This window comes from Enterobacter sp. R-1.6.2, from assembly GCF_035064085.1.
Lineage (GTDB): Bacteria > Pseudomonadota > Gammaproteobacteria > Enterobacterales > Enterobacteriaceae > Enterobacter > Enterobacter asburiae_B.
The window spans coordinates 97,783-328,468 of record NZ_JASEYI010000004.1 but is presented as its reverse complement, the minus strand read 5'-3'; the positions used below and the strand labels follow the sequence as shown (position 1 = coordinate 328,468).

Sequence of the window (230,686 nt, the reverse complement as noted above, 5' to 3'; positions counted from 1 at the left end):
AATGCAGATCGTCGTGTGCCAGCGTCGCATCCTGGATACGCAGCAGGTTAGCCTGCAGCTTGTCTCCTGCGGCTTCCAGCGTATCCTGGAGCTCACGCAGCGTGCCGGAGGTTTCTGACAGCAGAAGTTCACAGCTGGAGATGGCCGCTCGCCAGTCTTTATTCAGCAGCTGGGCGATATCGTCTTTCACCTGCTGCTGCTGTTCGTCCATCAGGCGCTGGGTGAGATCGATACTGTCGAAAATCTCGGCCACCGAATATTTCAGCGGCGCGTAGACGTTACGGTGCCAGTGGAATTCGTCACCGTTTTCATCCGCCGCGTCGGCGGCGCGCTTAAGCTCACCCGCCACGATCGAGAGCTGCATGGAAAGACGCAGCGTAGAAAATTCACGCTGGCGAATATAGTAATCGGTGATGCCGATGCCCAGCGGCGTCAGGCGATAGATGGCGTTTCCTTCCGCCTGCTCGCTGGTAAAGCGGTTCAGCAGACGTTGACGCACCATATCGTTGATTGCGTTGTTGGCACGCACGCTAATGGTTTCGCTGGTTTGCTCAAACGCATCACTGACATGGCGGAACGCATCCACCAGTTCACCCTCGCTCATTTCACCGTCCAGCCGTTCGCCGTTCAGCGTGGCAACCGCCAGCAGGAAAGAGAGTCTGTCTACCGGCAGCGAGATGGAGAAATCGTTTTTCCTGGCCCAGGCAACCAGTTCGGGGACTGTCTGGGAAAATTCACTCATAGGTTATCCTTGCATCTGCGGCTTGTGCGCGGTGACGTGAATATAGCGGCCAAGGCTGATAAAAGGCTCCTGACGGCAATACCGCGTTTCTAATTCTGTTAAGGTGTCAAAACAGTCACGCTGTTTGTGTTTTTCACGCAGATAATCATGAAACACCCTGACGCCCGTCTTCCCGACGATCTGCCAGCCAATCGCTTCCAGCCAGCCATAAACCTGCTGTGGATCGCGCGGATAGTCCGGGGAAAGCGTGCGCTTTTTCTTTTTGGGCATCCCGACCTGCACATAGTCGAAGTTTCCTGCAACCATGTTGTGCATCAGGAAGCCGTTAGCATTGTAGAACATCAGCGACAGCGTGCCGCCCGGGCGCAACATAGACCACAGGGTTTGTAACACGCTTTGCGGATCGGCAACCCACTCCAGCACCGCATGAAACAATATCAGATCAACCTGTGTTTCCAAATGCTGTGCGATGTCCTGAGCGGCGCATTGTATAAAATGCATGTTGTCGCTCACACCTTTCTCTTCTGCAGCACGCGTCGCGCGGGCGACCATTTCAGCAGAAAGATCGCAAAGCGTGACGTGATGACCGCGCTCGGCCATTTTTATCGCCGTCTGCCCTTCACCGCCACCGGCGTCCAGCACGCGCAACGTTTGACCACCAAAGGTAGCCAGAATGGTGTCCAGATCCTGCCAGAGGATCGTCTGACGGAGCTGACCTTTCGTGGTGCCATAAATGTTGCGCGAAAACTTTTCCGCGATGTCATCAAAATTGCGATCCCGCATTGGGAGAGTTCCACTCGCTAACTGCAAAACCGCTATTTTGTCACACCCGCGCGGAGAATGAACCTCTCTGGTGTAATATCACGGGTAATCCCCTGCTATATGGTCAAAAAAGGAACCAAAAAGGATGCTTTTTACCCTTAAGAAATACATTGGAGGGATGATGCTTCCCCTTCCGCTGCTGCTCATCATCATCGCGCTGGGGCTGGCGCTGGTGTGGTTCAGTCGCTTTAAGAAGAGTGGCAAAACGCTTATCACGCTCGGCTGGTTTGTCCTGCTGTTGTTGAGCCTGCAGCCGGTCGCGGATGGCTTGTTACGCCCCATCGAAAACAAATACCCAACATGGCAGGGAAATCAGAAAGTGGCGTACATCGTGGTGCTGGGCGGCGGATATACCTGGGATCCTGACTGGGCCCCCAGTTCAAACCTGATCAACAACAGCCTGCCGCGGCTAAACGAAGGCATTCGCCTCTGGCTGGCAAATCCGGGATCAAAAATGATCTTCACCGGCGCGGCAGCCAAAACGAACCCGGTGAGTACGGCTGAAGCGGGCGCCAGGGTCGCAGAATCACTCGGCGTGCCGCGTTCCTCGATTATCACCCTGGACAGCCCAAAAGATACCGAAGAAGAGGCTGCCGCAGTGAAGCAGGCAATAGGCGATGTCCCGTTCTTACTGGTGACCTCCGCCTCACACCTGCCGCGCGCGATGATTTTCTTTGAGAAACAAGGCCTGCACCCGCTTCCCGCACCGGCAAACCAGATGGCCATTGACGCGCCGCTCAACCCGTGGGAACGGGCGATCCCATCCCCGGCCTGGCTAATGCATAGCGATCGCGTCGGTTATGAGACGCTCGGACGTCTCTGGCAGTTGCTGAAAGGATCGTCAGGCGAGCCAGGGCAAGAGTGATTTTGTTGCCAGATCGAAATTTGCGCGATTAAAACGTCCGGTGTTGACCAGCTGCGCGACTTCGTCCCAGAGCAGGTAAAGCCAGCGCCGCCAGAGAAACGCTTCTGCAACGGGCGCGCGTTGAAGGTAGTGCCACAGTAAACCTTCCGCCGCCCCGCTGTCGCTGAGCCGGAACAGCTCATATTCGCGAGGAGCCCAGAGCATGATCCCCGGCCCGAGCATCGCCAGAAGCTGATCGCTGCGGGAGTCTTTGAGCATGCTGCGCAGGGTGAAATTACCGTGGATCAGCACGCAGTTGTCATTAAAACCGTCGAACAGCGCCGGTAAGCACTCGCGGGTGCGAAACAGAATACGTTTGTCCTGCATGGTTAAACCGGTATTGCTGAACTGGTTAAGCGTTCCCCACAGCACTTCCACCCGCTGGCGATACCACAGCGGCCACAGGTTTTCCTGAGTGCTGTCGACCGGACCGACAAGCCCGCGGCTATCCTGACGGTGCCAGGCCAGCAGCGCCTCGACAATCTGGTCTTTTAACTGCTCCCAGCGTTCCGGCGTGCGCGCGGGCGCTTCAACGGGCACGCCGCGTAAACGCTCAATCAGCAGCACGTCCGGGCCGGGATGTTCCTCGTGGGTCATCACGCCGTACACCGTCGGCATACGGACGGTTCCCTCGCGCGCCAGCATCGACATTTTCCATGCCAGCTGCCTGGCAACGCCCGGCGAGGTGAAACTTCTGGCCATCAGCGGCATTGGGTTGCCCTGACTGTCATACAACGACCAAAGCGCGGTATCGGCCTTTTCACTCACGCATTCGACCCGGCTTAATTTCTCACCCAGCAGATGGCTAAGTTCGGCACGCAGCTGTTCCATATGAGATTACCCCCATTAAGACTACTGCTTTTATAATGAGCGTCCTGAAGGGAGATGTCACCCGGAAGAGAACAATTAGGAAAAAGAAAGAGGAATTATCGAGGGAGAGAACATCCCTCCGACAGGAGGGATGCAGGCGGGATTAGCGCAACTCGGCGCGAACGCGCTCAAGATCTTCCGGCGTATCAACGCCCGTTCCAGGCACTTCGCTGGCAACGGCAACGTGAATTTTTTCGCCGTACCAGAGCACGCGAAGCTGCTCCAGCATTTCGATATGCTCCAGCGGACTCGGCGCCCAGGTAACATATCGACGAATAAAACCGGCGCGATAGCCGTAGATCCCGATATGACGCAGGAAAGTATCACCGATCGTCTCTTTAGAGAGCGCAAAGCGATCGCGATCCCACGGGATCGTGGCGCGTGAGAAATAGAGCGCATAGCCTTCGGCATCCATGACCACCTTCACCGCATTGGGATTGAATGCCTCTTCAGCGTGGTGAATGGGCACCGCGAGCGTCGCCATACCGACCTGACGCTGAGCCAGGTTTTCTGCCACCTGACGGATAATCACCGCCGGGATCATCGGCTCGTCACCCTGCACGTTCACGATGACCGTATCATCACCGAAGCCACATTTTTCAACCACTTCCGCCAGACGCTCGGTGCCGGACTGGTGATCGGAGCGGGTCATGCATACCTCACCGCCTGCCGCCTCAACCGCACGGGCGACGTCAGGATGATCGGTAGCAACAATCACGCGATCGGCACCGGATTCACGCGCACGCTCAAGGACATGCACAATCATCGGCTTGCCGTTGATATCCACCAGCGGTTTACCCGGCAGACGCGTTGAGGCATAACGCGCAGGAATAATGACAACAAAACTCATGGTTTGCTCTCTTCTGCCACCAGGGAACGAGCTTCATTTTCCAGCAGTACCGGAATGCCGTCACGCAGCGGGAAAGCCAGGCTGTCCAGCTTGCAAATCAGCTCCTGTTTGTCCTGGCTGTAGTAGAGTTTGCCGTTGCATACCGGGCAGGCAATAATTTCAAGTAAACGGTGATCCATAGTTCCTCCGTATGGGTAATCGCTAAAGCTTAACACATTCCCTTTTCAGGGAGTGCCTGTTTCCCAGCCACTTCGACAGGATGTAAACAGTCCGTCGGGCACCCGGCCCAGCGTCACGTCGCGGGCACCCTGCCAGCGCGCGAATTCGCTAATGGCGAACGTTAACCCTTTTTCCAGGCTCGCCGTCACCCTGACGCCCTCTTCCAGATAAAGCGCAATGATTTCAAGCGTGCCGGTCTTGCGGTGCATTTTGGCGTCCATACGCCCGACCAGTTGCCCCTTATGCAGCAGCGGGAGAACAAAGTAACCATACTGGCGCTTTGGCGCTGGGGTATAACATTCCAGCCGGTAGCTAAAATCGAACAGCTGCTCGGCGCGTTTTCTGTCCCAGACGACCGGGTCGAAAGGCGACAACACCGCACTGTGGGTTGCCTGAAGTTTCCCCTCCAGGGCCAGAGGAAGTAGCGGGAGGAGATCCGCATGCAGCCACATTTCGCCCAGCGTTTCCACCGTGACGGGGATGACGCGCTGTTCGCGTTGCCAGATGTCCAGCAGCGGTATCAGTGCGGGCTGGCGAAGGCGGTAATAGTCTGCCAGCCATTGCGTGCGGAAAATCCCCAGGCTGCGGGCGCTGTTTTCGAGCATGATGGCCTCGGCCACCTCCTTGGTAAGCAGGTCACGCTCGTCGTCCCAGTGCGGCATCACGCGATGCGTCAGGTCGTACACGCGCTGAAAATTACGCCGCTCAATCACCATGACTTTGCCAGAGGTAAACAGCCCTTCGAGATGACGCTTATGCGGCTTCCACTCCCACCAGCCGCTGGTGCCTTTGCGCGGGTGTTCAAAATCGGCGGAGCGTACGGGACCGTTATCCTGAATATGCGCGATTAGCTGCTCAATTTCGGCCGCATGTTCCAGCATCCACGCCTGACGGTATTTCCAGCCCATCTTTTCCGGAGCAAGCATACGGTGGCGAACCAGGGCAAAATCGCTGCGGGGCAGGAAGCAGGCTTCGTGCGCCCAGTACTCCATTAACTCTCCCTTGCTGAGCGCCTCATCCAGCCACTGCGAAGGATAATTCCCCAGGCGGCTAAACAGCACCAGGTAAGGGCTACGGGCCACGATGTTAATGGTGTCGATTTGAAGCAGCGACATGCGCTGGACGGTAGAGAGAATATCGGCAGGCTGCGCGCGGCGGCGGGGCTTTTTAAGCAGCCCCTGCGCGGCAAGGTGTAAATGACGTGCGGCTGAAAGCGAGAGTTGCGGTAAAGACATGCGTTATCCTGTCAGTCAAAGCGCCACCAGAACCGCGTAAGCGTTTATTTCACCAACGCAATCAGTTCCTTGAGCAAACGTTCCGGCTGCTCGCCGCTGAGTTCAGCGTCAACCGGCAGATACCACCAGTTTTCTTTCGCGAAGGCACGGCATTTCACCGCATCTTTTTCGGTCATGATCAGCGACTGCCCGGGTACGGTCAGGGCGTCGACCTGCCCTTCCACCAGCGCCTGGTGGTCGGCCAGCGGAACGCGTTTTTCCAGCCGGGCACCGCACTGTTCCAGCGTCGCGAAGAAGCGCGGCGGATGTCCAATCCCCGCCATCGCCACCGGTGAAGGCAGCTCAGCAACCGACCGGCGTTCACCCGTCACCAGGTTGATCGCCAGGCCCGGCTGCAGGTACATCGGGATTTCACCCGCTTTTGCCTCACCGCCGTTCACAATCACCGCATCAACGGACTTAAGACGCGAAGCTCGTTCGCGCATGGGCCCGGCCGGCAGCCACCAGCCGTTACCGAAGCGGCGAACCCCGTCGATGACCACAATCTCTTTATCACGCGCCAGGGCGTAATGCTGCAGGCCATCGTCAGTGATAATAATTTGTACCGCGTGTTCGGCAAGCAGTGCCTGAACGGCGTCGCTGCGCACCGGGGAGACCGCAACCGGCGCGCCGGTACGCTGGAAAATCAATACCGGCTCATCACCCGCTTCGGCAGTTGTGGTTTCCGCCGTCAGCAGCAGCGGATAACGCGCCGCTTTACCGCCATATCCGCGCGATACCACCCCCGGGCGGATACCGCGTTTTTGCAATTGCTCCACCAGCCAGATCACCACCGGCGTTTTACCGTTGCCGCCCGCCGTAAGATTACCGACCACCACCACCGGAACCGGCGCGCGCCAGGCACGCTTCAGCCCCAGACGGTAAAGCAGACGGATAATGCCGCTCACCAGGCCGTATAGCCAGGAGAGCGGCAAAAGCAGCAGCCACAGCGGAGATTCACCGGACCAGATGCGTGCAATCATTCGCCAAACTGCATCTTATGAAGCTGGGCGTAAACGCCGCGGTGTTCCAGCAAATCAGCATGGCTTCCGCGTTCAACAATGATACCGTCCTCAACCACGACGATTTCGTCAGCCTGCTCGATAGTCGACAGACGGTGCGCAATCACCAGCGAGGTACGGTTCTTTTGCAGCTCATCCAGCGCAGACTGAATAGCGCGTTCAGATTCCGTATCCAGCGCGGAGGTCGCTTCGTCCAGAATCAGGATCGGGCTGTCGCGCAGCAGCGCACGCGCAATGGCGATACGCTGACGCTGACCGCCGGAGAGCAGTACCCCGTTCTCACCGATTATCGTATCCAGGCCGTTATCCATCTTGTTGATAAAGTCCATTGCGTAGGCCATACGCGCGGCGTTCTCAATCTGCTCACGGCTGTATTCATCCGTGCGCGCATACGCAATGTTGTTAGCCACAGTATCGTTGAACAGGTGCACGTTCTGGGAAACCAGCGCCACCTGGTTACGCAGCGACTGCAGGGTATACTCCCGCAGATCATGACCGTCCAGGAGGATCTCACCTTCGTTAATATCGTAGAAACGGGTGATCAGGCTGGCAATGGTCGATTTACCCGAGCCGGAACGGCCTACCAGCGCCACGGTTTTACCCGCCGGAATGGACAGGTTGATATTACGCAGCGCCGGCGTTTCACGTCCAGGATAGGCGAAAGTGACATTGCGGAATTCAACGTCACCACGGGCGCGCTCAATCTCGCGAGTACCTTCATCTTTTTCCTGTTCGGAATCCAGAATACTGAACAGCGTCTGACAGGCGGCCATCCCGCGCTGGAACTGGGCGTTCACGTTCGTCAGGGATTTCAGCGGACGCATCAGTGCAATCATAGAGGAGAAGACCACGGTGATGGTACCCGCCGTCAGCGTCTCCATGACGCTAGGGAAGCTCGCGGCATACAGGACGAATGCCAGCGCCAGTGACGCAATCAGCTGAATAATCGGGTCAGAGATGGAAGAGGCCGAGACCATTTTCATCCCCTGCAGACGCATTTTATTGCTGACTTTATCGAAGCGTTTGGTTTCGACGTCCTGACCGCCAAAAATCAGAACTTCTTTATGCCCTTTCAGCATCTGTTCCGCGCTGGTCGTTACCTGCCCCATCGTGTTCTGCATATTCTTACTGATATTGCGGAAGCGCTTTGAGACGACGCGGATAGCAATAGAAACTATCGGCGCCAGAACGATAAGGATGATCGACAGCTGCCAGCTGTAATAGAACATCATCGCGAACAGGCCGATGATTGACGCACCCTCACGCACAACGGTGATCAGCGCGCTTGAGGACGAGGAGGCAACCTGCTCTGAGTCGTAGGTAATACGGGACAGCAGCGTCCCGGTAGACTGCTTGTCAAAGAACGAGACCGGCATGCCCATCATGTGGCTGAACAGGCGACGGCGCATGGTCATCACCACTTTCCCTGATACCCAGGAAATACAGTAGCTGGAGATATAGCTGGTGATGCCGCGTAAGATCATCAGTCCGATAACCACCAGAGGCATCCATAGCAACACTGAGCGATCCGTTTTACCAAAACCGTCGTCCAGTAACGGTTTGAGAAGCGATAGCATAAAAGTATCGCTGGCTGCGTTGAGGATTAACGCTACTCCCGCCACGATCAGGCCTGTTTTAAAGGGCGCAATCATCGGCCAGAGTCGGCGGAAGGTTTGCCACGTGGAGAGATCTTTGTCGTTATGCATTCAAAAAACCAGCATTCGTTGAAATAGCCGCATATTCTACCCGTTATCGACGGGCTCGCCAAACCACTGATGATACCAAACGGGTAAAAATTGCTCTCGCAAGCGCCGGATTTGCCAGTGATGTTGCGAGAATGTCACCGATATTTGTCCAGAATGAGGGGTATCGTGCCAGATGTACCCCTCTTTTCGATAACGTCGGACAACTTTTGCCGACGGGAATCGCCATGCGTTATAGCGGGCCGTTGAATCCAGGGCGATCTGACCTTCCACCCGCTGCACCAGCGGCAATGAAGAAGAAGTATTGCTGCCATGATGGGGCACCTGTATAAGCGTAGACGTCAGATAACGCCAGTAATGGCTAAGCATAGCCTGTTCCGCTTGCGCTTCAATGTCCCCCGTTAGCAGAACGCTCTGCTCACCGTCGTCCACCTTTACCACGCAGGAATGGTTGTTTCCCTGCGCCGGGTAATTTTCAGGGGGCCAGTGGACGGTGAAGGAGAGTCCCTGCCATTTCCATCTCTGCCCGCGAAAACAGGGGCGATGTCCCGCCTGGCGCAATGGGCTTCTTACCCACGCGTCAGGCCACGCTTTTTGCAACGATGCGAGTCCTCCCGCATGGTCGAGGTGCTCATGACTGAGAATAATGCCTTCAGGCCGCAGGTGATGCCAGCGAAGCCACGGGATAATCAACCGCTGCGCGCTATCCCCGCCCGGCCAGGCGAGCCCGGTATCATAGAGAATGGCTTTTCCCTGCCGTTCAATGACCATCGCCAGCCCCTGCCCCACATCCAGCATATGCAGCGTCCAGCTCTCGCTTTTTTCCGTTCGCCAGAGAGGAAATGTCAGTAAGACACTTCCTGCAAGACAAACGGCTGGAAGGGTTTTCCAGGCACGAAAGCGCCAGCCAATGATGATAAGCCAGGGCAGTAGCGTCATGTACTGCCAGCGTTGATCGACACTCTGCCAGCCGTCAGGCAGGCGCATGAGGAGCCAGAACAGCCCCGCAAGTGATTTATCGGCTGCGAACCAGACAACGCTTTCAGGTGCCGCCAGCGGCAACAGATGAAGCAGCATACCGAGCAGGATCAGCGGCACGGAGACAAACGTCACCAGGGGAACGGCAAAGAGATTCGCGACCAGAGAAGAAATGCTGAAGCCGTGGAAAATCAGAACCTGTAACGGCATCAGCAGCATCAGCATGCCCACCTGCAGATAGATCAGGTTCAGCAGCGGCCGTATACATCGTGCCCTGCGCCAGCCAGGAAGAGGCAGCCACTGAAACCAGAAAATCAGCGCGGCGACGGCAAATGCAGATAAGAGCAGACTCTGCGAGAGTATGGCTAAGGGATCGCTTATCAGGATCGCCGCGATACAGCAGACCCACACCTGCCAGGGAGACCATTGTCGGGCAGCGATCCGCAACATTGCAAGCACAGCAAGCGCGATGACCGTTCGTAGCGCAGGCGGTTGAAGACCGGTAAGCCAGGCGTAGAAAGCGGCAAAGCATAACCCGGCCAGGAGAGGCATTTGCCAGTGGATACGGTGGCTGGGTAATAAAAACTGGAGCCCACGTGCGAGTAACCAGGCGAGGGATGCCGCCAGCGCGATATGCAGTCCCGAAATCGCCATCAGATGCAGCGTCCCGGTTTCACGCATCAGGTCTTGTATTTCCCGGGGCACATCCAGACGTTCACCCATTCCCAGTCCGAGGATAACCGCCCCCCATCGGTAAGCAGAAAGGCGGTTTTGCAGTGACATGAGATATTGCGCTCGCAGGCTGCAGCGTCCATCAACGAGTTCCGCACGGGTGAAACGCCCGCTCAGCGTTTGGTGGCGGGCAAAAGCGCTGCGCTGAGAATCATAACCGCCGTCGTTCAGCTCGCCGTGTGCAGGCCTGAGCCTGAGCGTCATGGTCCAGCGCTGACCGGCACACGCTTTCTGTGGCAGATAATTGCCATACAGCGTTATGCCGGTAGAGGCCCACCAGCGCTTGCCATCAACGCTAAGAATGTTTCCCTGATGCTGCGTTGCGCCATCTGTGGCGGCGATCGCTACCTCAGCCTGCACGGCCCCCGTGGTTAAATGCTGCATCGGCCAGACGCTCTCCTTCGCAGCCAGAATACCCCACACGCAACATAACAGCGTGATCCCCGCATACTTCAGTCGTACGTTTCGCCGTGCGGCCAGCACGATCCCGCCAACAATCATTATCCACACGGTATGACGTGATGGCAGTTCAGGTAACCAGAGTAACGGGGCTATTGCCAGAATGACGCAGATGCTAAGCGCGGGAATTCCCATTGCTACCTCCCTGTTTCAGAGGGGTAGTATCTAATCAGGCAGAGCGAATTGTCAGATGGGAAAAGTACGTTTTACAGCGCGCGCTGTGCTGTTTTTATCGGTTTGCAGAAAACGAAACGGAAAAATGCGGGGCACCTTCAGAAGGAAAGCGACAGAGACAAAAAAAGCACCCGCAGGTGCTTTCTTTCGAACCCAGTTTAACCGTCTGGCTAAACTCAGTTGCCGTAAATATTGGCGCGATCGCGCAGTTCTTTACCCGGCTTAAAGTGTGGAACGTATTTACCTTCCAGCTCGACTTTATCGCCAGTTTTCGGGTTACGCCCGGTACGTGGAGCACGATAGTGCAGAGAAAAACTACCGAAACCGCGGATTTCAATGCGCTCGCCCTGGGCAAGAGTGGAGGCCATATGCTCCAGCATCTCTTTTACGGCATCTTCCACTGCCTTGGCAGGGATATGCGGTTGCTGACTGGCAAGTCTTTCAATCAATTCTGACTTGGTCATGATTCCTCCGGTTCCTTTCAAACCAATTAGCTGAACAGCTCATTAAACAAGGGCGGCCGTAGCCGCCCTTTGTTATTGATTACAGGACGAATCCTGCAATCTGTCAAGTTTGCTCCTCATCCTTCACGCTGTAAATGCGTTACAGCGCAAAAGATGCTGAGAACCTGATATTACTCGCCTTTAGCTGCTTTGAAAGCTTCAGCCATTGCGTTGTTAGAGAAGTTTGCATCTTCCTGTTTGTTAACAGTTGCGATTGCATCTTTCTCATCAGCTTCGTCTTTAGCACGAACAGACAGGCTGATTGCACGGTTCTTACGGTCAACACCGGTGAACTTAGCTTCAACGTCGTCGCCTACGTTCAGAACCAGAGTGGCATCTTCAACGCGGTCACGTGAAGCTTCAGAAGCGCGCAGGTAACCTTCAACGCCGTCAGCCAGTTCTACGGTTGCGCCTTTAGCGTCAACTGCAGTCACTTTACCGTTTACGATTGCGCCTTTCTTGTTCAGTGCAACCCAGTTGTTGAACGGATCTTCTGCGAGCTGTTTAACGCCCAGGGAGATACGCTCACGCTCTGCGTCAACCTGCAGAACAACTGCAGCGATTTCGTCGCCTTTTTTGTATTCACGAACTGCTTCTTCGCCTGCAACGTTCCAGGAGATGTCAGACAGGTGAACCAGGCCATCGATGCCGCCGTCCAGGCCGATGAAGATACCGAAGTCAGTGATAGACTTGATTTTACCTTCAACACGGTCACCCTTGTTGTGGGTTTCCGCGAACTGCTGCCATGGGTTGTTTTTGCACTGTTTCAGGCCCAGGGAGATACGACGACGTTCTTCGTCGATATCCAGAACCATCACTTCCACTACATCACCAACGTTAACAACTTTGGATGGGTGGATGTTTTTGTTGGTCCAGTCCATTTCGGAAACGTGCACCAGGCCTTCAACGCCTTCTTCGATTTCAACGAAGCAGCCGTAGTCAGTCAGGTTGGTTACGCGACCAGTCAGTTTAGTACCTTCTGGGTAACGCTTAGCGATAGCTACCCATGGATCTTCGCCCAGCTGTTTCAGGCCGAGGGATACACGAGTACGCTCGCGGTCGAACTTCAGCACTTTAACAGTGATTTCGTCGCCCACGTTCACGATTTCGCTTGGGTGCTTAACGCGTTTCCACGCCATATCGGTGATGTGCAGCAGGCCATCAACGCCGCCCAGGTCAACGAATGCGCCGTAGTCAGTGAGGTTCTTAACGATACCTTTGACTTCCATGCCTTCCTGCAGGTTTTCCAGCAGCTGATCGCGTTCTGCGCTGTTTTCAGATTCGATAACGGCACGACGGGATACAACAACGTTGTTACGCTTCTGGTCCAGCTTGATTACTTTGAACTCAAGCTCTTTGCCTTCCAGGTGCAGAGTGTCACGAACTGGACGAACGTCTACCAGAGAACCTGGCAGGAACGCACGAATACCATTCAGCTCAACAGTGAAGCCACCTTTAACTTTGCCGTTGATAACACCGACCACAGTTTCAGCTTCTTCGTAAGCTTTTTCCAGCGTGATCCATGCTTCGTGACGTTTAGCTTTCTCACGAGAAAGCAGGGTTTCACCGAAGCCGTCTTCTACTGCGTCCAGAGCAACGTCAACTTCGTCACCAACCTGGATTTCCAGCTCGCCCTGGGCGTTTTTGAACTGCTCTGCCGGAATGGCGGACTCAGATTTCAGACCGGCGTCAACCAGTACTACGTCTTTGTCGATAGCAACAACAACACCGCGAACGATGGAACCCGGGCGGGTTTCGATTTCTTTTAAGGATTCTTCAAACAGTTGAGCAAAAGATTCAGTCATGTTTAATCTTCAGGTTAATATTAACGTCCACCTGGCTCCGTGCCGGATGGGGTTGTTTCACATACCCGCCGTCAATCCATTGCAGCGGGGGTACTGCTAAATCGGTCGCGATTACGCGAGTGCCAGTTTTTGGCGCGCATATTGTAGCGCTTTTTCAATCACTTGCTCAATAGTTAAACTGGTTGAATCCAGAACTAATGCATCTTCTGCAGGAACAAGTGGGGCGACGGCGCGGTTACGATCGCGGTCATCGCGCTCTTTTATCTCGGATAAAAGGCGATCAAAGTTAACACTAAACCCCTTTTCCTGCAACTGAAGCATGCGGCGTTGAGCACGTTCTTCCGAAGAGGCGTCAAGGAAAATTTTCACTGGCGCATCAGGGAATACCACCGTCCCCATATCGCGTCCGTCAGCGATCAGCCCCGGGGCTTCACGGAACGCGCGCTGACGACGTAACAGCGCCTCGCGAACGCGCGGGAACGCCGCGACCTGAGAGGCCGCATTCGCCACTTCCTGCGTACGGATTTCGCCGCTCACGTCTTCCCCTTCAAGGATGACTTCCAGGTTGCCATCGGTCGATACGAAACGCACATCCAGATGCGCAGCCAGCGGAACCAGCGCTTCTTCAGACGCGACATCCACATGGTGATGCAGCGCGGCCAGCGCCAGCACGCGATAGATTGCTCCCGAATCTAAAAGATGCCATTGCAATGCTTCCGCCATCGCTTTGCACAGAGTACCTTTCCCTGCGCCACTCGGCCCATCAATGGTGATTACCGGGGCAACTGCCGTCATCTTTTTCTCCTTAAATAAGGCATACCGTTTACATGAACGCCGCGCATTATACGCGCCAACGTGCGCAACTGTTACCTTTGCGTGCAAATTACGGAATGATTGAAGCAGAGTGTAGAAGAAATGAGCGGAGGTGTTCGTAATGAAGCGTAAGCAAATGCCGCATCGGGCGATGCGGCAATACGTTATCAGGCCAGCGTGCTAATGCGTGCCAGCTGTTCGAAGTAGTCCGGGAACGTTTTCGCGGTACATTTCGGGTCAAGAATGGTGACAGGCGTGTCTGACAGCGCCACCAGCGAGAAGCACATCGCCATGCGGTGATCGTTATAGGTGCCGATTTCCGCAAACTGCAGTTTTGCCGGAGGGGTCACGCGAATGTAGTCTTCGCCCTCTTCCACCTCGGCACCGACTTTTCGCAGCTCTGTCGCCATTGCGAACAGGCGGTCCGTCTCTTTTACGCGCCAGTTGTAGATATTACGCAGCGTGGTCGTGCCTTTGGCAAACAGCGCCGCCGTGGCAATGGTCATCGCCGCATCCGGGATATGGTTCATGTCCATGTCGATGGCGTTCAGCTCGCCGTGAGTACAGGAGATGAAGTCATCGCCCCAGGTGACAATGGCGCCCATTTTTTCCAGCACGTCCGCAAAACGGATGTCGCCCTGCACGCTGTTACGGCCAATACCGGTCACTTTTACCGTGCCGCCTTTAATCGCACCCGCGGCCAGGAAGTAGGACGCGGATGACGCATCCCCTTCAACGAGATAGTTACCCGGAGACTGGTACTGCTGCGCCCCGCGCACCACGAAGCGCTGATAAGACTGGTTTTCCACCTCAACGCCGAAGGTTTTCATCAGGTGCAGGGTTATATCAATGTACGGTTTGGAGACCAGCTCACCTTTAATGGTGATAACCGTATCCTGCGGTGCCAGCGGTGCGGTCATCAGCAGGGCCGTCAGGAACTGGCTGGAGACGCTGCCGTCCACCTCGACGTGACCGCCGGTAAAACCGCCGCGCAGACGCAGTGGCGGATAGTTTTCCTGCTCAAGATACTCAACCTGCGCGCCGCCCTGACGCAGAGCATCCACAAGGTGACCAATCGGACGCTCTTTCATGCGCGGCTCGCCGGTCAGCACAATGTTGTTGCTACCCAGACACAGGGCCGCCGCCAGCGGGCGCATCGCGGTACCGGCGTTGCCCAGAAACAGCTCAAGCTCTTCGCCCGAGCGCAGCGCGCCGCCGTTGCCGGTCACTTCGCAGCGGGTACGATCGTCGGAGAGAGTGTAATGAACGCCCAACGCTTTCAACGCATTGAGCATATGGCGCACGTCATCGCTGTCCAGCAGGTTTGTGAGGACGGTGGTGCCGTTTGCCAGAGCTGCCAGCAGCAGAGCGCGGTTCGAGACACTTTTTGAACCAGGCAGATTAATGGTGCCATCTACCCGCGCGATAGGTTGTAACGTCAGGGATTCCATGAAAACTAAACTCTCAACTCAACATAATAAAAACCCCGCAGGGACGCTGCGGGGGTGAAAAACAGCAAATTAACCGTGACGACGTTCGAAGTCGATCATGAAATCCGTCAGGGCTTTAACGCCTTCCAGCGGCATCGCGTTATAGATGGAGGCACGCATGCCGCCGACGACACGGTGACCTTTGAGCGCATGCAGACCTGCCGCGAAGGACTCTTCCAGGAACACTTTGTCCAGGCTGCTGTCCGCCAGCTGGAACGGCACGTTCATGCGGGAACGGTTCGCTTTCGCCACATCGTTGCGGTAGAAATCGCTCTTGTCGATCACGCCATACAGCAGTTCAGCTTTCTGCTGATTGACCTTGTCCATCTGCGCCACGCCGCCGTTTTGCTTCAGCCATTTGAAGACCAGGCCGGAGAGATACCAGGCAAACGTTGGTGGGGTGTTGAACATCGAATCGTTATCGTTCAGCACGGTGTAATCGAGAATCGAAGGACAGGATTTATGTGCTTTACCCAGCAGGTCTTCACGCACAACGACGATAGTCAAACCGGCCGGGCCGATATTTTTCTGCGCGCCCGCATAGATAACGCCGTAGCGGCTGACATCAATTGGCGCAGACAGAATGGTGGAGGAGAAGTCGGCGGCAACCACGACATCGCTACCGAAGTTTGGCGTCTCGTCGATGGCAATCCCGTCAATGGTTTCGTTCGGGCAGTAGTGCAGATACGCTGCGTTATCGGAAAGCTGCCACTCGCTCATGGGCTTCACGGCGCGCAGACCGTCAACGGTCACTTTGGCGTCGATAACATTCGGCGTGCAGTATTTATGCGCTTCTTTAACGGCGCTTGCCGCCCAGTAACCTGCGTCAACGTAGTCAGCCGTCGTTTTGTCACCGAGGATATTCAGCGGAACGCCTGCAAACTGGCCGCGTCCACCGCCGTGACAGAACAATACTTTGTAGTTCGAGGGAATATTCAGCAGATCGCGAAAATCCTTTTCTGCCTCTTCCGCCACCTGAATAAACTCTTTACCACGGTGGCTAATTTCCATCACCGACGTACCGAGACCGTTCCAGTCACAGAGTTCCTGTTGAGCCTGTTTAAGCACGTCTGCCGGTAACATCGCCGGACCTGAACTGAAATTAAAGACTTGAGCCATTTCCCCTCACCACGCTAAAAGCCATAAGTTATAACTGTGGATATCGGTTTTATCATTCAGTGACACGCGCCGCAATGTCTAAAACTTATGACCCGTGAAATGTGCCCCGCGTCACACAAAACAATCTGCCGCCTCGCCAGGACAAAACCGACAAAATGGCTGTCAGGTGATACGTTTGGCCCGGCTAACCTTCGTCCATTCCGGATTTGCACAGCGGGGGCATAATTGGCGATCCCCCGGCTGCATCGCGACTACATGGCTACATCTTACGCAAGCATACTCGCCGGATGCCGGTACCGTTCTGAAACGCTCAATGAGCATATCCGGCAGGATACACAGTCCCGGCTTCACCTCGTCGTCAGGATAGTAATAGACGCTGATCTGCCCGTTGGTTTCCATGATTGCCAGACGCACCTGCCCGAGCTGTTCAACGCTGTTCAGGCGAAGCTCCATAAAGAACTCAAACTCGGTCATATTGGCGCTTTGTACATTTTCCCAGGCCAGCTGTCCGTCCTCGACGATAACGACCGGCTTCCCTTCAAGCAGATCTTCCAGCTTTTCGCTTTTCGACATCAGCCACATGACAAGACGGTAAAGTAGCGCCAGTGAGACAAAAACGATAAACACCGGCACCATCGGCACGTCGTCATAAAAGGCGACGTCACCCGCCGCCGAGCCCAGCGTCAGGATGATCAACACCTCAAAGAGCGACATCTGCCGCACGCCTCGGCGGCCGGTGATTTTAAGAAACAGGAAGACGAGGACGAAGGTATACAGGCTGCGCAGCGCCACTTCGCCCAGAAATTCAGGAGGAACTTTATCAAACGCCATCCGCTGGAGATCAAATGCTTTCATTTTTCTATGCCTTAACAGTCAGTTACTGCCACTAAGCATAGCCCAGCCATTTATTTTCGCCGAAGATAGCACCCGTCACGCAAAACCCGTATCATTGCGCGCTTTACGTACGATAAAAGTGAACGCCATGACTCAAACGTTTATCCCCGGCAAAGACGCCGCTCTGGAAGATTCCATCGCTCGCTTCCAGCAGAAACTGACCGACCTGGGTTTTAACATCGAAGAAGCCTCCTGGCTCAATCCGGTACCTCACGTCTGGTCCGTGCATATTCGCGATAAAGACTGTGCCCTGTGCTTTACCAACGGTAAAGGCGCGACAAAAAAAGCGGCACTGGCCTCTGCGCTGGGTGAGTATTTTGAGCGTCTGTCCACCAACTATTTCTTCGCTGACTTCTGGCTGGGCGAAACCATCGCTAACGGCCCGTTCGTTCACTATCCAAATGAAAAATGGTTCCCGCTGACCGAAGATGACGAGCTGCCGGAAGGTATTCTCGACGCGCGCCTGCGTGCCTTCTACGATCCAGACAGCGAACTGACCGCCAGCATGCTGATCGATCTGCAGTCTGGCAATGAAGACCGTGGGATCTGCGCCCTGCCGTTCACCCGTCAGTCTGACGAGCAGACCGTGTATATTCCGATGAACATCGTCGGCAACCTGTATGTGTCCAACGGTATGTCCGCCGGTAACACCCGCAATGAAGCGCGCGTGCAGGGTCTGTCTGAAGTTTTCGAACGCCACATTAAAAACCGCATCATCGCTGAATCCATCAGCCTGCCAGAAATTCCGGCAGACGTGCTGGCGCGCTACCCGGGCGTAGTAGAGTCCATCGCTAAGCTGGAAGCCGAAGGTTTCCCAATCTTTGCCTATGATGGCTCGCTGGGCGGCAAGTATCCGGTTATCTGCGTGGTGCTGTTTAACCCGGCCAACGGTACCTGCTTCGCCTCATTCGGCGCGCACCCTGACTTCGGCGTGGCGCTGGAGCGTACCGTTACCGAGCTGCTGCAGGGCCGTAGCCTGAAAGATCTCGACGTCTTCACCCCGCCAACGTTTGACGATGAAGAAGTGGCCGAGCATACCAACCTTGAAACCCACTTCATCGACTCCAGCGGTTTAATTTCCTGGGATATGTTCAAGCAGGACGCCGACTATCCGTTCGTGGACTGGAGCTTTGCCGGGACCACGGAAGAAGAGTTCGCCACGCTGATGGCGATCTTCAACGCGGAAGATCGGGAAGTTTATATTGCCGACTACGAACACCTTGGCGTCTACGCGTGCCGCATTATTGTTCCAGGCATGTCCGACATCTACCCGGCTGAAGATCTGTGGCTGGCGAATAACAGCATGGGCGCGCACCTGCGCGAAACGCTGCTGGCTCTGCCGGGCAGCGAGTGGGAGAAAGAAGATTATCTGAACCTGATCGCCCAACTGGACGAAGAAGGCCACGATGACTTTACCCGCGTACGCGAACTGCTGGGCCTGGCGACCGGTAAAGACAACGGCTGGTATACCCTGCGCATCGGTGAGCTGAAAGCGATGCTGGCCCTGGCGGGTGGCGATTTGGATCAGGCCCTGGCCTGGACCGAGTGGACCATGGAATTCAACCAGTCGGTCTTCTCTGCCGAGCGCACCAATTATTACCGCTGCCTGCAAACCCTGCTGCTGCTGGCCCAGGAAGAGGATCGCGAGCCGCTGCAATACCTGAATGCTTTCGTGCGGATGTACGGAGCTGAGGCCGTAGAAGCAGCCAGTGCAGCCCTGAGCGGCGAAGAGCCGTTCTATGGCCTGCAGGCTGTTGATAGCGATCTGAAAGCCTTCCCGGCGCATCAGTCGCTGCTGAAGGCCTACGAAAAACTGCAGAAAGCAAAAGCCGCTTACTGGTCAAAATAAGCGCACATAACATTACCAGCAGTAGGCGTATTCAATCGTCTGGGCTATATTACGGGGCAATTTCATTGCCCCGTTTTTTATTTTCTTCGGCAATGACTGTTGATTGTAATAATAAAGTTAAACATGGGTAAATATAATAATATTTACCTGAGCTTTACTGTTACTTTTTATGGTAAATACTCCATATTAATTAACTGCGTCAGGGGTGGCTGAACGAAAAAATTCAACTCTTTTCATAACTTTTAAAATTTATTTTTATACGGATAATCAAATACTTACTCCGCATTTGCTGTAAAACCATACACACTGCGGGCCTATAAGCCAGGCGAGATATGATCTATATCAATTTCTCTTCTATAATGCTTTGTTAGTATCTCGTCGCCGACTTAATAAAGAGAGAGTTAGTGTGAAAGCTGACAACCCTTTTGATCTTTTACTCCCTGCTGCGATGGCCAAAGTTGCCGAAGAAGCGGGTGTCTATAAAGCAACGAAACACCCGATGAAGACGTTCTATCTGGCGATCACGGCTGGTGTGTTCATCTCTATCGCTTTCGTCTTCTACATCACCGCCACCACCGGTACTGCCGGAATGCCTTTCGGCATGGCCAAACTGATTGGCGGCATTTGCTTCTCACTGGGTCTGATTCTCTGCGTCATCTGCGGCGCCGACCTGTTCACCTCAACGGTGCTGATTGTCGTGGCAAAGGCCAGCGGAAGAATTACCTGGGGTCAGCTGGCACGCAACTGGCTTAACGTCTACGTGGGTAACCTGGTTGGCTGTCTGCTCTTTGTTTTGTTGATGTGGCTTTCTGGCGAGTACATGACCGCCAACGGTGGCTGGGGCCTTAACGTCCTGCAAACCGCCGACCACAAAATGCACCACACATTTATCGAAGCCGTTGCTCTCGGCATCCTCGCTAACCTGATGGTCTGCCTGGCTGTATGGATGAGCTACTCGGGTCGTAGCCTGATGGACAAAGCCTTAATTATGGTTCTGCCGGTTGCGATGTTTGTTGCCAGCGGCTTTGAGCACAGTATCGCGAATATGTTCATGATCCCAATGGGCATTGTCATCCGCGACTTTGCAAGCCCGGAGTTCTGGACCGCAGTTGGTTCATCCCCGGAAAGTTTCTCTCACCTGACTATTATGAATTTCATTACTGATAACCTGATCCCTGTCACTATCGGGAACATTATCGGTGGGGGTCTGTTAGTTGGGTTGACATACTGGGTCATTTACCTGCGTGGCGACGATCATCATTGATGGTTTTCTCAGGCAGTAAATAAAAAATCCACTTAAGAAGGTAGGTGTTACATGTCCGAGCTTAATGAAAAGTTAGCCACAGCCTGGGAAGGTTTTGCGAAAGGTGACTGGCAGAATGAAGTAAACGTACGTGACTTCATTCAGAAAAACTATACCCCGTATGAAGGTGACGAATCCTTCCTGGCTGGCGCAACTGACGCGACCACCAAGCTGTGGGACAGCGTAATGGAAGGAGTTAAACTGGAAAACCGCACTCACGCGCCAGTTGATTTTGACACCTCCGTTGCTTCCACCATCACTTCTCACGATGCTGGCTACATCAACAAAGCCCTTGAGAAAATCGTTGGTCTGCAGACTGAAGCACCACTGAAACGCGCAATCATCCCGTTCGGTGGTATCAAAATGGTTGAAGGTTCCTGCAAAGCGTATAACCGCGAGCTGGACCCAATGCTGAAAAAAATCTTCACCGAATACCGCAAAACCCACAACCAGGGCGTATTCGATGTTTACACCAAAGACATCCTGAACTGCCGTAAATCTGGCGTTCTGACTGGTCTGCCAGATGCGTATGGCCGTGGCCGTATCATCGGTGACTACCGTCGCGTTGCGCTGTACGGTATCGACTTCCTGATGAAAGACAAGTACGCGCAGTTTGTTTCCCTGCAGTCTGACCTGGAAAACGGCGTAAACCTGGAAGCGACTATCCGTCTGCGTGAAGAAATCGCTGAACAGCACCGCGCGCTGGGTCAGATCAAAGAGATGGCTGCTAAATATGGCTGCGATATCTCTGGTCCTGCGACCAACGCTCAGGAAGCCATCCAGTGGACCTACTTCGGCTACCTTGCCGCTGTTAAGTCTCAGAACGGTGCAGCAATGTCCTTCGGTCGCGTATCCACCTTCCTGGATGCGTACATCGAACGCGACATCAAAGCAGGCAAAATCACCGAGCAAGACGCTCAGGAAATGATTGACCACCTGGTCATGAAACTGCGTATGGTTCGCTTCCTGCGTACTCCTGAATACGATGAGCTGTTCTCTGGTGACCCAATCTGGGCAACAGAATCAATCGGTGGTATGGGCGTTGACGGCCGTACTCTGGTAACCAAAAACAGCTTCCGCTTCCTGAACACCCTGTACACCATGGGTCCTTCTCCGGAGCCGAACATCACCGTTCTGTGGTCTGAAAAACTGCCTCTGAACTTCAAGAAATTCGCGGCTAAAGTGTCCATCGATACCTCTTCTCTGCAGTACGAGAACGATGACCTGATGCGTCCGGACTTCAACAACGACGATTACGCTATCGCTTGCTGCGTAAGCCCAATGGTTGTTGGTAAACAAATGCAGTTCTTCGGTGCGCGTGCAAACCTGGCGAAAACCATGCTGTACGCAATCAACGGCGGCGTTGATGAAAAACTGAAAATGCAGGTTGGTCCTAAGTCTGAGCCGATCAAAGGCGACGTTCTGAACTTCGACGAAGTCATGGAACGTATGGATCACTTCATGGACTGGCTGGCTAAACAGTACGTCACTGCGCTGAACGTTATCCACTACATGCACGACAAGTACAGCTACGAAGCCTCTCTGATGGCGCTGCACGACCGTGACGTTATCCGCACCATGGCGTGTGGTATCGCTGGTCTGTCCGTTGCTGCTGACTCCCTGTCTGCAATCAAATATGCGAAAGTTAAACCAATTCGTGACGAAGACGGCCTGGCTGTAGACTTCGAAATCGAAGGTGAATATCCGCAGTTTGGTAACAACGACTCTCGCGTTGATGACATGGCGGTTGACCTGGTAGAACGTTTCATGAAGAAAATTCAGAAACTGACTACTTACCGTAACGCTATCCCGACTCAGTCTGTTCTGACCATCACCTCTAACGTTGTGTATGGTAAGAAAACCGGTAACACCCCAGACGGTCGTCGTGCTGGCGCGCCATTCGGCCCAGGTGCTAACCCAATGCACGGTCGTGACCAGAAAGGTGCGGTTGCCTCTCTGACCTCCGTTGCTAAACTGCCGTTTGCTTACGCGAAAGATGGTATCTCTTACACCTTCTCTATCGTGCCAAACGCGCTGGGTAAAGACGACGAAGTGCGTAAAACTAACCTCGCGGGTCTGATGGATGGTTACTTCCACCACGAAGCGTCCATCGAAGGTGGTCAGCACCTGAACGTGAACGTCATGAACCGTGAAATGCTGCTCGACGCGATGGAACACCCTGAGAAATATCCTCAGCTGACCATCCGCGTATCTGGCTACGCAGTACGTTTTAACTCCCTGACTAAAGAACAGCAGCAGGACGTTATCACCCGTACTTTCACTCAGTCCATGTAAGTGGAATTGACTGAAATCACGCGTTAAAAAGCGTACAATAAAGGCTCCACGTCAGTGGGGCCTTTTTAGCACCCTCTCCACCTCAGTCTCTTTTGTCCGCTATCTATACTCTATGGATATCAGCCAAAACAGACTTCAACACAGCCGGCTTTGAGCTGTGCATACTCAGGCCCCGGACGGGCCGATGCTGGAGATATCACCGCAATGTCAATTATTGGTCGCATTCACTCCTTTGAATCCTGTGGCACCGTCGATGGCCCGGGTATCCGTTTCATCACCTTTTTCCAGGGCTGCCTGATGCGCTGCCTGTACTGCCATAACCGTGACACCTGGGATACGCACGGCGGTAAAGAAGTGACCGTTGAAGACTTGATGAAAGAGGTGGTGACCTACCGCCACTTTATGAACGCGTCCGGCGGCGGCGTCACCGCATCCGGCGGTGAAGCCATTCTGCAGGCCGAATTTGTCCGCGACTGGTTCCGCGCCTGCCATAAAGAAGGCATTCATACCTGCCTCGACACCAACGGCTTTGTGCGCCGCTACGATCCGGTTATCGACGAGCTGCTTGAAGTGACCGATCTGGTGATGCTCGATCTTAAACAGATGAACGATGAGATCCACCAGAACCTCGTTGGCGTCTCAAACCACCGCACGCTGGAATTTGCCAAATACATTGCCGATAAAGGCATCAAAACCTGGATCCGCTACGTGGTGGTTCCCGGCTGGTCAGATGACGACGACTCCGCGCACCGCCTCGGGGAATTTACCCGCGACATGGGCAACGTCGAGAAAATCGAGCTTCTGCCCTATCACGAGCTGGGTAAACATAAATGGGTGGCGATGGGCGAAGAGTACAAACTTGATGGCGTGAAGCCGCCAAAAAAAGAGACGATGGAACGCGTCAAAGGTATTCTTGAACAGTACGGCCACAAGGTGATGTATTAAAGAAAAGCCCGGTGAAAACCGGGCCTTTTTATATTCTATTTAAAGACGCCGTTAATAACGGACGTCACAATGGCTGTACTCAGCGCAATTAAGACCAGGTCGTCTCCGACCACGCGCCATTCATAGCCAGGGTAGGAAGGAAGCTGACCCAGCATTGAGGCCGGCACGGTTTTCTTCGCAATGCCCGGAGGCAACGGCTTACCGCGCGCCAGGTTTTTCGCGATACCCGGAGGCAGAGAGTCATAGCCCGTTAGGCCATAATTCAGCGCCAGATGGCGGGCATGATCGAAGCTCACGCGAGCGTCGACATCGTTACCGACATCTTTACTGCTTTTAAAGCTTTTATCCGATTTTCCAGGGTTATCCTGACCGTTATTTTGCTTATTGCCATGGTTACCAGAATTTCCGTTACCATGATTACCGCCATTACCTTGCCCGCCACCGTTTCCGTGACCACCGCCATTCCCGTTTCCAGGATTAGCCATGACCGGAGCCGTTGCAAACGTTAAAGACAACACTACGGCAAGTGCGGTAGTGGAAAAACGACGAATAGACATGATTGCTGCCTTATAGTGGTAGGACTCACATGAATTATCGCCTGGCGCAATAAACAAACAATAAGTAAAACTCTTAGTTGTGACAGGGACAAAAAAGCCTGTCATCGACAGGCTTTTATTTAATCAGGCATGTGCCACAGGCGTTGGGTGTTCGCCCACTTTGCGCAGCAGCATTAAGAGATAAATAAACGATACGCTGGCGATCATGATAAACAATAAATTATCAGAGTAATTCTGCATCAGCATCGCGGTAAACGTCGGGCCTAATAAGCTGCCGATGGTATAGCTCAGTAACAGCGCCTGGTTCATTGCCACCAGCTGGTGATGTTCAACTTTCTCACAGGCCCAGGCCATCGCGACCGGATAGAGCGTAAAGCCGGCCGCCCCGAGAATAAACAGCGCAGGCGCCATCGCGGCGTTGCTGAGCATGGCAAGGCATCCCATAATGACCACAAAGACCTGAACGCGCAGCACCAGCAGACGGCCGAAACGATCCGCCAGTCGGCCAATCGGCCACTGCCCGACGATCCCCGCACTCACCATCACCGCCATCCAGAAGCCAATTCCAGAATCGCTGACGCCCTGATGATTCAGATAGAGCGGCATCAGGCCATAGAGCGAGCCCAGTACAATCCCCGAGATAATGCAGCCGTTAACGCCCAGACGCGCCTGGCGGAGTCTGAGCATCGGCCAGACGTGGGTCGCTTCCTGATGCTCGCTGTTCTGGTTCACAATGCGCGTGAAGAGCAGCGGCAGGATCGCGGCGAGCACCATGCCCGTTACCCACGGCAGAACGCTCATCAGGTCGGTTGGCAGCTTGCTGACCATCAGTTGACCCAGCACGGTGCCGACGTAATAAACCATCATATAGGCTGCCAGCAGGCGTCCACGGTTGCGCGAAGTGCCGCTGCACATCAGCGCGCTTTCAACCACCACCCAAATCATCGCGCAGCCTACGCCTGCGATAAAGCGCCATGCCATCCAGCTCCAGAAGCCGACCATCAGGCCCAGCCCGGCACACCCGGCGGCGAAAATCAGCGAAGCCAGATAATAGCTGCGATTAAAGCCAAAGCGCTTAATCAGGCTCCCGGTCATTAGCGTACCCAGCAGGTTCCCGGTAAAAAAGGACGAGCTGACCATACCCACCTGCCAGGTCGGTAAGTTTTCATGGGCGAGCCATAGCGGGACGAGCGTATTTAACACTGCGATCGCCAGGGTCAACAGAAGCAGGCCACAAAGCAACAGAAGCACTGGCCGGGTATAGGTGGTCATGGATTAAAAACCGTGAGGAAGTTCAGATTTCGTGCGCATCATGCCACTGGCAAAACCAAAGTCAATCCACTGATTTAGCCGCCTCGCACAATATGTTCCCTGTCGATTTAAAAAACTTATCCTGCTAATGCCACGCCTGCTATAGATATTAATTATGTGTCTGTTTTTATTTATTAATGGGCGAAATTAAAACAAAACGACAGTCGAAAAATTTCATGATCGAAAAAAGAAAAGCCGGGCACTCAGGCCCGGCTTGATATAACTCAATGCAACGTTAACTGGCGATAGCCATACCTACGGTCATATGCAACCCGTAGAACACACCGCGGCCAATCAGTTCACCCGCCAGGACCAGCACAAAGGCCAGTGACAGCAGCGGCAGCGCGGGCTGATAACCTTTGAGCTGAGGAGCAATCCAGAATACCAACGCAGCGACCAGCAGAACGATGCGCCAGGCCATCAGAGAACCGTAGTCCGGCACCAGGGCAGAAGCCTGCTGGATAGAGCTGTGAATGGTTGCCAGTTCGGCACCCTGCATCAGAGCGACCATCGCACTCACCACCAGCGCCAGCATCGAAACAGCCGGCAGCAAACGCATTGCCCACCCGTCTACGCCCGCCACGCGCAGCAGCAGGTAGCCCAGCAGCGGCCCGCCGATAAACATCGTCAGGAAGAAGCTCATCGGCGTCCAGACGCTGTACCAGGTTGGAACGGTATCGATGGTGTTATAGACGCGCACCATCATCCACACGAACACCACGCCCAGCACCATGGTCACGATCAGCCACAGGCTGCGCAGACCCGCAGGCAATTTCTTCAAAGCGGCCAGCAGCCAGCCCAGCCCACCGACGGCAAAGAAAATTGCCCCGCTGGCTATCTCGTTACTGAGGGACGATGCCCCTACGCGGTTCAGAGAGTTAAACGCGCGCATCGGCGAACCCAGGTGCAGCGTAGAGGCGATAAAGCCAATTCCCATCAGCACCCACAGGCCAAACATGCTCAACACTAAACGCTGCTGCTGTTCAGCGTTGAGATTCCCCTTCAGCAGCGCCAGCGCGAGCACAATGAAACCGCCCGCCACGCACTGGCCAAAGACCGTGAAGATCATCAGCGGCCATTCATGCCATCCACTTCCCATCTCACACCTCCTTCGGATTTGCCAGGTAGCCGGTGGTGTCACCTGTAGGACGGCTGTTGGCGTTAGGTTTAATCACAATGCTCGGCTTCGTGAAGTGCGCAGACGGCAGCGGTGCCACTGCGGCAAGCTGACCGTGTTTTTGACGCAGCTCTTCTATCGGACCGAAGTCCAGCGCGCGCAGCGGACAGGACTCGACGCAAATCGGCTTTTTGCCATCCGCCACGCGGGTGTGGCAACCGTCGCATTTGGTCATATGACCTTTGGCGGCGTTGTACTGCGGCGCGCCGTACGGGCACGCCATGTGGCAGTATCGGCAGCCGATGCAGACATCTTCGTCCACCACCACAAAGCCGTCTTCACGCTTGTGCATCGCTCCGCTCGGGCAGACCTTTGTGCAGGCCGGATCTTCACAGTGGTTACAGGCAATCGACAGGTAATAGGCAAAGACGTTCTGATGCCAGACGCCGTTATCTTCCTGCCAGTCGCCCCCGGCGTATTCGTAAATACGGCGGAAGCTGACGTCCGGGGTCAGGTCTTTGTAATCTTTACAGGCCAGCTCGCAGGTTTTGCACCCGGTGCAACGGCTGGAATCGATAAAAAATCCATACTGGGTTGTCATCGGCTACTCCTTAAACCTTTTCAACCTGGACAAGGTTTGTGTGGGATGGGTTGCCCTTCGCCAGCGGCGACGGACGCTGCGTGGTCAGCACGTTAATACTGCCCGCCTGGTCTATGCGGTTGGCATCAGGGCTGTACCAGGCCCCTTCCCCCAGCGCCACCACGCCTGGCATCATGCGCGGCGTCACCTTAGCTTCAATGTGCACCTCGCCGCGGCCGTTGAAGATACGCACGCGATCGCCATTGCTGATGCCGCGTGCTTTGGCATCCATCGGGTTGATCCACATCTCCTGACGGCAGGCGGCCTTAAGTACTCCGACATTGCCGTAGGTGGAGTGAACGCGCGCTTTGTAGTGGAAACCGGTCAGCTGCAGCGGGAATTTCGCCGTCAGCGGATCGTTATAGTTTTCAAAACCCGGCGTGTAGATCGGCAGCGGATCGATAACGTCCTCTTCCGGCAGCTCCCAGGTCGACGCGATTTTTGCCAGCTCTTCGGAGTAGATTTCGATTTTGCCCGACGGCGTGGTCAGCGGGTTCGCCTGCGGGTCTTCACGGAACGCTTTGTACGCCACGTGGTGCCCTTCCGGATCGCGCTGTTTGTACATACCCTGCTTGCGGAAGGTATCGAAATCCGGCAGGTCAGGGACCGCCTTACGGGAGAGTTCATGCAGATGGCGCATCCAACCTTCCTGAGTACGCCCCTCGGTAAACTGCTGCTCAACGCCAAGACGTTTCGCCAGCTCAGAGGTCATCTCATAGATGGTTTTGCACTCGAAGCGCGGTTTAATCGCCTGGTCGGTAAAGATCACGTAGGACATGTTGCCGCAGGAGGCGTCCAGCGCGAAATCCATCTGTTCAGAGGCGGTGCAGTCCGGCAGCAGGATATCGGCGTATTTCGCCGAGGAGGTCATGTGGCAGTCGATGACCACAATCATCTCGCACTTCTTATCATCCTGCAGGATTTCATGGGTGCGGTTGATTTCGGAGTGCTGGTTGATGAGACAGTTACCGGCATAGTTCCAGATCATCTTGATCGGCACGTCCAGCTTGTCCTTGCCGCGCACGCCGTCGCGCAGGGCGGTCATTTCAGGACCACGTTCGATCGCATCGGTCCACATAAACATGGAGATGCTGGTCTGAACCGGGTTATCCAGCGTCGGCATGCGTTCGAACGGTACTTCATACGAGCCTTCACGCGCGCCGGTGTTACCGCCGTGAATACCGACGTTGCCGGTCAGAATGGAGAGCATGGAGATGGCGCGAGTCGCGATTTCGCCGTTCGCATGGCGCTGCGGTCCCCAGCCCTGGCTGATGTAGGCCGGTTTGGCCGAGCCAATCTCACGCGCCAGCTGAACGATACGCTCGGCCGGAATACCGGTGATGGTGGACGCCCACTCGGGCGTTTTCGCCACGCCGTCGCTGCCCTGCCCGAGAATATAGGCCTTGTAATGGCCATTTGCAGGCGCGCTGGCTGGCAGGGTTTTCTCGTCATAGCCGACGCAGTATTTATCCAGGAAAGGCTGATCGACGAGGTTTTCTGTGATCATTACCCACGCAAGCGCCGAGACCAGCGCTGCATCGGTACCCGGACGGATTGGGATCCACTCGTCTTCACGTCCGGCGCCGGTGTCGGTATAGCGCGGATCGATAATGATCATGCGGGCATTGGATTTGGCGCGGGCCTGTTCGAGGTAATAGGTTACCCCGCCGCCGCTCATGCGGGTTTCGCCCGGGTTGTTACCGAACAGGACGACCAACTTACTGTTTTCGATATCGGACGGGCTGTTGCCGTCCGCCCAGCCGCCGTAGGTGTAGTTCAGGCCCGCAGCAATCTGCGCCGATGAGTAGTCACCATAGTGATTAAGATAACCACCGCAGCAGTTCATCAGACGTGCCACCAGCGTTTTACCCGGTGGCCAGGAGCGGGTCAGCGTACCGCCGAGCGTACCGGTGCCGTAGTTCAGGTAGATGGATTCGTTGCCGTACTCTTTGATAAGGCGCTGCATATTGGTGGCGATAATGTCGTAGGCTTCATCCCAGCTAATCCGCTCGAACTTCCCTTCGCCACGCTTACCGACGCGCTTCATCGGATATTTCAGGCGGTCCGGATTATACACGCGACGACGCATTGATCGGCCCCGCAAACAGGCGCGAACCTGATGTAACCCTTCATAGTTATCATCCCCGGTATTGTCGGTTTCGACATATTTAATTTCGCCATCCACCACGTGCATACGCAGCGGACAACGGCTACCGCAGTTAACGGTACAAGCACTCCACACCACTTTTTCCGGAGCTGAAGCTGGGGATAGTGCATCCGCCGCTGAGGCCAGTCGGGTAAAAGGAAGCGTGAAGGCGCTGCTGGCTACGGCCAGGCCGCCTATCGCCGTGGTTTTCATCAACCCACGGCGAGTGACCTCGGCAGCCATAAATGCTTCAGGCGCGTTGATTTTCATAGAGACTCACTTTGGTTGCTCACAAAGAAAAGAGTGGCGGCGCAAACCGCTATGTAGTTTTATATACAACGAATTTCTACGTAATCAGCTTTTTATGCTGACTTTCATTCGGAGGAGTATTACTACTTTAGAGGGAGGGGGTATTGCGTCGTGTCAATTCAGAGGCATAAAAAAAGCGCCCAAAGGCGCTTTTTTGTTGTGAGGCAAAGAATTAGCCGATGTACTGCTGGCCTTTCATGTATGGGCGCAGCACTTCAGGGATCTCAATACGACCGTCTGCCTGCTGATAGTTTTCCAGCACGGCAACCAGCGTACGGCCCACAGCCAGACCAGAACCGTTCAGGGTATGCACCAGACGGGTTTTCTTGTCAGATTTGCTGCGGCAGCGTGCCTGCATACGACGCGCCTGGAAATCCCAGACGTTAGAGCAGGAGGAGATTTCACGGTAGGTGTTCTGCGCAGGCACCCACACTTCCAGATCGAAGGTTTTGCAGGCGCCAAAGCCCATATCACCGGTGCACAGGGCCATACGACGGTACGGCAGACCCAGCAGCTCCAGCACTTTCTCAGCGTGACCGGTCATCTCTTCCAGCGCGTCCATGGACTCTTCAGGGCGGACGATCTGCACCATCTCAACTTTGTCGAACTGGTGCATACGGATCAGACCGCGCGTGTCGCGACCGTAAGAACCTGCTTCAGAACGAAAGCACGGAGAGTGTGCCGTCAGCTTAATTGGCAGGTCGTCTTCATCGATGATCTCATCACGCACGAGGTTAGTCAGCGGCACTTCAGCGGTTGGGATCAGCGCGTAGTTGCTGCTGTCTGCTTCCTCGTCCAGCGGACGGGTATGGAACAGATCGCCGGCAAATTTCGGCAGTTGGCCCGTACCGTACAGCGTATCGTGGTTGACCAGATACGGCACGTAGGTTTCGCTGTAGCCATGCTGCTCGGTGTGCAGATCCAGCATGAACTGCGCCAGCGCGCGGTGCAGATGGGCAATCTGGCCTTTCATCACCACAAAACGGGAGCCGGTCAGCTTAACCGCTGCCGCAAAGTCCAGGCCCACGTGCATTTCGCCCAGCGTCACGTGATCGCGCACTTCGAAGTCAAACTCACGAGGCGTACCCCAGCGTTTCACTTCAACGTTGTCGTTTTCATCTTTGCCGACAGGCACGCTGTCGTCAGGAATATTCGGGATAGCCAGGGCAATATCACGAATCTCGGCCTGAAGAACGTCCAGCTCAGCTTTTGCCTGATCCAGTTCTTCACCCAGTTTGTTCACTTCCAGGCGTAATGGCTCAATATCTTCCCCGCGCGCTTTCGCCTGGCCGATGGATTTCGATCGAGAGTTACGCTCTGCCTGCAGATTTTCAGTTTGTACCTGCAGAACTTTACGACGCTCTTCGAGAGCGCGCAGCTTATCTACATCCAGCTTAAAGCCCCGGCGTGCCAGTTTTTCAGCGACTGCGTCTGGCTCATTACGCAGCAGATTGGGATCGAGCATGCTTATCCTGTGCTTATCGAATTAAAATAGGAAAATGTGACCACAGCCTGCGGCCACAAGGATACATTGCCAACATTACCGCAACGATTGAACTAACGGTAGCGTTTTATAGGGCTATTTTGATCCTGTCCGGCGAGCCAGGTGAGCTTTTCACCAATCTTGCCTTCAAGACCTCTGTTTGTGGGGTGATAATAGCGCGTTTGTGCCATCTCCTGCGGGAAATATTCCTCCCCGGCAGCGTAGGCATTGGGTTCATCATGAGCGTAACGATACTCCTGCCCGTAACCCATCTCTTTCATCAGCTTGGTCGGCGCGTTACGCAGGTGAACCGGCACATCGTAGTCCGGACGTTCACGCGCATCGGACATCGCCGCTTTAAAGGCGGTATAAACCGCATTGCTTTTCGGCGCGCAGGCCAGATAAACAATCGCCTGCGCAATGGCACGTTCGCCTTCCGCAGGTCCAACGCGGGTGAAGCAGTCCCAGGCCGACAGCGCAACCTGCATGGCGCGAGGATCGGCATTGCCGACATCTTCTGACGCAATCGCCAGACAGCGACGCGCGACATACAAAGGATCGCCGCCCGCAGTGATAATGCGCGCGTACCAGTAAAGCGCCGCATCCGGCGCGCTGCCGCGCACGGACTTATGCAGCGCCGAGATCAGGTCGTAAAAACGGTCGCCTTTGTTATCGAAACGCGCGCTGCGTTCGCCCGCAATTTCGGTGAGCAGTTCCGGTTTCAGCACCCGCTTCCCGGCATCGTCGATTTCGGCCATATCGGCCATCATTTCCAGCGTATTCAGCGCACGCCGCGCATCACCGTTGACCAGCTCGGCAATCGCACGACGCGTGTCGTCAGGCAGAACGATATCCTGTCCGCCGTAGCCGCGCGCTTTGTCGTCCATCGCCTGGGTGAGAACCTTTTCGATATCCTCGGTGGTGAGCGATTTGAGCAGGTAAACGCGCGCGCGGGAAAGCAGCGCCGAGTTCAGTTCAAACGACGGGTTTTCGGTGGTCGCACCGATGAAGAAGATCGTGCCGTCTTCAATATGCGGCAGGAAGGCATCCTGCTGGCTCTTGTTGAAGCGGTGGACTTCGTCCACGAAGAGGATGGTACGCCGCCCGGCATTGCGGTTCTGCCGCGCACGCTCGATCGCCTCACGGATCTCTTTCACGCCGGAGGTGACCGCCGAGATACGTTCAACGTCCGCGTTGGCATAGCGGGCGATCACTTCTGCAAGCGTGGTCTTGCCGGTACCAGGGGGTCCCCAGAGGATCATGGAGTGAAGATGCCCGGCCTCAATGGCGCGCGGCAATGGCTTACCGGCAGCCAGCAGATGTTGCTGGCCGATGTACTGCGCTAAATTTTCTGGCCGCATACGGGCGGCCAGAGGTTGAAACGCGTTATCTGAAAAATCGAGCGACAGATTGCCCACTCACGCCTCTTACTTATTGCGTTGGTCGTCCACCGTTACGCCCTGCGGCGGGGTAAAGGTGAATTTCGATGCATCAACGGCGCCGTTTTGCTGAGACTTGAGCTGGTAGCTGCTGCGCTGATCGTCCTGCTCAACCGCGCCAAACTGATTAATCGTACCGTTGGTGCTTACGTTAATGGTGAACTGCTTCAGGTTGCCGTTACTGCCTTTCGGCGTCAGGACAAACTCGTCACCCGTCTGTTTAATATTGTACTGCTGCCAGTCGCTGGACTGGTTACGGGCAATCAGCATAAACGGCGTATTGCTGGTGGCATCTTTCAGCCAGGTCGCCGTTGCCTGCTCAACGAACGGGTTGAAGAACCATAAGGTTTTGCCGTCAGAGACCAGGATGCTCTCATCCGGCTGGGTCATGTGCCAGTTGAACAGATTTGGGCGTTTTACCCACAAATCTCCCTGACCTTCCTGCACCGCGTTGCCGCTGCCGTCAGTCACTTTTTGCGTGAAGCTGGCGTGGAAGCTGCTTACTTTATCCAGTCGGCTTTTAAGGTCGCTGGCTGCATCAGCCCAGACGCTGCTGGCGACAAAACTGGTGAGTAATGCACAGGCGATGGCGATTTTTTTCATTGTTATTCCTTAAAATACGTCTTCCCGATATGGGGTTTCCGTCTTCTATTCTGGACCTGCCCGAAGGCAGGCGACAGAAGAAAATGCTTAATTTTGGCTGATTTACCCTTCTTTGCAATCGCTGAAGGTTAATCAAACGGCGGCGGTGCCAGCACCTCGCGGTTACCGTTATGCCCCTGCTCGCTCACAATGCCCTGCGCTTCCATCTGCTCGATGATGCGCGCCGCGCGGTTATAGCCGATGCGGAACTGACGCTGCACGCCAGAGATGGACGCTTTGCGTTTTTCGGTAACGAAGTTAACCGCCTGATCGAATAACGGATCCAGCTCTTCGCCGCCGTCGAAGCCACCGCCGCCGCCTTCGCTTTCCGTGTCGCTGGTAATACCGTCAACGTATTGCGGACGACCGCGCGCTTTCCAGTCCTGCACGACGGCGTGAACTTCCTCATCGCGGACGAACGCACCGTGGACACGCACCGGAGAGGTGGAGTTCGGGCCGGAATAGAGCATGTCACCCATACCCAGCAGCGACTCTGCGCCGCCCTGGTCAAGAATGGTACGGGAGTCAATTTTACTGGATACGGTAAAGGCGATACGCGTCGGGATGTTCGCTTTGATAAGACCAGTGATCACGTCCACGGAAGGACGCTGGGTCGCCAGCACAAGGTGAATACCGGCCGCACGCGCTTTCTGCGCCAGACGGGCAATCAGCTCTTCTACTTTCTTACCGACGGTCATCATCAGGTCAGCGAATTCATCGACCAGCACGACGATATAAGGCAGTTTTTCCAGCACCGGATGCTGGGCATCCATGCTGTCACCCGGCTTCCAGTAAGGATCCGGGATCGGACGCCCCATGCGCACTGCCTGGGCAATTTTCTCGTTATAACCGGCCAGGTTACGCACGCCCAACGCAGACATCAGCTTGTAGCGGCGTTCCATCTCGTTGACGCTCCAGCGCAGGGCGTTGGCGGCGTCCTTCATATCGGTGACCACTTCGGTCAGCAAATGCGGGATGCCTTCGTAGACCGACAGTTCGAGCATTTTCGGGTCGATCATAATGAAACGCACATCTTCCGGCTGCGCTTTATAGAGCATGCTGAGGATCATGGCGTTCACACCAACAGACTTACCGGAACCTGTGGTACCCGCTACCAGCAGGTGAGGCATTTTGGCGAGATCCGCGACTACCGGATCGCCAGCGATATCTTTACCCAGCACCACCGTCAGCGGAGATGGGTTATCCCGGAATTTGGTGTTATCCAACACTTCACGCAGGTAGACGGTCTGACGTTTCTTGTTCGGCAGCTCAAGGCCAACGTACGGTTTGCCCGGTATCACTTCCACCACACGTACCGCAACGGTCGAGAGAGAACGCGCCAGGTCGCGGGACAGGTTGGAAATACGCGCGGCTTTAACGCCGGGCGCCAGGTTCAGTTCAAAACGGGTGATCACAGGACCCGGCGAGTAGTTCACCACGTCCGCTTTGATGCGGAAGTCAGCCAGACGCGCTTCAACCAGACGCGCCATCTGCTCCAGCGCGAAGGTATCGACCGGCTCCACTTCTGACGGCGGAGGCGTTAACAGATCCAGAGACGGCAGCGGCGTGCTTGGACGCTGCAGCGGACGGCTGTCACCGTTACGCATCAGCAGAGGGTGAATCAGACTTTCCTGCGGCTGAGGCGCAGGCTGCTGGAACTGCGGCGGCTGTGGTGGCTGCTGCGGTTGCTGAACAGGTTGATGCGGCTGCGCATACGGCTGCTGAACAGGCTGCTGCGGCTGCGCGTAGGCCTGTGATGCTGGCTGCTGGCGCACAGGCTCAGCTTCCGGCATCACGCTAGGGGTAAATAAAGGCTCGCTCGGGCCATCATCCACCAGATCCTTCATCGGCGAGAATTCAAAATCAGACAGCGAGAACGGATTTGCACCAGCCGGTTGTTCACCTGAATAGCGCTGCTGCTGGGTGGCGGCAAACTGGCGCGCCAGTTCTGCTTCAGCCGCGTCCTCTTCGTCTTCCAGCATAGGTTCATCGTGCTGGTATTCATTACCGTAGCGCTGATTCTGCTGCGCGGCGAACTGACGGGCCAGCTCGTCCTGCTGCATTTCATCGGCGTCATCTTCGTACTCAGGCTCGCGCGCTTTCTCTTCCGCCATACGCTGGGAAGGCAGCTTGATGCCATAAGAGGCAAGCTCACGACGGGTTGGAACGCGAACGCGGTTAGGGCGAGGCAGTTGCGGACCAATCCCCTCTTTCACCTGAGGACGTGGCGCGCCACTGGTTGCCAGGCTAAAAACAGGTGCAGCCACGGCAGCGGCCGCGGTAGCCTGCTTCACGCTTTCCGCTACAGGTGCGACTGCAGGCGTCGGGTCGATCGGTGGAACGGAAACAGAAGGCGCTTTCGTCACCGGCTCCTGCACCGGTTCAGGCACAGGCTGGTACCAGGCCGCCAGCTGCTCGCGTTCACGCGCGCGACGCTCTTCAACTTCTTCAAAATAGTACATCGGCGGACGAGAGGGTTTTACCTCTTCCACGATTTCAGGTTCAGGCTGCGGCTCTACATAAGGCTGCACAGGTTCAACCGGTTCAGGCACATACTCCTGATAAGGTTGGGCCACAGGCTGTTCATAGTGCGGGTACTCTTGTGGTTCATACGAAGGCTGCGGCGGCTGATATGGCTGCTGCCACTGCTCCTGCTGCACAGGGATGTAGCTCTCTGGTTCAGGTGCGATAACCGGCTCCGGCGTGTGAACGCCTGGCGCAGTCTGCCAGTCAACCTGAGGCTGCTGAATAACGGATTCAGGCGGCGAAACCGGCGCGGATGGCATCACGTCGTCGACAGGCGCGGCATACGCCTGCGCAGCGGTCGTCGCGGCTGCGGCGGCCGCAACCGGCTCGGTAACCGAATGGCCATTTAACAGCGGATCGTATTCGTCGAAGTCACCCGGAGTGGCCCGGCTGCCGGAGAAGAGCACATCGTCAGGATCGACGGCGACACCCGCAGCGCGATACGCCACCTGCTCGTCTTCATCCATGCGTTTACCGGAGAAGAGCGCCGCATCGGTTTTACGACCCAGCGGGTTGGCAAATTTCTCTGCAACACGCTGACGACGCGCCAGCGCGCCGCGCAAAATACGCGCACGACGAGACTCGCGACGCTGCACAGGCGCGTCATCTTCCTCTTCATCTTCGTATTCGTCTTCATCAACCCACGTATCGTCACGGCGGGTACGGTTGCTGGCGAAAGTCAGAATGGTGAGGATAAAACTTCCGATCTTCTCGGCAATGCTCACCCAGGACCAGCCGGTAAACAGCGTCAGCCCGGCCGCCCAGATACAGAGCAGCGCCAGCGTGCCGCCGCTGCTGTGCAGCATCGGCTGCAGCGCAGAACTGAGTAAACTGCCGATCACTCCGCCAGAGGCGAAGTACCAGATATCATCCGCATTGATTGCCGCCAGCCCGCACGAGGTGAGGATCAGCGCCAGCGCGCCAATCAGGCGCAGCGACACGGCAAAATAGTCGATGTAATCATCGTTCTGACGATGACGCCACGCAAACCAGCATCCGCCAATGATAATGACGGGAAGGGTGTAGGCCATCACACCGAAAATGAAGAACAGCGTGTCCGCAAGCCAGGCACCGGGGACACCGCCTAAATTATGGATAGGCTCATGCCATGCAGTTTGTGACCAGCTGGGATCTGAGGGGTTGAAACTGAGTAAGGCTGCCATCAGCCAGACGGCAAAAAGGGCAATAACAATCAGCAAAGCCTCGAGGAGACGACGTCCGCTGCTTAGCTTCGATAGTGTGACTTCTTTGTCTTCAGTGTATTCCTGGCTCAAAAAAGGCTCTCCAGGTATCAGGCATATCCTGCCTTTTTGCTAAAACGGACAACAGCGCCGGGACTCCCCGGCACTGTTGCTGTATGGATTAACAGGAGTGTAATCAAACTACGCTGATTTTGCACCTGTTCCGTGTTAGCGCGTCTTAATAACCAGACGATTGCTCTGTTTGACCTCTTCCATCACCACATATGTACGGGTGTCGTTCACGCCTGGCAGACGCAGCAGGGTTTCCCCCAGCAGCTTACGGTAGGCGGACATATCAGGCACACGGGTTTTCAACAGGTAGTCGAAATCACCGGACACCAGATGACACTCTTGAATTTCTTCAAGTTTTTGTACAGCGGCGTTAAATTGCTCAAACACATCCGGCGCACCACGATTCAGAGTAATCTCAACAAATACCAGAAGTGAGGCATCCAGATAATGCGGGTTCAGCAGAGCAGTATAGCCCTGAATGAAACCCTGTCTTTCCAGTCGGCGCACACGCTCAAGGCACGGCGTCGGGGAAAGTCCCACACGTTTTGAAAGCTCGACGTTGGAAATACGCCCATCCTTTTGCAATTCATTAAGAATGTTACGATCGATACGGTCGAGATCTTTGCCAGGGCGCTTCTTGCTATCTACCATTATTATTGTCTCTCTGTATTCCTTCCCTACTCCTGCCTGGACCCTGTGCACGTCACTGTTCAGAGCCTGTACCCGTTAGTCATCACATCGCCTGGTTTTGTATTAGACGCGATGCGGATTCGGGTTCTGTTGGTAAGAAGACCGTTGCCCGAAGGCAGTCACCGACATCACGTATGGCGTCTGTCCACGCCATGCGTAGATTTCACTGACCCGGTAAAAATGGCATTTACGTGCATGCCTATGCGGCATACGGTTAACGCGGTTTTTTTTCTTCCTTGAATGTTTTCGCAAAAGCGCAGGGGATTGTCAAAGCAAAACATCGTTTTTTAGTACAACATGCCGGATATTCATTACGGCAGGGTATTAATCCTCATTTTATTGCCTTACAAACGACCGGTTTTCAGGCGAAAGCGTGATGTTATAGCGCCTCATTCATCGCCCGTGGCTATTACACAGATTGATATCAAAATTGCTGCGCTCTTTTTTTACGACAACAAATTCCCTACAATCCAGCCAAATGTCTGCCAACAACAATGGGGATCTCATGGGCACGGCCAAACACAGTAAGCTGCTAATCCTTGGTTCTGGACCTGCGGGATATACCGCAGCGGTCTATGCTGCACGCGCTAACCTGCACCCGGTACTCATCACCGGCATGGAAAAAGGCGGTCAGCTGACCACCACCACCGAAGTGGAAAACTGGCCAGGGGACCCGAACGACCTGACCGGGCCGCTGCTGATGGAACGTATGCACGAGCATGCCGCTAAATTCGAAACTGAAATTCTGTTCGACCACATCAATAAGGTCGATCTGCAGAACCGTCCGTTCCGCCTGACGGGCGACAGCGGCGAATACACCTGTGACGCGCTGATCATCGCTACCGGCGCCTCTGCCCGTTACCTCGGCCTGCCATCTGAAGAAGCGTTCAAAGGCCGCGGCGTCTCTGCCTGCGCAACCTGTGACGGTTTCTTCTACCGCAATCAGAAAGTCGCGGTCATCGGCGGCGGCAACACCGCAGTGGAAGAAGCGCTCTACCTGGCGAACATTGCCTCTGAAGTGCACCTGATCCACCGTCGCGAAACCTTCCGCGCGGAGAAGATCCTGATCAAACGTCTGATGGATAAAGTGGCCAGCGGCAACATCGTGCTGCACACCAACCGTACCCTGGAAGAGGTGACGGGCGACCAGATGGGCGTTGCCGGTCTGCGTATCCGTGATACCCAGAACACCGATAACGTCGAAACGCTTGAAGTGGCGGGTCTGTTCGTGGCGATCGGTCACAGCCCGAACACCGCGATCTTCGACGGTCAGCTGGAGCTGGAAAACGGCTACATCAAAGTGCAGTCCGGCATTCACGGTAACGCGACCCAGACCAGCATCCCGGGCGTGTTCGCGGCTGGCGACGTAATGGACCATATTTATCGTCAGGCGATTACCTCCGCTGGCACCGGCTGTATGGCCGCGCTGGACGCTGAACGCTACCTCGATGGACTGGCTGAACAAGGTAAATAATCTTTACAAGTCAGTAACAAACGTAAATAAAGGCGGCGATAAGTCGCCTTTATTGTCTCCCCGTTGTAACATTGCGCTGCCCAATTTCTAATAACGTCACCTGCAAAGTACGCAATGGAAAAAACCCGTCAACAAGAGTTAACACGCTGGCTGAAACAGCAAAGCGTTATTTCCCGCCGCTGGCTTACGATTTCCCGTCTCCTGGGATTCGTTAGCGGTCTGTTGATTGTTGCCCAGGCATGGCTGCTGGCCCGCATTCTTAATCACATGATCATGGAGAACATCCCGCGCGAAGCGCTGTTGCTGCCCTTTATTGTCCTGATCCTGATTTTTATCCTGCGCGCCTGGGTGGTGTGGCTGCGTGAGCGCGTCGGTTTTCACGCCGGACAGCATATCCGCTACGAGATCCGCCGCCAGGTGCTCGATCGTCTTCAGGAAGCCGGGCCCGCGTGGATCCAGGGTAAACCTGCCGGTAGCTGGGCGACGCTGATCCTTGAGCAGATTGACGATATGCACGACTACTATGCACGCTATCTGCCGCAGATGGCCCTTGCCGTCTTCGTTCCGCTGCTGATCGTGATCGCCATCTTCCCGGTGAACTGGATGGCTGCGCTGATTCTGATGGGCACCGCCCCGCTGATCCCGCTGTTCATGGCGCTGGTCGGCATGGGGGCAGCGGATGCCAACCGCCGTAACTTCCTGGCTCTGGGTCGCCTGAGCGGTCATTTCCTCGATCGTCTTCGCGGTATGGAGACGTTACGCATTTTTGGCCGCGGTGAAGCGGAAACCGAAAATATTCGCCAGGCATCGCAGGACTTCCGTCAGCGCACTATGGAAGTTTTACGCCTTGCATTCTTGTCTTCAGGCGTTCTGGAATTCTTTACCTCGCTGTCGATTGCCCTCGTAGCGGTCTACTTCGGCTTCTCCTACCTTGGCGCGCTGGATTTCGGCCATTACGGCACGGCGGTAACCCTTTCTGCCGGCTTCCTGGCGCTGATCCTGGCCCCGGAGTTTTTCCAGCCGCTTCGCGATCTGGGAACCTTCTATCACGCCAAAGCGCAGGCAGTTGGCGCAGCCGATAGTCTGAAAACGTTCCTGGAAACGCCGCTGGCACACCCGGAGCGGGGTGACGTGACGCTGAATGCTAAAGACCCCGTGACGATTGAAGCGCAGGACTTTTCTATTCTGTCACCCGAAGGCAAAGTGCTCGCGGGTCCGCTGAACTTTACCTTACCTGCCGGACAACGGGTGGTGCTCGTCGGCACCAGCGGTTCCGGTAAAAGTTCTCTGCTGAATGCGCTATCCGGCTTTATGACCTACACGGGTTCACTGCGGATCAACAAAACCGAACTGCGCAACCTCGATCCAGACGCCTGGCGTAAACAGCTCAGTTGGGTAGGACAAAACCCGCAGCTTCCAGCCTCAACGCTGCGTGAAAACGTTCTGCTGGCGCGCCCGGACGCGCGTGAAGATGAACTGCAGTCGGTGCTCGACCGCGCCTGGGTCAGCGAGTTTCTGCCCCTGCTCCCGCAAGGTGTAGATACCGTGGTCGGCGACCAGTCCGCCGGGCTGTCGGTCGGACAGGCGCAGCGCGTGGCCGTTGCCCGCGCGTTGTTGAATCCTTGTCAGCTGATGCTGCTGGATGAGCCCGCCGCCAGCCTGGACGCGCACAGCGAACAGCGCGTAATGGAGGCCCTGAACGCCGCCTCCCGGCAGCAAACCACCCTGATGGTTACCCATCAGCTGGAGGGGATTGCCGACTGGGACCAGATCTGGGTCATGGAGAACGGCCGTATTGTTGAGCAAGGCGATTACGCCTCTCTCGTTGCCGCCCAGGGACCGTTTGCCGCCCTGCTGGCGAACCGTCAGGAGGACATCTGATGCGTGCTCTGCTGCCTTATCTTGCGCTCTATAAACGCCACAAATGGATGCTGACGCTGGGGATTGTGCTGGCGATTGTCACGCTGCTCGCCAGCATTGGCCTGCTCACGCTTTCCGGCTGGTTCCTGTCGGCCTCGGCCGTCGCGGGCTTTGCCGGTTTATACAGCTTCAACTATATGCTCCCGGCTGCCGGTGTTCGCGGTACCGCCATCACCCGTACAGCCGGGCGCTATTTCGAACGTCTTGTCAGCCACGACGCCACTTTCCGCGTGCTGCAGCACCTGCGCATCTACACCTTCAGCAAACTGCTGCCCCTCTCCCCTGCCGGGCTGGCGCGTTTTCGTCAGGGTGAGTTACTTAACCGTGTCGTTGCGGATGTCGACACGCTGGATCACCTTTACCTGCGCGTGATTTCCCCGATCGTGGGCGCGTTTGTGGTGATTGTGGTGGTCACGCTGGGGCTGTCTGTTCTGGATGTTTCCGTTGCGCTGACGCTGGGCGGGATCATGCTGCTGACGCTCATCATTCTGCCGCCGCTGTTTTACCGCGCCGGGAAATCCACCGGGGAAAACCTGACGCGCCTGCGCGGAGACTACCGTCAGCAGCTCACCTCCTGGCTTCAGGGGCAGGCAGAGCTGACGATTTTTGGCGCCAGCAAGCGCTATCGCGCCCGCATGGAAAGTACGGAGCTTAACTGGCATGAGGCCCAGCGCCGCCAGTCGGAGCTGACGGCCTTCTCTCAGGCGCTGATGATGTTAATCGGCGGCGTGGCGGTGATTGCCATGCTTTGGCTGGCTTCCGGCGATGTCGGGGGGAATTCACAGCCGGGTCCTCTTATTGCCCTTTTCGTCTTCTGCGCGCTGGCGGCGTTTGAGGCGCTGGCCCCGGTGACGGGCGCCTTCCAGCATCTTGGTCAGGTGATCGCCTCTGCCCTGCGCATCACGCAGATTGCCGAACAGGAGCCTGAAGTCACGTTCAGTGCCGGGCAAACCGCGGTACCAGAGCAGATTGCGCTGACGCTTGAAGATGTCACCTTCGCCTACGACAAGCAGGCGCAGAACGCGCTGGACGGTATCAACCTTTCTGTTAACGCAGGACAGCGGATTGCGATCCTCGGCCGTACCGGCTGTGGTAAATCGACGCTGCTGCAGTTGCTGACCCGCGCCTGGGATCCGCAGCGCGGCCAGATTCGTTTTAATAACACGTTGCTGACTGATTTTAGCGAGCAGGCCCTGCGCAAGACGGTGAGCGTCGTTCCGCAGCGCGTGCATCTGTTTAGCGCCACACTGCGCGATAACCTGCTGCTGGCCGCGCCAGAGGCCTCTGATGATGCGCTTCGCGCCGTGCTGGAGCAGGTCGGACTGCAAAAGCTGCTTGAGGACGACGGGCTAAACAGCTGGCTGGGCGAAGGCGGCCGTCAGCTGTCCGGCGGTGAACTGCGCCGTCTGGCCATTGCGCGCGCGCTGCTGCACGATGCGCCGCTGATGCTGCTCGACGAACCCACCGAGGGGCTGGATGCCACCACCGAGAGCCAAATCCTTGATTTACTGGCAAATGTTATGACCGGCAAAACCGTGCTGATGGTCACACACCGCCTGCGCGGACTGGCGAGTTTTGATCGGATAATTGTGATGGACAACGGACACATTATTGAGCAAGGTAGTCACGCAGAGCTGTTGGCGAAACAGGGTCGCTACTACCAGTTTAAACAGCGTCTGTAGACTATATTTGTAGCGTCCTTACTCGCGTACTGGAGTTTTGCTGTCATGCGCCTGGTCCAGCTTTCTCGTCATAACATCGCGTTCCCTTCTCCGGAAGGGGCGCTGCGTGAGCCCAACGGGCTGCTGGCCCTTGGTGGTGACCTCAGTCCCGCACGGCTTTTGATGGCGTACCAGCGCGGTATATTTCCCTGGTTTTCCCCCGGCGATCCGATTTTATGGTGGTCCCCCGATCCGCGTGCCGTGCTGTGGCCAGCGCAGTTTCACGCGAGCCGCAGCATGAAGCGTTTCCATGCGAAATCACCCTACCGCGTCACCCTCAATCACGCCTTTGGTCAGGTCATTGAAGGCTGCGCTGAAGACCGCTATGAAGGGACATGGATAACCCGCGATATCATTACCGCCTACCACCAGCTCCACGAGCTTGGCTATGCCCACTCCATCGAGGTGTGGGAAGGCGGAGCACTCGTCGGCGGCATGTACGGCGTGGCGCAAGGCACGCTATTTTGCGGCGAGTCGATGTTCTCTCGTGCGGTTAACGCCTCGAAAACCGCACTGCTGGTCTTCTGCGAGGCGTTTGCCCAGCGCGGCGGACGCCTGATCGATTGTCAGGTGCTCAACGAGCACACGGCCTCGCTGGGTGCTGTTGAAATCCCGCGACGCCAGTATATCGAGCATCTGGACGTCAGCCGTCAGGAGAAGCTTCCGCGCGACTTCTGGATACCGAGAACGCTCTTTATGCCCAATGCCTAAATGTTTTCCGCATATTTTTTGTGAGGGTGTTATAATTATGCCGCAGAGTAGCTTCTGCCTGTTGCCCCGCCGCCGTTTGGGACCCTCGCTTCAGATAACGTCCTGACGTTTATCCTGTTGTCTCCCCTTTACGAATGCGCTTCCTGTTCGGTTGTACCGTGACGCTTGGGCAATGCGCCGAAACTGTTTTGCTGCGTTTTAATCGCGCAATTCTTTACTTAATTGATGAATTTCGGCATTATCTTGCCGGTTCAAAACTTGGTAGTGATACCCCAGAGGATTAGATGGCCAAAGAAGACAATATTGAAATGCAGGGTACCGTACTTGATACGTTGCCTAATACCATGTTTCGCGTAGAGCTGGAAAACGGTCACGTGGTAACTGCGCACATCTCCGGTAAAATGCGCAAAAACTACATCCGCATTTTGACGGGCGACAAAGTGACTGTTGAACTGACCCCGTACGACCTGAGCAAAGGCCGCATTGTCTTCCGTAGTCGCTAATTGTTTTCGCCTGTAATGGCAGATGAATATTAATTAAGGCCGGGATTTTCCCGGCCTTACTTTTTTGTGCTGCAGGCTATTATTTGAACAATTATTTGTCCGTTCGATTCAGCGTCAGGGCTGTCTGTTCGACAGCAATGCCCTTTTAATGGCTGTGTCTGGCTATGCTATCAGCCGTTTGCCACCTGATAACCTATATTTATCAAAGCATCAAGCTCGTCTTTTGCAAACAACCTTGCCCGGTAGCATTCACCAGAGAACTCTGGATAGCCATCCATCGAGCAAATCAGATCGTAGATTGTGGCAATAATATGGCCAGTTGCATCGCTGATAAAGAAAGAGCGTGCGTGGTTGGTGTAGATGCCATAGTAGTCACCATAATCTATTGCTGCCCCCATAAAATCAGTGACCTGAGGAACACGATCGGAGGGTAACTGGATAATGCTACATGCCTGGGTTGCTGTATTGGCGACGAGATCAACAGCATAGAACATGACTCTCGCAGGATCGGTTTTGTAAGAATCAGTCGTTGAATCACGTGTAATATCTCGAGTAACCGCATTGCCTTCATTATCAACGCAGGAGCGATTATCAAAGAGCGAAAGAACAAATTTTCCTTCAGTCTCATTGCTTAACCCAGCAAAAGCGCTATTTTTAGTGACGAATACGGTATGAGCGCCATTTTCAAAACTCTCAATACTGGAAGTATCTATCTGCGTAACGCCCTGTCCTGCTGCAAAATTACTGTTAAATCCCCCGGTATTAATACTCCATAATATCTTGCCGTCGGCAGGAGAAATACCAAACGTCAGGCCTGCAGAGCGAGTATGGACAACAATCGCTTCAGCATTTGCCTCGCCTGCGGGGATCCAGGAAAGCGAGTTAAGGTGAGCATCGTTTGTGGGGCTGTTATTCAGGATCTGAGTATTATCAAATGCACGGGTATAATTTTTTGCCCACAGCATCACGCCTGTCTTTTCATCAAATTTTAAAATTGATGCGTCCTGTCTCATCGTGTTAGTCGAACGGTCCGGGTTATCATTACCAATCATGAAAAGATTATCGGCGGAATCCCAAATCAGATCGTGGGTGTTAGCGTAGCGGTTACCATCGTGGTCACGTAAATCAAACTCCAGAATCTCGTTGCCCAAAATATCGATTTTGAAAAAGCGTCGCCCATACTAGTGTTCATCTTCATCACTGCCGATATAGAAATAACCATTATGCGTTTTTAGCATCTGATTACGGTAGGGCTGAGCATAATAGCAGCGAAGATCGCCGTTCCGGTCGTAGCCATCACAATTGGTAGTCATTAACCAACTGTTTCCCCATACGGTCGTGAAGTTAGCGGGATCCGTTTGCTCAATATCGATATGGAAAATTGTCCCATCGCGGTAGAGTTGTTCCTGTGTGCTTACCTGGATGGTTTGATTAAAAACTTCCACTCCGCTAAGGTTTTTAAAGACAACCTGCACCTGGTTAAGGTAGTTTGCATACAGTCCAATAACCGGGATTTTTATCTCAGGTAAAGAGACAATGTCATTTGAAGAATACGTAAAGTCTAAACTTGTCGTGCTAGTCGATCTTCCCAGTACCGTATAGGAATATGTTATCGCCTCATCAATTATAAACTTCAGATAGACCGCAAGCTGGTTGTTAGCAGGGGCGAGTTCCATTCCAAGATAAGTAATTGCCATATTATTCACCTGTTGTTAATTATTACTGTGTAACTTCTTTTACTCGCATCTCATTCACCTGTTGGGGAATGATCTTATTTCCTTTCACCAGATAATCAATAACCGCATTGGAAAGGTTATATCCACCTTTTACCTGTTTGTTCTGACCATCAATGAATGCAGTAAAACCATCGCCACCAGGGGCAAGGAAACTATTTGTCGCTACGCGATAGGTATCAGAGTCTACAATTGGCTTGCCATTAAGCGTAAGTAGCACAACGCGTTGCCCGACAGGTTTATGTTGGTCGTAGCGCATCTCCAGTCCTTTCGACATCTGCAAAACACCGTTAGTGAGTGAAGCACTATGCTCCATAAGATTTCGTAAGGATTTCCCATTCAAATCCATTACGGTAAGCTCATTTGGAAACGGGAACGCGCTAATAACATCGCCGAGGGTTATCGGACCGGCATTCAAATCAGCCCGCAGACCACCTGAATTAGTGAGCGCCAGTTGCGCATCAGGCGCAGCGGCAAGCATTGCATCGGTAAATAAATTGCCCAGCGAAGATGATTCCCCGTAGGCGCGCGTAAGCGTAACAGGCGTCTCTCCAACTTTTTGGCGAACCGTTTCGGAGAGCTGTTTATTCCAGCTATCAATAACACTCTGAGTTGCCGGATCGGGTTTCCATTCATCAGCATAAAGGGTTTTAAGTTCGAAGCTTTTTATTTTGTTGTGATGTTTTTTTAGATCCACATCCAGGACCAGCTTACCAATATCAATCCCACCGCTGTCAGTCGAAAGCACCAGCGTGTTACCTACTTTAAGCGGCTCCGGCGTCCCAACATGCGCATGTCCGGTAATCAGAATATCCAGTCCTTTCACCTGCTTCGCCGTCTGGATATCCTTATCAAGGGCGCGTTTGACATCAGTATTGCCGATACTGGACTGGCGTGCAGGGAAACCTTCATGCATGAGTGCAACGGTTATATCTACTTTTCCACATAGTTCATCCAGATAACGCTGGAGATATTTCACCTCGTCACGCGCTTCAATACCCTGACGCATTGACGATGAAACGGTATCATCGAAAGCGAATACGCCATGCAACCCAATGACCCCAATTTTAACGCCATCCTTTTCAAGGATTGTATACGGCTTATTCCAGAAAAGGACATTACTATTTTTATAAAACACGTTACCTAACAGTATCGGGAATTTAGCCTGGCTGAGCTGTATCAGCGTATTATCCCAACCATGGTCGAACTCATGATTGCCGACAGACGCAGCATCAAATGACATTGTATTCATAATATCTATGATTGCCCGCCCTTTTGTCAGGCTGCTAATGTATGGACCGGTAAAGTAATCTCCAGCATCGAAATAAAAAGTAGCCTTATTCTTTTGCTTTTCTTGCTTGACGTAAGTCGCAATATTTGCGAAGCCACCAACAGCTCTTTTACCCTCTGCAACATAAGGGAGTTTATAGGGCTCAACATGTGCATGCAGGTCATTGGTATAAATGACGGTAACTTCCTGCGCTGGACTTAGCGAAGCATATCCCGATAGTAATAAAACCGCGATTACTGTTTTTTTCATTTTTTAACTCTCGAATTAAAGAAAGAATTTCATTATCGATTAGCAAAAAACAGATTTTGTGAGCCTTCTCACGACATATGGAAAAGGGAGACGCGAAAATTTACGACTAACAGAATCAGTTGGTGAAGCACATGGAATCCGCTCCAAAAATAGATCTCAATGTTTGTAAAAGCTGGTCATGTCCAAATCTCGGAATACCAGATGCGAGTGATTATGTTTTTCCTGTTTATCGTCTGGGCTACACTGCACTTGAATGTCAAAAATGTGGCAGTCTTCCTCCACTGTTTAATACAAAAGAATGTGACGAGTGGTTCAGTCAATTCATGCAACGAAAATTAGGAAATACAGGACAAGGTTGTCCCCGCTGTTTTACAGCACACATCATTCGCTATGGATACACAAAAGCCAGAACACCCCGCTTTCAATGTTGTACCTGCCGTTATGTATTTACTCCACACTATGACAATGCTGTAGGCCGGAATAAAAATATCACCCTTCTTTCCCAGCTCGAACAAGGGATGCACTCTGGTGAAACGACAAACCAAAGGGTCCTTGCGCAAGCGGTTAACGGATTCGAGCGCGATCTGCATGTTTCACTCCCTGCGCTAACAAGGGTGTCAACGACCACAATGGTTATACCGTTTCAGGGTCATTCTACCAGGCAGAAACTGTATGTTGTGATCAGTGCCGATGCTGACTCCGGCAAAATTATTCAAATAACAACCAACTATTGCGACTGGAAGGCAGGTGATTCATTGCTCTATCAGGGTTCTAAGTCTTTCCCTTCTTCGATACTACCGTCGAGCGATACCGATCTTATTCGGGAGCAAGAAATGCAATTTCTTAAACGGAGTCAATTTGATGAAATTCAGTACGGTAGTGCCGAGCTTAAGCGAAACGACCGGGGAAGCATAGTCCGTCCTGTCATTACCATACACAGTCATTTCCAGCGATTAAAACGACGCTTCCCGGGTGTAACCGATCATTATCTCGCCCATGAGTGCGTTTTGCGCGGCGGGGCTATAACTGCCTGGTCAACAGAAGTCCGACTTGGAAAAACCGATCTTTGGTTTGTATCTGAAAAGAATGAAAAAGCCAACCTCTCTGACAAAGCATTTTGCCTTACAGGTAGCTGGAAAATGGGATGGTGGAAAAATGTGTGGCAGCGTTGGGATAATGGCGAGGTATGCAAGATGATTGGCCTACTGACCGGACAGCAGAGTACAGCGGAGCCCGCGTTGATTTCACTTGCATCCTGCACTGCATTTGCTGTCTGGCTGAAATCCCATCCATGGTCATTACAGTGTCATAACTTTGGGGCGCGGGTAGTGAGCCAGCATTTAGTGGGTCTTGGCTGTATTTACAACCAACAGATGAAGGGAAATTCAGGCAGTTAAGGGCTACATAACGCGAGCTGTACGGCAGCGAACTGCACTATTTTATTGTCATCAATAGTTATTAACGTCTTCCCGTAACACCCATTTTTACGAAGATTAATCCTTTTGGCGTCAGAGGAACTCCCCCGACGCCTCGGATCGACGTCAGGAAATAATGTGAATTACCGTTTTTGCACTTTGAGGTGCAACGACATCTGCGGCCATCGAATGCGTTATGTCATGCAGCAGTCCCGTCAGGTGCGGCAACATATCGCGGTCGAAATGCGATACCAGCAGTATGTGGTTTAACGCCCGGCAGTAATCACACTTTGTTTCGGTATCTTCCAGCAGCCACTCTTTTTGTCGCGGTTGTTCCGCTTCGTCCTCAATTTCCACCACCTGAAAATCACGCATTGATTCTGTGAGGCCAGCTTTCATTTCTTCCAGATACGCACCCAGGCAGCGGCTGACGGGCTGCGTTTGTGGGAGTGATGTGCAGTCGAGGAGGATTTCAGTGAGCAGTTTGCAGCGCTCTGCAAGGGTTGGGAGATCGGGGTTGAGGGAGAGTTCGCTATAAAGCTGGGAGATAGACTGGTTTTCCATAATCATAATTTCCATATTAGATGCTGAAAACTACCACCAGAAACGCCAACTTCGGGTGGCAGACTGAACCGGTTTGGCGTACCGACCATATGGAAAATCGGCGCTTCAAAAGAAGCCCCGGTTCAGCCCACCATATTTGAAGGTACGGATTATACCGCAGCTAACAAAAGAGTGAACGAAACCAGTGACATTGCTGTGAGCAACATCTTTCCATATGTGTGTAATCAGGACGCCAATCCTGACACTTGATTTTGCAGGTGCGCCGCCATTTTATTACTGTGGATTTATCCAGCAACTGACTTCGAAAGAAACTGGAAAGCGCCTCGCAAAATTCCTCTGCGGCCTGATGCCCTCACCCCAGCCCTCTCCCACAGGGAGAGGGAGAAAACACTAAAAACGACAACACTGTTGTCGTTTTGCTTTTACCTTGGCAGGCATAAAAAAACCGGGCAAATGCCCGGTTTTTTAGATTAACGTTTAACTCAGTGAGCCGCTTCCGGCTTGTGCTTCGCCGCACTCTGGAAATCGTACGTCAGTTCGTTCTTCGCCTGGTCCAGCGCCACGGTCACCTGACCGCCGTCCACCAGCGAGCCAAACAGCAGCTCGTTCGCCAGCGGTTTCTTCAGGTTGTCCTGAATCACGCGCGCCATCGGACGGGCACCCATCGCACGGTCGTAGCCTTTCTCGGCCAGCCAGTTGCGGGCCTCCTGGCTCACTTCCAGCGACACGCCTTTCTGATCCAGCTGAACCTGCAGCTCGACGATGAACTTGTCCACCACCTGATGGATCACGTCGGTAGAGAGGTGATCGAACCAGATAATGTTGTCCAGACGGTTACGGAACTCCGGCGTGAAGATCTTCTTGATCTCCTCCATCGCATCGGTGCTGTTATCCTGGTGGATCAGGCCGATGGATTTACGCTCGGTTTCACGCACCCCGGCGTTGGTGGTCATCACCAGCACCACGTTGCGGAAGTCCGCCTTGCGCCCGTTGTTGTCGGTCAGCGTCCCGTTGTCCATCACCTGCAGCAGAATGTTGAACACGTCCGGATGCGCCTTCTCGATTTCATCGAGCAGCAGTACCGCGTGCGGATGCTTGATCACCGCGTCGGTGAGCAGGCCGCCCTGGTCAAAGCCCACGTAGCCCGGAGGCGCACCAATCAAACGGCTGACGGTGTGACGCTCCATATACTCGGACATATCAAAGCGCAGCAGCTCAATACCCAGCGCTTTGGAGAGCTGAACCGTCACCTCGGTTTTCCCCACGCCGGTCGGGCCAGCGAACAGGAAGGAACCGACGGGCTTGTGGTCATGCCCCAGCCCGGCGCGGGCCATCTTGATCGCTTCTGTTAAGGCCTCAATGGCTTTATCCTGACCAAAGACCAGCATTTTCAGGCGATTGCCGAGGGTGCGCAGCGTGTCGCGGTCGCTCTGAGAAACGCTCTTCTCAGGGATACGCGCGATGCGGGCCACCACGGACTCGATATCCGCCACGTTAACGGTTTTCTTACGCTTGCTGGCTGGCATCAGGCGCGCACGCGCCCCTGCCTCATCAATCACGTCAATAGCCTTATCCGGCAGGTGACGATCGTTGATGTATTTCACCGCCAGCTCCACCGCCGCACGGACCGCTTTCGCGGTGTAACGCACGTCGTGGTGTGCTTCGTACTTCGGCTTCAGGCCGTTGATGATCTGCACCGTTTCCTCGACGGACGGCTCGGTCACGTCGATTTTCTGGAAGCGGCGCGCCAGCGCACGGTCTTTCTCAAAGATGTTGCTGAACTCCTGGTAGGTCGTGGAGCCAATCACGCGGATCTTGCCGCTGGAGAGCAGCGGTTTGATCAGGTTCGCGGCATCCACCTGGCCACCGGAGGCCGCACCTGCGCCGATGATGGTATGGATCTCATCGATAAACAGGATGCTGTTGGTGTCCTGCTCCAGCTGTTTCAACAGCGCCTTGAAGCGTTTTTCAAAATCACCGCGGTATTTGGTGCCCGCCAGCAGCGAGCCGATATCCAGCGAGTAGATGGTGCAGTCGGCAATCACTTCCGGCACGTCGCCCTGCACAATGCGCCAGGCAAGCCCTTCGGCAATCGCGGTTTTACCCACGCCTGACTCGCCCACCAGCAGCGGGTTGTTCTTGCGGCGACGGCACAGCACCTGGATCGCGCGCTCCAGCTCTTTATCGCGACCAATCAGCGGGTCGATACCGCCAACGCGAGCAAGCTGGTTAAGGTTGGTGGTGAAGTTTTCCATACGATCCTCCCCGCCTGCTTGCTCTTCATTGTTATTGACCTGATTGCTGGAATCCGATGCCTGGTTAGGCTCGTCTTTGCGCGTTCCGTGAGAAATAAAGTTAACCACGTCGAGGCGGCTGACTTCGTGTTTGCGCAGCAGGTAGGCAGCCTGTGACTCCTGCTCGCTGAAGATGGCGACTAAGACGTTTGCGCCAGTCACTTCGCTACGCCCGGAAGACTGGACGTGGAATACCGCGCGCTGCAGCACGCGCTGGAAGCTGAGCGTGGGCTGCGTGTCGCGCTCTTCTTCACTGGCTGGCAGCACCGGTGTGGTTTGTTCGATGAAGGCTTCGAGTTCCTGACGTAGCGCCACCAGATCCACGGAGCAGGCTTCCAGCGCTTCGCGGGCAGATGGGTTGCTAAGCAGTGCGAGCAGTAAATGCTCGACGGTCATAAACTCATGTCGGTGCTCACGCGCTCTGGCGAAAGCCATGTTTAAACTGAGTTCCAGTTCTTGATTGAGCATAGGCACCTCCCCCAATTTTATGCCTTATCAGGCCTTTTCCAGCGTACACAGCAACGGATGCTCGTTCTCCCTCGCATAGTCGTTCACCATCGCCACTTTGGTTTCCGCCACTTCGGCTGTGAAGATGCCGCAGATAGCTTTGCCACGATAATGAACGGTAAGCATCAGTTGCGTTGCACGTTCTACATCATAAGAAAAGAACTTTTGTAGCACGTCAATAACAAATTCCATCGGCGTGTAATCATCGTTCATTAACATAACTTTATACATAGATGGCGGTTTTAGCGCGTCGCGCACTTTGTCTTCCGCCAGCTGGTCGAAATCCAGCCAATCGTTGGTCTTACCCATTATGCATAACCACTTTGAATCTACCTCAGATGTTAGATAACAATCATCTATTACTGTCATCCGCGATGTCTGTCACAAACTGTTGCAATAGCGTTAACTGCTTCAAACTTTGGTTGATTATTGTCCCATCTCCAGCGCCAAACGCTTGACGACTTCTTTCGTTTCTCTAAATTGTACAAGCGTGAGATGGCGAGGTTTTGAACAGCCCCCACTCCACCACCGGTTCATTCCATCTTAACTTATAAGATTTACGAAGGATGTCGAAGCATGGAAATGGGTACTGTTAAGTGGTTCAACAACGCCAAAGGGTTTGGCTTCATCTGCCCCGAAGGCGGCGGCGAGGATATCTTCGCTCACTATTCCACCATTCAGATGGATGGTTACAGAACGCTCAAAGCCGGGCAGTCCGTCCGGTTCGATGTACATCAGGGACCAAAAGGCAATCATGCAAGCCTAATCGTACCCGTTGAAGCAGAGACGGTTGCATAGCTCTCTGTTTTATTGTGTACATCCCGCAGTCAAAATGCCAGCCCGATCGGCTGGCATTTTTATTTTCGGGTTATTCCCGAGCCAGCGCGTCCACCGGATCCAGCCGCGCCGCGTTGCGGGCGGGCAACCAGCCAAACAAAATGCCGGTAAAGGTCGAACACAAAAACGCGGTGATAATGGCAACCGGCGAGAAGCCAATCTCCCAGCCGGGTAAAAAGAGCTGGAGCGCAAACGCGATCATCATCGAGAGCGCAATGCCCATCGCCCCGCCGACCAGACACACCAGCACCGCTTCAATCAAAAACTGCTGCAGCACGTCGCTGGCCCGGGCGCCGACCGCCATGCGAATGCCGATCTCCCGGGTACGTTCGGTTACCGACACCAGCATGATATTCATCACCCCGATGCCGCCGACGACCAGCGAAATCACCGCCACCAGCGTGAGGAACAGCTGAAGAGTACGTGTGGTCTTTTCCGCCGTTTTCAAGAGGCCGTCCATATTCCAGGTGAAGAAATCTTTCTTCCCGTGGCGCAGGGTTAACAGCCGTTCAAGCTGCTGTTCGGCGAGCGCGCTGTCGTAGCCCTCCTTCACGCGTACGGTGATGGAGTTGAGCCATGACTGCCCCATAATCCGCCCTGAGATGGTGGTGTAGGGCAGCCAGACGCGCAGGATCTTACTGCTGCCAAACATCGACTGCTTCTCTTCCGCCACGCCGATGACAGTGGCAGGCATGTTGCCGACCAGGATCACTTCGCCTACCACGTTGGCTTTATTGGGGAAGAGCTGCCTGCGCGAGTTCGCGTCCAGCACCACCACCTGCGCCCTTCCCGCCAGCTGCTCGGCGTTGAAGGTAGCGCCTTCGCTGAAGGTCATGCCGTAGACGTTGAAGTAGTCTCCGCTGACGCCGTTAGCGCTGGCGGCCACGTCAACATTGCCCACGCGCAGACGCAGGTTCTGCGAAACCGCAGGCGTGGCGGAGTTCACCCACGGCTGCTTCTGAATCGCCGCCAGATCGTCGTATTTCAGCGCCTGTTGATACTGCGGCTCGTCGTCGCCAAAGTCTTTGCCGGGATAGACGTCAATGGTATTGGTGCCAATGGCGCGAATATCGGCCAGCACCAGCTGCTTCGCCGCGTCGCCCACCACCACGATCGACACCACCGAGGCGATACCGATAATGATGCCGAGCATCGTCAGCAGGGTGCGCATTTTATTGGCTGCCATCGCCAGCCAGGCCATGGTCAGCGCTTCGCGAAAGCCGCTGGAGAACTGTCCCCAGCCGGTTGATGCCGGCAGCGCTTCTTTCGGCGCCGCAGCCCTGGACTCACGCGGCGGCGGGTTGCTGACCAGCTCGCCGTCGTGGATCTCAATAATGCGTTCCGCCTGCGCCGCCACCTGCGGATCGTGGGTAACAATGATGACAGTGTGGCCCTGATCGCGAAGCTGGTGAAGGATCGCCATCACCTCTTCGCCGGAATGGCTGTCAAGCGCCCCAGTCGGTTCATCCGCGAGGATCACCTGCCCGCCGTTCATCAGCGCACGGGCAATACTCACGCGCTGCTGCTGGCCGCCGGACAGCTGCGAGGGCTGGTACTCCACCCGCTCCGCCAGCCCCAGACGCGTCAGCAGCATCTGCGCGCGCTCAAGGCGCTTTTTCCGCTCGACGCCCGCATACACCGCAGGCACTTCCACGTTCTGCGCCGCATTCAGGTGAGAAAGCAAATGGTAACGCTGGAAGATAAAGCCGAAGTGTTCCCGGCGCAGCTTCGCCAGCGCGTCGCCGTCCAGCGTGGAGACATCCGTCCCGGCCACGCGATAGGTACCGCTGGTCGGTTTATCCAGACAGCCGAGAATGTTCATCAGCGTCGATTTACCGGAACCCGATGCCCCGACAATCGCCACCATCTCGCCCGCTTCCACGCGCAGGGAGATGCCCTTCAGCACTTCCACCGGACCGTCGCCTGACGGATAGCTGCGACGAATGTTATTCAGCTCAAGCAGCGCCGTCATTTAGCGGCTCCGGGCAGGCTTTCGCTGACAACAACCTCCTCGCCCTCTTCCAGACCTTTCACCACCACCACGTCGGTGTCGTTGCGCGCGCCGATCACGACCTCGCGCTCGCGCGTTTCGCCGTTGCGCAGCACTTTCACTTTATAACGGCTCTCCCCGGCGGACTCGCCGAGCGCAGAGAGCGGAATGGTCAACACGTTCTTCACGCCGGTCAGCTGGATATGCACCTGTGCGGTCATGTCCAGACGCAGCACGCCCTGCGGATTTGGCACCTCAAAGCGGGCATAGTAGAAGATAGCGTCGTTAACTTTTTCCGGCGTCGGCAGAATGTCTTTCAGCACGCCTTCGTAGCGCGTCTGCGGGTCGCCAAGCACCGTAAACCAGGCGTTCTGCCCCGGCTTAAGATGGATCACATCCGCCTCTGAGACCTGGGCTTTGACCAGCATGGTGCTCATGTCCGCCAGCGTCAGAATGTTCGGCGCCTGCTGCGCGGCAATCACCGTCTGGCCCTGCAGCGTGGTGATCTGGGTCACTTCGCCCGCCATCGGCGCGACGATTTTGGTGTAGTCGAGGTTGGTTTTTGCCGTATCCAGCGAAGCCTGATTGCGTTTGATCTGCGCGTCAATCGTGCCAATTTGCGCCTGTTTCACCGCCAGTTCAGTGGTGGCAGTATCTAAATCCTGTTTCGAAATAGCCTGGGTTTTGGCCAGCGCCTGCTGACGGGTCAACGTTACCTGAGCCAGGTTACGTTCTGCCAGAGCCTGGGCACGCTGCGCGCGCAGCTCCATCAGCGTGGCTTCCACCTCGCGGATCTGGTTCTCAGCCTGCTCAGGATCGATAACGCCGAGCAGCTGGCCTTTTTTCACCTTGTCGCCAATCTCAACCGACAGCGTTTTCAACTGGCCGCTGACCTGAGCGCCGACGTCAACCTTGCGCAGCGCGTCAAGCTTGCCCGTCGCGAGGACGTTTTGCTGCAGTTCGCCCGGGCGAACAATCAGCGTCTGATACTGCGGCACCGGCGCATTCAGCACCTGCCATAGCCAGTACCCACCGGCTAAAACCACGACCGCCAGCAGCAGAAACAGCGTTCTGCGTTTTCCCTTGAGGTTCATAAATATTCCAAATAAATGTTCTGGCAATGATAAGCGTTGATTCTAACTAAACGACTCTTCAACGAAAGCCCTGTTCTCCGAAATCGTCCTAATTTGTTTACGAGACGTTGACATTTCTCCTGCTGAAATAGCGATATTCCAAAAGGATCAGGATCTACCATGTCTTCTATCGTCGATACATCACTTTCAAACCTGCCGCAGCCAAAATCCGGCTGGCAGCTCTTCAAAAACCTGGCTTTCGGTGAGATCGCACCCGGGCTGGCATGGGAAAAAACCGCCTATCGACGCAAGTTCATGCTGCGTTCACTGGCGACACCGCTCAGCACCGCTCGCCTGCTGTCTGATCTTGCGAAACATCCGCACCTGATGCAAATGCTCCAGGTTCAGCCAGGGCTGCCCTGCCGCCTTCATCGTCCGTGGTTAACGGTCAATATGGATCGACAACGTGTGCTGGAATCGCTGTCCTGGCACTATCAGATGATGTGCCGCCAGCTGCCGGCGACGCTGACAAAGGGTTACCTTTCAAAGCAGGGCGTGTCCCTGCTGACCTTAACCGGAAAAGATGAACAGCAATTTACCGTCCGCCTGTGTGCCGACGCGTTTATGGATAAAGAGGGAGAAGCTACCCTCGTTTTCTGTGACAGTCAAAATACGGCGCTGGCGGAGATGACCTTTACGCTATGCCAGTTTGAGGGAAAATCGACGCTGTTCATTGGCGGTTTACAGGGCGCAAAAGCGCATGTTCCCCACGAGCTGATCCAGGGTGCGACGAAAGCCTGCCACGGTCTGTTCCCGAAACGTCTGCTGGTCGAGGCCGCAATGACGCTCGGCGCCGCGTTCCCGGTAGAGCAGATTGTCGCCGTCAGTAACGATACCCATATTTATCGCAGCTGGCGCTACCGCAAGAAAAAAGAGGGCAAACTGTTGGCCGATTACGACAGTTTCTGGCTCTCCATCGGCGGTGAAAAGCAGGAGAACGGTAATTTTATGCTGCCGCTCGTCATGCCGCGTAAACCGATGGAAGAGATCGCCAGCAAAAAACGCTCCGAATATCGCCGCCGCTACGCGCTGCTGGATAGCCTGATTCAGCAGATGAAACAGGCGACCCAACGCTAATCCGCTTTCCCGCGTGCCAGCCACAGCACGCGGGAGAACATCTTCCGCAGCAGGGTCGGTACCGCCTCCACGCCCCGCCTGCCCGCTTCCGTCGCCACTTCAATGGCTAAATCCGGTTTTGACGAACGGTGAATGGCTTTGGCGATCACCCGCCGCATGTTCATCGGGACATCGACCGGTACCATGGCAATGCGGTGGAAGACGTCGTCGAACCCCTGACGATACATAAAGTGTTCCATGTCCATCGCGGGGAGCATGGTTAAATGGTCGCGCTCTTCCTCGCGCTCGTTATTCAGCAGGCTCCGCACGGTCGAGGCATATTTTTTACCCGCCTCATCACCGTCTACCAGCACGTGCCACTCGATCCCCATCCGGCGTGCAAATTTTATCAGCGGCTTTAATCCCGACTGGGCGAATTCGATCACCTTAATGCCTTCCGCATCAAAATGGTGGCCACACTGGCGCGCCAGTTCGTTGATGACCCAGGTTTCCGTCTCCCCCTCCACCAGCAGCCAGCAGCGGGCAAAGAGCGACGACGCCCGGTTAAAGCGAATATGAAACGCGATGCGCCGCCCGTCTTCCGCATTCAAACCGCCCGGCCCAAGCCGGAAAGCGGAGACGCGGGAGGATTCACGCACCAGGCGACAGACGTGTTCTACCGGCGTCAGCGATAATAATTCCCCGGAATTAGTGGTCGTGATGCGCTGGAGCGGCAGCAGGTTCAGCAGATGCCATGCTACGGAGAGCATGATGGGATGCAGGCGCGTTTCCGGGTCTTCCACCAGCAGCAGCGGCCGGGCGTCCCGGTCCAGACGAACGGTGCCTTTGGCCTGCAGAAGCGTTGAAAACAGCCCCAGCAGAATCACCCGATGGGTGCGACCGCCGGGCCGGTCGATCATCCGGTTAATGATGTCGAGGTAACGCCAGCTTCGCTGCTCATCATGAGAGCGGCGGCGCATCAGACGGTGGCGCGATTCCGACGTGCCCTGCTCGGAAAAATAGTGCTCAAGGAGTTGCACCATTGCGGACAACCCCTGACGAATTTGGCCATCGGTCAGATTCTGCGGACGCGACACCAGCTCTCTGGCCAGAAAATCCAGCTCGCGGGCGGTGACTTCCACTTCCGGCATATTGGGTACGGTACCGTTACGAATACGCCGCATAAAGCGCGCATCGCGCAGGCGTAATACCGGCGTCAGGCGGATCAGGTGGCGGGCCAGATCGTCGATATTGTCCAGCGGGATCGGGTTGGCTTTCTCATCGAGAAAATCACGCAGGGTGAGTACCCCTTCGTTCTCCGCCATCTCGCCTTCCAGCCGATAGAAAATCCGGTGGAAACCGTCATCGCACGGCACCCAGCAGGGTGACAGCGGGCGGAAGCGACGCACGCGGTGACGTCCGGGTTCGGATTCGCGGAACGTCAGGATGATATGCAGGTGCTTCTCGCGCCCCGTCACGTCGCCGGGCGGGAACCAGAAATCGTCGCGGACGAAGTGATACAGATCGTCCTCGGGCGAAAGCAGTAGCGTCAACGCATCCAGCAGGCTGGACTTACCCCACGCGTTCTCGCCGATCAGGACGTTGTTTTGCTCCAGCTGCAGCGACAGGCGGTTAATACCGCGAAACCCAACAATTTCCACACGTTCGAGAAGCATAAATCCCCCGCGATATGATCACTTTTTCCTTCAAGTTATCAGCAGTATAGCGGGATGCAGACGGGCTTGACACTGCAATCCGCCTCCATAACCTGGCGGAAGCACGAAAAATTCAGAATTTATCCATCAGGTTTCATTTGAAATAACCCACATCTCGCAAGATACTACCGCCCGCAAATTGGACTATGCTTTATTTACCTCCAGTTTGAACAAGGATTGACATCACATTGCCTTAAATCAAATTAATCGAATTTATTTAAGTGGCGAAGGGGTGTTGTTGGTTTTTAAAATACGGGCTCTTTGAGTCGTCATCCCTTTATGGCGATATATCCCGCGCGCGGGAATGCGTGCGGATAATTATTTTAGGTGGTTATGTTTAGAAAATTGGCAGCAGAATGCTTTGGTACATTCTGGCTGGTATTTGGTGGCTGCGGTAGCGCCGTTCTGGCAGCAGCATTCCCGGAATTAGGTATCGGTTTTGTCGGCGTTGCGCTGGCTTTTGGTTTAACCGTATTAACCATGGCGTTTGCCGTGGGACATATTTCCGGCGGTCATTTTAACCCGGCAGTGACGTTAGGTTTATGGGCGGGCGGCCGTTTCCCGGCGAAAGACGTGATTGGCTATATTGTGGCGCAGGTGGTTGGCGGTATTATCGCGGCGGGCGTTCTGTACGTGATTGCCAGCGGTAAAGCCGGCTTCGACGCGGCGGCCAGCGGCTTTGCCTCTAACGGCTTTGGCGAACACTCTCCGGGCGGCTACTCCATGCTGTCTGCCATCGTGATTGAAATCGTGCTTACCGCCGGCTTCTTGCTGGTGATCCACGGCGCAACGGACAAACACGCCCCGGCCGGTTTTGCCCCGATTGCCATTGGTCTGGCGCTGACGCTTATCCACCTGATTTCTATTCCGGTCACCAACACCTCCGTTAACCCGGCACGCAGTACCGCCGTCGCCATCTTCCAGGGCGGCTGGGCGCTTGAGCAGCTGTGGCTGTTCTGGGTGATGCCAGTTATCGGCGGTATTCTGGGTGGCGTGCTGTATCGCACCCTGCTGGAAAAACGCGATTAATCTTTCCTCCCTCTCCCCGTGGGAGAGGTCCGGGGTGAGGACTACAGGCCGTACACCCCACGTAGACACAAGCCGGGTAAGGCGTAGCCGCCCGGCTTTCTTTTGCCGCTTTACTGAACAGCCTTTATTGGGTAGTGTCATTGGCGCTTAACCGATACTCAAAAAGGACCGGCTGTTCATGTTTTCAGGACTCCTCATCATTTTGCTGCCCTTGATCGTGGGCTATCTTATTCCGCTGCATCGTGAATCCGCATTAAGGCTCATTAATCGATTCCTGAGCTGGATTGTCTACGTTATTCTTTTCTTTATGGGGATTAGCCTGGCATTTCTGGACAACTTATCGGCGAATTTACTCTCCATCCTCCATTATTCTGTCGTCACCGTAGTGGTTATTTTGCTGTGCAATATTGCCGCGCTGCTGTGGCTGGAACGCACTATTCCATGGAAAAATCACCATCATCAGGAAAAACTCCCTTCACGAATTGCAATGGCGCTTGAATCATTAAAATTATGCGGCGTCGTGGTGCTCGGTTTTCTTCTTGGGCTGACCGGTTGGGCATTTTTACAGCACGCGACTGAGGCCAGTGAATATACGCTGATCTTCCTGCTGTTCCTGATCGGTATTCAGCTGCGAAATAATGGCATGACGCTGAAACAAATTGTCCTCAACCGTCGGGGAATGATGGTTGCGGTTATGGTTGTTGCCAGTTCAATGGTGGCGGGCGTCATCAACGCCTTTATTCTCGATCTGCCGCTGAAAACCGGCCTGGCGATGGCGTCCGGTTTTGGCTGGTATTCGCTCTCCGGTATTCTGCTGACCGAATCATTCGGACCGGTGATCGGCAGCGCCGCCTTCTTTAACGATCTGGCGCGCGAGCTGATTGCCATCATGCTGATCCCGAGCCTGGTTCGCCGCAGCCGTTCTACCGCGCTGGGCCTGTGCGGCGCAACGTCGATGGACTTTACCCTACCGGTACTCCAGCGCTCCGGAGGGCTGGAGATGGTGCCCGCGGCTATCGTGCACGGCTTTATTTTAAGCCTGCTGGTTCCGGTCTTGATGGCCTTCTTCTCTGCCTGATACTTCTTTGGCGGTAGGTTTCCTGCCGCCAAAATTGCGCTAAATCAATCTCCCTCTATTTTGTAGCAGAAAGCCCTTTTCTCCGTTCTGGCACAGGCATAACCTTAAACATGTATATCAAATATAACTTTAACAGGTGTGATTATGTTTTGTGTGCAATGTGAACAAACCATCCGTACCCCGGCAGGCAATGGCTGCTCTTACGCACAGGGTATGTGCGGCAAAACCGCAGAAACATCTGACCTGCAGGACCTGCTGATTGCGGCTCTGCAAGGCCTTTCCGCATGGGCGTTCAAAGCCCGCGAATACGGCATTGTCGACCACTACGTCGACAGCTTCGCCCCGCGCGCGTTTTTCTCCACGCTGACCAACGTTAACTTCGACTCTCCGCGCATTGTCGGCTACGCCCGCGAAGCGATTGCCCTGCGTGAGGCGCTGAAAGCCCAGTGCCTGAAGGCGGATGCCTCCGCTCGCGTGGAAAACCCGATGTCAGAACTTCAGCTGGTCAGCGACGATTTGGGCGACCTCCAGCGTCAGGCGGCAGAATTCACCCCGAATAAAGACAAAGCGGCGATTGGCGAGAACATTCTCGGCCTGCGCCTGCTGTGCCTGTACGGCCTGAAAGGCGCTGCGGCCTATATGGAGCACGCGCACGTTCTGGGTCAGTACGACAATGAGATTTATGCCCAGTACCACAAAATCATGGCGTGGCTGGGCACCTGGCCTGCCGATATGAACGCCCTGCTTGAGTGCTCAATGGAAATTGGCCAGATGAACTTCCGCGTGATGAGCATTCTGGATGCCGGTGAAACCAGCACCTACGGCCACCCGACGCCGACGCAGGTCAACGTCAAGGCAACCGAAGGCAAGTGCATTCTGATTTCCGGTCACGACCTGAAAGATCTCTACAACCTGCTGAAGCAAACCGAAGGTACCGGCGTTAACGTTTATACCCACGGCGAAATGCTGCCGGCGCACGGCTACCCGGAGCTGCGTAAATTTAAGCATCTGATCGGTAACTACGGCAGCGGCTGGCAGAACCAGCAGGTGGAGTTCGCCCGCTTCCCTGGCCCTATTGTGATGACCTCTAACTGCATCATCGACCCGACCGTCGGCGCGTACGATGACCGCATCTGGACCCGCAGCATCGTCGGCTGGCCGGGCGTGAGCCATCTTGAAGGTGACGATTTCGGTCCGGTTATCGCCCAGGCGCAGCAGATGGCAGGCTTCCCGTACAGCGAGATCCCGCACCTTATTACCGTCGGCTTCGGTCGTGAAACCCTGCTGGGTGCCGCTGATTCGCTGATCGATCTCGTCAGCCGTGAAAAGCTGCGCCACATCTTCCTGGTCGGCGGCTGCGACGGCGCGCGCGGCGAGCGTAACTACTTCACCGATTTCGCCACCAGCGTGCCGGAAGACTGCCTGATCCTGACCCTGGCGTGCGGCAAATACCGTTTCAACAAGCTGGACTTCGGCGACATCGAAGGTCTGCCGCGCCTGATCGATGCGGGCCAGTGTAACGATGCTTACTCGGCCATCATTCTGGCGGTCACCCTGGCGGAGAAACTGGGCTGCGGCGTGAACGACCTGCCGCTGTCGCTGGTGCTGTCATGGTTCGAGCAGAAAGCGATTGTCATCCTGCTGACCCTGCTCTCGCTCGGCGTCACCAACATCGTGACCGGCCCGACCGCGCCTGGCTTCCTGACGCCGGACCTGCTGGCGGTGCTGAACGAGAAATTCGGCCTGCGTTCCGTGACCAACGTTGAAGATGATATGAAACAGCTGCTGAGCGCGTAAGGAGTAATTCATGACCATGCCAACCTCACAATGTCCGTGGCGGATGCAGGTTCATCACATCCATCAGGAGACGCCGGATGTGTGGACGCTGTCGCTGCTGTGCCATGACTACTATCCGTACCGTGCAGGCCAGTACGCGCTGGTCAGCGTTCGCAATTCAGCGGATACGCTGCGCGCCTACACGATCTCCTCCACGCCGGGCGTGAGCGAGTACATTACGCTCACCGTCCGCCGCATTGACGACGGCGCGGGCTCTCAGTGGCTGACGCGGGACGTCAAGCGCGGGGATTATATCTGGCTGTCCGACGCGCAGGGGGAATTCACCTGTGACGATAAGACGGACGATAAATTCCTGCTGCTGGCGGCGGGCTGTGGCGTAACGCCAATTATGTCGATGCGCCGCTGGCTGGCAAAAAATCGCCCGCAGGCCGATGTGCAGTCGATCTTCAGCGTCCGTTCCCCGGAAGATGTGATTTTTGCCGGGGAATGGCGTGATTATCCGGTGACGCTGGTGGCGGAGCACAACGCGACCCACGGCTTTGTGCCCGGTCGCCTGAGCCGCGAGCTGCTGCAAAGCGTACCGGATATCGCGAACCGCACCGTGATGACCTGCGGCCCGGCGCCGTACATGGATATCGTGGAGAAAGAGGTGAAAGCGCTTGGCGTGACCCGCTTCTTCAAAGAGCAGTTCTTCACGCCGGTGGCGGAAGCGGCAACCAGCGGCATTACCTTCAACAAACTGCAGCCTGCGCAGACCTTCTTTGGCCGCGTGGGGACCACGCTGCTGGAGGCGCTGGAAAGCAACCAGGTGCCGGTAGTGGCTGCCTGTCGTGCGGGCGTGTGCGGCTGCTGTAAGACGAAGGTGGTTTCCGGGGAGTACACCGTCACCAGCACCATGACGCTGTCCGACGCGGAAATTGCCGAGGGTTACGTGCTGGCATGCTCATGCCATCCACAGGGCGATCTCGTCCTCGCATAAACGGTAAACGTTCGATCGTAGGCCCGGTAAGCGTTAGCGCCACCGGGCTTTTTGTCGGGTGACACTGCGTTTACCCGACCTACGACAACCTCACCGCCACGCGGGCGCTTTACCCAGCGCAAACCGCCCCGCCCCTAAAAACGCGACCGCCAGCGAGCCGATAAAGAAGTACACCAGGCTTTCAATCGCCCATGCGCCTACCTTATCGAGGGCGAGCGTTTCCCCCATTCCCACCATCAGCCACGCAACAATCATCGTAAAGGCCAGCACCAGCGCGGCCGGGCGCGTAAAGAGCCCAACAATAATCAGGATCGGTGCCACCACTTCGCCAACCAACACGCCGTAGGCGATAAACCCCGGCAGCCCTTTCTCCACCAGCATGCCGCTGATAAAGCCCACGCCGCCAAAAAGCTTGTGCAAACCGTGAAATAGCATCAGCCCGCCGACGGCAAGTCGTAACAAGAGTTTGCCAAGATCGTCGCACGATAGCTTTTCATTAACAGCGATTAACAATGATTTAACCATTTGAAATACTTCCTGTTTTTACTGAGGTAGCACCAGATTATGCCGAATAATTGCGCATGAAAAGCACCTTTTAATTGGGGGGATGCGACGGGCAATACGGAGACTTTCTTCTAAGCTTGTAAGCGATATCACAAAAAGGAGACGGACAACCATGAAACAAACCGTGGCTGCATATATAGCGAAAACGCTCGAACAGGCTGGCGTGAAACGTATCTGGGGCGTAACCGGCGATTCCCTGAACGGACTTAGCGACAGCCTCAACAAGATGAAGACCATCGAATGGATGCCCACGCGCCATGAAGAGGTTGCCGCCTTCGCCGCAGGCGCTGAAGCACAGATCACGGGGGAACTGGCCGTCTGCGCCGGATCGTGCGGTCCCGGCAACCTGCATCTGATCAACGGCCTCTTTGACTGTCACCGCAATCACGTGCCGGTGCTGGCGATTGCCGCCCATATCCCCTCTTCCGAAATCGGCAGCGGCTATTTTCAGGAGACGCATCCGCAGGAGCTGTTCCGTGAATGCAGCCACTATTGCGAACTGGTTTCATCCCCGGAGCAGATCCCGCAGGTGCTGGCGATCGCCATGCGCAAGGCCGTGCTGAACCGCGGCGTTTCTGTAGTCGTTATCCCGGGCGATGTGGCCCTCAAGGCTGCGCCAGAAGGGGCCAGCACCCACTGGTATCACGCCCCACAGCCGGTGGTGAGGCCTGCGGAAGAGGAGCTGAAAAAGCTGGCTCAGCTGCTGCGTTACTCCAGCAATATCGCCCTGATGTGCGGCAGCGGCTGCGCGGGCGCGCACAAGGAGCTGCTTGAATTTGCGGGTAAGCTTAAGGCCCCTATTGTCCACGCCCTGCGCGGCAAAGAGCACGTCGAGTACGACAACCCCTTTGATGTGGGGATGACCGGTCTGATCGGTTTCTCCAGCGGCTTCCACACCATGATGAACGCCGACACGCTGATCCTGCTCGGCACCCAATTCCCGTATCGCGCGTTCTACCCGACGGATGCGAAAATCATTCAGATTGATATCAACCCGGCCAGCATCGGCGCGCACAGCAAGGTTGATATGGCGCTGGTGGGCGATATCAAATCTACCCTTTCCGCCCTGCTGCCGCTGCTGGAAGAAAAAACGGACCGCAAGTTCCTTGATAAAGCCCTGAGCGACTATCGCGACGCCCGCAAGGGGCTGGACGACCTCGCCAAACCGAGCGACAAAGCCATTCACCCGCAGTATCTGGCGCAGCAGATCAGCCATTTCGCTGACGACGACGCCATATTCACCTGCGACGTGGGCACGCCAACCGTCTGGGCGGCACGCTATCTGAAGATGAACGGCAAGCGTCGACTGCTCGGCTCGTTCAACCACGGCTCGATGGCCAACGCCATGCCGCAGGCGCTGGGCGCAAAAGCGACGGCCCCGGAGCGTCAGGTGGTGGCGATGTGCGGCGACGGCGGGTTCAGCATGCTGATGGGGGATTTCCTGTCGGTGGTGCAGATGAAGCTGCCGTTGAAAATTGTAGTCTTCAACAACAGCGTGCTGGGCTTCGTGGCGATGGAGATGAAGGCCGGAGGCTATCTCACGGACGGCACCGAGCTGCACGACACCAACTTCGCGCGCATCGCCGAGGCCTGCGGCATCACCGGCATTCGCGTGGAGAAAGCCTCAGAGGTGGACGAAGCCCTGCAGCGCGCGTTTTCCATCGACGGTCCGGTGCTGGTGGATGTCGTCGTCGCCAAAGAAGAGCTGGCGATCCCGCCGCAGATCAAGCTTGAACAGGCCAAAGGCTTTAGCCTGTATATGCTGCGCGCCATCATCAGCGGGCGCGGCGACGAGGTGATCGAACTGGCAAAAACCAACTGGCTCAGGTAAAACATTTCGCATGACCTCTTAAAATAAAGGGATGTGAAATGATTGATTTACGCAGCGATACCGTAACCCGCCCGAGCCGCGCCATGCTCGAAGAGATGATGACCGCCCCGGTCGGGGATGACGTCTACGGCGATGACCCGACGGTTAACGAACTGCAGCGTTACGCGGCAGAGCTGAGCGGCAAGGAAGCGGCCCTGTTTCTGCCAACCGGCACGCAGGCTAACCTGGTGGCGCTGCTCAGCCACTGCGAGCGCGGGGAAGAGTATATCGTCGGCCAGGGCGCGCATAACTATCTCTACGAAGCCGGCGGCGCGGCGGTGCTCGGCAGCATTCAGCCGCAGCCGATTGACGCCGCGCCGGACGGCTCCCTGCCGCTCGATAAGGTCGCGGCGAAAATCAAAGCTGACGATATTCACTTCGCCCGCACCAGGCTGCTCAGCCTCGAAAACACCCACAACGGCAAAGTGCTGCCGCGCGAATACCTGAAAGCAGCATGGGAATTCACCCGCGAGCGCAGGCTCGGCCTGCACGTTGACGGCGCGCGTATCTTTAACGCCATCGTGGAGTATGGCTGCGAGCTGAAAGAGATTGCGCAATACTGCGACTCGTTCACCATCTGCCTCTCTAAAGGGCTGGGCACGCCGGTGGGTTCTCTGCTGGTGGGCAACGCGGACTACATCAAGCGCGCCAACCGCTGGCGCAAAATGACCGGCGGCGGCATGCGTCAGGCGGGTATTCTGGCGGCTGCCGGGCTGTATGCCCTGAAAAATAACGTGGCGCGCCTGAAGGACGATCACGACAACGCCGCGTGGATGGCGGCGCAGCTGCGCGAGATTGGTGCCGACGTGATGCGCCACGACACCAACATGCTGTTCGTACGCGTGGGCGATGATCGCGCCGCCGCGCTGGGTGAATTTATGAAATCACGTGGCGTGCTGATCAACGCCTCACCCGTCGTGCGCCTGGTCATGCATCTCGACGTGAGCCGCGAACAGCTGGCGGACGTGGTGAAACACTGGCAGGCGTTTTTACAGCGATAAGGAGCATCACGTGCCGCAACGAATTCTGGTGCTCGGCGCCAGCGGGTACATCGGTGAGCATCTTACCGCGGCGTTAAGCCAGCAGGGACACCAGGTGCTGGCAGCGGCACGCAACACCGAACGCCTGCAAAAGCTCAGTTTGCCTGGCGTCACCTGCCACAGCGTTGACCTCAACTGGCCGAAGGAACTTCCCGCCCTGCTGGAAGGGGTCGACACGCTTTACTACCTGATACACAGCATGGGCGAAGGCGGGGATTTCATCGCCCACGAGCGGCAGGTGGCGATGAACGTTCGCGACGCCCTGCTGCAAACCCCGGTGAAGCAGGTCATTTTTTTAAGCTCGCTCCAGGCGCCCGAACACGAGCAGTCCGATCACCTGCGCGCCCGCCAGCTGACGGCTGACACCCTGCGCGGGGCGAATATCCCCGTCACCGAACTGCGCGCCGGGATCATCGTCGGCGCAGGCTCCGCCGCCTTCGAAGTGATGCGCGATATGGTCTACAACCTGCCCGTACTCACGCCGCCGCGCTGGGTACGCTCGCGCACCACGCCGATTGCGCTGGAGAATTTACTGCATTATCTGGTGGCCCTGCTGAATCACCCGGCGGAGCATCACCGCGTGCTCGAGGCGGCAGGCCCTGAAGTGCTGAGCTATCAGGAGCAGTTCGAACATTTCATGCGCGTCAGCGGCCGCCGCCGCTGGCTGATCCCCATTCCCTTCCCGACCCGCTGGATTTCGGTGTGGTTTTTGAATGTGATCACCTCCGTGCCGCCGACGACCGCCAAAGCGCTGATCCAGGGGCTCAAACATGATTTACTGGCGGACGATCGCGAACTGCGGGCACTCATTCCCCAGGACCTGATCCGCTTTGACGATGCCGTGCGCAATACGCTGAAAGAAGAAGAGCAGCTGGTGAACTCCAGCGACTGGGGTTACGACGCTCAGGCGTTTGCCCGCTGGCGGCCGGAGTACGGCTATTACCCGAAACAGGCGGGCTGCACGGTGAAAACCCACGCCAGCCTGGCCGCGCTGTGGGAGGTGGTGAACCAGATTGGCGGCAAAGACGGTTATTTCTTCGGTAATATCCTCTGGCAAACGCGCGGAGCAATGGATCTGCTGGTGGGGCACAGGCTGGCAAAAGGCCGTCCGGCACGCCCGTATCTTGAGGTGGGCGACGCGGTCGACAGCTGGAAGGTCATCATCGTCGAGCCGGAAAAACAGCTGGCGCTGCTGTTCGGTATGAAAGCCCCGGGGCTGGGCCGACTCTGCTTTACCCTGAAAGACAAAGGCGATTGTCGTGAACTGGACGTCCGCGCCTGGTGGCATCCGCACGGAATGCCGGGTCTGTTCTACTGGCTGTTGATGATCCCCGCCCACCTGTTTATCTTCCGCGGGATGGCAAAGCGGATTGCGCAACGGGCAGAACAAAAGACGGAAAAGATCTAAATAAAACTCTCTTTCTTTCACCTTTCCCATTGCATAGCGCCGTAATTCACGAAAGAATGCGCACGAAATTCTTTTCAACACAGTGGATTGATATGAAGGTACTGGTTACCGGGGCGACCAGCGGCTTAGGCCGAAATGCGGTCGAATTTCTGCGCAACAAGGGCATCAGCGTCAGGGCTACCGGTCGCAACGAAGCGATGGGAAAACTGCTGCAAAAAATGGGCGCGGAGTTCGTCCATGCTGACCTGACGGAGCTGGTCTCCTCGCAGGCGAAAGTGATGCTTGCCGGTATCGACACGCTGTGGCACTGCTCCAGTTTCACCTCCCCGTGGGGTACCCAGGAAGCCTTCGATCTCGCCAACGTGCGGGCAACCCGTCGTCTGGGCGAATGGGCCGTTGCCTGGGGCGTGCGTAACTTTATTCATATCTCGTCACCGTCGCTCTATTTCGACTATCACCACCATCGGGACGTGCAGGAAGATTTCCGTCCGGCTCGCTTTGCCTGTGAGTTTGCCCGCAGCAAGGCGGCCAGCGAAGAGGTGATTGACCTGCTGGCACAGTCGAACCCGCACACCCGCTTTACGGTCTTACGTCCGCAGAGCCTGTTCGGGCCGCACGACAAAGTGTTTATTCCGCGCCTGGCGCAGATGATGCACCACTACGGCAGCGTGCTGCTGCCGCGCGGCGGCGATGCGCTGGTGGATATGACCTATTACGAAAACGCCGTTCACGCCATGTGGCTGGCAAGCCAGCCGGACTGCGATAAGCTGATCTCCGGTCGCGCCTACAACATCACGAACGGCGAACCCTGCGCGCTGCGCAGCATTGTGCAGCGCTTAATTGACGAGCTGCAGATCGACTGCCGCATCCGTTCAGTCCCTTACCCAATGCTGGATATGATTGCCCGCAGCATGGAGCGTTTTGGCAGTAAATCGGCCAAAGAGCCTGCGCTGACGCATTACGGCGTATCGAAGCTTAACTTTGATTTCACGCTGGATATTTCGCGGGCGGAGAACGAGCTTGGGTACAAACCGATCGTGACGCTGGATGAAGGGATTACGCGTACGGCGGCGTGGCTGCGGGATCACGGGAAGCTTCATCGGTAGATCGGGTCCTGCATTTTTACGATGAGAAAAAAAACGGCAACCCGAAGGTTGCCGTTTGTCATTTTGCTGTTTTGCTGATTACAGCGCAGTCCACGCGTCCTGCCATGCAATCCCTTTACCTGGCTCGTAGTAGGACGGCGCGTTATTGCACCAGCCGCTGTACGGATAAGGTTTGCACTGGAACAGCTGGCCGCGGTTGTTAACGATATCGCCTGCTTTCCATTTGGTTTTGGAGGTCCAGGTCGGGTAAGTCCCGGTCTGGCCGCCGTTGGTCTGCTTAGCCTGTACGTTCAGCGTATAGGTGGTAGTGCTGCTCAGCTCGCCGTCGCTGACGGTAAGGTTGATCGGGTACTGCGTCGCCGCCGCCACTTCCGGTGCATTGAACGTAATAATCGCTTTATCATCGCCGCTTACGGTCTGGCCGTTCGGAGCCGTCCAGGTATAAGTCAGGTGGTTACCGTCTTCGTCAGTCGAGCCAGACGCGTTCAGAGAAACAGATTTCCCCGCTTCAACCGCCCCCACCGGACCGGCGATTTTTGCTACCGGCGCATGGTTTACCGGCGCTGGCGTATTATCTTCCGGAGCCGGGGTGTTATCGTCCGGCACCGGCGTGGTGTTGCCTTCGTCCGTTGGGTCGACAGGGGTCGGCGTCGGAGCTGGCGTGACGCTACCGCCGTCGGAAGTGCCGTCTTCACCCACCACGTTGACGTTGAAGTAATGCTTCACGCATTTGGTGTAGTCACCCTCTTTAAAAGCGCTGAATGGCGTCTGGTAACCCACCAGCTGGCAAGAGTAGGTCTGGCCTGACGGGGTATCCGCGCTCCATCCCCAGTCCTGTTCCCAGTAGATCTTCAGCGCGCCGGCACCGCCTTCGTCGAACTGCTTCATGTTGGCGCAGCCCAGCACTTCGTTAGACGGAACAGGCACCTTCAGGTAGTTGGCGAACTCTTTGTAGTATTTGATACGGTTTTGAGACTGGGCGATCTCAGTCGGGCCACCGCACTCCACGCCGCCGTTGATGATCTGCGTGGTCACGCCGAAGCCCGGAACCAGACCATTCGCCTTATCGTGATCGTTCGGCTGCCAGGTGCCGTCGATAACCTGCAGCATGCTCGGTTTTGGCGGCTGCGGGTAGGCGAAGAAGAAGATCGCGGAAGCAAGGTTCAGCCAGGTGTCCGCCACCAGCTCAGGTTTGTCCAGCAGTACGCGGACGTCGCCGTACATCGCTTCAGAGAACGGGCCGTAGTTGTAGTTATAGGAGAGCTGTTTCGCACCGCGACCAAAGTAGCTAACGAAATCGCCATCTTTGTCTTTACCGCACGGCCAGGTCTGACCCTGCCAGACATCCGGGTTACATTCGCCGTTATAGCCGCCCTTCTGACCTTCGCTCCAGCCCATCTCACGCACGTAAACCAGCGCCTGACGCCACTCGGCTTCCGGACGCCAGGACTCGTGGCCGCCGGTTTCCTGCGCGAAGTGCGCGAACATGGTTGCCAGAGACTTACGGCAGATGGCATCGCTGTTACGACCATCGGTATAGGTCTGGCACAGTGCCGGGAATTTACCGACCGCTTTCAGGAAGTTGCTGTAGGTATATTCCGGCGCACGCAATGGGAAGAGATATTCCCAGTCGCTGGCCTTGATAATCCCTTCCACGCGCTTGACGTTTTCCGGGTTTGTCGATTTACCCGGCTCAATTTGTTCCACCAGGCTGTTGTCCAGCGTGCGGATGGTTGACTTCACTGAAGCCATCAGCGGGAAGTTGGTCAACTCCTGCTCTTTCTTCTGCAGATCGCTGGCCTTAACGGTGTAAGGTTCGCTGCTGGCCTGCAGCTGGGTTGCCTGAGCCATAAACGGTGCAACACATGCGCCCGCGATAAGAACACTGAGTAATGTTCTCTTGTTCATGTCAATGGTCCTCTTAATTATATTAAGGGTAAATAAAAGTTAATTTGTTTCGCGGTTTATTTATTAATCATTTAATAAATAAACCCGGGAGCAGTTTTCGTTTTATGAAGAACACCAGTCGGTACTCTTCAAAAAACAAAAATCAATAATAATAACGGTTACGGGTGCTACGTTTTAATTTCTGATATTTATTCCAGACCTTACGGGCATAGACCATGCGCTGCGGGTAATTCTCTTTTTTCAGACCCGCGTTATAGGCGCCGACCGCCTCCCAGTTATAGCCATAAACTTTAATCATTCCGGATAATATCGATGCGCCAACCATAATTGAGGTGCAGGGCTCGGTAATTAACCGGTACTCATTAATGCCTTTTCGCTCCAGCTCGGAAAAATGTGAACTATTAATCTGCATCAGGCCGACATCACGCGTTCCATCATTATTCTGTCCAATCGCATTGGGATTCATTCCCGATTCAACATTAGCAATGGCATACAACAGATAAGGATCCACATGGTAATAACTGGCGGCTTTATCCCAGCAGTTGGCAAAGACGCTATGGCTTATTATCAGCAACAATAAAAATAACGTTTTCATTTTCAGTCCGGCTCTTTTTCATTGTCTCCTTACGCGCTTATCGCGCTGTTTCCTGATTTACGGTCCACGTCCGTCGCGGGACGTGGACCGTGATGGCGGGCAAGTTACTTACCCGCATCGTTATGGCTGTGACTTACTGGCAGTCAGCCGCAGGGCCTTTTTTCACCCATACATCGCTGCTACCGGGTTTATCACCCTTCGTCCACCATTTCGCGGTGTAGGAGTAACCGTTGTAGGTAGTGGTGTCGCCGCCGTTATAGACCACGTCGGAGCGCCAGTTGAATTTCACCTGACTGACCAGCTCCCATGCATCCACACCGAAGCCCGGCTGGTTGCCCTGAGTCCAGTATTTTGCTTTCCAGACCAGGTTGTCGAAGCTGACGGTATTGCCCGCGTTGTAAACCTTGCTTGCACTCCAGGCAGCGTATTTGCTGGCGTTGGCGTCAACAGGCTTATCGCAGCTACTGGTGGCAGAACCTTCGTCAGACGGCGTATTGCCTTCATCGGATGGGGTGTTACCTTCGTCAGACGGCGTGTTGCCTTCATCGGAAGGGGTATTGCCTTCGTCAGACGGCGTGTTGCCTTCATCGGAAGGGGTATTGCCTTCGTCAGACGGCGTTTCCGCCGCTTTAGGCGTTACCGTCACCTGCACGTTAGTCTGTACGCTGGACTTGCCATCGCTTACCACCACGGTCAGCGTGTACGTTGATTCCGCGTCCACGTCCGGTGCGGTGATGTTCAGGTTCGCGGTGTCTGCGCCTGTCGCCTGCATATTCGCAGGAACGCTCCAGGAGTAGGTCAGCGCGTCGCCATCAGGATCGTTAGCCTGAGCGTGCAGAGAGTAGCTCTGGCCCGCTTCCAGCGTCACGGCTTCCATCTGGTTCACGACCGGCGCCTGGTTTGCTTTCGGCGCTTTGTTCACGACCTGGACGTCAGCGGTGCTGCTCAACCCTTTCGCATCAGTGACCGTCAGGCGGAACGCCAGAGTCTGGTTACTGGTGACAGCGGCAACGTTGAAGGTCGCTTTCGCTTTGGTGCTGTTGGTGAGGGTCACCGACGGGCCAGAGATCTGCGTCCACTTGTAGGTGATGGCATCGCCATCCGGATCGGTGGAAGCCGAGCCATCCAGGGTCACCGTCGCCGGACCGGTTACGCTCTGGTCCGCGGAAGTCGCTACCGGCGCATGGTTGGTCACCACCGGATCAACCGGCGCAGCGCCGCCGCCTGTCAGGCTTTCATTCATCGCGTTCAGAATGTCTCCGGTATCGGAGTCGATAGACCAGGCAAACAGACCGCCCAGGTTTTTCGCCAGCACATACTGACCTTTCGCCGTTGCGGAACGCGCATCCTCATAGGTGATCAGATCGCCGGTGGTTTTGTTAAACAGATACGGCGCTTCAGCGGTAGCATCATAGTTGTATTCCCAGCCCGGTTTACCTTTGTACTCGTTAACGATCTGACGATAGTCAACCACGCCAGGTTCCCAGGTCCCTTTCACCATGCCCGTTGCCGTGCCGGTGAACGGGTTGTTATTGCTGTAACCGTGAACGCCGGTCCAGCCGCGACCATACATGGCCGTCCCCACGACAATTTTGCCGGGCTGTACACCCTGCGCCAGCAGCGCATTGACGCCGTTTTCGGTGGTGTAATTGGTATCCGGTTTGTTCGCCGGCGCACGCAGTGCCGCCTGGTGACCCAGATCGGTATTGCTCCAGCCGCCGTAGAAGTCGTAGCTCATCAGGAAGATGTGATCCATGTACTGCTGGGCAGTGGTGTAATCAACGTCTTCAATTTTGTCGCTGCCTGAACCGATTGCTGAGGTCAGTTCAAAGGTACGGCCGGTTTCGGCTGACAGTTCATTCATCATGGCGCGCAGTTCGCGCATCAGTGCGGTATAAGTCTCTTTATCCTGCTGCGGGTTGCCCAGCGTTTCGTTCTGACCGCCGCCGCCCGGGAATTCCCAGTCGATGTCCACGCCGTCGAAGAATTTCCAGGTTTTCAGGAAATCTTTCACGGAAGCCACGAAGCGATCGCGGATCGCTTTGTCATGCATTTTGAAGAACGGATCGGAGAGGGTCCAGCCACCGATAGACGGCAGCACTTTCAGCCCTGGATTGGCTTTCTTCATTGCCATCAGCTGGCCGAAGTTGCCTTTGTAGGGCTCGTCCCAGCTGTCGAGGCCAGTCCGGGATTCCTGCAGTGCGGCCCACGGGTCGTGAATCGCCACCTGGAAGTCCTGACGGCCCGCACAGGCGCGCTTCAGCGCTTCGAAGCTGTTACCCCCTTCGATGGTTTTCAGGCTGTCGTTGATGCCATCGCCGCCGCAGATTGGAATGAAGCCATACAGAATGTGGTTAAGGTTAGCCGCCGGGATTTTATCCACCGGGAATTTACGGTCATAAACGCCCCACTCAGGGAAATAGGCACCGACCACTTTATCGGTATGCTTAGAGAGGGTTTTATTATTTTCCTGCATAGTGGTGTTGAGCGGCAGCAGATGGCTACCGTCGGTATCCGCGACGATAATCAGTTTGCTGGCGCTGGTGCTGCACCCGCTGGCGTTGCAAAGTTCAACCGTTTCCTGATAGCGACCGCCTTTGGTCACTTTAAATGTTGCCGTACCGGACATGCTGCCTGCACCGGTCCAGACGGTTTTGCCGTCGAGCAACACTTTCGCTGAAGTCGGCGCCGCGCCGCTCCAGACATCCCACTGCACTTTAACATCGGCGCCATCATGGACTTTGACGAGGTTGTTGTATGCAGTAGCAGACTGATCAACTTCGACAATGGCAAATTTATCATTACCACTGGCGATAGTTGCTTTACCTGGCACGGCTGCGAACACCGGGCTTGCAGCCGCTGCAACGAAGAGTGCCAGATATTTAGGCTTCAGAAATTTCATTATTTGATCCTGATAATACGATTTGTGAAATTAAATACCCATGCTTTTCCATTAAACATGGACAAACGTTATTTACTGATAAATTAATCGTGAACGTTTCTGGTTCGCGAAAGACCTGCTTATTATTGCGCTGTACCTTCCTCCACTCATAAACTTCGACAAATGTTTTATTGCGTAGAGAAGAATACAGTGGGGAATTTATTTTCGCCTTTCATTCCCCCGATGAAAAAATTTCAAAAAAAACTTGACTGCATTATTTAAAAGATGAGATGTGGGATTTGCGCGATAAATACAACCAGCCCGGAAAATGCAATATATGGACCAAAGGAAATAAGATTATTTTTATTCTCAAAGGGCTTTAACAGGCAATGCATGATAATGCCCCCCAGCGCCGCGATCAGCACGATAGAGGGTAACGCTTGCCAGCCGCACCAGGCACCCAGCGCCGCCAGCAGCTTAAAATCACCATAGCCTAATCCTTCCCGGCCGGTCAGCAGGCGGAATGCCCAGAAAACCAGCCAGAGCGAGAGATATCCCGCCACTGCGCCATAGATAGCATCGGTCAGCGGTAGCGTACGGAACAGGGCATGGAACATCAGCCCCGTCCACAGCAGCGGCTGGGTCAGGCAGTCCGGCAGCAGCATATGGCGCGCGTCGATCACCACCAGCGGCAGCAGCAGACTCCACATCACCCACAGCGCAATCAGCGCCAAAAACGACGGCGCCAGCGCGGCGCTGGCGGCAAAGAAGAGAGCGCTACATACTTCCACCAGCAGCAGTCGCAGCGGAATCGCGCTATGGCAGTGGCGGCAGCGGCCGCGCAGCGCACACCAGCTAATGATGGGAATATTTTCCCACGCGCTCAGGGCGTGGTTGCATTCCGGGCAGTGAGAGGCGGGAAACAGCAGATTGCCTGCCCCCTCTTCTTCCATTACCAGCGGCGGAATACGCTCCGCCACTACGCCGAGGAAACTGCCGAGGATCGCGCCCAGCGCTCCGCTCATGACGCACAGACCCGGCAGATTCGCCTGCTGCAACAGCATTAGTGGGTTCATGCGCTTTTCGCCCAGCTCAGCGTAATGTGCGCTTTCACGTCACTCTGACGATCCACCGGCGTTAACGCGAGTTTCTCCAGATGGATACCGGAAGAGACGTTCATCTCACGCAGCCAGTTTTGCAGGGCAGAAACGCTGACGCGCTCGACATCAAAGGTCAGCGACTGCTCTTCCTGACGCACGTTTGTCAACGCGAGGTGCACGACTTTGGCACTTTCTTCCACCACGCTGCGCGGGTTCGGGGTATTGACGATTCTGGACTGGAGATGGTTTTTATCAATTTCCTGGCGCATCCAGTTCAGCGTCTGCTTCTGCTTAAATAACACGGCCTCGTTATTTTTGATGAGAGTATCGAGCGGCATCATCGCGCCGTAATAAACCATCGCGCAGCAGAGTGCCCCGCCGCAGAGTTTAAATAAATTACGCTCGCGTGGACTGTAATGTTGCCAGCGGTTTTTTAACTGGGCTATTTGCGTTTTCATTTATAGCTCCCGGTAATAATGGCGGTATAAGGCGCCTCGCCGGAAATCGGCTGCATCGTAAATTCAAAGGTTTCGGCGCTGCGGGCGACAAAATCCTGCAGGGTCTGTTTATCCATGGATTTCACATTCAGCGTCAGCTGATTTTGAGTTTCGTCATATTCCACGTTATTGATCTCCAGCGACGGCAATGACTGCCTGATTTGATTCAGCGCTTCGAGCTGCAGGAAGATCCCTTTCTTCGCCTTGCTGATATTTTGCCCGACGTAGTATTTCAGGTTGCTGGTCTGGCGCAGGGTCGGGAAATAGTGCTGCGCTACGGTGGTCATCTCCCGGTGGATCTCGTTTTGCTGATGAGTGAGCATCCACGCCATACCAACGCGGGGGCCGATCAGCAGGCCGACGCAAAGCAGCGCCGCCGCCGCGAGGGCCGTTTTCGCATGGCGAAAACGCGGACCGCTGGCGCTGCGCCCGGAAAACTCCCCGTGCAGCATGTTGATACGACAGCCCTGCCACTGGGGCTGGATCAGCACCAGCGGATGCTGCCACGCCAGCCGTTCATCCACCTGTACCTCCTGCGGCGCATCGCCGTAGCAGCACACCTCACCCGCCCGGCATTTACTCAACAGCAGCGGCAGCAGGACCGTATCGGCTTCGCCAGCGCTGCCGGGGGAAAAACGCAGCCAGTAGCTCTCCTCCAGGCTCACCAGCGTCGTGCCCCCTTCGCTCACCGGCAGCAGCCAGGCATCCGGCAGCGCCTGGGCCACCGTGAGCCCCGCCTGAGCGAACAGCTCCAGCCAGTGGCGCAGACGTTCAGCGTCAATGGCCACGGCATCCACCTCCGCCCCCTTTTTGTTCAGCACCGTCCAGTGCAGCGTATCCACCTCGCTGAGCAGCGTCTCTTCCGCCATCCACGAGAACTGCGCCGTCTGGGCGGAAAGCCCTTTTTTCGGCAGGGTAAAATGACGAAAGATCGTCTCGCTCGCCGGCAGCAGCAGGCACACCTGCTGAGAAAGCGGGTGGCAGGAAAGTTCGCTCAGTGCGCTCCAGCCCGTCAGATATTCCACCCGATCGTTACCGGATTCACACCACCAGATTTTGCCGTCCTCACGGGTGTCGGGACGAATAAAAAGCACCTTTTTCATTATCTTCATCTTATTCAACCATTCGGTAGCGGCGTTGCCAGGTCACGACCTTGCCAGCCTCACTGTCAACGTGAAGCTGGCTGACGACGCGCAGCGTTAAATCATCGGTATTGCCGGTGGTTTCCACCCGAAAATAGCGACTGTTGACCGCAATCCTGTCCTGAATCTGCGCCAGGATATCTTTGGTCTGCGGATAGTTGCTCTCCAGCACTTTGCTGAATGCCTCCAGCGACGCCCACCCCTCATCCGGGCGTGAATCGAGCAGGCGGGCAGCGTCGTCCGTGTTTAACACGCCGGTAAAAACCGCCGCCAGCAGCGGCGCCTGTTCACGTGTTAAGGTATTCACATTTATGGTGCCATCCGTATCCGGCAAGGCGCACAGCAGCTTGCTGACCTTCGGCCACGCAGCCTGCGGAAAGGCGGGCAGCAGTCTGATTTCGTTGATGGTGCGCATCATTTGATTCGCCGGACCGCGGGCGGGCGTCACGCTCGCCCAGGCATCGGCCTCCTGGCCCTGTTTCGCCGTCACGTCGTCGGCGTCAAGATAATCCACCAGCTGCTGGTAAATCTCTTCTGCCGCCAGCGTACCGACGCCACTTTCAGCCAGCAGCTGTTCGATAATCTGCTCTTTGACCGGTTTTTCCGGCAGCGCAGTTGGGTCGGCCGGGGCCGCAGGCGCCGCGTCACCGGCCAGCAAACTATTGACGTTAAAGCAGGTCCGGGCATCCTCCACCTGACTCACCACGGTGTAATTCTCCCCGAGGGTTTTCAGCGGCTGTGCCCAGTCACCTTGCGGCGATAGCCCCGCCCCTTCTGAACTGGCCGCTTTCTGCAACACGTTTTCCAGTACCTTCTGTTGACGGGCAATGGCCCAGCGCAGCGTCTGCTGGCTGACCTGATAATGCGTTTTTTGCAGGTGGCGGCAGAACTGCTGACTGATTTTCGCCGCCAGGGCGGACATCATCACCAGCAGGATCAGCACCACCAGCAGCGCCACGCCACGCTCTTTTCGCGCTGTTTTGCCGCTCATGAACTTACTCCTGGATCGACTGCCGTATCGGGCTGCGGGGTTGTTACGGGCTGGGCCGCATTCTCCGCTGCCGGCTGCGCCGGGTCCGCATTCGTCTCTTTTGGCGCGGTCTGGATCTCAGGCATATTGCCGGGAGTGAGAAAAACCCAGCGCCAGGTTTCGCCGTTTTCCATGGTCAGATTCAGCTCAACGCCATCAGGCTGATGGGCGATGTCGGTCCATTTTTCCTGCCAGCCCTCGTGCCAGAAGCGCCATTTCATCTCTTTCACATCGCTCAGAATCGGCACTTCTTCCGGCTGCGCGCTGGCAGGACCGTCGATAGCAGCCCAGACGTTGCGCCACAGGCGCTTGTCCTTTAACGTCCAGCTAACCCGCTCCAGCTGCACCTGGCTGCTGATGCCGTTCAGGGTTGTCATTTCCACACCATTCTGCTGCTGGACGAACACCTCGCCGCTGTTGCGCGGCGCGCGCGCCTGTTGCTGATAAAAGTCACGCGAGAGGAGGTTGTACGTGCGCTGAAGCGCCGTCACTTTTGCCGCCGCCTCGTCGCTGGCCGTCGAGGTACGCATCGCGCCATCGAGCGTTTGCCAGGCGAGAATGCTGATCACCGCGAAGATGGCCAGCGCAATCATAATTTCCAGCAGGGTAAAGCCCTGCTGACGCTGCACCTTACTCACGATCCACCTCCGGTTCGGCGAGCTGAAGCGCCACCACCGGTTGCGCATCGCTTGCTTCGCTGTAAACCCGTACCTCATCGGCAAAGGTATTTTCGGCGGTTTTCACCCGCTGGATATGCCAGGTCCAGGTTTGTCCGCCCATGGTTTCGGTGCCCACCTGCTCGGCGTCCGGGAAGTCGGTCTGAGCCAGCTGCGCTTGCGCCAGCTGATTTTCCGCCACCCATCCGGCCTGCAGCGTTTCCGACAGGCTGTGGGTAAAGCGCACGTTAAGGGTGACGGAGTTCATCAGCGCCAGCGCCGCGGTGGAGAAAATCACCAGCGCCACCATCACTTCCAGCAGGGTCATCCCCTGCTCTTTGGTTTTGCGTTTAGTCATCGTTTTCCACCACCACGGGAACAGAGCCCTGTGACGTCACGTGAAAGCGCTGCTTTTTATCCAGGCTTTCGAGGCTGAGCGTGAAGCGGCTAAGCTCGCCGTCCGGCAAAAAAATGATTTGCGGTTCATCGTCCAGCGTGGCCGCCAGCGTTCGCGATGAGAGAGAGACATGCATCTCCTCAGGAAACTCGCCGCGGGTGGCGATCCGCCCCGACTTTAACGGTGCCCAGTGGCGCTCGCCGTTATTTACAACCTGCGTCACCAGTTCAAATTCTGACGAGGTCATCACCAGCCCGACAATATTTCCGTCCATTACCGCACGGTCAGAACCATATTCAACGAGGGATTTTAGCTGCTGACCAAATGTATCTGCGCCGCTGCGTGATGGAATGGTGGTGACCACCATCATGGCGCTCAGGGCGAATATCACCAGCGCCACGATAATTTCCAGCAGGGTAAATCCACGTTGCTTATTCATTACTTAGCTTTTTTATCAAAAGACCAGTTGCTGATATCGTCGGCAGTATTAGCTTCTGCATCCGGACCGGCTGAGAAAATATCGACAGCGCCATGCTCGCCCGGGCTGACCAGAATATAGTCATTGCCCCATGGGTCCTGCGGCAGGCGACGAATATAGCCGTCGTCACGGTAGCCTTTCGGAACAGGCGCAATTTCAGGTTTGGTCACCAGCGCCTGCAACCCCTGCTCGGTGGTCGGATAGCGATGGTTGTCGAGTTTGTACATATCCAGCGAACCTTCCAGCGCCACAATATCGCTGGTCGCTTTCTGAATATCGGCTTTTTCTTTATTGCCCATTAAATTAGGCACAACCATACTGGCCAGCACACCGAGAATAACGATAACTACCATTAATTCGAGCAGCGTGAACCCCGCCTGACGCTTCAGGCTATTTTTTTTCAAAGACATGATTAACCCACCATATTATTAAGTTGAAGAAGCGGTTGTAATATTGAAAGAACGATAAATAAAACAACGGTCGCCATAGTTACTACCAGTGCCGGTTCAAATACCGACAGCGTTAACGTAATTCGATGCTGTAATGCAGATTCCTGGTTTTCCGCCGCACGATCCATCAGCGAGCCCAGCTCGCCGCTCTCCTCCCCGGAGGCCACCATGTAGAGCATGGTGGGTGGAAAAATTCTCGCCTGTTCCAGCGCGTTGTAGAGGGATGCCCCCTGGCGCACGGTGTCCGCCGCCTGCTCAAGCACCTGCCGGGCATAGAGGTTATCAATCCCGTCCATCGCGATGTACATCCCTTCCAGCAGCGGAACGCTGCTGGCCTGCAAAATACTCAGCGTACGGATGTAGCGCGCGCTGTTGATGGCGCAGACCAGTTTTTTCAGCGGTGACTTTAGCAACAGCCACCGATGGTAAACAAACCGGTTCTTTTCTACTTTTATCCAAAATTTAAAGCTCGCCGACGCCCCGAACAGGCCGCTGGCGATAACGATGCCCCAGGCCTGTAAAAAATCGCTCACCGCAATCAGCGTGCGGGTGGTTACCGGCAGCTCTTGTTTCATGTGGGTGAACTGGTCGATGACCTGCGGCACCACGGCGACCAGCAGAATGGAGATCACCGCGATCGCCACCACCGTCAGGGTAATGGGGTAGACCATCGCCTGGGTGAGCTTGCTTTTCATCTTCTGGCGCTGCTCGTTGTACTCGGCGAGCTTTTCCAGCACGCCACCGAGATGACCGGTCTTTTCACCGGCCATTACCAGGGTGCAGTAGAGCTTGTCGAAGCTGCGCGGAAACTGGCTGAAGGCGTCGAACAGCGTGTGACCTTCTACAATCTTGTCGCGGATCTCGGTCACCATCGCCGCCAGGGTTTTATCTTCCGTCTGCTTCGCAATCGCCTTCAGCGCACTCTCCAGCGGCAGCGCGGCATTGACCAGCGTCGCGAGCTGTCGGGTAAACATCGACAGCACCGGAATCGACAGTTTTGCCCCTTTACGGGCGTTTTTTCCCGCCGCCGGATCGCTGGTCGGCGCAATGTTCACTGGCATCAGCTTCTGTTCGCGCAGCATCTGGCGCACCTGCTTGGGCCCTTCGGCCTGCAGGGTGCCGCGCTGGGTTTTCCCCGCGGCGTCCGTCGCGGACCACGCATACCAGGCCATTACGCATCCCCCCCGCGCTCGGCGGTGACACGCATAACCTCTTCCAGCGAGGTCACGCCGGAGATCACCTTCAGCAGACCGTTTTCACGCAGGCTGTAGGCCTCTTTGAAAAGCTGCGTTTCGATGGACATCTCATCTTTGTCTTCATGGATCGCACGCCGCATGGCGCTATCGACCACCAGAAATTCATGGATGCCTGCGCGTCCCTGGTAGCCGCTCTGGCCACACTGTTCACAGCCCACGGCGCGATAAATCGCTTTCGGCGGCGTTTCCATAAAGGTGAACAGCGCTTTCTCATTGTCATCCAGCGGACTGGTCGTGCGACAGTGCGGACACAGCCGACGCACCAGACGCTGGGCAATGACGCCAAGCAGCGACGAACCGATTAAAAATGACTCCAGCCCCATATCACGCAGACGGGTAATGGCGCCCGCGGCGCTGTTGGTGTGCAGAGTGGACATCACCAGGTGACCGGTGAGCGAGGCCTGTACTGCGATTTGCGCGGTTTCCCCGTCGCGAATTTCCCCGATCATCACCACGTCCGGGTCCTGGCGCAGAATGGCGCGCAGTCCGCGCGCAAAGGTCATGTCCACGCGCGGGTTGACCTGGGTCTGCCCGACCCCTTCCAGTTCATACTCGATCGGGTCTTCCACGGTCAGAATGTTGCGTTCATGGCCGTTAAGCGCCGACAGCAGCGCGTACAGGGTGGTACTTTTCCCCGAACCGGTCGGGCCGGTCACCAGGATGATGCCGTGCGGACGTTCAATCAGTCCCTTTAACTTCACCAGCTCTTCGTCAATCAGACCGAGCTTGTTGATGTCCGGCTTAAGGTTGCTTTTGTCCAGCAGACGCATCACCACGCGTTCTCCGTACTGAGACGGGATAGTGGAGACGCGCACGTCAATCGCCTTACGACCAATGCGCAGCGAGATACGACCGTCCTGGGGAAGACGTTTTTCGGCGATGTCCAGTTTGGACATCACTTTGATACGCGACACCAGCAGCGGCGCGAGCTTGCGCGCCGGCTGCAGCACCGGACGCAGCACGCCGTCAACGCGAAAACGAATGCTCAGGGTGCGCTCGAAGGTCTCGATATGAATATCGGAGGCCCCTTCTTTCACCGCTTCGCCCATAATGGCGTTGATCAGGCGGATCACCGGTGAGTTCTCGTCGTTATCGAGCAGATCTTCGTTGTCAGGGATCTCCTCGGTTAACGCCATCAGGTCAATATCGGCGTCCATGTCGTCCACCAGCTGCTGCGAGACGCCGCTGTTCTGCTGCCAGATGTTGGTCAGCAGTTCGTCAAACGCTTCCGCCGTCAGGATCGTCGGGGCATAGGAGCGCCCCAGCACGCGGCGCATCTCCAGCAGGGCATATGCCTGCGCATCCTCGCGGATATAAACCTCACCGTTATAGAACAGGACCCCGTTCTCTTTCGCCCAGGTGCTGGTACAGAGCGCATTACTCATCTCGGTCATGTCGCTTGCACCTTACTCTTTAAACGGGTTGCGGGACGACACCGGCGCACTGGCGCTCACCGGCACGGCATGGCTCTGGGACGGATAGGCTGGCAGCATCGGTGAATCCGCATTCTCTACGATGCCCAGCTTGTGCTCTTCCATACGCTGCTGCTGACGCGCCTGGATCTGCTCATATTTCTCTTTCGACGCCGCGCCGTAGTTGTCGTCGTCGCGCAGTACGGTGGTGTGGATAAACACCATCAGGTTACGTTTGGCGCTGTCCTGGGAGGTATAGCGGAACAGCTGACCCACAACCGGAATATCGCCCAACAACGGCACTTTCGAGACCGACTGTTTGGTGACGTTTTCCATCAACCCACCCAGCACCACCGTCTGCCCGCTGTGGACCATCACTTCGTTGTTGATGGTGCGGGTGTTGAACGTTGGGCCCAGGCTGGCATCGGCCGTCGAGGTGTTATCCACGCTGGAAACTTCCTGCTCGATCTTCAGATGGATCATGTCGCCATCGTTGATCTGCGGTACGATTTTCAGCTTCGTACCGACGGTTTTACGTTCCACCGAGTTAAAGACGTTATCGCCGCTGGTGGTCTGCGAACCGGAGAGGACCGGAACGTCCTGACCGACGTTGAACGACGCCTCTTTGTTATCCAGCGTCACCACGCTCGGCGTCGACAGAATGTCGTTTTTGCCGTTAGTGGACAGCGCCGTCATCAGCGCGCCAAAGTCGCCGTTAAAGAAACCGGTCGCCAGGCCCGTATAGCTGCCAATGACTTTTGACTTCTTGATCTGGCTGATCGGCAGGCCGGTCGAACCAAACTGAACCCCACCGTGTTTACTGGTCCACTGCACGCCCAGATCCAGACCGTTACCGTCCTGAACTTCGGCGATGATCGCCTCCACCAGCACCTGCGGACGGCGGATATCCAGCTTGTCGATCACTTTTTCCAGTGAATTCATGACGTTTGGCTGGGCGGTGATCACCAGCGAATTGGTAGACTCGTCGGCGGAAATATTCAGATCGCCTGCCATCGGCGCGGCTTTGCTCTTGCCACCGCCCGCTTTATCCTTCAATTGCTCGCCGATCCCCGTCAGCACCGGCACAACTTTGCTGGCGTTGGCGTATTTCAGGTAGAAGACGCGGGTGTTGCCCTCGTTGTTCTGCTCGCGATCGAGCTGGGAGATCAGCGTCCGGGTGCGCTGACGCGCCTCCGGGCTGCCGCTGATCACCAGGCTGTTAGTTTCATCGTCGGCGACCACTTTGGTCGCCAGCTGCGGGGCGTTTTGCCCTTTCTGCTCTTCATTGTTGAGGTTGTTCAACATGTCAGAAAGCTCTTTGGCCGAGGCAAAACGCAGTGGCACGATTTCACGGCGCTGGACGCCGCTTTGGTCCACACGCTGCACCAGATCCACCAGGCGGTTAACCACCGAGGCTTTGCCGGTTAACAGCAGCACGTTTGACGGTTCAAAATGGACCACGTTGCCGATGCCGGAGGCGTCGTTCAGCTGACGCAACAGGGGGGCCAGCTCACGTACCGGAACGTTCTCCATCCGCACCACGCGGGTGATGACTTCGTCGCCTTTGCCTGGGTTTTTGCTGTCGGCAATGGGTGCGCCCGACATGCGCGCTACCGAGGAGCGCACGACTTTCACCATCCCGTTATCCATCGGAATCACCGACAGACCATAGAGATCCAGCACGCTCAGGAAGAACTGGTAATATTCATCTTCCGTCAGTACGTTGTAGGTGCGAACCGACACCGTTCCCTGAACGGAAGGATCGACCAGAATGGTTTTATTGAGGTTACGCCCGACGGTATCGATAAATTCGCGGACATCGGTATTTTTAAAACTGGCGCTAAAGTTCGCCGCGAACAGCGAACCTGAATATAACGACAATGCGGTCAGCGCTACGCACGCCCATGGAAATTTCTTCATGTCTGTACACTTATTAATTGTTAAGAACATTGACCCGAATATTTTCAAGGTGAGCGTGACGCCGGATAACGACATCCGCTTCTTTCATTTTTGACCAGCGGGCAACAATCTCTTTTGCCTGCGCCTCTTTAGTCATATCCACATCGTCAACTTTTACCACCACATCACCTTTTTCCAGGCCAGCATGGCTGTAGAAAGACGACGCATTGCGTGGATTAATGTTGTAGCCTTCCAGCTGGCCTTTTTCGATTAATGGTTTTAACACCAGATAATCATCCAGATGCAGATTATCTAACCCTGCATCTTTCTTCGATTTGGTTACCGGGGCGCTGTCAACGCCGCCTTTGAAATAGTCCGGTTTTTTAAGTGAAATAACCTGCGGCGCGCCTTCATAATTCACCACCACATTATCAGGATGAATTTCGGCAATATAGGCATTGTCAAAACCGGCGAGCATTTCGCCCTCGCGATAGCTCTTTTGTCCGGCGGGGGTTTTTATCACCGCAAAGGACAGCCAGGCTTCATCGCTGCTGAGAATACCTTCTATTTCCGCACTGAGCGGCTTTTTCACCGCCGCTGGCTGTTTCGCTGGCATCACCGCCGGCGAAAAAAGTACAAACTGGTTTTCATCGTGACTTTTTTTTTGCATATTCTTTTTTGAATCAGATAACCTGTTCGTCACTTTTTTATAATCTTTATAAACCATATACCCTTGCTGGCCGCAGAAAATAAGCAGCACAAACATGACGCAGGGCATAATCAATTGAGTAACAAATGACATACGCATTTTTTAACGAGCCTTTCTGCCAGTCAGTAATTCACAGCACTGGGCTGTATGAGTGAGTGGCGTAAATACTAATGTGTTTCCTCGCCCCCGCCCATTCACACTTCCGCTAACAATAATTTAGAAAAAGATTGATCGTTAAATAAACCTATGATAGAGGCGCAGACAGAATATTTTTATCCTGCATTCAAATTGCCCCTTCCGCCTATATCCTTTACTTTTCCGGCTCCTTGCTATGAATCAAAGAGACGGTAATACGCTATGTATATGCGCCATTTTAATTTCACTACCCAGCCTTTCCGGGCTATCACCCGGATGTCAGGTGATTTTTTTGTTCCGTATCATCAGGATGTGTTCGGTTTGCTGAAAGAGAAGTGCCAGACAACAGGCGTCACTGCGCTCTTTAGCGACGACAGCTATCTCGCCTCGCAGTTTTGCGATGCGCTGAAAAAGCATGACGGCACGCTGCTTGCCATTAACGCCTTCCCAAAACTCAGCGCCAGCGGCCTGCTCTATAAACTCAACGCCACCACTAAAGAGAGCAAAACCCGGATCCAGGCTATTGATGCCGTGCTGCGTCAGTGGCAGGACGAGATGTTGTCCCGCAAAACCACGCGTAAAGTGCTGGTCATTTCGCATATTCAGTCGATGAAAGCGAATTGCCATGAGGCACTGTCCATGTTGTTAACCCGCGCGCAGGAGCTGGATGTGCCTCTGTCGGTTGTGCTGATGGGATCGGCCGACCAGGAAGCCGCCCTCCAGCAGTCCGGGTTGCGTGAATCTCTTCATACGCATCACACGCTCCGGCCCCTCACCTGCCGCGAGTCCCTGAGCTATGTTCAGGCCCAGTGTGAAGCGCATGGCAGCGACGCGACGCCGTTCACCCGGGCCCGCATGCGCAAGATGCATGTTCTGACCAAAGGACAGACAGGCAAACTCAACGAGCTGGCGCACCTTGCGATGCTAGCCGCCTGGACCGAGCGTTCAGCGCAGGTATCGCCGCGCCATCTGCGCCTTGCCGCAGGAGAAGTTCTGCCGGCGAAACCGAAGGGCAAACGCCTTGCCGTTATGGGCCTTTTTGCCTCCGTACTGTTTGCCGCCTGCGGCTGGACATTGATGCCCACCATTACCGCCAGACTGCCGGTACAGCTGCCCGTGATGGCCAGCTGGAAACCGCAGGCGCCAAAAACCGACGCGCCAGCAGTGCCGGTTATTGATAATGAAGTGGTAAATAAGCCCGATGCGATGCATCAGCTCTATACCATGTGGGGTTATGACGCCACGATGGAAGAGGCGCTCTGCCAGAACGCCGGGCAGGTCAACCTGATGTGTAAGGAGGGCAGCGCTCCGGTCGAGGAGCTGGCAAAAGAGGGTTACCCGTGGATCGGCGAGATCAAAACAGGCGATCACCTGAACTATGTCGTGGTGGCCAGAGTAGACGATAACTCGCTGGATCTGCTGATGAATAATCGCACCTGGCAGGTGAGCCGCAACTGGTTTAACCAGCATGCGACCGGCAATTACACCCAATTGCACCGCCTTACGCCGCAGGGGAAAGATGCCGTGAGCGCCGAAAGCAGCGCCAAAGATCTGGGCTGGATGGATCAGCAGCTTAGCCTGGCGCTGAATCTACCCGAAACCCATACAAAGGCGTGGACGGCCGAACTGATGCAACGTACCCGCGAGTTTCAGCAGAAAATGCATCTGCACGTGGACGGGATTGCGGGTGAAGATACATTGATGCAGTTAATGCGTGAAACCCGGACTACGCCAAGCGTACTTATTCAGTCCGCAAATATATCTGCGACCCCCACCGCGCAGGAGAAACATTCATAATGTCGACAATTACTCTGGCTGCTCAGCGCAGCTATACCCTGAGCGCACCGGTCTGGTTTTCTTACCGGCGCCCCTCGCTGAAAAAAGCGGTCTGCACCATCCTGCTCTGGGTGGTGGGAATAGTGATGACGATCGCTGCGGGACTCTACGCTCATCTCTACTGGGATCTGCGCCATCCGACACCTGAGCCAATAAAAGCGAGCGCCGTTAAGCCAGAAACGACGCTATCGGATATGCATTATGTCTATGTCAGTAAACCGTTCCCGCAGCCTGAACCAAAGCCAGAACCGGTAACAAAAGAGATGCCGCCGCTGCAGGAGATGCCCATTGATAGCGGCGATGCCGACTGGCAGCAGGCGCCCGACAGTGAAATGCCGAATAATCTTTCCCGGGATACATTGCCAGGGACAGAAGTGAGCCATTCTGCTATCCCCGAACGGGATAATACCGGTCAGACAGTTGATGACGGGGCGATCAAGGCATTATTGATGAAGGCGTTAAAAGAGCAGGAAAAAGATTATTCGCAAGGGAAAATGCCCGCGCCTCCTGTAGATGAATCCACGGCAGGAACGCAGGCAAATAATGTAATGAAACATAGCCCTCCTTTCAGTTAAAAAGGAGGTAAATAGCGATTAATATTTCTCTGGCAATACTGATAAATACATAAGGCGGCCTTTCTCAACCTGAATATAATTACCTTTTTTCAGGTCGGCTAGGATTTTAATAATGGTACTGCGGGCCAGGCTGGTATATTCCTGAATATAGTCATAAATATTGATATCGCGCTGATGGTGCACAATCAGTTCGTTAATTTCCAGCAAGAACTCGCGAACAATCGAGTACGCGCTGCGGGCCACCAGCACTTCGTCACGCTTGCTGAGCAGGCAAACGTACCAGGAGAGGACTTTACTCAAGGCTTCCCACAGGTTTTTTTCGCTTATCAGACGGACAAAATCATCTTTTTTAATGGTGCGCACCACGGTATTGGCACGAACCAGGCCGTACATATGCGTTGAGTTGTAATAAATAGAGGAGAGACCAAAAATACATTTATTCTGTAAGGTGAACATACACAGTTCATCCGACTCGCGGCGGAATTCAACTTCACCGCTCACGATAAAATGAATATCTTCGTTGTTATCGGTACTGATACGCTGCCATTTGCGTAAGGTTCTTTCTTCAAAACCTTCAGTTGCCGCGATAAGGGCGTCAAGTTCTGCTTGTGGACGGCTATTTTTACTGTAGATACTTAACATTGTTATACCTATTAATATTAAATTGAAAAAGGTGAACGTGTGCAATCACAGCGCATAAGTGCGTAGTCCATTTAACAAATGTAAAGTAAAGCTAAGACCTTAGAACATCCGTATTTCTTATTTGTCGTGCTGATATATTGTCAACCACGTTTGCGAGTAATTTCGACTGAGGAAACTATAAAACATTTACGCCGTGAATGTGATTTAAAAATCAGTCCAAAAGAAGACCCTATAAAGGTGAAGTCGGGTAACCCGAAGGATTACCCCTGCCCGTAGCGCTCCAGCAGCGCCTCCGCGATAGCCAGCGTTTCGCGATCGGCCACGCCGTCCCAGCGCGCCGGGCGAAAATGCATCTGAAACGCGACGATAACGCGCTTCTGCTGCGCATTCGTCATGTTATCGGTCACCTCATAGCCGTAGCGCGCCAGCAGATCGAGCAGCACCTTCGGCTCCACGAGCTCATCGCGCGACTTGCCGTTCAGGTAAAACGCCACCCGCGCCGGGTCGGGCCATGCACCAATCCCCTGCTGCGCCAGCTCACGCCACGGGAACAGCGGGCCGGGATCGTCTTTGCGCTGCGGGGCGATGTCCGAATGGGCCACCACATTTTCAGGTCTGATGTTGTAGCGGGCAATAATGTCTTTGGCGAGCGGAACCAGCGCCGCAATTTGCGCAGGCTCAAACGGCGTAAAATGCTTAACGCCCGACGTTTTTTGCCAGCCGCGGTTCTCCAGCTCAATGCCGACAGACGTATCGTTAATCCGGTTGGTGCCGCGCCAGAAGCTGATGCCCGCATGCCAGGCCAGTTCGCTTTCAGGCACCAGCTGCCAGATGCGGGGCTTACCGTCCGGTGCCGGGGGTTTAGCCGGGATCAAATAGTGAGAGCTGACGTTCTTATCCGTCAGCGTGGCCAGCGAGCTGTCAAAGTCATCTGCGGTGTAGTGGATCACCAGCACCTTTATACGCGGGTAAGCCGCCTGCGCCTGATGACGCGTGTCCAGCTCGTAGGCGCCTTTGTCGATAATCCCTTTTTCCGTGGCACACCCTGCCAGCAGCAGCGCCAGCAGGAGCGTGGCAAGCGAACGCGTCATCGGAGGGTTTTCACCGCCGTACCGCTTACGCTCACCATCAGCATGCTGGCATCTTTCCCGACCGTTTCGTAGTCGATATCAATCCCCACAACCGCATCAGCGCCGAGGGCTTCCGCCTGCTCGCCAAGCTCTTTAAAGGCGATTTCACGCGCTTTGCGCAGCTCTTTTTCGTATGCGCCCGAGCGGCCGCCAACGATATCGCGGATACCGGCAAAAAAGTCGCGGAAGATATTGGCGCCGAGAATCGCTTCGCCGGTAACCACACCGCAATACTCGGTTATTGTCTGCCCTTCCAGGGTTGGCGTTGTTGAAAACTGCATGGTTTCTCTCCTTCTTTAGCGTTCAATGCCTTAGGCACAGCATTATCGGTTCGTTACGCTATGATTGAAAGGATAGTTAATAAATAAGGAAATCAACATGCGCTATTCTGCTTTAACACTTTTGGTGCCCTGCGCGCTGGTGCTCAGCGCCTGTACCACCACGGTCACGCCAGCCTTTAAGGATATCGGTACCCGCAGCGGCCCCTGCATTGAGGGCGGCCCGGACGCCGTGGCGCAGCAGTTCTATGATTATCGCATTCAGCACCGCAGCAACGATCTCACCGGCCTGCGCCCGTACCTAAGCGACGGTCTGGCAAAACTGCTTAACGACGCTACCCGCGATCCGCAGCATAACGCCCTGCTGAAATCCGATCCGTTCTCCAGCCGCACCACGCTGCCGGACAGCGCCGAAGTAGCCAGCGCGTCAACCATCCCGAACACGGATGCGCGTAATATTCCGCTGCGCGTTAAGCTGACGCAGGGAACCCAAACCTGGCAGGATGAAGTACTGATGATCCGTGAAGGACAGTGCTGGGCGGTAGACGACGTGCGCTACGTTGGCGGCAGCGTTCATGCCCCGGCAGGCACGCTTCGCCAGTCGATTGAAAATCGCTAAACCCGCCGATACAACCCGGTAACCCCCGTAAAATGTGCGGCATTTCATGCGGAATGCCGACATTTATTCTCGCCGACCTTACCGTTCGCTATTTTGTGCTATGTTTAAGAGGAAACACGGGTTATATTTAACTTTTAACGCATAAATATTGCATAACTATTCTGTCAACGGTACTATCTGCGGCCTCAATTGCTATAGATTGCCTGGATGAGTAAAGACTGCCCCGATGAGTATTAAACTAAACGGCATTAACTGCTTCTACGGCGCACACCAGGCGCTGTTTGACATCACGCTGAACTGCCCGGAAGGCGAAACGCTGGTTTTGCTTGGCCCAAGCGGTGCAGGCAAAAGCTCCCTTCTGCGCGTCCTTAATCTGCTTGAAATGCCCCGTTCAGGTACGCTGGCAATTGCCGGTAACCATTTTGACTTCGCGAAAACGCCGTCTGATAAAGCGATTCGCGAACTGCGTCAAAACGTCGGCATGGTCTTCCAGCAATACAATCTCTGGCCGCATCTGACCGTCCTGCAAAACCTGATTGAAGCGCCGTGCCGCGTGCTGGGGTTAAGCAAGGATCAGGCGATCGCGCGCGCTGAAAAGCTGCTGGATCGCCTGCGCCTTAAGCCCTACAGCGACCGCTATCCGCTGCACCTTTCCGGTGGTCAGCAGCAGCGCGTAGCCATTGCCCGCGCGCTGATGATGGAGCCTGCGGTATTGCTGTTTGATGAGCCAACCGCGGCGCTGGACCCGGAAATTACCGCCCAGATCGTCAGCATCATTCGCGAGCTGGCGGAAACCAATATTACGCAGGTTATCGTCACCCACGAAGTGGAAGTGGCGCGTAAAACCGCCAGCCGTGTGGTCTACATGGAAAACGGGTATATCGTTGAGCAAGGTGATGCGAGCTGCTTCGCGAACCCGCAAACCGATGCCTTCAAAAACTATTTATCTCATTGATTGTGTCAGGGGAAATATAATGAAAAAAGTATTACTTGCCGTGCTGCTTGCTGGCGTTACCCTTTCCGCTACCGCAGCTCAGACCATTCGTTTCGCCACGGAAGCCTCTTACCCTCCGTTTGAGTCCATTGATGCGAACAACAAAATTGTTGGCTTCGACGTGGACCTGGCTAACGCCCTGTGTAAAGAGATCGACGCGACCTGTACCTTCAGCAACCAGGCGTTCGACAGCCTGATTCCAAGCCTGAAGTTCCGCCGTATCGACGCCGTGATGGCCGGTATGGACATCACCCCGGAGCGTGAAAAGCAGGTTCTGTTCTCTACGCCTTACTACGACAACTCCGCCCTGTTCATTGGTCAGAAAGGGAAATTCACCTCTGTCGATCAGCTGAAAGGCAAAAAAGTTGGCGTGCAGAACGGCACCACGCACCAGAAATTCATCATGGATAAACATCCGGAAATCACTACCGTTCCGTATGACAGCTACCAGAACGCGAAGCTGGATCTGCAAAATGGCCGTATCGACGGCGTATTTGGTGATACCGCGGTCGTAACCGAGTGGCTGAAAGCCAACGATAAACTGGCGCCAGTGGGCGACAAAGTGACCGATAAGGATTACTTCGGTACCGGTCTGGGGATTGCCGTTCGTCAGGGCAACACTGAGCTGCAGCAGAAATTCAACGCTGCGCTGGAAAAAGTGAAGAAAGACGGCACCTACGAAACCATCTACAAAAAATGGTTCCAGAAGTAATTCCTGATGAATGAAATTTTTCCTTTAGCAAGCGCCGCCGGGATGACCGTCGGCCTTGCCGTTTGCGCACTGATTATCGGCCTCGTGCTGGCGATGTTCTTTGCGGTGTGGGAATCCGCGAAATGGTTCCCCGTCGCCTGGACAGGCTCCGCGCTGGTCACCGTGCTGCGTGGGCTTCCGGAAATTCTGGTGGTCCTGTTTATCTATTTCGGCTCCTCACAGCTGCTGCTGACGCTGTCGGACGGTTTTACGATCAATCTTGGCTTTGCGCAGATCCCGGTGCAGATGCAGATTGAAAACTTCGACGTCAGCCCGTTCCTGTGCGGCGTGATTGCCCTCTCCCTGCTCTATTCCGCGTACGCGTCGCAAACCCTGCGCGGTGCGCTGAAAGCCGTGCCGCAGGGTCAATGGGAGTCGGGTCAGGCGTTAGGTCTGTCGAAGTCAGCCATCTTCTTCCGTCTGGTCATGCCGCAGATGTGGCGCCATGCCCTGCCGGGCCTCGGCAACCAGTGGCTGGTGCTGCTGAAAGATACCGCGCTGGTGAGCCTGATCAGCGTTAACGATTTGATGCTGCAAACTAAAAGCATCGCCACCCGTACCCAGGAGCCTTTTACCTGGTACATTGTGGCGGCGGCTATCTACCTGGTGATCACGTTGCTCAGTCAGTACATCCTCAAGCGTATTGACCTGCGTGCGACGCGCTTTGAACGGAGACCAGGCTGATGCTTGAATATTTCCCCGAGCTGATGAAAGGGCTGCACACCAGCCTGACGCTGACCGTGGCGTCCATTATCGTGGCGCTGATCCTGGCCCTTATCTTCACCATCATCCTGACGCTGAAAACGCCGGTGCTGGTGTGGATTGTGCGCGGCTACATCACCCTGTTTACCGGTACGCCGCTGCTGGTGCAGATCTTCCTGATTTACTACGGCCCGGGCCAGTTCCCGTCGCTGCAGGAGTATCCGGTTATCTGGCATCTGCTTTCTGAACCGTGGCTGTGTGCCCTGATTGCCCTTTCGCTGAACAGTGCGGCCTATACCACCCAGCTGTTCTACGGGGCGATCCGCGCCATTCCGGAAGGACAATGGCAGTCCTGCGGAGCGCTGGGCATGAGCAAGAAGGACACGCTGGCGATCCTGCTGCCGTACGCCTTTAAGCGCGCGCTCTCCTCTTACTCCAACGAAGTGGTGCTGGTGTTCAAGAGTACTTCTCTGGCCTACACCATCACCCTGATGGAGGTGATGGGTCACGGACAGCTGCTGTACGGGCGCACCTATGACGTGATGGTGTTCGGTGCGGCAGGCGTGGTCTATCTGGTGGTTAACGGCCTGTTGACGCTGATGATGCGCCTGATCGAGCGTAAAGCGCTGGCGTTTGAGCGCAGATCGTAGGCCGGGTAAGCGCAGCGCCACACGGCAAGAAGTGCATAAATGTGATTAATCAATGCGGGTAACTTTCTGGTTATCCGCTTTTTTTTGCCATAAAAATAATATTTAATCATTTTTATTGCATATAAATTCATTAAATGGCATTGTACATCCATGCCGCAGACACGGCGCATAAATAAGACAGACGGGAGTATTACAATGAAAAAGTTAGTTCTGGCCGCATTGCTCGCCACCTTCGCCGCTGGCGCATCCGCAGCTGATAAAATCAATTTTGGCGTGTCCGCCACCTATCCGCCGTTTGAATCGCTGGATGCCAGCAACCAGATCGTGGGTTTCGACATTGACCTGGCGAAAGCGCTGTGCAAACAAATGCAGGCCGACTGCACCTTTACCAACCATGCCTTCGACAGCCTGATCCCGTCGCTGAAATTCAAAAAATACGACGCGGTGATCTCCGGGATGGACATCACGCCTGAGCGCAGCAAACAGGTTGCGTTTACCGACCCGTACTATGCCAACTCGGCGGTCGTGATTGCGAAGAAAGGTGCCTATACCTCTTTCGATCAGTTGAAAGGCAAACGCATCGGGATGGAAAACGGCACCACGCACCAGAAATACCTCCAGGACAAACATCCTGAAGTGAAAACCGTGGCCTATGACAGCTACCAGAACGCGATTATCGACCTGAAAAATGGCCGTATCGACGGCGTGTTCGGCGATACCGCCGTGGTGAACGAATGGCTGAAAACCAATCCGCAGCTGGGCACCGCAACCGAGAAAGTGACCGATCCGCAGTACTTCGGCACGGGTCTGGGCATCGCGGTACGTCCGGATAACAAGGCTCTGCTGGAAAAACTGAACGGCGCGCTGAAAGCGATTAAAGCGGACGGTACGTACCAGAAAATCAGCGAGCAGTGGTTCCCGCAGTAAGATTTTTTTGCCGGGTGGCCCGGCCTACGGGGGTGGTAGTCTGTAGGCCGGGTAAGGCGAAGCCGCCACCCGGCACTCTCTCACAGTGGCACAAAGAACCTGAACCGCGCCCCGCTCACCGACTCCATCAGCCTGATCCCACCGCCGTGCAGCTCCAGCATACGTTTCACGATTAACAGCCCCAGCCCGCCGCGATTCTCCCGCGATGCCTGGGTGTTCAACGCCGATGGCCGCTGGAACAGATCGTCGCGCAGCGAGGCATCTACGCCCGTTCCGCTGTCAGCCACTTCGACCTGAAGCCGTTCATTCTCCTGCCAGACCGCCAGACGAATTTCCCCGCCAGATGGCGTATGGCGCATCGCATTATCGAGCAGGTTGGTCACCACGCGTTCGATCATCGACACGTCGGCGTTAATCAGCGGCAGCGGTCCCGGCACGTCAATATGCAGATTCACTTCGCGCGTGCGGGCGGTGAGCTCAAACTTCTGCGCCACGTCGGAAATCAACTCCCCCATCGCGAAACGCTCGCGCTGCGGCTTAATGCCGCCGTGCTCAAGGCGCGCCAGCTCGAACAGCTGCTGCGAAAGATGACGGACTTTTTGCCCCTGACGCAGCGCGGTGGCGAGATACTGCTGGTGCTCCTGCGGCGTCAGCGTGGCGGATTTTAGCGACAGGGTTTCCAGATAGCCCAGCAGCGAGGTCAGCGGCGTACGGAGATCGTGCGAAATGTTGGCGATAAACTCCCGGCGCTGGCGATCGCTGTCGGCCAGCTGGTCCCACTGGCGGGTGATTTTGCGTGCCAGCTCGATAAAGCTGTTGCGCAGGATCGCCACTTCATCTCTGGCCGCCGCGTCCAACGGCTGCGCCGCCAGCTGTCTGATAGCGCTGATGCTGTCCTGCTCCAGCCCGGCGACCTCCACCGTCAGCTGTTTTACCGGGCGCGTGACCCAGTACCAGACCAGTAAACCTGCCAGCAGGCCAAACAGCGCGACCCACAGCAATGACCACAGTACCGTGCTCCACAGCGCCTTATGCCAGGCCATTTCAGCTAGGGCGTTTGACTCTTCGCCCTGCAAAATAATGTACAGATAGCCTTTTAGCTCACCGTCCTGCCGCAGCGGCGTGGCGCTAAAGACCTTTTTATTTTGACTGCGAGGATCGTCGCCCAGGACCGGTATGGCGGTACCGCTCAGGAAGGTCTGAACCGGGGCCAGATCGATTTTTTGTCGCTGAATGTGGCCCGGCGGTGCGGCATCCGCCAGGATATCGCCGTCCGGGGAGACAACGTACAGCTCAACGCTCGGATTAAAGGTCATCAGCCGATCGAACAGCGGCTTGAGTGCCGTTCGGTCGACCCTGCCCTGCGCGTTAAGAATCGGTTCACGCTGAACGATCTGCTGCGCCAGCCCGCCCGACAGCCGCTGCACCATCGCGTTGCCGTACTGCGTACTGGTGTAGAGCTGTACCGCACAGGCGACGGTGGCGCAGAGCATCATCAGCAGGATGAACAGCAGCGTCAGGCGCTGGCTCAGGCTAAAGCGGCGCATCATGATTTGGCTCCGAAAATTTATAGCCCTTGCCCCAGACGGTGCGAATAATCTCCGGCTCGGCGGCGTCCTTCTCAATCTTGATGCGCAGGCGGTTGATATGGGTGTTAACGGTGTGCTCATAGCCTTCGTGCTGATAGCCCCAGACCTGCTCCAGCAGCGCCAGACGGGAAAAGACCTCGCCGGGATGACGGGCAAAGAAGTACAGCAGCTCGAATTCACGCGGGGTGAGATCCACCACCTGACCGTGAAGCAGCACGCTGCGCGCCAGCGGATCGATGGTCAGACCGTGGGCCTGAATTTGACCGTCGGTTTGCGCCTGCCCCATCGCCTGCTGGCGGCGGAACAGCGCTTTGATGCGCGCAATGAGTTCCTGCACCGAGAACGGCTTAGCCAGATAATCATCGGCGCCGGTTTCCAGCCCGGTAATGCGGTCGGTCTCGCTGCTGCGGGCGCTGATGATGATCACCGGCAGGTAGCGCGTCATCTGACGGATGCGGCGGCAAATCTCCAGACCGTCAACGCTGGGCAGCATCAGGTCGAGGATCACCGCATCCCACGGCTGTTTTTCAAGACGCAGTAAGGCCTTGCCCCCGTCGGGCTCGTGGGTAATGGCGTAGCCTTCGTCTTCTAAATTGAGTCGCAGAAGCGCCGCGATATCGTGGTCGTCTTCCACCAGCAGGATCTGCTTCATGGGTAAGCCTTTATTCATCTCTTATGACGTAAGCTTACCTGATTTCGAGCGGGGGAAGAGTTCACATTTTGTTTAAGATTTCACGAGCAACGTCAGCACTTCGTAATGCGCGGTATGCGGGAACATATCGAAAAGATGAACGCGTTCAATGCGGTAGCCCGGCAGGCTGGCGATGTCTTTCGCCATAGTCTGGGCGTTACAGCTGGAATAGACGATGTACTCGGGTGCCATCTGGCTCAGGTAGTCGCACAGCGCCTTGCCGATGCCGCGGCGCGGCGGGTTGACCAGCACCAGCTCCGGCACGTTGCCCTGGCCGGTCGCAAACTGCGTGGAGTCGAGCGCCTGGAAGTGCAGATTCGTTAACCCCAGCCCGGCGGCGGACTGCTTCGCGCAGGCAATCGCTTCGGCAGAGATCTCAATGCCGGTGAGCTGCATTTCTGGCGTGGCGCAGTGCAGACCAAAGCCGCCCACGCCGCAGAAGAGATCCCACATATGATGGACGTTTAACGCACGTACCCAGTCGCGGGCGGTGGCGTACAGGCTGCTTGCCACGGTCGGGTTGGTCTGGAAGAAGCTTTGCGGGCGGATCCACAGCGGCACGCCGTTGAAGCTTTCGGCCAGCGCGTGCTGGTCGGTGAAGAAAATCTCTTTCTCCCCTTCCATGATCGCCATATGCACCGGCTGAATATTTGCGGTAATGACCTTCAGCTGCGGAAGCTGTTCCTGCAGCCACGGCAGCGCCGCGCGCAGCTGCTCCAGCTTGGCTTCCGAGCGCAGCACGAAGCGCAGCATCATGCCGCCGTCGAGTTGGCTTTCCGTCAGCAGAAGGTATTTCAGCTCGCCGCGCCTGCGGGCGACGCTGTAAGGCGTTAATCCCGCACGCGCGATAAACGGTTTCAGCGCGGCAAAAACGGGTTCAAACGAGGCGGGATACAGCGGGCAGCCGGTCAGATCTTCCGGCGTGCCGTCGCGGTGCAGCATTCCCAGCAGCGGTTTTTCAACGCTGCCGCTGACCACCATTTTGGCTTTATTACGAAAGCCCAGCTCCGGGCCGCTGACGGGTGCGCACCACTCGCCCACCGCGTGAGCTGCCAGCAGCTGTTGCAGGTCGGCCATTTTGGCGGTGAGTTGTTGAGAGACCGGCTGTTCTATCCACTGACAGGAGCGGCAGCGTCCGGCGTCATAGAGTGCGCACTGCATATGAAAACCTTAAGAATCACGAGGGCTGCGATTATACACATTATTGCAGGCGGAAGAACCGCCGGCTTGAGGCCGGAACGAAGAGTAGACAGAGCACCAGCATATCCGGCAATTTTTGCATAAACAGCGCGCGCAGGATCTCGCGTTTGGATTCCCCGGCAATGCTGAACAGCTCCGGGTAACCGTATCCCAGCGAGGCGGCCCACAGATAGCTGGCGGCGGTAATTTGCGTCAGCAGATAGACCCAGCGCGCCCAGTTGCGCCCTTTGACCAGCGAAAACGCGCAGTAGATCTCGATAAACACCAGCACCAGGCTGCTCAAAAAGACCAGCGTCAGATTCCACGTCTGCACGCTGCGGTGAATGAATTCACCGATGCCGCGCACGCCCAGGGTGTTCAGAATCATCAGCACGTCCAGGCAGCGGATCATAATAATGGCGAGCGCCGCCACCTGAACCAGTGCAGGTACGTTAGGACGCGCGTGCGTAGTACGTGATTTTTTTAATAATCCCAATGTTTTACTTCCCTGAAAAACAGTGCCGCGTCATGCGCGGCACTTCACTGGAAATTTTAAATCCTTCAGCCGCGTCTTGCACGCTGGATATCGCGCACGCGCTGTTTTTCCGCGCGCGCCATCAAATACCAGGCGATAAATCCGACAATTCCGACCACGCCGAGGATGATAGAGGCCAGGGCGTTGATCTCCGGGTTGACCCCCATGCGCACGCTGGAGAAGACCAGCATCGGCAGCGTCGTCGCGCCCGGTCCGGAGACAAAGCTGGCGATAACCAGATCGTCCAGCGACAGCGTAAACGCCAGCAGCCAGCCGGAGATCACCGCCGGCATAATCATCGGCAGGGTAATGATGAAAAAGACCTTCAGCGGCGTCGCGCCAAGATCCATCGCCGCCTCTTCAATGGAGCGATCCAGCTCGCGCATGCGCGAGGAGATCACAACCGCCACGTAGGCCGTACAGAAGGTGACGTGCGCCAGCCAGATGGTGAGCATGCCGCGATCCGCCGGCCAGCCGATGGCGTGCGCCAGGGCCACGAACAGCAGCAGCAGCGCGAGACCGGTGATCACGTCCGGCATGACCAGCGGCGCGGTGATCATAAAGGCGAACCCGTTTGAGCCGCGAAAACGCCCGAAGCGCACCATCACCAGCGCGGCGATCGTGCCCAGCACCGACGCCATTGTCGCCGCAAGGGCAGCAATGGTCAGGCTCAGCCCCACCGCGCTCATCATCGCATCGTCGTGGAACAGCTCGCTGTACCAGCGCGTCGACCAGCCCGCCCAGACCGTCACCAGCTTGGAGCTGTTGAAGGAGTAGATCACCAGCATCAGCATCGGCGCATACAGGAAGGTAAAGCCGATAACGAGAATCGCAATTCGCCACGGAGAGCGCACTACCGGTAAATTGTTCATCCGTGATCTCCCATCTGTTTCTGCTGATGCTTGTGGAACCACATGATCGGCACGATCAGCAGCAGGAGCATGACAATCGCTACCGCCGAGGCCACCGGCCAGTCGCGGTTATTGAAGAACTCCTGCCACAGCACGCGGCCAATCATGATGCTGTCCGGGCCTCCGAGCAGTTCCGGGATCACAAACTCCCCCACTGCCGGGATAAAGACCAGCATTGACCCGGCGATAATGCCGCCTTTGGTCAGCGGGACAATCACGCTGAAGAAGGTTTTTAACGGACGGGCGCCAAGATCGAGCGACGCTTCCACCAGCGAGTAATCAATGCGCGTCAGGGCCGTGTAGATCGGCAGAACCATAAACGGCAGATAGGCGTACACAATGCCGATATAGACCGCGAGGTTGGTGTGCAGGATCGTCAGCGGCTGATCGATAACCCCGAGCCACATGAGAAAGTTATTCAGCACGCCGTTGTTTTTCAGGATCCCCATCCAGGCGTAAACGCGGATCAGGAACGAGGTCCACGACGGCAGGATCACCAGCAGCAGCAGGATGTTACGCGTCGACGGCTTGCTGTGCGCCACCGCCCACGCCAGCGGGTAGCCCATCACCAGACAGCAGAGCGTCGAAATCGCCGCCACCTGCAGCGACTGCAGATACGCTTCGAAATAGAGCGGATCGTCGGTGAGCTGCAGGAAGTTGCCGAGATTAAGCGTCAGCGTCAGCTGCCCGTCGGCCCAGTCCAGCAGGTTGGTATAGGGCGGGATCGCCCGCGCCATTTCCGCCAGGCTTATCTTGAAAACAATCAGAAACGGCAGCAGGAACAGCAGGATCAGCCACACGTACGGCATGGCGATCACCAGCTTGCGGCCGTGGTTCATCTGCAAGCGCGTCAGCCACTGGGCAAAACCGCCCGGCTTTTCTGCGCGAGCTGGAGGTTCAAGTGCACTCATTTGCCGCTCCTTATACCGTCAGTACGACGCAACTGTCAGCATCCCAGCACAGGCGCACTTCGTCACCCCATGTTGGCTGCCCCTTGCGGTAGCGATGTTCGTTCTGTAGCTGCGCGCTGAGCATCTGCCCGCTTTTCAGCCGCACGTGGTAGATAGACAGGTCGCCCAGATAGGCAATGTGCACCACTTCGCCCACGGCAAAGTTATAGCCATCGGCAGGCGGATCCTCACAGAGCATGATCTTCTCCGGACGCAGCGCGACGTAGACCGGCACGTTATCCACCACGGAGTTATCCGGATCGACCTTAAGCGGATGCTGCAGCCCCGGCGATTCGATGACCAGGCCATCCTCCTGACGATCTTTCAGCAGCCCTTCGAAGACGTTGACCGAGCCGATAAACTCCGCGCTGTAGCGGGTGGTCGGGTGCTCATAAATCTCTTCCGGCTCGCCAATCTGCACGAACTTCCCGCGGTTCATGATCGCGATGCGTCCGGCCATGGTCATCGCTTCTTCCTGGTCGTGGGTCACCATCACGCAGGTCACCCCCACGCGCTCGAGGATATCCACCACTTCGAGCTGCATACGGTCGCGCAGTTTTTTATCCAGCGCGCCCATCGGCTCATCGAGCAACAATAATTTCGGGCGTTTTGCCAGACTGCGGGCCAGGGCCACGCGCTGGCGCTGGCCGCCGGAGAGCTGGTGCGGCTTACGCTTCGCGAACTCCTGCATGTGCACCAGGCTCAGCATCTCGGCCACGCGCGCGGTAATTTCGGCCTTCGGCAGCTTGTCCTGCTTCAGGCCAAAGGCGATGTTCTGCTCCACCGTCATGTGCGGGAACAGCGCGTAGGACTGGAACATCATGTTAATCGGGCGCTGATACGGCGGCACGCTGGAGAGATCCACGCCATCAAGCATGATTTGCCCGGCGGTGGGCTGTTCAAAACCGGCCAGCATACGCAGCAGGGTCGATTTTCCGCAGCCAGAAGCTCCCAGGAGGGCAAAAATTTCGCCTTTATAGATAGTCAGGCTGACGTCGTCCACGGCATGCTGGCCATCGAAAGATTTGGTGAGGTTACGAATTTCAAGAAGCGGGGTCAGCGCTTTACGGACTTTCGCCTGCGGGCGGGGGATCGCGTCATTCACGGGGTGTTCTCCGGCATAGATCAGTACTGGTGCAAACGCACCGTCAGGGTGCGCATCGCCGGGCGGCGCTAACGCTTGCCCGGCCTACGGGTTGTACAGGCCCGGTAGGCGACAGCGCCACCGGGCAACAATACCCAACGCCGTTATTTACCGCTTTTCACCTTGGTCCACGCGCGGGTACGCACGCGGTCAATTTTTGGATCCTGCACTTTCAGGGTGAAGAGCTTGGCGAACACATCCGCTGGCGGATAGATAGCCGGGTTGTTACGGATTTCTTCGCTTACCAGCGGCACGGAGGCCTTGTTACCGTTCGCGTAGTATACGTGGTCGCTGATGTGGGCGATCACCTCAGGACGCATCAGGTAGTTGAGGAACTGATAGGCTTCGTCTTTGTTTTTCGCATCAGCCGGCATCGCGAAGACGTCAAAGAAGGCCAGCGCCCCCTCTTTCGGAATGAAGTAAGAGACGTTCACGCCGTTTTTCGCCTCTTTCGCGCGGTTAGCCGCCTGCCACACGTCCCCTGCCCAGCCGATCGCGACGCAGATGTCGCCGTTCGCCAGGTCGTTAATGTACTGAGACGAGTGGAAGTAACGAATGTTTGGACGCAGCTTCAGCAGCAGATCGGTCGCCGGGCCGGTGTAATCATCGGCTTTACTGCTGTTCGGGTCTTTGCCCAGGTAGTTCAGCACGGTGGCGAAAATCTCTTCCGGCGCATCGAGGAAGGAGACGCCGCAGCTTTTCAGCTTCTCAAGGTTTTCCGGCTTCAGCACCACGTCCCAGCTGTCCAGCTTGACGTCCGGGCCCAGCACCGCTTTGACTTTATCCACGTTGTAGCCAATACCGGTGGTCGCCCACAGGTAAGGCATGGCGTATTTGTTGTCCGGGTCATGCTTCGCCACCAGCTTCAGCACTTCCGGATCGAGGTTTTTCCAGTTCGGTAACTTGCTCTTGTCCAGCGGCTGGAAGACGCCTGCCGTCAGCTGGCGCTCGAGGAAGCTTGCGGAAGGCACCACGAGATCAAACCCGGTGCTGCCCGCCATCAGCTTTCCTTCCAGCACTTCGTTGGAATCGAATACGTCGTAGACCACTTTAATGCCGGTCTCTTTTTCAAAATTCGCCACCGTGTCCGGCGCGATATAGTCAGACCAGTTGTAAACGTGCAGCGTTTTTTGTTCCGCAGCGAGCGTGCCGGCAGAGACGGCCATCAGAGCACCCGCAACCAGACCCGATAACCATTTTTTATTCAAGGCGATCATATCTTTATTCCTTCTGAAAGCTCGTTAACAAACGAACTAAAACTGTGCAATCTGAAGATATGCAATAATCATGCATAGTTTGTCGCTCTGCCCAAAATAAAAAGAAACCTCTTTACCCGGCAGCTTCCGCTCGCTTTTTTAAGCATCGCAAGAATAACTGTAGCCCGTGTCTCCGGCTATAGCCCAGACGAAAAAACGCCTTTTATCAATTTTTTATGCAGGTTATGTCTACGTGATAAGCCGAAACGGCCTTCAGGGAGGTGAAAAACTCTTTAAAGAAAGGTTAAAAGCAGCAGAAAAAATGGCCTTCTGCAGCCGCTATGGCAGCGACTGCGCAAAAGTCAGACAGGCTTAGTGAAGAAAATTGGGAGATGCATCATTATTCTCTGCATCATCTTCCGCGCTATACAGCAGATGGTGTGCATTGGCTTCCATCATGACCATGGAAATTTGCTCTTCGCTCAAGCGCATAAACCAGGAGAACTGCTTGAACGACAGCCCGGCACCGGAGAATAAAGACTGGCAAACGACCAGTTTTGGCAGATTATCATCCTGTATGTCGAGAAATGCTTTCACCGTCAAAGAACTGGCGTTGATCGCTGACAGGTCGGAGGCCAGCGCCAGCAGCGCGGAGGGCTTCACTTCGGCCAGCGCGGAGAAAAGGATCACGTCGTTAATGAGATCGATTTTGGCATCGAAAATGCCGTCGAAATTCTGCATATGAGGCAGATGCAGCGCCTGGCAGGAATCGCATTCGAAGAATGTAATTCCGGCATCATCAAGCCATTGACGTAACGTATCCAGTGTAGGTACGACCTGTAAATCCATCGCTGTGCAGCCTCTTAATTAAAAACTTCGCATATACCCGTCATACTTCAAGTTGCATGTGCGTTGGCTGCGCTCGTTCACCCCAGTCACTTACTAATGTAAGCTCCAGGGGATTCACTCCCTTGCCGCCTTCCTGCAACTCGAATTATTTAGGGTATAGATTACGCAAAAAGTGCGTTCAATACCATTTAACCGCCCGTTTTCAGACAGTAGCCTGGCGTGGCATGACGCTCGATCCATGCGATCATTTTACCTGCAATATCGACACCTGTGGTTTTTTCTACGCCTTCCAGCCCCGGCGAAGCGTTCACCTCCATGACCAGCGGCCCGCGCGTCGCCCGCAGAAGGTCTACGCCCGCCACGTCCAGCCCCAGGGTTTGCGCCGCTTTGACGGCAATTTCCCGTTCGCGATCGGTAATATCAGCTACCCTCGCCACGCCGCCGCGGTGAAGGTTAGAGCGGAAATCGCCCTCTTTCGCCTGGCGCTCGATGGCCGCCACCACTTCATTGCCGACCACGAAGCAGCGAATATCGCGCCCTTTCGCCTCTTCGATGTACTCCTGCACCAGGATGTGGGCATTGAGGCCCCGAAAGGCATCAATCACGCTCTCCGCCGCCTGACGCGTTTCCGCCAGCACCACGCCAATGCCCTGCGTGCCTTCCACCAGCTTGATGACCAAAGGCGCACCGCCCACCATATCGATAAGATCGCTGGTGTCGTCCGGTGAATGGGCAATCCCCGTAACCGGAAGATCGATCCCCTGACGGGCGAGGAGCTGCAGCGAGCGCAGCTTGTCGCGGGCGCGCGAAATGGCGACGGATTCGTTGAGCGGATAGCTGCCCAGCATCTCAAACTGGCGCAGCGCGGCGGTGCCGTAATAGGTGATCTGGGAGCCGATGCGCGGGATCACGGCATCAAAGTGCGGCAGCTTGCGGCCTTTGTAGTGAATCGACGAGGCGGCCGGGTCAATGTTCATATAGCAGGACATCGGGTCGAGGATCTCAACCTGATGCCCGCGTTTCGCCGCCGCGTCTCGCAGGCGCTTACATGAATAGAGCGTTCCATCCCGGGACAATATGGCAATTTTCACCCTGCACCTCTCTGAAGACATGGAAAAAGCCTGCATATCATATACGCAGGCAGGCGCAGGCGGAATGGACTATCGCGTCGCCCAGCCCTGTTTGTGCAGGTAATCAAGAATAAACGGGCGGTTTTCTTTAATGATGGTGCGACGAATATGGTCAGTCCAGGTATCCCGACGGTTATTGCTGCCGCGCGTCAGGTAGTAGTTCGCCAGCTCTTCATCATATTGATTCAGGACGTCCTGATCGACCGGCTGGTAGTGGTTTTCGTGCACCAGCATGGCGGCAGGAATACGCGGCTTCAGATCCGGGTTATCCGCAGGCCAGCCGAGGCACAGGCCGAACAGCGGCAGGACGTGTTTTGGCAGCTTCAGCAGCTCGGTCACGCTTTCAATGTTGTTACGCAGGCCACCGATGTAGACACCGCCTAATCCCAGCGACTCTGCCGCCGTAAAGGCGTTTTGCGCCATCAGTGCGGTATCCACCACGCCCAGCAGCAGCTGTTCGGCCAGCCCCAGCTCGGCCTCAGGGCAGATCTGCAGGTGGCGGTTAAAGTCGGCGCAGAACACCCAGAACTCCGCGGCCTGGGCCACATGCTTCTGTCCGCCGGTCAGCGCGACCAGCTGTTCACGCATGGCCGGGTCGGTAATGCGGATAATCGAGCTGCACTGCAGAAAGCTGGAGCTGGAGGTCGCCCTGGCGCTGTTAATAATCGCTTCGCGCTGCGCCTCGGTAATCGGCTCGTCGGTGAAGTGGCGAATGGAACGGTGGGATGTGAGCAGGTCTATGGTTGGCGTCATCTTGTCTCTCTTTGTCTTGCTTAAACCGTATGGCAGCCAGTATAGGCAATGATTTGCGCGGTGTAATTGGCGAAACATAGCCTTACTGTATCAAAGCGACAGGCGAAACCTTCTTTAATGGCGGCAGGTTATCGGGCACTATATGTCCTATTCGCCGTCAGGCTTGTTTTTTGAGGAGAGAGAAATGTTTGCAGTAATTTTTGGTCGTCCAGGGTGCCCTTACTGTGTGCGCGCGAAAGAGCTGGCTGAGAAACTGACCGAAGAGCGCGATGACTTCAACTTCCGCTACGTGGACATCCACGCGGAAGGCATCACCAAAGCGGATCTCGAAAAAACCGTCGGCAAGCCGGTTGAAACCGTACCGCAGATCTTCCTCGATCAGAAACACATCGGCGGTTGCACTGACTTTGAAGCTTACGCCAAAGAACATCTGGGCCTGTTTGCCGCCCAGTAATGCGAAGACGCCCTCACCCGGAGGGCGTTTTTATTTGTGGTGCCGTCGATGCTTAATCAGGCTGCACACAAACAAATAGCACAGGGCGCCGAGGGCGCACCAGAAGACGCCGCTCAGCAACCACGCCATCTCCTGCCAGAAACTTCGCGTTGACACATACAGCATGCGCATCAGCAGCAGACACAGCGGTGCCGCCAGCATTGCGCCAATAAGCGGCTTGACCACCTCCCCTTTACGGGAAAGAAAACTGGCTGCCGCTCCCGGCAGGGTAAAAAAGAGCAGCCCCAGCTCCGGGTGTCCGGCAGCCCTGAATGCCCCCTTCACATTAAAAGCGAGCGACATGCACACGACGGTAAACAGCAAAAAGCAGCTGATCACCCCCGCCCAGTTTCGTTTAATGTTCAAACTATCCTCCTGACTTATCTCTATCAAATACACCTTCGTCGGGTAGACGCCCAGTCAGATAAAGCAATGCGGCAATCCTTGCCAAAGTACGCACAGGGTGATGCGATAATAGGTAGCTGTCAGTAGCTAATACGATTAAACTATCGGCCAGCTAATGTTTTAGGGAATAAATTAGGTAACAGGGAGGGTTGAACACGTTCCCTGGCTCAGAAAACAGTAGCCCAAATAGTCCTTTCATTCAACAACTTACTGGTAAACAAGAAGTTAGCCTCCGTGAATATAAACGTCGCAGACTTGTTAAATGGGAATTACATCCTGTTATTATTTGTGGTACTGGCGCTGGGCCTCTGCCTGGGTAAATTGCGCCTGGGTTCAGTTCAACTTGGTAATTCCATTGGCGTTTTAGTCGTCTCCTTATTATTAGGCCAGCAGCACTTCAGCATTAACACGGACGCGCTCAACTTAGGCTTTATGCTGTTTATTTTTTGTGTTGGCGTGGAAGCGGGACCGAACTTTTTTTCAATTTTCTTCCGCGACGGCAAAAATTATCTGATGCTGGCGCTGGTGATGGTCGGCAGCGCGCTGCTGATCGCGTTAGGGCTGGGTAAACTGTTTGGCTGGGATATCGGGTTAACGGCCGGTATGCTGGCAGGCTCCATGACCTCCACCCCCGTGCTCGTGGGTGCCGGTGATACCCTGCGCCATTCCGGCATGGCCGGCGCGCAGCTTTCTACCGCCCTCGACCACCTGAGCCTGGGCTATGCCCTGACCTATCTGATTGGTCTGGTGAGCCTGATCGTCGGCGCGCGCTACCTGCCAAAACTTCAGCACCAGGATCTGCAGACCAGCGCCCAGCAAATCGCGCGCGAGCGCGGTCTCGATACCGATTCCAAACGTAAAGTCTATCTCCCGGTGATCCGCGCCTATCGCGTCGGGCCAGAGCTGGTGGCATGGGCTGACGGCAAAAACCTGCGCGAGCTGGGGATTTACCGCCAGACGGGCTGCTATATCGAACGTATCCGCCGCAACGGCATTCTGGCGAACCCGGACGGCGACGCGGTGCTGCAGATGGGCGACGACATCGCGCTGGTGGGTTACCCGGACGCCCACGCCCGTCTCGACCCGAGCTTCCGTAACGGCAAAGAGGTGTTCGATCGCGATCTGCTCGACATGCGTATCGTCACCGAAGAGATCGTGGTGAAAAACCATAACGCCGTGGGCCGACGTCTGGCGCAGCTGAAGCTGACCGACCACGGCTGCTTCCTCAACCGCGTGATCCGCAGCCAGATTGAGATGCCAATCGACGATAACGTCGTGCTCAACAAAGGCGATGTTTTGCAGGTCAGCGGCGACGCGCGACGCGTGAAAACCGTTGCCGACCGCATCGGCTTTATCTCCATTCACAGCCAGGTCACCGACCTGCTGGCCTTCTGCGCCTTCTTTATCGTTGGCCTGATGATCGGGATGATCACCTTCCAGTTCAGCAACTTCAGTTTTGGCATCGGTAACGCCGCCGGGCTGCTGTTCGCCGGGATCATGCTGGGCTTCCTGCGAGCCAACCACCCAACCTTCGGCTACATTCCGCAGGGCGCGCTGAACATGGTGAAAGAGTTCGGTCTGATGGTGTTTATGGCGGGCGTCGGCTTAAGCGCGGGAAGCGGCATCGGCCACAGCCTGGGCGCCGTTGGCTGGCAGATGCTGGTTTCCGGACTTATCGTCAGCCTGGTGCCGGTGGTGATCTGCTTCCTGTTCGGCGCCTACGTGCTGCGCATGAACCGCGCCCTGCTGTTCGGGGCGATGATGGGCGCACGTACCTGTGCGCCGGCCATGGAAATCATCAGCGACACCGCGCGCAGCAACATCCCGGCGCTGGGGTATGCGGGCACGTACGCTATCGCTAACGTGCTGCTGACCCTGGCGGGTACGCTGATCGTTATCATCTGGCCCGGACTCGGATAACTCCTAAGTTTGCGCGCGGGGAAAATTATTTTCGTCACGCGCAGAACTTTTTTATCAGGGGGCAGTCATAACTAGTGCCACTGCTTTTCTTTGATGTCCCCAATTTGTGGAGCCCATCAACCCCGCCGTTTTGGTTCAAGGTTGATGGGTTTTTTGTTGCCTGAAATTCCCGTACCTCTCATCTCCGCTTCTATCCTGCAATCAAAACATATATGATTAAACATATATAAATCATTCCACCTGCAGGAACGCCCATGCTCCACCCACTCCAGCTCTTTAAAACCCTCTCCGACGAAACGCGGCTCGCCATCGTCATGCTGCTCCGCGAAGCGGGCGAGCTATGCGTATGCGATCTCTGCTCCGCAACCACCGAGTCTCAGCCTAAGGTCTCCCGCCACATGGCGTTGCTGCGCGAGTCCGGGCTGGTTATCGACCGTCGCGAGGGGAAGTGGGTCTATTACCGTTTGTCTCCCAACATGCCTGCATGGGCGGCAACCGTTATCGACAACAGCTGGAACTGCCTGCGGGACGAGACGCGCATGAAGCTTAAAAACCGACTCTCAGGCTCGTGCTAGGCAAAACACATTCACAAAAACAGATATAACGGAGTAGAAGATGTTTCTGGCAGGGGCTATTTTTCTGTTTACGCTGGTACTGGTCATCTGGCAGCCCAAAGGGCTCAGTATCGGCTGGAGCGCGACTATCGGCGCCGTACTGGCGCTGGCCAGCGGCGTGATTCACATTAACGATATTCCGGTCGTGTGGAATTTCGTCTGGAACGCCACGGCAACGTTCATTGCCGTCATCATCATCAGCCTGCTGCTGGATGAGTCCGGCTTTTTCGAGTGGGCGGCGCTGCACGTTGCCCGCTGGGGGAACGGCCGCGGGCGATTGCTGTTTACGTATATCGTGCTGCTGGGCGCAGCCGTGGCGGCGCTGTTTGCCAATGACGGTGCGGCGCTGATCCTGACCCCTATCGTGATCGCCATGCTGCTGGCGCTGGGGTTCAGCAAGCAGGCCACGCTGGCGTTTGTGATGGCGGCGGGCTTTATCGCCGATACCGCCAGCCTGCCGCTGATTGTGTCTAACCTGGTCAACATCGTGTCGGCAGACTTTTTTAAGCTGGGGTTCAGCGAGTACGCCTCGGTGATGATCCCTGTAGATATCGCCGCGATTGCCGCAACGCTGGTGATGCTGCATCTGTTCTTTCGCAAGGAAATCCCCCCGGAATATGACCTGGCAAAACTCCGCGAGCCCGCGCGGGCCATTCACGATCTCCCGACGTTCAGAACGGGCTGGATCGTCCTGCTGCTGCTTCTCGTCGGTTTCTTTGTGCTTGAACCTCTCGGCATTCCGGTCAGCGCCATCGCGACCGTCGGCGCGCTGATTTTATTCGCTGTCGCAAAACGCGGACATGCGATAAACACCGGAAAAGTGCTGCGCGGCGCGCCGTGGCAGATCGTTATCTTTTCGCTGGGGATGTATCTGGTGGTGTATGGCCTGCGCAATGCCGGGCTGACGGACTCTCTCACAGGCGTACTGGATAGCCTGGCCGGACACGGGCTGTGGGCCACCACGCTGGGAACCGGGTTCATCACCGCGTTTCTGTCATCCATAATGAACAATATGCCCACCGTGCTGATTGGCGCGCTCTCCATCGAGGGCAGTACGGCGACAGGACTAATCAAGGAAGCGATGATTTACGCCAACGTGATTGGCTGCGATCTGGGGCCGAAAATCACGCCTATCGGCAGCCTCGCTACCCTGCTCTGGCTCCACGTGCTGGCGCAGAAAAACATGACGATCACCTGGGGCTACTATTTCCGGACGGGCATCGTTATGACGCTGCCGGTCCTGTTTGTGACGCTCGCCGCGCTGGCGCTACGTCTCTCCTTCACACTGTAATGAGCCACTGATATGAGCCACATCACCATTTATCACAACCCGGCCTGCGGAACCTCGCGCAACACGCTGGAGATGATCCGCAACAGCGGCACGGAGCCAGAGATTATCCTTTATCTGGAAACCCCGCCGTCGCGCGATAAGCTGACCACCCTGATTGCCGAGATGGGCATTTCAGTGCGGGATCTGCTGCGTAAAAACGTGGAGCCCTATGAACAGCTCGGCCTTGCCGACGATAAGTTCACCGACGACCAGCTTATTGATTTTATGCTGCAGCACCCGATCCTGATTAACCGTCCGATCGTGGTGACGCCGCTGGGTACCCGCCTGTGCCGCCCGTCTGAAGTCGTCCTCGACATCCTGCCGGATGCGCAGAAAGGGGCGTTTACGAAAGAGGATGGCGAAGCCGTCGTGGACGCCAGCGGCAAAAAAATCTCGCCAAAGTAACCCGTTGATAATGGCGCAGTAAGGCCTTCCAGCCGCATACCCCACCCATCTGCCAGGTTGCATCAGCCGAAACCCGGCACATACTTCTGAGGGTTAATCCTGGTGAGGGTATGCAGGTATGGGCTTTAAAAACAAAACCGCCGTTATCTTCGGCGGCAGCGGCGTCATCGGCAGCTCAGTGGCGCACGCTCTGGCGCGTGAAGGGGCGGATGTGTACCTCGCCGCGCGCGACCACGCCAGGCTGAAGCAGGTCGCCAGCCGTATTCGCGCCGCCGGAGGGTCTGCCAGCACGTTTATGTTCGATGCACTCGATGATTCCTCGCAGCTCCCGGACCTTGCCCGCATTGATATCGTCGTCAACGCCACGGGCTTTATGCACGATCAGGGCAAACGCCTTGAGACGTTAACGCTCGATGAGTTCAGGCAGGGTTTTGATCCCTTCCTGGCCGCCTACTTTAACATTGCGAAAGCCGTGTCGCCCCGCATGGGCGGCGAGCATGGTGGAGTCATTATTACCGTCGTCGCGCCTGCCGCGAACATGACGATCGCGGGCCACCTCGGGCATATCGTCGGCTGCGCGGGAACGGAAGCCTTGACCCGGGCGCTGGCGGCGGAGCTGGGGACAAAAAATATTCGCGTGCTGTGCGTGCGTTCGCACGCGATAGCAGACGCGGTGCAGGCGGGTTCGTATGTGGGAGCCATTTTCGCCGCCAGGGCGCAGACGATGGGGATTACGGTTGAGCAGTTTCTCAGCGGTGCCGCGCAAAGCACCCTGACGCGTCGCCTGCCGACGCTGGCACAGGTGGCAGACACGATTACGTTTCTGGCCTCAGATGCGGCAGGCGCTATGACGGGAACCACCGTCAATATGACCGCGGGCGCAACCTAGCGGCCGCCCTCGCCCGCAATTCTCCCCACCATCGCCCGGATCTCCTCCCGGGTTAACGGCGCCCGGTCGGTGACATAGTGCAGCGTCATCCCTTCGATAAACGCGTCCAGGGCGCGGGTGGTAACCGGGTCGAACCACTGCTCCAGCGTGGTCTGGCTCATCTTCATCCAGTCCTGCATCACCGTTTTCAGCGCCGCGCTGCGGTGCATAAAGGCGTAGAGCTGATACATCAGCGCCATGTTGTGCGGCGTGGTCACCTGCGAGCTGTGGATCAGGGTGGTGATAGATTCGCACGCCATTTCCGGCCCGGTGACGCCGGCGAAGAAATCCCGGTACTGCTGCGACATCTGTCGGGTAAACCACGTGAAGGCCTCCTCCAGCAGCGGCTCCATGCCGTCGAAATAGTAGGTCATCGACCCCAGCGGCACGCCCGCGCAGGTGGCGATTTTACGGTGCGTGACGGCGTGAATACCGTGCTCAGCGATAGTATCGAGCGTTGCCTGCAGGATCTTCTCCCGGCGATGCGGATCGTTCGGTGGTCTGCTCATAAATTCCTCACGTGGTTTGTGTACAAATGTACACAAACTTGCTAGTGTTGTCGCTATTGTTGTACTTCTGGTGCTACCCCAATGACGCAGACCTCTCCCCGTAAAGCCCTACAGCGACGCCTGTGGGCGCTGTTTATGTTCTTCTTTATTCCCGGCCTGCTGATGGCCTCCTGGGCCACGCGCACCCCCGCCATTCGCGATATTTTGTCCGTTTCTACCGCCGAGATGGGCATCGTGCTGTTCGGCCTGTCGATAGGCTCCATGAGCGGCATCCTCTGCTCCGCGTGGCTGGTAAAGCGCTTTGGTACGCGAGCGGTGATCCGCACCACCATGTGCTTTGCCGTGTTCGGGATGGGCATATTGAGCGTGGCGCTGTGGTTTGCCTCGCCGGTGCTGTTCGCCCTGGGCCTGACGGTATTTGGCGGCAGCTTCGGTTCGGCGGAAGTTGCCATCAACGTGGAAGGGGCGGCGGTCGAACGTGAGATGAATAAAACCGTGCTGCCGATGATGCACGGTTTTTACAGCCTTGGCACGCTGGCCGGTGCGGGCGTGGGGATGGCGCTGACGGCCACCGGCGTGAGCGCGAATCTGCATATCCTGCTGGCGGCGCTGGTGTGCATCATTCCGATCCTGACCGGCATCCGGGCCATCCCGGACGGCACCGGTAAGAACTCCGCTGACGAACAGCACTCGGCCGAAAAAGGGCTGCCCTTCTACCGCGACTTCCAGCTGATGCTGATCGGCGTGGTGGTGCTGGCGATGGCGTTCGCGGAAGGTTCCGCCAACGACTGGCTGCCGCTGCTGATGGTGGACGGTCACGGCTTTAGCCCGACCTCCGGCTCGCTGATTTACGCCGGGTTTACGCTGGGAATGACCGTCGGGCGCTTCACCGGCGGCTGGTTTATCGACCGCTACAGCCGCGTGGCGGTGGTGCGCGCCAGCGCCCTGCTCGGCGGCCTGGGTATCGCGATGATCATCTTTGTGGACGTGGACTGGATTGCGGGCGTTTCCGTGATCCTCTGGGGACTGGGGGCATCACTTGGCTTCCCGCTGACCATTTCCGCCGCCAGCGACACCGGCCCGGATGCCCCGACGCGCGTCAGCGTGGTGGCAACTACCGGTTATCTCGCCTTCCTGGTCGGGCCGCCGCTGCTCGGCTTCCTCGGCGAGCACTACGGGCTGCGCAGCGCCATGCTGGTGGTGTTAGGGTTGGTCATCATCGCGGCGCTGGTGGCGCGCGCGGTGGCAAAGCCGGAAACGAATCAAACGACACTGGAGAAGGGATATGAGCGTTAAACTGATCGCCGTCGACATGGATGGTACTTTTCTGAGCGATGCCAAGACCTATAATCGGCCGCGCTTTCTGGCGCAGTACGCCCGCATGAAGGCGCAAGGAATCCGCTTCGTGGTCGCCAGCGGCAACCAGTATTACCAGCTGATCTCCTTTTTCCCGGAGATTGCGCATGAGATTGCGTTCGTCGCCGAAAACGGCGGCTGGGTCGTGAGCGAAGGTGAGGATGTCTTTAACGGTGAACTGTCGAAAGCCCATTTCGAGACCGTCGCGAACGTGTTAAACGAGGTTCCGGGCATTGAGATTATCGCCTGCGGGAAAAGCAGCGCATACACGCTGAAATGCTATGACGAGGGCTTTAAGGATATCGCGGCGAAGTATTACCACCGCCTCGAAATGGTCAGCGATTTCGATAACCTGAACGATATTTTCTTCAAGTTCGGGCTTAACGTCTCTGATGATGAAATTCCGCGAATTCAGGCGCTGCTGCATGAAAAGCTGAGCGACATCATGGTGCCCGTCACCACCGGCCACGGCAGTATCGACCTGATTATCCCCGGCGTGCACAAAGCTAACGGTCTGCGGATCCTGCAAAAGCGCTGGGGCATTGACGACAGCGAAGTGGTGGCCTTCGGCGACAGCGGCAACGACGTGGAGATGCTGCGCCAGTCCGGGTTCAGCTTTGCGATGGCGAATGCCAGACCGCACATCAAAGAGGCAGCGCGTTTTGAAGCGCCGCACAATAACGATGAGGGCGTTTTAGACGTGATTGAGAAGGTGCTAGATGGGGAGGCGCCGTTTAATTGACCGCGTGCGGTCTGGCGCCCTCGCCCCTCACCCTGGCCCTCTCCCCAAAGGGGAGAGGGAAAAAAGATTATGGTTGCAGGGCGTTCCCGACGCGTTTATCTTTCAGGAACACCACCATCAGGCCAACCCACAGCGCGCCGTTGGCGAGGTTAAACAGGCTGAACAGCCCGTTGCCGCCCATCGCGTAGGCATGCTTGCTCACCTCGATACCGACGGTAAAAATCAGCATCTGCAGCATCCCCATCGCCGCGGAAACCGTGCCTTTACTCATCTCGCTGGCAAACAGCGTCAGGCGCACCAGCCCGGCGTTGGCCACGCCAATCCCGAAGGCATAGAGGCTGAGCCCCGCCGTCATCCACAGGTAGGCGTGGGATGACGCGACGGTCGCGACCGCAGCCAGAATCAGCCCTGCCGCAATCGGCCAGCCGCCCATGATAATCAGGGAACGCACGGTGCGTCGTGACGTCAAACGTGCCAGCACCAGGTTCCCGATAATCAGCGCGCCAAAGATCGGCACCTGCAGCAGGCCATACTCGTAGCTGCTGAGCTTTTCACCGCTGATGATAATGACCGGCGACTGCGCGATCCACGCCAGCAGCGGCAGGCTAACGAACCCGGTCGCCAGCGCGCCCGCCACAAAGCGGCCGTTCTTCAGCACTTCTTTGTAATCCCGACCCAGCTCTTTCAGCGAGAGTTTCTCGCCGATGCGGGTAGCGGTTTCCGGCATCGCCCGGTGCAGGCCAAAGAACGCGAAGGCGGCAAGAAGCGCAAAGAGCACAAACATCCCTTCCCACGGCGCAACGTGCACCCACGCGGCACCCACCAGCGGCCCGAGTAAGGGAGCGATCAGCGCGACGTTCGCCATCAGCGCGGTAATTTTGATACACACCGCCTCTTCAAACGACTCCTGAATGGCGGCATACCCCACGGCGCCGATAAAGCACAGGCTCACCCCCTGCAGGAAACGCAGCAGGGTAAATTGTTCAATGTTTTGCGCCAGCAGCGTGGCGAGACAGGTGACGATGAACCACACCACGCCCGTCAGCATTACCGGACGACGGCCAATACGATCCGACAGCGGGCCTAACAGCCACTGTAAAAACATGCCGCCGGCCAGATAGGCGGTCATGGAGGTCGGCACCCACTCAATACCCGCGTTGTACTGCGCCACAACGGCCAGCATACCGGGCTGGATCATATCGTTGCCGATATAGGTAGAGAATTCGTAGAGCACCAGACACAGAGGGAAAAGCAACGCCTGACGACCCAGACGTGAACCAGAAGAAGAACGGTTTAACATGCAATCTCTTTATAATGACAAAATCGCGACGAGTTTAATGAAATGCCGCAGCCCGAGATAGTGATTTATTGAGGATAAACAGAAATAAAGCACATATCGTCTTCGTTTAAGGTTTCCTTAAGTTGACACTTTTATGATAGCGCGATTACTCGTCAACGATCCCAAATTATGGCACTCACCTCCAGCCGTTCAGAATTGTCTAACTTACAGACAAATAAGACAAAACGACTTTACCGCTTGCCGACCCGCTTTTATGGTTATCAGCTTTTCGTACTGATCGCCCTTGCCGTGGTGTTTACATGGCTATCGCGCAATGAAGCGCTCGACAGATGGATCACCGGCTTTTGGTATGACGCGGCAACGCAGACCTTTCCGCTGCAGAAAGATCATCTGCTGGATCTGCTGAACCACCGCCTGGCGAAGTACATCGCCATCGGCTTAGGTGCCGTGGCGCTGTTTTACGGCGCCTACAAGCGCAACGCAAGGCTGGTGACGGCGGCGCTGCTGATGGGCGTTGGCGCGCTGGTGGTGGGCGTGCTGAAAAGCGTGAGCCATCACAGCTGCCCGTGGGATCTGGTGGAATATGGCGGAAAGGCTATGTCTTATCCCCTGTTCAGCGCCGTCCCTGCTGACAGCGGTCCGGGGCGCTGTTTTCCCGGCGGTCATGCCTCCAGCGGCTTTATGGTGATGGGGCTGTTTTTTGCCTTCTGGCGCGAGCGTCCGCGTCTCGCCTGGTGCTTCGTCGCGCTGGGCGTGGTGTTAGGTCTGGCGATGGGCTACGGCCAGGTCATGCGCGGGGCGCATTTTTTCTCTCACAACCTGTGGGCCGGGTGGTGGGTCTGGTTTTCCCAGGTGATGGTCTACGGACTTATTTCCACCCGGTTTGCTAAAGAGTGATAACGCTATGTTAGAGAATCTGAATTATCAGCTGTTTTATCTGATCAACGCCACGCCAGCCTCGCCTGAGTGGACGATCGATTTTGCCACCTTTCTTGCAAAAGATCTGATCAGTATCGTGCCTGCACTGGCTGCGATTCTCTGGCTGTGGGGTCCCCGCAGCCAGGTGAAGGCGCAGCGCCAGCTGGTGATTAAAGTCGCGATGGCGCTCGGGGTAAGCGTACTGCTGAGCTACATTCTGGGTCACGCCTTCCCGCACGATCGTCCTTTTGTCGATCGCGTCGGCTATACCTTCCTGCACCACGCGCCGGATGACTCGTTCCCGAGCGATCACGGAACGGTGATCTTTACCTTCGCGCTGGCTTTCCTGTTCTGGCATCGCCTGTGGTCCGGTGCGGTCCTGATGGTGGCAGCCCTGGCTATCGCCTGGTCTCGCGTTTACCTGGGCGTTCACTGGCCGCTGGATATGGTGGGCGGTTTCCTGGTGGGGCTGATTGGCTGCGTGAGCGCGGCTATCCTGTGGAGCCTCTTTGGCGAAGCGCTTTACCGCACGCTGTCTTCGCTCTACCGCGCCATTTTCGCTATCCCGATCCGCAAAGGCTGGATACGTGACTAACCCCAACCTGACAGGTTACACTTGAACCCCCGCCCTGCGGGGGTTCACTTTTTTATCCCGAGGAACTATGGAAACACGTCGCGATGACCGCATTGCTCAGCTGCTACAGGCGCTGAAGCGCAGCGATAAGCTGCATCTTAAGGAAGCCGCCAACCTCCTCGGCGTCTCAGAGATGACCATTCGTCGGGATCTGAACAGCGAAAGCGCGCCCGTCGTGCTGCTCGGCGGGTATATTGTGCTTGAGCCGCGTAGCGCCAGCCATTATCTGATCAGCGACCAGAAGACGCGCCTGGTTGAAGAGAAACGCAAAGCCGCCCGGCTTGCGGCCTCACTGGTACAGCCGCACCAGACGCTGTTTTTTGACTGCGGAACCACCACGCCGTGGATTATCGAAGCCATCGACAACAGCATCCCTTTTACCGCCGTGTGCTACTCCCTGAACACCTTTCTGGCGCTTCAGGAGAAACCGGAGTGCCGGGTGATCCTCTGCGGCGGCGAGTTTCACGCCAGCAACGCCATCTTTAAGCCGCTCAACCTGCAGGATACGCTCAGCAATCTCTGCCCGGATATCGCGTTTTATTCCGCCGCAGGCGTCAACGTGCGTCAGGGTGCGACCTGCTTTAACCTGGAAGAGCTGCCGGTGAAGCACTGGGCGTTAAGCGCCGCGCAGTACCATGTGCTGGTGGTCGATCACAGCAAGTTTGGCAAGGTACGTTCGGCAAGAATGGGCGAGCTGGCGCAGTTTGACGCCATCGTCAGCGACTGCCGCCCGGACGACGAGATTGTGGCCCACGCGAAGGCGCAGCAGGTGAAGTTGATGTATTAAGAGGGGTGCGGTCTGAGGCCCTCACCCCGGCCCTCTCCCACAGGGAGAGGGAGAAAAAAAGTAGGCCGGGTCAGCGCAGCGTCACCCGGCCAAAAACTTAGCTAAACCAGCTGCCAAACCACCCGTGGAATTTCATCATCACGAAATCCCACATCCGGCTGAAGAAGCCGCCCTCTTCCACCGCTTCCATTACAATCAGCGGACGCTGTTCAATCGACTTACCGTTTAGCTGGAAATCAATCGTCCCGACCACCTGGCCTTTTTTCAGCGGAGCCGTGAGCTGCGGGTCGGTCAGGGTAAAGCTGGCCTTCAGATTTTTCAGCTGACCGCGCGGAATGGTCACCGAGCCGCCTTCACCCGCCCCGAGATTGACTTCACTCTTGTCGCCAAACCAGACGCGCTGGCTGACGAACGTGGCATCCGGTTTAATCGGCGTCACGGTTTCATAGAAGCGGAAGCCCCAGGTCAGCAGTTTTTCTGACTCATTAAAGCGAATACGGTCGGTTTTGGTGCCCAGCACCACCGAAATCAGGCGCATGTCGCCCTGGGTCGCGGAGGCCACCAGGTTATAGCCCGCGCCCGCCGTGGTGCCGGTTTTCATTCCGTCCACGTTAACGTTGCTGCTCCACAGCAGGCGGTTGCGGTTCGGCTGACGGATTTTATTGAAGGTAAACTCTTTCTCTTTATGGATGGCGTATTCATCCGGCACGTCGTGGATCAGCGCTTTCCCCAGCAGCGCCATGTCGCGCGCGGTACTGAACTGTCCCGGCGAATCCAGACCGTGAACCGTTTTGAACGTGGTGTTGGTTAAGCCCAGTTTCTGCGCGTAGCCATTCATCAAGCCAATGAAAGAATCCTGGCTTCCGGCAACGTAATCGGCCAGCGCGATGCACGCATCATTTCCTGACTGAATAATTACCCCTTTGTTCAGATCGGAAACGGAAACCTGATCCCCCGGCTTCAGGAACATCACCGAAGAGCCCCGCAGCGCCGGGTTGCCGGTCGCCCAGGCATCCTTCCCGATGCTGACCATATCGTCCAGCTTGATCTTGCCCGCTTTCAACGCCTGGCCGACCACATAGCTGGTCATGATTTTGGTCAGGCTTGCCGGATCGAGTTTCTCATCCGCGTTGCCTTCCGCCAGCACTTTACCGCTGGAGTAGTCCATCAGGATCCAGGCGCGCGCATCCACAGGCGGCGCTTCGGGCGCAGCCTGTTCAGCTGCGTAGAGCGTTGGTGCAAACAGGAAAAGGAGCGCAGAGCCTGTCGCAAGGCTGCGCAGAGAAGTCATTTTACGCGTCATAAATGCCACCCGAGTGTCCATTCAAAAATTACGTCACATCACCGTGTCGCAAGAAGCGATGAGTAATAGCGCACTAAAACGGTTAAAGAAACCCAACGAGGGTAAAGTTATTAAAGTTTATGCAATAACATTCAGATACGCTTTGATTCAGACGATTTTTTTGTCTTCTGTTGCGTAATTGTTAGGTTTATCTCACCATGCGAAAGCTGACCCGGATTCACATCTCATCAGGAGTAAATATGATTACGCTTTGGGGCAGGAACAACTCGACCAACGTTAAGAAAGTGCTCTGGACGCTCGAGGAGCTGGATTTACCGTTCAATCAAATCATGGCCGGCATGTCGTTCGGCGTGAACAAAGAGGCCGACTATCTGGCCATGAACCCGAACGGCCTGGTGCCGCTGCTGCGCGATGATGAAACCGACGCGACGCTTTGGGAATCCAACACCATTGTCCGTTACCTTGCCGCCCAGTACGGTCAGGGCCGCCTGTGGGTGGAAAGCCCGGCCCGTCGCGCCCAGGGTGAAAAGTGGATGGACTGGGCGAATCAGACGCTATCGCCAACCCACCGCGTGATCCTGATGGGGTTAGTCAGAACCCCTGAACCCGAGCGCGACTACCCTGCCATTCATGCCGCTCAGGATGCGTGTGAAAACCTGTTTGCGATGATGGATGACGAACTGGCGAAGCACGCCTGGTTCTCCGGTGAGGCGTTCGGCGTGGGCGATATTGCCGTGGCGCCGTTCGTCTGGAATCTGACCAACCTCGGCCTGAAGTGGACGCCGCGCCCTCATCTTGAGCGCTGGCTAAAACAGCTGAGCGATCGCCCGGCGTACCGCAACGTGGTAATGATCCCGGTCACCTGATTACGCACCGGACGGGCTGACTTTTAACAGCTGCCCGTCCGTCTCGTCGGTCAGAACGTATAAATAGCCGTCCGGCCCCACCCGCACATCGCGAATACGTTTATCCCGGTCGCCGAGAATTCGCCCATCCTCCGTGACCTTATTGCCGTCCACGCTCAGCACGATAACGTCCTTTTCCTTCAGCGCGCCGATAAACAGCTTGTTTTTCCACTGCGGGAAAATGTCGCTGTTATAAAACGCCATACCGCTCACGGCAGGTGACACTTTCCAGACGAACAGCGGTTTTTCGGTTCCCTCAACGTGCTCGCCTTTGGCTTCCGGAATTTTCAGACCGCTGTAGTTAATGCCGTGCGTCGCCAGCGGCCAGCCGTAGTTCTTTCCTTTCTCCGGGATGTTGATCTCATCCCCGCCGCGCGGACCGTGCTCGTTCAGCCACAGCGCGTCGCTCCAGGGATTCATCGCCATCCCCTGTGGGTTGCGAATGCCGTAAGACCAGATTTCGGGTCGCGCACCGGGGGTATTCACAAACGGGTTATCCGGCGGCACTTTTCCGTCTTCGGTGAGGCGCACCACTTTACCCTGCAATTTATCCAGATCCTGCGCCGTCGGACGCTGGTTATTCTCGCCGAGTCCGATAAAGAGCGAGCCTTTGCCGTCGAACACCAGTCGCCCACCAAAATGGTTCCCGGTGGAGAGTTTCGGCATCTGGCGGAACACCACCTGGAAGGCTTCAATGCGCGTCAGATCGTCGCTCAGTCGGCCATAGCCCACCGCCGTTCCGGCCTTGCCGTCACTCCCGGCTTCGGCGAAGCTCAGCCAGATGCGGCGTGATTTTTCAAAATCCGGGGCGAGGACCACGTCCAGCAATCCTCCCTGACCGTTTGCCCAGACCTTCGGCACGCCGACAATCGGATCGGACAGCCCTTTTCCGGCCTGCCAGCGTTTGAGCTGACCGCCCTTCAGGGTCACCAGCAGGCCTTTATTGTCCGGCAGAAACGTCAGAGACCAGGGATGATCGAGTTTGTTTTGCAGCACGTCGACCTTGACCGCCTCTGGGGCAGCAAGAAGCGAAAACGGAATGAACAGCGCAGGCAGGGAAATTAGCGAGGATCGAGGCATAACGCACTCCTTTATCGGCATATGGCATAAAGGTTAGCCACTGCATCCGGGCGCGTTACCACTTTTACAAAAGCTTAATCAGAAGGGGGAGTTGCCTCCCCCTGGGTCAGTGCTGTTCAAGCTTCTCGTGCTCGTTCAGGCACATGATGCATAGAGAGAGCGTGGTCAGGCAGTTTTCAAGCTTCTCCGCGTTAACAGCGATAAAATTCGGGCAGTCGTGGCGTCCGTTCATCAAACATACCCCAGCGATGGAAAGTACCTCAGCGGCGCGGCGCAGGGCGATCAGCTCACTTTCGCCGTATTTCGCCTTCAGGGTCGGTGCTTTTTCACGCATGAAATTGCAAAGTTCAAACAGGTTATCACGCAGATGTTCGCTTTCGCTGACTGACATATACCCTTTTGCCTTCCTCAACTGCAGGTACGCGGCCAGGTCGATTCGGGCGTTGATCAGCTTGTTAAGCAGATCGCGTTTTAGTCTGTCAACGGTCATGCTCTTTCCTCCTCTGTCAGCCATTGTGCATAATCAGGATAAGTACATTTTTTGTACAGTTTAATGCCTGGGATCAATTTTTATTAACTGATTAACATTATTTACAATGTTACAACGTCTGCCCGGCGCATCCGCCTTGCAAAGAGTGTATAAATCCCCCGCGATACGCTGTAAAATCCCGCCCTGATAACTCCATAATTGATGAATTTTTAACCTATGAGCAATGTTACGCACCAGCCGAAAATCGGCTTCGTCTCCCTGGGCTGCCCGAAAAACCTCGTGGATTCCGAACGCATCCTGACCGAACTGCGCACCGAGGGCTATGACGTGGTGCCAAGCTACGACAACGCCGATATGGTGATCGTGAACACCTGCGGGTTTATCGACAGCGCGGTTCAGGAATCACTGGAAGCCATCGGTGAAGCCCTGACGGAAAACGGCAAAGTGATTGTTACCGGCTGTCTGGGCGCGAAAGAAGACCAGATCCGCGAAGTGCACCCGAAGGTGCTGGAGATCACCGGCCCGCACAGCTACGAGCAGGTGCTGGAACATGTTCATCACTACGTGCCAAAACCAAAGCACAACCCGTTCCTGAGCCTGGTGCCAGAGCAGGGCGTGAAGCTGACGCCGCGCCACTACGCTTACTTAAAAATTTCCGAAGGCTGCAACCATCGCTGCACCTTCTGCATCATCCCGTCCATGCGTGGCGATCTGGTGAGCCGTCCGATTGGTGAAGTGCTGGCGGAAGCTAAACGTCTGGCCGACGCGGGCGTGAAGGAGCTGCTGGTCATCTCCCAGGACACCTCGGCTTACGGCGTGGACGTTAAACACCGCTCCGGTTTCCACAACGGCGAGCCGGTGAAAACCAGCATGGTCGGCCTGTGCGAACAGTTGTCGAAGCTCGGTATCTGGACGCGTCTGCACTACGTCTATCCGTACCCGCACGTTGACGATGTGATCCCGCTGATGGCGGAAGGCAAAATTCTGCCGTACCTGGATATCCCGCTGCAGCACGCCAGCCCGCGTATCCTGAAGCTGATGAAGCGTCCTGGCTCCGTTGATCGCCAGCTGGCGCGCATCAAGCAGTGGCGTGAAATCTGCCCGGATCTGACCCTGCGCTCCACCTTCATCGTCGGCTTCCCGGGTGAAACCGAAGAAGACTTCCAGATGCTGCTCGACTTCCTGAAAGAAGCCCGTCTGGACCGCGTAGGCTGCTTCAAGTACAGCCCGGTTGAAGGCGCTACCGCCAACGAGCTGGCGGACCAGGTGCCGGAAGAGGTGAAAGAAGAGCGCTGGAACCGCTTCATGCAGCTGCAGCAGCAGATCTCTGCCGAGCGTCTGCAGGAAAAAGTGGGCCGCGAGATCATGGTCATCGTTGACGAAGTGGACGAAGAAGGCGCGATTGGCCGCAGCATGGCGGACGCCCCGGAAATCGACGGCGCGGTGTACCTGAACGGCGAAACCAGCGTTAAGCCGGGTGATATTATTCGCGTGAAGGTTGAAAACGCGGACGAGTATGACCTGTGGGGTAGCCGGGTTTAATCTCCTTCCCCCTCACCCTAACCCTCTCCCCACTGGGGAGAGGGGACTGCTCGGTGCGGTTTTTCACCCTCGCCCCTTTGGGGAGAGGGCCGGGGTGAGGGGCAAGCAAAAGCCTACCCCTTAATCCTCGGATCCAGCGCGTCGCGCAGCCCGTCCCCCAGCAGATTAAACGCCAGCACGGTGAGGAAAATCGCCAGACTCGGGAAGATCGCCACGTGCGGCGCAATCACCATATCCGCCCTCGCCTCGTTCAGCATCGCGCCCCACTCCGGCGTCGGTGGCTGCGCGCCTAACCCCAGAAACGACAGGCTGGCCGCCGAGATAATCGACACGCCAATACGCATGGTGAAATAGACCACGATGGACGATACCGTACCCGGCAAAATATGGCTGAACAGGATGGTGGCATCGCTGGCCCCCATGCTGCGCGCGGATTCGATAAACGTCTGCTGTTTCAGCACCAGCGTATTGCCGCGCACCAGCCGCGCGAACGCCGGAATCGAAAAGACCGCGACCGCAATGATGACGTTCGCCATGCCGCTGCCCATGATCGCCACCACGGCAATCGCCAGCAGAATGCCGGGAAAAGCAAACAGCACGTCGCAGATGCGCATGATGATGCGGTCCCACCAGCCTTCGTAATACCCGGCAACGAGGCCCAGCACGGTACCGATGGCCGCGCCGATCAGCACCGCGAACACCCCGGCGGCGAGCGAGATTTGCGCCCCGACCAGCACGCGGCTAAAGATATCGCGCCCGAGTGAGTCCACGCCGAACCAGTGAAGCATCGACGGTCCGTCGTTCAGACGGTCGTAGTCAAAATAGTTTTCCGCATCAAACGGCGCCACCCACGGCGCAATCACCGCCACCGCAATCAGCAGCAGCACAAACAGCCCCGCGGTCATCGCGACCGGCTGACGGCGAAAACGCCGCCAGAATTCAGACCACGGGGTGCGGACGTGGTCCGGTTTTAGCCCCGGCATCGCGTTTAAAACGGCCTGACGTCGCCAGTTCAACAATCGCATCTTACTTGTACCTGATGGCCGGGTTAATGGCGGCGTAGAGCACGTCCACCACTAAGTTGATAAGAATAAACTCCAGCGAGAAAAGCAGGACTTCCGCCTGAATCACCGGGTAGTCGCGCATCTCGACGGAGTCGACCAGCAGGCGTCCCAGCCCCGGCCAGTTGAAGACCTTTTCCACGACGATCGAGCCGCCGAGCAGAAAGCCAAACTGCAGCCCCATCATCGTCACTACCGGGATCATCGCATTGCGGAATCCGTGCTTGAGAATGACCCACTTCTCGCTGACCCCTTTCGCCCGCGCGGTGCGAATATAATCTTCGCTCAGCACGTCAACGAACGAGGCGCGGGTAAAGCGGGCCATTACCGCCGAAACGGCAGCCCCCAGCGTCATGGAAGGCAGGATGTAGTGCTTCCAGGTATCAGCCCCGACGGTCGGCAGCCAGCCCAGTTCGACGGAGAAGATCTGCATCAGCAGCATCCCCAGCGCGAACGCCGGGAAGGAGATGCCGGTCACCGCCAGCGCCATGCCGAGCTTGTCCGGCCAGCGGTTGCGCCAGACGGCCGCGATAATCCCGGCGCCAAGCCCAAACACGACCGCCCAGCTCATGCTGGCTATCGTTAACCAGAACGTCGGCATAAAGCGGCTGGCAATCTCCTCCGACACCGGACGGCGCGACACCATCGAGATACCAAAATCGCCCTGCAGAACGTTGCAAATGTAATGGATGAACTGCATATACAGCGGCTGGTCGAGGCCAAGCTGCTTACGCACCAGGTCAATAACGGTGGCATCCGCCTCAGGCCCGGCGACCAGACGCGCCGGATCGCCCGGCAGCATATGGACAAACAAAAACACCAGGACCGCCACAATCAGCAGCGTCGGAATAAGCCCCAGCAGGCGTTTACAAACATAATTCAGCATGAGGTTTATTTTAAATCCGCATCGTCAAAGCTAAAGCCCGTGTCCGGCATGATGTAGAACCCGGTCAACGCTTTGTTATGGGCTGACACCAGTTTCTCCACCACCAGCGGCACCCACGGTGACTCTTTCCAGATAATATCCTGCGCGTCTTTATAGAGACGCGCCTTCTCTTCCGGTTTGGTGGTTTTCAGGGCATCGGCCAGGTCTTTGTCCACCTGCGGGTTGCTGTAAAACGCGGTGTTGAACAGGGTTGGCGGCCAGTTCTGCGAGGCAAACAGCGGCGACAGCGCCCAGTCGGCCTCACCGGTCGACGCCGTCCAGCCGGTGTAGAACATCCGCACGCCGCTCTCTTTCTGCCCTTTCCCCTCCACTTCTGCCGCACGCTGTCCGGCATCCATTGCGGTGACCTGTACCTTGATACCCACCTGCGCCAGCTGCTGCTGGGTAAACTGCAGCACCTTCTGGGCGGTACTGTGATTATGCGAGGACCACAGCGTGGTGCTGAAACCGTTCGGGAAGCCCGCCTCTTTCAGCAGCTCGCGCGCTTTAGCCGGATCGTATGGCCACGGCTGATAGCTTTGCGCATAGGCGATCGCCGGCGGCAGCACGCCGGTGGCCGGAGTGGCATAGCCGGCAAAGGCGACCTTCACCAGCGCCTGACGGTTAATGGCGTAGTTGATGGCTTCACGCACCTTCGGGTTATCGAACGGCTTTTGCGTGACGTTCATGCTGATGTAGCGCTGCATGATTGACGGGCTGGCGACCAGCTCCAGCTTGCTGTTTTTCTGCAAAATGGCGGCCTGCTCATAGGGGATCGGGAAGGCAAACTGCGCCTCGCCGGTTTGCAGCATCGCCGCGCGGGTGTTGTTGTCCACCACCGGGCGCCAGGTGATGGTGTCGAGCTTAGGCAGCCCCTGCTGCCAGTATCCCGCGAATTTCTTCACCTTCACAAAATCGGTCTGGTTCCAGGTGAGCAGTTCGTAAGGGCCGGTGCCAACAGGATGGAAACCAATCTCCTTGCCGTATTTTTTCAGCGCGGCAGGGGAAATCATCGCCGTTGCCGGATGCGCCAGGATATTGATAAACGCGGAGAACGGCTCTTTCAGGGTGATTTTGACCGTCGCCGGGTCGACCACCTCGGCGCTGGCGATATTTTTATACAGGTTATAGCGCTTGAGGCTATTTTCCGGATTGCTGGCGCGGTCCAGGTTAACCTTCACCGCCTCCGCATTGAAGTCTGTCCCGTCCTGGAACTTCACGCCGGTCCTGAGCTTGATGGTATACACCAGCCCGTCGTCGGACACGGTATACCCCTCCGCCAGCACGTTTTTGAGCTTCATCTCTTTATCGAGGCCAAACAGGCCCTGATAGAACGATTTCGCCACCGCCTGAGAGAGCGTGTCGTTGGCGTCATACGGATCGAGCGTGGTGAAATTGGAGCCGACGGCGACCACCACGTCTTTGGCAGCGAACGCGGGGGCAGCGGCCAGGGCTGCCGTCACGCTCGCGGCTAACAACCATCTACGCGCTACAAATGTAACCATTGTGTTCTCCTGCCTGTTGTAAGTTATAACCGCGAAAAAGCGTTGTCCTGACGCGGGGGAGCGACGAAATGACCCGGCCCGACCTCGCGCAGCGTCACGCGCTCCACGGCCTCGCCGCGTTTATGAATATTGCTCGGCATTTCATCCTGCAGCAGCACGCGCTGGCCGTGACGATGCGCCGGATCGGCAACCGGGACCGCCGCAATAAGCTTGCGGGTGTACGGGTGCTGCGGGTTTTCAAACACCGCCCTTCGCGGCCCAATCTCCACGATCTGCCCCATAAACATCACCGCCACGCGATGGCTGATGCGCTCGACCACCGCCATATCGTGCGAGATAAACAGGAAGGCAATGCCCATATCCCGCTGTAAATCCAGCAGCAGGTTGATGATTTGCGCCCGGATAGAGACATCCAGCGCCGAGACGGACTCATCGGCAATCACCACTTTCGGGTTCAGCGCCAGCGCGCGGGCGATGCAGATACGCTGCCGCTGTCCGCCGGAAAACTCGTGCGGGTAACGCCAGGCGTGTTCCGGCTTCAGGCCGACGCGCTCCAGCAGCCAGGCCACGCGACGCTGGGCCGCTTCGCCGTCGAGCAGGTTATGTACCCGCAGCGGCTCCATGATCGAATACCCCACCGTATGGCGCGGATCGAGGGAGGCATACGGATCCTGGAAAATAAACTGAATATCCCGCCGCACCGCCTGCAGCCTGCTGTCCGGAAGGGTATCAATGCGCTCGCCGTTAAAGGTAATGCTGCCTTCCTGTGATTCCACCAGACGGAGCAACGCGCGCCCGGTGGTGGATTTACCGCAGCCGGACTCCCCCACCAGCGCCAGCGTTTCGCCCGGCCAAAGATCGAAACTGACGTTTTCCACCGCGTGCACTTCGCGCTTAACGCGGTTCAGTACGCCGCTGCGCAGCGGAAAACGGGTGACCAGATCGCGCACTTCCAGAATGGGCTTACCCGGCACCACGGTGTCCTGCTCGCGCTCCTCCTCCTGTAGCTCAGACGCCTCAAGAGAAATCAGCGGGAAGCGGCGCGGCAAATCGCTGCCGTTCATCGCCCCCAGGCGCGGAACCGCCGCCAGCAGCGCTTTGGTGTAAGGATGCACGGGCGCGTGAAAAATCTGCTCAACCGGGCCGGTTTCCACCGCGCTGCCCTTGTGCATCACCAGCACCCGATCGGCGATATCGGCGACTACGCCCATATCGTGGGTGATGAATATCACCCCCATCTCCATCTCCTGCTGCAGCACTTTGATGAGCTGCAGGATCTGCGCCTGAATCGTCACGTCCAGCGCCGTCGTCGGTTCATCGGCAATCAGCACCGCCGGACGGCAGGAGAGCGCCATGGCAATCATCACCCGCTGGCGCATGCCGCCGGAAAGCTGATGGGGGTAGCGACCCAGAATGGCCTGCGCCTCCGGGATGCGCACCAGCTCCAGCATCCGTCGGGCCTCTTTGAGCGCTTCATCGCCGTTCAGCCCCTGATGCAGGCGGATGGACTCGGCGATTTGTTCCCCGACCGGGAAAACCGGGTTCAGGGAGGTCATCGGCTCCTGGAAGATCATCGCAATATCCGCCCCGCGCACGCCCTGCATCTGCGAACCGCTTAGCTCATTTAAATCAATGACCTGACGGTTACGGCGGCGCAGGAGCATTTTCTCGCTGCTGATTTGCCCGCCCGTCTGTTCCAGCAGGCGCATCAGCGCCAGCGCGGTGACCGATTTACCGGAACCAGATTCGCCAACTATCGCCAGCGTCTCGCCGCGCCTGAGCGTGAACGATAAATTCTCTACTGCGGGGATGAACTGCCGCTCTTCCTGAAACGCAATATTGAGCTGATGGACAGCCAGCACTTCGCGGTTGTCCAGTTCTTCACTGTGCGGCACGCGCTGCCCCCTTATTCACGATAGATGCCCGTGCTCGGCTCATCACCGGCATAACCCCAGGCGCGGTACATACCTTCGCTGTTGAATGGCAGAGCCACGTTGCCCTCACGATCCACCGCAATGAGCCCGCCAACGCCGCCCAGGGCAGGCAGTTTCTCCATCACCACGCGCTCGCAGGCTTCGCTGAGGCTTAAACCGCCGTAATCCATCAGCGCGGTGATGTCGTAGGCCGCGAGGGCGCGGATAAACACTTCCCCGGTGCCGGTACACGACACCGCCGCCGTCGCGTTATTGGCGTAGCAGCCGGCGCCCGGCAGCGGGCTATCGCCGACGCGCCCGGGCAGCTTGTTGGTCATCCCGCCCGTTGAGGTTGCCGCCGCGAGGTTTCCGGCCTTATCCAGCGCCACCGCGCCGACCGTGCCCATTTTGGTGGTTTCATCAAGCGGCGCTGTATGGTCAAGCTGCGTCATGCCCGCCGAACGGGCTTCCAGCAGCTGCTGATAGCGCTCCTCGGTGGAAAACAGATCCGGCGATACCGGTTCCATCCCGTGCCCGAAGGCAAACGCCTCCGCTCCGGCCCCTGTGAGCAGCACGTGCGGACTCGCCTCCATCACCAGACGCGCCGCCAGCACCGGATTGCGCAGATGACTCACGCCCGCCACGGCGCCCGCTTTCAGGGTGACGCCGTCCATCACGCAGGCATCCAGCTCGTGCGTTTCATCCCGGGTAAAGACCGAACCGATCCCCGCATTAAATAACGGGCACTCTTCCAGCAGGCGCACCGCCTCGGTGACCACGTCCAGCGCGCTTTCGCCCGCTTCCAGCATTTTCTGGCCCGTTTCCACAATGGCGTACAGCGCGTCGATATAGCGCTTTTCCTGCTCGGGACTGAGCTGTGCTCGGGTGATTGCCCCGGCGCCACCATGAATTGCGATTACCGCATTAACCATTCGCATCACCCGTTAGCCTGATTTGCGGCTTTTTCTATAAATATCATTATCGTCGATGAAACTTCAGATGATTTTTGAATATAGAAAGACGTAACTGTGATGTAAAGCGTACACCCATCGGGTCATACAGTTAGCCGCACTTTTCTGCCATAATGGCCGCTTTCGTTGTTACTCCGCAGGAGCCCACCATGGATTTTACCGCCGGACTGATGCCGCTTGAGACGGCACTCACGCAGATGCTTGACCGAGTTTCCCCGCTGAATGACGTTGAGACGCTGCCCCTCGTGCGCTGTTTTGGCCGTATTGCCGCGCGCGATATCGTCTCTCCGCTTAACGTGCCGGGGTTTGATAATTCCGCGATGGACGGTTACGCGGTACGCCTGGCGGATCTCCAGACGGGTAATGCCCTGCCTGTGGCGGGTAAAGCCTTTGCGGGCCAGCCGTTTAGCGGTGAATGGCCTGCGGGCACCTGCGTGCGCATCATGACCGGCGCGCCGGTTCCGGCTGGCTGCGACGCCGTGGTAATGCAGGAAGAGACCGAACAGACCGACGACGGCGTGCGTTTTACCGCGAACGTTAAAGCGGGCCAGAACATCCGCCGCACGGGCGAAGATATCACCCTTGGCGCAACGGTCTTTGCCGCCGGACAGAAGCTGACGGTAGGTGAACTGCCGGTGCTGGCATCGCTCGGCATCGCCGAAGTTGACGTTGTCCGCAAGGTGCGCGTGGCGGTCTTCTCCACCGGCGACGAGCTGCAGCTTCCTGGCCAGCCGCTGCAGGAGGGCCAGATTTACGATACCAACCGCCTGGCGGTCCACCTGATGCTGGAGCAGCTGGGCTGCGAGGTGATTAACCTCGGCATCATTCCTGACGATCCGGAAAAACTGCGCGCCGCGTTTATCGAGGCGGATAACGCTGCCGACGTGGTCATCAGCTCCGGCGGCGTCTCCGTGGGCGAAGCGGATTACACCAAAACCATCCTTGAAGAGCTGGGCGAAATCGCCTTCTGGAAGCTGGCAATCAAGCCGGGCAAACCGTTCGCGTTTGGCAAGCTGCAACACAGCTGGTTCTGTGGCCTGCCGGGTAATCCGGTCTCGGCGGCACTCACCTTCTACCAGCTGGCGATCCCGCTGCTGGCGAAGCTTTCCGGCAACAGCGCCAGACCGCTGCCGGAACGCCAGCGCGTGCGCGCCGCCACGCGCCTGAAAAAATCACCGGGCCGTCTCGATTTTCAGCGCGGCATTCTGGCGCGCAACGCGGACGGTGAGCTCGAAGTGAGCACCACCGGCCATCAGGGCTCGCACATTTTCAGCTCCTTCAGCCAGGGCAACTGCTTTATCGTGCTGGAGCGCGAGCGCGGCAATGTGGAAGCCGGCGAGTGGGTTGAGGTAGAACGTTTTAACCACCTGTTTGGAGGCTGACATGACGGTGGAGCTGAGCGACCCGGAGATGATGCGCTACAACCGCCAGATTGTGCTGCGCGGGTTTGACTTCGAGGGCCAGGAAGCGCTTAAGGCAGCAAGCGTGCTGGTTGTCGGGCTCGGCGGTCTGGGCTGCGCCGCCGCGCAGTACCTTGCGGCGGCGGGCGTGGGCAGGATGACGCTGCTGGATTTCGATACCGTATCGGTGTCCAACCTGCAGCGCCAGACGCTGCACAGCGACGCGACGGTTGGCCAGCCGAAAGTGGACTCTGCCCGCACGGCGCTGGCGCGCATCAACACCAACGTTCAGTTCACCCTGATTGACGCAATGCTGGATGACGACGCGCTGTCCGCGCAGATTGCACAGCACAACCTGGTGCTGGACTGCACCGATAACGTCACCGTCCGTAACCAGCTGAACGCAGGTTGTTTTGCCCACAAAATCCCGCTGGTCTCCGGCGCGGCGATCCGCATGGAGGGGCAAATCACTATCTTTACCTACGCTGAGGGTGAACCCTGCTACCGCTGCCTGAGCCGCCTGTTCGGCGAGAACGCGCTGACCTGCGTTGAGGCGGGCGTGATGGCGCCGTTGGTCGGCGTGATTGGCTCACTGCAGGCGATGGAAGCGATCAAAGTCCTGGCGCACTACGGCACGCCTGCCGCGGGAAAAATCGTGATGTATGACGCGATGACCTGCCAGTTCCGCGAGATGAAGCTGATGCGTAACCCGGGGTGTGAGGTTTGCGGAGATTAAAGCAAACGGCAACCTTCAGGTTGCCGTTTTAGTGTTTGCTCCCTCTCCCTGTGGGAGAGGGTTGGGGTGAGGGCATCAGGCCGCACCCGTCAGATCGACGCCCGTCCAAACGCGCCCTGCCAGTCCTGCTCAAACTTCACAATCGCCGCATCCACAGCCGGAGAGGTAATAAACTGCTGCGCCACGTCCAGCGGCAGCGTGATGGACTCGCACCCTGCCAGCAGGCAGTCCAGCGCCTGACGCGGCGTTTTAAAGCTCGCGGCCAGCACCTTTGACTGCGGGGCGTGCAGCGTCAGCAGCTGCTGCAGTTCAACCACGGTCTGGATCCCGTCCCCGCCCTGCGCGTCTACGCGGTTAACATAAGGGGCCACATACTCCGCCCCCGCCAGCGCGGACAGCATCCCCTGCGCGGCGCCGTACACCGCCGTGCCCAGCGTCGGGATCCCTTCGGCTTTCAGCATCTTGATTGCCGCCAGCCCTTCTGCGGTCACCGGCACTTTCACCACCAGGTCGTTAATAATGGCGCGCAGCTTACGCGCGTCCTCCACCATCCCTTCGGCGGTGGTCGCCATCACCTGCGCGAAAAGACGGCCTTTGCCGCCCAGCGCGTCGTGCAGCGCTGGCAGCAAAACGTCCAGCGGCGTTTTACCTGCCGCCACAATGCTTGGGTTGGTGGTTACGCCCGCCAGCGGGAAAATGCGCGCCAGCTTTTTGACTGCCGCAACGTCAGATGTGTCGAGATAAAGTTCCATGATGTCACCCTCAAATTTAGCCTGCACTTACCCTATCACGACAAAACCTGCTCAGTAGTTGACCTGCATCAAGATAACTTTCATTCGAAAGTCATTTAATCTTCATATGCAAGATGAGAGGCGAAATCATGATCTTCAATATTCAGCGTTACTCTACCCACGATGGCCCCGGTATTAGAACCGTGGTGTTCCTGAAAGGCTGCTCGCTGGGCTGTCGCTGGTGCCAGAACCCGGAAAGCCGCTCCCGCAGCCGGGACGTGCTGTTTGACGCGCGCCTGTGCCTTGACGGCTGCGACCTGTGCCAGCAGGCGGCACCGGGCTGCATCGAACGCGCGCTGAATGGCCTGGTTATCCACCGCGAGAAGCTTGATGAAGCGACGCTCAACGCCCTTAGTGACTGCTGCCCGACGCAGGCGCTGACCGTCTGCGGTGAAGAGCAGCAGGTCGAGGAGATCATGGCGACCGTACTGCGCGATAAACCCTTTTACGACCGCAGCGGCGGCGGGATCACCCTCTCCGGCGGCGAGCCGTTTATGAACCCTGAGCTGGCGCACGCCCTGTTTAAAGCCAGCCACGAACAGGGGATCCACACAGCCGTGGAAACCTGCCTTCACGTGCCGTGGCACTATATCGAGCCGTCATTACCGTACGTCGATCTGTTCCTCGCCGACCTGAAGCATGTCGACGGTGAGGTGTTCAAACAGTGGACGGACGGTTCGGCCAAGCGGATCCTGGATAACCTGAAGCGCCTTGCCGCCGCCGGGAAAAAAATCACCATTCGCGTGCCGCTGATCCAGGGCTTTAACGCTGACGAAGCGTCCATCACCGCCATTACCAACTTCGCCGCCGACGAGCTCGGCGTCGACGATATTCATTTTCTGCCGTATCACACGCTGGGCATGAACAAATACACCCTGCTCGGCCAACCCTACTCTGCCCCTGACAAACCGCTGGTTAACCCTGCCCTGCTGGACTTCGCGCAGCAGTACGCCTGCCAGAAAGGGTTAACCGCGACCTTACGAGGATAAACCTATGACAACCCTGAATCTCAACACCCTCAGCGAGCGCATTAAAGCGCACAAAACGGCGCTGGTGCATATTGTTAAGCCGCCGGTCTGTACCGAGCGCGCCCAGCATTACACCGAAATGTACAAGCAGCACATGGACAAGCCGATCCCGGTGCGTCGCGCGCTGGCGCTGGCGCATCACCTGGCCGAGCGTACCATCTGGATCAAACACGACGAGCTGATTATCGGTAACCAGGCAAGCGAAGTGCGCGCCGCGCCGATTTTCCCGGAATACACCGTCTCATGGATTGAGAAAGAGATCGACGATCTGGCGGACCGCCCGGGCGCGGGCTTTGCGGTGAGCGAAGAGAACAAGCGCGTGCTGCACGACATCTGCCCGTGGTGGCGCGGCCAGACGGTGCAGGACCGCTGCTACGGCATGTTCACCGACGAGCAGAAAGGCCTGCTGGAAACCGGCATTATCAAAGCCGAAGGCAACATGACCTCCGGCGACGCGCACCTGGCCGTTAACTTCCCGCTGGTGCTGGAGAAAGGCCTCGACGGCCTGCGCGCTAAGGTGGCCGAGCGCCGCACGCGCATCAACCTGACGGTGCTGGAAGATCTGCACGGCGACCAGTTCCTGAAGGCGATCGATATCGTGCTGGAAGCCGTAAGCCTGCATATCAAACGCTTTGCCAATCTGGCGCGTGAAATGGCGTCCACAGAAACCCGCGAAAGCCGCCGCGACGAGCTGCTGGCGATGGCGGAAAACTGCGACATCATTGCCCACGAGCCGCCAAAAACCTTCTGGCAGGCGCTGCAGCTGTGCTACTTCATTCAGCTGATCCTGCAGATTGAGTCAAACGGCCATTCCGTCTCCTTCGCGCGTATGGACCAGTATCTCTATCCGTACTACCGCCGCGACGTCGAGCTGAACCAGAGCCTCGACCGCGAACACGCTATCGAGCTGCTGCACAGCTGCTGGCTGAAGCTGCTGGAAGTGAACAAAATCCGCTCCGGTTCGCACTCCAAGGCTTCCGCCGGTAGCCCGCTGTACCAGAACGTCACCATCGGCGGCCAGAAGCTGGTCAACGGTGAGCCGATGGACGCGGTGAACCCGCTCTCCTACGCGATTCTGGAGTCCTGCGGTCGCCTGCGCTCCACCCAGCCAAACCTGAGCGTGCGCTACCACGCGGGCATGAGCAATGACTTCCTCGACGCCTGCGTGCAGGTGATCCGCTGCGGCTTCGGGATGCCCGCGTTCAACAACGATGAAATCGTCATTCCGGAATTCATCAAGCTCGGCGTTGAACGAGACGACGCCTACGACTACGCGGCCATCGGCTGTATCGAAACCGCGGTGGGCGGCAAGTGGGGCTACCGCTGCACCGGCATGAGCTTTATCAACTTCGCCCGCGTGATGCTGGCCGCGCTGGAAGGCGGGCGCGACGCCACCAGCGGCAAGGTGTTCCTGCCGCAGGAGAAAGCGCTCTCCGCCGGTAACTTCGAAAACTTCGACGAAGTGATGGCGGCGTGGGACAGCCAGATCCGCTACTACACCCGCAAATCCATCGAGATTGAGTACGTGGTGGACACCATGCTGGAAGAGAACGTCCACGATATTCTCTGCTCGGCGCTGGTGGATGACTGCATCGAACGTGCGAAAAGCATCAAGCAGGGCGGCGCGAAGTATGACTGGGTCTCCGGCCTGCAGGTGGGCATCGCCAACCTCGGCAACAGCCTGGCTGCGGTGAAGAAGCTGGTGTTCGAACAGGGCACTATTGGTCAGCAGCAGCTGGCGGCGGCGCTGGCGGATGACTTCGACGGGCTGACCCACGAGCAGCTGCGCCAGCGTCTGATCAACGGCGCGCCGAAGTACGGCAACGACGACGACAGCGTGGACATGCTGCTGACGCGCGCCTACCAGACCTACATTGAAGAGCTGAAGCAGTACCACAACCCTCGCCACGGCCGCGGCCCGATTGGAGGTAACTACTACGCGGGCACCTCTTCCATCTCCGCAAACGTGCCGTTTGGCGCGGCAACGATGGCCACCCCGGACGGACGTAAGGCGCACACCCCGCTGGCGGAAGGAGCAAGCCCGGCCTCCGGTACGGACCACCTCGGCCCGACGGCGGTAATTGGCTCGGTGGGTAAACTGCCGACGGAAGCGATTCTCGGCGGCGTGCTGCTGAACCAGAAGCTGAACCCGTCGACGCTGGAAAACGACAGCGATCGCCAGAAGCTGATGGTGCTGCTGCGCACCTTCTTCGAGGTGCATAAAGGCTGGCATATCCAGTACAACATCGTCTCGCGCGAAACGCTGCTGGAAGCGAAGAAACATCCTGACCAGTATCGTGACCTGGTGGTGCGCGTCGCGGGCTACTCGGCGTTCTTCACCGCCCTGTCGCCGGATGCGCAGGACGATATTATCGCCCGTACTGAGCACACGCTGTAAAAAACCGCCCGGTGGCGCTTCGCTTACCGGGCCTACATTGTCTCCCCGTAGGCCGGGTAAGGCGAAGCCGCCACCCGGCTTTCTGACTTTCATTCGAAATTAAATTTGTGCTCCCCGTCACCTTGTTATTAGAATGTTTCAAAACGCAGTGATCCAGGAGCACAGTATGACCGTTAAAGTTATCGTCACCGATATGGACGGAACTTTCCTTGATGATGCCAAGCAGTACGATCGTGACCGCTTCCAGGCACAGTTTGAACAGCTTAAAGCCCGCGACATTGAATTCGTTGTCGCCAGCGGCAACCAGTATTACCAGCTCATCTCCTTCTTTCCGGAGCTGAAAGACCGGATCTCCTTCGTGGCGGAAAACGGCGCGCTGGTGTTCGATCGCGGCGAACAGATTTTCCACGGCGAGCTGACGCGTCATGAATCGCAGATCGTGATTGGCGAACTGCTGAAGGATAAAGGACTGAACTTCGTGGCCTGCGGGCTGGAGAGCGCCTGGGTCAGCGACCAGGCTCCTGAAGAATTCGTGGCGCTGATGTCAAAGCACTATCACCGCTTAAAGCGCATCAGCGATTACCGCGAAATTGACGACGTGCTGTTTAAGTTCTCTCTGAACCTGCCGGACAGCGATATCCCTAATCTGGTGGATAAACTGCACGTCTCCCTGGACGGCATCATGAAGCCGGTCACCAGCGGCTTTGGTTTTGTCGATTTGATTATCCCCGGCCTGCACAAGGCCAACGGCATTAGCCGTCTGCTGAAACGCTGGAAAATCTCCCCGCAGGAGTGCGTGGCCATTGGCGACAGCGGCAACGATGCCGAGATGCTGAAGCTGGTGAAATATTCCTTTGCGATGGGCAACGCGGCAGAGAGCATCAAAGAAATCAGCCGCTACGGCACCGATGACAACAACCATCAGGGCGCGCTGAACGTCATCCAGGCCGTGCTCGACAACCATTCCCCGTTCGACGTCTGATCCTCTCCTCGCCGGAGCGTCGCTCCGGCCTCTCACTCTTTTTCCGACCTGTGGCTTGCGTCAAGTTTTTAAACTTGCATTAACTTATTTTTAACTTAAAGTATCACTTGTAGACATTTTTACTTTCGAATGAAAGATGCGAGGCAGTTATGACCTTTACCAGTGAAACTTTGCCAGCGGATCACAAAGCGGCAATCCGTCAGTTAAAACGTGAGCTGCGCGCGCAGATCGGCGACGTGCAGGCGGTATTTAATAAGCTCAGCGACAAAATTGCCACCCGCGTGGCGGAAATCAACGCGCTTAAGAACAAAGGCGAATCCGTCTGGCCGGTGATCCCGTTTGCGGATGTGAAAAACGGCACCATTACCGACGCACAGCGCGAGGCCGTTAAACGCCGCGGCTGCGCGGTGATTAAAGGTCACTTCCCGCGCGAGCAGGCGCTGGCGTGGGATCGGTCGATGCTCGACTACCTCGATCTGAACAAGTTTGACGAGGTCTACAAAGGCCCGGGCGATAACTTCTTCGGCACCCTGACGGCCTCTCGTCCGGAGATTTACCCGATTTACTGGTCTCAGGCGCAGATGCAGGCGCGCCAGAGCGAAGAGATGGCGCAGGTGCAGTCGTTCCTGAACCGTTTGTGGACATTCGAGAGCAACGGCAAGCAGTGGTTCGACCCGGACGTGAGCGTGATTTACCCGGACCGTATCCGCCGCCGCCCGCCGGGAACGACCTCGAAAGGGCTGGGCGCGCATACCGACTCCGGCGCGCTGGAGCGCTGGCTGCTTCCGGCTTATCAACAGGTGTTCGCCCGCGTGTTTGACGGCAACGTCGAGAAATACGATCCGTGGAACGCCGCGCACCGTACCGAAGTGGAAGAGTACACCGTCGATAACACCACCAAATGCTCGGTGTTCCGCACCTTCCAGGGCTGGACGGCGCTGTCGGATATGATCCCAGGTCAGGGGCTGCTGCACGTGGTGCCAATCCCGGAAGCGATGGCCTACATTCTGCTGCGGCCGCTGCTGGACGACGTGCCGGAAGACGAGCTGTGCGGCGTGGCGCCGGGGCGCGTCCTGCCGGTTTCCGAGAAGTGGCACCCGCTGCTGATCGAGGCGCTGACCAGCATTCCGGCACTCGAGGCGGGCGATTCCGTGTGGTGGCACTGCGATGTGATCCATTCCGTCGCGCCGGTGGAAAATCAGCAGGGCTGGGGCAACGTGATGTACATCCCTGCCGCGCCGATGTGCGAGAAAAACCTCGCCTACGCGAAAAAGGTCAAGGAAGCGCTTGAAACCGGCGCGTCGCCGGGAGACTTCCCGCGCGAGGATTATGAAAAAAGCTGGCAGGGCCGCTTTACCGTGAACGATCTCAACATCCACGGCAAGCGCGCGCTGGGCATGGTTTAACTGTCGTACAGCCCTTCCCGCTCTACGGCGGTGCGTCGTTTCCCCTGACGTATCCGCCGTACCGATTCCCGCACGGCCAGCGTGCCGTTAAGCAGTAACGTCCCGACCGGCGCGTCCGGGCGCATCAGCCGCTGCTGGAGCATATATACCGCTTCGGTTCCCAGCTCATCGCGCGGAACGTGCACCGCCGTTAATGGAACATCCTGAATCGCCGCCAGGTTAAAGCCGTCAATGCTCATCACCGACACGTCCTGCGGCACGCGCAGGCCGTGGTTTTGTAATGCGCTAATGGTGCCCGCCGCCATAAAGTCGCCGCCGACCAGGAACGCGGTCGGTAAATCCTTCCCCTGCACTTCACTGAGCCAGCTGCTGACCATCTGTTCCGTTTCACGCGCGCTGAAGCTGGGCACCACCAGCAGATCGCGTTTATCGATGAATTTCAGGTTGTGAGACTGCCACGCGTCGCGGATCCCCGCCAGGCGCAGCTCCATGGTGTAGCGGCGCAGGCACAGCACGTTCATCACCTCACGGTGTCCCATCTCGAACAGATATTCCGCCGCCCGCTCGCCGATAGCGCGATGATCCGGCGCGACGGCAGGCAGACGCATGTGCCGGTCGCGGCAGTTAATCAGCATGCAGGGTTTACCCACGTCCACCGCCAGATCGTGGATATGGGGATCGTCGATGCCAAGAAGGATTGCCGCCTGAGTGTCCGCTTCGTTCATGCGTGCCAGAAACAGCTGGGCGTCGCTGTCGTTCTCCTCCAGCGCGCAGTAGCGAAGACGCACATCGTGGGACGCCAGGCCTTTACTCACGCTCTGGATCACGCGGTAGTAAAAGATGTCGGACCGCTCGTCAAACGCCCGCTGCGGGGCAAAAACCACCAGGCTGTTAAGCAGCAGACGCCCTGCCGCCATGCCGTCCATCACCCCCAGCTCCCGCGCGCACGCCAGCACCTTTGCGCGCGCTTTTTCACTGGTATTCGCTTTTCCCGCCAGCACTCGCGACACGGTGCTGATCGAGAGCTGCGTCCGGGCCGCGATTTCGGTGATTTTTAGCCTTTTGTCCATTTTGTGATCTGGCTCCATTTGCGAAATGAAAAAATTTTCATAGCGTATTGGTCAGACAATAGCTGACATAAAGGCCATCATGCCAGAGGGTATACGTCAGTTATGAGAAATTTTGCACAAAATCCACTTTTGCCCACTCATTTTCTTCCTTAAGGTGAACTTGTCACACAACTTCCATACTAGTTGTATACCAACTTAAGCATTTTAAACGGATATAAATCAAAGGAATAAAAATCCGTGTGACACCTGAACCTCCGTCCCCTTACCGTCCGTCTTGTGGAGAGTAAAATGAGTCAGGACATCAATAACACCGTAGCGACAAGCAAAACCCGTCGCGTCATCAAGAACCTGCGCTGGTACGTGCTGGTGCTGTTCTTACTTGGCGTCACCGTTAACTACATCACCCGAAACTCACTCGGGATCCTCGCCCCGGAACTGAAAGAGAGCCTTGGGATCACCACCGAGCAATACTCCTGGATCGTCGGCGCGTTCCAGATCGCCTATACCATTTTCCAGCCCCTGTGCGGCTGGCTGATTGACGTCATCGGCCTGAAGATCGGCTTTATGGTCTGCGCCGGGATCTGGGCGCTGATGTGTATCTTCCATGCGGGCGCCGGTAGCTGGCTGCACCTCGCTATTCTGCGCTTCTTTATGGGTGCCTCTGAGGCCGCCGCTACCCCGGCGAACGCCAAAACCATCGGCGAATGGTTCCCGAAATCAGAGCGACCCGTTGCCGCTGGCTGGGCTGGCGTGGGATTCTCCATCGGCGCGATGCTGGCCCCGCCTATCATCTACTTTGCTCACGCGTCGTTCGGCTGGCAGGGTGCGTTTATGTTTACCGGCGTGCTGGCGCTGCTGTGGGTGATCCTCTGGTGGGCGTTCTACCACAACCCGGAGCAGCACCCGAACCTGAGCAAGGACGAACTGGCATTGATCAAGCAGGATAACGAACCGCCTGCGGTGAAACTGCCTTTCCTGACCGCGCTGAAAACCGTCTCGAAAAACAAACGCTTTTACGGTATCGCCATCCCGGCCTTTATGGCGGAACCGGCCTGGGCAGTGCTGAGCTTCTGGGTGCCGCTGTACCTCGCCAAAGAGCACGGCATGGATCTGAAGCAGATTGCGATGTTTGCCTGGCTTCCGTTCCTCGCCGCCGACCTCGGCAGCGTGGCGAGCGGCTACCTGACGCGTCTGTACACCCGTCTGTTCGGCTGCTCGCGCGTTAACTCGGTCGTTGCCAGCTCCGTGACGGGCGCGTTTCTGATGATCTCGCTGGGCATCGTGGCCATTACCCGCGACCCGTACATCACCATCGTGCTGATCTCCATCGGCGGTTTCGGGCACCAGATTATCTCCTGCATGCTGAGCGCCCTGGTCGTTGAGTCGTTCGACAAAGGCCAGATGGCGACCGTCAACGGCATGCGCGGCTCGGCGGCGTGGATCGCCAGCTTCCTGTTCTCGCTGTTAATCGGCGTGACCGCCGACAAAATCGGCTTTAACCCGCTCTTTATTGCCATGGGCTTCTTTGACCTAATTGGCGCTGTCTTCCTGGTAGCATTTATTGCTGAACGTCGCGCCAAGCGCGCCTGATAGTGGATGTATTGCATATGAAAACCCTGAAAAACTGGACCCTTGATACGCAGTCGGCAAACCATCTGGAACTGCTGGTCGATAACCAGCACCGCCTGTGCCTGTATGTGCTGGAAGAGAACCTGTTCCGCGTGCTGATCAAACGCAAAGGCGAGCTGGCGCTGGACCGCACCTGGAGCATCGCGCCGGAAAAAGACGTGCCGTGGGAAGGCCGCCGTCGTGAGGATATAAGCGGTTTCTCCTGCCCGGCCTGGACCCTGACGCAGCAGGAAGAGACGCTCACCGTGGCAACCGAACAGCTGCGCGTGACGGTCCACCAGCCGCTGTGGCTGGAGTGGCACTACCGCAATGAGGCGGGCGAGTGGCAGCCGCTGGTCAACGACCGTCCAACCAGCGCCTACCTGCTGAACGCCCACGGCGACGGCGTGGCGCACTACCTCAGCCGCCGCAAGGACGAGCGTTTCTACGGCCTGGGCGAAAAAGCGGGCGATCTGCAGCGCAACGGCAAGCGCTATGAGATGCGCAACCTCGACGCAATGGGGTACAACGCGGCCAGCACCGACCCGCTCTACAAGCATATTCCGTTCACTATCGCCCGCCGCGACGACGTCAGCTACGGCCTGTTCTACGACAACCTGAGCAGCTGCTGGCTGGATCTGGGTAACGAAATCGACAACTACCACACCGCCTATCGTCGCTGGCAGGCGGAAGCGGGCGACATCGATTACTACATCTTTACCGGCACGCGCGTGCTGGACGTCACCAAAGCCTTCGTGCGCCTGACCGGGAAAACGCTGTTCGGACCGAAATGGAGCCTGGGCTACAGCGGCTCTACCATGCACTACACCGACGCGCCGGACGCGCAAAACCAGCTGATGAACTTCATCCGCCTGTGCGAAGAGCACGCCATTCCGTGCGACTCGTTCCAGCTCTCCTCCGGCTATACCTCAATCAACGGCAAGCGCTACGTATTTAACTGGAACTATGACAAGGTGCCGCAGCCGAAGGTGATGAGCCAGGCCTTCCACGACGCTGGGCTGAAGCTGGCGGCAAACATCAAGCCGTGCCTGCTGCAGGACCATCCGCGCTATAACGAAGTGGCGGAGAGCGGCCTGTTCATTCGCGATTCAGAAACCGATGCACCGGAACGTTCCAGCTTCTGGGATGACGAAGGCTCGCACCTCGACTTTACCAACCCGCAGACGGTGCAGTGGTGGCAGAACGGCGTGACCACGCAGCTGCTGGAGATGGGCATCGACTCCACCTGGAACGACAACAACGAGTACGAAGTGTGGGACGGGGAAGCGCGCTGCTTTGGCTTCGGCAAGGAGATCGCCATCAAGCACATTCGCCCGGTGATGCCGCTGCTGATGATGCGCGCCTCGCTGGAAGCGCAGCAGCGTTTCGCGCCGGAAAAACGTCCGTACCTGATCTCCCGCTCCGGCTGCGCCGGGATGCAGCGCTACGTTCAGACCTGGAGCGGCGACAACCGCACCAGCTGGGACACCCTGCGCTATAACATCCGCATGGGTCTGGGCATGAGCCTGTCCGGTCTGTTCAACGTCGGTCACGACGTCGGCGGTTTCTCCGGCGACAAGCCGGACGCCGAGCTGTTCGTGCGCTGGGTGCAGAACGGCGTGATGCACCCGCGCTTTACCATTCACTCGTGGAACGATGACCACACCGTGAACGAGCCGTGGATGTACCCGGGCGTCACGCCAGCCATTCGCGGCGCGGTTGAGCTGCGCTACCGCCTGCTGCCGTACCTCTATACCCTGCTCTGGCAGGCGCACGCCGACGACGAGCCGATGCTGCGCCCGACCTTCCTCGACCACGAACACGATGCGCAGACGTTTGAGGAGTGCGATGACTTCCTGCTGGGCCGCGACCTGCTGGTGGCCAGCGTCGTCGAAGCCGGGCAGCGCGAGCGCCGCGTCTGGCTGCCGGATAACGCCACCGGCTGGTATGATTTTTACACCCACGCGTGGTATGCGGGCGGCCAGTCGATCGTCCTCGACGCGCCGCTGGAAAAACTGCCGCTGCTGGTGCGCGCCGGTGCCGCTCTGCCGCTGAGCGAACGCATTACGCATGTGAATGCCGAAAAAGATACGACCCGCGAGCTGAAGCTGTTCCCGGTGAAGGGCGTCGGCACGACCACCGGAATGCTGTTTGAAGACGACGGCGAAAGCTGGGGCTACCAGAACGGCAACGCGCTGTGGGTGGAGTGGGAAATGGTGTGCGACGGCGCAACCATCAACCTGAAGGTCAACGCGCGCGGGGATTATCGTCCGGCGTGGAAATCGCTTAAGGTGTCGCTGCCTGCAGGGGAAAAACGTACGCTGCTGGTGAACGGAGTTGAAGGGGGCGAGTGGGTGGTCTAGTGCGGCCTGATGCCCTCACCCTAACCCTCTCCCACAGGGAGAGGGAACAGAACGTAGGCCGGGTAAGGCGAAGCCGCCACCCGGCTTTTTTTTAGTTCTCGATACCTTTACTGCGCAGGTAATCTTCGTAATTACCGGTGAAGTCCACCACGCGCTCTGGCGTAATTTCGATCACGCGGGTCGCCAGCGAGCTGACGAACTCACGGTCGTGAGAGACGAAGATCAGGGTACCCTGATACATCTCCAGCGCCATGTTCAGGGATTCGATAGATTCCATGTCCAGGTGGTTAGTCGGTTCGTCCATCACCAGGATGTTTGGTTTTTCCATCATCAGCTTGCCGAACAGCATGCGGCCCTTCTCACCACCGGAGAGCACCTTAGCCGGCTTTTTGATGTCGTCCTGGCTGAACAGCAGACGACCCAGAATGCTGCGCACCGCCTGCTCGTCGTCGCCTTCCTGCTTCCACTGGCTCATCCAGTCAAAGACGGTCAGGTCGTTTTCGAACTCGTACTCATGGTCCTGCGCGTAGTAGCCAATCTGCGCGTTTTCAGACCACTTCACGGTGCCGTTGTCCGGCTGCAGTTCGCCGACCAGGGTTTTCAGCATGGTGGATTTACCCACGCCGTTGGCGCCGAGGATGGCAATCTTCTCGCCCACTTCCAGCAGCAGGTTGAATTTTTTAAACAGCGGACCGTTCTCAAAGCCTTTTTCAAGGGCTTCCACTTCCAGCGCGTTACGGAACAGTTTCTTGTCCTGCTCGAAGCGGATGAACGGGTTCTGACGGCTGGAGGCTTTGACTTCGTCCAGCTTGATTTTGTCGATCTGACGGGCACGCGAGGTCGCCTGACGCGACTTAGAGGCGTTGGCGCTAAAGCGGCTGACGAAGGACTGCAGGTCAGCAATCTGCGCTTTCTTCTTGGCGTTATCCGCCAGCAGACGTTCACGCGCCTGGGTAGCCGCCGTCATGTATTCGTCGTAGTTGCCCGGATAAACGCGCAGCTCGCCGTAGTCCAGATCCGCCATGTGCGTACAGACCATGTTCAGGAAGTGACGGTCGTGCGAGATGATGATCATGGTGCTGTCGCGATCGTTCAGCGTCTGCTCCAGCCAGCGGATGGTGTCGATGTCCAGGTTGTTCGTCGGTTCGTCGAGCAGCAGAATGTCCGGGTTAGAGAACAGCGCCTGTGCCAGCAGCACGCGCAGCTTCCAGCCTGGCGCAACTTCGCTCATCGGGCCGTAATGCTGTTCAACCGGAATACCCACGCCCAGCAGCAGCTCGCCCGCACGCGCTTCCGCAGAGTAACCGTCCATCTCGCCGTACTGCGTTTCCAGATCGGCCACTTTATAGCCGTCTTCTTCGCTCATTTCGGCCAGCGCGTAAATGCGATCGCGCTCCTGCTTCACTTCCCACAGTTCCCCATGCCCCATGATCACGGTGTCGAGCACGGTGAACTCTTCGAAGGCAAACTGATCCTGACGCAGCTTACCGATACGCTCGTTAGGGTCGAGCGATACGTTGCCGAGCGTCGGCTCCAGATCGCCGCCGAGGATCTTCATAAAGGTGGATTTTCCGCTACCGTTGGCACCAATCAGGCCGTAACGGTTGCCGCCGCCAAATTTGACGGAAATGTTTTCGAACAGCGGCTTACTGCCAAACTGCATAGTGACGTTGCTGGTAACTAACACGGGGAGATTCCTGCGAAAAGTGTGATAAACACGGCATTATGCCACAATTCCGAATTGAGATCCCGTGTTGCGGCAATCCACTAAACTTTAACAAAATCGAAAAAAATGTGATTTCGTACACATCTGAATTCCCTGTTAGCGGGAATGCACATATAATGCGCTCCCATCACAGATTCAGACTTATCAACTCATCGCCAGAATGGCTTAGATACCTCGCACAACATGAACATGAAATTAACAACGCTTTTTGCGGCGGCGTTAGCCGTAGTAGGTTTTTGTAAGACCGCGTCTGCGGTGACGTATCCCCTGCCAACCGACGGTAGCCGTCTGGTAGGCCAGAACCAGGTTGTGACGGTACCAGAAGGTAACTCTCAGCCACTGGAGTATTTCGCTGCGCAGTACCAGCTGGGCCTGTCTAACATGCTGGAAGCGAACCCGGGCGTTGACCCGTATTTGCCGAAAGCGGGCACCGTGCTGAATATTCCTCAGCAGCTGATCCTGCCGGATACCGTTCATGAAGGTATCGTGATTAACAGCGCCGAAATGCGTCTGTATTACTACCCGAAAGGCACCAACACCGTTATCGTGCTGCCAATCGGTATCGGCCAGCTGGGTAAAGACACCCCAATGAACTGGACCACCAAGGTTGAGCGTAAGAAAGCGGGCCCAACCTGGACGCCGACTGCCAAAATGCACGCGGAATACATCGCTGCGGGTGAACCGCTGCCAGCCGTTGTACCGGCAGGCCCGGATAACCCAATGGGTCTGTACGCGCTGTACATTGGCCGCCTGTACGCTATCCACGGTACCAACGCCAACTTCGGTATCGGCCTGCGCGTAAGCCACGGTTGCGTGCGCCTGCGTAACGATGACATCAAATTCCTGTTCGAAAACGTGCCGGTCGGTACGCGCGTGCAGTTCATCAACGAACCGGTGAAGGCGACCTCTGAGCCAGACGGCAGCCGTTACATCGAAGTGCACAACCCGCTGTCCACCAGCGAAGACCAGATCAACAACAACGAAATCGTCCCTGTTACGCTGAACAGCGCGGTGCAGGCGGTGACTTCTCAGCCAGACGTAGAAACGGCGATTGTTGACCAGGCCGTGCAGAACCGCTCCGGTATGCCGGTGCGTTTGAACTGATAGCGAAGCATTAAAAAAGCGGGCCTCGTTGCCCGCTTTTTTTTATCCGTTATTCACGATCACGATCCCGCCGTGGTCGTACCGATAGTGGCAGTGGGCATACTCCAGCGGCGTGCCGTCCTCCAGATAAATCACCTGCTCCACTTCCAGGACGGGATCGGTCTGCTCGCAGACCAGATGCTCCCTGTCCAGAGCGTTGGGCTTAAGCGCCCGCACCACCCGATACGACCCCATAATTTTCAGCCCCAGCGTCTCCTGCACGTACTGGAACACTGAACCTTCAAGATGGTTTTTCGTCAGGCCCGGCACCAGATTCATCGGCATCACTGTGGAATCCAGCGACATCGGTTCGCCGTTCAGCAAACGGAGTCGAATGAAGTCATAGATCGGCGCATCGGCGTTAATCATCAGCGACGCCTGCTCTTTTTCGTTCGGGAAGCGCAGCTCGAAATGCACTACCCGGCTGGTCACCGTGCCCAGATGCGCCCAGGTTTTGGTCGCACCAAAATAGTCGCTGCCGGAGAGGTCCCACTGCGAGAGCTGAAGGAAGTTTTTGCGGATGAACGTGCCCTGGCCCTGGCGGGTATAGACCAGACCTTCGACGATCAGCTGGCGCATCGCCTGCTGAATGGTCATCCGGCTGGAGTTGAACTCCGCCGCCAGCGCAAACTGGTCCGGCAGGGGTTCGTTGGCGGCGTACTGCTGGCTGATAATGCGTTTCTTAATTTCCCGCGCTATGGTGATGTACTTCGCCGCCATCGTCCTTCCTTTCAGTTAGTTTTCTATCCCGCTGTTTTTCAACGCCACTCTCTCGGCAATCTTGAGGAAAGGCAGGTAGAAGAATACACCAAATACGATGATTGCCAACTGCACCACCACCGCCCGCCAGTCCCCCGCCGTGGCCAGCCAGGCGCTGAGAATGGGCGGCGTGGTCCACGGGATCATCACCACGCAGCGCGACATTAACCCCAGCGTGGTACAGAGCCAGGCGAAGTAAATGCCGATGGCGGGCAGCAGCACAAACGGGATCATCAGCGGCAGGTTAAACACGATCGGCAGGCCGAAAATCACCGGCTCGTTGATGTTGAACAGACCGGGCGCCAGCGACAGACGCGCCACCTGCTTCGCCGATTTTTGTCGGGAGAAGATAAAGATGGCGATCAGCAGCGATATCGTGCTGCCCGTGCCGCCCACCATGCCAAACGTCGGCACGAAGATGTTGTTGATGATATGCGGGATGGGCTGGCCGTTGGCGAAAGCCAGCATGTTCTCGTTGGTGTTGATCAGCAGGAACGGCTCCAGCACCACGCTGTTAACGACTGACTGATGAATACCGAGCGTGAACAGGAAGTTACCGAAGCTGTAGATAAAAATCGTCCCCGGCAGGCTGGTGTTGATCAGCCGCAGCGGCTGCTGGATAAAGGTGGTAATAAGATGGATCAGGTCCGTGTGCAGCACGTTTGCCAGTATCGCCGCCAGCACCGCGAACAGGGAGAGCGTGAGGATGGTCGGGATCAGCGCGGTAAAGGATTTGCTCACCGCCGGAGGCACGTTTTCCCCGAGGGAAATGTGCAGCGCCTTCAGGCGCGAAATGGCGATAAACACTTCCGTTGAGAGCAGCCCGATCAGCACCCCGGCGAAAATCCCGGTTGAGCCAATATTGGTGAACGTCAGCACCTGGGTGACGTTCACCGCGGCATCGCTGCCGACGGGCGTAATCTGCAGGCGCATCGGCATCATGATGATGAAGCTGCTGACGGCGATAACCACTGCCGAGACCGGATTGTCGAAATCTTTGTTGCGCGCCAGCGACCAGGCAATCATCGGGGCCAGCAGCAGCGCGGCGATGTTCAGCGTGCCGTTGATAATCGCCTCGCCCCACACCTTAAACTGCGCGAGCGTGTCGCCGTGAAAAATCCACGGAAACACCACGTTGTTCACCAGCACCGCCAGACCGGCAAGGATGAAAATGGGCATCACCGTGGCGAAAGCGTCGCGCAGGGAGCGAAGGTGCACCTGGTTTGCCAGGCGCGCCGAGAACTCAACAAACTTATCGACAAAAGACTGCATGTGCGGTGTTATTTTTGTTTCAGACATAGCGGATAGTTCCCATCAATCAGTCACAAAAACGGCCCGGCAGCGTACGGCTTACATCTCGCGTCCGTTGGTATGGATAACCTGTTTTAACCACGCGTAGCTCTTCTTCGGCACGCGCTTCAGGTCTTTCAGGTCGTGGTTTTCACGGTTGACATAGACCACGCCGTAGCGCTTACGCATGTCCCCCTGGGAGCTGAGAATGTCGATTAACCCCCAGCCGAGGTAGCCGATCACCTCCGCCCCGTCCTCGAACATCGCCTCCTTCATGGCATTGATATGCGCCCGGTGGTAGTCGATGCGGTAGGTGTCCTCAATCGGGTTCACGCCGTCCCAGGACTCAATCACTCCGATGCCGTTTTCGATCGGGAAGACCGGCATCCGCCAGTCGTTGGCGTAGCGGGTGATGATGGTGCGAAAGCCCAGCGGATCGATCTGCCAGTTCCACTCGGTGGCCTTCAGGTACGGATTGTTTTTCTCGCCGTGCAGCAGGTAATAGTTCACCGGCGTGCCTTCCGGGATCGCATCGCTGTCCAGCGTTTTGCTGGCGTAGTAGCTGAAGGCCATATAGTCGTTTTTAGTTCGCGCCAGCAGCGCTAAATCCTCGGCGCGGTAGATATCGCCAAAGCCCTCCTGCTCCACCACCGCCATCACCGCCGGGCTGTAGCCCTGCCCTGCGAAGACGCGCAGCAGGTTCTGGTTGAGGAATTCGTCGTACTGCTGGGCGCAGAAGATATCGCGCGGTTTGCAGGTGGCTGGATAGATCAGCTGGTGCGCCAGCATGCCGCCCATCAGCTGGCCGGGTCTGGTCTGATGCAGATATTCGGTCAGCGCCATGTGCGCCACCATCGTATGGTGCTGCAGCTCGTACAGCTCGCGCAGGGTTTTGTCGCCGTGCATATAGCCGGAAATGCGGAACGCTTCCGGCATATGGAAGATGTTCTGCTCGTTGAAGGTCAGCCAGTACTTCACGCGGTCGCCATAGCAGTCGATCATCTTTTTGCCGTAGCGGATAAAGGCCTCCATCACGCGGCGGTCGTTGAAGCCGTTGTACTCCTGCGCCAGCGCCAGCGGCATATCGAAATGGTAAAGACAAACCATCGGCTCGATGCCGCGGGCGATCAGATCGTCGATAAAACGGTCGTAAAACGCGATGCCTTCGTCGTTGAACGCGCCGTCGCCCTGCGGGCAGACGCGGCTCCATGAGATCTGAAAGCGGTAGCAGTTCATGCCCAGATCCTGCATCAGGTCGAAATCTTCCCGGTAGCGGTGGTAGGAGTCGGTCGCGACTTTCCAGTCGGAGACGTTCTCCCCGGCTTCGCGAATGTCGTACACCGACATCCCTTTCCCGCCCTCGTTCCAGGCCCCTTCCGTCTGCATGCTGGACACCGAGTTGCCCCATAAAAAATTGGCCGGCAGCGAATTGTTCATGCTCTCTCCCTATATGACTAGTCATTTAAAATTTCATGACTAGTCATATAGGCGAAGATGAAATGGGGATCAAAGAGGAGGATCGTTTTTTGTGAGCAATGCGGGAAAAAAAGCCCCGGTTAGCGATGCACTACCGGGGCAAGGAAGGTTATTGTTGCGCGAGCTGATTGCGGCGATATTCCCCCTGCCGCTCCAGCATCCAGCCCGGGTATTCGCGCGGCAGCGCGCTCACCGCATCAAGCTGCTTAAGCTCGTCTTCGCTCAGTCGGATCCCGGTCGCGGCGATATTGTCGTCCAGCTGTTCGACGCGTTTCGCGCCAATGATGACGCTGGTCACCGCTTTCTGATGCAGCAGCCAGGCCAGCGCGATTTGCGCGACGGAGACGCCCTTGCTTTCGGCGATAGTGCGCATCACGTCTACGCAGTCGAAGGCGCGATCTTTGTTCACCGGCGGGAAGTCGAATTCCAGACGGCGACCACCGGCTTCGCTCTGCCCGTCGCGGCCATATTTTCCGCTCAGCAGGCCGCCCGCCAGCGGGCTCCAGACCATCAGCCCGACGCCTTCGCTCTGCATCATTGGTACAAGCTCGCGCTCCAGATCGCGCCCGGCAATGGTGTAATACGCCTGCAACGACGCGAAACGCGCCAGCCCAAGGCGCTCGGAAATACCGAGCGCTTTGGCAATCTGCCACGCCGCCCAGTTCGAGACGCCGATGTAGCGCACGTGGCCGTGCTGCACCAGGTTATTCAGCGCGTAGAGCATTTCTTCAATCGGCGTTGCGGGGTCGAAGCCGTGAAGCTGGTAGAGATCGATATGATCGAGCTGCAGGCGGCGCAGGCTCTCCTTCACGCTGCTGATGATGTGATAGCGCGAGCTGCCGCGCGAGTTCACGCCTGCCGTTCCCGTTTCGCCGAACACTTTCGTGGCGACCACCACGTTCTCGCGAGGGATCTTCAGGTTTTTCAGCGCCTGACCGGTGATCTCCTCCGAGCGTCCTTCCGAGTAAACGTCCGCGGTGTCGATAAAGTTGATCCCGGCATCCAGCGCGCGGCCCACCAGCTGCTCGGCTTCACTTTGCTGGAGCTGGCCAATCTTGCCCCACATGCCGCCCTCACCGCCGAAGGTCATGGTGCCGAGGCACAGTTCAGAAACAAACAGACCGGTGTTGCCCAGTTTTTGATAACGCATAACTTATTCCTCGCATGTCGATTGGGTACCCGATAGTTATACCCGCCCCTCAGCCATCGCGAATGTGGTGTTCCTGTCCGTTTCTTGCCCAATCCTCTGAATTTATCCGCGCGGGGCGTCGCCAAAGACGCTGTAGTCCGGTAACTGCACCTGCTGATACGGCTCCCAGCCGCCGCCGAGGGCCTTGTAGAGCGCCACCAGATCGAGCGCGCTCTGCACCTGCGCCTGTGCGCGCTGCTGCTGGGCCTGCGCCAGCTGACGCTGGGCGTCCAGCACGTCGATAAAGCTGGCGATCCCCTGCCGGTAGCTGTCGCTCGCTAAATCAAAGGCGTTTTGCAGGGCGTCGATCGTTTTTGCGAGACCCGCTTCACGCTGCTGGTCGGTGCGATAGCTCACCAGCGCGTTTTCGACATCGCCGAGCGCGGTCAGCACCGTCTGGCGATAGTCCAGCACCGCCGCCCCCTGCTGCGCGCGCGCCACCTTGACGCTGGAGACCAGTCGACCGCCCTGGAAGATGGGAATGGAGACCTGCGGGCCGAAACTGTAGAAGTGGCTGCTCCAGTCGGTCAGCCAGTTGGTTTCGCTGTTGCGCAGGCCAAACTGCCCGGAGAGCGTAAAGCTCGGGAACAGCTCCGCCACCGAGACGCCGATTTGCGCCGTGGCGGCGTGGAGGTTCGCCTCCGCTTCGCGCACGTCCGGACGGCGTCGCGCCAGCGTGGACGGAATGCCGGTCTGCACAATATCCGGCAGGGCCGGCATCGGCTGCACGCTTTGCAATTCCGCATCCAGCGCCCCCGGCGGCTTGCCGAGCAGGATCGCCAGGCCGTTCATCGCCTGCTGCTCCTGCGCCTGATATTGCGGAAGCTGGGCCTCAAGATTGCCTAACTGCGCCCGGGCGTTTTCCACGTCCATCTGCGGCGACAGCCCGCCCCGCTGGCGGCTTTCGGTCAGATCCAGCGTCTGCTGCGCGCTTTTAATCTGGGTGTTCAGCGTGGCGATAATGCTCTGCGCCCCGCGCAGCTGGAGCCACGCGCGCGCCACTTCGGCCTCCAGCGATACCAGCGCGTCGTTACGCTGCTCAATAGCCGCTTTCTGCTGCGCTTCGGCGGCTTCCACCTGACGACGCACCTTGCCCCACAGGTCGATTTCCCACTGGGCGTCGAAGCTGCCCTGGTAGAGATTAATCGGCTGCGTCAGCGGCCCCAGCGCGCCCTTCAGGTTGGGATCGATACTATCCACCTGGTCATACACACCGTGGGATTTCAGCTCTCCTTCCAGGCCAAGCTGCTGGCGCGTCGCCTGCAGATTGCCGTTGACCGACGGATAAAACGCCCCGCCCGCCTGATTAATCTGCTCTCGCGCCCCGGCGATGCGCAGCACCGTCTGCTGCAGCGTCAGGTTTCCGGCAATGGCGCGCTCAACCAGGCTGTCGAGCTGCGTCGAGCCGAAGGTCTTCCACCAGCGCGGATTGGTCGCGGCGGAAGTGGTTTGCGATTTCACCGCGCTGTCGCCCTTATCGTTCCAGTGCGTAACGGCGGGCGGCGCAGGCTGCTGGTAGTCAGGCCCGACGGCGCAGCCCGCCAGCAGCATCATTATCATCAGGGGGCGTAAACGTCTGTGTATCATCAATGTGCTCCTGCACTCCCCTCGCTCTTAACCGGCGAGAGCAACAAACAAAACGGAATCAGTAACAAGGCCACCGCGCTCAGAATGGTGAAGACGTCGATGTAGGCCAGGATGCGTGACTGCTCAATCATGGTCTGGTACATGCGTCCGGTGGCGATGCCGGTGGGGTCGCCCACCTGGGTGGTGAAGTTCTGGATCGCCTGGGCGCTTTCGCGTATCGCCTGCTGGAACTGCTCGTTAAGCGGCGAGGCGTGGTACGCAAGGTGCGCGCTGTGCGCCTGCGCGCGTTCGGTGATGGCCGCCGTCGAAAGGGATATGCCAATCGAGCCCGCTACGTTGCGGAACATGGTAAACAGCGCCGCCGCATCGGCATTCAGCCGCCTCGGTATCGAGATAAACGCAATCGTCGTGAGCGGCACAAACAGGAACCCCAGCCCTATCGACTGGGCGCTGCGAAACAGCACCAGGGTTTCGAAGTCGATATCCGGCGTCAGCGTGCGCGACCAGAAGAACGACACCGCCAGACAGGTAAAGCCAAAGGCGATGATCCAGCGCGTCTGCACCACCGGCATCAGCTTCAGCACCAGTGGGATAGTTAATACGATCAGCACCGCCCCGGGCGACAGCACCAGCCCCGACCAGGTAGCGGTGTAGCCCAGGTCCTGCTGCGCCAGCTGCGGGATCACCACCGAGCTGCCGTACAGGATCATCGCCATCCCCGCCATCAGCAGGCTGGAGATGGCAAAGTTGCGGTCCTTCATGCAGTGCAGATCCACCACCGGCTTTCTGGCATACACCAGCCAGTAGATGGCGCCGATAATGCCGACAAGCGTCAACACGCCGAAGGTGCGGATAAAGTTCGAGTAGAACCAGTCCTCATCTTCTCCCCGGTCGAGCATCACCTGCAGACAGCCCAGCCCCAGCGCGATCAGGCCGATCCCCGTCCAGTCGATAGTCAGCTTCTCTTTTGATTTGCTCTCCCACGGCGGATCTTCCAGCAGCTGGTAGATCGCCAGCACCGTCACAATCCCCACCGGAATGTTGATAAAGAACACCCAGCGCCAGGAATAGTTGTCGGTGATCCAGCCGCCCAGCGTCGGGCCGAGCACCGGCGCAACGATAATCGCAATGGAGGACAGACCAAAGGCCTTGCCCCTGTCCTCCGGCTTGAAGTAGTCGAGCAGCACCGACTGCTGCGTGGGCTGCAGCCCGCCGCCAAAAAAGCCCTGCATCACGCGGAACAGGATGATCTGCCACAGCTCGGTGGCAATCCCGCACAGGAACGAGCAGACGGTGAACATGACGATGCAAATCAGGAAGAACTGCTTGCGGCCAAACACCCGGCTCAGAAACGCTGAGATGGGCAGCACGATGCCGTTCGCGACCAGATAGCTGGTTAACACCCAGGTGGATTCGTCATAGCTGGACGAGAGCGAGCCTGCCACGTGGGGCAGCGCCACGTTGACGATGGTGGTGTCCAGAATTTCCATGAATACCGCCAGGGTGACGACAATCGCCACCGCCCACGGATTGCTGGCGGGTTTCCAGCTGTCGTGGCTGTGATCCGTCATTCCACCGTCACCTTCGGTGCAACCGACAGCCCCAGCGGCAGCGGTTGGTTTGGATCCAGGCCCTTATCAATCACGATTTTGACCGGCACGCGCTGCACAATTTTGACGAAGTTGCCGGTGGCATTTTCTGCCGGGAAGGCGGAGAAGCGCGAGCCGCTGCCCTGCTGGATACTGTCTACGTGCCCTTCAAGCTCCATATCCGGCCACGCGTCGACGGACACGGTGACCTTATCGCCCGGCTTCATGCGCTCGAGCTGCGACTCTTTAAAGTTAGCAACCACCCACACGTTCGGGGAAACCAGCGAGAACAGCGCCGTTCCCGCCTGCACGAGCGTGCCGGGCTGCACGTTGCGTTTGGTGACAACGCCGTCGAAAGGGGCGCGGACTTCGGTATAGGAGAGGTTAAGGTTGGCCGTTTCCAGCTGCGCTTTAGCCTGATCGACCTGACGCTCGCGCGCTTCAACGTTGGTTTCCTGCTGGCGGATTTGCAGCTGGACCTGCTCTGCCACTTCCAGCTGCGCCTGAGCGCTGGCCAGCCCCGCCTGTGCGCTACGCAGCTGTGCGTTCGCGGAGTCGATACTTTGCTGAGTGGTCGCACGCGGGTCGACGCCGCGCTGGCGACGGTACTCTGCCTGCGCGTTCGCCAGATCGGCCTGCGCTTTCAGCACCTGCGCTTTGGCTTCGTCACGCTGGGCGGGATATTGCACCTTCGAGAGCGCCAGCTGTGCCTGCGCCTGATGCAGCTGCGCGATAGCCAGCCCAAGCTGGGCCTGAGCCTGATCGCGCTGCGCGGTGGTGTCCCGCGGATCGATAACCACCAGCAGATCGCCCTTTTTCACGCGCTGGTTATCGCGCACGCGCAGCTCGGTAACGTAGCCCGCCGTTTTGGGGGCAATCGTCACCACGTCGCCGTCGGTAAAGGCGTCGTCGGTCGTCTCTTCGTTACGGGTTAAAAACCACCAGACCAGCGCCACGACGACCATCACCACCACGACAATGCCGAGGATAATTAACGGTTTCTTGCCCGGGCGCTTACGCTCATTATTGTTTTTGTCCTGCTCGTCAGCAGGCGGGTTTTGATCTTCAGCCATAGTTCAGCAACGGTCCTGTCAGTGAGCGGCATCACACTATGCCGTTCACTAAAGCTAGGACGTTGCTATACGTTTGCCAGGAAAAACTGACAAATTGCGCACTATATGAGAAGGAATATTCCGAAACCGATCGCCGCGGCCCAAACCAGCATCGGAATCGACCAGACGTGGAAACGCCACCAGATACGACGGTCATTGGCCATGCGCAGCGCAATCAGGTTTGCCAGCGAGCCGGGCAGCAGCCCAAACCCGCCGATGTTCACCGCCCAGGCCAGAAGCGTATCGGGCGGAACATAGTTGAGCAGCAGAATGGTGGACGGTACGTTGCTGATAAACTGCGACAGGCCAATCGCCGTCAGCCACAGTCCCGGCTGAGACAGCGTGCTGACGCTGTGCAGAACGTTCTGCAACACCGGAAGCTGGATAAGGAGATGCACATCTATAAACATCGCCATAAAGACCAGCAGCAGCGTCCAGTCCACGCTCACCAGCACGCGACGCGCCAGGACGACAAACCCCGCGGCAACGAGCAGGACGCCCGCCAGCTCATACTTCAGCTCCAGCGCGAACAGAAAGACGATGTATAACCCGAGACAGCTCCACACCAGGCGCGGCTGCCACTGCGGGCCGGTTGTGCCGCTGTGGTACTGCAGCTTTTTATCCGGAAACGCAAACCAGCACACCGCCATCAGCGACAGCATCATCACCAGCGCCAGAGGGGCCATCTGCCAGGTAAAGGCGGCGAACGACAGCCCGGACCGTCCCCACAGAAGGATATTTTGCGGGTTGCCGATTGGCGTCAGAAGCGAGCCCGCATTGACGGCCAGCGCTTCAAAGATGATCAGCCGGCTGACGGGGATCTCGCACAGCTTACGCAGCGTGAGCGTGAGGGGTACGATGATAAACAGCGCCACATCGTTGGTCAGAAACGTCGACAGCACCGCGGCGGAGAACACCATAAACAGGGACAGCCTGCGCTCGGTGGCGAAGCGGCGCACCATTTTACGGCCCAGAACGTCAAAATAGCCGCTCAGCTCGACCCCTTTGGTGAGCATCATCAAGCCGCTCAGGGTAATGATGGTGCGCCAGTCAATTGCGGCGGGCCAGGCGTGTGGCGCAAACGGCACAAAGAGGCTTAACCCTGCGCCAATGATTAATAAGAGATGGAAGAAACGATCGCGTGCCAGGGCCTGCAGTCCGGGGATTTTCATTCAGCGGAGGGACCATATTTAAGGGTAAATTCGCGAAACTTCACCAGCGTCTCTTCGCTGACGTGGTGTTCCATACCTTCCGCATCCCGGCGGGCGATCTCCGGGCTGACGCCCAGCACCAGTAAAAAATTCTCGACAAGCTGATGGCGCTCGCGGCTCTCCTGCGCGAGTTTCTCCCCTTCCGGCGTCAGAAAAACACCGCGCCAGGGGATCATTTCAATTAAGCCCACGGAAGCCAGGCGTTTTAACATTTTAGCGACAGTTGGCTGTGAAACCCCCAGCCGGGCGGCCATATCGACCTGGCGCGCTTCACCGACCTCACGAATCAGATCGGAAATGAGTTCAACATAATCATCAATCAGTTCACGCCGGTGCGCTTCACGGACCTGGCGAAAACCTTCGACATGTTCTTCAACATTCACCAGTTGCGTCGTTTTCCTCATTGTCGGATGACCTGCGCGACGGTTCATTGTACTTCCTCAGTGGGGTGACGCTTCCAGCGCCCGGATTCGAGAGCGCACATTGTAAACCATAGCTCCGCAAGCACAAAAAATTAACGAAATAGCCATAGCTATACAATATAGCCTGTGCTATATCTGTATGTAATGCAGTCACCCTTCACGGATCGAAGGGATTAAAACTCAGGAGGTCTTATGAACGAATTCAAGAGGTGCATGACCGTGTTTACCCACTCTCCCTTTAAAGTGCGCTTAATGCTGTTGAACATGCTGTGCGATATGTTTAACACCAAACCGCATCAGGACGACAAACCTTCCCACTAAGCGGCGTTGCGGTACGCCGCTTCATTTTCCCGTCACAATCTCGCTGTAAACTGGCTTCCAGCCGCCTTATTCCCGAGCTTTTTTACGGATTTGCAATCCCCTTCGCAAAACATCTGCTTAGCAACTGTTGATATTATTTAGCGCTCGCACTATCTTCTTGCAGCCCTGCACAATTTGCGGCTCGCTGAAGCGGACCCTCATTCCCTCTCCACGCACTGTCAGGCAGGTTATGACCCTTGACGCCAGGGTGAGCACATGGCGTTTTCATCCATGATAGTGACCTATGAATGTAACCCTGATAGATACCGTTGTGACCCGCAGCCGGGCCTTAAGCCCGTGGACGGGTTTTTACTTTTTGCAGTCATTACTGATTAACTTTGCGCTGGGTTATCCCTTTAGTTTGCTCTACGCGGTGGCGTTCACCTGCGTTTTGCATGTGCTGTGGCGATCCGCACCGCGCGTGCAAAAAGCGTTAATCGGGATCTGCTCGCTGGTCGCTGCACTCTATTTCCCGTTTGGCCAGGCTTACGGCGCGCCAAACTTTAATACCCTGCTGGCGCTGCACTCGACCAATATGGAAGAGTCAACGGAGATCCTGACGATCTTCCCGTGGTACAGCTACGTGGTCGGGATCTTTATCTTCGCGCTGGGCGTTATCGCCATCCGCCGTCAGCCGGGCGAGAAAAAACCCTGGGGTAAGATCGAAATACTCTGTCTGGTGTTCAGCGTTGCCGTGGCGTTTGTCGCCCCCATCCAGAATATTCCCTGGGACGGTAAGCTAAGGCTCACCAATATCGGCTATCCGGTTTTCCGCTTCGTGAAGGACGTCGTTGTCAATAATAAAGAGGTTCTCGACGAGCAGGCGCGCATGGCTGAGCTTTCCAATATGAAAGACACCTGGAACGTGCTGGCCGTTAAGCCAAAATATCACACCTATGTGGTGGTGATTGGCGAAAGTGCCCGTCGCGATGCCATGGGAGCCTTCGGCGGACACTGGGATAACACACCGTTTGCCAGTTCGGTTAAAGGCACGCTGTTTACCGATTATGTCGCGGCCAGCGGCTCGACGCAGAAATCGCTCGGCCTGACCCTAAACCGTGTCGTCGACGGCAAACCCCAGTATCAGGATAATTTTGTCACCCTGGCAAACCGCGCGGGTTATCAGACCTGGTGGTTCTCCAATCAGGGGCAAATTGGCGAATACGATACGGCCATCGCCAGTATCGCCAAACGTGCCGACGAAGTGCAGTTCCTGAAGAACGGCGACTTTGAAGCCGACAAAAACACCAAAGACGAAGCGCTGTTGAAAATGACGGCACAGGTCTTCGCCACCCCGCGCACCCAGCCTCAGCTGATCGTCCTGCACCTGATGGGGTCGCACCCGCAGGCCTGCGATCGGACCGGCGGGAAGTACGCGGAGTTCGTGCAGTCCAAAGAGACCTCTTGCTATCTCTACACCATGACGCAAACCGATGAGCTGCTGAGCAAGCTGTACGATCAGCTGCGCAATACGGGCGACAGCTTCTCCATGGTCTATTTCTCGGATCACGGGCTGGCGTTTAAAGAGCGTGGTAAAGAGGTGCAGTACCTGGCGCACGATGACAAGTTCCAGCAGAACTTCCAGGTGCCGTTTATGGTGCTGTCGAGCGACGATAAAACGCATCGCGTGATTAAAGCGCGCCGTTCGGCAAATGATTTCCTGCAGTTCTTCTCGCAGTGGACGGGGATTACAGCCGAGCAGATAAAAACGGCTTACCCGTTTGTCTCTAACAAGAAAGCTCCCCCAGTGTACGTTACCAACTTCAAGTTACAGAAAGTTGACTACAACCATCTGGGTACGGATATTTTCGATATTAAGAGTAAGTAGCGGTCTGATTACCCTCACCCTGTGGGCTGAGGGATCCCCACAAAATAATATCAGCACAGTCGGCTCCCTCTCCCTTGAGGGAGAGGGCTGGGGTGAGGGGGAACATATGGCTCTTGTGGTCATTCCGTTCACTTTATGTTCCTTGCTACTCTTTAACGACATGGCTTGTGAACGTGCCAGGGTGGCTCAATCGCCACCACCCTGGCGACCCGGGCTCCCGGCGGTAAATCGCCGCTTCGCGGTGCCCTCAGCTTATTCCTTCAGGCTATCGGGTCGGGCATGAGCCTGCATCCCTGCAGGCCACGCCCTCTCGGCGCATCCGTGCGCCTCGCCCCGGCCTTACGGAAACGCTTCGGCGATTTACAGCCGGACCAGAGCATCGCTGTAAACCATTCATTTTCCTGACGCAACATTCATCGCTTCAGGTTAAAAAAATTACCGGGAATACCTCAGCCCACGGGGTGAGGGAAAAAGACAAAAAAAATCCGCCACATTGGGCGGATTTTTTATTAGCTCACCGGAGTGATTAGAAGCGGTAACCTACGCCCGCGATCCAGGTGCCAACGTCAACGTTGCGGATACGGCTCTGCTCATAGGAGAAGTCCAGAGCAACGTCCTGGATTGGGTTGAACTGCAGGCCTGCGCCATAGGAGAAGCCATAGTCGCTGTTGCTTGCAGTGCGGCTTTCGCTCTGGTTTTCAGTCTGCTGGAATTTACCGTAGCCAACACCTACAACACCGTAGATGCTCGCCCAGTCATTCAGACGGTAAGCTGGACCAGCGGTGATACCGTAGTACTGGCCTTTGTTGTATGCGCCGTTTTCAGAACGATCTTTCTCGGTATAGGTGAAAGAACCGATCACGCCCAGTGGGTTGTTATCCTGCTCGTAGCGATACTTCAGGTTGAAACCGTTAGCTTTGTTCATCACGCCCTGATAGTCGCTCTGAGCGTAACCACCAGTAACAGTAGAAGTAGCAGCTACAGCGGTACCTGCGGAAACAGCCAGTACAGCGGCCAGTGCTGAAAGACATGCAATTTTTTTCATAACCACCTCAAATGTGCTTCAAGTAAGTCCGTAAGTTTTAAATATATCAAAAAAATTTGCGAAACTCTTTGTGATTCGTGATGTCTAATGAAAACTTTCCTGTAACAGAACGTTTCCAGCATCAGCTATCTCTTTCAAATCACATGCAATTTTCACTACTAAATGCGCATATTGCGCGTACGCGCCGTTACATTCATCCAGATTATTCCTAATCTATCAGGCGATAAATCCACCAGCGCTTAACCATTTTACGGATTTGACACGGTTTTTTTTCAACAGCGCCTCAACCGTTGCCGCTTATTTCCTTTACACTGCAACCTTTACCTCATTTGACATAAGCTGACAGGAGAAAGGATGCCTGGGTTATCCCGCACGTCGTCGGTCTGGTTGCCGGTGGCAGTCATACTTATTGCCATGTTGTCCATTCAAAGCGGTGCTTCGCTGGCAAAATCACTTTTCCCGCTGGTAGGTGCGCCAGGCGTGACTGCCCTGCGTATCGTGCTGGGCACGGCGATACTGGTGGTCATTTTCAAACCCTGGCGTCTGCGCTTCAAAAAGGAGCAGCGTTTACCCCTGCTGTTTTATGGACTTTCCCTCGGGGCAATGAACTATCTGTTCTACCTCTCTATTCAGACGATACCGCTGGGGATCGCCGTCGCGCTGGAGTTTACCGGCCCGCTGGCGGTGGCGCTTTTCTCCTCGCGACGTCCGGTCGATTTTATCTGGGTCGTGTTAGCCGTTCTGGGCTTATGGTTCCTGCTGCCGCTGGGCCAGAGCGTCGCTGAGATTGATCTGACGGGCGCAGCCCTGGCGCTGGGTGCTGGCGCCTGCTGGGCCGTCTATATACTTACGGGCCAGCGTGCAGGAGAAGAGCACGGTCCGGCGACCGTCGCGTTAGGTTCCCTGATCGCAGCCATCGTCTTCGTGCCTATCGGCATGGCGCAGGCGACCGAATCTATCTGGCAATGGTCCGTCATGCCCATCGGGCTGGCGGTCGCGATTCTCTCTACCGCACTCCCCTACTCTCTGGAGATGATTGCCCTTACGCGTCTGCCGACGCGTATATTTGGCACCCTGATGAGCATGGAGCCTGCGCTAGCCGCCATTTCCGGAATGGTGTTTCTCGGCGAAACCCTGACATTGACCCAGACGCTGGCGCTCTGCTCGATTATCGCGGCATCAATGGGCTCGACGCTCACCATGCGCCCGGAACCTAAAGTTGAGAAAGTGGATATCAGCTAAGGCCATATATTCTGCATGGCTTCCACGCCATGCAGAATAAAGGCCAGAAAGACATACGTTATAATTTCTTACACACTTTGTTCTATTTTCGAAATATCCCTCTGCGTTTACATCCCCATCCAGCAATTAAGATTGATCTGTATCAATTTTAAAAATACCAATTTATTTCAATGAATTAAATTCACAAGCCACTTCTCGCTATTAAACCGATAGGCACAGCCAAACCGCAGAGAAAAAATCCGGTGCTATACTTAGTTCCGTAATTACCTGGGACATAAACATCAAGAGGATATGAGATTATGAGTACCGCTAAACTGGTGAAAACGAAAGCGTCTAATCTGCTTTATACCCGTAACGATGTATCGGATAGCGACAAAAAGGCGACCATTGAGTTGCTGAATCGCCAGGTGATCCAGTTCATCGATCTTTCGCTGATCACCAAACAGGCCCACTGGAATATGCGCGGTGCAAATTTTATTGCCGTTCATGAAATGCTGGATGGCTTCCGCACAGCACTGGTGACCCACCTCGATACGATGGCTGAACGTGCCGTTCAGTTAGGCGGCGTGGCGCTGGGTACCACGCAGGTGATCAACAGCAAAACGCCACTGAAGAGTTATCCGCTGGATATCCATACCGTTCAGGATCACCTGAAAGAGCTGGCGGACCGCTACGCGATTGTGGCCAATGACGTGCGCAAAGCGATCGGCGAAGCCAAAGACGAAGATACCGCAGACATTTTCACTGCCGCCTCCCGCGACCTGGACCAGTTCCTGTGGTTTATCGAATCTAACATCGAATAATTCATACGAATTTTCTATCAAACCCTCGCCCTCCGGTGAGGGTTTTGCACATCTATGGTGCACAGTTTTTGTCTGCACACCTGCAAAAGTGAACGAAATGTAATAATCACCTCACACAACCGTTAACGGAAGATTGTTTTTTCGTCAGAATTTACGCTAAATATCTCCCCGTCAGTTGAGCCAAACGAAGCGCACCAAAACGGTGCTCCACTTTGGTGCAATAAAGCCTCATTGCCCCATTTATTGTGCAATGCATGACATCATCCCCTTTGCAAAACAATAGCTTGTAAAGTTGGCACGATTTTTTCATTGTGCCACCTGTTCTCGCAGGGGATCGCCCCGTGGATATAAAAGGAAATGCTATGAAGTCTGTATTAAAAGTTTCACTGGCTGCACTTACCCTGGCTTTTGCAGTGTCCTCTCAGGCTGCCGACAAACTGGTTGTGGCGACCGACACGGCGTTCGTTCCGTTTGAATTCAAACAGGGTGATAAATACGTTGGTTTTGATGTGGATCTGTGGGCCGCTGTCGCAAAAGAACTCAAGCTGGATTACACCCTGAAGCCTATGGACTTCAGCGGCATCATCCCGGCACTGCAAACCAAAAACGTTGATCTGGCGCTGGCAGGCATCACCATTACCGATGAACGTAAAAAAGCGATCGACTTCTCTGACGGCTACTACAAAAGCGGCCTGCTGGTCATGGTCAAAGCCGATAATAACGACGTAAAAAGCGTGAAAGATCTCGACGGCAAAGTGGTGGCAGTGAAGAGCGGCACCGGTTCTGTTGATTACGCGAAAGCAAATATCAAAACCAAAGACCTGCGTCAGTTCCCGAACATCGACAACGCGTACATGGAACTCGGCACCAGCCGTGCTGACGCTGTTCTGCACGACACGCCTAACATCCTGTACTTCATTAAGACAGCCGGTAACGGCAAGTTCAAAGCCGTTGGCGAGTCTCTGGAAGCACAGCAGTACGGTATCGCGTTCCCGAAAGGCAGCGACGACCTGCGCACGAAAGTTAACGGCGCGCTGAAAACGCTGAAAGAGAACGGCACCTATAACGAAATCTACAAAAAATGGTTCGGTACCGAGCCTAAATAATAAGACGTAAAAATGACGTTCACTCGGGGGCGACCTTTCGCCCCTGCTATTTTTGAAACACGGTAACAGTAACAGGAAATTATCATGCAGTTTGACTGGAGCGCCATCTGGCCTGCCATTCCACTCTTGCTTGAAGGCGCTAAAATGACCCTGTGGATTTCGGTCCTGGGTCTGGTTGGTGGGTTGATTATCGGTCTTGTCGCCGGTTTCGCCCGCACCTACGGCGGCTGGATCGCAAACCATATCGCACTGGTTTTCATCGAAGTGATCCGCGGCACGCCTATTGTCGTGCAGGTCATGTTCATCTACTTCGCCCTGCCTATGGCGTTCACCGACCTGCGCATCGACCCGTTCAGCGCAGCCGTCGTCACCATTATGATCAACTCAGGCGCCTACATTGCGGAAATCACCCGCGGTGCGGTGCTGTCGATTCATAAAGGTTTCAGTGAAGCCGGTCTGGCGCTAGGTCTTTCTCGTCGCGAAACGATCCGCCACGTTATTCTGCCGCTGGCGCTGCGTCGCATGCTGCCGCCGCTCGGTAACCAGTGGATCATCAGCATTAAAGATACGTCGCTGTTCATTGTTATCGGCGTGGCAGAGCTGACCCGCCAGGGGCAGGAGATCATTGCTGGCAACTTCCGCGCGCTGGAAATCTGGAGTGCGGTAGCCGTTGTCTACCTGATCATTACTCTGGTTCTGAGCTTCGTTCTGCGTCGTCTTGAAAGAAGGATGAAAATCCTGTGATTGAATTTAAAAACGTTTCCAAGCACTTTGGCCCAACCCAGGTGCTGCACAATATCGATCTGAACATCAAACAGGGTGAAGTGGTGGTGATTATTGGGCCATCCGGCTCCGGTAAATCCACCCTGCTGCGCTGCATCAACAAGCTGGAAGAGATCACCAGCGGCGATCTGATCGTCGACGGCCTGAAGGTAAACGACCCGAAAGTGGACGACCGTCTGATTCGTCAGGAAGCGGGCATGGTGTTCCAGCAGTTCTACCTGTTCCCGCACCTCACGGCGCTGGAAAACGTGATGTTTGGCCCGCTGCGCGTGCGCGGTGCCAGCAAAGCGGCGGCGGAAGCGCTGGCAAAAGATCTGCTGGCGAAAGTCGGTCTGGCAGAACGTGCGCACCACTTCCCTTCCGAGCTGTCCGGCGGTCAACAGCAGCGTGTGGCGATTGCCCGCGCCCTGGCGGTCAAACCGAAAATGATGCTGTTTGATGAGCCTACGTCCGCACTCGACCCGGAGCTGCGCCACGAGGTGCTCAAAGTCATGCAGGATCTGGCGGAAGAAGGGATGACGATGGTTATCGTAACCCACGAAATCGGCTTTGCCGAAAAAGTGGCGTCCCGCCTGATCTTTATTGATAAAGGCCGTATCGCGGAAGACGGTAACCCGCAGGACTTGATTGCGAACCCGCCGAGCCAGCGTTTGCAGGAGTTCCTGCAGCACGTCTCCTGATCCATCGCTTTACGCTAAGCCGGGCTTGCCCGGCTTTTTTACGCCAGATTGTTCCCAAAAATCCCCCTCCTCGCCCCGACTTCTATACTTATCATTTTGTTCGACATTTTCACCGGAGGACGCCGTGCCGTGGATCCTGCTGCTGTTGATTAGCCTGTTTAGTGCGCCTTCGTTCGCCGTCGCGATCCCCGGCGTGACCACCGGAACCCCTGCGACCCGGCAAAATACGCCGCCTCCGGAACCCGATGTTGAACAGAAAAAAGCCGCCTACGGTGCGCTTGCCGACGTCCTTGAAAACGATACCTCCCGGCAGGAGCTCATTGGCCAGCTGCGCAAAGCCGCCGCCACGCCGCCGCAGGAGTCGGTGCCAACCCTCACCCCTCCGCAGGTTGAGGAGCAAAAAACGGTGCTGGAAAACGTCACCGACGTGAGCCGCCACTATGGGGAAGCGCTCTCATCACGCTTCGCTCAGCTGTACCGCAACCTGATTGGCTCGCCGCATAAGGCATTTAACCCGCAAACGTTTACCGCCGCCGCCACGCAGTTCCTGATGCTGGCGGGTGCGGTATTTCTTTTTTACTGGCTGGTGCGCCTGTGCGCGTGGCCGCTGTACCGCAAAATGGGGCAATGGGGACGCAGGAAGAATCAGCATAAAAGCAGCTGGCTGCACCTGCCGTTGATGATAGCCTCAGCGTTTATCATCGATTTACTGCTGCTGGCGTTGACGCTGTTTTTAGGCCAGATGCTGGCCGACAGGCTGAATGCAGGCAACAAAACCATCGCCTTCCAGCAGTCGCTTTTCCTGAATGCCTTTGCCCTGATTGAGTTCTTCAAGGCGCTGCTGCGGTTACTCTTTTGTCCGCACGTGCCGGAGCTGCGGCCTTTCTCCATTCGGGATGCGAGCGCGAAGTACTGGGCGCTGCGTCTGAGCGTGCTCAGCGGGCTGATTGGCTACGGCCTGCTGGTTGCCGTGCCGATCATCTCCAATCAGGTGAACGTCCAGTTTGGCGCGCTGGCAAACGTCCTAATCATGATCTGCATTACCGTCTGGTCGCTGTATCTGATCTTCCACAATAAAAAAACCATTACCCAAAGCCTGCTGAATCTGGCCGATCGCTCCCTCTCGTTCTTTAGCCTCTTTATTCGCGCGTTCGCTCTGGTGTGGCACTGGCTGGCAAGCGCTTACTTCATCGTGCTGTGCTTCTTCTCGCTGTTTGACCCGGGCAATAGCCTGAAATTTATGATGGGGGCGACGTTCAAAAGCCTGGCCATTATCGGCATCGCGGCCTTTGTGTCGGGGCTGCTGTCGCGCTGGATTTCAAAAACCATCACCCTGTCGCCGCAGGTGCAGCGTAATTACCCGGAACTGCAAAAGCGGGTAAACGGCTGGATGTCGGTATCGCTCAAAGTGGCGCGCATTCTCACCGTCTGCGTGGCGATTATGCTGCTTCTGAATGCGTGGAGCCTGTTTGATTTCTGGAACTGGCTGCACAACGGTGCGGGTGAAAAAACGGTCGACATCCTGATTCGCATCGCGCTGATTCTCATCTTCTCCGCCGTCGGCTGGACGCTGCTGGCGAGCCTTATTGAGAACCGCCTGGTATCGGATATTCACGGCAGACCCCTGCCCAGCGCGCGGGCAAGAACGCTGTTAACCCTGTTCCGCAACGCGCTGGCGGTGATTATCAGCACCATCACCATCATGATCGTGCTGTCAGAAATCGGCGTGAATATTGCCCCGCTGCTGGCGGGTGCCGGTGCCCTGGGGCTGGCCATCTCCTTCGGCTCACAAACGCTGGTGAAGGATATTATTACCGGCATCTTCATTCAGTTTGAGAACGGGATGAACACGGGCGATCTGGTGACCATCGGACCGTTAACCGGCACCGTGGAGAGGATGTCCATCCGTTCGGTTGGCGTGCGTCAGGACACCGGGGCCTACCACATCATCCCCTGGTCTTCGATCACCACCTTCGCCAACTTTGTGCGCGGGATTGGTTCCGTTGTGGCGAACTATGATGTGGATCGCCACGAGGATGCGGACAAAGCGAAGCAGGCGCTGCGCGATGCGGTAGAAGAACTGATGCAGATGGAGGATATTCGCGGGCTGGTGATCGGAGAGCCGTCATTTGCCGGCATCGTCGGGCTGACGAACACGGCGTTTACCCTGCGCGTGTCGTTCACCACCCAGCCGCTGAAGCAGTGGACGGTGCGCTTTGCCCTCGACAGCATGGTGAAAAAACACTTCGATATGGCGAACGTGCGGATGCCCGTGCAGACGTATCAGGTATTGCCGCCCCCCGCATCGCCGCTCCCGCCGCAGGAGCCGACGCTGTAACCGAGCCGGGTGGCGGCTTCGCCTCACCCGGCCTACGACAGGGTGCTATTTGCGACGTTTGTTATTGTCCATAAACGTCCAGGCGATAAACCGGCTCTGTTTCTGGCCCTGCGCCATCTCTTTTTTCACCACTTTTACGGCGCCCGCTTCGGTCAGCGCGCGGTAGAGCGGCGGCAGGTTATCCCCGCGGGAAACCAGCGTCGTGAACCACTTCACCTGACGGCCAAACTGTTTACTTTCCGCAATCATGCGCAGGATAAACGCCACTTCGCCCCCGTCACACCAGAGCTCCTGCTGCTGTCCGCCGAAGTTCAGCGCGGCATCTTCAGCCTGACCCAGGTTACGGCGCTTGCGCTCGCTGCCCGCACGGGCCGATGCCGCCGAATCATGGAACGGCGGGTTGCACATCGTGGCGTCATAGCTTTCGTTTTTGTGAATAATGCCGTTGAATATCGACGCCGCGTCTTTCTGACGACGCAGGCGAATAGCGCGGCTTAATCCCGGGTTAGCGCTGATAATCGCCTGAGCGCTGGCAAAGGCCTCGTCACCGATTTCGCTTCCGGTAAAGCGCCACTGATATTCATGCGCGCCGATCAACGGGTAAATCAGATTCGCCCCGGTGCCAATATCCAGAATGGTGGCCTGCTGTGGAACGACACCCTCATTGCCTTCGGCAAGAAGGTCGGCAAGGTGATGAACGTAATCCGCTCGGCCCGGCACGGGTGGACAGAGAAAGCCTTCCGGAATATCCCAGTGAGCCACACCGTAAAAATGCGCCAGCAGGGCTTTGTTCAGCATTTTAACCGCCTGCGGGTCGGCAAAGTTAACCGAGGGCTCACCCGCTGGGGTCTGAACAAGATAGTCCTGCAGCGACGGGCAGCTCAGGCATAACGCGTTCATGTCGTAGCGGCTGCGGTGGCGATTTCGCGGGTGCAATCCCGGCTTTTGGGCAGTCATGGCATTCTCCTTTAAACAGCGGCGTAAGATACCCTTTGCTGGCCCAACGGTAAATCTTTCTCTGCGGCGTTCAAAAAATAGCCATAAATCAAACACCTTTATGTCTATGATCCGTCAGCGAATTGTCAATTTATATCGTTCAAAAAATAAGCAGATCATCATCAAATATTTGCGCTAAGTCACACTCGTCAGGCTTCTAAACTTAAAGGGAATCACCTGTTGTTTCCTCATGAGGATGTGATTATGAAAAAGTACCTGACCCTTGCTGTTATCGCAGCCGCCCTCGCGACCGCGTCCTTCTCTGCCATGGCCGTCCAGTCGCTGACCCAGAGTACTGACACCAGCCAGCTACGCCCTGCGGGCACCGTTTCGGTAAGCCGTGCCAGCAACCTTGACGATCTGCAGGCTAAGCTCGCCGAAAAAGCCCGTCAGGAAGGTGCAAAAGGATTCGTGGTGAACTCCGCTGGCGGAGATAACCATATGTACGGCACTGCGACCATTTATAAATAAGCTGTCTCTTCCACAAGACTGCATCTGCCCAACGGGTGCAGTTCTCTTCTCCCTTCGCCTTGATTGTTCATTTTTTAACCCCATAGTAAACGTATGGCCTAAACCGATTTCAGGAGGACGCTATGGCTTCCGGCTGGGCAAATGACGACGCTGTTAACGAACAGATCAACAGTACAATTGAAGATGCGGTTGCGCGTGCCCGCGGTGAAATTCCGCGCGGCGAAAGCTTAACGGAATGCGAAGAATGCGGAGAACCTATTCCGGAGGCGCGCCGAAAAGCCATTCCCGGCGTGCGGCTTTGCATTGCCTGCCAGCAGCATAAAGATTCAAAAAATGCATCACACTCGGGATATAATCGCAGAGGTTCGAAAGACAGCCAGTTACGTTGACTTTGCTTTACCCAGGCTAACCGAGCCTGCACGTTCCTTTACGCTCACGGTTTTTAGCCAGACGCGTAGCAAAACGTGCCCTTCGTATCGCTTCTGTAAAGCGCATCCGCAAGAAGTGTAAAGGGGTGCTTTGAATTTATTAATATTCAATAAGTTATTTGTCATTCAATTTTTTTGAGCAACCACGTCAATTCTCTTCGATTTTATCACTCGCAAAAAACCGTGATACTTATCACATCGACGGAACATCGTCCCCTTAACAGAAACACCTGCGAGAGATTAATTATGAAAACCATCAAATATGCTGTAGCTGCTGTTGCCCTGTCCGCTCTGTCTTTCGGCGCTTTCGCCGTAGAGCCTGTCTCTTCTACTCAGGCACAGAACATGAACAAAGTCGGTGTGGTGAGTGCTGATGGCGCAACCACTCTGGACGGCCTGGAAGCCAAACTGGCTGAGAAAGCCGCTGCTGCCGGTGCAAGCGGATACACCATTACCTCCGCTAACGGCAATAACAAGCTGAGCGGTACCGCGGTTATCTACAAATAATCGACTGAACGAATGCTGTACCCTCGCCATACCCTCTGGTGAGCTGCTCCACCCTCATTGACCCTGTTGTTGTTACCCTTGCTTGCCCGTCCGCCACTGGACGGGCTTTTTTTTGTCTAAAACGCCTGCGCCACGCGTTCAAGCCCGGCCTGAACGGATTCCACTTCTCCGGTCGCCAGCAAACAGCAGGCCATCTGCAGCTTGATCGAATGCGGAACAGGAACATTTCCGGCAAGGCACTGCTCAATCCAGTGGGCTGTAGTATGGGGATCTTTTGCCTCAGGCAGTATCACACCGGTATTCTCTTCCCCGCGCTCAAGAATGGCGCGCGTGCCTGCAGAATCAATCAGCATCACCTGCGGGCAGCGCTGCGGGTTCGCATAAACCTCTCCTTCCGTTCCGTGCATCAGCAACGCCCTTGCGCCAATTGCCTCAAAGAACTGCCCCACGCGCGCCACGTATTCCGGGTGCGAGACGCTGGAAAGACGCAGGGCGGCATCTTCACCAAACGGCGTGGCCAGTTTCGCCAGCGTGTGTGCGCTGTTGCGCACGCCCATGCACCAGCGCATATCGAGCTGCTTTTCCAGCGGCGGGCAGAGCGTGCCGACCGGGATATAAACAGGCTGATGACCATCCAGCTTCGCCTGCGCCTGGCCGGCATGACGCGTTGGCTCGATGCCCAGCATCCCGAAAATGGTCTCCGTCAGCACGCGGGTGGGATCTTCGCTAACGCCGTGCACCACCACCGGGAACCCCAGCTTGTGTAACAGGATAGCGAGCAGCGGGGTTAAGTTTGCCTGCTTGCGCGCGCCGTTATAGCTCGGGATCACAATCGGCATCGGTTTAGCCACCGGCGGCGTTAAGCGCAGCGTTTGCGCCTGCATGGCGTCATAGAAGCCGCGCATCTCCGCTTCACCTTCGCCTTTAATACGCAGCGCAATAAGAATACCGCCCAGCTCCAGCTCCGGTACCTCGCCGTTAAGCATGCGGGTATAAAGCGCACGCGCGGTTTCATGGTCCAGATCGCGGGCATGGTTTTTGCCTCTGCCTACCTCTTTGATAATTTTACGATAATCCACGACATTTCTCCTTACAGCAGGTTATCAACAATATAGCCCTGATGATGACTCCGCTGTTAGTTTTTTTGCCCACCCTGCGGGTTTTTATAATCAATTGTTTTAGTAAGAAAAATTATTTTGCAAGAATTAATTGGATTATTAGGAAGCCGCGCGGGACCTTTCCCGGCCTGAATTTTCTGATTAAATAGTCGGCGGTGAGTAGTTGAGACATAACTTCGAATAATGCGGGATGCAGATGTCGAAAGGAGAAACATACAGGTTTAAATATGAAAAAAGTCACTTTAGGTATATTCATTGCTGCCGCTTTGGGATGCTCTGCATCTTCTTTCGCAGCATCCACCGGTGAAGGGCAAATTAACTTCACAGGTGAAATTATCGATTCCGCCTGTCAGGTGGTTAACGGCTTAAGCAGTCCGCTGAATGTTGCGCTGGGCAAAGTCTCCAAAACAGCGTTTACCGGCGCAGGCTCTACCAGCACCTTAACGAAATTTGATATTCAGTTAAAAAACTGCCCGGAAACGGTCACGTCGGCAGCCATCAACTTCGGCGGTACGCCAGATGCGGATAATAACACCACGCTGGCCTTGACCCCGGGTGCGACGACGGCAACTGGCGTGGCGATTCAGCTGGTTGATTCTTCCGAGCAGCCCGTCAGTTTATATACGCCTTCAAAGCAGTATCCTTTAGCTGCTGGCACGACGGTAAATAATCTGGAGTTTGGCGCACGTTATATACAGACTCAGGCATCGATCACTGCCGGCCAGGCTAACTCAGCGTCTACTTTTACAGTTATTTATAACTGACACGTTCAATAAGGAGATATTCGCCTTCACGCGAAGGTTATATCTCCTCTTTCTTTGAGACAGATTTATGCGACACAGTTATTTATTAAGCGCACTTTTACTGACTGCAGTAACAGCCCATGCAGGTGTGATTATTAATGGCACCCGACTGGTTTATCAGGGAGAGAAAAAAGAGTCTTCGATTGGGATTTCCAATCCGGATGATATTAACTATCTGGTACAGTCCTGGGTGGATACCGGTTTGAAAAAAGGCGGTAAAGCGCCATTTCTGATTACCCCACCTCTGTTCCGTCTGAACGCTAAAGAAGATAACGTGCTGCGCGTGGTGCGCACCGGCGGAAATATGCCAGAAGATCGTGAGTCGTTATACTGGTTAAATATTAAAGCCATTCCTTCTTCAAGTCATGAAGAGGGCGTTAATACATTACAAATAGCCATTAATACCCGTATTAAATTGCTGTATCGCCCTGCATCGATTAAAGGCAAACCTGAAGCAGTGGCTGATAAACTGGAATGGCACCGCGAAGGCAATGATCTGGTGGTAAACAACCCCACGCCTTTCTATATGAATTTCCAGAACGTAACGCTGAACGGCCAAAAAGTGGCAAAAGCTACCTGGGCTGTGCCAGATACCTCTACCCGCTTTGCCCTTCCGGCAAATACGAACGGTAACACCGTAAGCTGGTCGGTCATTAACGATTACGGAAGCATCAGTAAAACCTGGTCTGCATCCGTTCGTTAATACTCTATTCAACGCCTGGATAATCATGTACAGCACAACTAAGCCGCTATTACGTCGACTGCGTGAAATGCTGCCCACTTTTTGTGGGATAGCGGTGACATGCTGCGCGCTGCAGGCCCACGCTGATGATTATTTTAACCCTGCCCTGCTGGATATTGATAATCCAGAGCAGGCAAAGACCGATCTCTCTGTTTATGAAAACGGTCCCGGTCAGGCGCCAGGTAAATATCAGGTCACGATGTTCGTCAATAATAATAAAATCGACACTCGTGACGTCCTTTTTATATTACAAAAAGATGCGCAGGGAGATGATTCCCTGCAGCCATGCCTGAGTCTGGATGAATTAACGCATCTGGGCATCAAAACCAAAGATTATCCAAAGCTGGCGGCAAAAGGGGAATGCGCGGATCTCAGCGCCATCCCTTCGGCCTCGGCGACTTTCCGTATCAAAAACCAGCAACTACTGCTGAGTATTCCCCAGTCGGCGCTGGGCCAGGTGCCTCGCGGCTACATCGATCCGAAAGAGTATGACGAAGGGATCACCGCGGGCATCCTGAACTATAGCGTTAACGCCAGCCAAAGCCACGCCCGCCAGCATGGAAAAGCGGACAACAGCAGCCAGTTTATTAACCTGCGCCCCGGTTTTAACACCGGTGCCTGGCGCGTGCGAAATTACAGCACCTGGAACCACAATTCGGATGGCGGTCAGGGCGACGGCAAGCTGACCCCGGTCTATACCTATGCCCAGCGCGATATCGTGGGGCTGAAGAGCGAGCTGACCGTGGGACAGAGCAGCACCCAGGCCGACGTTTTCGACAGTGTCTCTTACACTGGCGCACAGCTGGCTACCGAAAGCGACATGCTGCCCGACAGCGAACGCGGGTATGCACCGGTGGTACGCGGTACGGCGCACAGTAACGCCCAGGTGGTGGTTCGCCAGAATGGCTACGTTATCTACCAAAACACCGTTGCCCCCGGCGCGTTTGAGATTAACGATCTCTACCCCACCGGCAGCAGCGGCGATCTGAACGTCACGGTAAAAGAGACCGACGGCAGCGAGAGTCACTTCGTGGTGCCGTTTGCCTCCGTGCCGGTGCTGCAGCGGGAAAAACACCTCAAGTACAGCATTGCTGCAGGGCGCTACCGTTCATATGATAAAGAGGTTGAGAAGACCCCTTTCGCCCAGGGCAGCGCCATCTATGGCCTGCCACACGGCGTCACCGTTTACGGCGGTACGCAGCAGAGTTCGCATTACCATTCCGCCGCGCTCGGCGCAGGGAAAAACGTTGGTGACCTCGGCGCGTTCTCCGTAGACGTTACCCGCGCCAAAGCGTTACTGAAAAAGCGCAAAACCAGCAAAGGGCAATCCCTTCGTCTGCGCTACAGCAAAAATTTTATCGCGACCGGCACTCACTTTTCGCTGGCGGGTTATCGCTACAACAGCAAGGGCTTTTACACCCTGCAGGACACCATGGAGTCCTGGACCAGTGCAAACGACTGGTCCGCTCCACAGCAGCGCCGCGCACGGGCGGAGGCCACCGTCGACCAGACGCTGGGCGAAAAGTGGGGTTCGGTGACGCTAAGCCTGGTGAAAGAGAGTTACTGGAGCCAGCGTCAGGATATGACCTCCCTGAGCGTTAACTACAACAATAGCTGGCACGGCGTGAGCTATAGCCTGAGCTACAGCATCAATAAAAACAGCGACGACACGGACGAGGACGGTAAATCCATCAGCTATGACCGACAAATCGGCCTTAACGTGTCGGTTCCGCTCGACCGCTGGCTGCCTAACACCTGGGCAAACTACAGCCTGAACAACGGTAAAGACGGCACCACCCACAACCTGGGCCTGAATGGTACCGCGCTGGAGGGAGACAAGCTGAGCTGGAACGTTCAGCAGGGACTGGACAGCGCCAATAACAACATCTCCACCAGTATGAATGCGGATTACAAAGGCACCTACGGTGAAGTGCGCGGCGGCGTAAGCCAGGACAGCCATCAGCACACCGTGAACGCCGGGATCCAGGGCGGCATCGTCGCCCACTCTGACGGCGTCACCTTCGGTCAGACCCTGGGAGAAACCGTGGTGCTGATTAAAGCGCCGGGAACGCACGGCACGCACGTTGCCAACCAGACGGGCGTGGAAACGGACTATCGCGGCTATACGCTGGTGCCCTTTGTCACTCCGTGGCGTCACAACCCAATTTCGCTGGATACCGAGACGCTGCCAGACGATGCCGACGTGACACACGCCTCGCAGACGGTAACACCAACGCGCGGCGCGATAGTTCGCGCCAGCTTCGATACTCGCGTGGGCAACCGCGTCTTAATGACGCTGGCCTGGAAAGACAAACCGCTGCCCTTTGGCGCAACGGTCACCACGGAAGACAAGAGCAGCGAATTTATCGTCGGTAACGACGGCCTGGTGTATCTCACCGGACTGCCGCAGCAAGGACGCCTTTTCGTTTCCTGGGGCAAGGAGGCGAGCGAGCATTGCGTCGCCGATTACGCCCTGACGCAAGAGAAGGATGACACCAACATTATTAACGCTGCCGCGCAGTGTCACTGATTAACACCGGACCGATCATAATGCAGATAGCAAAATCGTTTTTCTTACTTTTAGTTCTGGCGACGGCAGCACTCTTTATGCCGCACGCAAAGGCCAACTGTGTCTCACCCAATTTACCAGCGCTGCTATCGTTAGCGTCTATTTCAGTGCCTACCAGCCTTCCCGTGGGAGAGACCATCCCGGGAACGGAACGTTCGGCTCACATTGCGGGGGGCTGCTATACAGCCGAAGACGCAGGCCGTCAGATCATTGCCTGTTACCACGGCCTGGGTAGAGAGACTCCCAATATCCCTGGTGTTTATGAGTCGGGTGTTGCCGGGATCGGCGTGTCGCTCCGAAACAGTAAAGGGGAGCGTGTGATGGGAGCAGCAGACCAAATCTGCACAACTAAGTCTTCCGTGGGTCAGGTGTCTGATTCGAGCGGTAGCGATGGTTCATTTGCGTTTAGCTTCGACGTCTCGCTGGAACTGGTGAAAACCAGCGAGGTGGTTACCGCCGGTACACTCACATCCAGTAATACACAATTTGGCTTTGGTGTTGAGCAAGTAGAAAGCTTGAGTTATCCAAACACCCTCTCCTACTCAGGTAACGTGGTGGTTAAAGCAGTCACCTGCACCGTATCGCCCAAATCTCTGACCGTCACGCTGGGGGATTTTCCGGTGAGCCGTTTTACCGGTCCGGGAACCCTGGTCTCCCAGTCGGTATTCAATATCGACATGCTCTGCGATCAGGATGTACAGCCGGAAATGATGGTCACCAGCGCCAATGGCTATGAAACGAATTTTCCTGGCGTGATCAAATTAACGCCGGAAAACGGCGTGGCGACCGGCGTGGGGGTGAGAATGCTCTTTAACGGTCAGATGCCTGTTTTCGGGCAATACATGGATACCTTTACCGCCTATGCCAATATCCGCTCGCAATATCCCTTCAGCGTCTCTTACGAACAAACCAGTTCGGAGGTGACGCCCGGAACGGCGAATGCCGTCGCAACCATTACGGTGGCCTACAAATGAAAACCTTATTAGCCCTTTTACTCCTTGGAGTCGCCAGCCAGAGCCTGGCGGAAGAGATTCAGCTCGATATTCGCGGAAACATTTACGCCAACGCCTGCCAGGTAGACAGCGCCAGCCAGAACCTGACGGTCAATCTGGGCAAAGCGAATACCGGCGATTTTAAGGATGTGGGCGATACCGGACAATGGCATTCATTCGACTTAACCCTGTCGAAATGCCCCACCACTTCCGTGCTGGCCACGGCCACCTTTCACGGTCAGCCAGACAGCATTCATCCGACTAAATTCGCCAGCACCGGAACCGCGAAAGGACTGGCGCTGGAGCTTGCCGACCCGCAGGATCAGATCTCGCTTGCCCCGGACGCCAGCTTCAGCGTGTTGATCAACCAGGACAATCACACGGCGGATTTCCCGCTGGCCGCCCGCTATTACACCACCTCATTGCCGGTCACGGCAGGAACGTTCAGCAGCGTGGTGCAGGTGACCTTCATTTACCAGTAGGACCGCGCCCCTTAGCACGGAGGCTTTTCTTGCGCCCTGCGGTCAGTTTGACCGGCGGTTTTTTTACCTCGGGCACTTCCGGCTGTTCGATCGGGAAGATCGGCAGCGCGTTCAGGAGCCGTTGGCCGTAATTTTTGGTGAGCAGACGTTTGTCATAAATCACCACCTCGCCCCAGCAGCCGTGGCTACGAATCAAGCGCCCGACCTGCTGAATCAGGTTAAACGACGCCGCAGGCAAACTCTGCACCTCAAACGGATAGCGGTTGAGGCTTTTCAGCCACTCCCCCTCGGTAATCACCACCGGGCTGTCGATAGGCGGGAAGGCGATTTTATGGATATGCACCTGCGTCAGGTAGTCGCCTTTCAAATCCAGACCTTCAGCAAACGACTGCAACCCCACCAGCACGCTGCGCTCGCCGTTATCAATGCGCTTACGGTGGGTTTCCACCAGCCGGTAGCGCGGCTGATCCCCCTGCACCAGCAGGAGTAAACGCAGATCGGTGACGTGTTCGAGGAAACGCTGCATCGCCCGCCCGCTGGCAAACAGCACCAGCATACCGGGGTACTTTTTACTCTCGACCTGCTCGCGGAAGTAGGCCGCCATTTCCGCGATGTGCTGCTCTTCGTTGTCGATGAGCGGCTCGAATTTCATGCGCGGAATGACCAGCTTGCCCTGCTCGCAGTGGTTAAACGGCGAGTCCAGCGCCACGAAACGGTCGCCCGCTTTCTCTTTTAGCCCGCTCATCTCCTGCAGCCTTGAGAAGCTGTTCAGGGAACGCAGCGTGGCAGAGGTGACAACCACGTGCGGCACGCTGCGCCAGATCAGCTTTTCCAGCTGATCTGCCACGCGGATGCCCACGCAGTGGAAAAAGAGGTGCACCTGCCCGTCCCGCACGTCGCGGGTGGCCCATTTGGTGACCGGCGCGCCGGACGCCTGCGCCATCGAGGCCAGCCGCCAGAGCTTGCTCTGCGCTTCGAACATCCCCAGCGCGCGGTTCATCTGCAGCAGAACGCGGTGCAGACGCACCACGTCATGCGAGCCGGTTTTCTCGCTGAGATCGTTTAAGAACATCTCCGCCAGCCCGCGCAGCTTTTCCAGATGTTTCGCCAGCTGCTGGCAGATCTCCATCACCTCTTCCGGTAGCTCACCCATCGCAAAGCGGTGTTCGGCTTCCTGGGTTGCCGGAAGATAAAGATTCAGGATGTTGTTCAGGGATGAGATGAGGCTATAGACCTCTTCACAGTGGTCGTTAAGCCGCTCCGGCACCGCCAGCGGCGGCGTGGTTTTCGGGCGGAACTGCTCCATGCAGGTCGCTACCAGCTTGCAGAAGAGATCCAGCTGCAGGCGGAACCACGGAGCGGTGATTTCGGCGCTCATCTCCAGCGCATCCCGCGCCACGTCCGGCAGATGGTGGCCTTCGTCGAGCACCAGCAGCAGGTTTTTGGGCTCCGGCAGCACCGCTTCGCTCTCCAGCGCCGCCATCACCAGCGCGTGGTTTGCCACAACCACTTCCGCCTCCTGAATCTCGCGCCGGGCGACAAAGAACGGGCACTCGCGGTAGTAGTGACAGTTGCGGTTCAGGCAGCTCGCTTTGTCGGTGCTGAGCCTGCGCCACAGGTCGTCGCTGATGGCCTGGCTGGTGTGATCCCGCAGGCCGTCCCACTTATAGCCGTCGAGCTCGGCTTTGAGTTTTGCACACTGCTCCTGCTCGGCCTTATTGTTTGGCGTCAGCTCGTCATCCAGAAACGCGAGCAGATCCTGCTGATTCGGCTCGCTGCTGGCCAGCGCCGCCAGGTTACGCGGGCACACGTAACGCCCGCGCCCAAAGGCTGCCGTAAACCGCAGGTCGGGGATGATTTTGCGCAGCAGAGGTAAATCCTTGCTGAAGATCTGGTCCTGCAAGGCCACGTTGGCGGTGCTGACCACCAGCGTTTTGTCCTCTTCCCGCGCAATCGCGATGCCGGGAATAAGATACGACAAGGTTTTCCCGACGCCGGTCGGGGCTTCAATCGCCAGATGTCGCCCGTCGTCCCCGGCGAGCGTTTTTGCCACGTCAGCAATCATCTGCCGCTGCGGCGCTCGGGGGATAAAGTCGGGGATCTGCTGCTGTAGCGCCTTATACCATGCGCCAATTTGCGCCTTGAGCGCAGCGGTTAAAGCCATCGGAAAACCTGAAATACTGTATAAACAGCCACTATTGTGGCACTTTCTCTTCGCTGCCGCAAAAAGAAAAGCCCGGCTTTACGACCGGGCTTCCAGATTACTGCGGGTTAGCAGGCTTGCGCGGGCGGCGTCGACGCTGCCCTTCACCTGCCGGTTTCCCTTCGCCGCTGCGCCACGGGTTTTCACCCGCCGGTTTGCTGTCGTTGTTGCGACGCGGCGGTTTGCCGGATGATTTCGGCGCGCCGCCTTCGGCACGACGCGGCTGCTGACCGCGACCGCCGCCGCCCTGACCGCGTCCACCGCCGCCCTGACGACCGTTCTGAATCGGCTCGGCTTTGATCGACGGGTCCACTTCGTAACCCGGGGTTTCGATGCGCGGGATCTCTTTCTTCAGCAGGCGCTCGATGTCGCGCAGCAGCTTGTGCTCGTCCACGCAGACCAGAGAGAGCGCTTCACCGGTTGCCGCCGCGCGGCCGGTACGGCCGATACGGTGAACGTAATCTTCCGGCACGTTTGGCAGCTCGTAGTTCACCACGTGCGGCAGCTCTTCAATGTCGAGGCCACGGGCAGCGATGTCGGTCGCCACCAGCACGCGGATGTCGCCGGATTTGAAGTCCGCCAGCGCACGGGTACGCGCGCCCTGGCTCTTGTTACCGTGAATGGCGGCGCTGCGGATGCCGTCTTTGTTCAGCTGTTCCGCCAGGTGGTTGGCGCCGTGCTTGGTGCGGGTAAAGACCAGCACCTGCTGCCAGTTGCCCTGGCCGATCATCTGGGAGAGCAGTTCCCGCTTGCGCTTTTTATCCACAAAGTGAACGTGCTGCGTCACCTGCTCGGAGGCGGTGTTGCGGCGCGCCACTTCCACTTCCAGCGGGTTATGCAGCAGCTTTTCCGCCAGCGCCTTGATCTCGTCGGAGAAGGTCGCGGAGAAGAGCAGGTTCTGACGACGCGCGGGCAGCTTGGCCAGCACGCGACGAATATCGTGGATAAAGCCCATGTCGAGCATGCGGTCGGCTTCGTCCAGCACCAGAATTTCAACCTGGTCCAGCTTCACCGCATTCTGGTGCTCCAGATCCAGCAGGCGACCTGGAGTCGCAACCAGAACGTCGACGCCGCTGCGCAGCTTCATCATCTGCGGGTTGATGCTTACCCCGCCGAAAACCACCAGCGAACGAATGTTGAGATAGCGGCTATAGTCACGCACGTTCTCACCAATCTGCGCCGCCAGCTCGCGGGTTGGGGTCAGGATCAGGGCGCGGACAGGACGACGGCCTTTGGCATGCGGCTGGTTTTTTACCAGCAGTTCCAGCAGCGGCAGGGTAAAGCCCGCGGTTTTGCCGGTACCGGTCTGGGCGCTCGCCATCAGGTCACGGCCCTGCAGAACGGCGGGGATCGCCTGCTGCTGGATTGGGGTTGGCTCAACGTAGCCCTGCTCTGCGATCGCGCGCAGAATTTCCGGGTTCAGGCCAAGGGAATCAAAAGACATAAAAACTCCGAACCGCCCCGACCATCACAGGTGTAGTTTTCAGGGAGATATAACGAATAGGGGAGGACAAAAACCACAATGTCGCGAAGGAGCGGAGTGTAGCAGCTTTTGTGACGTGGCGCATAAAATATCCCTCAGCGTTCCCTCGACGTTAGCGTGAATCAGGCATAATCTTAATCAATCGATTGATTAATTCTTAATGCCGCCATGAATACAACACCCACAACAACCAAAGGTGAACAGGCTAAAAATCAGCTTATCGCCGCCGCGCTGGCGCAGTTTGGTGAGTACGGGCTGCATGCCACCACCCGCGATATTGCCGCGCTGGCCGGGCAGAACATTGCGGCGATTACCTACTATTTTGGCTCAAAAGAGGATTTATACCTCGCCTGCGCCGAGTGGATCGCCGATTTTATCGGCACGCAGTTTCACCCGCACGTTGAGGAAGCCACCGCGCTGCTCGGCCAGCCGTCGCCCGATCGCGCCGCCGTTCGCCAGCTTATTCTCAATGCCTGCCACGATATGATCCGCCTGCTCACGCACGACGATACGCTCAACCTGAGCAAGTTTATCTCCCGGGAGCAGCTCTCCCCGACCGTCGCCTACCAGCGGGTACACGATCGGGTGATTGAGCCAATGCACTCGCACCTGACCCGGCTGATCGCCGCCTATACCGGGCGGGACGCCAGTGATACCGAGACAATTTTGCATACCCACGCCCTGCTGGGTGAAATTCTTGCCTTCCGTCTGGGCAGGGAAACCATCCTGTTACGCACCGGCTGGACACAATTTGATGAGGATAAAGCCGCGCAGATTAGTAAGGTCATCGCCTGTCACGTCGATCTGATCCTGCAAGGCTTAACGCAAAGGAGCCTGAAGTCATGAAAAAACCTGTCGCCATCATTCTGGTGGTTGTTGTTTTGCTTGCCGCTGGAGTCGGTGGATGGCTGTGGTATCAGAGCCATCAGGATAAAGACCTGACGCTGTACGGTAACGTGGATATTCGCACGGTGAACATGAGCTTCCGCGTGGGCGGACGTCTCGCCTCGCTGAGCGTGGACGAAGGCGATGCCATTAAAAGCGGGCAGACGCTGGGGATGCTGGATAAAGCGCCCTATGAGAATGCGCTGCTGCAGGCTAAAGCGGGCGTGTCCGTCGCCCAGGCGCAGTATGACCTGATGCTGGCGGGCTATCGCGACGAAGAGATCGCCCAGGCCGCCGCTGCCGTTAAGCAGGCGCAAGCCGCCTATGACTACGCGCAGAACTTCTACGCGCGCCAGCAGGGATTGTGGAAAAGCCGCACCATTTCCGCCAACGATCTGGAAAATGCGCGCTCGTCCCGCGACCAGGCGCAGGCAACGCTAAAGTCCGCGCAGGATAAGTTAAGCCAGTACCACACCGGTAACCGCCCGCAGGATATCGCCCAGGCGAAGGCCAGCCTTGAACAGGCGCAGGCGCAGCTGGCCCAGGCAGAGCTGGATCTGCACGACACCACCTTAATCGCGCCGTCTGACGGCATGCTGATGACCCGCGCCGTGGAGCCGGGCAGCATGCTCAGCGCGGGCAGCACCGTCTTAACGCTATCCCTGACCCGCCCGGTCTGGGTACGCGCCTACGTTGACGAGCCCAATCTCGGCCAGATGCAGCCGGGCCGCGAACTGCTGCTCTATACCGACGGTCGCCCGGACAAGCCGTATCACGGCAAAGTGGGCTTTGTCTCCCCTACCGCCGAATTCACGCCGAAAACCGTTGAAACACCGGACCTGCGTACCGACCTCGTGTATCGCCTGCGCATCATCGTGACCGATGCGGACGACGCGCTGCGTCAGGGCATGCCCGTCACCGTAAAAGTGAACAACGGGGAACGACATGAATGACGCGGTTATTCAGCTCAACAATCTGGTTAAACGCTTCGCGGGAATGGACAAACCGGCCGTCGCACCGCTGAACTGCACCATCCGGAAAGGCTATGTGACCGGGCTGGTCGGTCCGGACGGCGCGGGGAAAACCACGCTGATGCGGATGCTGGCGGGGTTGCTCAAGCCGGATGAAGGAAACGCCAGCGTGCTCGGCCTTGACCCGATCGAGGATGACGGAGCCCTTCACGCCATGCTCGGCTATATGCCGCAAAAGTTTGGCCTGTATGAAGATCTGACGGTGATGGAAAACCTGAACCTGTACGCCGACCTGCGCAGCGTCACCGGCGAAACGCGGCAAAAAACCTTCGCGCGCCTGCTGGAGTTTACCTCCCTCGGCCCGTTCACCGACCGGCTGGCGGGCAAGCTCTCCGGTGGGATGAAGCAGAAGCTGGGGCTGGCCTGCACGCTGGTCGGCGAGCCGAAAGTGCTGCTGCTGGACGAGCCCGGCGTCGGCGTAGACCCGATTTCGCGCCGTGAACTGTGGCAGATGGTGCACGAGCTGGCGGGCGACGGGATGCTGATCCTCTGGAGCACCTCCTACCTCGACGAAGCGGAACAGTGCCGGGACGTGCTGCTGATGAACGAAGGCGAACTGCTTTATCAGGGCGAGCCGACGACGCTGACGCAGAGCATGGCCGGGCGCAGCTTCCTGCTGCACAGCCCGCAGGAGTCTAACCGCAGGCTGCTGCAGCGGGTGCTCAGGCTGCCGCAGGTCAGCGACGGGATGATCCAGGGCCGCTCGGTACGGGTGATCCTCAAAAAAGAGGCCACCGTCGACGATATTCGCCAGGCGCCCGGCATGCCTGAGATCGAGATGGAAGAGACCGCGCCGCGCTTTGAGGACGCGTTTATCGACCTGCTGGGCGGCGCGGGTACCTCAGAGTCGCCGCTTGCCGCCATTTTGCATACGGTGGAAGGCACGCCGGGCGAAACGGTGATTGAAGCCAAATCCCTCACCAAAAAGTTCGGGGATTTCGCCGCTACCGATAACGTCAATTTTTCGGTAAAACGCGGGGAGATTTTTGGCCTGCTCGGGCCGAACGGCGCGGGAAAATCGACCACCTTTAAGATGATGTGCGGCCTGCTGGTGCCGACGTCCGGCAAGGCGCTGGTGCTGGATATGGACCTGAAGGTCAGCTCCGGCAAGGCGCGCCAGCATCTCGGGTATATGGCGCAGAAGTTTTCGCTGTACGGCAACCTGACGGTCGAACAGAATCTGCGCTTTTTCTCCGGCGTGTACGGCCTGCGCGGGCGGGCACAGAACGAGAAAATCCGCCGCATGAGCGACGCCTTCGCCTTAACCAACATTGCCTCCCACGCCACCGACGAGCTGCCGCTCGGCTTTAAGCAGCGGCTGGCGCTGGCCTGCTCGCTGATGCACGAGCCGGATATTCTGTTTCTTGATGAGCCGACATCAGGCGTTGACCCCATTACCCGCCGTGAGTTCTGGCTGCACATCAACAGCATGGTGGAAAAAGGCGTGACCGTGATGGTGACCACCCACTTCATGGACGAGGCGGAGTACTGCGACCGCATCGGGCTGGTGTATCGCGGCAAGCTGATTGCCCACGGTACCCCGGACGACCTGAAAAATCAGGCCGCCGACGATGAGGTTCCGGATCCGACCATGGAGCAGGCGTTTATCACCCTCATCCACGACTGGGATAAGGAGAATGCCCATGCGCAGTAATGCCATTTCCTGGCGCAGGGTGCGCGCGCTGTGCATTAAAGAGACGCGGCAGATCGTGCGTGACCCCAGCAGCTGGCTGATTGCGGTAGTCATCCCCCTGCTGCTGCTGTTTATTTTTGGCTACGGCATTAACCTGGACTCCAGCAAGCTGCGGGTCGGGATTTTGCTGGAGCAGCAGAGTGAGGATGCGCTGGACTTTACTCACGCCATGACCGGATCGCCCTACATTGACGCCACTATCAGCGATAACAGGCAGGAGTTGATCCAGAAAATGCAGGCCGGGAAAATTCGCGGCCTGATCGTCATTCCGGTGGATTTCGCCGCCAATATGGCGCGGGCGAATACCGACGCGCCGATCCAGGTGATTACCGACGGCAGCGAGCCAAACACCGCAAACTTTGTACAGGGCTACGCGGAGGGGATCTGGCAGCTGTGGCAGATGCAGCGCGCGGAGGACCGGGGTGAAGAATTTAAACCGCTGATCGACGTGCAGACGCGCTACTGGTTTAACCCCGCCGCCATCAGCCAGCACTTTATTATTCCGGGCGCGGTGACGATTATCATGACGGTGATTGGCGCGATCCTGACCTCGCTGGTGATCGCCCGCGAGTGGGAGCGCGGGACCATGGAGGCGCTGCTCTCTACCGAAGTGACGCGCGTCGAGCTACTGCTGTGCAAGCTCATCCCCTACTATTTCCTCGGCATGCTGGCGATGCTGCTCTGTATGCTTGTCTCAGTCTTTATCCTCGGCGTGCCGTATCGCGGCTCGCTGGTGGTGCTGTTTTTTATCACCAGCCTGTTTTTACTCAGCACGCTGGGCATGGGGCTGCTCATCTCCACCATCACCCGCAACCAGTTCAACGCCGCGCAGGTGGCCCTCAACGCCGCCTTTTTACCGTCGATTATGCTGTCCGGGTTTATCTTCCAGATAGACAGTATGCCTGCGGTGATCCGCGCCGTGACCTATGTTATTCCGGCGCGTTACTTTGTGAGCACGCTGCAAAGCCTGTTCCTGGCGGGGAATATTCCGGTGGTGCTGATCGTCAACACGCTGTTTTTAATGGCGTCAGCGGCGATGTTCATTGGGTTGACGTGGATGAAAACCAAACGGCGACTGGATTAAGGAGCAAACATGTTTCACCGATTATGGACGTTGATACGCAAAGAGCTGCAATCCCTGCTGCGCGAGCCGCAAACCCGCGCCATTCTGGTCTTGCCGGTTCTGATCCAGGTTTTACTGTTCCCGTTTGCCGCCACCCTTGAGGTGACCAACGCCACCATTGCCATTTACAACGAAGATAACGGCAAACATTCCGTCGAGCTGACGCAGCGCTTTGCGCGTGCGAAAGCCTTTACCCACATCCTGCTGCTGAAAAGCCCGCAGGAGATCCAGCCCACCATCGACACGCAAAAAGCGCTGCTGCTGGTGCGGTTCCCGGCGGATTTTTCCCGCAATCTGGATACCTTCCAGACCGCGCCGATGCAGCTGATCCTCGACGGGCGTAACTCCAACAGCGCCCAGATAGCCGCCAACTACCTGCAGCAGGTGGTGAAGGATTACCAGCAGGAGCTGATGGACGGCAAACCGAAGCCCAACAACAGCGAGCTGGTGGTGCGTAACTGGTACAACCCGAACCTGGACTACAAGTGGTTCGTGGTGCCGTCGCTAATCGCCATGATAACCACTATCGGGGTGATGATCGTGACTTCCCTTTCCGTCGCCCGCGAGCGCGAACAGGGCACGCTGGACCAGCTGCTGGTCTCCCCGCTCGCCACCTGGCAAATTTTCATCGGCAAAGCGGTCCCGGCGCTGATCGTCGCGACGTTTCAGGCCACCATCGTGCTGGGGGTGGGAATTTGGGCCTATCAGATCCCGTTCGCCGGTTCGCTGGCGCTGTTTTACTTCACGATGGTCATTTACGGGCTGTCGCTGGTGGGATTTGGACTGCTGATCTCGGCGCTCTGCTCGACGCAGCAGCAGGCGTTTATCGGGGTGTTCGTCTTTATGATGCCCGCGATTTTGCTCTCGGGGTATGTTTCACCCGTCGAGAACATGCCGGTGTGGCTTCAGGATCTGACGTGGGTAAACCCGATTCGGCACTTTACGGACATCACCAAGCAAATCTATCTGAAGGATGCGAGTCTGGATATTGTCTGGGGAAGTTTGTGGCCGCTACTGGTCATAGCGGCCACGACGGGCTCAGTGGCGTACGCGATGTTTAGACGCAACATTGCGTAGCTTTTTCTCTTTGGTCAGCAGCGAGACCACCGCAGGCCCTGCGAGGATAGCCAGACCGGCCAGGGCCAGCAGCAGGTTGTTTTGCAGCACGCGCGACAGCAGCCAAAGCACGATCATCGCCGCGCCAAAATACCAGGTGGTGGTGAGCTCTTCGAGCACATCACCCACCTCGCGCCAGCGCGCTTCATGGTGGCGCTGTAAGAACAGCATCGACAGCACGGTGACGCCATAAAGGACGCATAGCCCCAGGCCAACACGCACCAGCGTGCCGCTCATCCAGCCCATCACCAGTACGGCCACGACCAGTAAATGCAACATTATCTGCCAGCAACTCAGGCCAGTTGCGACACGAACACGTTGTTGCCACTTCATGGCTTCTCTCCTGAAGGATTTTTCTCTGCTTAATCAGACTACCGCACTTTACGGAAAATTCCGTAACGCCGCATCTTTTTGTGACGACGACTACACTTTATTTTCATTGGGATAGTCACTCAGGAAGGAGCTTATGACTCAAAAAATGCAGCATTTCTCGCTTAAGGTGCTGACGATAAACATTCATAAGGGCTTCACAGCATTTAACCGCCGCTTCATTTTACCGGAGCTGCGCGACGCGGTACGCACCGTCAGCGCGGATATTGTCTGCCTGCAGGAGGTGATGGGCGCACACGAAGTGCATCCGCTCCACTTTGAGAACTGGCCCGACACGCCGCACTATGAATTTCTGGCCGACACCATGTGGAGTGACTACGCCTATGGCCGCAACGCGGTCTATCCGGAAGGGCATCACGGAAACGCGGTGCTGTCCCGCTACCCCATTGAACATTACGAAAACCGCGACGTTTCCGTCGGGGAAAGCGAAAAACGCGGCCTGCTTTACTGCCGCATTACGCCGCCAGACCTCGAGCGACCTGTCCATGTCGGCTGTGTTCACCTGGGCCTTCGCGAAGCCCATCGTCAGGCGCAGCTGAAAATGCTGGCCGAATGGGCCAACGCCCTTCCCGAAGGCGAACCTGTGGTGGTAGCGGGCGATTTCAACGACTGGAGACAGAGGGCAAACCATCCGTTGAAAGTAGATGCCGGGCTGGAAGAGATTTTTACTCGCGCCAACGGCAGGCCTGCGCGCACCTTCCCGGTCCGTTTCCCGCTGCTTCGGCTTGACCGCATCTACGTGAAAAATGCTCACGCCAGCAGCCCGACCGCCCTGGCGCTCCTTAACTGGCGACATCTTTCCGACCATGCCCCGCTCAGCGCGGAGATCCACCTATGAAATGTTCCTGGCAGGAAGGCAACCGAATCACGCTTCTGGTCAATGGGGACGAGTATTATCCGGCCGTGTTTAAAGCGATTGACCATGCACAGCAGAAGGTGATCCTCGAAACCTTTATCTGGTTCGAAGACGACGTCGGCAAGCAGCTGCATGGCGTGCTGCTGCGCGCCGCCCGGCGCGGCGTCAAAATTGAAGTATTGCTTGATGGCTATGGCTCGCCGGATCTCAGCGATACGTTTGTGAATGAGTTGACCTCCGCAGGCGTGGTGTTCCGCTACTACGATCCCGGCCCTCGCCTGTTCGGCATGCGCACCAATCTTTTCCGCCGGATGCATCGCAAAATAGTGGTGGTGGACGAGACGGTGGCGTTTGTCGGCGGCATTAACTACTCCGCTGAGCATATGTCCGACTACGGCCCGGAGGCGAAGCAGGACTACGCTATTCGCATTGAAGGCCCCGTGGTTCAGGACATCTTACTGTTTGAGCTGGAGAACCTGCCGGGTAAAGAGGCCGTTCGCCGCTGGTGGAGACGCCGCCATCGCCCGGAAGAGAACCGGAAGCCCGGCGAAGCGCAGGCCCTTTTCGTCTGGCGGGATAACGGCGAGCACCGGGACGACATTGAACGTCATTATCTCAAGATGCTCGCCAACGCGAAGCGCGAAGTGATTATTGCTAACGCCTACTTTTTCCCGGGCTATCGCCTGCTGCACGCCATGCGCAATGCGGCCCGACGCGGGGTACGCGTGAAGCTGATTGTGCAGGGCGAGCCGGATATGCCGATTGTCAAAGTGGGCGCACGCCTGCTGTATAACTATCTGGTGAAGGGCGGCGTGCAGATCTACGAATATCGCCGCCGACCGCTGCACGGCAAAGTGGCGCTGATGGACGATCACTGGGCCACCGTGGGCTCCAGCAATCTCGATCCGCTGAGCTTATCGCTCAATCTCGAGGCTAACCTGATCATTCACGATCGCCAGTTTAACCAGACCCTGCGGGATAACCTGCAGGCGCTGATCGTTAACGACTGCGTGCGCGTGGACGAATCCATGGTCCCCAAACGCACCTGGTGGAATCTGGGCATCAGCGTGGTGGTGTTCCACTTTCTGCGCCATTTCCCGGCCATGGTCGGCTGGCTGCCGGCGCATACGCCTAAGCTTGCGCAGGTGGACCCGCCGGTACAACCCGAAATGGAAACCCAGGACCGTATTGAAGCGGAAGACGGAGGCAAACCCTGATGTCGAAATCGCATCCGCGCTGGCGGCTGGCAAAAAAGATCCTGACCTGGCTGTTTTTTATTGCGGTCGCGGTTCTGCTGGTGGTCTACGCGCAGAAAGTTGACTGGGAAGAGGTATGGAAAGTCATCCGCAACTATAACCGGATGGTGCTGCTGGGCGCTGTGGGGCTGGTTATTGTCAGCTACCTGATGTACGGCTGCTATGACCTGCTGGGCCGCGCTTACTGCGGCCACAAGCTGGCCAAACGTCAGGTTATGCTGGTGTCGTTTATCTGCTACGCCTTCAACCTGACGCTGAGCACCTGGGTCGGCGGCATTGGCATGCGCTATCGCCTCTACTCGCGGCTCGGCCTGCCGGGCGGGACCATCACGCGCATTTTCTCGTTAAGCATCACCACCAACTGGCTGGGCTATATTTTGCTCGGCGGGGTGATCTTCACCATCGGCGTGGTGCAGCTGCCCGCGCACTGGTATATCGATGAGGCCACGCTGCGCATTCTGGGCATCGTGCTGCTGCTGATTATCGCCGTTTATCTGTGGGCCTGCGCCTTTGCCAGACGCCGTCATATGACCATTAAAGGGCAAAAGCTGGTGCTGCCCTCGTGGAAGTTTGCGGTGCTGCAGATGGCCGTCTCCAGCGCCAACTGGATGGCGATGGGGGCGATTATCTGGCTGCTGATTGGCGAGGACGTGAACTACTTCTTCGTGCTGGGCGTGCTGCTGGTGAGCAGTATTGCGGGCGTGATTGTGCATATTCCGGCGGGAATCGGCGTGCTGGAGGCTGTGTTTATCGCGTTGCTGGCCGGGGAGCATGTCTCTCAGGGAACGATTATCGCCGCCCTGCTGGCGTACCGCATGCTGTATTACTTCCTGCCACTGGCGCTGGCAACGGTGTGTTATCTGGTGCTGGAGAGTCGGGCGAAAAAGCTGAGAGCGAAGAACGAGAAGGCGTTAGCGAAATAAAAGCAAAACGGCAACCTTGTTGCCGTTTTAGTGTTTGTTCCCTCTCCCGTGGGAGAGGGTCAGGGTGAGGGCACCAGACCGCACCGCCACCCGGCAAAACAACCTTAGCGACGGTTGCCGAAAATCCGCAGCAGCATCAGGAACAGGTTGATGAAGTCCAGATACAGCGTCAGCGCGCCCAGAATCGCGTATTTGCGCAGGTTCGAAGTGTCGCGTACGTCGATCTGCTCGCCGATGGTTTTCAGCTTCTGGGTGTCATACGCCGTCAACCCAACGAAGATCACCACCCCGATGTAGGTCACGGCCCACATCAGCGCGTCGCTCTTCAGCCACAGGTTTACCAGCGACGCCAGCACAATCCCAATCAGCCCCATAAACAGCATGCTGCCAAAACCGCTCAGATCGCGCTTCGTGGTGTATCCGTACAGGCTCATCGCACCGAACATCCCGCCGGTGACCACAAAGGTGCTGGCGATGGAGGAGTAGGTGTAGACGATGAAAATACTGGAAAGCGTCAGCCCCGTTAGCGCCGAATAGAGCATAAACAGCGTGGTCGCCATTCCGGCACTCAGCTTTTGCACCAGACCCGAAAGCACAAACACCAGCGCCAGCTGCGCGATAATCAGCCCAAAGAAGGTAATTTTGCTGGAGAAGATAAACATCATCAGTTCAGGCGTGTTCGCCGCATACCACGCGATAAACGCGGTAAGCAGCAGGCCAACCGTCATCCAGCCGTACACCTGAGCCATATACGTCTGCAGGCCGCTACGGGTCTGCTGTACTATTGAATCGGAACGCGGAAATCGGTCCATGATTCACTCCTGATTAAGATTAAGTAGACACACACGTTAAGATTAACACATCCACGTAAACCGACTACCAACGGCTGGCAGCTTGTTTATCGCTATCGCGAGATTCTACCCAGCGGTCACCTTCCGGCGTGGCTTCGCGCTTCCAGAACGGCGCTTTGGTTTTGAGGTAATCCATAATGAACTCCCCTGCCGCAAACGCGCTGCTGCGGTGCGCGCTGGTCACCCCGACGAAGACAATCTCCTCGCCAGGCCACATCTCGCCGATGCGGTGAATAACCGTGACGCGGCCAAGCGGCCAGCGGCCTCGCGCCTCGTCGACAATCTTCGCCAGCGATTTCTCGGTCATCCCCGGATAGTGCTCCAGCGTCAGCGCCTTCACGCTGTCACCGAGGTTGTGGTTGCGCACCTTGCCGGTGAAAGTGACGACCGCGCCGTCTTCATCACGTTCCGCCAGCCAGCTGTATTCGGTCCCCACGTTAAAACGCTCGGGACTCACCAGAATTCGGGTTTCAGCCATCTTAGCCCCCCGTAACCGGCGGGAAGAAGGCCACTTCATCCCCTGCGTTCAGCGGATGGGTGAATTCCACCAGCGTCTGGTTAACGGCGACCAGCAGCTTGCCTTCGGCGAGCGCCAGCGCCCAGCGGTCGCTTTGTGCCGCCAGATGCGCGCGCAGGGCGGCGACGTTTTCGAAGGACGCATCCAGCGTCAGGCTGTCGGTATTCACCAGCTCGCGCACCTGCGCAAAAAAGAGCACCTTAATCATGGCTGTCCACCTTAAAATCACCGGATTTGCCGCCGCTTTTTGCCAGCAGGCGAACCGGGCCAATCACCATATCTTTCTGCACCGCTTTACACATGTCGTAGATAGTCAGCGCGGCGACTGAGGCCGCCGTCAGCGCCTCCATCTCCACGCCGGTTTTGCCGGTTAAGCGGCAGAGTGACTCAATGCGCACGCGATTATGCTCCGGCTGCGCCTGCAGGTTCACTTCCACCTTGCTCAGCATCAGCGGATGGCACAGCGGAATGAGCTCCCAGGTCCGTTTGGCGGCCTGAATACCGGCGATGCGGGCGGTGGCAAAGACGTCGCCCTTGTGATGGCTGCCGTCGATAATCATCGCCAGCGTTTCCGGCAGCATGGTGACGAACGCTTCCGCGCGCGCCTCGCGCACCGTTTCCGCTTTGGCGGAGACGTCCACCATATGCGCTTCGCCGGCGGCGTTAATATGGGTCAGTTGTGACATAGCTTATTTCTTTAAATGGGGATGGAAATTACACGGACGGGTACGGGCATCCAGCTGCGGGGCGATGATGTTTTCCCACGCGGTGCGGCAGGCTTTGGTCGAGCCCGGCATAGCGAAAATCAGGGTTTTGTTAGCCACCCCGGCAACGGCGCGCGACTGGAGCGTGGAGGTACCAATCTCTTCAAAGGAGAGCATGCGGAACACTTCGCCGAAGCCTTCCACCTCGCGGTCGAACAGCGGGATCAGCGCTTCGGGGGCCTGATCGCCTGCGGTAAAACCGGTGCCGCCGGTAATCAGCACCACCTGCACCTCATCACTCGCAATCCACTGCGAAACCTGAGCGCGAATGGCATAGCGGTTCTCCTTCACGATCGCTTTATCGACGATGTGATGCCCCGCGTCATAGGCCGCCTCGCGCAGCCAGTGGCCAGAGGTATCATCCTCTTCGCCACGGCGGTCGGAAACGGTAAGGATAGCAATGCGTGTCGGGATAAATTCTGCGCTTACCTGACTCATCTTCTGGTTCCTTCTTAAGCCTGATTACCCGCCGATGTAGGACAGGTTCTGAGTAATACCGGTATTGCCCTGATGCAGGAAGTGGGTCTGTTTTTTATGCGTCAGCGCGTCAGAAATGCGTGCTTCAAGCGCGGCCTGCTGCGCATCGTCTTCCAGCAGATCGCGGAGATCCACGCCGCCGTCGCCGAACAGGCAAAGATGGAGCTTGCCAACGGAGGAGACGCGCAGGCGGTTGCAGCTGGCGCAGAAGTCTTTCTCATAGGGCATGATAAGCCCAATCTCACCTTCGTAATCCGGGTGGCAGAAGACCTGCGCCGGGCCGTCGCTGCGCTGGCGGATTTGATGGATCCAGCCGCGTTTCAGCAGCTCGTCGCGCAGCACCATGCCGGAGATGTGATGGCGACGAAACAGCTCGCTGCCCTCGCCGGTTTCCATCAGCTCAATAAAACGCAGCTGTATAGGGCGGGATTTGATCCACGCCAGGAAGGTATCGAGCTGGTGATGGTTCACATCACGCATCAGCACTGTGTTGACTTTGACCTTCTCGAACCCGGCCGCAAATGCCGCGTCGATGCCGTCCATGACCTGCTGAAATTTATCCTGGCCGGTAATGGCGTGGAACTGACGGGCATCCAGGCTATCGACGCTGACGTTGATCGCCGTCAGCCCCGCATCGCGCCAGTTCGCCACGTCACGCGCCATGCGGTAACCGTTGGTGGTCACCGCAATCTGGCGGATGCGTTCGTTTTCACGCACGGCGGCAATGATGTCGGGGAAATCGCGGCGCAGAGAGGGTTCTCCGCCGGTCAGACGCACTTTTTCGGTGCCGAGCTCAGAGAAAGCGCGCGTGACGCGGCGCACTTCATCCACGGAGAGAAAGCCGTTATTGGTGACGCTGCCCGGTTTGTAGCCATCGGGCAGGCAGTAGGTGCAACGGAAGTTGCACACATCGGTAATCGACAGACGTAAGTAATAAAACTTACGCGCGAAAGCATCAGTAAGTTGTGAAGCCATGTACACCTTTCCAGATCGGGAGGCACAGTCATTTCTTTCTGTACCCTGGTGGCAAATTCGCCACGGCCAGAGCGCCATATCTTTCGACACAGGCACAAGGGCTAGAGTGTATGTTTTCAATTTTGAAAACGTGGTTAGGGCGATAGTAGCGCGGAAATTCTGACGACGCCATTATCGCTTCACGCTATATAATTATCTATATAGCGAATCGTTCCTGCATTTTCGCTACAGAATACCTAAAAACCGCATTTTCACATTGATATACGTCATTTTGCATCGGGTGAGGCATCGTCTTTTAGGGGTAGTTAGGTTACTGTTACGCGATCGAACGTGATAAGGAATACGTATGCGCAATCGCACTTTTGCGGATCTTGACCGAGTGGTCGCTCTTGGCGGAGGACACGGCTTAGGCCGGGTTATGTCCTCTTTGTCGTCACTCGGCTCAAGGCTGACAGGGATAGTAACTACCACCGACAACGGCGGCTCAACCGGGCGCATTCGACGTGCCGAAGGCGGCATTGCCTGGGGAGATATGCGCAACTGCCTGAACCAGTTAATTACCGAGCCTAGCGTCGCGTCGGCGATGTTTGAGTACCGTTTTGGCGGTAATGGCGAACTTTCGGGCCATAACCTCGGAAATCTGATGTTAAAGGCGCTCGATCACCTGAGCGTACGGCCTCTGGAAGCCATCAATTTAATCCGTAATCTGCTCAAAGTGGACGCATTCCTGATCCCCATGTCTGAACAACCGGTTGACTTGATGGCCATCGACGCCGAAGGGCATGAAGTGTACGGCGAGGTGAATATCGACCAGCTCATCCTGCCGCCAACGGAGTTAATGACCTATCCGAGCGTGCCCGCCACGCGAGAAGCGGTGGAGGCCATCGGAGAAGCGGATCTTATCCTGATCGGTCCGGGCAGTTTTTATACCAGCCTGATGCCCATTCTGCTGGTGAAAGAGCTGGCGCAGGCGCTGCGCCGCACTCCTGCCCCGATGGTTTACATCGGTAACCTGGGACGTGAGCTGAGCCCGGCGGCGGCGAGCCTGTCGCTGGCTGACAAACTGGAATTAATGGAGCATTACGTCGGCAAGAAAATCATTGACGGCGTGGTCGTGGGCCCAAAAGTGGATGTGTCAGGGATTGGCAATCGTCTGGTGGTGCAGGAGCCGCTGGAGGCCAGCGATATCAAGTATCGCCATGACCGTCACCTGCTGCGCGAGGCGCTGGAGAAGGCAATTCAGGCGCTAGGCTAGGTTCGTTTTGTGCGGCCTGTTGCCCTCATAATAATGCCCGCACGGACGCCCCCCTCTCCCTTGAGGGAGAGGGCTGGGGTGAGGGGGAACATACGACTCTGGTGGTCATTCCGTTCACTTTATGTTCCTTGCTACTCTGTAACGACATGACCGGTGAACGTGCCAGGGTGGCTCAGTCGCCACTACCCTGGCGACCCGGGCTCCCGGCGGTAAATCGCCGCTTCGCGGATTGTTCGCCCCATCCCTGGGGCTCACCCCTTCGGGGCCAGCGCAAGCGCTGTCCAAAATTGCTCCCGGCAATTTTGTCATCGGCTTATTCCTTCCGGCTTATCGGGTACGGGCGGAGGTAACGTCCCTTCTCGGCGCATCCCTGCGCCTCGCCCCGGCCTGCAGGAAACGCCTCAGCGATTTACAGCCGGACCAGAGCATCGCTGATAGCCTTCAATCGCTCTGAAACAACGTTATTGCTTCTGTTCAAAAATTACTGGGGATCCCTCTCCCACGGGGAGAGGGAGAAAACAACGCTTTACTCACGATGCCGCGATGAAAAGATCCCGCAGCTGATGAAGCTGGTCGCGGATCTGCGCCGCCTCTTCGAACTCCAGATTCTGCGCGTGCTGCATCATCTGCCCTTCCAGCTCGTGGATTTTCTGCTGCAGCGCTTTCGGCGTCAGCACGACGGTATCTTCTTCCACCACTGAACGCGCCTTGCCGCGGCCTTTCGCTTTGGTTTTGGCGATGTTCTGACCCAGCGCCAGAATATCCACGACCTTCTTGTTCAGCCCATGCGGGGTAATGCCGTGCTCTTCGTTGTAACGCTGCTGTTTCTCGCGGCGGCGCTCCGTTTCGCCAATCGCTTTCGCCATAGACGGGGTGATTTTGTCACCGTACAGAATCGCTTTACCGTTGACGTTACGCGCCGCACGGCCGATGGTCTGGATCAGGGAGCGTTCAGAACGCAGGAAGCCCTCTTTGTCCGCATCCAGAATCGCCACCAGCGAGACTTCCGGCATGTCCAGACCTTCTCGCAGCAGGTTGATCCCCACCAGCACGTCAAACTCGCCCAGACGCAGATCGCGAATAATCTCCATGCGCTCCACGGTGTCGATATCCGAGTGCAGATAGCGCACCTTCTCGCCGTGCTCTTCGAGATATTCAGTGAGGTCTTCCGCCATACGCTTGGTGAGCGTGGTCACCAGCACGCGCTCGTTGATGGCGGAACGGGCGCGGATTTCCGAGAGCAGATCGTCCACCTGCGTAGCCACCGGACGAACTTCAATAATTGGGTCGAGCAACCCGGTCGGACGCACAACCTGATCGACAACGTCTTCACCGGATTTCTCCAGCTCGTAGTTGCCCGGCGTGGCCGAGACGTAAATGGTTTGCGGCGCTAATGCCTCAAACTCTTCAAACTTCATCGGACGATTATCCAGCGCTGACGGCAGGCGGAAGCCGTACTCCACCAGCGTCTCTTTACGCGCCCGGTCACCGCGGTACATCCCGCCGATCTGCGGGATCGTGACGTGGGATTCGTCGATCACCAGCAAACCGTCTGCCGGCAGGTAATCAAACAGCGTTGGCGGCGGCTCGCCCGGCCCGCGTCCGGAGAGGAAGCGCGAGTAGTTTTCAATGCCGGAGCAGTAGCCCAGCTCGTTCATCATCTCAAGGTCGAACTGGGTACGCTGGCTGAGGCGCTGCTCTTCCAGCAGCTTATTGTTCGCCAGCAGCACCTTACGGCGCTCGGCCAGCTCCACTTTGATCTCTTCCATCGCCTGCACGATACGCTCGCGCGGCGTCACGTAGTGCGTTTTCGGGTAGATGGTAAAGCGCTGGATCACCGACTCAACGTGTCCGGTCAGCGGGTCGAAGAGCGACAGGCGTTCAACCTCTTCGTCAAACAGCTCGACGCGCAGCGCCATATCGTCCGATTCCGCCGGGAAGATGTCGATCACCTCTCCGCGTACGCGGAAGGTGCCGCGCTGGAACGCCTGATCGTTACGGGCGTACTGCAGCTCTGCCAGACGGCGGACGATGGCGCGCTGGTCGATAATCATCCCCTGCGTCAGGTGCAGCATCATCTTGAGATAGAGATCCGGATCGCCCAGACCGTAGATCGCGGACACTGACGCGACGACGACCACATCGCGACGCTCCAGAAGCGCCTTCGTGGCCGACAGACGCATCTGCTCGATGTGTTCGTTCACCGAGGCATCCTTCTCGATGAAGGTGTCAGAGCTCGGTACGTAGGCTTCAGGCTGGTAGTAGTCGTAGTAGGAGACGAAATACTCCACCGCATTTTCCGGGAAGAACTCTTTCATCTCGCCGTAAAGCTGTGCGGCCAGGGTTTTGTTGGGTGCCAGCACCATCGTTGGACGCTGGAGATCCGCAATCACGTTGGCGATGGTGAACGTTTTACCCGAGCCGGTTACCCCCAGCAGCGTCTGGTGCGCCAGCCCGTCTTCCAGCCCCTCTTCCAGACGACGGATCGCCTCAGGCTGATCGCCAGATGGACGGAAAGCAGAATTCAATTTGAACGGTTTACTCATGGGCGACGACCTGATGACGTTATAAGCGGCAGGTGAGTAATTTTACTCGTTGTTGCCAGGAATGCCAGTAAAAAACACTGGATGAAAAACCAGTGGCATGTCAGGATATTTAGCATAGCGCCTGAATGATTAGCGCGATAGCGGCCAAAATTTGGACTGTGACAATATAAAACACCAGTCAGGTCAGGTTATCCCCAGAACTTTTTCTTTTTTAACATTTGTCAAGCCAGGTAATGATAGTTTTGTGGCAACGGGTGACACTTTCATGACGGGAATTGCTTTTATCTAAGCAGTTAAATAATAAACGATATTTTCTAAAGCCGCGTTTCGCGCCAATTTGGGCGTAAGCCGCGTCTTCTCTCGCTTATCGCGTGTTTTCTAACTCTAATGCACATGGTTATCCACAGGAATAGTGGATAACTGCTTCCAGCCCATACAGACTGGCGCTCGGCAAATTCCCGGTTTTTCCCACGAGACGGCAGTAAAAAATTTTTATAGCTATTTTTTGATGATTAACAGTTGCGTCATTCATAACCAGTCGATGGGATCTTGCTCACATTTTCATCATTTTGGGTTCTGCACCACAACTCACCACTTCCAGCACCGTCGCTGTGCAATCCGGTTTTTTATAAACCGCTTTCTGGTGATTCATTCCTAAAAAAGCCGTTTTTTTGAACACTTTTCGGTTTCTGGCAGGGGTTTTGCAGATTCAAACATGAGCCTCACCTACACACATTTTTAAGGAGAAAAAGATGTTGAGTCTGCGTGCTGTGAATCAGTTTTACGGAAGCCAACATACGTTATGGAACGTGAATTTGGATTTTCCGCAAGGGATGTGTACAGGCGTCGTTGGCCTGCCGGGGATGGGGAAAACCACCCTCATGAATTGCATCGCCGGGAGAGTGCCCGTTGAAAGCGGCAGCATCATCTGGCACGAGGCGGGCGCGCCGCCGCGCGATTTGCTTAACCTGCCGCCAGAACAGCGTTCAGGACCGGGGATAGGCTATGTCCCGCAGGACAGGCGGATCTTCTCCCAGCTAACGATTGAGGAGAATCTGCATATCGCCATGCGGGCGATGGGGAAACCCAACCCGGAAGCGAAAAGTGACGTTTACGACCTGTTTCCGGCGCTCTACGCATTGCGACAGGCCCGTGCGAACACGCTCTCTCCGGACGACCAGTACCAGCTGGCGCTGGCTAATGCGCTGGTGAACCGTCCGCACCTGCTGATCCTTGATGAGCCCCTGCACGGCGCAGGACATAGCTTCGCCCAGAAGCTGGGGCAGCTGCTGGCGCGCTTAAACCGGGAGTTAGGTATGACGGTGCTATTAGCGGAGCAGCAGCTGTCGTTTATCCGCCGGGTTGCGGACCGTTTCTGCATGCTCTATCGCGGGCGTAACGTGGCGCAGGGCCACGTTAACGAGCTGGATGACGAGCTTATCGCGCACTGGATGTCGCGGGAAGCAAGACGCTGAGATCGAGATAATGCCCGGTGTCGGCATTTTCCGAGCCGTCAGCAAGCCAGGGAATTTCCCCGAGGCACGGGGCGGGAAGTACTCGCCTGAGCGTCGCCAGATACTCCTGGTGTCGTTTCCCCGGCGCAACCACGTCGTTGGCAATCCAGCCCGCCAGCGTCAGCCCGGCCTGCTGTACGGCCTGCGCGGTCAACATGGCGTGATTGATGCAGCCCAGCCTGACGCCGACGACCAGAATGACCGGAAGCTGCTCGGCCTGCACCCAGTCAGCAAACGTCTGCGTGTCCGAAAGCGGCGTAAACCAGCCGCCCGCACCTTCCACCAGCACCCAGTCGGCCTGGCTTTCCAGCGTCCGTAACCCGGCTGACAGCACGGTGAAATCAATCGGACGATCTTCGTCAGCGCTGATGATGTGCGGCGAGGTCGGCTCGGCAAAGGTGTACGGATTGACCGCTGAATAGGCGAGTTCAAGGGTGCTGTTACGCTGGAGCGCCAGCGCGTCGGTGTTGCGTAATCCTTCCGCCGTCACCTCGCTGCCGGAAGCAACGGGCTTATATCCGGCGGTGTTTTTTCCGAGCAGTCGTGCCGCCTGCAGCAGCGCCGAGCTGGCCACCGTTTTGCCCACTTCCGTATCCGTGCCGGTAACAAAATAACGTTCAGTCACGTTCGATAATCCCATGAAAAAGTTGATAAGAGAGCGGGAAATGCCCCCGCTGCTGCGGCCAGGCCAGCTCCAGACGCTGCAGCTGGCCCCGGGTCAGCGGTTTTTTCTCCCGCCCGGCGTGCAGGTGCGTGGCGCCGATACCCTTCAGCGAACGCATGGCGCTGAACGCATTGCTAAAATTGAGGGTGATGGTCTGCACCGTGCTGCGGTAGCGCCAGCCTGCCAGCGCCTGCGTCACCTGGTCATGCGATAAAAAGCGGTTAGCGTGCGGCTGCTCATCCACCGCTTTCCACGCCTGATTCAGCTCCGGCAGCGAACTTTCCAGCAGGGTAGTAAAGGCCACCTTCCCGCCCGGTCGCGCCACGCGATAAAGCTCGCGCAAGGCCTGCGGCAGGCTGCTGCACCACTGGACCGCCAGATGACTCCAGACCAGATCGAACTGCGCATCCGCCAGCGGGATCGCCTCGATATCGGCCAGCAGATAATGGTCCGCGGCCTGCCGCTGTCGCGCCTCGTCGAGCATCTGCTCCGAGAGGTCGATAGCCGTGACCTGGCTTCCCGTCCCGCGCCAGTAGCGGCTGTTGCTGCCGGGACCACAGCCGGCGTCCAGCACCTGCGGAAAGCGGTTGTCGCCAAGCGCGGCCAGAAGCCCCTCCGCGCTCTGACGCTGCAGCTCATCGTGCTGCGAATAGCTCTGCGCGGCCCGGCCAAATGCCGCAGCAACGGCCTGCTTATTCACCGGCGTCATGGAGCGCCTCCAGCAGCGTCTGGATATCCCGAGCGTCATGCGCCGCCGTCAGGGTTAAACGCAGCCGCGCGGTGCCCGGCGGGACCGTTGGCGGGCGGATGGCGGTCACCCACATGCCGCGCTCGCGCAGCGCCTGTGCCAGCGCCAGCGCGCGGCCGTTTTCGCCGACAATCACCGGCTGGATGGCGCTTTGCGAATCGGGACTGTGGAAGGGCAGCGCCGCTAACCCCTTGCGGAAGCGTGAAATATGCTCTGCCAGCCGCTGACGACGTTCATCGCCTTCAGCGCTGCGGATCACCGCCAGCGACGCAGACAGCGCCACGGCCTGCGCCGGGGGCATGCTGGTGCTGTAAATCAGGTGTCGGGCAAACTGCAGCAGATAGTTGGCGACGGACTCACTGCACAGCACGGCGGCGCCGCTGACGCCAAAGCCTTTGCCGAAGGTGACGATCAGCAGCTCGGGCTTCACGTTTTGCTGGTATGCGCTGCCGCGACCTTCGTCACCCATTACGCCAATGCCGTGGGCATCGTCGACCAGCAGCCAGGCGTTTTGCCGCTTTGCTGCCTCGTGCAGCGCGGCAAGCGGCGCGCTGTCGCCGTCCATGCTGAACACCCCTTCCGTAACCGCCAGCTGTTGTCCGTCGCAGGGTTTATCCAGCAGCGCGGCGAGCTGCCCCGCATCGTTATGGGCAAAGCGGCGCAGCTGCGCCGGGCTTAAACTTGCCGCCTCCAGCAGCGAGGCGTGGCTCAGGCGGTCAGCGACAATACGGTCCTCTTTTCCCAGCAGGGCGGTAATGACCGCCTGGTTGGCGGCAAAGCCGGAGATGAACAGCAGCGCGCGCGGGTAGCCGATCCAGTCGGCAAGCGCCTCTTCCAGCGCCTGATGCGCGGTGGTATATCCGCTGACGTGTCCCGAGCCGCCGCTGCCCACGCCAAACCGCTCCGCACCCTGCTGCCAGGCGCGGATGATGGCCGGATGCTGGCTCAGCCCGAGATAGTCGTTGCTGGAGAAATTACAAAACTGCCGCCCCTCGCGGGTAAGAAAACGGCCCGCGCCGTTTTCCACCACCCTGCGAACGCGAAACGCCTCTGCCGCCCGGCGTTCGTCCAGCGCGGTATTTATTCGTGCCTGCCAGGTCATACGGCTGCCGCGTTGTAGAACTGGTCGGTGTCGGCGTTGAAAATCTGCTGCTCCAGCTGCTGCTGTTGCTCGTTATCGCCCGTCAGCACTTCGGTCTGATGCGGGTTAAGCCCCAGCTTGCGGAACAGCTGAACGTCTTTGTCCTCTTCCGGGTTCGGCGTGGTCAGCAGCTTGCAGCCGTAGAAGATGGAGTTGGCTCCGGCCATAAAGCACATCGCCTGGGTCTGCTCGTTCATCTGCTCGCGACCGGCAGAGAGGCGCACGAAAGAGGTCGGCATCATGATGCGCGCCACCGCGATGGTGCGAATAAAATCAAACGCATCCACGTCGTCGTTATCCGCCAGCGGCGTCCCCTTAACCTTCACCAGCATGTTGATCGGCACGCTTTCCGGCGGGGTCGGCAGGTTTGCCAGCTGCAGCAGCAGGCCCGCGCGGTCTTTCACCGTTTCGCCTAAGCCCACGATACCGCCCGAGCAGACCTTGATCCCCGCGTCACGCACTTTATCCAGCGTGTCCAGACGCTCCTGATAGGTCCGCGTGGTGATGATGTTGCCGTAAAACTCCGGCGAGGTGTCGAGGTTGTGGTTGTAGTAGTCCAGCCCCGCCGCAGAGAGGCGCAGCGCCTGCTCCTCGTTCAGCGTGCCGAGCGTCATACAGGCTTCGAGGCCCATCTCCTTCACGCCCTTCACCATCTGCTCCAGATACGGCATGTCGCGGTCGTGCGGGTTCTTCCACGCCGCGCCCATACAGAAGCGGGTTGAACCGGCGTTTTTCGCCTTGCGAGCGGAGTCGAGCACCTGCTCCACCTCCATCAGCCGTTCGGATTCCAGGCCGGTTTTGTAGCGCGCGCTCTGCGGGCAATATTTGCAGTCTTCAGGACAGGCACCGGTTTTGATCGACAGCAGCGTGCTGACCTGAACATGGCGCGGATCGAAGTGCTGACGATGCACCTGTTGGGCTTCGAACATCAGCTCAAGGAAAGGTTTGTTGAATAATTCAGTGACTTGCGACATCGTCCAGCGTGCGTGGTGAGCCATCGGGCTTCTCCAAAGGGTTTTGTTAATTTTCGGTTCGGTTTATACTCGTAAACCTAAAACTTTTCAAAATGGTTTACAAGTCGATTATGACCCAGGACGATCTCGCCTTCGACAAGCAGCATATCTGGCACCCTTACACCTCCACCACCCGCCCCCTTCCCGTTTATCCGGTGGCCTCGGCCCACGGCTGCGAGCTGCACCTCGCCAGCGGCGAGCGGCTCGTTGACGGGATGTCTTCGTGGTGGGCGGCCATTCACGGGTACAACCACCCGCGCCTTAATGCGGCGATGAAGGCCCAGATTGACCAGATGTCGCACGTGATGTTTGGCGGGATCACCCATCAGCCCGCGGTGGATTTATGCCGTCGTCTGACGGCGATGACGCCTGAATCGCTGGAGTGCGTGTTCCTGGCCGATTCCGGCTCCGTGGCGGTGGAAGTGGCGATGAAAATGGCGCTGCAGTACTGGCACGCGAAGGGCGAAACGCGCCAGCGGTTCCTCACCTTCCGCAACGGCTATCACGGGGATACCTTCGGGGCGATGTCGGTGTGCGATCCGGACAACTCCATGCACAGCCTGTGGAAAGGCTATCTGCCGGAAAACCTGTTCGCCCCAGCCCCGCAGAGCCGTTTCGACGGCGAGTGGAACGAGATGGACATGGTCGGTTTCGCGCGGCTGATGGCGGCGCATCGCCAAGAAATCGCCGCCGTGATCCTGGAGCCGATTGTGCAGGGCGCAGGCGGAATGCGGATGTACCACCCGGAATGGCTGAGGCGTATTCGCAAGATGTGCGACCGCGAGGGCATTCTGCTGATTGCCGATGAGATCGCCACCGGCTTTGGCCGCACCGGCAGGCTGTTTGCCTGCGAGCATGCAGGCATTGCGCCGGATATTCTGTGTCTGGGTAAAGCGCTGACCGGCGGCACCATGACGCTCTCCGCCACGCTCACGACCCGCCAGGTGGCCGACACCATCAGCGACGGCGAGGCGGGCTGCTTTATGCACGGCCCGACGTTTATGGGTAATCCTCTCGCCTGCGCCGTCGCAAGCGAAAGCCTGGCCATTCTGGAGAGCGGCGAGTGGCAGACGCAGGTTGCAGCGATTGAGGCGCAGCTGAAACATGAACTGAATGCCGCCTCGGGCGCGAATTTTGTGGCAGACGTGCGCGTGCTGGGCGCCATCGGCGTGATTGAAACCACCCATCCGGTGAATATGGCGGCGCTGCAGCGCTTCTTCGTGAACCAGGGCGTGTGGGTACGGCCCTTCGGCAAGCTTATCTACCTGATGCCTCCGTACAGCATTACGCCGGAGCAGCTGCGTAAATTAACCGACGCGGTTGTAACAGCCGTTAACATTCCGGCGCATTTCACGATGTAACCCTATGCATTACACTTGCTGAACGAGCGATCAACGAGGGTAAACCGTATGAAAATCATCAGTAAAGATCTGCGCGACGGTGAAAAACTGCCGGAACGCCACGTATTCAACGGCATGGGGTATCAGGGAGACAACATCTCCCCGCACCTGGCGTGGGACGAGGTTCCGGCCGGAACCAAAAGCTTTGTCGTGACCTGCTACGACCCGGATGCGCCGACCGGCTCCGGCTGGTGGCACTGGATTGTGGCGAACCTGCCTGCCGACACGCGCGTCCTGCCGCAGGGTTCCGGTTCAGACCTGGTTGCCCTGCCTGAAGGCGCCATTCAGACGCGCACTGACTTTGGTAAAGCGGGCTACGGCGGCGCGGCGCCGCCAAAAGGGGAAACCCACCGCTATATCTTCACGGTGCACGCGCTGGATGTGGAGAAGATTGAGGTCGATGAAGGGGCGAGCGGCGCGATGGTAGGGTTTAACGTGCATTTCCATTCGCTGGGCAGCGCGTCGATTACGGCGATGTATTCATAATAGTGCGGGCTGATGCCCTCACCCCGGCCCTCTCCCACAGGGAGAGGGAGAAAACCGGGCAATTCCCTCTCCCTGTGGGAGAGGGTCAGGGCAAAAAATCACAGCACTGAAGGTAGCAGTCCTACAAGGCTTCCCTCTTCCAGAAGCTGCATCGCCTTATCAATATCCGGCGCAAAGAAGCGGTCGTCATCGTAGTGCGATACGTGCTCGCGCAGCGCATGGCGCGCCTGCTCCAGCAGCGGGCTGGATTTTAGCCCTTCACGCAGATCGACACCCTGACATGCCGCCAGCCATTCCACCGCCAGCACGCCGCGGGTGTTGGAAGCCATTTCCCACAGACGACGCCCGGCAGCCGGCGCCATCGAAACGTGATCTTCCTGGTTCGCTGACGTTGGCAGGCTGTCCACGCTGTGCGGGTGCGACAGGGCTTTGTTCTCGCTCGCCAGCGCCGCTGCGGTCACCTGGGCAATCATAAAGCCCGAGTTGACCCCGCCGTTACGCACCAGGAACGGCGGTAGCTGGGACATATGTTTATCCATCATCAGCGCGATGCGGCGCTCGGACAACGCGCCGACTTCGGCAATCGCCAGGGCGATATTATCCGCCGCCATTGCCACCGGCTCGGCGTGGAAGTTGCCCCCGGAAACCACCTCGTTTTCCTGGGCGAACACCAGCGGGTTATCGGAAACCGCGTTGGCCTCCACCAGCAGCACTTCTACCGCCTGACGCAGCTGCGTCAGGCACGCGCCCATCACCTGCGGCTGGCAGCGCAGGGAATACGGATCCTGAACCTTCTCGCAGTTATGGTGTGAATCGGCAATTTCGCTGGTGTCGGTAAGCACGTGACGGTACATCGCGGCGGCATCAATCTGCCCGCGCTGACCGCGCACCTCGTGGATGCGGGCATCGAACGGGCGGCGCGAGCCCAGCACGGCTTCGGTAGTCAGCGCACCGCACACCACCGCCGAGGCAAACAGATCTTCCGCTTCAAAGAGGCCGCGCAGCGCGAAAGCGGTCGATGCCTGCGTGCCGTTCAGCAGCGCCAGCCCCTCTTTCGCCGCCAGGGTGATCGGGTTTAGCCCGGCTTTTTTCAGCGCCTCTTTCGCAGGAAGCCACTCGCCCTGCCAGCGCGCTTTGCCTTCGCCCAGCAGCAGCAGCGACATGTGCGCCAGCGGCGCAAGATCGCCGGATGCGCCAACGGAACCTTTTGCCGGGATCCACGGATAGACTTCCGCATTGACCAGCGCCATCAGCGCCTGAATCACGCTCAGGCGAATGCCGGAGAAGCCGCGGGCCAGGCTGTTGATTTTGAGCACCATCATCAGACGGACAATCTCATCATCCAGCGGCTGACCCACGCCCGCCGCATGTGACAGCACCAGCGAACGCTGTAAGTTTTCCAGATCGTGTGTCGCGATGCGGGTCTGCGCCAGCAGGCCAAATCCGGTGTTAATCCCGTAGGCGGTGCGCCCTTCGGCAACGATGGCTTCGACGCAGGCGACGCTGTCGTTAATGGCGGCGTGGGCACTTGCATCCAGCGAAAGGGTGACCGGTTTACGCCAGACGTTACGCAGCTGCTTGAGCGTCAGCGAGCCGGGAGTAAGTGTTAATGCGTTCATTAATGCTTTCCTTGTGTGGCAGGGATCATCGGCAGGTTAAGGCCCTGCTCTTTGGCACAGTCAATGGCAATTTCGTAACCCGCATCCGCGTGACGCATCACGCCGGTGGCCGGGTCGTTGTGCAGCACGCGAGCGATACGCGCGGCGGCTTCATCGGTTCCGTCGCAGACGATGACCATCCCGGAATGCTGGGAGAAGCCCATCCCCACGCCGCCGCCGTGGTGCAGCGACACCCAGGTCGCGCCGCTGGCGGTGTTCAGCAGTGCGTTCAGCAGCGGCCAGTCGGAGACCGCATCCGAGCCGTCGCGCATGGCTTCGGTTTCGCGGTTCGGGCTGGCGACGGAGCCGGAGTCCAGGTGGTCGCGGCCGATGACGATCGGCGCGGAAACTTCACCGCTGCGCACCATTTCGTTGAAGGCGAGGCCGAGTTTTTGACGCCACTCCAGCCCTACCCAGCAGATACGCGCCGGCAGGCCCTGGAAGTTAATGCGCTCGCGGGCCATGTCCAGCCAGCGATGCAGGTGTTCGTCATCGGCGACGATCTCCTTCACTTTGGCGTCAGTTTTGTAGATATCCTCCGGGTCACCGGACAGGGCAACCCAGCGGAACGGACCGATGCCGCGGCAGAACAGCGGGCGAATATAGGCAGGAACGAAGCCCGGGAAGTCGAACGCGTTATTCACGCCCATCTCTTTCGCCATCTGGCGGATGTTGTTGCCGTAGTCAAAGGTCGGAATGCCCATCTGGCTGAAGGCCAGCATGGCGGAAACGTGCTCGGCCATGGCGCGTTTCGCGGCAAGCACCGTGCCTTCCGGGTCGGTTTCCGCTTTTTGCTGATATTCTTCCCACGTCCAGCCTTTTGGCAGGTAACCGTGAAGCGGGTCATGGGCGCTGGTCTGGTCGGTGACCAGATCCGGACGCACGCCGCGGGCGACGAGCTGCGGGAGAATGTCCGCCGCGTTGCCGCACAGGGCAATCGACACCGCTTTGCCTTCGGAAGTGTATTTTTTGATGCGCGCCAGCGCATCGTCCAGATCGGTTGCCTGCTCATCGACGTAGCGGGTGCGCAGACGGAAATCAATGCGGCTCTGCTGGCACTCAATGTTGAGCGAGCACGCGCCGGCAAGCGTGGCGGCCAGCGGCTGCGCGCCGCCCATGCCGCCAAGACCTGCGGTCAATACCCAGCGGCCTTTGAGCGAGCCGTTATAGTGCTGGCGACCGGCTTCCACGAAGGTTTCATAGGTGCCCTGCACGATCCCCTGACTGCCGATGTAGATCCAGCTACCCGCGGTCATCTGGCCATACATCGCCAGCCCTTTTGCGTCCAGTTCGTTGAAGTGTTCCCAGGTAGCCCAGTGCGGCACGAGGTTAGAGTTAGCGATCAGCACGCGCGGCGCGTTTTTGTGCGTTTTGAACACGCCAACCGGCTTGCCGGACTGCACCAGCAGGGTTTCGTCGTGTTCGAGTTCGGTCAGGGATTTTACAATTGCGTCATAGCATTCCCAGTTGCGCGCGGCGCGGCCAATGCCGCCGTAGACCACCAGCTCGTGGGGGTTTTCCGCCACCTCAGGGTCGAGGTTGTTCATCAACATGCGCAGCGGGGCTTCGGTGAGCCAGCTTTTGGCGGTAAGCGTGGTGCCGCGCGCGGCGCGGACGTCCTGCTGGCGGTATTTACCTGACGACATTGTGTGCTCCTCATAGGGGACAGATGATGCATTTAGATATACTTGTATAGACAAGCACACACAAGGTCAGATTTAACAAAAAAGATACAATTTTGTTATATTGCGTTAGCGATCACGCTTATAAAACTTATGACATGAAGTGGCCCTGCAGCCGGTAGCGATTCCCCGGGAAAAGCAGCCGGGCATGCGACACAATGTGCGACGAGGACCAGGTTCGACGGCGGATCAGCAGGCACGGATCGTGCTCTTTAATGCGTAGCCTTTCGCACTCCTGCGGCGTGGCGCGCACGGCCTCCACAATGTGCTCCCCTTCCGTCAGCGGTGCGACGAGCGAGAGATAGGCATGCGGCGTGGTCTGGGTGTAATCCTGGTTCAGATAGTCCGGTATCCGCTCAGCGTTAACGCAGCGATCTTCAATCTGTACCGGAATGTCGTTTTCGAAATGCACCATCACGGAGTGGAAAATGCGGCTTCCCTCCTTGACGTTAAGCTCCGTGGCCTGCTCGGCGCTGGCCTGGGTCTCTTCGAGCACCAGCACCTCGCAGCGGTGCTGATGATTACGCGCGGCTATCTCGTCCGCAATGCTGCGGATTTCAAACAGCGCCGATTGTCCTTTCGGTTCCGCCACAAACGTCCCCACGCCCTGCAGGCGCACCAGAAGCCCTTCGTCGGTCAGCTCGCGCAGCGCCCGGTTGACGGTCATCCGGCTAAAACCAAACTGCGCCACCAGCTCGGCCTCCGAAGGAATGCGATCGTGCGGGCGCCAGACGCCGGTGGCGATTTTTTCGCTAATTGCCTGCTTCACCTTTTCGTAGAAAGGCGCGGGAGGGCTCGACTGCGGCAGAGGTGAGCGTGAAAACATCGTGACTCCTTGAATAGTGTTATGCCCACCAGTGAGCAATTTGCCAGGCCAGGCGGGCGGCGAGCTTAGCGCCCTGCCCGTCCCGATCGTACTGCGGGTTAAACTCTACCAGATCGGCGGCCTGTAGCTTACCGCTACGGCAGATTTGTTCGATAACCGGGAGAAGATCCAGCGCCGGTATGCCTAACGCAGCCGGTGCGGACACGGCAGGCATTTCGCTGGCGGGCAGGACGTCCAGGTCGATCGTCAGATAGATACGGTCGGCCTGCGCCAGCACCCTTTCCAGGGCGGATAGCGCATCGCGCCTGAAATGGAGATCTTCCACCAGCGTGACGTTCAGGCGTTCGGCCTCATCCCACAGCGCCAGCGTGTTCGCCGCCCGGCTCACGCCAAGGCAGGCGTAGTGAAATTCCCGCCCGCGCTCATCGCAGTAGCGCGCCAGCTGGCGAAACGGGGTGCCGGATGTGGCCCGGTCGGCCTTGCGCAGATCGAGATGGGCATCAAGGTTGATAATGACAACCCGCTCGTTCGGAAAGGCGTCCAGCACGCCGCGACCGTGCGCCCACGCGGTTTCGTGCCCGCCGCCAAACACCAGCGTCCGCATCCCGGACTGCTGACAGGCCGTGACGGCATCGCTTAACGCCTGCTGTGCCGCTTCCAGCTCGCCGCCTTCAACGTACACCGAGCCCATATCCGCCAGCCGGTCATGCCCCTGATGGCTTGCCATATTTGCCAGCGCTTTTCGCAGCATATCCGGTGCCTGCACGGCGCCGGGCCTGCCCTGATTGCGTTTTACCCCTTCATCACATTCAAAGCCTATCAGCGCGATGCCGGATGAAAGCGGCGTGAACTGGCCCTGCTGCTTTATCGTCTGGAAAATGCGCTTTGCACTGCTGGCCTCGGCGCTGTCATCGCGCCCCTGCCAGACGGTTTCGGCTACGGGCCGCCATAACCTCATACTGCCTCCCCACGGAAAATACGTTGATACAGCGGATTGCGTCCCGGCTCGTAGACCATCTCAACCGGATGATGGGCATCCCAGACGATAAAATCGGCGACAAACCCTGCCCGCAGCTGCCCGTGGGTTGCGCCACGGCCCAGCGCCTGCGCGGCATGCCGCGTGACGCCAGCCCAGGCTTCTTCCGGGGTCAGGCCAAACTGGACGCAGGCCATGTTCATCGCCAGGTGCAGGCTCGCAAACGGGCTGGTGCCGGGGTTATAGTCGGTGGCGACGGCCATCGGCACGCCCTGTTTTCTGAGCTGTTCAACCGGCGGACGCTGTCGCTCCTGCAGAAAATAGAACGCACCCGGCAACAGGACGGCAACCGTGCCGCTTTCCGCCATCGCCTGAACGCCTGCGTCGTCGAGATATTCGATATGATCGGCGGAAAGGCCCTTATACTGGCTCACCAGCGCCGCGCCGCCCTGATTCGACAGCTGCTCGACATGCCCTTTCACCGGGATACCCAGCTCGGCGGCGGCCTTGAAGAGGCGCTCGGTCTGCGACGGGGTAAAGCCGACGTTTTCACAAAACACGTCGACTGCTTCATATAACTCTTTTTGCCACAGCGTAGGCAGTATCTGCTCGCAGACCAGCGTGAGGTAGGCATCCGGATCCTGCCGGTATTCCGGCGGAACCGCATGGGCCGCCAGCAGCGTTGGGCTGATATCAATCGGATTATTGAGGCCCAGCTGGCGGGCAACCTGCAGCATCTTCTCTTCGGCCTCGGCGTTGAGCCCGTATCCCGATTTGATTTCAACGGTCGTCACGCCTTCATTCATGAGACGCAGGAGCCGCTGCTGCGCCAGTTTCAGCAAGGTTTCGGCTGAGCTGCTGCGCGTCGCCGTCACGGTAGCGTTAATCCCGCCCCCCTGGGCGCTGATGGTTTGATAAGAGACGCCGTTCAGACGCTGCTCCCACTCCGCCGCGCGGTCGCCGCCAAATACCAGGTGGGTATGGCAGTCAATCAGGCCAGGCGTGACCAGACGCCCCTGAAGATCGACACAGTGTCGGTGTCCGGAAGGAATGTCAGATTCAGGGATCGCGGCCAGAATAGTGTGGCCGCGCACGACCAGAGCGTGTTGCTCTTTCAGTCCATAAGGCGCAGGTACGTCCGGCGCCATCGTAGCCAGTCGCGCATTTCGCCATATTACATCGTCGGGATGAATCTGCTGCATGGGGCATTCCACTTGTCTTAGGTTGTATAGACATTTATTTGCATCCACCGTCTACTGTCAACCGCCTTGACTGAAAATGTTATTTATTTGTGATCACTTACCTGCCGCTCCGGGGCTAAAAATGCAACTTTTACCCTTTTTATCTTCCCGTTTCGCTCAACTTAGTATAAAAAAGCAGGCTATTTCGTCTATCCCGTTTAAGACTTGCATACCCAGGAGCTCTACCTTGAACATTTCCAGGATTTCCCGTCTGGCGTTAGCACTCGCCTTTGGCGTGACCTTATCCGCATGCAGTTCAACACCACCGGATCAGCGTCCTTCTGAGCAGGTTGCGCCCGGTACCGCCTCCCGCCCGATTTTGTCCGCTGATGAAGCGAAGAACTTCGATCGTGCGCACTACTTCTCGGCGATGGATCCTAACGCTGCGCCGTGGACACCGTCTTCTATCAACCTGCCTAAACAGCCTGACTTCGTGGTTGGCCCGGCGGGTGCGCAGGGCGTAACGCATACGTCTATTCAGGCTGCGGTTGATGCTGCCATCACTAAACACAGCGCGTCTCGCCAGTACATCGCGATCCTGCCGGGTGAATATGAAGGCACCGTGTATGTTCCGGCGGCCCCTGGCAGCATTACGCTTTACGGTCTGGGCGAAAAAGCGATCGACGTAAAAATTGGCCTGGCGATTGATTCCGAAATCGACAGCAACGCCTGGCGTCACCTGGTGAATCCGGCCGGTAAATATATGCCGGGCAAACCGGCGTGGTATATGTTTGATAACTGCCAGAGCAAGCGTTCCGCCACCATTGGCGTGATGTGCTCGGCGGTATTCTGGTCTCAGAATAACGGTCTGCAGCTGCAGAACCTGACCATTCAGAATACCCTGGGCGACAGCGTTGATGCCGGCAGCCACCAGGCCGTTGCGCTGCGTAGCGATGGCGATAAGGTGCAGATTAATAACGTCAACATTCTGGGCCGTCAGAACACCTTCTTCGTGACCAACAGCGGCGTGCAGAACACCCTGCAGAATAACCGCCTGACCCGTACTCTGGTGACCAACAGCTACGTTGAAGGTGACGTGGATCTGGTGTCCGGTCGCGGCGCGGTGGTGTTTGATAATACCGATTTCCGCGTGGTGAACTCCCGCACTCAGCAGGAAGGTTACGTGTTTGCTCCGGCAACCCAGTCTAACCTCTTCTACGGCTTCCTGGCCGTGAACAGCCGCTTTAACGCTGCCGGTGACGGCGTGGCGCAGCTGGGACGCTCCCTGGACGTGGACTCTGCGACCAACGGTCAGGTCGTGATCCGCGACAGCGTGATCAATGAAGGCTTCAACATGGCGAAGCCGTGGGCTGATGCCGCGATCTCCAAACGTCCATTCTCCGGCAATACCGGTGCGGTGGATGATAAAGGGAACGTGCAGCGCAACCTGAACGACGCTAACTTCAACCGCATGTGGGAATACAACAACCGCGGTCTGGGTAGCAAAGTGGTTGCTGAGCCGAAGCAGTAAGCTGTTTTGCCCGGTGGCGCTGCGTTTACCGGGCATAAAAAAACCTCGCATTCGCGAGGTTTTTTGTTTTTAGCCGCTTAGTGAGCGTTTACCACGACCCACATTGGCCCCTGGCCTACGGCATAACGCCCTTTCTCTTCCAGTAGCCCCTGCTCGCCTTTAATTTCATACAGCGCGATGTGGTGGGATTTCTGCCCCGCCGCAATCAGGTATTTACCGCTGTGATCGATATTAAAGCCGCGCGGCTGGGTTTCCGTTGGCTGGAACCCTTCAATCGCCAGCACGCTGCCGTCTTCAGAGACGCTAAAGACGGTAATCAGGCTGGAGGTACGGTCACAGGCGTACAGATGGCGGCCATTTGGCGTAATGTGGATATCCGCCGCCCAGCGGGTATCGGAGAAATCAGACGGCATCATGTCCAGCGTCTGCACGCACTCAATCTGGCCGTTTGGATCTTTCAGCTCCCATACGTCCACAGAGCTGTTCAGCTCATTGACCACGTAGGCGTACTGCTGGTTCGGATGGAAGACCATATGGCGCGGACCGGCGCCTTCAACGGTAGTCACTTCGGCAGGATTCTGCGCCACCAGGTGACCATCGTCGCTCAGGGTGAACAGGCAGATACGATCCTGCTTCAGCGCAGGCACCCACAGCGTGCGGTTATCCGGAGAGATATTCGCCGAGTGGCAGCCTTCAAGCCCTTCCACCACATCCACGGTTTCGACCGGAATACCATCTTCCAGACGCGTTACGCTGACGCAGCCCGCGTTATAAGAGCCGCTGAAGACAAAGTTGCCTTTACGATCGGTCGAGATATGGGTTGGGCTGCCCGGCAACGGGGCTTCGGCAGTGTACGTCAGCGCGCCATCGTCCGGAGAAATACGATAGGCCAGCACGCGAAACTCCGGGCGCACACCCACGTACAAGAAACGTTTATCCGGGCTGATGACCATCGGTTGCACCTGGCCTGGCACATCAACAACCTGAACCAGCGTGAGTGTCCCTTCGGTATTTAAACGCCAGACGTGGATCTGCTGGCTTTCAGGACTGGCGGTATAAACGGTTTGTTTCATGAATATTCACTCCTCACTGCGCATGAAAGTAGTTAACTTTTGACGGTGAATGCTGAATTGTCGACAGGAATTTTGAAGCGTTCGCCTCTCGGTGTACCATCCCATCAAAACGTAAATTCAATATTAACCCGGGAAAACAGATGACCTCGCGTGTGATTGCTCTGGATTTAGACGGTACCTTACTGACGCCGCAAAAAACCCTTCTCCCCTCCTCCCTTGAGGCGCTAAAACGCGCGCAGGAAGTGGGATATCAACTCCTTATCGTAACGGGTCGACATCACGTTGCCATTCACCCTTTTTATCAGGCACTGGCGTTAGATACACCTGCAATTTGTTGTAATGGCACTTATTTGTATGATTATCAGGCAAAAAAGGTTTTAGAATCCGACCCGCTGCCGGTTCCCCAGGCGCTGCAGCTGATCGATCTGCTGGATGAGCATGCCGTTCACGGCCTGATGTACGTGGATAACGCGATGGTGTACGAGCGTCCTACAGGCCACGTGGTGCGCACAAGCAACTGGGCGTTGTCCCTGCCTGAAGCGCAGCGTCCGGTCTTTACCCAGGTTTCCTCCCTGCGTCAGGCAGCCCAGGACGTTGAGGCTATCTGGAAATTCGCCCTGACCGATGAAGACACCACCAAACTGAATACCTTCGCAAAACACGTGGAACACACGCTGGGTCTGGAGTGCGAATGGTCCTGGCATGACCAGGTGGATATTGCCCGCAAAGGCAACAGCAAAGGCAAGCGCCTGACGCAGTATGTGGAATCGCAGGGCGGGTCGATGCGTGACGTGATCGCCTTCGGCGACAACTATAACGACATCAGCATGCTGGAAGCCGCCGGTACCGGCGTGGCGATGGGCAATGCCGACGACGCGGTAAAAGCCCGCGCCAACGTGGTGATTGGCGACAACACCACCGACAGCATCGCGCAGTACATTTATACCCACCTGCTGTAATCAGGCGGTAATCGAGACGCTCTTAATTTGCGCGTAAAGCCACAGGCCGGGTTTGATCCCTAACTCATCCCTCGCCCACGGGCTGATGCGCGCCCAGAGCGTCCTGCTGCCGACTTCAAGCTTCACTTCCACCTGCCCGTTATCATCAAAACACTCCGCGACTTTGGCGCGCAGAATATTTCGAATACTGGTTTGCAGCGGCGGCTGCAGCACCAGCGAGACGTCCGACGCCTGGATGCGAATTCGCAGCGCGGACTGTAGCGGTTTGTCGATCTTATTGACCCACAGATGCTGGTCGCCCAGCGCCAGGGCGGTCATCGCGTAGTGCGGGTGATGTTCCAGAACGCTCACTTTCAGGATGCTGCTCTGCTGTTCCCGGGGTAACCAGGGGTGCATTACGCTGCTGCCCCACACCTCTTCCAGGTTGCCGAAGGCCTTCACGCTGCCCTCTTCCAGCACCAGCACCCTGTCGGCCAGATGGAGGATCTCATCCAGCGAATGGCTGACGTAGAGCATCGGAATATTAATTTCGCGCGTCAGGCGCTGCAGATAAGGCAGAAGCTCGCGTTTACGCGGAATATCGAGCGAGGCCAGCGGTTCGTCGAGCAGCAGCAGCTCGGGGGCGGTCAGCAACGCGCGACCAATGGCCACACGCTGTTTTTCTCCGCCGGAGAGCGAGGATGGCAGCCTGTCGAGCAGAGGCTCAATGCCTAAAAGCGTCACCAGCTTGTCAAACTGCCCGGCCATGCTTTTCGCCATGCCGTAACGCAGGTTGCCGCGCACGCTGTAGTGCGGGAACAGGCGCGCGTCCTGGAAAACATAGCCGATGCGGCGTTTATCCGGCGAGAGGTAAATTTTGTTCTCCACGTCATTCAGGACGCGGTCATTCAGGACAATACGGCCTGACTGCGGGCGGGTCAGGCCGCTGATGGCATTAATCAGCGACGTTTTTCCCGCCCCCGACACGCCAAAGATGGCGGTGATTCCGCTTGCCGGCAGCGTCTCGTTAAGCGTCAGGGTATGGTTTCCCAGCGTCTGGGTGAAATGGAGTTCCAGCATGCTTATTTCCCCATCCGCTCGCGGCTGAGCCGCGCCAGCCATTCAGACACCATCAGCGATACCAGCGCCAGCACAATTGAAATAATACACAGCCGCGCCGCCGCGCCTTCACCGCCCGGCGTTTGAATCAGGGTATACATTGCCGACGGAATAGTTCGCGTCTCGCCGGGAATGTTCGACACAAACGTGATCGTCGCGCCAAACTCGCCCAGCGAGCGGGCGAAGGCCAGCACCGTCCCGACAATAATGCCCGGCAGCGTGAGCGGGAGCGTGATGGTGAAAAAGACGCGCCAGCGCCCTGCGCCCAGCGTGCGGGCCGCCTGTTCGAGCTTCATGTCCACGCCTTCCAGCGCGAGGCGGATCGCCCTCACCATCAGCGGGAATGACATCACCGCCGCCGCCAGCACCGCACCGCGCCAGCTAAATGCAAACGTCAGCCCAAACCAGTCGTAGAGCTTCTCGCCGATAAAACCGCGTCGCCCCATCGAAATCAGCAGCAGGTAACCGACCACCACGGGCGGCAAAACGAGCGGAAGATGCAGCACGCTGTCGAGCAGCGTTTTGCCGGGAAACTGACAGCGAACCAGTAGCCAGGCAAAGAAGATCCCAAAGGGCAAACTCAGCGCAACCGCCAGGGAAGAGACTTTTAGGCTCAGCAGAACAGCCTGCCATTCAGGATCGGTCAATATCATCAGTGAGTCGTAAATCCATAACGTTTAAAGATTGCGGACGCCTCCGGCCCTTTCAGGTAATCGCGGAAGGCCGTCACGGCCGCATTTTTATGTCCATCAACAATCGCAACAGGATATTCCACTTTCTTGTGGGAGTCTTCCGGGAACGTTGCGACCACTTTTACACCTTTACTGGCAACGGCATCAGAGCCATACACAATGCCCAGCGGGGCTTCGTTGCGTTCTACCAGCGCCAGCGCGCCGCGCACGTCTTCCGCCGGGGCCAGCTTCGGTGACAATGTCTCCCATGCACCCAGCTTTTGCAGCGCTTCTTTGGCATAAATCCCGGCCGGAACGTGCTCCGGGTCGCCCACGGCCAGACGGCCACCGTTCAGCAGGCTCGTCCAGTGGGTCTCTTTGTTGATGGTGAAGTCCGCCTGCGCGCTGGCTTTTGGCGCCACGACAACCAGGCTATTCCCCAGCAGCGTTTCGCGGGTTGTGGCATCAATCGATTTCTTCTCCGTCGCGTAGTCCATCCACTTCTGGTCAGCCGAGATGAACAGATCCGCCGGTGCGCCCGCTTCTATCTGGCGCGCCAGCGTCGAGGAAGAGGCAAAAGAGGAAACCACCTCGACGTTTTTCTCTTTTTTATACGCCGCCGCGATGTCCTGCAGCGCGTTGGTCAGCGACGCCGCGGCAAAGACGGTGATTTTACCCTCGTCCGCCAGCGCGTGTCCGGTAAGTGAAAGCGTCAGCGTTGCCCCTGCGAAAAGGCGTACCCATGAACGTGCCATCTGTAACTCCTGTGAGTAGCGTTATATACATCTTAATATAACGATAACGTCAGGGAGATCCCAGCGTTTAATCGTACCGCTGAAGAGGTAAACCGGTGTGATGCGTTAAATAATATCGGCGTAGACGGGAAAATCTTGAGAGCAAAACGCCCGGACTCGCCGGGCGTTTTGTGGGGAATCAATGCTGCTTTTTAGCCTGGTCTTTGTGACCAATGTTCGAAAAGACGTTGAACACTTCACCCAGGCCGTAGATGGCACCGAGGATGATGGCCATCACTACTGGTACCATGATCACGGCGAATACCAGACTTTTCAACAACTCTAACATGGTTTTCTCCAGATATTGTGAACGGCTCATTCTACCCTTTCAAGTGAGAAAAACATCCCCTTTTGTGCGGTACCCTTTGCGCCCTGCACCATTTGGGTCACAATACTCTTTTTGCCAGGACACTGTTATGCAGGCCGAAATTCTTCTCACTCTACGACTTCAGCAAAAGCTTTTCGCCGATCCGCGACGTATCTCCCTGCTTAAACAAATAGAACAAACGGGCTCGATTAGCCAGGGGGCGAAAAACGCGGGCATCAGCTACAAAAGTGCCTGGGACGCCATCAACGAAATGAACACCCTGAGCGAACACCCGCTGGTGGACAGAGCCACGGGCGGCAAAGGCGGCGGCGGTGCGATCGTGACGCGCTATGGCCAGCGCCTTATTCAGCTTTACGATCTGCTGGCCCAGATCCAGCAAAAAGCGTTTGATGTGCTGAGCGACGACGATAACGTTCCGCTGGACAGCTTGCTGGCCGCAATTTCCCGCTTCTCGTTACAAACCAGCGCCCGCAACCAGTGGTTTGGAACGGTGACGGCGCGCGACAATCTCCAGGTACAGCAGCATATTGAGATCCTGCTTGCCGATGGCACCACCCGTCTGAAGGCCGCAATAACGGCGCAGAGCGCAGAGCGCCTTGAGCTCGATGAAGGTAAAGAGGTGCTGGTGCTGCTGAAAGCGCCGTGGGTCAATATCACGCGCGATCCCGACGCCGCAAAGGCGGCCGATAACCAGCTCCAGGGCGCTATTAGCCATATCGAACGCGGCCAGGCGCAGTGCGAAGTGCTGATGACCCTCGCAGACGGGCAACCGCTTTGCGCGACAATACCGCTTAGCGAAGCGGACGGTTTAGAAGAAGGTACTGTCGTTACCGCCTGGTTCAACGCAGACCGGGTGATTATCGCCACATTGTGCTGAGCGCATTGACAATCGCGCCGACAGTGCGTATCCCTGATATCTGTTGCTGCAAAAACAGGGATAAAACATGTCATCATTGCATATTTCGCAAGGCACGTTTCGTCTTAGCGATACCCGAACGCTGACGATTGCTGATTTGACGATACGCGCGGGTGAAAGCTGGGCGTTTGTCGGCACTAACGGCAGCGGTAAATCCGCGCTGGCCCGCGCGCTGGCCGGCGAGCTCCCCCTCCTCAAGGGCGAATGCCAGGGCGACTTTACGCGCCTGACGCGCCTGTCATTTGAACAACTGCAAAAGCTGGTAAGCGACGAGTGGCAGCGCAATAACACTGATTTACTCAGCCCTGGCGAAGAAGATACCGGCCGTACGACGGCGGAAATTATTCAGGATGAGGTGAAAGATCCCGCCCGCTGTCAGCGCCTGGCAGAACGGTTCGGCATCACCGCCCTGCTCAACCGGCGCTTCAAATACCTTTCTACCGGCGAGACGCGAAAAACGCTGCTTTGCCAGGCGCTGATGAACGAGCCCGAACTGCTTATCCTCGACGAACCGTTTGACGGTCTTGACGTGCAGTCCCGTGCGCAGCTGGCGACCCTGCTGGAGTCGCTTAATCAGCAGGGATATACCCTGGTTTTGGTGCTTAACCGCTTCGATGAAATTCCGGACTTTATTCAGCACGCGGGCGTACTGGCCGACTGTAACCTGACCGAGACCGGCGAAAAAACAGCGCTGCTCAAGCAGGCGCTCATTGCCCAGCTCGCACACAGTGAACAACTCGACGGAATTACGCTTCCGGAACCTGACGCCCCTTCGGCCCGCCATGCGCTCGATCCCCACCAGCCGCGCATCGTGCTGCGAGATGGGATTGTCTCTTATGACGATCGCCCGATCCTCAACCGTCTTAGCTGGACGGTCAATTCCGGCGAACATTGGCAGATTGTCGGCCCTAACGGCGCGGGAAAATCCACGCTGCTGAGCCTTATCACCGGCGATCACCCGCAGGGCTATAGCAACGATCTGACGCTGTTTGGTCGGCGTCGCGGCAGCGGCGAAACCATCTGGGATATTAAAAAACATATCGGCTACGTCAGCAGCAGCCTGCATCTGGATTACCGGGTCAGTACCACGGTACGCAACGCGATCCTTTCCGGGTATTTTGATTCCATCGGTATTTATCAGGCGGTGTCTGACAAACAGCACAAGCTCGCCCAGCAGTGGCTGGATATTCTGGGCATGGACAACCGGGTCGCTGACGCGCCGTTTCATAGTCTGTCGTGGGGGCAGCAGCGTCTGGCCCTGATCGTTCGCGCGCTGGTGAAACACCCTACGCTTCTGATCCTCGACGAACCGCTGCAGGGACTCGATCCGCTGAATCGCCAGCTTATCCGCCGCTTTGTGGACGTGCTGATTAGCGAAGGTGAAACGCAGCTGCTGTTCGTTTCACATCATGCCGAAGATGCCCCCGCCTGCATCACGCATCGTCTGGAGTTTGTGCCGGACGGTGAGGGTTATCGCTACCTTCTCAGCAACGTCGATTAACCGTGGAGGGCTCTGCCCTCCTCTTTTTCAGATAACTTGCATCAATACATGGCTATCTCTTTGATCTAGAATGCACTCAGTCATTGAAAAAGCGAGTGTGAAAACGAGTGTAAACGATTCCACTATTTTATCCCATGTCACACTTTTCGCGTCTCTGTTATGCTATGGTTATTACATACCATAAGCCCAATGGAGCGAAATATGCGAGTTCTGGTAACAGGTGGTAGCGGTTACATAGGTAGTCATACCTGCGTGCAACTGCTGCAAAACGGTCACGACGTCATCATCCTCGACAACCTGTGCAACAGTAAGCGCAGCGTGCTGCCGGTGATTGAACGCCTTGGCGGTAAACAACCGACTTTCGTGGAAGGCGACATCCGCAACGAAGCGCTGATGACCGAGATCCTTCACGACCACGCCATCGAAGCGGTGATCCACTTCGCGGGTCTGAAAGCGGTCGGTGAATCCGTTGCGAAGCCGCTCGAGTATTACGACAACAACGTCAACGGTACTCTGCGTCTCATCTCCGCCATGCGCGCGGCGAACGTCAAAAACTTCATCTTTAGCTCCTCCGCCACCGTCTACGGCGATCAGCCCAAAATCCCTTACGTTGAAAGCTTCCCGACCGGTACGCCGCAAAGCCCGTACGGCAAAAGCAAGCTGATGGTGGAACAGATCCTGACCGACCTGCAAAAAGCGCAGCCGGAGTGGAGCATCGCCTTACTGCGCTACTTCAACCCGGTCGGCGCGCATCCGTCAGGCGATATGGGGGAAGATCCGCTGGGCATCCCGAACAACCTGATGCCGTATATCGCCCAGGTTGCCGTGGGTCGCCGCGACTCGCTGGCGATTTTTGGCAATGACTATCCGACCGAAGACGGTACCGGCGTGCGCGACTACATCCACGTGATGGATCTGGCCGACGGTCACGTTGCGGCCATGCAGCAGCTGGCCAACAAACCGGGCGTGCATATTTACAACCTCGGCGCCGGGGTCGGCAGCAGCGTGCTGGACGTGGTTAACGCCTTCAGCAAAGCCTGCGGCAAGCCGGTGAACTATCACTTCGCTCCGCGTCGTGATGGCGACCTGCCTGCTTACTGGGCCGATGCCACCAAAGCCGACAAAGAGCTTAACTGGCGTGTGACGCGCACGCTTGATGAAATGGCACAGGATACCTGGCACTGGCAGTCACGCCACCCGCAAGGCTATCCGGACTAAGGATCCGTCATGACGCAATTTAACCCCGTCGATCATCCGCATCGTCGTTTTAACCCGTTAAGCGGGCAATGGATTTTGGTTTCTCCGCATCGCGCCAAGCGCCCCTGGCAGGGCGCGCAGGAGACGCCTGCAAAACAGACGCTGCCACAGCACGACCCGGACTGCTTCCTCTGTCCGGGCAACACGCGCGTCACCGGGGATAAAAACCCGGACTACAAAGGCACCTTCGTGTTCACCAACGATTTTGCCGCGCTGATGACCGACACGCCGGACGCGCCGCAAAGCCACGATCCGCTGATGCGCTGCGAAAGCGCGCGCGGAACCAGCCGCGTGATCTGCTTCTCACCGGATCACAGCAAAACGCTGCCGGAGCTGAGCGTGGACGCGCTGAAAGAGGTCGTCAGCACCTGGCAGGCGCAAACCGCAGAGCTGGGGCAGAGCTATCCGTGGGTGCAGGTGTTCGAAAACAAAGGCGCGGCCATGGGCTGCTCTAACCCGCACCCGCACGGCCAGATCTGGGCGAACAGCTTCCTGCCTAACGAAGCCGAGCGTGAAGACCGTCTGCAGAAAGCGTATTTTGCTGAAAACGGTTCGCCGATGCTGGTGGACTACACCCAGCGCGAGCTGGCCGACGGCAGCCGCACCGTGGTGGAAACCGAACACTGGCTGGCCGTCGTCCCCTACTGGGCCGCCTGGCCGTTTGAAACGCTGCTGCTGCCGAAAGCGCACGTGCAGCGCATCACCGATCTTAGCGACGCGCAGCGCGACGACCTTGCCCTGGCGCTGAAAAAGCTCACGAGCCGTTACGACAACCTCTTCCAGTGCTCTTTCCCGTACTCCATGGGCTGGCACGGCGCCCCGTTTAACGACGAAGAGAATCAACACTGGCAGCTGCACGCCCATTTCTATCCGCCGCTGCTGCGCTCTGCGACGGTGCGTAAATTCATGGTGGGCTATGAAATGCTGGCGGAAACCCAGCGTGACCTGACGGCGGAACAGGCGGCAGAACGTCTGCGTGCCGTTAGCGACGTCCACTATCGCGAATCAGGAGTCTAAAAAAATGAGTCTGAAAGATAAAACACAATCCCTGTTTGCTGAGAAATTTGGCTACCCTGCCACCCACGTTATCCAGGCGCCAGGCCGCGTTAACCTGATCGGTGAACACACCGACTATAACGACGGTTTCGTGCTGCCGTGCGCTATCGATTACCAGACCGTCATCAGCTGCGCGAAGCGCGACGACCGTAAAGTTCGCGTGATTGCGGCGGATTACGGTAATGAGACGGACGAGTTTTCCCTCGATGCCCCGATTGTGACGCACGACAGCCAGCAGTGGTCTAACTACGTGCGCGGCGTGGTGAAACACCTTCAGAAGCGCAACAAGAACTTTGGCGGTGCGGATTTAGTTATCAGCGGCAACGTGCCGCAGGGTGCGGGCTTAAGCTCCTCTGCGTCCCTGGAAGTCGCCGTGGGCACCGTGTTCCAGCAGCTTTATCATCTGCCGCTGGATGGCGCGCAAATCGCCCTGAACGGTCAGGAAGCAGAAAACCAGTTCGTGGGCTGCAACTGCGGCATTATGGACCAGCTGATCTCCGCGCTGGGCAAAAAAGAGCATGCCCTGTTAATTGATTGCCGCTCGCTGGGTACCAAAGCCGTTCCCCTGCCGAAAGGCGCGGCTGTGGTGATCGTCAACAGCAACTTTAAGCGCACGCTGGTGGGCAGCGAATACAACACCCGCCGCCAGCAGTGCGAAACCGGCGCCCGCTTCTTCCAGCAGCCTGCCCTGCGCGACGTGACGCTCAATGAATTTAACAAAGTGGCGCACGAGCTGGATCCGATTGTCGCCAAACGCGTTCGTCACGTGCTGACGGAAAATGCCCGTACCGTTGAAGCCGCGTCCGCGCTGGCGAAAGGTGACCTGAAACGCATGGGTGAGCTGATGGCGGAATCTCACGCCTCCATGCGCGATGATTTTGAAATCACCGTTCCGCAGATCGACACCCTGGTGGACATCGTTAAAGCCACCATTGGCGACAAAGGCGGCGTGCGCATGACGGGCGGCGGTTTTGGCGGCTGCATCGTTGCGCTGGTGCCAGAAGAGCTGGTCCCTGCCGTACAGGATGCCGTGGCGAAGCAGTACGAAGCAAAAACGGGTATCAAAGAAACCTTCTATGTTTGTAAAGCATCACAAGGAGCCGGACAGTGCTAAACGAAACACCTACCCTTGCACCGGATGGTCTGCCGTATCGCCTGTTAACCCTGCGCAACAGCGCGGGGATGGTCGTTACGGTGATGGACTGGGGGGCAACCCTTCTTTCTGCCCGCGTACCGATGCCGGACGGCAGCGTGCGCGAGACCCTGCTCGGCTGCGCCTCGCCTGAGCAGTACGTCAATCAGTCCGCCTATCTGGGCGCGTCCGTCGGGCGCTATGCTAACCGCATCGCGAAGAGCCGTTTTGAACTCGACGGCGTGCAGTACACCCTGCTTCCAAGCCAGGGTGAGAACCAGCTGCACGGCGGACCGGACGGGTTTGATAAACGCCGCTGGAAGATTGTTCGTCAAAACGATGGCGAAGTGCTGTTCTCGCTGGATTCGCCTGATGGCGATCAGGGCTTCCCGGGGAACCTTGTCGCGTCCGCGCGCTTTACGCTGACCGACGACAACCGTATCGCCATCGAATACCGTGCGACGGTCGATAAGCCGTGTCCGGTCAATCTGACCAATCACGCGTATTTCAACCTGGACGGTAACCAGTGCGACGTGCGTGAGCATAAGCTGCAGATCCTGGCGGATGCGTATCTGCCGGTTGACGAGATGGGCATTCCGTATCAGGGCCTCAAAGACGTGAGCGGCACCAGCTTTGACTTCCGCAGCGCGAAGTCCATCGCCCAGGATTTCATTAGCGATGACGATCAGCGTAAGGTAAAAGGCTACGACCACGCTTTCCTGCTCCAGGCCAAAGGCGATGTGAAACAGCCTGCCGCGCAGGTCTGGTCTGCGGATGAGAAACTGCAGATGACGGTTTATACCACAGCCCCTGCACTGCAGTTTTACTCAGGCAACTACCTCGGCGGCACGACGGCGCGCGAACACGATGAGTACAGCGACTGGCAAGGCCTGGCGCTGGAGAGCGAGTTCCTGCCGGACAGCCCGAACCATCCGGAATGGCCGCAGCCGGACTGCGTGCTGCGTCCGGGTAAAGAGTACGTGAGCGTGACGGAATATCATTTTATTCCACATTAATATCCAGCCCTCCCTCCGGAGGGCTTTTTTCTGCGCGCCTTGCTGAAAATAGCGCCGATCGCAGACAAAATCATAACCCTGGATTCACAAGCATCTTACACTCAGAGACTATTTTCGCTATGGTTAGGGTTAAGCGTTGCTGGTGGCACAGCCACGGCAATATAATGAGAATTGTTATCATTCTAAAAATGCTTGAGGAGTAAGAGATGGCTATAACTAAGCTGGTCCTGGTGCGTCACGGCGAAAGCCAGTGGAACAACGAAAACCGCTTTACCGGTTGGTACGACGTTGATCTGTCTGAGAAAGGCGTAAGCGAAGCAAAAGCAGCGGGTAAACTGCTGAAGGAAGAAGGCTTCAGCTTTGATTTTGCTTACACCTCTGTGCTGAAACGTGCCATCCACACCCTGTGGAACGTGCTGGACGAACTGGATCAGGCCTGGCTGCCGGTTGAGAAGTCCTGGAAACTGAACGAACGTCACTACGGTGCGCTGCAGGGCCTGAACAAAGCGGAAACCGCTGAGAAATATGGCGATGAGCAGGTCAAACAGTGGCGTCGCGGCTTCGCAATCACCCCACCAGAGCTGACCAAAGATGACGAGCGTTACCCGGGCCACGACCCGCGTTACGCGAAGCTGACCGACGCTGAGCTGCCAACCACCGAAAGCCTGGCGCTGACCATCGACCGCGTTGTGCCTTACTGGAACGAAACCATTCTGCCACGCCTGAAAAGCGGCGAGCGCGTGATCGTCGCGGCTCACGGTAACTCCCTGCGTGCGCTGGTGAAATACCTGGACAACATGGGTGAAGACGAAATCCTCGAACTGAACATCCCAACTGGCGTACCGCTGGTGTATGAGTTCGACGAAAACTTCAAGCCAATCAAACACTACTATCTGGGTAACGCAGAAGAGATCGCGGCGAAAGCAGCGGCTGTCGCGAACCAGGGTAAAGCGAAGTAATTTTCGCAAGGCATAAAAAAAGCGCGGAGCCTTCCGCGCTTTTTTATTTGTGCCTGAGAATTCAGCCGCGGCGCGCTTTTACCGCATTCGCCAGCTGACGCAGGATGGTATCGGTATCGTCCCAGCCAATGCAGGCATCGGTGACGCTTTTGCCATACACCAGCGGCTCGCTGCCTTCCAGGTTCTGGTTACCTTCAACCAGATGGCTTTCGATCATTACCCCAATCACCGCCTTCTCACCGCCGGCAATCTGCTGGCAGACGTCTGCACCCACTTCCATCTGCTTTTTAAACTGCTTGCTGGAGTTGGCATGGCTGAAATCGATCATCACCTGCGGTGGCAGCCCGGCTTTTTCCAGCCCGACCTTCACTTCCGCCACGTGTTTCGCGCTGTAGTTCGGCTCTTTGCCGCCGCGCAGAATGATATGGCAGTCACCGTTTCCGCTGGTGTTAACGATGGCGGAATGGCCCCATTTGGTCACGGACAGGAAGCAGTGCGGCGCACCCGCTGCATTGATGGCGTCAATAGCCACCTTAATGGTGCCGTCAGTGCCGTTTTTGAAACCCACCGGGCAAGAGAGACCGGACGCCAGCTCGCGGTGCACCTGAGATTCGGTTGTGCGGGCACCAATTGCGCCCCAGCTCATCAGGTCTGCCAGGTATTGCGGCGTTATCATGTCCAGGAATTCACCGGCCGCAGGCAGGCCGCTGTCGTTGATCTCCAGCAGCAGCTTGCGCGCAATGCGCAGGCCGTCGTTGATCTGGAAGCTGTTATCCATATGCGGATCGTTAATCAGTCCTTTCCAGCCCACGGTGGTGCGCGGTTTCTCAAAATAGACGCGCATCACGATTTCCAGCTCGTCCTTCAGCTCTTCACGGAGGGTGAGCAGACGGGCAGCGTACTCTTTCGCAGCTGCAGGATCGTGAATGGAGCACGGGCCAATCACCACCAGAAGACGATCGTCATTACCTTTCAGGATCTTATGGATCGCTTTACGAGCATGAGAAACCGTGTTTGCGGCATTTTCAGTGGCGGGGAATTTCTCAAGGAGCGCTACAGGAGGTAATAACTCGTTGATCTCTTTAATGCGTAAATCGTCGTTCTGATAATTCATTTTCTTTCCAGCTCTGCCATATCTTTAGTAATGAAAGCAATCCTTTCAATCTATCTTGTCGACCAGGAAGTGTAAACACGGTTTTACACTTCACGCAGATAATTCCTGGAATTCGCCTAAAAATCGCCACAAAATAGCGAAAAACGAGATCTAACCTAAGCTTTTTAACTGTAACAACCAATTTTACACGCTTAAACGCGATTCCCTACTGACGTAAGTCCGTAAGGCGGAATCTTTCGCCTCAGAAAAAGATGCACTGTTGGAGAATGTTATCCAGCGTAACGACAAGAACAGGAGCACCATGATGAAAATGACAAAACTGGCAACCCTCTTCCTGACCGCCGCACTCACTCTGGCCAGCGGCAGCGTCCTGGCCGCGGAAACGGGCACATCAGACAGCAACGGTGATGCGAATGCCGCGGCAGCAGCAGGCCAGCCCGCACCTGATGCGAAACAGAATATCGCCCCGAATAATGTCGACAACAGCCAGATCAATACCGGCAACACTAACACCGGAGGCACCATGCTGCATCCCAACGGCAGCGGTTCCGGCACCATGAACCATGACAATATGAGTTCGGACGAGGTTCATAAGAACTCAATGTGCAAGGACGGCAAATGCCCTGACCCTAATGACAAAGTAGGAAACGACGCGAATACCAAAACCGATGGCACCACCCAGTAACGGGGGTGTTCGGTAAGAAAAAGGAGAGCTCTGGCTCTCCTTTCTTTTTGGAGTAACCTATTAAAAACGCTACACTAAAAACAATAACACATCAGGAAAGCAGACATGGCGCACTCCCATTCCCACTCACCCTCTCCCGGCAACGACAACGCTAAACGACTGATGCTGGCCTTTGGCGTCACGGCAACGTTTATGGTTATCGAGGTCATTGGCGGCCTGATTTCCGGCTCTCTGGCGCTACTGGCTGATGCCGGGCATATGCTGACCGATGCCGCAGCGCTGCTCTTCGCCCTGCTAGCGGTGCAGTTTGCGCGTCGTCCTCCCAATGCGCGCCATACCTTCGGCTGGCTGAGGCTAACAACCCTCGCCGCGTTTGTTAACGCCATTGCGCTGGTGGTCATTACCGTTCTTATCGTCTGGGAGGCCGTACAGCGCTTCAGACACCCGCAGCCGATCGCCGGGGCGACAATGATGGTGATTGCCGTGGCGGGGCTGCTGGCGAATATCCTCGCCTTCTGGATTTTGCACCGCGGCAGCGGGGAAAAGAACCTCAACGTGCGCGCTGCGGCTCTGCATGTTCTGGGTGATTTGCTCGGCTCAGTCGGGGCGATTGTCGCCGCGCTGGTGATCCTCTACACCGGCTGGACGCCTGTCGATCCGATTCTGTCCGTGCTGGTGTCGTGTCTGGTCTTGCGCAGCGCCTGGCGGCTGCTGAAGGAGAGCGTGAATGAACTGCTTGAAGGGGCACCGGCATCGATGGATATTGACGAGCTGAAGCGCAACCTGCGCCGTTCAGTCCCGGAAGTCCGCAATGTTCATCACGTGCACGTCTGGCTGGTAGGGGAAAAACCGGTCATGACGCTGCACGTCCAGGTGATCCCGCCTCACGACCACGATGCGCTGCTTGAACGCATCCAGCATTTTCTTGAACATCACTACGAAATTGGCCACGCCACCATCCAGATGGAGTATCAGCTCTGTAACGGGCCGGACTGCCACCTTAACGAGGCGCAGTCCGGACATTCACATCAGCATCACCACTAGCTGGAAAGCGCGTGAGAACCTCGCTCACGCGCGCTCTTAATCCACATCCGGCTGCCGTTCAGCGCGATGAAGGTCAGCAGCAGATATTCCAGCGACATCGCATAGACGCCCTGCAGGGCAAAGATCGCCACGCTGATCACGTTGATGATGACCCACAGCAGCCAGTTCTCAACGTATTTACGGGTCATCAGGATCATCGCCGCAATCGACAGCACCATCATGCAGGAATCCCAGAACGGGAAGGCATCCGGCTGGAGCTCGGGCATCGTCACGTTCAGGCCGAAACCGGACATGACCGAAACGGCAACGCGGGTCAGGAACGCAAACACCGGGTTGATATAGACGGTCATTAAGCCAATGGCGACCACGCAGGCGACAAACCAGGCGATGGCTTTCGGCAATGGAAGCCAGCGGATCTGCAGTTCTGCCTCCTGCTGGCTGTTCTGACGCGACCACGCGTACCAGCCGTAAATATTGGCGGCGAAGAAGAACAGCTGCAAAAGCAGGCTGGCGTACAGCTGGATCTGGAAGAAGATAATCGCAAACAGCGTAACGTTAATCAGCCCGAACGCGTAGTTGCTGATCTTCTCCAGGCTTGCCAGCCAGATACAGAGTAATCCCGCCAGCGTGCCAATGGCCTCAATCCATGACAGGTCATAGCCACCTGCACCAATCGGTATATGAACCAGAATGTTCTGCGTGCTAAAAAAATCCATCTTTTCCCCGGGGCGTTTTGAATTAAGTACGTAGTGTAGCTGCAAAATCCAGCATGCGGTTAAGCGGAATTAACGCACCTTCACGCAGGGCGGCATCCACATGGATTTCATGTGCTGCACCGCCCGTCTCGAGCCCTTCGGCAATGGCCTTCAGGCCATTCATCGCCATCCACGGACAATGCGCACAGCTGCGACACGTTGCGCCCTCGCCCGCCGTTGGCGCTTCAAGGAGCTCTTTCTCCGGCACGGCCTGCTGCATCTTGTAGAAGATACCGCGATCGGTCGCCACGATGAGCTGCCTGTTAGGCAGCGTTCTGGCCGCGTTGATAAGCTGGCTGGTTGAGCCCACGGCGTCCGCCATGTCGACAATCGACTGCGGTGATTCAGGGTGAACAAGAATCGCGGCGTCAGGATAAAGTGCCTTCATGCGCGCCAGCGCCTGGGTTTTGAATTCGTCGTGCACAATGCAGGCACCCTGCCAGCAGAGAACGTCAGCCCCCGTCTGCTTCTGGACATAATTTCCAAGATGGCGGTCAGGCGCCCAGATAATTTTCTCGCCAAGGCTATCCAGATGTTCAATCAGCTCAACGGCGATGCTGGAGGTGACAACCCAGTCTGCCCGCGCTTTTACCGCCGCAGAGGTGTTGGCGTAAACCACCACGGTCCGGTCAGGGTAGGCGTCACAGAAGGCCGTGAATTCGTCAATCGGGCAGCCGAGATCCAGTGAACACTCCGCATTAAGCGTCGGCATCAGAATGGTTTTTTCAGGGCTCAGGATCTTTGCCGTTTCGCCCATAAAACGCACGCCAGCAACCAGCAGCGTGGAAGCAGGATGTTTTGCACCGAAGCGTGCCATCTCCAGTGAGTCAGAAATACAGCCCCCGGTCTCTTCCGCCAGTTGCTGAATTTCCGGGTCGGTGTAATAATGGGCCACCATCACCGCATCTCGTTCTTTGAGAAGACGTTTGATCTTCTCACGGTAGAATTGCTTTTCGTCCTGGCTCAGCGGGACAGGCTTTGGCGGAAACGGATAGATTGCGGCTTCAGGATCAAACATCACACTCATTATGGCTTCTCGTTTTACGGGCTTAACAATATTGCCTTTCTTTTGCATGACATAGCAAAACGCATGGCAATTGTGTTTTGTATACTAAACAAGATAGCGAATATGAGAGGAAAAGTCACCGGAAATAGGTGCGGATAGCATTTGTCGGTCAGCGGCTTCGCCTTGCCCGACCTGCACAGACGGCAGATAGCAAAAAGGCGCCTTTAGGGCGCCTTTCTACACTGGTGGGTCGTGCAGGATTCGAACCTGCGACCAATTGATTAAAAGTCAACTGCTCTACCAACTGAGCTAACGACCCTTTTGGGTGTTGCCTGAATTATCACTCGGAACCAATAAAATTGGTGGGTCGTGCAGGATTCGAACCTGCGACCAATTGATTAAAAGTCAACTGCTCTACCAACTGAGCTAACGACCCGAGTGGTGGGTGATGACGGGCTCGAACCGCCGACCCCCTCCGTGTAAAGGAGATGCTCTACCAACTGAGCTAATCACCCACTCTGTACTGCTGGTGTGCGTTAAGTGGTGGGTCGTGCAGGATTCGAACCTGCGACCAATTGATTAAAAGTCAACTGCTCTACCAACTGAGCTAACGACCCACTTTTACGCTGTTTTCACGTTGTTTGATATCCCGTGGCAACGGCGGCATATATTACTGATTTAAGAATTCAGCGCAACAAAAATTTCGATGAAGATCACTTAACTGCTTACGAATCATGCTGCACGACCAGAAATAACGCGATTTCTGGTCATGCGATAATCATCCCATCGAATTCAGACGTTTTTGCGCCTGCTTAGCACCTTCGGTACCCGGGAATTTAGAGACCACCTGCTGATAAACCGCTTTGGCTTTCGCAGTGTCGCCTTTGTCCTGCATGATGACGCCCACTTTATACATCGCATCAGGCGCTTTTGGCGATTTCGGGTAATTTTTCACCACTGAGGCAAAATAAAACGCCGCATCGTCCTTTTTACCCTTGTTGTAATTCAGCTGACCGAGCCAGTAATTCGCATTTGGCTGATAAGTGGAATCAGGGTATTTCTTAACAAAGTTCTGAAACGCAGCAAGCGCGTCATCCTGACGAGAT

Annotated in this window: 207 protein-coding genes, 4 tRNA genes, 1 pseudogene and 1 riboswitch (2 of these 213 running past the window's edge); of the genes and pseudogenes, 90 read left to right on the top strand and 122 right to left on the bottom strand. The window is 56.8% G+C overall.

Annotated features, from left to right (window positions below; all coding sequences use genetic code 11):
• Together mukF and cmoM are read right to left on the bottom strand one after the other, a co-directional pair.
• A protein-coding gene (mukF, locus tag QMN93_RS07170) for a chromosome partition protein MukF (protein ID WP_033145101.1) crosses the window boundary here: on the bottom strand, positions 1–742 show its 5' portion. The gene continues 581 nt to the left of window position 1, outside the view; only the first 742 of its 1,323 coding nucleotides appear in the window; the start codon lies at positions 740–742; the stop codon falls past the left edge of the window.
• Positions 743–745: 3 nt separating this feature from the next.
• Positions 746–1,525 carry a tRNA uridine 5-oxyacetic acid(34) methyltransferase CmoM gene (gene cmoM, locus QMN93_RS07165; RefSeq protein WP_023311004.1) on the bottom strand — a complete coding sequence of 260 codons (780 nt, stop codon included), beginning with the start codon at positions 1,523–1,525 and terminating at the stop codon, positions 746–748.
• A gap of 124 nt (positions 1,526–1,649) precedes the next feature.
• On the opposite strand from cmoM, the gene elyC reads away from it, so the two are divergent.
• Positions 1,650–2,429, top strand: a complete 780-nt coding sequence (elyC, locus tag QMN93_RS07160; protein ID WP_193138991.1) for an envelope biogenesis factor ElyC — start codon at positions 1,650–1,652, stop codon at positions 2,427–2,429.
• Here elyC and QMN93_RS07155 read toward each other — a convergent pair.
• The 13 genes from QMN93_RS07155 to QMN93_RS07095 form a co-directional block, all read right to left on the bottom strand.
• On the bottom strand, positions 2,406–3,299 hold the full coding sequence (locus QMN93_RS07155; RefSeq protein WP_047651301.1) for a YcbJ family phosphotransferase: 894 nt from the start codon (positions 3,297–3,299) through the stop codon (positions 2,406–2,408). The genes elyC and QMN93_RS07155 overlap by 24 nt on opposite strands.
• A gap of 142 nt (positions 3,300–3,441) precedes the next feature.
• Entirely contained in the window at positions 3,442–4,188 is a 747-nt protein-coding gene (gene kdsB / locus QMN93_RS07150; RefSeq protein WP_182383251.1) for a 3-deoxy-manno-octulosonate cytidylyltransferase, read from the bottom strand.
• Complete coding sequence (ycaR, locus tag QMN93_RS07145) at positions 4,185–4,367, bottom strand: protein YcaR (RefSeq protein WP_006174474.1); 183 nt, start codon at positions 4,365–4,367, stop codon at positions 4,185–4,187. Before ycaR ends, kdsB begins: the two co-directional genes overlap by 4 nt.
• A 45-nt stretch (positions 4,368–4,412) precedes the next feature.
• On the bottom strand, positions 4,413–5,642 hold the full coding sequence (locus tag QMN93_RS07140) for a winged helix-turn-helix domain-containing protein (RefSeq protein WP_064672219.1): 1,230 nt from the start codon (positions 5,640–5,642) through the stop codon (positions 4,413–4,415).
• 44 nt (positions 5,643–5,686) lie between these two features.
• Positions 5,687–6,664 carry a tetraacyldisaccharide 4'-kinase gene (gene lpxK / locus QMN93_RS07135; protein ID WP_087822273.1) on the bottom strand — a complete coding sequence of 326 codons (978 nt, stop codon included), beginning with the start codon at positions 6,662–6,664 and terminating at the stop codon, positions 5,687–5,689.
• Positions 6,661–8,409 (bottom strand): lipid A ABC transporter ATP-binding protein/permease MsbA, encoded by a 1,749-nt coding sequence (gene msbA, locus QMN93_RS07130; protein WP_033145094.1) that lies wholly within the window; start codon positions 8,407–8,409, stop codon positions 6,661–6,663. Before msbA ends, lpxK begins: the two co-directional genes overlap by 4 nt.
• Positions 8,410–8,445: 36 nt before the next feature.
• Entirely contained in the window at positions 8,446–10,710 is a 2,265-nt protein-coding gene (locus tag QMN93_RS07125; protein ID WP_182383248.1) for a ComEC family protein, read from the bottom strand.
• Between the two features lie 215 nt (positions 10,711–10,925).
• Positions 10,926–11,213: an integration host factor subunit beta gene (ihfB, locus tag QMN93_RS07120; RefSeq protein WP_008499965.1), complete on the bottom strand. Its 288-nt coding sequence runs from the start codon at positions 11,211–11,213 to the stop codon at positions 10,926–10,928.
• Positions 11,214–11,383: 170 nt separating this feature from the next.
• On the bottom strand, positions 11,384–13,057 hold the full coding sequence (gene rpsA / locus QMN93_RS07115; RefSeq protein ID WP_008499966.1) for a 30S ribosomal protein S1: 1,674 nt from the start codon (positions 13,055–13,057) through the stop codon (positions 11,384–11,386).
• A 111-nt stretch (positions 13,058–13,168) separates the two neighbouring features.
• Entirely contained in the window at positions 13,169–13,852 is a 684-nt protein-coding gene (gene cmk, locus QMN93_RS07110) for a (d)CMP kinase (RefSeq protein WP_013097305.1), read from the bottom strand.
• A 185-nt stretch (positions 13,853–14,037) separates the two neighbouring features.
• Positions 14,038–15,321, bottom strand: coding sequence for a 3-phosphoshikimate 1-carboxyvinyltransferase (aroA, locus tag QMN93_RS07105; RefSeq protein ID WP_029739498.1), 1,284 nt, complete (start codon positions 15,319–15,321; stop codon positions 14,038–14,040).
• A 69-nt stretch (positions 15,322–15,390) separates the two neighbouring features.
• Positions 15,391–16,479: a 3-phosphoserine/phosphohydroxythreonine transaminase gene (gene serC / locus QMN93_RS07100; protein ID WP_029739497.1), complete on the bottom strand. Its 1,089-nt coding sequence runs from the start codon at positions 16,477–16,479 to the stop codon at positions 15,391–15,393.
• Between the two features lie 162 nt (positions 16,480–16,641).
• Positions 16,642–17,334, bottom strand: coding sequence for a DUF421 domain-containing protein (locus QMN93_RS07095; protein WP_033145090.1), 693 nt, complete (start codon positions 17,332–17,334; stop codon positions 16,642–16,644).
• 127 nt (positions 17,335–17,461) lie between these two features.
• Between QMN93_RS07095 and ycaO the strand changes: the two genes are divergently transcribed.
• From ycaO to pflA, 4 genes are all read left to right on the top strand, one after another.
• Positions 17,462–19,222, top strand: coding sequence for a 30S ribosomal protein S12 methylthiotransferase accessory factor YcaO (gene ycaO, locus QMN93_RS07090; RefSeq protein ID WP_033145089.1), 1,761 nt, complete (start codon positions 17,462–17,464; stop codon positions 19,220–19,222).
• Positions 19,223–19,628: 406 nt separating this feature from the next.
• Positions 19,629–20,486 (top strand): formate transporter FocA, encoded by an 858-nt coding sequence (focA, locus tag QMN93_RS07085; RefSeq protein ID WP_008499974.1) that lies wholly within the window; start codon positions 19,629–19,631, stop codon positions 20,484–20,486.
• A gap of 51 nt (positions 20,487–20,537) precedes the next feature.
• The gene (pflB, locus tag QMN93_RS07080) at positions 20,538–22,820 is read left to right on the top strand and encodes a formate C-acetyltransferase (RefSeq protein ID WP_033145088.1); all 2,283 of its coding nucleotides are present in this window, start codon (positions 20,538–20,540) and stop codon (positions 22,818–22,820) included.
• Between the two features lie 204 nt (positions 22,821–23,024).
• On the top strand, positions 23,025–23,765 hold the full coding sequence (gene pflA / locus QMN93_RS07075; RefSeq protein WP_023310991.1) for a pyruvate formate lyase 1-activating protein: 741 nt from the start codon (positions 23,025–23,027) through the stop codon (positions 23,763–23,765).
• 35 nt (positions 23,766–23,800) lie between these two features.
• Here the strand turns inward: pflA and QMN93_RS07070 are convergent, their stop codons facing one another.
• From QMN93_RS07070 to lrp, 10 genes are all read right to left on the bottom strand, one after another.
• Positions 23,801–24,322, bottom strand: coding sequence for an anti-virulence regulator CigR family protein (locus tag QMN93_RS07070; RefSeq protein ID WP_023310990.1), 522 nt, complete (start codon positions 24,320–24,322; stop codon positions 23,801–23,803).
• Positions 24,323–24,445: 123 nt separating this feature from the next.
• On the bottom strand, positions 24,446–25,594 hold the full coding sequence (locus QMN93_RS07065) for an MFS transporter (protein WP_033145087.1): 1,149 nt from the start codon (positions 25,592–25,594) through the stop codon (positions 24,446–24,448).
• Positions 25,595–25,868: 274 nt separating this feature from the next.
• Positions 25,869–26,732, bottom strand: a complete 864-nt coding sequence (locus QMN93_RS07060; protein WP_182383247.1) for a dimethyl sulfoxide reductase anchor subunit family protein — start codon at positions 26,730–26,732, stop codon at positions 25,869–25,871.
• A gap of 1 nt (position 26,733) precedes the next feature.
• The gene (locus tag QMN93_RS07055; protein ID WP_021240882.1) at positions 26,734–27,351 is read right to left on the bottom strand and encodes a DMSO/selenate family reductase complex B subunit; all 618 of its coding nucleotides are present in this window, start codon (positions 27,349–27,351) and stop codon (positions 26,734–26,736) included.
• 10 nt (positions 27,352–27,361) lie between these two features.
• Positions 27,362–29,806: a dimethylsulfoxide reductase subunit A gene (gene dmsA / locus QMN93_RS07050; RefSeq protein ID WP_182383246.1), complete on the bottom strand. Its 2,445-nt coding sequence runs from the start codon at positions 29,804–29,806 to the stop codon at positions 27,362–27,364.
• Between the two features lie 211 nt (positions 29,807–30,017).
• Positions 30,018–31,310: a serine--tRNA ligase gene (gene serS / locus QMN93_RS07045; protein ID WP_064672211.1), complete on the bottom strand. Its 1,293-nt coding sequence runs from the start codon at positions 31,308–31,310 to the stop codon at positions 30,018–30,020.
• A gap of 92 nt (positions 31,311–31,402) precedes the next feature.
• Positions 31,403–32,746 (bottom strand): replication-associated recombination protein RarA, encoded by a 1,344-nt coding sequence (gene rarA / locus QMN93_RS07040; protein WP_033145084.1) that lies wholly within the window; start codon positions 32,744–32,746, stop codon positions 31,403–31,405.
• Positions 32,747–32,755: 9 nt separating this feature from the next.
• A complete protein-coding gene (lolA, locus tag QMN93_RS07035; protein ID WP_023310983.1) occupies positions 32,756–33,370 on the bottom strand; it encodes an outer membrane lipoprotein chaperone LolA in 615 nt (204 codons plus the stop codon).
• A gap of 128 nt (positions 33,371–33,498) precedes the next feature.
• On the bottom strand, positions 33,499–37,209 hold the full coding sequence (locus QMN93_RS07030; RefSeq protein ID WP_323619533.1) for a DNA translocase FtsK 4TM domain-containing protein: 3,711 nt from the start codon (positions 37,207–37,209) through the stop codon (positions 33,499–33,501).
• A gap of 135 nt (positions 37,210–37,344) precedes the next feature.
• Complete coding sequence (lrp, locus tag QMN93_RS07025) at positions 37,345–37,839, bottom strand: leucine-responsive transcriptional regulator Lrp (protein WP_000228469.1); 495 nt, start codon at positions 37,837–37,839, stop codon at positions 37,345–37,347.
• Positions 37,840–38,383: 544 nt separating this feature from the next.
• Between lrp and trxB the strand changes: the two genes are divergently transcribed.
• From trxB to infA, 5 genes are all read left to right on the top strand, one after another.
• Positions 38,384–39,352 (top strand): thioredoxin-disulfide reductase, encoded by a 969-nt coding sequence (trxB, locus tag QMN93_RS07020; RefSeq protein ID WP_032638969.1) that lies wholly within the window; start codon positions 38,384–38,386, stop codon positions 39,350–39,352.
• A gap of 114 nt (positions 39,353–39,466) precedes the next feature.
• Positions 39,467–41,233, top strand: a complete 1,767-nt coding sequence (cydD, locus tag QMN93_RS07015; protein ID WP_033145082.1) for a cysteine/glutathione ABC transporter permease/ATP-binding protein CydD — start codon at positions 39,467–39,469, stop codon at positions 41,231–41,233.
• Entirely contained in the window at positions 41,233–42,954 is a 1,722-nt protein-coding gene (gene cydC / locus QMN93_RS07010) for a cysteine/glutathione ABC transporter ATP-binding protein/permease CydC (RefSeq protein WP_193138989.1), read from the top strand. Before cydD ends, cydC begins: the two co-directional genes overlap by 1 nt.
• A gap of 45 nt (positions 42,955–42,999) precedes the next feature.
• The gene (aat, locus tag QMN93_RS07005; RefSeq protein ID WP_069303878.1) at positions 43,000–43,704 is read left to right on the top strand and encodes a leucyl/phenylalanyl-tRNA--protein transferase; all 705 of its coding nucleotides are present in this window, start codon (positions 43,000–43,002) and stop codon (positions 43,702–43,704) included.
• Between the two features lie 284 nt (positions 43,705–43,988).
• Entirely contained in the window at positions 43,989–44,207 is a 219-nt protein-coding gene (gene infA / locus QMN93_RS07000) for a translation initiation factor IF-1 (RefSeq protein ID WP_002211347.1), read from the top strand.
• A gap of 170 nt (positions 44,208–44,377) precedes the next feature.
• Here the strand turns inward: infA and QMN93_RS06995 are convergent.
• The 3 genes and pseudogenes from QMN93_RS06995 to QMN93_RS06985 all read right to left on the bottom strand — a co-directional run.
• Positions 44,378–45,370, bottom strand: a pseudogene (locus QMN93_RS06995) (aryl-sulfate sulfotransferase); the annotation flags it as partial.
• Between the two features lie 18 nt (positions 45,371–45,388).
• Entirely contained in the window at positions 45,389–45,904 is a 516-nt protein-coding gene (locus QMN93_RS06990) for an aryl-sulfate sulfotransferase N-terminal domain-containing protein (protein ID WP_226852617.1), read from the bottom strand.
• A 22-nt stretch (positions 45,905–45,926) separates the two neighbouring features.
• The gene (locus QMN93_RS06985) at positions 45,927–47,480 is read right to left on the bottom strand and encodes a bifunctional UDP-sugar hydrolase/5'-nucleotidase (protein WP_193138988.1); all 1,554 of its coding nucleotides are present in this window, start codon (positions 47,478–47,480) and stop codon (positions 45,927–45,929) included.
• 122 nt (positions 47,481–47,602) lie between these two features.
• Between QMN93_RS06985 and QMN93_RS06980 the strand changes: the two genes are divergently transcribed.
• Positions 47,603–48,877 carry a hypothetical protein gene (locus tag QMN93_RS06980; protein WP_193138987.1) on the top strand — a complete coding sequence of 425 codons (1,275 nt, stop codon included), beginning with the start codon at positions 47,603–47,605 and terminating at the stop codon, positions 48,875–48,877.
• A gap of 144 nt (positions 48,878–49,021) precedes the next feature.
• On the opposite strand, the gene QMN93_RS06975 is transcribed toward QMN93_RS06980, so the two are convergent.
• The 3 genes from QMN93_RS06975 to clpS all read right to left on the bottom strand — a co-directional run bounded on the left by QMN93_RS06975 (position 49,022) and on the right by clpS (position 52,569).
• Positions 49,022–49,465 (bottom strand): hypothetical protein, encoded by a 444-nt coding sequence (locus QMN93_RS06975; RefSeq protein WP_323619525.1) that lies wholly within the window; start codon positions 49,463–49,465, stop codon positions 49,022–49,024.
• Between the two features lie 476 nt (positions 49,466–49,941).
• Entirely contained in the window at positions 49,942–52,221 is a 2,280-nt protein-coding gene (gene clpA, locus QMN93_RS06970; protein WP_023335109.1) for an ATP-dependent Clp protease ATP-binding subunit ClpA, read from the bottom strand.
• Between the two features lie 27 nt (positions 52,222–52,248).
• Positions 52,249–52,569 (bottom strand): ATP-dependent Clp protease adapter ClpS, encoded by a 321-nt coding sequence (gene clpS, locus QMN93_RS06965; protein WP_006174393.1) that lies wholly within the window; start codon positions 52,567–52,569, stop codon positions 52,249–52,251.
• A gap of 267 nt (positions 52,570–52,836) precedes the next feature.
• Between clpS and cspD the strand changes: the two genes are divergently transcribed.
• Positions 52,837–53,058 carry a cold shock-like protein CspD gene (gene cspD / locus QMN93_RS06960; RefSeq protein WP_006809408.1) on the top strand — a complete coding sequence of 74 codons (222 nt, stop codon included), beginning with the start codon at positions 52,837–52,839 and terminating at the stop codon, positions 53,056–53,058.
• Between the two features lie 70 nt (positions 53,059–53,128).
• Here cspD and macB read toward each other — a convergent pair whose 3' ends face one another.
• Complete coding sequence (macB, locus tag QMN93_RS06955) at positions 53,129–55,069, bottom strand: macrolide ABC transporter ATP-binding protein/permease MacB (RefSeq protein ID WP_032658224.1); 1,941 nt, start codon at positions 55,067–55,069, stop codon at positions 53,129–53,131.
• Positions 55,066–56,181: a macrolide transporter subunit MacA gene (macA, locus tag QMN93_RS06950; protein WP_032658226.1), complete on the bottom strand. Its 1,116-nt coding sequence runs from the start codon at positions 56,179–56,181 to the stop codon at positions 55,066–55,068. Before macA ends, macB begins: the two co-directional genes overlap by 4 nt.
• 159 nt (positions 56,182–56,340) lie before the next feature.
• Here macA and QMN93_RS06945 point away from each other — a divergent pair, with 159 nt between their 5' ends.
• Positions 56,341–57,297: a VirK/YbjX family protein gene (locus tag QMN93_RS06945; RefSeq protein WP_064672202.1), complete on the top strand. Its 957-nt coding sequence runs from the start codon at positions 56,341–56,343 to the stop codon at positions 57,295–57,297.
• On the opposite strand, the gene QMN93_RS06940 is transcribed toward QMN93_RS06945, so the two are convergent.
• On the bottom strand, positions 57,294–58,952 hold the full coding sequence (locus QMN93_RS06940; protein WP_029739481.1) for an ATP-dependent endonuclease: 1,659 nt from the start codon (positions 58,950–58,952) through the stop codon (positions 57,294–57,296). The genes QMN93_RS06945 and QMN93_RS06940 overlap by 4 nt on opposite strands.
• Before the next feature lie 372 nt (positions 58,953–59,324).
• Between QMN93_RS06940 and aqpZ the strand changes: the two genes are divergently transcribed.
• From aqpZ to hcr, 4 genes are all read left to right on the top strand, one after another.
• Positions 59,325–60,020: an aquaporin Z gene (gene aqpZ / locus QMN93_RS06935; protein WP_033145073.1), complete on the top strand. Its 696-nt coding sequence runs from the start codon at positions 59,325–59,327 to the stop codon at positions 60,018–60,020.
• A 178-nt stretch (positions 60,021–60,198) separates the two neighbouring features.
• Positions 60,199–61,098 carry a lysine exporter LysO family protein gene (locus QMN93_RS06930; RefSeq protein WP_033145072.1) on the top strand — a complete coding sequence of 300 codons (900 nt, stop codon included), beginning with the start codon at positions 60,199–60,201 and terminating at the stop codon, positions 61,096–61,098.
• Positions 61,099–61,242: 144 nt separating this feature from the next.
• On the top strand, positions 61,243–62,895 hold the full coding sequence (gene hcp / locus QMN93_RS06925; protein ID WP_033145071.1) for a hydroxylamine reductase: 1,653 nt from the start codon (positions 61,243–61,245) through the stop codon (positions 62,893–62,895).
• A 10-nt stretch (positions 62,896–62,905) separates the two neighbouring features.
• A complete protein-coding gene (gene hcr / locus QMN93_RS06920) occupies positions 62,906–63,874 on the top strand; it encodes an NADH oxidoreductase (RefSeq protein WP_193138985.1) in 969 nt (322 codons plus the stop codon).
• A 90-nt stretch (positions 63,875–63,964) separates the two neighbouring features.
• On the opposite strand, the gene QMN93_RS06915 is transcribed toward hcr, so the two are convergent.
• Complete coding sequence (locus QMN93_RS06915; protein WP_033145069.1) at positions 63,965–64,399, bottom strand: DoxX family protein; 435 nt, start codon at positions 64,397–64,399, stop codon at positions 63,965–63,967.
• A gap of 151 nt (positions 64,400–64,550) precedes the next feature.
• Between QMN93_RS06915 and poxB the strand changes: the two genes are divergently transcribed.
• From poxB to QMN93_RS06895, 4 genes are all read left to right on the top strand, one after another.
• Positions 64,551–66,269, top strand: coding sequence for a ubiquinone-dependent pyruvate dehydrogenase (gene poxB / locus QMN93_RS06910; protein ID WP_193138984.1), 1,719 nt, complete (start codon positions 64,551–64,553; stop codon positions 66,267–66,269).
• Positions 66,270–66,307: 38 nt separating this feature from the next.
• Positions 66,308–67,309: a low-specificity L-threonine aldolase gene (gene ltaE, locus QMN93_RS06905; RefSeq protein WP_193138983.1), complete on the top strand. Its 1,002-nt coding sequence runs from the start codon at positions 66,308–66,310 to the stop codon at positions 67,307–67,309.
• A gap of 10 nt (positions 67,310–67,319) precedes the next feature.
• Positions 67,320–68,756, top strand: coding sequence for a DUF2867 domain-containing protein (locus QMN93_RS06900; protein ID WP_323619521.1), 1,437 nt, complete (start codon positions 67,320–67,322; stop codon positions 68,754–68,756).
• 92 nt (positions 68,757–68,848) lie between these two features.
• A complete protein-coding gene (locus tag QMN93_RS06895; RefSeq protein ID WP_193138981.1) occupies positions 68,849–69,862 on the top strand; it encodes an NAD(P)-dependent oxidoreductase in 1,014 nt (337 codons plus the stop codon).
• A 78-nt stretch (positions 69,863–69,940) separates the two neighbouring features.
• On the opposite strand, the gene QMN93_RS06890 is transcribed toward QMN93_RS06895, so the two are convergent.
• From QMN93_RS06890 to gspC, 15 genes are all read right to left on the bottom strand, one after another.
• On the bottom strand, positions 69,941–71,770 hold the full coding sequence (locus QMN93_RS06890) for a chitinase (RefSeq protein WP_029739472.1): 1,830 nt from the start codon (positions 71,768–71,770) through the stop codon (positions 69,941–69,943).
• A 142-nt stretch (positions 71,771–71,912) separates the two neighbouring features.
• Entirely contained in the window at positions 71,913–72,365 is a 453-nt protein-coding gene (gene iagB / locus QMN93_RS06885) for a type III secretion system invasion protein IagB (protein ID WP_029739471.1), read from the bottom strand.
• A gap of 133 nt (positions 72,366–72,498) precedes the next feature.
• The gene (locus QMN93_RS06880; protein ID WP_323619518.1) at positions 72,499–75,267 is read right to left on the bottom strand and encodes a glycosyl hydrolase family 18 protein; all 2,769 of its coding nucleotides are present in this window, start codon (positions 75,265–75,267) and stop codon (positions 72,499–72,501) included.
• Between the two features lie 257 nt (positions 75,268–75,524).
• Positions 75,525–76,322 (bottom strand): A24 family peptidase, encoded by a 798-nt coding sequence (locus QMN93_RS06875; protein WP_193138973.1) that lies wholly within the window; start codon positions 76,320–76,322, stop codon positions 75,525–75,527.
• Positions 76,319–76,804: a type II secretion system protein GspM gene (gene gspM, locus QMN93_RS06870; RefSeq protein WP_045887624.1), complete on the bottom strand. Its 486-nt coding sequence runs from the start codon at positions 76,802–76,804 to the stop codon at positions 76,319–76,321. The genes QMN93_RS06875 and gspM overlap by 4 nt, the downstream gene beginning before the upstream one ends.
• On the bottom strand, positions 76,801–77,946 hold the full coding sequence (gspL, locus tag QMN93_RS06865; protein ID WP_193138972.1) for a type II secretion system protein GspL: 1,146 nt from the start codon (positions 77,944–77,946) through the stop codon (positions 76,801–76,803). The genes gspM and gspL overlap by 4 nt, the downstream gene beginning before the upstream one ends.
• A gap of 10 nt (positions 77,947–77,956) precedes the next feature.
• Entirely contained in the window at positions 77,957–78,976 is a 1,020-nt protein-coding gene (gene gspK / locus QMN93_RS06860) for a type II secretion system minor pseudopilin GspK (protein ID WP_193138971.1), read from the bottom strand.
• Complete coding sequence (gspJ, locus tag QMN93_RS06855; protein ID WP_193138970.1) at positions 78,973–79,653, bottom strand: type II secretion system minor pseudopilin GspJ; 681 nt, start codon at positions 79,651–79,653, stop codon at positions 78,973–78,975. Before gspJ ends, gspK begins: the two co-directional genes overlap by 4 nt.
• A complete protein-coding gene (gene gspI, locus QMN93_RS06850; protein ID WP_023310955.1) occupies positions 79,646–80,029 on the bottom strand; it encodes a type II secretion system minor pseudopilin GspI in 384 nt (127 codons plus the stop codon). The genes gspJ and gspI overlap by 8 nt, the downstream gene beginning before the upstream one ends.
• Positions 80,022–80,507 carry a type II secretion system minor pseudopilin GspH gene (gspH, locus tag QMN93_RS06845; protein WP_023310954.1) on the bottom strand — a complete coding sequence of 162 codons (486 nt, stop codon included), beginning with the start codon at positions 80,505–80,507 and terminating at the stop codon, positions 80,022–80,024. The genes gspI and gspH overlap by 8 nt, the downstream gene beginning before the upstream one ends.
• On the bottom strand, positions 80,507–80,956 hold the full coding sequence (gene gspG, locus QMN93_RS06840; RefSeq protein WP_072210895.1) for a type II secretion system major pseudopilin GspG: 450 nt from the start codon (positions 80,954–80,956) through the stop codon (positions 80,507–80,509). The genes gspH and gspG overlap by 1 nt, the downstream gene beginning before the upstream one ends.
• A 2-nt stretch (positions 80,957–80,958) precedes the next feature.
• A complete protein-coding gene (gene gspF / locus QMN93_RS06835; RefSeq protein WP_193138969.1) occupies positions 80,959–82,167 on the bottom strand; it encodes a type II secretion system inner membrane protein GspF in 1,209 nt (402 codons plus the stop codon).
• The gene (gspE, locus tag QMN93_RS06830) at positions 82,167–83,645 is read right to left on the bottom strand and encodes a type II secretion system ATPase GspE (protein WP_193138968.1); all 1,479 of its coding nucleotides are present in this window, start codon (positions 83,643–83,645) and stop codon (positions 82,167–82,169) included. Before gspE ends, gspF begins: the two co-directional genes overlap by 1 nt.
• A 12-nt stretch (positions 83,646–83,657) precedes the next feature.
• The gene (gene gspD, locus QMN93_RS06825) at positions 83,658–85,583 is read right to left on the bottom strand and encodes a type II secretion system secretin GspD (protein WP_193138967.1); all 1,926 of its coding nucleotides are present in this window, start codon (positions 85,581–85,583) and stop codon (positions 83,658–83,660) included.
• Between the two features lie 13 nt (positions 85,584–85,596).
• Positions 85,597–86,328 (bottom strand): type II secretion system protein GspC, encoded by a 732-nt coding sequence (gspC, locus tag QMN93_RS06820; protein WP_193139964.1) that lies wholly within the window; start codon positions 86,326–86,328, stop codon positions 85,597–85,599.
• 300 nt (positions 86,329–86,628) lie between these two features.
• On the opposite strand from gspC, the gene QMN93_RS06815 reads away from it, so the two are divergent.
• On the top strand, positions 86,629–88,203 hold the full coding sequence (locus QMN93_RS06815) for an ExeA family protein (protein WP_264884834.1): 1,575 nt from the start codon (positions 86,629–86,631) through the stop codon (positions 88,201–88,203).
• The gene (locus QMN93_RS06810; protein WP_193138965.1) at positions 88,203–88,817 is read left to right on the top strand and encodes a hypothetical protein; all 615 of its coding nucleotides are present in this window, start codon (positions 88,203–88,205) and stop codon (positions 88,815–88,817) included. Before QMN93_RS06815 ends, QMN93_RS06810 begins: the two co-directional genes overlap by 1 nt.
• Before the next feature lie 18 nt (positions 88,818–88,835).
• Here the strand turns inward: QMN93_RS06810 and QMN93_RS06805 are convergent, their stop codons facing one another.
• From QMN93_RS06805 to QMN93_RS06795, 3 genes are all read right to left on the bottom strand, one after another.
• Positions 88,836–89,459 carry a helix-turn-helix domain-containing protein gene (locus QMN93_RS06805; protein WP_033145052.1) on the bottom strand — a complete coding sequence of 208 codons (624 nt, stop codon included), beginning with the start codon at positions 89,457–89,459 and terminating at the stop codon, positions 88,836–88,838.
• A 260-nt stretch (positions 89,460–89,719) separates the two neighbouring features.
• Positions 89,720–90,550, bottom strand: coding sequence for an N-acetylmuramoyl-L-alanine amidase (locus tag QMN93_RS06800; RefSeq protein WP_182383227.1), 831 nt, complete (start codon positions 90,548–90,550; stop codon positions 89,720–89,722).
• The gene (locus tag QMN93_RS06795) at positions 90,547–90,870 is read right to left on the bottom strand and encodes a heavy metal-binding domain-containing protein (RefSeq protein WP_023310944.1); all 324 of its coding nucleotides are present in this window, start codon (positions 90,868–90,870) and stop codon (positions 90,547–90,549) included. The genes QMN93_RS06800 and QMN93_RS06795 overlap by 4 nt, the downstream gene beginning before the upstream one ends.
• Positions 90,871–90,967: 97 nt before the next feature.
• Between QMN93_RS06795 and QMN93_RS06790 the strand changes: the two genes are divergently transcribed.
• The 6 genes from QMN93_RS06790 (at position 90,968) to artJ (ending at position 95,510) form a co-directional block, all read left to right on the top strand.
• Positions 90,968–91,486: a lipoprotein gene (locus QMN93_RS06790; protein WP_023310943.1), complete on the top strand. Its 519-nt coding sequence runs from the start codon at positions 90,968–90,970 to the stop codon at positions 91,484–91,486.
• A gap of 226 nt (positions 91,487–91,712) precedes the next feature.
• Positions 91,713–92,441 carry an arginine ABC transporter ATP-binding protein ArtP gene (gene artP / locus QMN93_RS06785; RefSeq protein WP_023310942.1) on the top strand — a complete coding sequence of 243 codons (729 nt, stop codon included), beginning with the start codon at positions 91,713–91,715 and terminating at the stop codon, positions 92,439–92,441.
• A 19-nt stretch (positions 92,442–92,460) separates the two neighbouring features.
• Positions 92,461–93,192 (top strand): arginine ABC transporter substrate-binding protein ArtI, encoded by a 732-nt coding sequence (gene artI / locus QMN93_RS06780; RefSeq protein ID WP_033145049.1) that lies wholly within the window; start codon positions 92,461–92,463, stop codon positions 93,190–93,192.
• Positions 93,193–93,198: 6 nt separating this feature from the next.
• On the top strand, positions 93,199–93,915 hold the full coding sequence (gene artQ, locus QMN93_RS06775; RefSeq protein WP_023310941.1) for an arginine ABC transporter permease ArtQ: 717 nt from the start codon (positions 93,199–93,201) through the stop codon (positions 93,913–93,915).
• Entirely contained in the window at positions 93,915–94,583 is a 669-nt protein-coding gene (artM, locus tag QMN93_RS06770) for an arginine ABC transporter permease ArtM (protein ID WP_033145048.1), read from the top strand. The genes artQ and artM overlap by 1 nt, the downstream gene beginning before the upstream one ends.
• Positions 94,584–94,778: 195 nt before the next feature.
• Entirely contained in the window at positions 94,779–95,510 is a 732-nt protein-coding gene (gene artJ / locus QMN93_RS06765; RefSeq protein WP_021240923.1) for an arginine ABC transporter substrate-binding protein ArtJ, read from the top strand.
• 80 nt (positions 95,511–95,590) lie between these two features.
• Here artJ and QMN93_RS06760 read toward each other — a convergent pair whose 3' ends face one another.
• From QMN93_RS06760 to nfsA, 11 genes are all read right to left on the bottom strand, one after another.
• Positions 95,591–97,060, bottom strand: a complete 1,470-nt coding sequence (locus QMN93_RS06760; RefSeq protein WP_193138964.1) for an ATP-binding protein — start codon at positions 97,058–97,060, stop codon at positions 95,591–95,593.
• Complete coding sequence (locus tag QMN93_RS06755) at positions 97,044–97,751, bottom strand: response regulator transcription factor (protein ID WP_069303867.1); 708 nt, start codon at positions 97,749–97,751, stop codon at positions 97,044–97,046. The genes QMN93_RS06760 and QMN93_RS06755 overlap by 17 nt, the downstream gene beginning before the upstream one ends.
• Before the next feature lie 72 nt (positions 97,752–97,823).
• Positions 97,824–98,951, bottom strand: coding sequence for a 23S rRNA (uracil(747)-C(5))-methyltransferase RlmC (rlmC, locus tag QMN93_RS06750; RefSeq protein WP_182383225.1), 1,128 nt, complete (start codon positions 98,949–98,951; stop codon positions 97,824–97,826).
• 40 nt (positions 98,952–98,991) lie between these two features.
• On the bottom strand, positions 98,992–99,465 hold the full coding sequence (locus tag QMN93_RS06745) for a YbjO family protein (protein WP_023310935.1): 474 nt from the start codon (positions 99,463–99,465) through the stop codon (positions 98,992–98,994).
• A gap of 65 nt (positions 99,466–99,530) precedes the next feature.
• Positions 99,531–100,376, bottom strand: coding sequence for a putrescine ABC transporter permease PotI (potI, locus tag QMN93_RS06740; protein WP_029739447.1), 846 nt, complete (start codon positions 100,374–100,376; stop codon positions 99,531–99,533).
• Positions 100,373–101,326: a putrescine ABC transporter permease PotH gene (gene potH, locus QMN93_RS06735; RefSeq protein ID WP_033145043.1), complete on the bottom strand. Its 954-nt coding sequence runs from the start codon at positions 101,324–101,326 to the stop codon at positions 100,373–100,375. The genes potI and potH overlap by 4 nt, the downstream gene beginning before the upstream one ends.
• Positions 101,327–101,336: 10 nt before the next feature.
• Complete coding sequence (gene potG, locus QMN93_RS06730) at positions 101,337–102,470, bottom strand: putrescine ABC transporter ATP-binding subunit PotG (protein WP_024907855.1); 1,134 nt, start codon at positions 102,468–102,470, stop codon at positions 101,337–101,339.
• Positions 102,471–102,613: 143 nt separating this feature from the next.
• Positions 102,614–103,726 (bottom strand): spermidine/putrescine ABC transporter substrate-binding protein PotF, encoded by a 1,113-nt coding sequence (gene potF, locus QMN93_RS06725; RefSeq protein WP_023335062.1) that lies wholly within the window; start codon positions 103,724–103,726, stop codon positions 102,614–102,616.
• Between the two features lie 351 nt (positions 103,727–104,077).
• Complete coding sequence (locus QMN93_RS06720; protein WP_014169308.1) at positions 104,078–104,554, bottom strand: YbjN domain-containing protein; 477 nt, start codon at positions 104,552–104,554, stop codon at positions 104,078–104,080.
• 188 nt (positions 104,555–104,742) lie between these two features.
• Entirely contained in the window at positions 104,743–105,645 is a 903-nt protein-coding gene (rimK, locus tag QMN93_RS06715; RefSeq protein ID WP_182383224.1) for a 30S ribosomal protein S6--L-glutamate ligase, read from the bottom strand.
• Between the two features lie 69 nt (positions 105,646–105,714).
• Positions 105,715–106,437: a nitroreductase NfsA gene (gene nfsA / locus QMN93_RS06710; protein ID WP_033145041.1), complete on the bottom strand. Its 723-nt coding sequence runs from the start codon at positions 106,435–106,437 to the stop codon at positions 105,715–105,717.
• A gap of 184 nt (positions 106,438–106,621) precedes the next feature.
• Between nfsA and QMN93_RS06705 the strand changes: the two genes are divergently transcribed.
• The gene (locus QMN93_RS06705; RefSeq protein ID WP_006809455.1) at positions 106,622–106,891 is read left to right on the top strand and encodes a GrxA family glutaredoxin; all 270 of its coding nucleotides are present in this window, start codon (positions 106,622–106,624) and stop codon (positions 106,889–106,891) included.
• A gap of 30 nt (positions 106,892–106,921) precedes the next feature.
• On the opposite strand, the gene QMN93_RS06700 is transcribed toward QMN93_RS06705, so the two are convergent.
• On the bottom strand, positions 106,922–107,296 hold the full coding sequence (locus QMN93_RS06700) for an inner membrane protein YbjM (RefSeq protein WP_033145040.1): 375 nt from the start codon (positions 107,294–107,296) through the stop codon (positions 106,922–106,924).
• A 273-nt stretch (positions 107,297–107,569) separates the two neighbouring features.
• Between QMN93_RS06700 and QMN93_RS06695 the strand changes: the two genes are divergently transcribed.
• From QMN93_RS06695 to QMN93_RS06675, 5 genes are all read left to right on the top strand, one after another.
• Positions 107,570–109,255 (top strand): aspartate:alanine antiporter, encoded by a 1,686-nt coding sequence (locus QMN93_RS06695; protein ID WP_029739442.1) that lies wholly within the window; start codon positions 107,570–107,572, stop codon positions 109,253–109,255.
• Positions 109,256–109,509: 254 nt separating this feature from the next.
• Positions 109,510–109,830, top strand: a complete 321-nt coding sequence (locus QMN93_RS06690) for a metalloregulator ArsR/SmtB family transcription factor (protein ID WP_033145039.1) — start codon at positions 109,510–109,512, stop codon at positions 109,828–109,830.
• Positions 109,831–109,870: 40 nt separating this feature from the next.
• A complete protein-coding gene (locus QMN93_RS06685; protein WP_182383223.1) occupies positions 109,871–111,160 on the top strand; it encodes an arsenic transporter in 1,290 nt (429 codons plus the stop codon).
• A 12-nt stretch (positions 111,161–111,172) separates the two neighbouring features.
• Positions 111,173–111,604, top strand: coding sequence for a glutaredoxin-dependent arsenate reductase (gene arsC, locus QMN93_RS06680; protein ID WP_058842143.1), 432 nt, complete (start codon positions 111,173–111,175; stop codon positions 111,602–111,604).
• Between the two features lie 118 nt (positions 111,605–111,722).
• A complete protein-coding gene (locus QMN93_RS06675) occupies positions 111,723–112,493 on the top strand; it encodes an SDR family NAD(P)-dependent oxidoreductase (RefSeq protein ID WP_182383222.1) in 771 nt (256 codons plus the stop codon).
• On the opposite strand, the gene QMN93_RS06670 is transcribed toward QMN93_RS06675, so the two are convergent.
• Positions 112,490–113,041 carry a TetR/AcrR family transcriptional regulator gene (locus QMN93_RS06670; protein ID WP_033145035.1) on the bottom strand — a complete coding sequence of 184 codons (552 nt, stop codon included), beginning with the start codon at positions 113,039–113,041 and terminating at the stop codon, positions 112,490–112,492. The two genes, QMN93_RS06675 and QMN93_RS06670, sit on opposite strands and share 4 nt — an antisense overlap.
• An 81-nt stretch (positions 113,042–113,122) precedes the next feature.
• Here QMN93_RS06670 and QMN93_RS06665 point away from each other — a divergent pair, with 81 nt between their 5' ends.
• Both QMN93_RS06665 and QMN93_RS06660 read left to right on the top strand, forming a co-directional pair.
• Positions 113,123–114,337, top strand: a complete 1,215-nt coding sequence (locus QMN93_RS06665; RefSeq protein ID WP_032661348.1) for an MFS transporter — start codon at positions 113,123–113,125, stop codon at positions 114,335–114,337.
• Positions 114,327–115,139, top strand: coding sequence for a Cof-type HAD-IIB family hydrolase (locus QMN93_RS06660; protein WP_182383221.1), 813 nt, complete (start codon positions 114,327–114,329; stop codon positions 115,137–115,139). The genes QMN93_RS06665 and QMN93_RS06660 overlap by 11 nt, the downstream gene beginning before the upstream one ends.
• 67 nt (positions 115,140–115,206) lie before the next feature.
• Here the strand turns inward: QMN93_RS06660 and QMN93_RS06655 are convergent, their stop codons facing one another.
• A complete protein-coding gene (locus QMN93_RS06655; RefSeq protein ID WP_032661345.1) occupies positions 115,207–116,439 on the bottom strand; it encodes an MFS transporter in 1,233 nt (410 codons plus the stop codon).
• A gap of 168 nt (positions 116,440–116,607) precedes the next feature.
• On the opposite strand from QMN93_RS06655, the gene QMN93_RS06650 reads away from it, so the two are divergent.
• From QMN93_RS06650 to deoR, 3 genes are all read left to right on the top strand, one after another.
• Entirely contained in the window at positions 116,608–117,336 is a 729-nt protein-coding gene (locus QMN93_RS06650; RefSeq protein ID WP_182383220.1) for a phosphatase PAP2 family protein, read from the top strand.
• A 7-nt stretch (positions 117,337–117,343) separates the two neighbouring features.
• Complete coding sequence (gene ybjG / locus QMN93_RS06645; RefSeq protein WP_087822247.1) at positions 117,344–117,952, top strand: undecaprenyl-diphosphate phosphatase; 609 nt, start codon at positions 117,344–117,346, stop codon at positions 117,950–117,952.
• A gap of 67 nt (positions 117,953–118,019) precedes the next feature.
• Positions 118,020–118,778: a DNA-binding transcriptional repressor DeoR gene (gene deoR / locus QMN93_RS06640; protein WP_047061464.1), complete on the top strand. Its 759-nt coding sequence runs from the start codon at positions 118,020–118,022 to the stop codon at positions 118,776–118,778.
• 97 nt (positions 118,779–118,875) lie between these two features.
• Here deoR and dacC read toward each other — a convergent pair whose 3' ends face one another.
• Positions 118,876–120,081, bottom strand: a complete 1,206-nt coding sequence (gene dacC, locus QMN93_RS06635) for a serine-type D-Ala-D-Ala carboxypeptidase (protein WP_193138963.1) — start codon at positions 120,079–120,081, stop codon at positions 118,876–118,878.
• Positions 120,082–120,320: 239 nt separating this feature from the next.
• Here dacC and QMN93_RS06630 point away from each other — a divergent pair, with 239 nt between their 5' ends.
• Positions 120,321–120,947 (top strand): glutathione S-transferase family protein, encoded by a 627-nt coding sequence (locus tag QMN93_RS06630; RefSeq protein WP_064672154.1) that lies wholly within the window; start codon positions 120,321–120,323, stop codon positions 120,945–120,947.
• Here QMN93_RS06630 and QMN93_RS06625 read toward each other — a convergent pair whose 3' ends face one another.
• A complete protein-coding gene (locus tag QMN93_RS06625; RefSeq protein WP_193138962.1) occupies positions 120,948–122,066 on the bottom strand; it encodes a PQQ-dependent sugar dehydrogenase in 1,119 nt (372 codons plus the stop codon).
• 106 nt (positions 122,067–122,172) lie between these two features.
• Positions 122,173–122,556: a biofilm formation regulator BssR gene (bssR, locus tag QMN93_RS06620; RefSeq protein ID WP_023310914.1), complete on the bottom strand. Its 384-nt coding sequence runs from the start codon at positions 122,554–122,556 to the stop codon at positions 122,173–122,175.
• A gap of 216 nt (positions 122,557–122,772) precedes the next feature.
• Between bssR and rimO the strand changes: the two genes are divergently transcribed.
• Entirely contained in the window at positions 122,773–124,098 is a 1,326-nt protein-coding gene (rimO, locus tag QMN93_RS06615; RefSeq protein WP_058841665.1) for a 30S ribosomal protein S12 methylthiotransferase RimO, read from the top strand.
• Between the two features lie 113 nt (positions 124,099–124,211).
• Here rimO and gsiD read toward each other — a convergent pair whose 3' ends face one another.
• From gsiD to iaaA, 5 genes are read right to left on the bottom strand one after another with little or no spacing between them, the layout of a single operon-like run.
• Positions 124,212–125,123 (bottom strand): glutathione ABC transporter permease GsiD, encoded by a 912-nt coding sequence (gene gsiD / locus QMN93_RS06610; RefSeq protein ID WP_024908682.1) that lies wholly within the window; start codon positions 125,121–125,123, stop codon positions 124,212–124,214.
• A gap of 1 nt (position 125,124) precedes the next feature.
• Positions 125,125–126,045: a glutathione ABC transporter permease GsiC gene (gene gsiC / locus QMN93_RS06605; RefSeq protein ID WP_023310911.1), complete on the bottom strand. Its 921-nt coding sequence runs from the start codon at positions 126,043–126,045 to the stop codon at positions 125,125–125,127.
• A gap of 5 nt (positions 126,046–126,050) precedes the next feature.
• Complete coding sequence (gene gsiB, locus QMN93_RS06600) at positions 126,051–127,589, bottom strand: glutathione ABC transporter substrate-binding protein GsiB (protein ID WP_193138961.1); 1,539 nt, start codon at positions 127,587–127,589, stop codon at positions 126,051–126,053.
• A 23-nt stretch (positions 127,590–127,612) separates the two neighbouring features.
• Entirely contained in the window at positions 127,613–129,484 is a 1,872-nt protein-coding gene (gsiA, locus tag QMN93_RS06595; RefSeq protein ID WP_182383216.1) for a glutathione ABC transporter ATP-binding protein GsiA, read from the bottom strand.
• An 11-nt stretch (positions 129,485–129,495) separates the two neighbouring features.
• The gene (iaaA, locus tag QMN93_RS06590) at positions 129,496–130,434 is read right to left on the bottom strand and encodes a beta-aspartyl-peptidase (RefSeq protein ID WP_033145022.1); all 939 of its coding nucleotides are present in this window, start codon (positions 130,432–130,434) and stop codon (positions 129,496–129,498) included.
• 188 nt (positions 130,435–130,622) lie between these two features.
• Here iaaA and moeA point away from each other — a divergent pair, with 188 nt between their 5' ends.
• Together moeA and moeB are read left to right on the top strand one after the other, a co-directional pair.
• Entirely contained in the window at positions 130,623–131,855 is a 1,233-nt protein-coding gene (moeA, locus tag QMN93_RS06585; RefSeq protein WP_182410792.1) for a molybdopterin molybdotransferase MoeA, read from the top strand.
• Between the two features lies 1 nt (position 131,856).
• Positions 131,857–132,609 carry a molybdopterin-synthase adenylyltransferase MoeB gene (gene moeB, locus QMN93_RS06580; protein WP_182383213.1) on the top strand — a complete coding sequence of 251 codons (753 nt, stop codon included), beginning with the start codon at positions 131,857–131,859 and terminating at the stop codon, positions 132,607–132,609.
• A gap of 89 nt (positions 132,610–132,698) precedes the next feature.
• Here the strand turns inward: moeB and fsa are convergent, their stop codons facing one another.
• The gene (fsa, locus tag QMN93_RS06575) at positions 132,699–133,361 is read right to left on the bottom strand and encodes a fructose-6-phosphate aldolase (protein WP_182383212.1); all 663 of its coding nucleotides are present in this window, start codon (positions 133,359–133,361) and stop codon (positions 132,699–132,701) included.
• A 128-nt stretch (positions 133,362–133,489) separates the two neighbouring features.
• On the opposite strand from fsa, the gene QMN93_RS06570 reads away from it, so the two are divergent.
• From QMN93_RS06570 to QMN93_RS06555, 4 genes are all read left to right on the top strand, one after another.
• A complete protein-coding gene (locus QMN93_RS06570; protein WP_182383211.1) occupies positions 133,490–134,389 on the top strand; it encodes a glycyl-radical enzyme activating protein in 900 nt (299 codons plus the stop codon).
• 4 nt (positions 134,390–134,393) lie between these two features.
• On the top strand, positions 134,394–136,826 hold the full coding sequence (locus QMN93_RS06565) for a formate C-acetyltransferase/glycerol dehydratase family glycyl radical enzyme (RefSeq protein WP_069303857.1): 2,433 nt from the start codon (positions 134,394–134,396) through the stop codon (positions 136,824–136,826).
• A 166-nt stretch (positions 136,827–136,992) separates the two neighbouring features.
• A complete protein-coding gene (locus QMN93_RS06560) occupies positions 136,993–137,808 on the top strand; it encodes a Cof-type HAD-IIB family hydrolase (RefSeq protein WP_048976801.1) in 816 nt (271 codons plus the stop codon).
• Positions 137,809–137,957: 149 nt separating this feature from the next.
• The gene (locus QMN93_RS06555) at positions 137,958–139,214 is read left to right on the top strand and encodes a DUF1479 domain-containing protein (RefSeq protein ID WP_193138959.1); all 1,257 of its coding nucleotides are present in this window, start codon (positions 137,958–137,960) and stop codon (positions 139,212–139,214) included.
• On the opposite strand, the gene QMN93_RS06550 is transcribed toward QMN93_RS06555, so the two are convergent.
• Entirely contained in the window at positions 139,211–140,284 is a 1,074-nt protein-coding gene (locus tag QMN93_RS06550; protein WP_182931681.1) for a LacI family DNA-binding transcriptional regulator, read from the bottom strand. The two genes, QMN93_RS06555 and QMN93_RS06550, sit on opposite strands and share 4 nt — an antisense overlap.
• A 288-nt stretch (positions 140,285–140,572) precedes the next feature.
• Here QMN93_RS06550 and QMN93_RS06545 point away from each other — a divergent pair, with 288 nt between their 5' ends.
• Positions 140,573–141,874, top strand: coding sequence for an MFS transporter (locus QMN93_RS06545; protein ID WP_193138958.1), 1,302 nt, complete (start codon positions 140,573–140,575; stop codon positions 141,872–141,874).
• Positions 141,875–141,891: 17 nt separating this feature from the next.
• On the top strand, positions 141,892–144,255 hold the full coding sequence (locus tag QMN93_RS06540; RefSeq protein ID WP_193138957.1) for a glycoside hydrolase family 31 protein: 2,364 nt from the start codon (positions 141,892–141,894) through the stop codon (positions 144,253–144,255).
• A gap of 91 nt (positions 144,256–144,346) precedes the next feature.
• On the opposite strand, the gene QMN93_RS06535 is transcribed toward QMN93_RS06540, so the two are convergent.
• Positions 144,347–145,942 carry an ABC-F family ATPase gene (locus tag QMN93_RS06535; RefSeq protein WP_039261438.1) on the bottom strand — a complete coding sequence of 532 codons (1,596 nt, stop codon included), beginning with the start codon at positions 145,940–145,942 and terminating at the stop codon, positions 144,347–144,349.
• A 222-nt stretch (positions 145,943–146,164) separates the two neighbouring features.
• Between QMN93_RS06535 and ldtB the strand changes: the two genes are divergently transcribed.
• The gene (gene ldtB, locus QMN93_RS06530; RefSeq protein WP_029740604.1) at positions 146,165–147,085 is read left to right on the top strand and encodes a L,D-transpeptidase; all 921 of its coding nucleotides are present in this window, start codon (positions 146,165–146,167) and stop codon (positions 147,083–147,085) included.
• A gap of 42 nt (positions 147,086–147,127) precedes the next feature.
• Here ldtB and QMN93_RS06525 read toward each other — a convergent pair whose 3' ends face one another.
• The 9 genes from QMN93_RS06525 to mntR all read right to left on the bottom strand — a co-directional run bounded on the left by QMN93_RS06525 (position 147,128) and on the right by mntR (position 157,768).
• Entirely contained in the window at positions 147,128–147,844 is a 717-nt protein-coding gene (locus QMN93_RS06525; protein WP_048976797.1) for a GntR family transcriptional regulator, read from the bottom strand.
• A 15-nt stretch (positions 147,845–147,859) separates the two neighbouring features.
• Positions 147,860–149,182 carry a PTS sugar transporter subunit IIC gene (locus QMN93_RS06520; protein ID WP_167818297.1) on the bottom strand — a complete coding sequence of 441 codons (1,323 nt, stop codon included), beginning with the start codon at positions 149,180–149,182 and terminating at the stop codon, positions 147,860–147,862.
• 51 nt (positions 149,183–149,233) lie between these two features.
• Entirely contained in the window at positions 149,234–150,610 is a 1,377-nt protein-coding gene (locus QMN93_RS06515; protein WP_033145006.1) for a glycoside hydrolase family 1 protein, read from the bottom strand.
• Between the two features lie 148 nt (positions 150,611–150,758).
• The gene (locus QMN93_RS06510) at positions 150,759–151,799 is read right to left on the bottom strand and encodes an aldo/keto reductase (RefSeq protein ID WP_193138956.1); all 1,041 of its coding nucleotides are present in this window, start codon (positions 151,797–151,799) and stop codon (positions 150,759–150,761) included.
• Positions 151,800–151,901: 102 nt separating this feature from the next.
• Positions 151,902–153,425 carry an efflux transporter outer membrane subunit gene (locus QMN93_RS06505; RefSeq protein WP_193138955.1) on the bottom strand — a complete coding sequence of 508 codons (1,524 nt, stop codon included), beginning with the start codon at positions 153,423–153,425 and terminating at the stop codon, positions 151,902–151,904.
• The gene (locus tag QMN93_RS06500) at positions 153,425–154,996 is read right to left on the bottom strand and encodes a DHA2 family efflux MFS transporter permease subunit (protein ID WP_047061442.1); all 1,572 of its coding nucleotides are present in this window, start codon (positions 154,994–154,996) and stop codon (positions 153,425–153,427) included. The genes QMN93_RS06505 and QMN93_RS06500 overlap by 1 nt, the downstream gene beginning before the upstream one ends.
• Positions 154,993–156,087, bottom strand: coding sequence for an HlyD family secretion protein (locus QMN93_RS06495; RefSeq protein ID WP_193138954.1), 1,095 nt, complete (start codon positions 156,085–156,087; stop codon positions 154,993–154,995). Before QMN93_RS06495 ends, QMN93_RS06500 begins: the two co-directional genes overlap by 4 nt.
• Before the next feature lie 101 nt (positions 156,088–156,188).
• Positions 156,189–157,298, bottom strand: coding sequence for an anion transporter (locus tag QMN93_RS06490; RefSeq protein WP_039261429.1), 1,110 nt, complete (start codon positions 157,296–157,298; stop codon positions 156,189–156,191).
• Positions 157,295–157,768, bottom strand: coding sequence for a manganese-binding transcriptional regulator MntR (gene mntR, locus QMN93_RS06485; protein WP_023310887.1), 474 nt, complete (start codon positions 157,766–157,768; stop codon positions 157,295–157,297). The genes QMN93_RS06490 and mntR overlap by 4 nt, the downstream gene beginning before the upstream one ends.
• A 183-nt stretch (positions 157,769–157,951) precedes the next feature.
• On the opposite strand from mntR, the gene mntS reads away from it, so the two are divergent.
• Positions 157,952–158,080: a manganase accumulation protein MntS gene (gene mntS / locus QMN93_RS06480; protein ID WP_045887583.1), complete on the top strand. Its 129-nt coding sequence runs from the start codon at positions 157,952–157,954 to the stop codon at positions 158,078–158,080.
• A gap of 283 nt (positions 158,081–158,363) precedes the next feature.
• Positions 158,364–159,947, top strand: a complete 1,584-nt coding sequence (locus QMN93_RS06475) for a phosphoethanolamine transferase (RefSeq protein WP_064672137.1) — start codon at positions 158,364–158,366, stop codon at positions 159,945–159,947.
• Positions 159,948–160,473: 526 nt separating this feature from the next.
• On the opposite strand, the gene ompX is transcribed toward QMN93_RS06475, so the two are convergent.
• Positions 160,474–160,992, bottom strand: a complete 519-nt coding sequence (gene ompX / locus QMN93_RS06470; protein ID WP_023310884.1) for an outer membrane protein OmpX — start codon at positions 160,990–160,992, stop codon at positions 160,474–160,476.
• Between the two features lie 354 nt (positions 160,993–161,346).
• Between ompX and rhtA the strand changes: the two genes are divergently transcribed.
• The 6 genes from rhtA (at position 161,347) to ybiO (ending at position 167,944) form a co-directional block, all read left to right on the top strand.
• Positions 161,347–162,234, top strand: coding sequence for a threonine/homoserine exporter RhtA (gene rhtA, locus QMN93_RS06465; protein ID WP_023334998.1), 888 nt, complete (start codon positions 161,347–161,349; stop codon positions 162,232–162,234).
• Between the two features lie 299 nt (positions 162,235–162,533).
• Complete coding sequence (gene dps / locus QMN93_RS06460; RefSeq protein WP_010428924.1) at positions 162,534–163,037, top strand: DNA starvation/stationary phase protection protein Dps; 504 nt, start codon at positions 162,534–162,536, stop codon at positions 163,035–163,037.
• Between the two features lie 362 nt (positions 163,038–163,399).
• Positions 163,400–164,143 carry a glutamine ABC transporter substrate-binding protein GlnH gene (gene glnH / locus QMN93_RS06455; protein WP_033144999.1) on the top strand — a complete coding sequence of 248 codons (744 nt, stop codon included), beginning with the start codon at positions 163,400–163,402 and terminating at the stop codon, positions 164,141–164,143.
• 84 nt (positions 164,144–164,227) lie between these two features.
• Positions 164,228–164,887: a glutamine ABC transporter permease GlnP gene (gene glnP / locus QMN93_RS06450; RefSeq protein ID WP_003858462.1), complete on the top strand. Its 660-nt coding sequence runs from the start codon at positions 164,228–164,230 to the stop codon at positions 164,885–164,887.
• Positions 164,884–165,606, top strand: a complete 723-nt coding sequence (glnQ, locus tag QMN93_RS06445; protein WP_087822220.1) for a glutamine ABC transporter ATP-binding protein GlnQ — start codon at positions 164,884–164,886, stop codon at positions 165,604–165,606. Before glnP ends, glnQ begins: the two co-directional genes overlap by 4 nt.
• A gap of 124 nt (positions 165,607–165,730) precedes the next feature.
• Positions 165,731–167,944, top strand: coding sequence for a mechanosensitive channel protein (ybiO, locus tag QMN93_RS06440; RefSeq protein ID WP_193138953.1), 2,214 nt, complete (start codon positions 165,731–165,733; stop codon positions 167,942–167,944).
• Positions 167,945–167,989: 45 nt separating this feature from the next.
• Here ybiO and rlmF read toward each other — a convergent pair whose 3' ends face one another.
• Positions 167,990–168,901: a 23S rRNA (adenine(1618)-N(6))-methyltransferase RlmF gene (gene rlmF, locus QMN93_RS06435; RefSeq protein WP_064672135.1), complete on the bottom strand. Its 912-nt coding sequence runs from the start codon at positions 168,899–168,901 to the stop codon at positions 167,990–167,992.
• A gap of 243 nt (positions 168,902–169,144) precedes the next feature.
• Here rlmF and mcbA point away from each other — a divergent pair, with 243 nt between their 5' ends.
• The 3 genes from mcbA to ybiJ all read left to right on the top strand — a co-directional run bounded on the left by mcbA (position 169,145) and on the right by ybiJ (position 170,346).
• Positions 169,145–169,411 carry a DUF1471 family periplasmic protein McbA gene (gene mcbA, locus QMN93_RS06430; protein WP_032661263.1) on the top strand — a complete coding sequence of 89 codons (267 nt, stop codon included), beginning with the start codon at positions 169,145–169,147 and terminating at the stop codon, positions 169,409–169,411.
• 122 nt (positions 169,412–169,533) lie between these two features.
• Positions 169,534–169,800 (top strand): DksA/TraR family C4-type zinc finger protein, encoded by a 267-nt coding sequence (locus tag QMN93_RS06425; RefSeq protein WP_039261413.1) that lies wholly within the window; start codon positions 169,534–169,536, stop codon positions 169,798–169,800.
• A gap of 285 nt (positions 169,801–170,085) precedes the next feature.
• Positions 170,086–170,346 carry a DUF1471 family protein YbiJ gene (ybiJ, locus tag QMN93_RS06420; RefSeq protein ID WP_023310874.1) on the top strand — a complete coding sequence of 87 codons (261 nt, stop codon included), beginning with the start codon at positions 170,086–170,088 and terminating at the stop codon, positions 170,344–170,346.
• A gap of 116 nt (positions 170,347–170,462) precedes the next feature.
• On the opposite strand, the gene ybiB is transcribed toward ybiJ, so the two are convergent.
• Positions 170,463–171,425 (bottom strand): DNA-binding protein YbiB, encoded by a 963-nt coding sequence (gene ybiB / locus QMN93_RS06415; protein WP_193138952.1) that lies wholly within the window; start codon positions 171,423–171,425, stop codon positions 170,463–170,465.
• Between the two features lie 266 nt (positions 171,426–171,691).
• On the opposite strand from ybiB, the gene QMN93_RS06410 reads away from it, so the two are divergent.
• The 5 genes from QMN93_RS06410 (at position 171,692) to QMN93_RS06390 (ending at position 177,052) form a co-directional block, all read left to right on the top strand.
• Positions 171,692–172,228, top strand: coding sequence for a fimbrial protein (locus QMN93_RS06410; RefSeq protein ID WP_029739812.1), 537 nt, complete (start codon positions 171,692–171,694; stop codon positions 172,226–172,228).
• 67 nt (positions 172,229–172,295) lie between these two features.
• On the top strand, positions 172,296–172,970 hold the full coding sequence (locus tag QMN93_RS06405) for a molecular chaperone (protein ID WP_182383203.1): 675 nt from the start codon (positions 172,296–172,298) through the stop codon (positions 172,968–172,970).
• Positions 172,971–173,037: 67 nt separating this feature from the next.
• A complete protein-coding gene (locus tag QMN93_RS06400; protein WP_264884980.1) occupies positions 173,038–175,539 on the top strand; it encodes a fimbria/pilus outer membrane usher protein in 2,502 nt (833 codons plus the stop codon).
• Between the two features lie 20 nt (positions 175,540–175,559).
• Positions 175,560–176,552, top strand: coding sequence for a fimbrial protein (locus QMN93_RS06395; protein WP_047061877.1), 993 nt, complete (start codon positions 175,560–175,562; stop codon positions 176,550–176,552).
• A complete protein-coding gene (locus QMN93_RS06390) occupies positions 176,549–177,052 on the top strand; it encodes a fimbrial protein (protein WP_193138950.1) in 504 nt (167 codons plus the stop codon). The genes QMN93_RS06395 and QMN93_RS06390 overlap by 4 nt, the downstream gene beginning before the upstream one ends.
• On the opposite strand, the gene dinG is transcribed toward QMN93_RS06390, so the two are convergent.
• Together dinG and rhlE are read right to left on the bottom strand one after the other, a co-directional pair.
• A complete protein-coding gene (gene dinG, locus QMN93_RS06385; RefSeq protein WP_193138949.1) occupies positions 177,039–179,216 on the bottom strand; it encodes an ATP-dependent DNA helicase DinG in 2,178 nt (725 codons plus the stop codon). The two genes, QMN93_RS06390 and dinG, sit on opposite strands and share 14 nt — an antisense overlap.
• A 97-nt stretch (positions 179,217–179,313) precedes the next feature.
• Positions 179,314–180,699, bottom strand: coding sequence for an ATP-dependent RNA helicase RhlE (rhlE, locus tag QMN93_RS06380; protein ID WP_047061420.1), 1,386 nt, complete (start codon positions 180,697–180,699; stop codon positions 179,314–179,316).
• A 207-nt stretch (positions 180,700–180,906) separates the two neighbouring features.
• Here rhlE and cecR point away from each other — a divergent pair, with 207 nt between their 5' ends.
• From cecR to QMN93_RS06355, 5 genes are read left to right on the top strand one after another with little or no spacing between them, the layout of a single operon-like run.
• Positions 180,907–181,584, top strand: coding sequence for a transcriptional regulator CecR (cecR, locus tag QMN93_RS06375; protein ID WP_064672132.1), 678 nt, complete (start codon positions 180,907–180,909; stop codon positions 181,582–181,584).
• Positions 181,581–182,576 (top strand): secretion protein HlyD, encoded by a 996-nt coding sequence (gene hlyD / locus QMN93_RS06370; RefSeq protein WP_193138948.1) that lies wholly within the window; start codon positions 181,581–181,583, stop codon positions 182,574–182,576. The genes cecR and hlyD overlap by 4 nt, the downstream gene beginning before the upstream one ends.
• On the top strand, positions 182,569–184,308 hold the full coding sequence (locus QMN93_RS06365; RefSeq protein ID WP_069303845.1) for an ATP-binding cassette domain-containing protein: 1,740 nt from the start codon (positions 182,569–182,571) through the stop codon (positions 184,306–184,308). Before hlyD ends, QMN93_RS06365 begins: the two co-directional genes overlap by 8 nt.
• A complete protein-coding gene (locus tag QMN93_RS06360; protein WP_045142921.1) occupies positions 184,298–185,431 on the top strand; it encodes an ABC transporter permease in 1,134 nt (377 codons plus the stop codon). The genes QMN93_RS06365 and QMN93_RS06360 overlap by 11 nt, the downstream gene beginning before the upstream one ends.
• Positions 185,432–185,440: 9 nt before the next feature.
• Positions 185,441–186,547 carry an ABC transporter permease gene (locus QMN93_RS06355; RefSeq protein ID WP_064672129.1) on the top strand — a complete coding sequence of 369 codons (1,107 nt, stop codon included), beginning with the start codon at positions 185,441–185,443 and terminating at the stop codon, positions 186,545–186,547.
• On the opposite strand, the gene QMN93_RS06350 is transcribed toward QMN93_RS06355, so the two are convergent.
• Complete coding sequence (locus QMN93_RS06350) at positions 186,509–186,919, bottom strand: YbhQ family protein (RefSeq protein ID WP_014883088.1); 411 nt, start codon at positions 186,917–186,919, stop codon at positions 186,509–186,511. The genes QMN93_RS06355 and QMN93_RS06350 overlap by 39 nt on opposite strands.
• A 133-nt stretch (positions 186,920–187,052) precedes the next feature.
• Between QMN93_RS06350 and QMN93_RS06345 the strand changes: the two genes are divergently transcribed.
• The 3 genes from QMN93_RS06345 to QMN93_RS06335 are packed head-to-tail and all read left to right on the top strand — an operon-like array spanning position 187,053 to position 190,011.
• Positions 187,053–187,814: an endonuclease/exonuclease/phosphatase family protein gene (locus QMN93_RS06345; protein ID WP_023334979.1), complete on the top strand. Its 762-nt coding sequence runs from the start codon at positions 187,053–187,055 to the stop codon at positions 187,812–187,814.
• Positions 187,811–189,049 carry a cardiolipin synthase ClsB gene (clsB, locus tag QMN93_RS06340; protein WP_033144984.1) on the top strand — a complete coding sequence of 413 codons (1,239 nt, stop codon included), beginning with the start codon at positions 187,811–187,813 and terminating at the stop codon, positions 189,047–189,049. The genes QMN93_RS06345 and clsB overlap by 4 nt, the downstream gene beginning before the upstream one ends.
• Positions 189,049–190,011 (top strand): YbhN family protein, encoded by a 963-nt coding sequence (locus QMN93_RS06335; protein WP_033144983.1) that lies wholly within the window; start codon positions 189,049–189,051, stop codon positions 190,009–190,011. Before clsB ends, QMN93_RS06335 begins: the two co-directional genes overlap by 1 nt.
• Positions 190,012–190,115: 104 nt before the next feature.
• On the opposite strand, the gene QMN93_RS06330 is transcribed toward QMN93_RS06335, so the two are convergent.
• The 6 genes from QMN93_RS06330 to moaA all read right to left on the bottom strand — a co-directional run bounded on the left by QMN93_RS06330 (position 190,116) and on the right by moaA (position 193,595).
• Positions 190,116–190,823: a Bax inhibitor-1/YccA family protein gene (locus QMN93_RS06330; protein WP_064672128.1), complete on the bottom strand. Its 708-nt coding sequence runs from the start codon at positions 190,821–190,823 to the stop codon at positions 190,116–190,118.
• 64 nt (positions 190,824–190,887) lie between these two features.
• The gene (moaE, locus tag QMN93_RS06325) at positions 190,888–191,340 is read right to left on the bottom strand and encodes a molybdopterin synthase catalytic subunit MoaE (RefSeq protein WP_193138947.1); all 453 of its coding nucleotides are present in this window, start codon (positions 191,338–191,340) and stop codon (positions 190,888–190,890) included.
• A gap of 1 nt (position 191,341) precedes the next feature.
• On the bottom strand, positions 191,342–191,587 hold the full coding sequence (gene moaD, locus QMN93_RS06320; RefSeq protein ID WP_193138946.1) for a molybdopterin synthase sulfur carrier subunit: 246 nt from the start codon (positions 191,585–191,587) through the stop codon (positions 191,342–191,344).
• The gene (gene moaC / locus QMN93_RS06315) at positions 191,580–192,065 is read right to left on the bottom strand and encodes a cyclic pyranopterin monophosphate synthase MoaC (protein ID WP_047650631.1); all 486 of its coding nucleotides are present in this window, start codon (positions 192,063–192,065) and stop codon (positions 191,580–191,582) included. Before moaC ends, moaD begins: the two co-directional genes overlap by 8 nt.
• Before the next feature lie 3 nt (positions 192,066–192,068).
• Positions 192,069–192,581, bottom strand: coding sequence for a molybdenum cofactor biosynthesis protein B (moaB, locus tag QMN93_RS06310; RefSeq protein WP_064672125.1), 513 nt, complete (start codon positions 192,579–192,581; stop codon positions 192,069–192,071).
• A 24-nt stretch (positions 192,582–192,605) separates the two neighbouring features.
• Positions 192,606–193,595: a GTP 3',8-cyclase MoaA gene (gene moaA, locus QMN93_RS06305; RefSeq protein WP_064672124.1), complete on the bottom strand. Its 990-nt coding sequence runs from the start codon at positions 193,593–193,595 to the stop codon at positions 192,606–192,608.
• Positions 193,583–193,716: riboswitch (molybdenum cofactor riboswitch) on the bottom strand. (Overlaps the previous gene by 13 nt.)
• A 225-nt stretch (positions 193,717–193,941) precedes the next feature.
• On the opposite strand from moaA, the gene yvcK reads away from it, so the two are divergent.
• Positions 193,942–194,850, top strand: a complete 909-nt coding sequence (gene yvcK / locus QMN93_RS06300) for a uridine diphosphate-N-acetylglucosamine-binding protein YvcK (protein ID WP_039261383.1) — start codon at positions 193,942–193,944, stop codon at positions 194,848–194,850.
• Between the two features lie 530 nt (positions 194,851–195,380).
• Here yvcK and uvrB read toward each other — a convergent pair.
• Positions 195,381–197,396 (bottom strand): excinuclease ABC subunit UvrB, encoded by a 2,016-nt coding sequence (gene uvrB / locus QMN93_RS06295; RefSeq protein ID WP_182383197.1) that lies wholly within the window; start codon positions 197,394–197,396, stop codon positions 195,381–195,383.
• Positions 197,397–198,148: 752 nt separating this feature from the next.
• On the opposite strand from uvrB, the gene QMN93_RS06290 reads away from it, so the two are divergent.
• Entirely contained in the window at positions 198,149–198,871 is a 723-nt protein-coding gene (locus QMN93_RS06290) for an ABC transporter ATP-binding protein (RefSeq protein WP_032661226.1), read from the top strand.
• On the opposite strand, the gene bioD is transcribed toward QMN93_RS06290, so the two are convergent.
• Genes bioD through bioB form a run of 4 tightly spaced genes read right to left on the bottom strand, consistent with a single transcriptional unit; the run spans position 198,834 to position 202,461 of the window.
• Positions 198,834–199,535, bottom strand: a complete 702-nt coding sequence (gene bioD, locus QMN93_RS06285) for a dethiobiotin synthase (RefSeq protein ID WP_182383196.1) — start codon at positions 199,533–199,535, stop codon at positions 198,834–198,836. The genes QMN93_RS06290 and bioD overlap by 38 nt on opposite strands.
• Positions 199,528–200,283: a malonyl-ACP O-methyltransferase BioC gene (gene bioC, locus QMN93_RS06280; RefSeq protein WP_167818312.1), complete on the bottom strand. Its 756-nt coding sequence runs from the start codon at positions 200,281–200,283 to the stop codon at positions 199,528–199,530. The genes bioD and bioC overlap by 8 nt, the downstream gene beginning before the upstream one ends.
• Positions 200,267–201,424: an 8-amino-7-oxononanoate synthase gene (gene bioF, locus QMN93_RS06275; RefSeq protein WP_182383195.1), complete on the bottom strand. Its 1,158-nt coding sequence runs from the start codon at positions 201,422–201,424 to the stop codon at positions 200,267–200,269. Before bioF ends, bioC begins: the two co-directional genes overlap by 17 nt.
• Entirely contained in the window at positions 201,421–202,461 is a 1,041-nt protein-coding gene (gene bioB / locus QMN93_RS06270; RefSeq protein ID WP_181594633.1) for a biotin synthase BioB, read from the bottom strand. The genes bioF and bioB overlap by 4 nt, the downstream gene beginning before the upstream one ends.
• Before the next feature lie 68 nt (positions 202,462–202,529).
• Between bioB and bioA the strand changes: the two genes are divergently transcribed.
• Together bioA and QMN93_RS06260 are read left to right on the top strand one after the other, a co-directional pair.
• Positions 202,530–203,837 (top strand): adenosylmethionine--8-amino-7-oxononanoate transaminase, encoded by a 1,308-nt coding sequence (bioA, locus tag QMN93_RS06265; RefSeq protein WP_193138945.1) that lies wholly within the window; start codon positions 202,530–202,532, stop codon positions 203,835–203,837.
• Positions 203,838–203,885: 48 nt separating this feature from the next.
• Positions 203,886–204,362, top strand: a complete 477-nt coding sequence (locus QMN93_RS06260; RefSeq protein ID WP_008501131.1) for a kinase inhibitor — start codon at positions 203,886–203,888, stop codon at positions 204,360–204,362.
• Between the two features lie 98 nt (positions 204,363–204,460).
• On the opposite strand, the gene hutH is transcribed toward QMN93_RS06260, so the two are convergent.
• The 5 genes from hutH to hutI form a co-directional block, all read right to left on the bottom strand.
• Positions 204,461–205,981, bottom strand: coding sequence for a histidine ammonia-lyase (gene hutH / locus QMN93_RS06255; RefSeq protein ID WP_069303838.1), 1,521 nt, complete (start codon positions 205,979–205,981; stop codon positions 204,461–204,463).
• Complete coding sequence (gene hutU / locus QMN93_RS06250) at positions 205,981–207,666, bottom strand: urocanate hydratase (RefSeq protein ID WP_182071401.1); 1,686 nt, start codon at positions 207,664–207,666, stop codon at positions 205,981–205,983. The genes hutH and hutU overlap by 1 nt, the downstream gene beginning before the upstream one ends.
• A 127-nt stretch (positions 207,667–207,793) precedes the next feature.
• The gene (locus tag QMN93_RS06245) at positions 207,794–208,528 is read right to left on the bottom strand and encodes a histidine utilization repressor (protein ID WP_023310841.1); all 735 of its coding nucleotides are present in this window, start codon (positions 208,526–208,528) and stop codon (positions 207,794–207,796) included.
• 19 nt (positions 208,529–208,547) lie between these two features.
• A complete protein-coding gene (gene hutG / locus QMN93_RS06240; protein ID WP_182383193.1) occupies positions 208,548–209,486 on the bottom strand; it encodes a formimidoylglutamase in 939 nt (312 codons plus the stop codon).
• Positions 209,483–210,706, bottom strand: coding sequence for an imidazolonepropionase (hutI, locus tag QMN93_RS06235; RefSeq protein WP_087822199.1), 1,224 nt, complete (start codon positions 210,704–210,706; stop codon positions 209,483–209,485). The genes hutG and hutI overlap by 4 nt, the downstream gene beginning before the upstream one ends.
• A gap of 226 nt (positions 210,707–210,932) precedes the next feature.
• Between hutI and QMN93_RS06230 the strand changes: the two genes are divergently transcribed.
• Positions 210,933–212,216 carry a putative acyl-CoA thioester hydrolase gene (locus tag QMN93_RS06230; RefSeq protein WP_048976073.1) on the top strand — a complete coding sequence of 428 codons (1,284 nt, stop codon included), beginning with the start codon at positions 210,933–210,935 and terminating at the stop codon, positions 212,214–212,216.
• A 77-nt stretch (positions 212,217–212,293) separates the two neighbouring features.
• Here the strand turns inward: QMN93_RS06230 and pgl are convergent, their stop codons facing one another.
• Positions 212,294–213,289 carry a 6-phosphogluconolactonase gene (gene pgl, locus QMN93_RS06225; protein WP_023292974.1) on the bottom strand — a complete coding sequence of 332 codons (996 nt, stop codon included), beginning with the start codon at positions 213,287–213,289 and terminating at the stop codon, positions 212,294–212,296.
• A gap of 140 nt (positions 213,290–213,429) precedes the next feature.
• Here pgl and QMN93_RS06220 point away from each other — a divergent pair, with 140 nt between their 5' ends.
• Complete coding sequence (locus tag QMN93_RS06220; RefSeq protein WP_033144968.1) at positions 213,430–214,248, top strand: pyridoxal phosphatase; 819 nt, start codon at positions 213,430–213,432, stop codon at positions 214,246–214,248.
• Here QMN93_RS06220 and modC read toward each other — a convergent pair whose 3' ends face one another.
• The 4 genes from modC to QMN93_RS06200 all read right to left on the bottom strand — a co-directional run bounded on the left by modC (position 214,249) and on the right by QMN93_RS06200 (position 217,100).
• Complete coding sequence (gene modC / locus QMN93_RS06215) at positions 214,249–215,307, bottom strand: molybdenum ABC transporter ATP-binding protein ModC (protein ID WP_045403804.1); 1,059 nt, start codon at positions 215,305–215,307, stop codon at positions 214,249–214,251. It lies immediately after the preceding gene.
• 2 nt (positions 215,308–215,309) lie between these two features.
• On the bottom strand, positions 215,310–215,999 hold the full coding sequence (gene modB, locus QMN93_RS06210) for a molybdate ABC transporter permease subunit (RefSeq protein WP_033144966.1): 690 nt from the start codon (positions 215,997–215,999) through the stop codon (positions 215,310–215,312).
• Complete coding sequence (gene modA, locus QMN93_RS06205) at positions 215,999–216,772, bottom strand: molybdate ABC transporter substrate-binding protein (protein ID WP_182383192.1); 774 nt, start codon at positions 216,770–216,772, stop codon at positions 215,999–216,001. Before modA ends, modB begins: the two co-directional genes overlap by 1 nt.
• A gap of 178 nt (positions 216,773–216,950) precedes the next feature.
• On the bottom strand, positions 216,951–217,100 hold the full coding sequence (locus QMN93_RS06200) for an AcrZ family multidrug efflux pump-associated protein (RefSeq protein ID WP_023310811.1): 150 nt from the start codon (positions 217,098–217,100) through the stop codon (positions 216,951–216,953).
• A gap of 127 nt (positions 217,101–217,227) precedes the next feature.
• Here QMN93_RS06200 and modE point away from each other — a divergent pair, with 127 nt between their 5' ends.
• From modE to gpmA, 7 genes are all read left to right on the top strand, one after another.
• Complete coding sequence (gene modE / locus QMN93_RS06195) at positions 217,228–218,016, top strand: molybdenum-dependent transcriptional regulator (RefSeq protein WP_182383191.1); 789 nt, start codon at positions 217,228–217,230, stop codon at positions 218,014–218,016.
• 67 nt (positions 218,017–218,083) lie between these two features.
• Positions 218,084–219,556, top strand: a complete 1,473-nt coding sequence (modF, locus tag QMN93_RS06190; protein ID WP_182383190.1) for a molybdate ABC transporter ATP-binding protein ModF — start codon at positions 218,084–218,086, stop codon at positions 219,554–219,556.
• A 201-nt stretch (positions 219,557–219,757) separates the two neighbouring features.
• Complete coding sequence (gene galE, locus QMN93_RS06185) at positions 219,758–220,774, top strand: UDP-glucose 4-epimerase GalE (RefSeq protein WP_193138925.1); 1,017 nt, start codon at positions 219,758–219,760, stop codon at positions 220,772–220,774.
• A gap of 9 nt (positions 220,775–220,783) precedes the next feature.
• Entirely contained in the window at positions 220,784–221,830 is a 1,047-nt protein-coding gene (galT, locus tag QMN93_RS06180) for a galactose-1-phosphate uridylyltransferase (RefSeq protein ID WP_033144962.1), read from the top strand.
• Between the two features lie 4 nt (positions 221,831–221,834).
• Positions 221,835–222,983, top strand: coding sequence for a galactokinase (galK, locus tag QMN93_RS06175; protein WP_033144961.1), 1,149 nt, complete (start codon positions 221,835–221,837; stop codon positions 222,981–222,983).
• Positions 222,977–224,017 (top strand): galactose-1-epimerase, encoded by a 1,041-nt coding sequence (galM, locus tag QMN93_RS06170; RefSeq protein WP_182383189.1) that lies wholly within the window; start codon positions 222,977–222,979, stop codon positions 224,015–224,017. The genes galK and galM overlap by 7 nt, the downstream gene beginning before the upstream one ends.
• 206 nt (positions 224,018–224,223) lie before the next feature.
• On the top strand, positions 224,224–224,976 hold the full coding sequence (gene gpmA, locus QMN93_RS06165) for a 2,3-diphosphoglycerate-dependent phosphoglycerate mutase (protein ID WP_033144959.1): 753 nt from the start codon (positions 224,224–224,226) through the stop codon (positions 224,974–224,976).
• 61 nt (positions 224,977–225,037) lie between these two features.
• Here the strand turns inward: gpmA and aroG are convergent, their stop codons facing one another.
• Positions 225,038–226,090, bottom strand: a complete 1,053-nt coding sequence (gene aroG / locus QMN93_RS06160; protein WP_024908788.1) for a 3-deoxy-7-phosphoheptulonate synthase AroG — start codon at positions 226,088–226,090, stop codon at positions 225,038–225,040.
• 304 nt (positions 226,091–226,394) lie between these two features.
• Between aroG and QMN93_RS06155 the strand changes: the two genes are divergently transcribed.
• Both QMN93_RS06155 and zitB read left to right on the top strand, forming a co-directional pair.
• Entirely contained in the window at positions 226,395–226,775 is a 381-nt protein-coding gene (locus QMN93_RS06155) for a YbgS-like family protein (RefSeq protein ID WP_193139961.1), read from the top strand.
• A 105-nt stretch (positions 226,776–226,880) separates the two neighbouring features.
• The gene (gene zitB, locus QMN93_RS06150; protein WP_193138924.1) at positions 226,881–227,819 is read left to right on the top strand and encodes a CDF family zinc transporter ZitB; all 939 of its coding nucleotides are present in this window, start codon (positions 226,881–226,883) and stop codon (positions 227,817–227,819) included.
• Here zitB and pnuC read toward each other — a convergent pair.
• The 7 genes from pnuC to cpoB form a co-directional block, all read right to left on the bottom strand.
• Positions 227,816–228,535 carry a nicotinamide riboside transporter PnuC gene (pnuC, locus tag QMN93_RS06145; RefSeq protein ID WP_094934374.1) on the bottom strand — a complete coding sequence of 240 codons (720 nt, stop codon included), beginning with the start codon at positions 228,533–228,535 and terminating at the stop codon, positions 227,816–227,818. The two genes, zitB and pnuC, sit on opposite strands and share 4 nt — an antisense overlap.
• Before the next feature lie 22 nt (positions 228,536–228,557).
• Positions 228,558–229,601, bottom strand: a complete 1,044-nt coding sequence (nadA, locus tag QMN93_RS06140) for a quinolinate synthase NadA (protein ID WP_069303829.1) — start codon at positions 229,599–229,601, stop codon at positions 228,558–228,560.
• A gap of 222 nt (positions 229,602–229,823) precedes the next feature.
• Positions 229,824–229,899 (bottom strand) — tRNA-Lys (locus QMN93_RS06135).
• A gap of 41 nt (positions 229,900–229,940) precedes the next feature.
• A tRNA-Lys gene (locus QMN93_RS06130) sits at positions 229,941–230,016 on the bottom strand.
• Between the two features lie 3 nt (positions 230,017–230,019).
• Positions 230,020–230,095: transfer RNA gene (locus tag QMN93_RS06125), tRNA-Val, on the bottom strand.
• 26 nt (positions 230,096–230,121) lie between these two features.
• Positions 230,122–230,197: transfer RNA gene (locus tag QMN93_RS06120), tRNA-Lys, on the bottom strand.
• Positions 230,198–230,358: 161 nt separating this feature from the next.
• Positions 230,359–230,686 carry the 3' portion of a cell division protein CpoB gene (gene cpoB, locus QMN93_RS06115; RefSeq protein ID WP_048976319.1) on the bottom strand. 467 nt of this gene lie beyond the right edge of the window, so only the last 328 of its 795 coding nucleotides appear in the window; its start codon lies beyond the right edge, outside the window; the stop codon is at positions 230,359–230,361.

What these genes read in the sequence shown, in the direction of transcription:
- cmoM (WP_023311004.1), bottom strand. Translation starts at nt 1,525, where the DNA reads ATGCGGGATCGCAATTTTGATGACATCGCGGAAAAGTTTTCGCGCAAC.
- elyC (WP_193138991.1), top strand. Translation starts at nt 1,650, where the DNA reads ATGCTTTTTACCCTTAAGAAATACATTGGAGGGATGATGCTTCCCCTT.
- QMN93_RS07155 (WP_047651301.1), bottom strand. Translation starts at nt 3,299, where the DNA reads ATGGAACAGCTGCGTGCCGAACTTAGCCATCTGCTGGGTGAGAAATTA.
- kdsB (WP_182383251.1), bottom strand. Translation starts at nt 4,188, where the DNA reads ATGAGTTTTGTTGTCATTATTCCTGCGCGTTATGCCTCAACGCGTCTG.
- ycaR (WP_006174474.1), bottom strand. Translation starts at nt 4,367, where the DNA reads ATGGATCACCGTTTACTTGAAATTATTGCCTGCCCGGTATGCAACGGC.
- QMN93_RS07140 (WP_064672219.1), bottom strand. Translation starts at nt 5,642, where the DNA reads ATGTCTTTACCGCAACTCTCGCTTTCAGCCGCACGTCATTTACACCTT.
- lpxK (WP_087822273.1), bottom strand. Translation starts at nt 6,664, where the DNA reads ATGATTGCACGCATCTGGTCCGGTGAATCTCCGCTGTGGCTGCTGCTT.
- msbA (WP_033145094.1), bottom strand. Translation starts at nt 8,409, where the DNA reads ATGCATAACGACAAAGATCTCTCCACGTGGCAAACCTTCCGCCGACTC.
- QMN93_RS07125 (WP_182383248.1), bottom strand. Translation starts at nt 10,710, where the DNA reads ATGGGAATTCCCGCGCTTAGCATCTGCGTCATTCTGGCAATAGCCCCG.
- ihfB (WP_008499965.1), bottom strand. Translation starts at nt 11,213, where the DNA reads ATGACCAAGTCAGAATTGATTGAAAGACTTGCCAGTCAGCAACCGCAT.
- rpsA (WP_008499966.1), bottom strand. Translation starts at nt 13,057, where the DNA reads ATGACTGAATCTTTTGCTCAACTGTTTGAAGAATCCTTAAAAGAAATC.
- cmk (WP_013097305.1), bottom strand. Translation starts at nt 13,852, where the DNA reads ATGACGGCAGTTGCCCCGGTAATCACCATTGATGGGCCGAGTGGCGCA.
- aroA (WP_029739498.1), bottom strand. Translation starts at nt 15,321, where the DNA reads ATGGAATCCCTGACGTTACAACCTATCGCGCGGGTAGATGGCACCATT.
- serC (WP_029739497.1), bottom strand. Translation starts at nt 16,479, where the DNA reads ATGGCTCAAGTCTTTAATTTCAGTTCAGGTCCGGCGATGTTACCGGCA.
- QMN93_RS07095 (WP_033145090.1), bottom strand. Translation starts at nt 17,334, where the DNA reads ATGAAAGCATTTGATCTCCAGCGGATGGCGTTTGATAAAGTTCCTCCT.
- ycaO (WP_033145089.1), top strand. Translation starts at nt 17,462, where the DNA reads ATGACTCAAACGTTTATCCCCGGCAAAGACGCCGCTCTGGAAGATTCC.
- pflB (WP_033145088.1), top strand. Translation starts at nt 20,538, where the DNA reads ATGTCCGAGCTTAATGAAAAGTTAGCCACAGCCTGGGAAGGTTTTGCG.
- pflA (WP_023310991.1), top strand. Translation starts at nt 23,025, where the DNA reads ATGTCAATTATTGGTCGCATTCACTCCTTTGAATCCTGTGGCACCGTC.
- QMN93_RS07070 (WP_023310990.1), bottom strand. Translation starts at nt 24,322, where the DNA reads ATGTCTATTCGTCGTTTTTCCACTACCGCACTTGCCGTAGTGTTGTCT.
- QMN93_RS07065 (WP_033145087.1), bottom strand. Translation starts at nt 25,594, where the DNA reads ATGACCACCTATACCCGGCCAGTGCTTCTGTTGCTTTGTGGCCTGCTT.
- QMN93_RS07060 (WP_182383247.1), bottom strand. Translation starts at nt 26,732, where the DNA reads ATGGGAAGTGGATGGCATGAATGGCCGCTGATGATCTTCACGGTCTTT.
- QMN93_RS07055 (WP_021240882.1), bottom strand. Translation starts at nt 27,351, where the DNA reads ATGACAACCCAGTATGGATTTTTTATCGATTCCAGCCGTTGCACCGGG.
- dmsA (WP_182383246.1), bottom strand. Translation starts at nt 29,806, where the DNA reads ATGAAAATCAACGCGCCTGAAGCATTTATGGCTGCCGAGGTCACTCGC.
- serS (WP_064672211.1), bottom strand. Translation starts at nt 31,310, where the DNA reads ATGCTCGATCCCAATCTGCTGCGTAATGAGCCAGACGCAGTCGCTGAA.
- lolA (WP_023310983.1), bottom strand. Translation starts at nt 33,370, where the DNA reads ATGAAAAAAATCGCCATCGCCTGTGCATTACTCACCAGTTTTGTCGCC.
- lrp (WP_000228469.1), bottom strand. Translation starts at nt 37,839, where the DNA reads ATGGTAGATAGCAAGAAGCGCCCTGGCAAAGATCTCGACCGTATCGAT.
- trxB (WP_032638969.1), top strand. Translation starts at nt 38,384, where the DNA reads ATGGGCACGGCCAAACACAGTAAGCTGCTAATCCTTGGTTCTGGACCT.
- cydD (WP_033145082.1), top strand. Translation starts at nt 39,467, where the DNA reads ATGGAAAAAACCCGTCAACAAGAGTTAACACGCTGGCTGAAACAGCAA.
- cydC (WP_193138989.1), top strand. Translation starts at nt 41,233, where the DNA reads ATGCGTGCTCTGCTGCCTTATCTTGCGCTCTATAAACGCCACAAATGG.
- aat (WP_069303878.1), top strand. Translation starts at nt 43,000, where the DNA reads ATGCGCCTGGTCCAGCTTTCTCGTCATAACATCGCGTTCCCTTCTCCG.
- infA (WP_002211347.1), top strand. Translation starts at nt 43,989, where the DNA reads ATGGCCAAAGAAGACAATATTGAAATGCAGGGTACCGTACTTGATACG.
- QMN93_RS06990 (WP_226852617.1), bottom strand. Translation starts at nt 45,904, where the DNA reads ATGGCAATTACTTATCTTGGAATGGAACTCGCCCCTGCTAACAACCAG.
- QMN93_RS06985 (WP_193138988.1), bottom strand. Translation starts at nt 47,480, where the DNA reads ATGAAAAAAACAGTAATCGCGGTTTTATTACTATCGGGATATGCTTCG.
- QMN93_RS06975 (WP_323619525.1), bottom strand. Translation starts at nt 49,465, where the DNA reads ATGATTATGGAAAACCAGTCTATCTCCCAGCTTTATAGCGAACTCTCC.
- clpA (WP_023335109.1), bottom strand. Translation starts at nt 52,221, where the DNA reads ATGCTCAATCAAGAACTGGAACTCAGTTTAAACATGGCTTTCGCCAGA.
- clpS (WP_006174393.1), bottom strand. Translation starts at nt 52,569, where the DNA reads ATGGGTAAGACCAACGATTGGCTGGATTTCGACCAGCTGGCGGAAGAC.
- cspD (WP_006809408.1), top strand. Translation starts at nt 52,837, where the DNA reads ATGGAAATGGGTACTGTTAAGTGGTTCAACAACGCCAAAGGGTTTGGC.
- macB (WP_032658224.1), bottom strand. Translation starts at nt 55,069, where the DNA reads ATGACGGCGCTGCTTGAGCTGAATAACATTCGTCGCAGCTATCCGTCA.
- macA (WP_032658226.1), bottom strand. Translation starts at nt 56,181, where the DNA reads ATGAACCTCAAGGGAAAACGCAGAACGCTGTTTCTGCTGCTGGCGGTC.
- QMN93_RS06945 (WP_064672202.1), top strand. Translation starts at nt 56,341, where the DNA reads ATGTCTTCTATCGTCGATACATCACTTTCAAACCTGCCGCAGCCAAAA.
- QMN93_RS06940 (WP_029739481.1), bottom strand. Translation starts at nt 58,952, where the DNA reads ATGCTTCTCGAACGTGTGGAAATTGTTGGGTTTCGCGGTATTAACCGC.
- aqpZ (WP_033145073.1), top strand. Translation starts at nt 59,325, where the DNA reads ATGTTTAGAAAATTGGCAGCAGAATGCTTTGGTACATTCTGGCTGGTA.
- QMN93_RS06930 (WP_033145072.1), top strand. Translation starts at nt 60,199, where the DNA reads ATGTTTTCAGGACTCCTCATCATTTTGCTGCCCTTGATCGTGGGCTAT.
- hcp (WP_033145071.1), top strand. Translation starts at nt 61,243, where the DNA reads ATGTTTTGTGTGCAATGTGAACAAACCATCCGTACCCCGGCAGGCAAT.
- hcr (WP_193138985.1), top strand. Translation starts at nt 62,906, where the DNA reads ATGACCATGCCAACCTCACAATGTCCGTGGCGGATGCAGGTTCATCAC.
- QMN93_RS06915 (WP_033145069.1), bottom strand. Translation starts at nt 64,399, where the DNA reads ATGGTTAAATCATTGTTAATCGCTGTTAATGAAAAGCTATCGTGCGAC.
- poxB (WP_193138984.1), top strand. Translation starts at nt 64,551, where the DNA reads ATGAAACAAACCGTGGCTGCATATATAGCGAAAACGCTCGAACAGGCT.
- ltaE (WP_193138983.1), top strand. Translation starts at nt 66,308, where the DNA reads ATGATTGATTTACGCAGCGATACCGTAACCCGCCCGAGCCGCGCCATG.
- QMN93_RS06895 (WP_193138981.1), top strand. Translation starts at nt 68,849, where the DNA reads ATGAAGGTACTGGTTACCGGGGCGACCAGCGGCTTAGGCCGAAATGCG.
- QMN93_RS06890 (WP_029739472.1), bottom strand. Translation starts at nt 71,770, where the DNA reads ATGAACAAGAGAACATTACTCAGTGTTCTTATCGCGGGCGCATGTGTT.
- iagB (WP_029739471.1), bottom strand. Translation starts at nt 72,365, where the DNA reads ATGAAAACGTTATTTTTATTGTTGCTGATAATAAGCCATAGCGTCTTT.
- QMN93_RS06880 (WP_323619518.1), bottom strand. Translation starts at nt 75,267, where the DNA reads ATGAAATTTCTGAAGCCTAAATATCTGGCACTCTTCGTTGCAGCGGCT.
- QMN93_RS06875 (WP_193138973.1), bottom strand. Translation starts at nt 76,322, where the DNA reads ATGAACCCACTAATGCTGTTGCAGCAGGCGAATCTGCCGGGTCTGTGC.
- gspM (WP_045887624.1), bottom strand. Translation starts at nt 76,804, where the DNA reads ATGAAAACGCAAATAGCCCAGTTAAAAAACCGCTGGCAACATTACAGT.
- gspL (WP_193138972.1), bottom strand. Translation starts at nt 77,946, where the DNA reads ATGAAAAAGGTGCTTTTTATTCGTCCCGACACCCGTGAGGACGGCAAA.
- gspK (WP_193138971.1), bottom strand. Translation starts at nt 78,976, where the DNA reads ATGAGCGGCAAAACAGCGCGAAAAGAGCGTGGCGTGGCGCTGCTGGTG.
- gspI (WP_023310955.1), bottom strand. Translation starts at nt 80,029, where the DNA reads ATGACTAAACGCAAAACCAAAGAGCAGGGGATGACCCTGCTGGAAGTG.
- gspH (WP_023310954.1), bottom strand. Translation starts at nt 80,507, where the DNA reads ATGAATAAGCAACGTGGATTTACCCTGCTGGAAATTATCGTGGCGCTG.
- gspG (WP_072210895.1), bottom strand. Translation starts at nt 80,956, where the DNA reads ATGTCTTTGAAAAAAAATAGCCTGAAGCGTCAGGCGGGGTTCACGCTG.
- gspF (WP_193138969.1), bottom strand. Translation starts at nt 82,167, where the DNA reads ATGGCCTGGTATGCGTGGTCCGCGACGGACGCCGCGGGGAAAACCCAG.
- gspE (WP_193138968.1), bottom strand. Translation starts at nt 83,645, where the DNA reads ATGACCGAGATGAGTAATGCGCTCTGTACCAGCACCTGGGCGAAAGAG.
- gspD (WP_193138967.1), bottom strand. Translation starts at nt 85,583, where the DNA reads ATGAAGAAATTTCCATGGGCGTGCGTAGCGCTGACCGCATTGTCGTTA.
- gspC (WP_193139964.1), bottom strand. Translation starts at nt 86,328, where the DNA reads ATGTTTGTGCTGCTTATTTTCTGCGGCCAGCAAGGGTATATGGTTTAT.
- QMN93_RS06815 (WP_264884834.1), top strand. Translation starts at nt 86,629, where the DNA reads ATGTATATGCGCCATTTTAATTTCACTACCCAGCCTTTCCGGGCTATC.
- QMN93_RS06810 (WP_193138965.1), top strand. Translation starts at nt 88,203, where the DNA reads ATGTCGACAATTACTCTGGCTGCTCAGCGCAGCTATACCCTGAGCGCA.
- QMN93_RS06805 (WP_033145052.1), bottom strand. Translation starts at nt 89,459, where the DNA reads ATGTTAAGTATCTACAGTAAAAATAGCCGTCCACAAGCAGAACTTGAC.
- QMN93_RS06800 (WP_182383227.1), bottom strand. Translation starts at nt 90,550, where the DNA reads ATGACGCGTTCGCTTGCCACGCTCCTGCTGGCGCTGCTGCTGGCAGGG.
- QMN93_RS06795 (WP_023310944.1), bottom strand. Translation starts at nt 90,870, where the DNA reads ATGCAGTTTTCAACAACGCCAACCCTGGAAGGGCAGACAATAACCGAG.
- QMN93_RS06790 (WP_023310943.1), top strand. Translation starts at nt 90,968, where the DNA reads ATGCGCTATTCTGCTTTAACACTTTTGGTGCCCTGCGCGCTGGTGCTC.
- artP (WP_023310942.1), top strand. Translation starts at nt 91,713, where the DNA reads ATGAGTATTAAACTAAACGGCATTAACTGCTTCTACGGCGCACACCAG.
- artI (WP_033145049.1), top strand. Translation starts at nt 92,461, where the DNA reads ATGAAAAAAGTATTACTTGCCGTGCTGCTTGCTGGCGTTACCCTTTCC.
- artQ (WP_023310941.1), top strand. Translation starts at nt 93,199, where the DNA reads ATGAATGAAATTTTTCCTTTAGCAAGCGCCGCCGGGATGACCGTCGGC.
- artM (WP_033145048.1), top strand. Translation starts at nt 93,915, where the DNA reads ATGCTTGAATATTTCCCCGAGCTGATGAAAGGGCTGCACACCAGCCTG.
- artJ (WP_021240923.1), top strand. Translation starts at nt 94,779, where the DNA reads ATGAAAAAGTTAGTTCTGGCCGCATTGCTCGCCACCTTCGCCGCTGGC.
- QMN93_RS06760 (WP_193138964.1), bottom strand. Translation starts at nt 97,060, where the DNA reads ATGATGCGCCGCTTTAGCCTGAGCCAGCGCCTGACGCTGCTGTTCATC.
- QMN93_RS06755 (WP_069303867.1), bottom strand. Translation starts at nt 97,751, where the DNA reads ATGAAGCAGATCCTGCTGGTGGAAGACGACCACGATATCGCGGCGCTT.
- rlmC (WP_182383225.1), bottom strand. Translation starts at nt 98,951, where the DNA reads ATGCAGTGCGCACTCTATGACGCCGGACGCTGCCGCTCCTGTCAGTGG.
- potI (WP_029739447.1), bottom strand. Translation starts at nt 100,376, where the DNA reads ATGAACAATTTACCGGTAGTGCGCTCTCCGTGGCGAATTGCGATTCTC.
- potH (WP_033145043.1), bottom strand. Translation starts at nt 101,326, where the DNA reads ATGAGTGCACTTGAACCTCCAGCTCGCGCAGAAAAGCCGGGCGGTTTT.
- potF (WP_023335062.1), bottom strand. Translation starts at nt 103,726, where the DNA reads ATGATCGCCTTGAATAAAAAATGGTTATCGGGTCTGGTTGCGGGTGCT.
- QMN93_RS06720 (WP_014169308.1), bottom strand. Translation starts at nt 104,554, where the DNA reads ATGGATTTACAGGTCGTACCTACACTGGATACGTTACGTCAATGGCTT.
- nfsA (WP_033145041.1), bottom strand. Translation starts at nt 106,437, where the DNA reads ATGACGCCAACCATAGACCTGCTCACATCCCACCGTTCCATTCGCCAC.
- QMN93_RS06705 (WP_006809455.1), top strand. Translation starts at nt 106,622, where the DNA reads ATGTTTGCAGTAATTTTTGGTCGTCCAGGGTGCCCTTACTGTGTGCGC.
- QMN93_RS06690 (WP_033145039.1), top strand. Translation starts at nt 109,510, where the DNA reads ATGCTCCACCCACTCCAGCTCTTTAAAACCCTCTCCGACGAAACGCGG.
- QMN93_RS06685 (WP_182383223.1), top strand. Translation starts at nt 109,871, where the DNA reads ATGTTTCTGGCAGGGGCTATTTTTCTGTTTACGCTGGTACTGGTCATC.
- arsC (WP_058842143.1), top strand. Translation starts at nt 111,173, where the DNA reads ATGAGCCACATCACCATTTATCACAACCCGGCCTGCGGAACCTCGCGC.
- QMN93_RS06675 (WP_182383222.1), top strand. Translation starts at nt 111,723, where the DNA reads ATGGGCTTTAAAAACAAAACCGCCGTTATCTTCGGCGGCAGCGGCGTC.
- QMN93_RS06670 (WP_033145035.1), bottom strand. Translation starts at nt 113,041, where the DNA reads ATGAGCAGACCACCGAACGATCCGCATCGCCGGGAGAAGATCCTGCAG.
- QMN93_RS06665 (WP_032661348.1), top strand. Translation starts at nt 113,123, where the DNA reads ATGACGCAGACCTCTCCCCGTAAAGCCCTACAGCGACGCCTGTGGGCG.
- QMN93_RS06660 (WP_182383221.1), top strand. Translation starts at nt 114,327, where the DNA reads ATGAGCGTTAAACTGATCGCCGTCGACATGGATGGTACTTTTCTGAGC.
- QMN93_RS06655 (WP_032661345.1), bottom strand. Translation starts at nt 116,439, where the DNA reads ATGTTAAACCGTTCTTCTTCTGGTTCACGTCTGGGTCGTCAGGCGTTG.
- QMN93_RS06650 (WP_182383220.1), top strand. Translation starts at nt 116,608, where the DNA reads ATGGCACTCACCTCCAGCCGTTCAGAATTGTCTAACTTACAGACAAAT.
- ybjG (WP_087822247.1), top strand. Translation starts at nt 117,344, where the DNA reads ATGTTAGAGAATCTGAATTATCAGCTGTTTTATCTGATCAACGCCACG.
- deoR (WP_047061464.1), top strand. Translation starts at nt 118,020, where the DNA reads ATGGAAACACGTCGCGATGACCGCATTGCTCAGCTGCTACAGGCGCTG.
- dacC (WP_193138963.1), bottom strand. Translation starts at nt 120,081, where the DNA reads ATGACGCGTAAAATGACTTCTCTGCGCAGCCTTGCGACAGGCTCTGCG.
- QMN93_RS06630 (WP_064672154.1), top strand. Translation starts at nt 120,321, where the DNA reads ATGATTACGCTTTGGGGCAGGAACAACTCGACCAACGTTAAGAAAGTG.
- QMN93_RS06625 (WP_193138962.1), bottom strand. Translation starts at nt 122,066, where the DNA reads ATGCCTCGATCCTCGCTAATTTCCCTGCCTGCGCTGTTCATTCCGTTT.
- bssR (WP_023310914.1), bottom strand. Translation starts at nt 122,556, where the DNA reads ATGACCGTTGACAGACTAAAACGCGATCTGCTTAACAAGCTGATCAAC.
- rimO (WP_058841665.1), top strand. Translation starts at nt 122,773, where the DNA reads ATGAGCAATGTTACGCACCAGCCGAAAATCGGCTTCGTCTCCCTGGGC.
- gsiD (WP_024908682.1), bottom strand. Translation starts at nt 125,123, where the DNA reads ATGCGATTGTTGAACTGGCGACGTCAGGCCGTTTTAAACGCGATGCCG.
- gsiC (WP_023310911.1), bottom strand. Translation starts at nt 126,045, where the DNA reads ATGCTGAATTATGTTTGTAAACGCCTGCTGGGGCTTATTCCGACGCTG.
- gsiB (WP_193138961.1), bottom strand. Translation starts at nt 127,589, where the DNA reads ATGGTTACATTTGTAGCGCGTAGATGGTTGTTAGCCGCGAGCGTGACG.
- iaaA (WP_033145022.1), bottom strand. Translation starts at nt 130,434, where the DNA reads ATGGTTAATGCGGTAATCGCAATTCATGGTGGCGCCGGGGCAATCACC.
- moeA (WP_182410792.1), top strand. Translation starts at nt 130,623, where the DNA reads ATGGATTTTACCGCCGGACTGATGCCGCTTGAGACGGCACTCACGCAG.
- moeB (WP_182383213.1), top strand. Translation starts at nt 131,857, where the DNA reads ATGACGGTGGAGCTGAGCGACCCGGAGATGATGCGCTACAACCGCCAG.
- fsa (WP_182383212.1), bottom strand. Translation starts at nt 133,361, where the DNA reads ATGGAACTTTATCTCGACACATCTGACGTTGCGGCAGTCAAAAAGCTG.
- QMN93_RS06570 (WP_182383211.1), top strand. Translation starts at nt 133,490, where the DNA reads ATGATCTTCAATATTCAGCGTTACTCTACCCACGATGGCCCCGGTATT.
- QMN93_RS06565 (WP_069303857.1), top strand. Translation starts at nt 134,394, where the DNA reads ATGACAACCCTGAATCTCAACACCCTCAGCGAGCGCATTAAAGCGCAC.
- QMN93_RS06560 (WP_048976801.1), top strand. Translation starts at nt 136,993, where the DNA reads ATGACCGTTAAAGTTATCGTCACCGATATGGACGGAACTTTCCTTGAT.
- QMN93_RS06555 (WP_193138959.1), top strand. Translation starts at nt 137,958, where the DNA reads ATGACCTTTACCAGTGAAACTTTGCCAGCGGATCACAAAGCGGCAATC.
- QMN93_RS06550 (WP_182931681.1), bottom strand. Translation starts at nt 140,284, where the DNA reads ATGGACAAAAGGCTAAAAATCACCGAAATCGCGGCCCGGACGCAGCTC.
- QMN93_RS06545 (WP_193138958.1), top strand. Translation starts at nt 140,573, where the DNA reads ATGAGTCAGGACATCAATAACACCGTAGCGACAAGCAAAACCCGTCGC.
- QMN93_RS06540 (WP_193138957.1), top strand. Translation starts at nt 141,892, where the DNA reads ATGAAAACCCTGAAAAACTGGACCCTTGATACGCAGTCGGCAAACCAT.
- ldtB (WP_029740604.1), top strand. Translation starts at nt 146,165, where the DNA reads ATGAACATGAAATTAACAACGCTTTTTGCGGCGGCGTTAGCCGTAGTA.
- QMN93_RS06525 (WP_048976797.1), bottom strand. Translation starts at nt 147,844, where the DNA reads ATGGCGGCGAAGTACATCACCATAGCGCGGGAAATTAAGAAACGCATT.
- QMN93_RS06520 (WP_167818297.1), bottom strand. Translation starts at nt 149,182, where the DNA reads ATGTCTGAAACAAAAATAACACCGCACATGCAGTCTTTTGTCGATAAG.
- QMN93_RS06515 (WP_033145006.1), bottom strand. Translation starts at nt 150,610, where the DNA reads ATGAACAATTCGCTGCCGGCCAATTTTTTATGGGGCAACTCGGTGTCC.
- QMN93_RS06510 (WP_193138956.1), bottom strand. Translation starts at nt 151,799, where the DNA reads ATGCGTTATCAAAAACTGGGCAACACCGGTCTGTTTGTTTCTGAACTG.
- QMN93_RS06505 (WP_193138955.1), bottom strand. Translation starts at nt 153,425, where the DNA reads ATGATACACAGACGTTTACGCCCCCTGATGATAATGATGCTGCTGGCG.
- QMN93_RS06500 (WP_047061442.1), bottom strand. Translation starts at nt 154,996, where the DNA reads ATGACGGATCACAGCCACGACAGCTGGAAACCCGCCAGCAATCCGTGG.
- QMN93_RS06495 (WP_193138954.1), bottom strand. Translation starts at nt 156,087, where the DNA reads ATGGCTGAAGATCAAAACCCGCCTGCTGACGAGCAGGACAAAAACAAT.
- QMN93_RS06490 (WP_039261429.1), bottom strand. Translation starts at nt 157,298, where the DNA reads ATGAAAATCCCCGGACTGCAGGCCCTGGCACGCGATCGTTTCTTCCAT.
- mntR (WP_023310887.1), bottom strand. Translation starts at nt 157,768, where the DNA reads ATGAACCGTCGCGCAGGTCATCCGACAATGAGGAAAACGACGCAACTG.
- mntS (WP_045887583.1), top strand. Translation starts at nt 157,952, where the DNA reads ATGAACGAATTCAAGAGGTGCATGACCGTGTTTACCCACTCTCCCTTT.
- QMN93_RS06475 (WP_064672137.1), top strand. Translation starts at nt 158,364, where the DNA reads ATGAATGTAACCCTGATAGATACCGTTGTGACCCGCAGCCGGGCCTTA.
- ompX (WP_023310884.1), bottom strand. Translation starts at nt 160,992, where the DNA reads ATGAAAAAAATTGCATGTCTTTCAGCACTGGCCGCTGTACTGGCTGTT.
- rhtA (WP_023334998.1), top strand. Translation starts at nt 161,347, where the DNA reads ATGCCTGGGTTATCCCGCACGTCGTCGGTCTGGTTGCCGGTGGCAGTC.
- dps (WP_010428924.1), top strand. Translation starts at nt 162,534, where the DNA reads ATGAGTACCGCTAAACTGGTGAAAACGAAAGCGTCTAATCTGCTTTAT.
- glnH (WP_033144999.1), top strand. Translation starts at nt 163,400, where the DNA reads ATGAAGTCTGTATTAAAAGTTTCACTGGCTGCACTTACCCTGGCTTTT.
- glnP (WP_003858462.1), top strand. Translation starts at nt 164,228, where the DNA reads ATGCAGTTTGACTGGAGCGCCATCTGGCCTGCCATTCCACTCTTGCTT.
- rlmF (WP_064672135.1), bottom strand. Translation starts at nt 168,901, where the DNA reads ATGACTGCCCAAAAGCCGGGATTGCACCCGCGAAATCGCCACCGCAGC.
- mcbA (WP_032661263.1), top strand. Translation starts at nt 169,145, where the DNA reads ATGAAAAAGTACCTGACCCTTGCTGTTATCGCAGCCGCCCTCGCGACC.
- QMN93_RS06425 (WP_039261413.1), top strand. Translation starts at nt 169,534, where the DNA reads ATGGCTTCCGGCTGGGCAAATGACGACGCTGTTAACGAACAGATCAAC.
- ybiJ (WP_023310874.1), top strand. Translation starts at nt 170,086, where the DNA reads ATGAAAACCATCAAATATGCTGTAGCTGCTGTTGCCCTGTCCGCTCTG.
- QMN93_RS06410 (WP_029739812.1), top strand. Translation starts at nt 171,692, where the DNA reads ATGAAAAAAGTCACTTTAGGTATATTCATTGCTGCCGCTTTGGGATGC.
- QMN93_RS06405 (WP_182383203.1), top strand. Translation starts at nt 172,296, where the DNA reads ATGCGACACAGTTATTTATTAAGCGCACTTTTACTGACTGCAGTAACA.
- QMN93_RS06400 (WP_264884980.1), top strand. Translation starts at nt 173,038, where the DNA reads ATGCTGCCCACTTTTTGTGGGATAGCGGTGACATGCTGCGCGCTGCAG.
- QMN93_RS06395 (WP_047061877.1), top strand. Translation starts at nt 175,560, where the DNA reads ATGCAGATAGCAAAATCGTTTTTCTTACTTTTAGTTCTGGCGACGGCA.
- QMN93_RS06390 (WP_193138950.1), top strand. Translation starts at nt 176,549, where the DNA reads ATGAAAACCTTATTAGCCCTTTTACTCCTTGGAGTCGCCAGCCAGAGC.
- dinG (WP_193138949.1), bottom strand. Translation starts at nt 179,216, where the DNA reads ATGGCTTTAACCGCTGCGCTCAAGGCGCAAATTGGCGCATGGTATAAG.
- rhlE (WP_047061420.1), bottom strand. Translation starts at nt 180,699, where the DNA reads ATGTCTTTTGATTCCCTTGGCCTGAACCCGGAAATTCTGCGCGCGATC.
- cecR (WP_064672132.1), top strand. Translation starts at nt 180,907, where the DNA reads ATGAATACAACACCCACAACAACCAAAGGTGAACAGGCTAAAAATCAG.
- hlyD (WP_193138948.1), top strand. Translation starts at nt 181,581, where the DNA reads ATGAAAAAACCTGTCGCCATCATTCTGGTGGTTGTTGTTTTGCTTGCC.
- QMN93_RS06365 (WP_069303845.1), top strand. Translation starts at nt 182,569, where the DNA reads ATGAATGACGCGGTTATTCAGCTCAACAATCTGGTTAAACGCTTCGCG.
- QMN93_RS06360 (WP_045142921.1), top strand. Translation starts at nt 184,298, where the DNA reads ATGCGCAGTAATGCCATTTCCTGGCGCAGGGTGCGCGCGCTGTGCATT.
- QMN93_RS06355 (WP_064672129.1), top strand. Translation starts at nt 185,441, where the DNA reads ATGTTTCACCGATTATGGACGTTGATACGCAAAGAGCTGCAATCCCTG.
- QMN93_RS06350 (WP_014883088.1), bottom strand. Translation starts at nt 186,919, where the DNA reads ATGAAGTGGCAACAACGTGTTCGTGTCGCAACTGGCCTGAGTTGCTGG.
- QMN93_RS06345 (WP_023334979.1), top strand. Translation starts at nt 187,053, where the DNA reads ATGACTCAAAAAATGCAGCATTTCTCGCTTAAGGTGCTGACGATAAAC.
- clsB (WP_033144984.1), top strand. Translation starts at nt 187,811, where the DNA reads ATGAAATGTTCCTGGCAGGAAGGCAACCGAATCACGCTTCTGGTCAAT.
- QMN93_RS06335 (WP_033144983.1), top strand. Translation starts at nt 189,049, where the DNA reads ATGTCGAAATCGCATCCGCGCTGGCGGCTGGCAAAAAAGATCCTGACC.
- QMN93_RS06330 (WP_064672128.1), bottom strand. Translation starts at nt 190,823, where the DNA reads ATGGACCGATTTCCGCGTTCCGATTCAATAGTACAGCAGACCCGTAGC.
- moaE (WP_193138947.1), bottom strand. Translation starts at nt 191,340, where the DNA reads ATGGCTGAAACCCGAATTCTGGTGAGTCCCGAGCGTTTTAACGTGGGG.
- moaD (WP_193138946.1), bottom strand. Translation starts at nt 191,587, where the DNA reads ATGATTAAGGTGCTCTTTTTTGCGCAGGTGCGCGAGCTGGTGAATACC.
- moaC (WP_047650631.1), bottom strand. Translation starts at nt 192,065, where the DNA reads ATGTCACAACTGACCCATATTAACGCCGCCGGCGAAGCGCATATGGTG.
- moaB (WP_064672125.1), bottom strand. Translation starts at nt 192,581, where the DNA reads ATGAGTCAGGTAAGCGCAGAATTTATCCCGACACGCATTGCTATCCTT.
- moaA (WP_064672124.1), bottom strand. Translation starts at nt 193,595, where the DNA reads ATGGCTTCACAACTTACTGATGCTTTCGCGCGTAAGTTTTATTACTTA.
- yvcK (WP_039261383.1), top strand. Translation starts at nt 193,942, where the DNA reads ATGCGCAATCGCACTTTTGCGGATCTTGACCGAGTGGTCGCTCTTGGC.
- uvrB (WP_182383197.1), bottom strand. Translation starts at nt 197,396, where the DNA reads ATGAGTAAACCGTTCAAATTGAATTCTGCTTTCCGTCCATCTGGCGAT.
- QMN93_RS06290 (WP_032661226.1), top strand. Translation starts at nt 198,149, where the DNA reads ATGTTGAGTCTGCGTGCTGTGAATCAGTTTTACGGAAGCCAACATACG.
- bioC (WP_167818312.1), bottom strand. Translation starts at nt 200,283, where the DNA reads ATGACGCCGGTGAATAAGCAGGCCGTTGCTGCGGCATTTGGCCGGGCC.
- bioF (WP_182383195.1), bottom strand. Translation starts at nt 201,424, where the DNA reads ATGACCTGGCAGGCACGAATAAATACCGCGCTGGACGAACGCCGGGCG.
- bioB (WP_181594633.1), bottom strand. Translation starts at nt 202,461, where the DNA reads ATGGCTCACCACGCACGCTGGACGATGTCGCAAGTCACTGAATTATTC.
- bioA (WP_193138945.1), top strand. Translation starts at nt 202,530, where the DNA reads ATGGTTTACAAGTCGATTATGACCCAGGACGATCTCGCCTTCGACAAG.
- QMN93_RS06260 (WP_008501131.1), top strand. Translation starts at nt 203,886, where the DNA reads ATGAAAATCATCAGTAAAGATCTGCGCGACGGTGAAAAACTGCCGGAA.
- hutH (WP_069303838.1), bottom strand. Translation starts at nt 205,981, where the DNA reads ATGAACGCATTAACACTTACTCCCGGCTCGCTGACGCTCAAGCAGCTG.
- hutU (WP_182071401.1), bottom strand. Translation starts at nt 207,666, where the DNA reads ATGTCGTCAGGTAAATACCGCCAGCAGGACGTCCGCGCCGCGCGCGGC.
- QMN93_RS06245 (WP_023310841.1), bottom strand. Translation starts at nt 208,528, where the DNA reads ATGTTTTCACGCTCACCTCTGCCGCAGTCGAGCCCTCCCGCGCCTTTC.
- hutG (WP_182383193.1), bottom strand. Translation starts at nt 209,486, where the DNA reads ATGAGGTTATGGCGGCCCGTAGCCGAAACCGTCTGGCAGGGGCGCGAT.
- hutI (WP_087822199.1), bottom strand. Translation starts at nt 210,706, where the DNA reads ATGCAGCAGATTCATCCCGACGATGTAATATGGCGAAATGCGCGACTG.
- pgl (WP_023292974.1), bottom strand. Translation starts at nt 213,289, where the DNA reads ATGAAACAAACCGTTTATACCGCCAGTCCTGAAAGCCAGCAGATCCAC.
- QMN93_RS06220 (WP_033144968.1), top strand. Translation starts at nt 213,430, where the DNA reads ATGACCTCGCGTGTGATTGCTCTGGATTTAGACGGTACCTTACTGACG.
- modC (WP_045403804.1), bottom strand. Translation starts at nt 215,307, where the DNA reads ATGCTGGAACTCCATTTCACCCAGACGCTGGGAAACCATACCCTGACG.
- modB (WP_033144966.1), bottom strand. Translation starts at nt 215,999, where the DNA reads ATGATATTGACCGATCCTGAATGGCAGGCTGTTCTGCTGAGCCTAAAA.
- modA (WP_182383192.1), bottom strand. Translation starts at nt 216,772, where the DNA reads ATGGCACGTTCATGGGTACGCCTTTTCGCAGGGGCAACGCTGACGCTT.
- QMN93_RS06200 (WP_023310811.1), bottom strand. Translation starts at nt 217,100, where the DNA reads ATGTTAGAGTTGTTGAAAAGTCTGGTATTCGCCGTGATCATGGTACCA.
- modE (WP_182383191.1), top strand. Translation starts at nt 217,228, where the DNA reads ATGCAGGCCGAAATTCTTCTCACTCTACGACTTCAGCAAAAGCTTTTC.
- modF (WP_182383190.1), top strand. Translation starts at nt 218,084, where the DNA reads ATGTCATCATTGCATATTTCGCAAGGCACGTTTCGTCTTAGCGATACC.
- galE (WP_193138925.1), top strand. Translation starts at nt 219,758, where the DNA reads ATGCGAGTTCTGGTAACAGGTGGTAGCGGTTACATAGGTAGTCATACC.
- galT (WP_033144962.1), top strand. Translation starts at nt 220,784, where the DNA reads ATGACGCAATTTAACCCCGTCGATCATCCGCATCGTCGTTTTAACCCG.
- galK (WP_033144961.1), top strand. Translation starts at nt 221,835, where the DNA reads ATGAGTCTGAAAGATAAAACACAATCCCTGTTTGCTGAGAAATTTGGC.
- gpmA (WP_033144959.1), top strand. Translation starts at nt 224,224, where the DNA reads ATGGCTATAACTAAGCTGGTCCTGGTGCGTCACGGCGAAAGCCAGTGG.
- aroG (WP_024908788.1), bottom strand. Translation starts at nt 226,090, where the DNA reads ATGAATTATCAGAACGACGATTTACGCATTAAAGAGATCAACGAGTTA.
- QMN93_RS06155 (WP_193139961.1), top strand. Translation starts at nt 226,395, where the DNA reads ATGAAAATGACAAAACTGGCAACCCTCTTCCTGACCGCCGCACTCACT.
- zitB (WP_193138924.1), top strand. Translation starts at nt 226,881, where the DNA reads ATGGCGCACTCCCATTCCCACTCACCCTCTCCCGGCAACGACAACGCT.
- pnuC (WP_094934374.1), bottom strand. Translation starts at nt 228,535, where the DNA reads ATGGATTTTTTTAGCACGCAGAACATTCTGGTTCATATACCGATTGGT.
- nadA (WP_069303829.1), bottom strand. Translation starts at nt 229,601, where the DNA reads ATGAGTGTGATGTTTGATCCTGAAGCCGCAATCTATCCGTTTCCGCCA.